The sequence below is a fragment of the Ancylobacter sp. TW_SC_1 genome (genome assembly GCF_056836805.1).
In genome coordinates, this window is sequence record NZ_CM166365.1 from 448,846 (window position 1) to 671,378 (window position 222,533).

The 222,533-nt window shown below is 69.8% G+C and carries 215 protein-coding genes, 1 tRNA gene and 1 pseudogene (2 of these 217 only partly in view); 106 read left to right on the forward strand and 111 right to left on the reverse strand.

Going from position 1 to position 222,533, the window contains the following annotated elements:
- Window positions 1-539: the 5' portion of a potassium transporter Kup gene (locus tag AC1PZ7_RS02030; protein WP_482357855.1), read on the reverse strand. It extends 1,345 nt beyond the left edge of the window; only the first 539 of its 1,884 coding nucleotides appear in the window; its start codon is at window positions 537-539; the stop codon falls past the left edge of the window.
- A gap of 457 nt (window positions 540-996) precedes the next feature.
- Between AC1PZ7_RS02030 and AC1PZ7_RS02035 the strand changes: the two genes are divergently transcribed.
- Complete coding sequence (locus AC1PZ7_RS02035) at window positions 997-1,902, forward strand: TetR/AcrR family transcriptional regulator (protein ID WP_482357856.1); 906 nt, start codon at window positions 997-999, stop codon at window positions 1,900-1,902.
- On the opposite strand, the gene AC1PZ7_RS02040 is transcribed toward AC1PZ7_RS02035, so the two are convergent.
- The 3 genes from AC1PZ7_RS02040 to AC1PZ7_RS02050 are packed head-to-tail and all read right to left on the reverse strand — an operon-like array spanning window position 1,851 to window position 4,571.
- Window positions 1,851-2,732: an NAD-dependent epimerase/dehydratase family protein gene (locus AC1PZ7_RS02040; protein ID WP_482357857.1), complete on the reverse strand. Its 882-nt coding sequence runs from the start codon at window positions 2,730-2,732 to the stop codon at window positions 1,851-1,853. The genes AC1PZ7_RS02035 and AC1PZ7_RS02040 overlap by 52 nt on opposite strands.
- Before the next feature lie 10 nt (window positions 2,733-2,742).
- Complete coding sequence (gene queG, locus AC1PZ7_RS02045; RefSeq protein WP_482357858.1) at window positions 2,743-3,906, reverse strand: tRNA epoxyqueuosine(34) reductase QueG; 1,164 nt, start codon at window positions 3,904-3,906, stop codon at window positions 2,743-2,745.
- Complete coding sequence (locus tag AC1PZ7_RS02050) at window positions 3,882-4,571, reverse strand: glutathione S-transferase family protein (RefSeq protein WP_482357859.1); 690 nt, start codon at window positions 4,569-4,571, stop codon at window positions 3,882-3,884. Before AC1PZ7_RS02050 ends, queG begins: the two co-directional genes overlap by 25 nt.
- 212 nt (window positions 4,572-4,783) lie before the next feature.
- On the opposite strand from AC1PZ7_RS02050, the gene AC1PZ7_RS02055 reads away from it, so the two are divergent.
- The 9 genes from AC1PZ7_RS02055 to rpsU all read left to right on the forward strand — a co-directional run bounded on the left by AC1PZ7_RS02055 (window position 4,784) and on the right by rpsU (window position 13,045).
- A complete protein-coding gene (locus AC1PZ7_RS02055) occupies window positions 4,784-5,185 on the forward strand; it encodes a VOC family protein (RefSeq protein WP_482357860.1) in 402 nt (133 codons plus the stop codon).
- A 158-nt stretch (window positions 5,186-5,343) separates the two neighbouring features.
- A complete protein-coding gene (locus AC1PZ7_RS02060; protein WP_482357861.1) occupies window positions 5,344-6,285 on the forward strand; it encodes a sugar phosphate isomerase/epimerase family protein in 942 nt (313 codons plus the stop codon).
- A gap of 250 nt (window positions 6,286-6,535) precedes the next feature.
- Entirely contained in the window at window positions 6,536-8,431 is a 1,896-nt protein-coding gene (gene dnaK / locus AC1PZ7_RS02065; RefSeq protein ID WP_482357862.1) for a molecular chaperone DnaK, read from the forward strand.
- Between the two features lie 199 nt (window positions 8,432-8,630).
- Window positions 8,631-9,770: a molecular chaperone DnaJ gene (dnaJ, locus tag AC1PZ7_RS02070; RefSeq protein WP_482357863.1), complete on the forward strand. Its 1,140-nt coding sequence runs from the start codon at window positions 8,631-8,633 to the stop codon at window positions 9,768-9,770.
- 132 nt (window positions 9,771-9,902) lie between these two features.
- Window positions 9,903-10,562, forward strand: a complete 660-nt coding sequence (locus AC1PZ7_RS02075; protein ID WP_482357864.1) for a class I SAM-dependent methyltransferase — start codon at window positions 9,903-9,905, stop codon at window positions 10,560-10,562.
- A 35-nt stretch (window positions 10,563-10,597) separates the two neighbouring features.
- The gene (locus AC1PZ7_RS02080; RefSeq protein WP_482357865.1) at window positions 10,598-11,179 is read left to right on the forward strand and encodes an NADPH-dependent FMN reductase; all 582 of its coding nucleotides are present in this window, start codon (window positions 10,598-10,600) and stop codon (window positions 11,177-11,179) included.
- 20 nt (window positions 11,180-11,199) lie between these two features.
- Window positions 11,200-11,916 carry an orotidine-5'-phosphate decarboxylase gene (gene pyrF, locus AC1PZ7_RS02085; protein WP_482357866.1) on the forward strand — a complete coding sequence of 239 codons (717 nt, stop codon included), beginning with the start codon at window positions 11,200-11,202 and terminating at the stop codon, window positions 11,914-11,916.
- 24 nt (window positions 11,917-11,940) lie between these two features.
- Window positions 11,941-12,561 carry a DUF1330 domain-containing protein gene (locus tag AC1PZ7_RS02090; RefSeq protein ID WP_482357867.1) on the forward strand — a complete coding sequence of 207 codons (621 nt, stop codon included), beginning with the start codon at window positions 11,941-11,943 and terminating at the stop codon, window positions 12,559-12,561.
- 244 nt (window positions 12,562-12,805) lie between these two features.
- Entirely contained in the window at window positions 12,806-13,045 is a 240-nt protein-coding gene (gene rpsU, locus AC1PZ7_RS02095) for a 30S ribosomal protein S21 (RefSeq protein ID WP_213369348.1), read from the forward strand.
- A gap of 252 nt (window positions 13,046-13,297) precedes the next feature.
- Here the strand turns inward: rpsU and AC1PZ7_RS02100 are convergent, their stop codons facing one another.
- From AC1PZ7_RS02100 to AC1PZ7_RS02110, 3 genes are all read right to left on the reverse strand, one after another.
- Window positions 13,298-13,570 carry a hypothetical protein gene (locus AC1PZ7_RS02100; RefSeq protein ID WP_482357868.1) on the reverse strand — a complete coding sequence of 91 codons (273 nt, stop codon included), beginning with the start codon at window positions 13,568-13,570 and terminating at the stop codon, window positions 13,298-13,300.
- 143 nt (window positions 13,571-13,713) lie between these two features.
- Window positions 13,714-14,121: a TIGR02301 family protein gene (locus AC1PZ7_RS02105; protein ID WP_482357869.1), complete on the reverse strand. Its 408-nt coding sequence runs from the start codon at window positions 14,119-14,121 to the stop codon at window positions 13,714-13,716.
- Between the two features lie 54 nt (window positions 14,122-14,175).
- Window positions 14,176-14,619 (reverse strand): NUDIX hydrolase, encoded by a 444-nt coding sequence (locus tag AC1PZ7_RS02110; RefSeq protein ID WP_482357870.1) that lies wholly within the window; start codon window positions 14,617-14,619, stop codon window positions 14,176-14,178.
- Window positions 14,620-14,790: 171 nt separating this feature from the next.
- Between AC1PZ7_RS02110 and AC1PZ7_RS02115 the strand changes: the two genes are divergently transcribed.
- Window positions 14,791-15,060, forward strand: coding sequence for a porin (locus AC1PZ7_RS02115; protein WP_482357871.1), 270 nt, complete (start codon window positions 14,791-14,793; stop codon window positions 15,058-15,060).
- Window positions 15,061-15,075: 15 nt separating this feature from the next.
- Here the strand turns inward: AC1PZ7_RS02115 and dapE are convergent, their stop codons facing one another.
- The 4 genes from dapE to argB all read right to left on the reverse strand — a co-directional run bounded on the left by dapE (window position 15,076) and on the right by argB (window position 18,960).
- On the reverse strand, window positions 15,076-16,272 hold the full coding sequence (gene dapE, locus AC1PZ7_RS02120) for a succinyl-diaminopimelate desuccinylase (RefSeq protein ID WP_482357872.1): 1,197 nt from the start codon (window positions 16,270-16,272) through the stop codon (window positions 15,076-15,078).
- 160 nt (window positions 16,273-16,432) lie between these two features.
- On the reverse strand, window positions 16,433-17,275 hold the full coding sequence (gene dapD, locus AC1PZ7_RS02125) for a 2,3,4,5-tetrahydropyridine-2,6-dicarboxylate N-succinyltransferase (RefSeq protein WP_482357873.1): 843 nt from the start codon (window positions 17,273-17,275) through the stop codon (window positions 16,433-16,435).
- A gap of 67 nt (window positions 17,276-17,342) precedes the next feature.
- Window positions 17,343-18,056, reverse strand: coding sequence for a pyrimidine 5'-nucleotidase (locus tag AC1PZ7_RS02130; RefSeq protein WP_482357874.1), 714 nt, complete (start codon window positions 18,054-18,056; stop codon window positions 17,343-17,345).
- A 10-nt stretch (window positions 18,057-18,066) separates the two neighbouring features.
- Window positions 18,067-18,960 carry an acetylglutamate kinase gene (gene argB / locus AC1PZ7_RS02135; RefSeq protein ID WP_482357875.1) on the reverse strand — a complete coding sequence of 298 codons (894 nt, stop codon included), beginning with the start codon at window positions 18,958-18,960 and terminating at the stop codon, window positions 18,067-18,069.
- 241 nt (window positions 18,961-19,201) lie between these two features.
- On the opposite strand from argB, the gene AC1PZ7_RS02140 reads away from it, so the two are divergent.
- The 3 genes from AC1PZ7_RS02140 (at window position 19,202) to mutS (ending at window position 24,062) form a co-directional block, all read left to right on the forward strand.
- Complete coding sequence (locus AC1PZ7_RS02140; protein WP_482357876.1) at window positions 19,202-20,665, forward strand: MATE family efflux transporter; 1,464 nt, start codon at window positions 19,202-19,204, stop codon at window positions 20,663-20,665.
- A gap of 54 nt (window positions 20,666-20,719) precedes the next feature.
- Window positions 20,720-21,208: an MmcB family DNA repair protein gene (locus tag AC1PZ7_RS02145; RefSeq protein ID WP_482357877.1), complete on the forward strand. Its 489-nt coding sequence runs from the start codon at window positions 20,720-20,722 to the stop codon at window positions 21,206-21,208.
- A 70-nt stretch (window positions 21,209-21,278) separates the two neighbouring features.
- Window positions 21,279-24,062 carry a DNA mismatch repair protein MutS gene (gene mutS, locus AC1PZ7_RS02150; protein ID WP_482357878.1) on the forward strand — a complete coding sequence of 928 codons (2,784 nt, stop codon included), beginning with the start codon at window positions 21,279-21,281 and terminating at the stop codon, window positions 24,060-24,062.
- Window positions 24,063-24,141: 79 nt separating this feature from the next.
- Here mutS and ppdK read toward each other — a convergent pair whose 3' ends face one another.
- On the reverse strand, window positions 24,142-26,820 hold the full coding sequence (ppdK, locus tag AC1PZ7_RS02155; RefSeq protein ID WP_482357879.1) for a pyruvate, phosphate dikinase: 2,679 nt from the start codon (window positions 26,818-26,820) through the stop codon (window positions 24,142-24,144).
- Window positions 26,821-27,113: 293 nt separating this feature from the next.
- On the opposite strand from ppdK, the gene AC1PZ7_RS02160 reads away from it, so the two are divergent.
- Entirely contained in the window at window positions 27,114-27,509 is a 396-nt protein-coding gene (locus AC1PZ7_RS02160) for a DoxX family protein (RefSeq protein ID WP_482357880.1), read from the forward strand.
- Between the two features lie 98 nt (window positions 27,510-27,607).
- On the opposite strand, the gene AC1PZ7_RS02165 is transcribed toward AC1PZ7_RS02160, so the two are convergent.
- The 3 genes from AC1PZ7_RS02165 to AC1PZ7_RS02175 all read right to left on the reverse strand — a co-directional run bounded on the left by AC1PZ7_RS02165 (window position 27,608) and on the right by AC1PZ7_RS02175 (window position 30,975).
- Window positions 27,608-27,766, reverse strand: coding sequence for a DUF3096 domain-containing protein (locus AC1PZ7_RS02165; protein WP_482357881.1), 159 nt, complete (start codon window positions 27,764-27,766; stop codon window positions 27,608-27,610).
- 109 nt (window positions 27,767-27,875) lie between these two features.
- Window positions 27,876-29,939 (reverse strand): glycine--tRNA ligase subunit beta, encoded by a 2,064-nt coding sequence (gene glyS, locus AC1PZ7_RS02170; protein WP_482357882.1) that lies wholly within the window; start codon window positions 29,937-29,939, stop codon window positions 27,876-27,878.
- 91 nt (window positions 29,940-30,030) lie between these two features.
- The gene (locus AC1PZ7_RS02175; RefSeq protein WP_482357883.1) at window positions 30,031-30,975 is read right to left on the reverse strand and encodes a glycine--tRNA ligase subunit alpha; all 945 of its coding nucleotides are present in this window, start codon (window positions 30,973-30,975) and stop codon (window positions 30,031-30,033) included.
- 186 nt (window positions 30,976-31,161) lie between these two features.
- Between AC1PZ7_RS02175 and xseA the strand changes: the two genes are divergently transcribed.
- Window positions 31,162-32,736 (forward strand): exodeoxyribonuclease VII large subunit, encoded by a 1,575-nt coding sequence (xseA, locus tag AC1PZ7_RS02180; protein ID WP_482357884.1) that lies wholly within the window; start codon window positions 31,162-31,164, stop codon window positions 32,734-32,736.
- A gap of 96 nt (window positions 32,737-32,832) precedes the next feature.
- Window positions 32,833-33,057: a DUF2093 domain-containing protein gene (locus tag AC1PZ7_RS02185; protein WP_482357885.1), complete on the forward strand. Its 225-nt coding sequence runs from the start codon at window positions 32,833-32,835 to the stop codon at window positions 33,055-33,057.
- A 6-nt stretch (window positions 33,058-33,063) separates the two neighbouring features.
- On the opposite strand, the gene lpxK is transcribed toward AC1PZ7_RS02185, so the two are convergent.
- The 5 genes from lpxK to AC1PZ7_RS02210 are packed head-to-tail and all read right to left on the reverse strand — an operon-like array spanning window position 33,064 to window position 37,231.
- Window positions 33,064-34,068 (reverse strand): tetraacyldisaccharide 4'-kinase, encoded by a 1,005-nt coding sequence (gene lpxK / locus AC1PZ7_RS02190; RefSeq protein WP_482357886.1) that lies wholly within the window; start codon window positions 34,066-34,068, stop codon window positions 33,064-33,066.
- 5 nt (window positions 34,069-34,073) lie between these two features.
- The gene (locus AC1PZ7_RS02195) at window positions 34,074-35,369 is read right to left on the reverse strand and encodes a 3-deoxy-D-manno-octulosonic acid transferase (RefSeq protein WP_482357887.1); all 1,296 of its coding nucleotides are present in this window, start codon (window positions 35,367-35,369) and stop codon (window positions 34,074-34,076) included.
- A 6-nt stretch (window positions 35,370-35,375) separates the two neighbouring features.
- Entirely contained in the window at window positions 35,376-36,125 is a 750-nt protein-coding gene (locus AC1PZ7_RS02200; RefSeq protein WP_482357888.1) for a lysophospholipid acyltransferase family protein, read from the reverse strand.
- A gap of 17 nt (window positions 36,126-36,142) precedes the next feature.
- Window positions 36,143-36,391, reverse strand: coding sequence for a DUF4170 domain-containing protein (locus AC1PZ7_RS02205; RefSeq protein ID WP_482357889.1), 249 nt, complete (start codon window positions 36,389-36,391; stop codon window positions 36,143-36,145).
- A gap of 30 nt (window positions 36,392-36,421) precedes the next feature.
- Complete coding sequence (locus tag AC1PZ7_RS02210; RefSeq protein ID WP_482357890.1) at window positions 36,422-37,231, reverse strand: 3'(2'),5'-bisphosphate nucleotidase CysQ; 810 nt, start codon at window positions 37,229-37,231, stop codon at window positions 36,422-36,424.
- Between the two features lie 217 nt (window positions 37,232-37,448).
- Between AC1PZ7_RS02210 and AC1PZ7_RS02215 the strand changes: the two genes are divergently transcribed.
- Window positions 37,449-38,057, forward strand: a complete 609-nt coding sequence (locus AC1PZ7_RS02215) for a DUF6101 family protein (RefSeq protein ID WP_482357891.1) — start codon at window positions 37,449-37,451, stop codon at window positions 38,055-38,057.
- A gap of 132 nt (window positions 38,058-38,189) precedes the next feature.
- Complete coding sequence (locus tag AC1PZ7_RS02220) at window positions 38,190-38,537, forward strand: hypothetical protein (RefSeq protein ID WP_482357892.1); 348 nt, start codon at window positions 38,190-38,192, stop codon at window positions 38,535-38,537.
- Between the two features lie 46 nt (window positions 38,538-38,583).
- Here the strand turns inward: AC1PZ7_RS02220 and AC1PZ7_RS02225 are convergent.
- The 5 genes and pseudogenes from AC1PZ7_RS02225 to AC1PZ7_RS02245 form a co-directional block, all read right to left on the reverse strand.
- Window positions 38,584-39,261: pseudogene (locus AC1PZ7_RS02225) on the reverse strand (YoaK family protein).
- Window positions 39,262-39,384: 123 nt separating this feature from the next.
- Window positions 39,385-39,741, reverse strand: a complete 357-nt coding sequence (locus AC1PZ7_RS02230; RefSeq protein ID WP_482357893.1) for a hypothetical protein — start codon at window positions 39,739-39,741, stop codon at window positions 39,385-39,387.
- A 152-nt stretch (window positions 39,742-39,893) separates the two neighbouring features.
- Window positions 39,894-40,418 carry a chromate transporter gene (locus tag AC1PZ7_RS02235; RefSeq protein ID WP_482357894.1) on the reverse strand — a complete coding sequence of 175 codons (525 nt, stop codon included), beginning with the start codon at window positions 40,416-40,418 and terminating at the stop codon, window positions 39,894-39,896.
- Entirely contained in the window at window positions 40,415-41,047 is a 633-nt protein-coding gene (locus AC1PZ7_RS02240) for a chromate transporter (protein ID WP_482357895.1), read from the reverse strand. Before AC1PZ7_RS02240 ends, AC1PZ7_RS02235 begins: the two co-directional genes overlap by 4 nt.
- 37 nt (window positions 41,048-41,084) lie before the next feature.
- Window positions 41,085-41,927: a hypothetical protein gene (locus AC1PZ7_RS02245; protein WP_482357896.1), complete on the reverse strand. Its 843-nt coding sequence runs from the start codon at window positions 41,925-41,927 to the stop codon at window positions 41,085-41,087.
- A gap of 223 nt (window positions 41,928-42,150) precedes the next feature.
- On the opposite strand from AC1PZ7_RS02245, the gene tal reads away from it, so the two are divergent.
- Together tal and AC1PZ7_RS02255 are read left to right on the forward strand one after the other, a co-directional pair.
- Window positions 42,151-43,122, forward strand: a complete 972-nt coding sequence (gene tal, locus AC1PZ7_RS02250) for a transaldolase (protein ID WP_482357897.1) — start codon at window positions 42,151-42,153, stop codon at window positions 43,120-43,122.
- 113 nt (window positions 43,123-43,235) lie between these two features.
- Window positions 43,236-44,000 (forward strand): sulfite exporter TauE/SafE family protein, encoded by a 765-nt coding sequence (locus AC1PZ7_RS02255; RefSeq protein WP_482357898.1) that lies wholly within the window; start codon window positions 43,236-43,238, stop codon window positions 43,998-44,000.
- Here AC1PZ7_RS02255 and AC1PZ7_RS02260 read toward each other — a convergent pair.
- Both AC1PZ7_RS02260 and AC1PZ7_RS02265 read right to left on the reverse strand, forming a co-directional pair.
- Window positions 43,997-45,238 (reverse strand): MFS transporter, encoded by a 1,242-nt coding sequence (locus tag AC1PZ7_RS02260; RefSeq protein ID WP_482357899.1) that lies wholly within the window; start codon window positions 45,236-45,238, stop codon window positions 43,997-43,999. The two genes, AC1PZ7_RS02255 and AC1PZ7_RS02260, sit on opposite strands and share 4 nt — an antisense overlap.
- A gap of 18 nt (window positions 45,239-45,256) precedes the next feature.
- Complete coding sequence (locus AC1PZ7_RS02265; RefSeq protein WP_482359545.1) at window positions 45,257-46,432, reverse strand: M20 aminoacylase family protein; 1,176 nt, start codon at window positions 46,430-46,432, stop codon at window positions 45,257-45,259.
- Window positions 46,433-46,705: 273 nt separating this feature from the next.
- Between AC1PZ7_RS02265 and AC1PZ7_RS02270 the strand changes: the two genes are divergently transcribed.
- From AC1PZ7_RS02270 to AC1PZ7_RS02285, 4 genes are read left to right on the forward strand one after another with little or no spacing between them, the layout of a single operon-like run.
- Window positions 46,706-47,266, forward strand: a complete 561-nt coding sequence (locus tag AC1PZ7_RS02270; RefSeq protein WP_482357900.1) for a sigma-70 family RNA polymerase sigma factor — start codon at window positions 46,706-46,708, stop codon at window positions 47,264-47,266.
- On the forward strand, window positions 47,250-48,050 hold the full coding sequence (locus AC1PZ7_RS02275; RefSeq protein ID WP_482357901.1) for an anti-sigma factor family protein: 801 nt from the start codon (window positions 47,250-47,252) through the stop codon (window positions 48,048-48,050). The genes AC1PZ7_RS02270 and AC1PZ7_RS02275 overlap by 17 nt, the downstream gene beginning before the upstream one ends.
- 29 nt (window positions 48,051-48,079) lie before the next feature.
- Window positions 48,080-48,799: a Bax inhibitor-1/YccA family protein gene (locus tag AC1PZ7_RS02280; protein ID WP_482357902.1), complete on the forward strand. Its 720-nt coding sequence runs from the start codon at window positions 48,080-48,082 to the stop codon at window positions 48,797-48,799.
- 27 nt (window positions 48,800-48,826) lie between these two features.
- The gene (locus tag AC1PZ7_RS02285; protein WP_482357903.1) at window positions 48,827-49,585 is read left to right on the forward strand and encodes a DUF2076 domain-containing protein; all 759 of its coding nucleotides are present in this window, start codon (window positions 48,827-48,829) and stop codon (window positions 49,583-49,585) included.
- A 138-nt stretch (window positions 49,586-49,723) separates the two neighbouring features.
- Here the strand turns inward: AC1PZ7_RS02285 and AC1PZ7_RS02290 are convergent, their stop codons facing one another.
- Entirely contained in the window at window positions 49,724-50,722 is a 999-nt protein-coding gene (locus tag AC1PZ7_RS02290; protein ID WP_482357904.1) for an adenosine kinase, read from the reverse strand.
- Between the two features lie 297 nt (window positions 50,723-51,019).
- Here AC1PZ7_RS02290 and AC1PZ7_RS02295 point away from each other — a divergent pair, with 297 nt between their 5' ends.
- The 19 genes from AC1PZ7_RS02295 (at window position 51,020) to AC1PZ7_RS02385 (ending at window position 69,324) form a co-directional block, all read left to right on the forward strand.
- Window positions 51,020-52,543, forward strand: a complete 1,524-nt coding sequence (locus AC1PZ7_RS02295; RefSeq protein WP_482357905.1) for a lipid II flippase MurJ — start codon at window positions 51,020-51,022, stop codon at window positions 52,541-52,543.
- Between the two features lie 109 nt (window positions 52,544-52,652).
- Window positions 52,653-53,684 carry a tryptophan--tRNA ligase gene (trpS, locus tag AC1PZ7_RS02300; RefSeq protein ID WP_482357906.1) on the forward strand — a complete coding sequence of 344 codons (1,032 nt, stop codon included), beginning with the start codon at window positions 52,653-52,655 and terminating at the stop codon, window positions 53,682-53,684.
- 27 nt (window positions 53,685-53,711) lie between these two features.
- On the forward strand, window positions 53,712-54,209 hold the full coding sequence (locus AC1PZ7_RS02305) for a universal stress protein (protein ID WP_482357907.1): 498 nt from the start codon (window positions 53,712-53,714) through the stop codon (window positions 54,207-54,209).
- 140 nt (window positions 54,210-54,349) lie between these two features.
- Window positions 54,350-54,904 carry a NifU family protein gene (locus AC1PZ7_RS02310; protein ID WP_482357908.1) on the forward strand — a complete coding sequence of 185 codons (555 nt, stop codon included), beginning with the start codon at window positions 54,350-54,352 and terminating at the stop codon, window positions 54,902-54,904.
- Window positions 54,905-55,012: 108 nt separating this feature from the next.
- Entirely contained in the window at window positions 55,013-55,696 is a 684-nt protein-coding gene (gene tsaB, locus AC1PZ7_RS02315; RefSeq protein WP_482357909.1) for a tRNA (adenosine(37)-N6)-threonylcarbamoyltransferase complex dimerization subunit type 1 TsaB, read from the forward strand.
- Window positions 55,693-56,187, forward strand: a complete 495-nt coding sequence (locus AC1PZ7_RS02320) for a GNAT family N-acetyltransferase (RefSeq protein WP_482357910.1) — start codon at window positions 55,693-55,695, stop codon at window positions 56,185-56,187. The genes tsaB and AC1PZ7_RS02320 overlap by 4 nt, the downstream gene beginning before the upstream one ends.
- Window positions 56,188-56,267: 80 nt before the next feature.
- The gene (locus AC1PZ7_RS02325; protein WP_482357911.1) at window positions 56,268-56,699 is read left to right on the forward strand and encodes a Fur family transcriptional regulator; all 432 of its coding nucleotides are present in this window, start codon (window positions 56,268-56,270) and stop codon (window positions 56,697-56,699) included.
- Between the two features lie 3 nt (window positions 56,700-56,702).
- Window positions 56,703-57,476: a lyso-ornithine lipid O-acyltransferase gene (olsA, locus tag AC1PZ7_RS02330; RefSeq protein WP_482357912.1), complete on the forward strand. Its 774-nt coding sequence runs from the start codon at window positions 56,703-56,705 to the stop codon at window positions 57,474-57,476.
- A gap of 276 nt (window positions 57,477-57,752) precedes the next feature.
- The gene (gene miaB / locus AC1PZ7_RS02335; protein WP_482357913.1) at window positions 57,753-59,177 is read left to right on the forward strand and encodes a tRNA (N6-isopentenyl adenosine(37)-C2)-methylthiotransferase MiaB; all 1,425 of its coding nucleotides are present in this window, start codon (window positions 57,753-57,755) and stop codon (window positions 59,175-59,177) included.
- 149 nt (window positions 59,178-59,326) lie between these two features.
- Window positions 59,327-60,349: a PhoH family protein gene (locus AC1PZ7_RS02340; protein WP_482359546.1), complete on the forward strand. Its 1,023-nt coding sequence runs from the start codon at window positions 59,327-59,329 to the stop codon at window positions 60,347-60,349.
- Complete coding sequence (gene ybeY / locus AC1PZ7_RS02345) at window positions 60,346-60,864, forward strand: rRNA maturation RNase YbeY (protein ID WP_482357914.1); 519 nt, start codon at window positions 60,346-60,348, stop codon at window positions 60,862-60,864. The genes AC1PZ7_RS02340 and ybeY overlap by 4 nt, the downstream gene beginning before the upstream one ends.
- A gap of 6 nt (window positions 60,865-60,870) precedes the next feature.
- Window positions 60,871-62,118 carry a hemolysin family protein gene (locus AC1PZ7_RS02350; protein WP_482357915.1) on the forward strand — a complete coding sequence of 416 codons (1,248 nt, stop codon included), beginning with the start codon at window positions 60,871-60,873 and terminating at the stop codon, window positions 62,116-62,118.
- 69 nt (window positions 62,119-62,187) lie between these two features.
- Window positions 62,188-63,792 carry an apolipoprotein N-acyltransferase gene (gene lnt, locus AC1PZ7_RS02355; RefSeq protein ID WP_482357916.1) on the forward strand — a complete coding sequence of 535 codons (1,605 nt, stop codon included), beginning with the start codon at window positions 62,188-62,190 and terminating at the stop codon, window positions 63,790-63,792.
- Between the two features lie 97 nt (window positions 63,793-63,889).
- Window positions 63,890-64,297 (forward strand): helix-turn-helix domain-containing protein, encoded by a 408-nt coding sequence (locus AC1PZ7_RS02360; RefSeq protein WP_482357917.1) that lies wholly within the window; start codon window positions 63,890-63,892, stop codon window positions 64,295-64,297.
- Between the two features lie 132 nt (window positions 64,298-64,429).
- Complete coding sequence (gene metK / locus AC1PZ7_RS02365; RefSeq protein WP_482357918.1) at window positions 64,430-65,623, forward strand: methionine adenosyltransferase; 1,194 nt, start codon at window positions 64,430-64,432, stop codon at window positions 65,621-65,623.
- A 129-nt stretch (window positions 65,624-65,752) separates the two neighbouring features.
- Window positions 65,753-66,496 carry a tRNA (guanine(46)-N(7))-methyltransferase TrmB gene (gene trmB, locus AC1PZ7_RS02370; protein ID WP_482357919.1) on the forward strand — a complete coding sequence of 248 codons (744 nt, stop codon included), beginning with the start codon at window positions 65,753-65,755 and terminating at the stop codon, window positions 66,494-66,496.
- Window positions 66,497-66,580: 84 nt separating this feature from the next.
- Window positions 66,581-66,928, forward strand: a complete 348-nt coding sequence (locus AC1PZ7_RS02375) for a hypothetical protein (RefSeq protein ID WP_482357920.1) — start codon at window positions 66,581-66,583, stop codon at window positions 66,926-66,928.
- On the forward strand, window positions 66,929-67,366 hold the full coding sequence (locus tag AC1PZ7_RS02380) for a phage holin family protein (protein ID WP_482357921.1): 438 nt from the start codon (window positions 66,929-66,931) through the stop codon (window positions 67,364-67,366).
- 140 nt (window positions 67,367-67,506) lie between these two features.
- On the forward strand, window positions 67,507-69,324 hold the full coding sequence (locus AC1PZ7_RS02385; RefSeq protein ID WP_482357922.1) for a tetratricopeptide repeat protein: 1,818 nt from the start codon (window positions 67,507-67,509) through the stop codon (window positions 69,322-69,324).
- 89 nt (window positions 69,325-69,413) lie between these two features.
- Here the strand turns inward: AC1PZ7_RS02385 and AC1PZ7_RS02390 are convergent, their stop codons facing one another.
- The 3 genes from AC1PZ7_RS02390 to AC1PZ7_RS02400 all read right to left on the reverse strand — a co-directional run bounded on the left by AC1PZ7_RS02390 (window position 69,414) and on the right by AC1PZ7_RS02400 (window position 72,019).
- Complete coding sequence (locus AC1PZ7_RS02390) at window positions 69,414-69,839, reverse strand: DoxX family protein (protein WP_482357923.1); 426 nt, start codon at window positions 69,837-69,839, stop codon at window positions 69,414-69,416.
- Window positions 69,840-70,076: 237 nt separating this feature from the next.
- Entirely contained in the window at window positions 70,077-70,577 is a 501-nt protein-coding gene (locus AC1PZ7_RS02395) for a hypothetical protein (protein WP_482357924.1), read from the reverse strand.
- 203 nt (window positions 70,578-70,780) lie between these two features.
- Window positions 70,781-72,019 (reverse strand): MFS transporter, encoded by a 1,239-nt coding sequence (locus AC1PZ7_RS02400; protein WP_482357925.1) that lies wholly within the window; start codon window positions 72,017-72,019, stop codon window positions 70,781-70,783.
- 294 nt (window positions 72,020-72,313) lie between these two features.
- Here AC1PZ7_RS02400 and AC1PZ7_RS02405 point away from each other — a divergent pair, with 294 nt between their 5' ends.
- Window positions 72,314-72,991 carry a L,D-transpeptidase gene (locus AC1PZ7_RS02405; RefSeq protein WP_482357926.1) on the forward strand — a complete coding sequence of 226 codons (678 nt, stop codon included), beginning with the start codon at window positions 72,314-72,316 and terminating at the stop codon, window positions 72,989-72,991.
- 28 nt (window positions 72,992-73,019) lie between these two features.
- Here the strand turns inward: AC1PZ7_RS02405 and AC1PZ7_RS02410 are convergent, their stop codons facing one another.
- From AC1PZ7_RS02410 to ygfZ, 4 genes are read right to left on the reverse strand one after another with little or no spacing between them, the layout of a single operon-like run.
- Window positions 73,020-73,526 carry a tyrosine phosphatase family protein gene (locus AC1PZ7_RS02410; RefSeq protein WP_482357927.1) on the reverse strand — a complete coding sequence of 169 codons (507 nt, stop codon included), beginning with the start codon at window positions 73,524-73,526 and terminating at the stop codon, window positions 73,020-73,022.
- Window positions 73,523-74,212, reverse strand: a complete 690-nt coding sequence (locus AC1PZ7_RS02415; protein WP_482357928.1) for a YfbR-like 5'-deoxynucleotidase — start codon at window positions 74,210-74,212, stop codon at window positions 73,523-73,525. The genes AC1PZ7_RS02410 and AC1PZ7_RS02415 overlap by 4 nt, the downstream gene beginning before the upstream one ends.
- Before the next feature lie 10 nt (window positions 74,213-74,222).
- Window positions 74,223-74,807 (reverse strand): DNA-3-methyladenine glycosylase I, encoded by a 585-nt coding sequence (locus AC1PZ7_RS02420; RefSeq protein ID WP_482357929.1) that lies wholly within the window; start codon window positions 74,805-74,807, stop codon window positions 74,223-74,225.
- Window positions 74,808-74,820: 13 nt separating this feature from the next.
- Window positions 74,821-75,669: a CAF17-like 4Fe-4S cluster assembly/insertion protein YgfZ gene (gene ygfZ, locus AC1PZ7_RS02425; protein ID WP_482357930.1), complete on the reverse strand. Its 849-nt coding sequence runs from the start codon at window positions 75,667-75,669 to the stop codon at window positions 74,821-74,823.
- A 270-nt stretch (window positions 75,670-75,939) separates the two neighbouring features.
- Between ygfZ and AC1PZ7_RS02430 the strand changes: the two genes are divergently transcribed.
- Window positions 75,940-76,356, forward strand: coding sequence for an Ohr family peroxiredoxin (locus tag AC1PZ7_RS02430; RefSeq protein ID WP_482357931.1), 417 nt, complete (start codon window positions 75,940-75,942; stop codon window positions 76,354-76,356).
- A 240-nt stretch (window positions 76,357-76,596) separates the two neighbouring features.
- On the opposite strand, the gene AC1PZ7_RS02435 is transcribed toward AC1PZ7_RS02430, so the two are convergent.
- From AC1PZ7_RS02435 to AC1PZ7_RS02445, 3 genes are all read right to left on the reverse strand, one after another.
- The gene (locus AC1PZ7_RS02435) at window positions 76,597-77,181 is read right to left on the reverse strand and encodes a GNAT family N-acetyltransferase (protein ID WP_482357932.1); all 585 of its coding nucleotides are present in this window, start codon (window positions 77,179-77,181) and stop codon (window positions 76,597-76,599) included.
- Between the two features lie 172 nt (window positions 77,182-77,353).
- Complete coding sequence (locus AC1PZ7_RS02440; protein WP_482357933.1) at window positions 77,354-78,484, reverse strand: type III PLP-dependent enzyme; 1,131 nt, start codon at window positions 78,482-78,484, stop codon at window positions 77,354-77,356.
- Window positions 78,485-79,125: 641 nt separating this feature from the next.
- Window positions 79,126-79,365, reverse strand: coding sequence for a hypothetical protein (locus AC1PZ7_RS02445; protein WP_482357934.1), 240 nt, complete (start codon window positions 79,363-79,365; stop codon window positions 79,126-79,128).
- Between the two features lie 119 nt (window positions 79,366-79,484).
- On the opposite strand from AC1PZ7_RS02445, the gene AC1PZ7_RS02450 reads away from it, so the two are divergent.
- The 8 genes from AC1PZ7_RS02450 (at window position 79,485) to lhpI (ending at window position 86,523) form a co-directional block, all read left to right on the forward strand.
- On the forward strand, window positions 79,485-81,101 hold the full coding sequence (locus AC1PZ7_RS02450; RefSeq protein ID WP_482357935.1) for a gamma-glutamyltransferase family protein: 1,617 nt from the start codon (window positions 79,485-79,487) through the stop codon (window positions 81,099-81,101).
- Window positions 81,102-81,168: 67 nt separating this feature from the next.
- Window positions 81,169-82,308: an alpha-D-ribose 1-methylphosphonate 5-triphosphate diphosphatase gene (locus AC1PZ7_RS02455; protein ID WP_482357936.1), complete on the forward strand. Its 1,140-nt coding sequence runs from the start codon at window positions 81,169-81,171 to the stop codon at window positions 82,306-82,308.
- Between the two features lie 11 nt (window positions 82,309-82,319).
- Complete coding sequence (locus AC1PZ7_RS02460) at window positions 82,320-83,069, forward strand: DUF1045 domain-containing protein (RefSeq protein ID WP_482357937.1); 750 nt, start codon at window positions 82,320-82,322, stop codon at window positions 83,067-83,069.
- Window positions 83,070-83,071: 2 nt separating this feature from the next.
- Window positions 83,072-83,689 (forward strand): DapH/DapD/GlmU-related protein, encoded by a 618-nt coding sequence (locus AC1PZ7_RS02465; protein WP_482357938.1) that lies wholly within the window; start codon window positions 83,072-83,074, stop codon window positions 83,687-83,689.
- 126 nt (window positions 83,690-83,815) lie between these two features.
- Window positions 83,816-84,796, forward strand: coding sequence for a signal peptide peptidase SppA (gene sppA, locus AC1PZ7_RS02470; RefSeq protein WP_482357939.1), 981 nt, complete (start codon window positions 83,816-83,818; stop codon window positions 84,794-84,796).
- 78 nt (window positions 84,797-84,874) lie between these two features.
- Complete coding sequence (ihfB, locus tag AC1PZ7_RS02475) at window positions 84,875-85,168, forward strand: integration host factor subunit beta (RefSeq protein WP_482357940.1); 294 nt, start codon at window positions 84,875-84,877, stop codon at window positions 85,166-85,168.
- A 19-nt stretch (window positions 85,169-85,187) separates the two neighbouring features.
- Complete coding sequence (locus AC1PZ7_RS02480) at window positions 85,188-85,559, forward strand: LapA family protein (RefSeq protein ID WP_482357941.1); 372 nt, start codon at window positions 85,188-85,190, stop codon at window positions 85,557-85,559.
- Window position 85,560: 1 nt separating this feature from the next.
- Entirely contained in the window at window positions 85,561-86,523 is a 963-nt protein-coding gene (gene lhpI, locus AC1PZ7_RS02485; RefSeq protein ID WP_482357942.1) for a bifunctional Delta(1)-pyrroline-2-carboxylate/Delta(1)-piperideine-2-carboxylate reductase, read from the forward strand.
- 47 nt (window positions 86,524-86,570) lie between these two features.
- Here lhpI and cysW read toward each other — a convergent pair whose 3' ends face one another.
- The 3 genes from cysW to cysP all read right to left on the reverse strand — a co-directional run bounded on the left by cysW (window position 86,571) and on the right by cysP (window position 89,576).
- Window positions 86,571-87,458, reverse strand: a complete 888-nt coding sequence (gene cysW, locus AC1PZ7_RS02490; protein ID WP_482357943.1) for a sulfate ABC transporter permease subunit CysW — start codon at window positions 87,456-87,458, stop codon at window positions 86,571-86,573.
- 4 nt (window positions 87,459-87,462) lie between these two features.
- Window positions 87,463-88,284 (reverse strand): sulfate ABC transporter permease subunit CysT, encoded by an 822-nt coding sequence (cysT, locus tag AC1PZ7_RS02495; RefSeq protein WP_482357944.1) that lies wholly within the window; start codon window positions 88,282-88,284, stop codon window positions 87,463-87,465.
- Between the two features lie 263 nt (window positions 88,285-88,547).
- Complete coding sequence (gene cysP, locus AC1PZ7_RS02500; RefSeq protein WP_482357945.1) at window positions 88,548-89,576, reverse strand: thiosulfate ABC transporter substrate-binding protein CysP; 1,029 nt, start codon at window positions 89,574-89,576, stop codon at window positions 88,548-88,550.
- A 269-nt stretch (window positions 89,577-89,845) separates the two neighbouring features.
- On the opposite strand from cysP, the gene AC1PZ7_RS02505 reads away from it, so the two are divergent.
- From AC1PZ7_RS02505 to AC1PZ7_RS02525, 5 genes are all read left to right on the forward strand, one after another.
- Window positions 89,846-90,565, forward strand: a complete 720-nt coding sequence (locus tag AC1PZ7_RS02505; protein WP_482357946.1) for a phosphoribosylanthranilate isomerase — start codon at window positions 89,846-89,848, stop codon at window positions 90,563-90,565.
- Entirely contained in the window at window positions 90,562-91,794 is a 1,233-nt protein-coding gene (gene trpB, locus AC1PZ7_RS02510; protein ID WP_482357947.1) for a tryptophan synthase subunit beta, read from the forward strand. Before AC1PZ7_RS02505 ends, trpB begins: the two co-directional genes overlap by 4 nt.
- Window positions 91,791-92,630 carry a tryptophan synthase subunit alpha gene (trpA, locus tag AC1PZ7_RS02515; protein WP_482357948.1) on the forward strand — a complete coding sequence of 280 codons (840 nt, stop codon included), beginning with the start codon at window positions 91,791-91,793 and terminating at the stop codon, window positions 92,628-92,630. Before trpB ends, trpA begins: the two co-directional genes overlap by 4 nt.
- Window positions 92,631-92,806: 176 nt before the next feature.
- Window positions 92,807-93,751 (forward strand): acetyl-CoA carboxylase, carboxyltransferase subunit beta, encoded by a 945-nt coding sequence (gene accD, locus AC1PZ7_RS02520; RefSeq protein WP_482357949.1) that lies wholly within the window; start codon window positions 92,807-92,809, stop codon window positions 93,749-93,751.
- 8 nt (window positions 93,752-93,759) lie between these two features.
- Window positions 93,760-95,109, forward strand: a complete 1,350-nt coding sequence (locus AC1PZ7_RS02525; protein WP_482357950.1) for a bifunctional folylpolyglutamate synthase/dihydrofolate synthase — start codon at window positions 93,760-93,762, stop codon at window positions 95,107-95,109.
- A gap of 201 nt (window positions 95,110-95,310) precedes the next feature.
- Here AC1PZ7_RS02525 and infC read toward each other — a convergent pair whose 3' ends face one another.
- A complete protein-coding gene (gene infC / locus AC1PZ7_RS02530; RefSeq protein ID WP_482357951.1) occupies window positions 95,311-95,835 on the reverse strand; it encodes a translation initiation factor IF-3 in 525 nt (174 codons plus the stop codon).
- Between the two features lie 313 nt (window positions 95,836-96,148).
- Here infC and AC1PZ7_RS02535 point away from each other — a divergent pair, with 313 nt between their 5' ends.
- On the forward strand, window positions 96,149-96,952 hold the full coding sequence (locus AC1PZ7_RS02535) for an alpha/beta hydrolase (protein WP_482357952.1): 804 nt from the start codon (window positions 96,149-96,151) through the stop codon (window positions 96,950-96,952).
- 126 nt (window positions 96,953-97,078) lie between these two features.
- Here AC1PZ7_RS02535 and rsmD read toward each other — a convergent pair whose 3' ends face one another.
- Window positions 97,079-97,642, reverse strand: a complete 564-nt coding sequence (gene rsmD / locus AC1PZ7_RS02540) for a 16S rRNA (guanine(966)-N(2))-methyltransferase RsmD (protein ID WP_482357953.1) — start codon at window positions 97,640-97,642, stop codon at window positions 97,079-97,081.
- Window positions 97,643-97,653: 11 nt separating this feature from the next.
- Entirely contained in the window at window positions 97,654-99,885 is a 2,232-nt protein-coding gene (locus AC1PZ7_RS02545) for a pseudouridine synthase (protein WP_482357954.1), read from the reverse strand.
- Window positions 99,886-100,037: 152 nt separating this feature from the next.
- Between AC1PZ7_RS02545 and AC1PZ7_RS02550 the strand changes: the two genes are divergently transcribed.
- Window positions 100,038-100,481 (forward strand): nucleoside deaminase, encoded by a 444-nt coding sequence (locus AC1PZ7_RS02550; protein WP_482359547.1) that lies wholly within the window; start codon window positions 100,038-100,040, stop codon window positions 100,479-100,481.
- A gap of 14 nt (window positions 100,482-100,495) precedes the next feature.
- Here AC1PZ7_RS02550 and AC1PZ7_RS02555 read toward each other — a convergent pair whose 3' ends face one another.
- The 8 genes from AC1PZ7_RS02555 to AC1PZ7_RS02590 form a co-directional block, all read right to left on the reverse strand.
- Window positions 100,496-101,464, reverse strand: coding sequence for a patatin-like phospholipase family protein (locus AC1PZ7_RS02555; RefSeq protein ID WP_482357955.1), 969 nt, complete (start codon window positions 101,462-101,464; stop codon window positions 100,496-100,498).
- 128 nt (window positions 101,465-101,592) lie between these two features.
- On the reverse strand, window positions 101,593-102,858 hold the full coding sequence (gene purD, locus AC1PZ7_RS02560; protein WP_482357956.1) for a phosphoribosylamine--glycine ligase: 1,266 nt from the start codon (window positions 102,856-102,858) through the stop codon (window positions 101,593-101,595).
- A 186-nt stretch (window positions 102,859-103,044) separates the two neighbouring features.
- A complete protein-coding gene (locus AC1PZ7_RS02565; protein ID WP_482357957.1) occupies window positions 103,045-105,051 on the reverse strand; it encodes a MacB family efflux pump subunit in 2,007 nt (668 codons plus the stop codon).
- Between the two features lie 9 nt (window positions 105,052-105,060).
- Window positions 105,061-106,266, reverse strand: a complete 1,206-nt coding sequence (locus AC1PZ7_RS02570) for an efflux RND transporter periplasmic adaptor subunit (RefSeq protein ID WP_482357958.1) — start codon at window positions 106,264-106,266, stop codon at window positions 105,061-105,063.
- 151 nt (window positions 106,267-106,417) lie between these two features.
- Entirely contained in the window at window positions 106,418-106,612 is a 195-nt protein-coding gene (locus AC1PZ7_RS02575) for a hypothetical protein (protein ID WP_482357959.1), read from the reverse strand.
- A gap of 41 nt (window positions 106,613-106,653) precedes the next feature.
- The gene (locus tag AC1PZ7_RS02580; protein ID WP_482357960.1) at window positions 106,654-107,550 is read right to left on the reverse strand and encodes a S49 family peptidase; all 897 of its coding nucleotides are present in this window, start codon (window positions 107,548-107,550) and stop codon (window positions 106,654-106,656) included.
- A gap of 67 nt (window positions 107,551-107,617) precedes the next feature.
- Window positions 107,618-108,502, reverse strand: a complete 885-nt coding sequence (locus AC1PZ7_RS02585) for a tRNA1(Val) (adenine(37)-N6)-methyltransferase (protein WP_482357961.1) — start codon at window positions 108,500-108,502, stop codon at window positions 107,618-107,620.
- A gap of 10 nt (window positions 108,503-108,512) precedes the next feature.
- Window positions 108,513-108,737, reverse strand: a complete 225-nt coding sequence (locus tag AC1PZ7_RS02590; protein ID WP_482357962.1) for a putative signal transducing protein — start codon at window positions 108,735-108,737, stop codon at window positions 108,513-108,515.
- Between the two features lie 205 nt (window positions 108,738-108,942).
- Between AC1PZ7_RS02590 and AC1PZ7_RS02595 the strand changes: the two genes are divergently transcribed.
- On the forward strand, window positions 108,943-109,965 hold the full coding sequence (locus AC1PZ7_RS02595; RefSeq protein WP_482357963.1) for a polyprenyl synthetase family protein: 1,023 nt from the start codon (window positions 108,943-108,945) through the stop codon (window positions 109,963-109,965).
- 4 nt (window positions 109,966-109,969) lie between these two features.
- On the opposite strand, the gene AC1PZ7_RS02600 is transcribed toward AC1PZ7_RS02595, so the two are convergent.
- Together AC1PZ7_RS02600 and AC1PZ7_RS02605 are read right to left on the reverse strand one after the other, a co-directional pair.
- Window positions 109,970-110,293 (reverse strand): YnfA family protein, encoded by a 324-nt coding sequence (locus AC1PZ7_RS02600; protein WP_482357964.1) that lies wholly within the window; start codon window positions 110,291-110,293, stop codon window positions 109,970-109,972.
- A gap of 7 nt (window positions 110,294-110,300) precedes the next feature.
- Window positions 110,301-111,200 carry a 4-(cytidine 5'-diphospho)-2-C-methyl-D-erythritol kinase gene (locus AC1PZ7_RS02605; protein WP_482357965.1) on the reverse strand — a complete coding sequence of 300 codons (900 nt, stop codon included), beginning with the start codon at window positions 111,198-111,200 and terminating at the stop codon, window positions 110,301-110,303.
- 277 nt (window positions 111,201-111,477) lie between these two features.
- Between AC1PZ7_RS02605 and rimP the strand changes: the two genes are divergently transcribed.
- From rimP to mbfA, 9 genes are all read left to right on the forward strand, one after another.
- Window positions 111,478-112,329: a ribosome maturation factor RimP gene (gene rimP, locus AC1PZ7_RS02610; protein WP_482359548.1), complete on the forward strand. Its 852-nt coding sequence runs from the start codon at window positions 111,478-111,480 to the stop codon at window positions 112,327-112,329.
- Entirely contained in the window at window positions 112,329-113,945 is a 1,617-nt protein-coding gene (gene nusA, locus AC1PZ7_RS02615) for a transcription termination factor NusA (protein ID WP_482357966.1), read from the forward strand. The genes rimP and nusA overlap by 1 nt, the downstream gene beginning before the upstream one ends.
- A 47-nt stretch (window positions 113,946-113,992) precedes the next feature.
- A complete protein-coding gene (locus AC1PZ7_RS02620; RefSeq protein WP_482357967.1) occupies window positions 113,993-114,676 on the forward strand; it encodes an RNA-binding protein in 684 nt (227 codons plus the stop codon).
- A gap of 65 nt (window positions 114,677-114,741) precedes the next feature.
- Window positions 114,742-117,489 carry a translation initiation factor IF-2 gene (gene infB / locus AC1PZ7_RS02625; protein WP_482357968.1) on the forward strand — a complete coding sequence of 916 codons (2,748 nt, stop codon included), beginning with the start codon at window positions 114,742-114,744 and terminating at the stop codon, window positions 117,487-117,489.
- A gap of 146 nt (window positions 117,490-117,635) precedes the next feature.
- Entirely contained in the window at window positions 117,636-118,061 is a 426-nt protein-coding gene (gene rbfA, locus AC1PZ7_RS02630; RefSeq protein ID WP_482357969.1) for a 30S ribosome-binding factor RbfA, read from the forward strand.
- The gene (gene truB / locus AC1PZ7_RS02635; protein ID WP_482357970.1) at window positions 118,058-119,044 is read left to right on the forward strand and encodes a tRNA pseudouridine(55) synthase TruB; all 987 of its coding nucleotides are present in this window, start codon (window positions 118,058-118,060) and stop codon (window positions 119,042-119,044) included. The genes rbfA and truB overlap by 4 nt, the downstream gene beginning before the upstream one ends.
- A gap of 256 nt (window positions 119,045-119,300) precedes the next feature.
- Window positions 119,301-119,570: a 30S ribosomal protein S15 gene (gene rpsO, locus AC1PZ7_RS02640; RefSeq protein ID WP_482357971.1), complete on the forward strand. Its 270-nt coding sequence runs from the start codon at window positions 119,301-119,303 to the stop codon at window positions 119,568-119,570.
- Window positions 119,571-119,819: 249 nt separating this feature from the next.
- On the forward strand, window positions 119,820-121,979 hold the full coding sequence (gene pnp / locus AC1PZ7_RS02645; protein WP_482357972.1) for a polyribonucleotide nucleotidyltransferase: 2,160 nt from the start codon (window positions 119,820-119,822) through the stop codon (window positions 121,977-121,979).
- Between the two features lie 158 nt (window positions 121,980-122,137).
- Complete coding sequence (gene mbfA / locus AC1PZ7_RS02650) at window positions 122,138-123,094, forward strand: iron exporter MbfA (RefSeq protein ID WP_482357973.1); 957 nt, start codon at window positions 122,138-122,140, stop codon at window positions 123,092-123,094.
- 6 nt (window positions 123,095-123,100) lie between these two features.
- On the opposite strand, the gene AC1PZ7_RS02655 is transcribed toward mbfA, so the two are convergent.
- The 5 genes from AC1PZ7_RS02655 to AC1PZ7_RS02675 all read right to left on the reverse strand — a co-directional run bounded on the left by AC1PZ7_RS02655 (window position 123,101) and on the right by AC1PZ7_RS02675 (window position 129,837).
- Complete coding sequence (locus AC1PZ7_RS02655; RefSeq protein ID WP_482357974.1) at window positions 123,101-124,093, reverse strand: asparaginase; 993 nt, start codon at window positions 124,091-124,093, stop codon at window positions 123,101-123,103.
- Between the two features lie 69 nt (window positions 124,094-124,162).
- Entirely contained in the window at window positions 124,163-125,482 is a 1,320-nt protein-coding gene (glcF, locus tag AC1PZ7_RS02660; RefSeq protein WP_482357975.1) for a glycolate oxidase subunit GlcF, read from the reverse strand.
- Window positions 125,483-125,485: 3 nt separating this feature from the next.
- Window positions 125,486-126,733, reverse strand: a complete 1,248-nt coding sequence (locus AC1PZ7_RS02665; RefSeq protein ID WP_482357976.1) for an FAD-binding protein — start codon at window positions 126,731-126,733, stop codon at window positions 125,486-125,488.
- A 1-nt stretch (window position 126,734) separates the two neighbouring features.
- Window positions 126,735-128,156, reverse strand: a complete 1,422-nt coding sequence (locus AC1PZ7_RS02670) for an 8-oxoguanine deaminase (RefSeq protein ID WP_482357977.1) — start codon at window positions 128,154-128,156, stop codon at window positions 126,735-126,737.
- 184 nt (window positions 128,157-128,340) lie between these two features.
- Window positions 128,341-129,837, reverse strand: a complete 1,497-nt coding sequence (locus AC1PZ7_RS02675) for an FAD-linked oxidase C-terminal domain-containing protein (protein ID WP_482357978.1) — start codon at window positions 129,835-129,837, stop codon at window positions 128,341-128,343.
- Between the two features lie 274 nt (window positions 129,838-130,111).
- Between AC1PZ7_RS02675 and AC1PZ7_RS02680 the strand changes: the two genes are divergently transcribed.
- The gene (locus AC1PZ7_RS02680) at window positions 130,112-130,522 is read left to right on the forward strand and encodes a hypothetical protein (protein ID WP_482357979.1); all 411 of its coding nucleotides are present in this window, start codon (window positions 130,112-130,114) and stop codon (window positions 130,520-130,522) included.
- 89 nt (window positions 130,523-130,611) lie between these two features.
- Here the strand turns inward: AC1PZ7_RS02680 and AC1PZ7_RS02685 are convergent, their stop codons facing one another.
- On the reverse strand, window positions 130,612-131,424 hold the full coding sequence (locus AC1PZ7_RS02685; RefSeq protein WP_482357980.1) for a hypothetical protein: 813 nt from the start codon (window positions 131,422-131,424) through the stop codon (window positions 130,612-130,614).
- Between the two features lie 320 nt (window positions 131,425-131,744).
- Between AC1PZ7_RS02685 and AC1PZ7_RS02690 the strand changes: the two genes are divergently transcribed.
- Window positions 131,745-133,073: a DUF3422 family protein gene (locus AC1PZ7_RS02690; RefSeq protein ID WP_482357981.1), complete on the forward strand. Its 1,329-nt coding sequence runs from the start codon at window positions 131,745-131,747 to the stop codon at window positions 133,071-133,073.
- A gap of 211 nt (window positions 133,074-133,284) precedes the next feature.
- On the opposite strand, the gene AC1PZ7_RS02695 is transcribed toward AC1PZ7_RS02690, so the two are convergent.
- The 7 genes from AC1PZ7_RS02695 to AC1PZ7_RS02725 form a co-directional block, all read right to left on the reverse strand.
- On the reverse strand, window positions 133,285-134,307 hold the full coding sequence (locus AC1PZ7_RS02695; RefSeq protein WP_482357982.1) for a hypothetical protein: 1,023 nt from the start codon (window positions 134,305-134,307) through the stop codon (window positions 133,285-133,287).
- Window positions 134,308-134,483: 176 nt separating this feature from the next.
- Window positions 134,484-135,788, reverse strand: coding sequence for a M16 family metallopeptidase (locus AC1PZ7_RS02700; RefSeq protein ID WP_482359549.1), 1,305 nt, complete (start codon window positions 135,786-135,788; stop codon window positions 134,484-134,486).
- 83 nt (window positions 135,789-135,871) lie between these two features.
- Window positions 135,872-137,278, reverse strand: coding sequence for a M16 family metallopeptidase (locus tag AC1PZ7_RS02705; RefSeq protein WP_482357983.1), 1,407 nt, complete (start codon window positions 137,276-137,278; stop codon window positions 135,872-135,874).
- A 270-nt stretch (window positions 137,279-137,548) separates the two neighbouring features.
- Complete coding sequence (locus AC1PZ7_RS02710) at window positions 137,549-138,217, reverse strand: hypothetical protein (protein ID WP_482357984.1); 669 nt, start codon at window positions 138,215-138,217, stop codon at window positions 137,549-137,551.
- Window positions 138,218-138,301: 84 nt separating this feature from the next.
- Window positions 138,302-138,799 (reverse strand): signal peptidase II, encoded by a 498-nt coding sequence (gene lspA, locus AC1PZ7_RS02715; protein ID WP_482357985.1) that lies wholly within the window; start codon window positions 138,797-138,799, stop codon window positions 138,302-138,304.
- Window positions 138,800-138,940: 141 nt separating this feature from the next.
- Window positions 138,941-141,997, reverse strand: coding sequence for an isoleucine--tRNA ligase (gene ileS, locus AC1PZ7_RS02720; protein WP_482357986.1), 3,057 nt, complete (start codon window positions 141,995-141,997; stop codon window positions 138,941-138,943).
- Window positions 141,998-142,096: 99 nt separating this feature from the next.
- Window positions 142,097-143,122: a zinc-dependent alcohol dehydrogenase family protein gene (locus AC1PZ7_RS02725; RefSeq protein WP_482357987.1), complete on the reverse strand. Its 1,026-nt coding sequence runs from the start codon at window positions 143,120-143,122 to the stop codon at window positions 142,097-142,099.
- 117 nt (window positions 143,123-143,239) lie between these two features.
- Here AC1PZ7_RS02725 and AC1PZ7_RS02730 point away from each other — a divergent pair, with 117 nt between their 5' ends.
- On the forward strand, window positions 143,240-144,145 hold the full coding sequence (locus tag AC1PZ7_RS02730) for a LysR family transcriptional regulator (protein ID WP_482357988.1): 906 nt from the start codon (window positions 143,240-143,242) through the stop codon (window positions 144,143-144,145).
- A gap of 9 nt (window positions 144,146-144,154) precedes the next feature.
- Here the strand turns inward: AC1PZ7_RS02730 and AC1PZ7_RS02735 are convergent, their stop codons facing one another.
- The 3 genes from AC1PZ7_RS02735 to AC1PZ7_RS02745 all read right to left on the reverse strand — a co-directional run bounded on the left by AC1PZ7_RS02735 (window position 144,155) and on the right by AC1PZ7_RS02745 (window position 147,052).
- A complete protein-coding gene (locus AC1PZ7_RS02735) occupies window positions 144,155-145,120 on the reverse strand; it encodes a bifunctional riboflavin kinase/FAD synthetase (RefSeq protein WP_482357989.1) in 966 nt (321 codons plus the stop codon).
- Window positions 145,121-145,247: 127 nt separating this feature from the next.
- Window positions 145,248-146,126, reverse strand: coding sequence for a TIGR01459 family HAD-type hydrolase (locus AC1PZ7_RS02740; RefSeq protein ID WP_482359550.1), 879 nt, complete (start codon window positions 146,124-146,126; stop codon window positions 145,248-145,250).
- A 98-nt stretch (window positions 146,127-146,224) separates the two neighbouring features.
- Window positions 146,225-147,052 carry a Crp/Fnr family transcriptional regulator gene (locus AC1PZ7_RS02745; protein ID WP_482357990.1) on the reverse strand — a complete coding sequence of 276 codons (828 nt, stop codon included), beginning with the start codon at window positions 147,050-147,052 and terminating at the stop codon, window positions 146,225-146,227.
- Between the two features lie 140 nt (window positions 147,053-147,192).
- On the opposite strand from AC1PZ7_RS02745, the gene AC1PZ7_RS02750 reads away from it, so the two are divergent.
- The 3 genes from AC1PZ7_RS02750 (at window position 147,193) to AC1PZ7_RS02760 (ending at window position 149,922) form a co-directional block, all read left to right on the forward strand.
- Window positions 147,193-147,348, forward strand: coding sequence for a hypothetical protein (locus tag AC1PZ7_RS02750; RefSeq protein ID WP_482357991.1), 156 nt, complete (start codon window positions 147,193-147,195; stop codon window positions 147,346-147,348).
- Window positions 147,341-148,456 (forward strand): sensor histidine kinase, encoded by a 1,116-nt coding sequence (locus AC1PZ7_RS02755; RefSeq protein ID WP_482357992.1) that lies wholly within the window; start codon window positions 147,341-147,343, stop codon window positions 148,454-148,456. The genes AC1PZ7_RS02750 and AC1PZ7_RS02755 overlap by 8 nt, the downstream gene beginning before the upstream one ends.
- 131 nt (window positions 148,457-148,587) lie before the next feature.
- Window positions 148,588-149,922: a dihydroorotase gene (locus tag AC1PZ7_RS02760; protein WP_482357993.1), complete on the forward strand. Its 1,335-nt coding sequence runs from the start codon at window positions 148,588-148,590 to the stop codon at window positions 149,920-149,922.
- 56 nt (window positions 149,923-149,978) lie between these two features.
- Here the strand turns inward: AC1PZ7_RS02760 and truA are convergent, their stop codons facing one another.
- Window positions 149,979-150,731, reverse strand: a complete 753-nt coding sequence (gene truA, locus AC1PZ7_RS02765; RefSeq protein WP_482357994.1) for a tRNA pseudouridine(38-40) synthase TruA — start codon at window positions 150,729-150,731, stop codon at window positions 149,979-149,981.
- A 207-nt stretch (window positions 150,732-150,938) separates the two neighbouring features.
- Here truA and polA point away from each other — a divergent pair, with 207 nt between their 5' ends.
- Window positions 150,939-153,899, forward strand: a complete 2,961-nt coding sequence (gene polA / locus AC1PZ7_RS02770; RefSeq protein WP_482357995.1) for a DNA polymerase I — start codon at window positions 150,939-150,941, stop codon at window positions 153,897-153,899.
- 109 nt (window positions 153,900-154,008) lie between these two features.
- Here the strand turns inward: polA and AC1PZ7_RS02775 are convergent, their stop codons facing one another.
- A complete protein-coding gene (locus AC1PZ7_RS02775) occupies window positions 154,009-154,791 on the reverse strand; it encodes a glutathione S-transferase (protein WP_482357996.1) in 783 nt (260 codons plus the stop codon).
- Window positions 154,792-155,082: 291 nt separating this feature from the next.
- On the opposite strand from AC1PZ7_RS02775, the gene AC1PZ7_RS02780 reads away from it, so the two are divergent.
- The 4 genes from AC1PZ7_RS02780 (at window position 155,083) to AC1PZ7_RS02795 (ending at window position 160,119) form a co-directional block, all read left to right on the forward strand.
- On the forward strand, window positions 155,083-156,303 hold the full coding sequence (locus tag AC1PZ7_RS02780) for a polyhydroxyalkanoate depolymerase (RefSeq protein ID WP_482357997.1): 1,221 nt from the start codon (window positions 155,083-155,085) through the stop codon (window positions 156,301-156,303).
- A gap of 300 nt (window positions 156,304-156,603) precedes the next feature.
- Window positions 156,604-158,031 carry a homospermidine synthase gene (locus AC1PZ7_RS02785; protein WP_482357998.1) on the forward strand — a complete coding sequence of 476 codons (1,428 nt, stop codon included), beginning with the start codon at window positions 156,604-156,606 and terminating at the stop codon, window positions 158,029-158,031.
- 170 nt (window positions 158,032-158,201) lie between these two features.
- Entirely contained in the window at window positions 158,202-159,287 is a 1,086-nt protein-coding gene (hemH, locus tag AC1PZ7_RS02790; RefSeq protein ID WP_482357999.1) for a ferrochelatase, read from the forward strand.
- A gap of 217 nt (window positions 159,288-159,504) precedes the next feature.
- Complete coding sequence (locus tag AC1PZ7_RS02795; protein WP_482358000.1) at window positions 159,505-160,119, forward strand: sugar O-acetyltransferase; 615 nt, start codon at window positions 159,505-159,507, stop codon at window positions 160,117-160,119.
- On the opposite strand, the gene AC1PZ7_RS02800 is transcribed toward AC1PZ7_RS02795, so the two are convergent.
- Entirely contained in the window at window positions 160,116-160,643 is a 528-nt protein-coding gene (locus tag AC1PZ7_RS02800; RefSeq protein WP_482358001.1) for a YqhA family protein, read from the reverse strand. The two genes, AC1PZ7_RS02795 and AC1PZ7_RS02800, sit on opposite strands and share 4 nt — an antisense overlap.
- A 113-nt stretch (window positions 160,644-160,756) precedes the next feature.
- On the reverse strand, window positions 160,757-161,545 hold the full coding sequence (locus AC1PZ7_RS02805; protein ID WP_482358002.1) for an ArsR/SmtB family transcription factor: 789 nt from the start codon (window positions 161,543-161,545) through the stop codon (window positions 160,757-160,759).
- Between the two features lie 130 nt (window positions 161,546-161,675).
- Between AC1PZ7_RS02805 and AC1PZ7_RS02810 the strand changes: the two genes are divergently transcribed.
- Complete coding sequence (locus AC1PZ7_RS02810; RefSeq protein ID WP_482358003.1) at window positions 161,676-162,578, forward strand: DMT family transporter; 903 nt, start codon at window positions 161,676-161,678, stop codon at window positions 162,576-162,578.
- Window positions 162,579-162,655: 77 nt separating this feature from the next.
- On the opposite strand, the gene rpsA is transcribed toward AC1PZ7_RS02810, so the two are convergent.
- The gene (gene rpsA / locus AC1PZ7_RS02815; protein ID WP_482358004.1) at window positions 162,656-164,362 is read right to left on the reverse strand and encodes a 30S ribosomal protein S1; all 1,707 of its coding nucleotides are present in this window, start codon (window positions 164,360-164,362) and stop codon (window positions 162,656-162,658) included.
- 816 nt (window positions 164,363-165,178) lie between these two features.
- On the opposite strand from rpsA, the gene AC1PZ7_RS02820 reads away from it, so the two are divergent.
- A complete protein-coding gene (locus tag AC1PZ7_RS02820) occupies window positions 165,179-166,741 on the forward strand; it encodes an EAL domain-containing protein (RefSeq protein ID WP_482358005.1) in 1,563 nt (520 codons plus the stop codon).
- An 11-nt stretch (window positions 166,742-166,752) separates the two neighbouring features.
- On the opposite strand, the gene AC1PZ7_RS02825 is transcribed toward AC1PZ7_RS02820, so the two are convergent.
- From AC1PZ7_RS02825 to aroA, 5 genes are all read right to left on the reverse strand, one after another.
- A complete protein-coding gene (locus tag AC1PZ7_RS02825) occupies window positions 166,753-166,971 on the reverse strand; it encodes a hypothetical protein (RefSeq protein WP_482358006.1) in 219 nt (72 codons plus the stop codon).
- 131 nt (window positions 166,972-167,102) lie between these two features.
- On the reverse strand, window positions 167,103-167,924 hold the full coding sequence (cobF, locus tag AC1PZ7_RS02830; RefSeq protein ID WP_482358007.1) for a precorrin-6A synthase (deacetylating): 822 nt from the start codon (window positions 167,922-167,924) through the stop codon (window positions 167,103-167,105).
- A gap of 38 nt (window positions 167,925-167,962) precedes the next feature.
- On the reverse strand, window positions 167,963-168,463 hold the full coding sequence (locus tag AC1PZ7_RS02835; protein WP_482358008.1) for a carboxymuconolactone decarboxylase family protein: 501 nt from the start codon (window positions 168,461-168,463) through the stop codon (window positions 167,963-167,965).
- 20 nt (window positions 168,464-168,483) lie between these two features.
- Window positions 168,484-169,119, reverse strand: a complete 636-nt coding sequence (gene cmk / locus AC1PZ7_RS02840) for a (d)CMP kinase (RefSeq protein ID WP_482358009.1) — start codon at window positions 169,117-169,119, stop codon at window positions 168,484-168,486.
- On the reverse strand, window positions 169,116-170,480 hold the full coding sequence (gene aroA, locus AC1PZ7_RS02845) for a 3-phosphoshikimate 1-carboxyvinyltransferase (protein ID WP_482359551.1): 1,365 nt from the start codon (window positions 170,478-170,480) through the stop codon (window positions 169,116-169,118). Before aroA ends, cmk begins: the two co-directional genes overlap by 4 nt.
- Window positions 170,481-170,697: 217 nt before the next feature.
- Here aroA and AC1PZ7_RS02850 point away from each other — a divergent pair, with 217 nt between their 5' ends.
- From AC1PZ7_RS02850 to AC1PZ7_RS02870, 5 genes are all read left to right on the forward strand, one after another.
- Window positions 170,698-171,093 (forward strand): TIGR02300 family protein, encoded by a 396-nt coding sequence (locus tag AC1PZ7_RS02850; protein ID WP_482358010.1) that lies wholly within the window; start codon window positions 170,698-170,700, stop codon window positions 171,091-171,093.
- 158 nt (window positions 171,094-171,251) lie between these two features.
- A tRNA-Ala gene (locus AC1PZ7_RS02855) sits at window positions 171,252-171,327 on the forward strand.
- Between the two features lie 354 nt (window positions 171,328-171,681).
- Entirely contained in the window at window positions 171,682-172,665 is a 984-nt protein-coding gene (gnd, locus tag AC1PZ7_RS02860) for a phosphogluconate dehydrogenase (NAD(+)-dependent, decarboxylating) (RefSeq protein ID WP_482358011.1), read from the forward strand.
- A gap of 17 nt (window positions 172,666-172,682) precedes the next feature.
- Window positions 172,683-174,227, forward strand: coding sequence for a glucose-6-phosphate dehydrogenase (gene zwf / locus AC1PZ7_RS02865; protein ID WP_482358012.1), 1,545 nt, complete (start codon window positions 172,683-172,685; stop codon window positions 174,225-174,227).
- A complete protein-coding gene (locus AC1PZ7_RS02870; protein ID WP_482358013.1) occupies window positions 174,224-175,081 on the forward strand; it encodes a Cof-type HAD-IIB family hydrolase in 858 nt (285 codons plus the stop codon). The genes zwf and AC1PZ7_RS02870 overlap by 4 nt, the downstream gene beginning before the upstream one ends.
- A 51-nt stretch (window positions 175,082-175,132) precedes the next feature.
- On the opposite strand, the gene AC1PZ7_RS02875 is transcribed toward AC1PZ7_RS02870, so the two are convergent.
- From AC1PZ7_RS02875 to AC1PZ7_RS02900, 6 genes are all read right to left on the reverse strand, one after another.
- The gene (locus AC1PZ7_RS02875) at window positions 175,133-176,962 is read right to left on the reverse strand and encodes a monovalent cation:proton antiporter-2 (CPA2) family protein (protein WP_482358014.1); all 1,830 of its coding nucleotides are present in this window, start codon (window positions 176,960-176,962) and stop codon (window positions 175,133-175,135) included.
- A gap of 242 nt (window positions 176,963-177,204) precedes the next feature.
- Window positions 177,205-177,492, reverse strand: coding sequence for a formate dehydrogenase subunit delta (locus AC1PZ7_RS02880; RefSeq protein ID WP_482358015.1), 288 nt, complete (start codon window positions 177,490-177,492; stop codon window positions 177,205-177,207).
- Window positions 177,482-178,330: a formate dehydrogenase accessory sulfurtransferase FdhD gene (fdhD, locus tag AC1PZ7_RS02885; RefSeq protein ID WP_482358016.1), complete on the reverse strand. Its 849-nt coding sequence runs from the start codon at window positions 178,328-178,330 to the stop codon at window positions 177,482-177,484. The genes AC1PZ7_RS02880 and fdhD overlap by 11 nt, the downstream gene beginning before the upstream one ends.
- A gap of 16 nt (window positions 178,331-178,346) precedes the next feature.
- Window positions 178,347-181,202, reverse strand: coding sequence for a formate dehydrogenase subunit alpha (gene fdhF, locus AC1PZ7_RS02890; RefSeq protein WP_482358017.1), 2,856 nt, complete (start codon window positions 181,200-181,202; stop codon window positions 178,347-178,349).
- A gap of 14 nt (window positions 181,203-181,216) precedes the next feature.
- The gene (locus AC1PZ7_RS02895) at window positions 181,217-182,776 is read right to left on the reverse strand and encodes a formate dehydrogenase beta subunit (protein WP_482359552.1); all 1,560 of its coding nucleotides are present in this window, start codon (window positions 182,774-182,776) and stop codon (window positions 181,217-181,219) included.
- 11 nt (window positions 182,777-182,787) lie between these two features.
- Entirely contained in the window at window positions 182,788-183,261 is a 474-nt protein-coding gene (locus tag AC1PZ7_RS02900) for a formate dehydrogenase subunit gamma (RefSeq protein WP_482358018.1), read from the reverse strand.
- Window positions 183,262-183,515: 254 nt separating this feature from the next.
- On the opposite strand from AC1PZ7_RS02900, the gene AC1PZ7_RS02905 reads away from it, so the two are divergent.
- The 4 genes from AC1PZ7_RS02905 to AC1PZ7_RS02920 all read left to right on the forward strand — a co-directional run bounded on the left by AC1PZ7_RS02905 (window position 183,516) and on the right by AC1PZ7_RS02920 (window position 187,373).
- Window positions 183,516-185,048 (forward strand): YifB family Mg chelatase-like AAA ATPase, encoded by a 1,533-nt coding sequence (locus AC1PZ7_RS02905; RefSeq protein ID WP_482358019.1) that lies wholly within the window; start codon window positions 183,516-183,518, stop codon window positions 185,046-185,048.
- Between the two features lie 240 nt (window positions 185,049-185,288).
- Window positions 185,289-186,368, forward strand: a complete 1,080-nt coding sequence (gene olsB, locus AC1PZ7_RS02910; protein WP_482358020.1) for a l-ornithine N(alpha)-acyltransferase — start codon at window positions 185,289-185,291, stop codon at window positions 186,366-186,368.
- 250 nt (window positions 186,369-186,618) lie between these two features.
- A complete protein-coding gene (locus AC1PZ7_RS02915) occupies window positions 186,619-187,041 on the forward strand; it encodes an Hsp20 family protein (RefSeq protein WP_482358021.1) in 423 nt (140 codons plus the stop codon).
- Window positions 187,042-187,088: 47 nt separating this feature from the next.
- Window positions 187,089-187,373, forward strand: coding sequence for a BQ00720 family protein (locus AC1PZ7_RS02920; RefSeq protein ID WP_482358022.1), 285 nt, complete (start codon window positions 187,089-187,091; stop codon window positions 187,371-187,373).
- A 91-nt stretch (window positions 187,374-187,464) separates the two neighbouring features.
- Here the strand turns inward: AC1PZ7_RS02920 and gshB are convergent, their stop codons facing one another.
- From gshB to rsmI, 3 genes are all read right to left on the reverse strand, one after another.
- A complete protein-coding gene (gene gshB / locus AC1PZ7_RS02925; protein WP_482358023.1) occupies window positions 187,465-188,406 on the reverse strand; it encodes a glutathione synthase in 942 nt (313 codons plus the stop codon).
- 131 nt (window positions 188,407-188,537) lie between these two features.
- Complete coding sequence (locus AC1PZ7_RS02930) at window positions 188,538-188,900, reverse strand: YraN family protein (RefSeq protein ID WP_482358024.1); 363 nt, start codon at window positions 188,898-188,900, stop codon at window positions 188,538-188,540.
- Window positions 188,893-189,798, reverse strand: a complete 906-nt coding sequence (gene rsmI / locus AC1PZ7_RS02935; protein ID WP_482358025.1) for a 16S rRNA (cytidine(1402)-2'-O)-methyltransferase — start codon at window positions 189,796-189,798, stop codon at window positions 188,893-188,895. The genes AC1PZ7_RS02930 and rsmI overlap by 8 nt, the downstream gene beginning before the upstream one ends.
- Before the next feature lie 226 nt (window positions 189,799-190,024).
- Between rsmI and AC1PZ7_RS02940 the strand changes: the two genes are divergently transcribed.
- A complete protein-coding gene (locus tag AC1PZ7_RS02940; protein WP_482358026.1) occupies window positions 190,025-191,242 on the forward strand; it encodes a penicillin-binding protein activator in 1,218 nt (405 codons plus the stop codon).
- A 24-nt stretch (window positions 191,243-191,266) separates the two neighbouring features.
- Here the strand turns inward: AC1PZ7_RS02940 and hemW are convergent, their stop codons facing one another.
- From hemW to rph, 3 genes are read right to left on the reverse strand one after another with little or no spacing between them, the layout of a single operon-like run.
- Complete coding sequence (hemW, locus tag AC1PZ7_RS02945) at window positions 191,267-192,448, reverse strand: radical SAM family heme chaperone HemW (protein WP_482358027.1); 1,182 nt, start codon at window positions 192,446-192,448, stop codon at window positions 191,267-191,269.
- Complete coding sequence (gene rdgB / locus AC1PZ7_RS02950; RefSeq protein ID WP_482358028.1) at window positions 192,441-193,094, reverse strand: RdgB/HAM1 family non-canonical purine NTP pyrophosphatase; 654 nt, start codon at window positions 193,092-193,094, stop codon at window positions 192,441-192,443. Before rdgB ends, hemW begins: the two co-directional genes overlap by 8 nt.
- Entirely contained in the window at window positions 193,091-193,804 is a 714-nt protein-coding gene (gene rph / locus AC1PZ7_RS02955; RefSeq protein ID WP_482358029.1) for a ribonuclease PH, read from the reverse strand. The genes rdgB and rph overlap by 4 nt, the downstream gene beginning before the upstream one ends.
- Window positions 193,805-193,983: 179 nt before the next feature.
- On the opposite strand from rph, the gene hrcA reads away from it, so the two are divergent.
- A complete protein-coding gene (hrcA, locus tag AC1PZ7_RS02960) occupies window positions 193,984-195,084 on the forward strand; it encodes a heat-inducible transcriptional repressor HrcA (protein ID WP_482358030.1) in 1,101 nt (366 codons plus the stop codon).
- Between the two features lie 82 nt (window positions 195,085-195,166).
- The gene (grpE, locus tag AC1PZ7_RS02965; protein WP_482358031.1) at window positions 195,167-195,787 is read left to right on the forward strand and encodes a nucleotide exchange factor GrpE; all 621 of its coding nucleotides are present in this window, start codon (window positions 195,167-195,169) and stop codon (window positions 195,785-195,787) included.
- Between the two features lie 79 nt (window positions 195,788-195,866).
- Here the strand turns inward: grpE and AC1PZ7_RS02970 are convergent, their stop codons facing one another.
- The 9 genes from AC1PZ7_RS02970 to hisB all read right to left on the reverse strand — a co-directional run bounded on the left by AC1PZ7_RS02970 (window position 195,867) and on the right by hisB (window position 202,377).
- On the reverse strand, window positions 195,867-196,691 hold the full coding sequence (locus tag AC1PZ7_RS02970) for a hypothetical protein (protein ID WP_482358032.1): 825 nt from the start codon (window positions 196,689-196,691) through the stop codon (window positions 195,867-195,869).
- Window positions 196,692-196,863: 172 nt separating this feature from the next.
- On the reverse strand, window positions 196,864-197,508 hold the full coding sequence (locus tag AC1PZ7_RS02975; RefSeq protein ID WP_482358033.1) for an alpha-ketoglutarate-dependent dioxygenase AlkB family protein: 645 nt from the start codon (window positions 197,506-197,508) through the stop codon (window positions 196,864-196,866).
- A gap of 112 nt (window positions 197,509-197,620) precedes the next feature.
- Entirely contained in the window at window positions 197,621-198,580 is a 960-nt protein-coding gene (gene coaA / locus AC1PZ7_RS02980; RefSeq protein WP_482358034.1) for a type I pantothenate kinase, read from the reverse strand.
- 123 nt (window positions 198,581-198,703) lie between these two features.
- Window positions 198,704-199,051, reverse strand: a complete 348-nt coding sequence (locus tag AC1PZ7_RS02985; protein WP_482358035.1) for a phosphoribosyl-ATP diphosphatase — start codon at window positions 199,049-199,051, stop codon at window positions 198,704-198,706.
- A gap of 9 nt (window positions 199,052-199,060) precedes the next feature.
- Window positions 199,061-199,846: an imidazole glycerol phosphate synthase subunit HisF gene (hisF, locus tag AC1PZ7_RS02990; RefSeq protein WP_482358036.1), complete on the reverse strand. Its 786-nt coding sequence runs from the start codon at window positions 199,844-199,846 to the stop codon at window positions 199,061-199,063.
- Between the two features lie 26 nt (window positions 199,847-199,872).
- Window positions 199,873-200,607 carry a 1-(5-phosphoribosyl)-5-[(5-phosphoribosylamino)methylideneamino]imidazole-4-carboxamide isomerase gene (gene hisA, locus AC1PZ7_RS02995; protein WP_482358037.1) on the reverse strand — a complete coding sequence of 245 codons (735 nt, stop codon included), beginning with the start codon at window positions 200,605-200,607 and terminating at the stop codon, window positions 199,873-199,875.
- A complete protein-coding gene (hisH, locus tag AC1PZ7_RS03000; protein ID WP_482358038.1) occupies window positions 200,604-201,266 on the reverse strand; it encodes an imidazole glycerol phosphate synthase subunit HisH in 663 nt (220 codons plus the stop codon). Before hisH ends, hisA begins: the two co-directional genes overlap by 4 nt.
- A complete protein-coding gene (locus tag AC1PZ7_RS03005; protein ID WP_482358039.1) occupies window positions 201,263-201,760 on the reverse strand; it encodes a DUF2628 domain-containing protein in 498 nt (165 codons plus the stop codon). Before AC1PZ7_RS03005 ends, hisH begins: the two co-directional genes overlap by 4 nt.
- Window positions 201,761-201,783: 23 nt before the next feature.
- Entirely contained in the window at window positions 201,784-202,377 is a 594-nt protein-coding gene (hisB, locus tag AC1PZ7_RS03010) for an imidazoleglycerol-phosphate dehydratase HisB (RefSeq protein ID WP_482358040.1), read from the reverse strand.
- Window positions 202,378-202,522: 145 nt separating this feature from the next.
- Between hisB and hslV the strand changes: the two genes are divergently transcribed.
- Window positions 202,523-203,068 carry an ATP-dependent protease subunit HslV gene (gene hslV / locus AC1PZ7_RS03015; protein WP_482358041.1) on the forward strand — a complete coding sequence of 182 codons (546 nt, stop codon included), beginning with the start codon at window positions 202,523-202,525 and terminating at the stop codon, window positions 203,066-203,068.
- 135 nt (window positions 203,069-203,203) lie between these two features.
- On the forward strand, window positions 203,204-204,514 hold the full coding sequence (gene hslU / locus AC1PZ7_RS03020; protein ID WP_482358042.1) for an ATP-dependent protease ATPase subunit HslU: 1,311 nt from the start codon (window positions 203,204-203,206) through the stop codon (window positions 204,512-204,514).
- Between the two features lie 186 nt (window positions 204,515-204,700).
- Here hslU and AC1PZ7_RS03025 read toward each other — a convergent pair whose 3' ends face one another.
- Genes AC1PZ7_RS03025 through AC1PZ7_RS03040 form a run of 4 tightly spaced genes read right to left on the reverse strand, consistent with a single transcriptional unit; the run spans window position 204,701 to window position 207,734 of the window.
- Window positions 204,701-205,066 carry a helix-turn-helix domain-containing protein gene (locus tag AC1PZ7_RS03025; protein ID WP_482358043.1) on the reverse strand — a complete coding sequence of 122 codons (366 nt, stop codon included), beginning with the start codon at window positions 205,064-205,066 and terminating at the stop codon, window positions 204,701-204,703.
- Entirely contained in the window at window positions 205,063-205,677 is a 615-nt protein-coding gene (locus AC1PZ7_RS03030) for a Smr/MutS family protein (protein ID WP_482358044.1), read from the reverse strand. The genes AC1PZ7_RS03025 and AC1PZ7_RS03030 overlap by 4 nt, the downstream gene beginning before the upstream one ends.
- Entirely contained in the window at window positions 205,677-206,987 is a 1,311-nt protein-coding gene (mltA, locus tag AC1PZ7_RS03035; protein ID WP_482358045.1) for a murein transglycosylase A, read from the reverse strand. Before mltA ends, AC1PZ7_RS03030 begins: the two co-directional genes overlap by 1 nt.
- Before the next feature lie 12 nt (window positions 206,988-206,999).
- Complete coding sequence (locus AC1PZ7_RS03040) at window positions 207,000-207,734, reverse strand: Tim44/TimA family putative adaptor protein (RefSeq protein WP_482358046.1); 735 nt, start codon at window positions 207,732-207,734, stop codon at window positions 207,000-207,002.
- A gap of 416 nt (window positions 207,735-208,150) precedes the next feature.
- Between AC1PZ7_RS03040 and secB the strand changes: the two genes are divergently transcribed.
- Window positions 208,151-208,615 carry a protein-export chaperone SecB gene (secB, locus tag AC1PZ7_RS03045; RefSeq protein WP_482358047.1) on the forward strand — a complete coding sequence of 155 codons (465 nt, stop codon included), beginning with the start codon at window positions 208,151-208,153 and terminating at the stop codon, window positions 208,613-208,615.
- Between the two features lie 56 nt (window positions 208,616-208,671).
- On the opposite strand, the gene dnaQ is transcribed toward secB, so the two are convergent.
- Genes dnaQ through AC1PZ7_RS03070 form a run of 5 tightly spaced genes read right to left on the reverse strand, consistent with a single transcriptional unit; the run spans window position 208,672 to window position 212,349 of the window.
- A complete protein-coding gene (gene dnaQ / locus AC1PZ7_RS03050) occupies window positions 208,672-209,370 on the reverse strand; it encodes a DNA polymerase III subunit epsilon (RefSeq protein ID WP_482358048.1) in 699 nt (232 codons plus the stop codon).
- Window positions 209,363-209,992 carry a dephospho-CoA kinase gene (coaE, locus tag AC1PZ7_RS03055; protein ID WP_482358049.1) on the reverse strand — a complete coding sequence of 210 codons (630 nt, stop codon included), beginning with the start codon at window positions 209,990-209,992 and terminating at the stop codon, window positions 209,363-209,365. The genes dnaQ and coaE overlap by 8 nt, the downstream gene beginning before the upstream one ends.
- Window positions 209,989-210,861, reverse strand: coding sequence for a shikimate dehydrogenase (locus tag AC1PZ7_RS03060; protein WP_482358050.1), 873 nt, complete (start codon window positions 210,859-210,861; stop codon window positions 209,989-209,991). Before AC1PZ7_RS03060 ends, coaE begins: the two co-directional genes overlap by 4 nt.
- A complete protein-coding gene (locus AC1PZ7_RS03065) occupies window positions 210,858-211,490 on the reverse strand; it encodes a Maf family protein (protein ID WP_482358051.1) in 633 nt (210 codons plus the stop codon). The genes AC1PZ7_RS03060 and AC1PZ7_RS03065 overlap by 4 nt, the downstream gene beginning before the upstream one ends.
- Window positions 211,483-212,349 carry a pyruvate, water dikinase regulatory protein gene (locus AC1PZ7_RS03070; RefSeq protein ID WP_482358052.1) on the reverse strand — a complete coding sequence of 289 codons (867 nt, stop codon included), beginning with the start codon at window positions 212,347-212,349 and terminating at the stop codon, window positions 211,483-211,485. Before AC1PZ7_RS03070 ends, AC1PZ7_RS03065 begins: the two co-directional genes overlap by 8 nt.
- A 327-nt stretch (window positions 212,350-212,676) precedes the next feature.
- On the opposite strand from AC1PZ7_RS03070, the gene hemE reads away from it, so the two are divergent.
- From hemE to AC1PZ7_RS03090, 4 genes are all read left to right on the forward strand, one after another.
- Window positions 212,677-213,708: a uroporphyrinogen decarboxylase gene (gene hemE, locus AC1PZ7_RS03075; RefSeq protein ID WP_482358053.1), complete on the forward strand. Its 1,032-nt coding sequence runs from the start codon at window positions 212,677-212,679 to the stop codon at window positions 213,706-213,708.
- 24 nt (window positions 213,709-213,732) lie between these two features.
- Window positions 213,733-214,158 carry a protoporphyrinogen oxidase HemJ gene (hemJ, locus tag AC1PZ7_RS03080; protein ID WP_482358054.1) on the forward strand — a complete coding sequence of 142 codons (426 nt, stop codon included), beginning with the start codon at window positions 213,733-213,735 and terminating at the stop codon, window positions 214,156-214,158.
- A 247-nt stretch (window positions 214,159-214,405) separates the two neighbouring features.
- Window positions 214,406-215,671, forward strand: coding sequence for a transcription termination factor Rho (gene rho / locus AC1PZ7_RS03085; protein WP_482358055.1), 1,266 nt, complete (start codon window positions 214,406-214,408; stop codon window positions 215,669-215,671).
- Between the two features lie 22 nt (window positions 215,672-215,693).
- Window positions 215,694-216,062: a hypothetical protein gene (locus AC1PZ7_RS03090; RefSeq protein ID WP_482358056.1), complete on the forward strand. Its 369-nt coding sequence runs from the start codon at window positions 215,694-215,696 to the stop codon at window positions 216,060-216,062.
- Window positions 216,063-216,377: 315 nt separating this feature from the next.
- Here AC1PZ7_RS03090 and AC1PZ7_RS03095 read toward each other — a convergent pair whose 3' ends face one another.
- Window positions 216,378-218,423, reverse strand: a complete 2,046-nt coding sequence (locus AC1PZ7_RS03095; RefSeq protein WP_482358057.1) for a thioredoxin domain-containing protein — start codon at window positions 218,421-218,423, stop codon at window positions 216,378-216,380.
- 90 nt (window positions 218,424-218,513) lie between these two features.
- Between AC1PZ7_RS03095 and mnmE the strand changes: the two genes are divergently transcribed.
- The 3 genes from mnmE to rsmG all read left to right on the forward strand — a co-directional run.
- Complete coding sequence (gene mnmE, locus AC1PZ7_RS03100) at window positions 218,514-219,884, forward strand: tRNA uridine-5-carboxymethylaminomethyl(34) synthesis GTPase MnmE (RefSeq protein WP_482358058.1); 1,371 nt, start codon at window positions 218,514-218,516, stop codon at window positions 219,882-219,884.
- Window positions 219,885-220,101: 217 nt separating this feature from the next.
- Window positions 220,102-221,958 (forward strand): tRNA uridine-5-carboxymethylaminomethyl(34) synthesis enzyme MnmG, encoded by a 1,857-nt coding sequence (mnmG, locus tag AC1PZ7_RS03105; RefSeq protein ID WP_482358059.1) that lies wholly within the window; start codon window positions 220,102-220,104, stop codon window positions 221,956-221,958.
- A gap of 18 nt (window positions 221,959-221,976) precedes the next feature.
- Window positions 221,977-222,533, forward strand: the 5' portion of a protein-coding gene (gene rsmG / locus AC1PZ7_RS03110) for a 16S rRNA (guanine(527)-N(7))-methyltransferase RsmG (RefSeq protein WP_482358060.1). It continues 85 nt past the right edge of the window; the window shows 557 of its 642 coding nt (coding positions 1-557); its start codon is at window positions 221,977-221,979; its stop codon lies off the right edge, out of view.

Below are 222,533 nucleotides of genomic sequence, written 5' to 3' on the forward strand. Positions count from 1 at the left end.
ACCAGCATCACCGGCCCGTAAAACGCGCCGATGCGTTCGGTGCCGGCGCGCTGCGAGATGAAGACCAGCAGGATCACCAGCACCGTCACCGCAACGATCCAATGGTCCAGCGCCGGCGCGATGACCTCGAGCCCCTCAATGGCGGACAGTACCGAGATCGCGGGCGTGAGCACGCCGTCGCCGATCAGCATGGCGGCGCCGACCAGTCCAGCGGTGAGCAGGAAAAGCCGCCGGCCCGTCGCCGAGCGGTGCAGGTCCAGCAGCGTGACCAGGGCGAGGATGCCGCCCTCCCCGTCATTGTCCGCCCGCAGCACCAGCATGACGTATTTGATGGTGACGGAAAGGATGACCGCCCAGGTGATCAGCGAAAGTAGTCCGAGCACGTCGGCATCCGAGATGCCGGAGCCGCCGACGGCCAGCATACCCTGTTTGAAGGCGTAGAGCGGACTGGTTCCGATATCGCCGAACACCACGCCGAGAGCGGCGATCTCGGCGGCGAAAGGCAGGGACCGACGGCCGGCGACGCGGTGCTCAGCCATGGCACGCCCAGCCGCCCCGCACGGCATCGCGGCGCAGGCGCCTCAGGCAGGGTCGCCGACGGCAGGCGACGCGCCCTGCCGGGCGGCAGGACAGGAAGAAGCGTGACGCGACGGGTCGGAACATGGCAGGCCGGGTTCGCACTGGAGCGCCGGGGTATCCGGCGCCGCAGAAATACTCTGGCATGGCGGCGAGGCCAAGCACAGACTGCCCGGCAACAGCCCCATGGCCGTCCACCACGTACCGATGCGGGGCGTCCTGACAGCGATGGCGGAAAGCGGGAGAGACGAGGGAGGAGGATTGGGGGGCGGATTAACCCTCCTCCCTCTACCAACTGCCGTTCCAGTTCAAAGGCTTGCGGGTTCCTTCGAACTCAGGCGGTCGGTGGAAGTGGTTCAATATCCGTTTCGACGGATACAATCAAGCCATACCGAACGGTTCGGTCAATGATCGATCGGAATGGAACTCGAACTCATAGCCCGGCATTGCCAACACAGACCAGCTGATCCAGATTACCGTTTTGGTTCGTTCCTGTTTTTCCTCTTTCATTTGGGCTGCCCAATGGCTGCATTGCCGGATTTTGCCCATCAGCAGCCCGAGAGGCGGGCACAGGACCTCCAGCCGGTAGCATCCGTCACGAGTGCCGGTCACTCTCCCGTCAAGCGGGACCAGATCCTGCAGGGCGCCCGGACGGTCTTCCTCAATAGCGGCTTCGATGGCGCCAGCATGGGAGAGGTCGCGCGCGCGGCCGGCGTTTCGAAGGGGACGCTCTATGTCTATTTCACCTCGAAGGAGGATCTGTTCGCGGCACTGGTGACGCAAGAATGCAAGCGGACAGCCGAGGCCTGCTTCCGTATGGATCCCAACGCGGATGTGCGTCAGTCGCTGACCGAGACCGGCCATCAGTACATTCGCGCCATGATCGAGCCGGGCCACATGCGCACCGTGCGCATGGTCATCGGCGTCGCCGAGAAGCTGCCGGGGATCGGCAACGCGTATCTCCAGGCCGGACAGGAAGCCGGCGTTGCCGCCCTGTCGGACTGGCTGCGCGTCAAGATCGCCCGCGGGGAGCTGGCCATCGGCGATGTCGAGCTGGCCGCGTGGCAGTTCATGGTCGGTTGCCACGCCATGCTGGTCATGCCGCTTCTGTTCGGCGACGAGACGCAACCGGACGCGGCGAGCATCGAGCGCGTCGTCAACCACACCGTCGATTCCTTCCTCAGCGCCTTCGCCCGTCGGCGGCGCAGCGGCGACAAAATCGGCGCACCACCTCCCGCCCACCGGCCTGATCAGCGCGACCTCGCGCCGGGCGGCTACGACCCCGCAGCCAAGAGCGCGGAGAGGCCCTCGCGAAAGGTAGGGTAGATCAGCCCGCCGCCGAGGAGCGCGTGCAGGCGGGCATTGCGCACACGCCGGTTATCCGCCCAGAACGACAGTGCCATGGACGACATCGATCGGGCGGCAAGTTCGAACGGCTCCGGCGCGGGAGCGGGGATGCCCAGCAGCCCGGCGGCGAAGCGCACCGGCGCGCAGGACGGCGAGGGCTCGTCGTCGACGACATTCACCACCCCGTCGAAACCTTGCGCGAAAGCGGCGCCGATGGCGCCGGCGATATCGTCGACATGGATACGGTTGAACACCTGACCCTGACGCTCGATGCAGCGGGCGGAGCCGTCGGCGAGATCGAGAAGCGCGTTGCGGCCGGGCCCGTAGATGCCGCCTAGCCGCAGAATCGCCACGGAACGTCCGGCCCGGCGCCCCAGCGCCTGCCAGGCGGCCTCGGCCTCGATGCGCCGACGCGCGCGCGGCACGGTGGCAGCGAGCGGGGCCTCCTCGTCGATCCAGGCGCCGGCGGAATCGCCATAGACGCCGATGGTCGAGAGGTAGACCAGCGGCCCCTTCCGCCGCGACGCGGCGAGGATGTCCGCGAGCGGACCGAGAAAGGGATCGCCCGCCTCGCCCGGCGCGGCGGAGGCCAGCACGACGTCGGCCCGGCCGGCCACCTCGACGAGTTCGGGCGACGGCACGCCGTCGAACCGGATCATCTCCACGCCATCGCGCTGTCCCTCGCGCGGCGTGCCCTCACGCGGCGCGCCGTCGCGGCGCGTGCCGAAGCGGCGGTCGAAGGCATCGCCGTGCCGGGCGACGAAACGCCCGGCGCAATAACCATGGCCGAGGCAGAGCAGGGTCTTCAATGTCGTTTCCTCATGACGCGGAAGCAGCTCCGTGCCGCCACTCCTCGCGCACGTCGGGATCAGCCTCGCCGTCATGGGCGGCGTGCAGGACGGCGAAGGCGGCGGGCGTCAGAAGACGCGAGAGCGCCCAGACCGCCGCGCCGCGCACCAGCGGATGCTCATCCGTGAGCAGGCGTTCCGCCTCCGGAACGAGCTCAGCCTTTCCGGAGTTGCCGATGGCGACGAGCACATTGCGCAGGAAGCGGGCCCGGCCGATGCGCTTGACCGGGCTCTTGGTGAAGCGCGCGCGGAAGGCGGTATCGTCGAGCCGCGCGAGCTCGGCCAGCGGCGGGGCGCGGTTTTCCTCGCGGGCGGCGAGCCGCGCCTCGTGGCCCAGCGCGGCGAACTTGTTCCACGGGCAGGCGGCGAGGCAATCGTCGCAGCCATAGATGCGGTTGCCGATCAGCGGCCGCAGCTGGTGCGGGATCGCACCCTTGAGCTCGATGGTGAGGTAGGAGATGCAGCGCCGCGCGTCGATACGATAGGGCGCGGGAAAGGCATTGGTCGGGCAGGCGTCGAGACAGGCGCGGCAGGAACCGCAATGGTCACGCTCGGGCGCGTCGGGCGGCAGCGCGAGATCGGTGGCGATGGCGCCGAGGAGCAGCCAGGAGCCCTTGTCGCGCGAGACGAGATTGGTGTGCTTGCCCTGCCAGCCGAGCCCGGCGGCCTCCGCCAGGGGCTTTTCCATCAGCGGCGCGGTGTCGACGAACACCTTGACCCGCACCGCGTCCGGCCCGCCGACGCGCGGCACGAAGCGCGAGGCGATGCGCTTGAGCTTGCCCTTGATCAGCTCGTGATAATCGTCGCCGCGCGCATAGACCGAGATGGCGCCGGACGTGGCGTTGGCGAGCGCAAGTCGGGGGTCCTCGTCCGGGCCGTAATTGAGGCCGAGCATGAGGATGGAGACGACGTCCGGCCACATATTGGCGGGCGCGGCGCGGCGCTCGGCAGTCTCTGTCATCCAGTCCATGTCGCCATGCGCGCCCTCGGCGATCCACTGGCGCAGACGCGGGGCGGCATGCGGAATGGCATCGGCGCACGCGATGCCCATCGCGTCGAATCCCTCGTCGCGGGCCAGCGCGAACAGGTGGGCCTTGGCGGCCTCGGGGCCTAGAAGTCGAGATCCGCGTAGCACGGCGCCGGCGGCATGCCCGCCATGGTCAGCGCGAGCAGCGGCCGGAAGGCCGGACGCGACTTGATGCGCGCGTACCAGATCTTCGCTCCTTCATCCTCTTCCCACGGCACATCGCCGAGATAGTCGACGCAGGAAATATGCGCAGCAGCGGCGAGATCGGCATAGGACATGCGCTCGCCGGCGAGCCAATTCCGCGCCTTCAGCAGCCAGCCGATATACTGCAAATGATAGCGGATATTGGCGCGGGCCGCACGGATGGTCGCCATCTCCGGCGGGCCGCCGCCGAGCTCGCGCGGCATGTAGCGCTTGTAGACCTTCTCGCGGACCAGTGGCTCGGAGACCTCGACGAAGAACTTGTGGTTGAACCAGTCGGCGAGCCGGCGCACCTCGACGCGCTCGGCGCTGTCGACCGGCATCAGCCGACGGCTGCCCAGCGAGGCGCCGCGGGTCTCGTCGAGATATTCGGTGATGGTGTCGGCACCCGGCACGACGAAGCCGTCCCCCTCCACCAGCACCGGCGTGGCGCCGGCCGGATCGAGCATGAGGAAGTCGGGCCGTCGTTCCCAGACGCGCTCCTCGATCAGCTCGGGCTCAATTCCCATCTCGCCGAGGGCGAGACGCACGAGGCGCGAATGGGCGCAGAAGGGGTGGTGAAAAAGCTGCATTGTCCGGGGAAATTTGGCGGCCCGCCGCCGGGCAGGGCCTGAAGTTCGGTCTAGAAGGGTTCACGCGACATCGCAAGCCATCGCGGCGTCAAGATGGCAGGGCGCGCCGGGCCCCGGCACCGTCGCGCCGGTGATTTTTCGCGCTATCGTTTCCAATCCGTTAACATCGCGGCGGGCGTCCCGGCGAGGAAGGCCCGGAGGAGCACGCGCCAATGGAAGCCTCTCGCCCGCAATCGGCTCTGCCTCACGGCATCTTCGTCTGGAACGAACTGAACACCCGCGACATCGAGGCCGCCAAGGCGTTCTATGCCGCGACGCTCGGCTGGCACTTCGAGGCGATGCCGATCGAGGGCGGCCGCGACTACTGCATCATCAGGATCGGCGAGACGCGGGTTGGCGGCATCTTCGTTCTCGACGGGCCGGAATTCGCCGCCGTGCCCGAGCACTGGTTCGCCTATATCGCGGTCGATGACGTCGACGCGCGGCTGAAGCGCGTCGAGGCGGCCGGCGGGCGGACGATGCGACCGCCATTCGACGTGCCCGGCGTGGGGCGGATCGCCATCGTGCGCGATTCGCTCGGCGCCGTTTCGGGCTGGATCACGCCGGAAATGTGACCGGCGAGACCTCCCGACGACATCGCTAACTAGCCGTATCCATTGGCGATTCGGTCGATCTGTAACGTGTATGCCATATAGTTGGCGTAAGCAGCGTCCCGGTTGCCTCGGGGGCGCTTCTGTCCTCCCGCCCTCTGACCCAAGGGAAGATCCATACGATGCAGCTCCATATCCCGACACCAGCCATCCGCGCCTCCGGCTACTCGCTCCGCGAGGGCAGCCCCGAATTCGACGATGTCGGTATCGGGCTCGACGAGGCGGAAGCGCTGGGCGTCGATATGGTGGAACTGCCGGTCTATGCGTGGCACCTCGTGGTCGACGGACGTATCCTCGACGCCCGCCTGAACGATCTGAAAAAGGCGCTCGCCGGTCGCCGGCTCGGCTACAGCGTGCACGGTGCCCTCGCCATCAATCTGATGGACCTGCCCGAGCGCCTGCCCCGCCATGAGAAGGTGCTGGCCGCCAATATCGAGATCGCCGCCGCACTCGGCGCGCCGCACCTGGTCATGCATACCGGCTTCGTGCGCCACCCCGAGGACGACATCGAGGTCGCCTATTCGCGCCAGCGCGACGCCCTCGCCCGCGCCGGCGACCATGCCGCCTCGCTCGGCGTGACGCTGTGCGTGGAGAACATCTTCCGCTTCATCCACGCCCGCGAGACCGCCACCCCAGCCAAGCTCGCCGGCGAGCTCGCGGCCATCGACCACCCGGCGGTGAAGGCGACGCTGGATGTCAGCCACGCCTATATTCGCTGCACCGACGCGCGACTCGACCCGATCGCCGAGATGGCGGCGCTAGCGCCCCACATCGCGCATTTCCACCTGCATGATTCCTTCGGGCGGCCGAATGAGGGCCGGCCCGGCGACATCTGGATCTATGACCCCGCCGAAGCGATCGCCTTCGGCGAAGGCGACCTCCACCTGCCGATCGGCTGGGGCGGGATCGACTGGGACGCGGTGATCCAGGCGGTACGCCCTGCGCCGGGCGCCGTCGCCATCATGGAACTGAACCCCCGCCACTGGCGCGAACTGCAGGACCAGGTGCCGGTCCTGCAGGCTCTCGCCGGCCGCTTCCAGGCAGGCCTGATCCCCGCCGCCTGACCTTCCCGTCCCGCGCATGGACGCGGCAATCGCCACTCCCTGCGACACCGGGCGTGGCGTGTCGCTGCTTTTAGGCGCATGCACCTTCTTGCGGCGGAAACGACCGCCCCCTATATCGGCCTCGAACGGTGTGAAGAGCGCCGTACCCTATTGTTTGGGGGCCGGTCCGGGGGGACGGCAGGGCTTGGCCCGACCACTCCTCGTGGACGCTTGAAGAAGGTCCGGCCGGCCTGCCGGAAGGAGAAACAATATGTCTAAAGTCATCGGCATCGACCTCGGCACGACCAATAGCTGCGTCGCGGTCATGGAAGGCTCGACGCCCAAGGTGATTGAGAACGCGGAAGGCGCGCGCACCACGCCCTCCATCGTCGCCTTCACCGAGGATGGCGAGCGCCTCGTCGGCCAGCCGGCCAAGCGCCAGGCCGTCACCAATCCCGAGCGCACCTTCTTCGCGGTGAAGCGCCTGATCGGCCGCCGCTATGACGACCCGATGGTCGAGAAGGACAAGAAGCTCGTCCCCTACCAGATCGTGCGCGGCGACAATGGCGATGCGTGGCTGGAGTCGGACGGCAAGAAGTATTCGCCCTCGCAGATTTCCGCCTTCACGCTGCAGAAGATGAAGGAAACCGCGGAGGCCTATCTCGGCGCCAAGGTCGACAAGGCGGTCATCACCGTCCCGGCCTACTTCAACGACGCCCAGCGCCAGGCCACCAAGGATGCCGGCCGCATCGCCGGCCTTGAGGTGCTGCGCATCATCAACGAGCCGACGGCGGCCGCTCTCGCCTATGGCCTCGACAAGAAGTCGGCCGGCACCATCGCGGTCTACGACCTCGGCGGCGGTACCTTCGACGTTTCCGTGCTCGAGATCGGCGACGGCGTATTCGAGGTGAAGTCCACGAACGGCGACACGTTCCTGGGCGGCGAAGACTTCGACATGCGCCTCGTCAGCTATCTCGCCGACGAGTTCAAGAAGGAGCAGGGCATCGACCTGCGCAACGACAAGCTCGCCCTTCAGCGGCTGAAGGAAGCCGCCGAGAAGGCCAAGATCGAGCTGTCGTCGGCGACGCAGACCGAGATCAACCTGCCCTTCATCACAGCGGACGCCTCGGGCCCGAAGCACCTCACCATGAAGCTCACCCGCGCCAAGTTCGAGGCGCTGGTGGAAGATCTCATCCAGCGCACCGTCGAGCCCTGCCGCAAGGCGCTCAAGGATGCGGGCCTCTCGGCCGGGCAGATCGACGAGGTCGTCCTCGTCGGCGGCATGACCCGCATGCCCAAGGTCCAGGAGGCGGTGAAGCAGTTCTTCGGCAAGGAGCCGCACAAGGGCGTCAACCCGGATGAAGTGGTCGCCATCGGCGCCGCGATCCAGGCGGGCGTGCTCGCCGGCGACGTCAAGGACGTGCTGCTGCTCGACGTGACCCCGCTCTCGCTCGGTATCGAGACGCTGGGCGGCGTGTTCACGCGCCTGATCGACCGCAACACGACCATCCCGACGAAGAAGAGCCAGGTCTTCTCCACCGCCGAGGACGGACAGACGGCGGTGACGATCCGCGTCTTCCAGGGCGAGCGCGAAATGGCGGCGGACAACAAGATCCTCGGCCAGTTCGATCTCGTCGGCATCCCGCCGGCGCCGCGCGGCGTGCCCCAGGTCGAGGTCGCCTTCGACATCGACGCCAACGGCCTCGTCAACGTGTCCGCCAAGGATAAGGGCACCGGCAAGGAGCAGCAGATCCGCATCCAGGCCTCCGGCGGCCTGTCCGACACCGACATCGACAAGATGGTGAAGGACGCCGAGGCGCACGCCGAGGAAGACAAGAAGCGGCGCGCCGCCGTCGAGGCGAAGAACCACGCCGAGGCGCTGATCCACTCGACCGAGAAGTCCCTCGCCGAATATGGCGACAAGGTCGGCGCGGCCGAGAAGGCCGCGATCGAGACGGCTCTCGCCGAGCTGAAGAGCGCGGTGGAAGGTGACGACGCCGAGGCGATCACCGCCAAGACCAATACGCTGGCCCAGGCCTCCCTCAAGCTCGGCGAGGCGATGTATGCCGCGCAGCAGGGCGAGGGCGAAGCCCCCGAGGCGCCGAAGGACGATGTGGTGGACGCCGAGTTCACCGAGGTCGACGACGACAAGAAGAAGTCGGCCTGATCGACACGTTAACGCCGCCCCCGGGACCCGTTCCGGGGGCGGATTTCTCTACGGCAGCGCGGGTTCCGACTGCGTGCGCGCCACGGCGCGGGGGAAGACGGACCGGAACGATGATTCCGGCAAGCTTCCTGCATGCCGGCTCTGACCGCCCGCCCGCCTGCAGCCGGTGGCGGCAAAAGATGCGACGGCAACTCGATCCATGTCCAAAAGCGACTATTACGAACTCCTTGAAGTCACCAAGACCTGCAGCGATGGCGAGCTGAAAAGCTCCTATCGCAAGCTCGCGATGAAGTGGCATCCGGACAAGAACCCCGGCAATGACGAAGCCGAGATCCGCTTCAAGGAGATCAGCGAGGCCTATGAGGTCCTGAAGGACCCGCAGAAGCGCGCGGCCTATGACCGCTTCGGCCACGCCGCCTTCGAGGGCGGCGGAGGTGGTGGCCCGGGCTTCGGTAGCGACTTCGCCTCGACCTTCTCCGACATCTTCGACGACCTGTTCGGCATGGCTGGCGGACGGCGCGGAGGTGGCGGGGGTGGCCGTGGTGGACGCGAGCGCGGGGCGGACCTGCGCTATAATATGGAAATCACGCTGGAGGAGGCGTTCTCCGGCAAGGACGCCACCATCCGCCTGCCGACCTCCATCACCTGCGAGACCTGCTCGGGCTCGGGCGCCAAGCCCGGCACCCAGCCGACCACCTGCCGCACCTGCTCGGGAAGCGGCCGCATCCGCCAGGCGCAGGGCTTCTTCACGCTGGAGCGCACCTGCCCGACCTGCCAGGGGCGCGGCCAGGTGATCGAGGATCCCTGCCCGGCCTGCGCCGGTGCCGGGCGCACCACCAAGGAGCGTACGCTGCAGGTGGCGATCCCCGCCGGCGTCGAGGACGGCACCCGCATCCGGCTCGGCAATGAGGGCGAGGCCGGCGTGCGCGGCGGCCCGCCTGGCGATCTCTACATCTTCCTGTCCCTCGCCCCGCACGATTTCTTCCAGCGCGACGGGGCCGATCTGTTCTGCCGCGCGCCCATCTCCATGGTCACCGCCGCGCTCGGCGGCACCTGCGAGGTGCCGACCATTGACGGCGAGACCACCAAGGTGAAGGTTCCGGAAGGCACGCAGTCCGGTAAGCGATTCCGCCTCGCCGGGAAGGGCATGCCGGTGCTGCGCACTCGTACCCGTGGCGACATGTATGTACAGGTCGTCGTCGAGACGCCGCAGAACCTGACCCGACGTCAGCGTGAACTATTGTCGGAATTCGAGACCGAATGCTCGAAGGACACGCATCCCGAATCCAGCGGGTTCTTCGCCAAGGTGAAGGATTTCTTCGCCGGAGATGCCGAATGAACGGTTGAGACGTAATCGTTGCGTCATCGCGGGGCCTTAACATGACGCGTTAAGGCGCCTAGTGTTGCCATCGTGCCGCCCGCCCATATGTGACCGCGCCTCCCCGCAACGGCTCACCGGAATTCAAGTCGCATGCTGCATCGTTCCGCCTGTCCGACGCCGAAAGAACGCCCCGACGAAGTCCGCTTCCTTCAGTCCTGGCTACAGAATCCGCTCCGCACCGGAGCGGTTTCGCCGTCTGGCCGGGCCCTCGCCCGCACCATGGCGAACTATGTCGACCCGCAGGCAGCCGGTCCGGTGATCGAACTCGGCCCGGGTACGGGGCCGGTCACGGCAGCCCTCATCGCCCGCGGCATCGCACCCGAGCGGCTGGTGCTGATCGAGTACAATCCGGAATTCTGCAAGCTGCTGCGCCTGCGCTTCCCCGGCGCCACGGTGATTCGCGGCGACGCCTACGACATGGCCAGTACGCTCGACGGCCAGATCGACCAGCCAGCCGTCGCCGTCGTCTCCAGCCTGCCGCTGTTCACCCGCCCCGCGCCGGAGCGCCACCGCCTGCTCGACCAGGCGTTCGAGCTCTCCTGCCCGCGCGCGCCCTTCATCCAGTTCACCTATGCCGTCGTCTCGCCGGTGCCGCTCATGCCGGAGCGATTCGAGGCGCAGGTCAGCCAGCGTGTCTGGGCCAATCTCCCGCCCGCCCGCGTCTGGGTCTATCGCTCGCACGAGGCGACCACGGCCACGGCTACGGCTACGGCTACGGCAGCGTCCGAGCTGAGCACCGCCGAAGGCTGAGGCACCGCGCCGCAGCCGCGACAGGAGGCCGTCCCATGCGCGCCCCGCGTATCCTCGCCTTTGCCGGATCGATCCGCACCGGCTCGTTCTCGGCCAGCCTCGCCGCGCTGGCGGCGAAGGAGCTGGCGCTGATGGAGTGCGAGCCGATCCTGCTCTCGCTCGCCGACTACCCGATGCCGATCTATGACGGCGACCTGGAAGCGGCCGAGGGCGTGCCGCCGGCCGCCAAGCAGCTGCGCGACCAGCTCGCCCGTGCCGACGGCGTATTCATCGCCACGCCGGAATACAATGCCGGCCTGCCGCCGCTGCTGAAGAACGCCATCGACTGGGCGAGCCGCGCAAAGGGCGAGGGCGACGCCTTCAAGGGCCCGGTCTACGCCATCGGCTCCTCCTCGCCCGGCGGGCTCGGGGGCTATCGCGCCTCGATGATGTTGCGCCAGACGCTGGCGCTCGGCCTCGGCTGCCTCGTGCTTGCCGAGCAGGTGATGGTGGCCGGGGCGTCCGGCGCCTTCGACGAGCGCGGCGACTTCAAGGACGACAAGGCGCGCGAGAGGTTGCGCGGCGTGATGACAGCCCTTATCGAGCAAGCGGCGCTGCGGGCCGGTCTGCGCGCCTGAGCCGCGGAGACCGTATCGTCATGCACGCCCCCGTTCCCGATCCGCGCGACCGGCTCATCGTCGCGCTCGACCTGTCGTCTGTCGGGGCGGCGGAAAGCCTCGTCTCCCGCCTCGGCGACACGGTGAGCTTCTACAAGATCGGCTATGAGCTCGGCTTCGCCGGCGGCCTCGGCTTCGCCCGCGAGCTGATCGCCGAGCGCAAGAAGGTGTTCATCGACTTCAAGCTGCACGACATCGGCAACACCGTGGCGCGCGGCGTCGCCAGCCTCGCGGCGCTCGGGGCGAGCTTCGCCACCGTGCACGCCTATCCCCAGACCATGCGCGCGGCGATGGAGGGCAAGGGCGCTAGTGCGCTGCGCATTCTCGCCGTCACCGTACTCACCTCCTATGACGAGGCCGACCTCGCCGAGGCGGGCTATGCGGCCGGCGTCGCCGACACCGTGGCCCGCCGCGTCGCGCAGGCGCGCGAGATCGGCATTGACGGCATCGTCTGCGCCCCGACCGACGCCGCCAGCGTGCGCGCCGCGCTCGGGCCGAAGGGCGCCATCGTCACTCCCGGCGTGCGCCCGGACGGCAGCGCCGCCGGCGACCAGAAACGCGTCGCCACGCCCTTCGCCGCCATTCGCGCCGGCGCCGACCATCTGGTGGTCGGCCGGCCGATCGTCGCCTCGCCCGATCCGGCCGCCGCCGCGCGCGCCGTGCAGGCCGAGATCGCGCAGGCGCTCGCCACTTCCTGAACGTCAAGAAAAGGACCAAGAACGATGGCCAAGGGCTACTGGATCAGCCGCCTCGATGTGACCGATGCCGACGGCTACAAGCCGTATCTGCAAGGCGCCGAGCCGGCCATCGCGTCCTTCGGCGGGCGCTTCCTGGTGCGCGGCGGCGAATTCGCGGAGCTCGAGGGCACGGCGCGCTCGCGTAATGTCGTGGTCGAGTTCAAGGACTACGAGACGGCGCTCGCCTGCTACAACTCGCCCGAATATCAGGCGGCCTATACCCACCGTGTCGCCTCTTCCGAGGGCGACCATCTCGTCATCGAGGGCTATGAGGGCGCGCAGCCGGCGTCCGGTGTCATCTCCGGCCCGGCAGAAGGGCCCGGCACCGCCTACTGGGCGATGCGCATCGACGTGCACGACATGGAAACCTACAAGTCCTACGTCGCCGCCGATGCCGCCGCGATCGAGAAATATCAGGGCTGGTTCCTAGTCCGTGGCGGCCGTCACGAGGCGGTCCACGGGAGCGCCCGCTCGCGCAACGTCATCGTCGCCTTCAAGGACTACGAGACGGCGCTGGCCTGCTACAATTCACCGGAATACCAGCACGCGCTCAGCTTCCGCACCAAGGCGGCGGTCGCCGAGGTGATCGCGATCCACGGCGCCTGACGCGCCTCCCGGCTTGCGCAAGACCATGCGGCGCCTGGCAACGGGGCCGCATGGCGGGCAATCGCGCAAGCTCACGCGGCTTTGTCGACACGGACGGCGCGCTGCCGGTGGACAAGGCAAAAGAGTCCTGCTATGTGCCCTCACCCTGATCGGCTGCCCGCCGTCTCGTAGGTTTTCGGGACGCCCGCGCTGATCGCCAGAATTCAACGATGCGCGATACGCGAAGCACGAAAGAGGAAGACACGTGCAGGTTCTCGTTCGGGACAACAACGTCGACCAGGCCCTCAAGGCGCTGAAGAAGAAGATGCAGCGCGAAGGCATTTTCCGCGAGATGAAGCTGCGCGGGCACTACGAGAAGCCGTCCGAGAAGCGCGCTCGCGAGGAGGCCGAGGCCATCCGTCGCGCCCGCAAGCTCGCCCGCAAGCGCGCCCAGCGCGAGGGTCTGCTGCCTTCCAAGCCGAAGGTCGTTCCCGGCGCCCGCTGAGGGCGACACGTCCGGGCGATGCTTCGACCGGAGCGCCCCGGACATTGGACATATACGAAGCGCGGTGATTTCGGTCGCCGCGCTTTTGTTGTTTGAGATCAGGCGATGGACGATCGGCTACCGTGCCGGCGCTGCGCGCGAAGGAACTGTCCGGCGAAGGCGGCGACCGCGCCTATCCTGTCCGGCGTGGCTGAACGGCGCGCGGCAGGGACGGCCGGACGCGACAGTCACGTCATCGCACGTCGGTGAGACTCACTGACGGTTGTAGGGAACCGTGTATTCGCCGGCGCGGATGCGGTCGGCCAAGCGCGCGGCGAAGCCTGCGGCGGCCTCCTCGCCATAGGTGGCGACCATCGAGCGGATGGCGGTAAACAGCGCCGCCTGCGCCAGGCAATCCTCGTCGAGACCGTCATAGACCGCCTCGTTCCACGCCTCGTCGAGATAGGCGAGTGCCGCGTGACGCTCGTCTTCGTGCGCCTGATCGGTGGTGCCGTCGAGGTCGAGCGTTTCGGGAAGCTGAGACAAACCAAATCCTCCGCGTGCGAGGGACACGCCACGATTCGACCTTAGCACGCCATGCCGGCCGGTCCGCCCAAGAATTGAAGGACGGTTAATTTGCCGCGGTAAAAATGCGACAGGGCGGCACAATCGTACGGGCTCCGGCGCAGTCAGTTGCTGCCATAGCGGATGGCGATGTCGCGCGAGAGCTTGGCGCCGGTTTCGAGATAGCGCTGGCTGGCAAGCTCCGCCGACGATGTGCAGCTGCGGTAGACCTGCCTGTAGCTGTCATAGCCATTGTTGAAGGCGGCCATGAGCTGCCCGCGCCGATCGCCCGAGGGCGCCTCGACATCGACCAGCCCCTGCATCTCGTCGCGCCAGCGCGTGGTCTCCGCCGCGCCGCAGAGCGGGCGCAGATAGTGCAGCGCGCCGAGAATCTCCGAGAGACGCAGGAGGTCGCCCTCATAGGGCGGGGCGCCGCCCTGCGTCGCCTGCGCCACCGCCGGCACGGGCGAAGCCGGCAGCAGGCCGGCGAGGAGAGCCGCGAGGAGGAGGGCGCCGGGCGCGTGACGTGTCATGGCCGATGTGGTGCGCCGAGCCCGCGCAGGCGTCAAGGGTCGCCGCATGCCGGCCTACATCGAATCCGGCCCGGCGGCGGCGCGCGCCACGAGCCAGGCCGCCGCGACGATGCCCTCCAGCCCCGGTGTCGTCTCGTCGGGCAGAGCATCGGGATCGAACCAGCCGACGGCGGCGGCTTCCGGCCCGACGGCCGGCTCGCCCGACAGCCAGCGCGCGGCATGGCTGACCACGACGAAATGCGCGGTCAGATCGCCCGCCGGGTCGCGCTGGATGATGTCCAGCGCGCCGGCGACACCGAGGATCTCGCAGGCGACGCCGACCTCCTCCGTCACCTCGCGCGCGGCGGCCTCCGCCAGCGTCTCGCCGGGCTCCACCCGTCCGCCCGGCAGGGTCCACAGGCCGAGCGAAGGCGGCTGGCCGCGGCGCGCGAGCAGCACCCGCCCGTCGCGGAACACGGCGGTGCTCGCGGCAAGCACCGGCCTGATCACCGTCTGCATCCCCCAAAATCTCCCCATGACGGACGAATCGGACATCATCCTAGCGGGTTTCGCGCGACACGCCCGTTGACGGCGCCTGAATGGAGCCGCATTCGGATCGGAGATTTCGGCACCGCCGACAGGTGCCGTCCACAGGGGGAAGCGAAGCAGATGCACGGATTTCGCAAAGACGTGAGCAGGGCCGCCCTCGCCCTCGCGGCCGTGACGCTGCTCGGGTCCCTTCCCGTCTTCGCCCAGACGGGCACGTCGACGGGTACGGCGGCGAGCGGCAGCGGCAAGCCGGATCCGGTCTGCGCGAGCTACGGCCCCGGCTTCGCCCGGCTGCCCGGCAGTTCGACCTGCGTGAAGATCAGCGGCGGCGTGCAGGCGGACATCTACTCGACGGACGCCTCGGTCTCCGGCAGCAGCGGTGCGCTCACCCCGGCGCTGAAGAGCAAGTGAGCCGGACCGCGCCGCTCAGCGGCCAAAGACCGCGAAATAGCGCTCGATGATGCCGGCATAGACGCGTGTCAGCGCCTGCACCTCGTCGACGGGGGTGGATTCGTCGACCGCGTGCATGGTGGAGCCGACGAGGCCGAACTCGATCACCGGGCAGTGGTCCTTGATGAAGCGCGCATCCGAGGTGCCGCCGGTGGTGGAAAGCTCCGGCCGCTGGCCGGTGGTCGTCCCGATCGACGCGACCACCAGATCGACGAAGGCGCCCGGCGCGGTGAGGAAGCTGTCGGAGGAACGCGGCTCGAAGACGAGGCCGAAGCGCACCTCGTTGCCGGCCGCCACCTTCAGCCGGCGCTCGATCTCGGCGGACAGCGTCGCCGGGGTCCACAGATCGTTGAAGCGGATGTTGAAGCGCGCCCGCGCCTGCGCCGGAATGACGTTGAAGGCCGGGTTGCCGACATCGACCGAGACGACTTCGAGGTTCGAGGCCTGGAAATGCGCCGTCCCGGCGTCGAGCGGCTCGGCCTTGAGCGCGGCGAGCAGCTTCACCATGCCGGGAATCGGGTTCTCGGCGAGATGGGGATAGCCGACATGGCCCTGCCTGCCCTGCACGGTGAGCGTGCCCGACAGCGAGCCGCGCCGGCCGATCTTCACCATGTCACCCAGCACCGCGCGCGAGGAAGGCTCGCCCAGCACGCAATGGTCGAGACGTTCGTCACGATCGGCGAGCCAGCGCAGCAGCTTCTCCGTGCCGTTGATCGCCGGTCCTTCCTCGTCGCCGGTGATGAGGAAGGAGATCGAGCCCGGCAGGTCGCCGCGCTCGGGGTCGTGGTCATGTACGGCCGCGAAGTCGAGGCCGGCAGCGATGAAAGCGGCGACGCCGCCCTTCATGTCCACCGCGCCGCGCCCATAGATCAGCCCGTCCTGGATCGCCCCCTCGAAGGGCGGAAAGCGCCAGTGTGAGGGATCGCCCGGCGGCACCACGTCGGTATGGCCGGCGAAGCACAGGTTCGGACCCTTGGTGCCGAAGCGGGCATAGAGGTTTTCAACGTCCGGCGTGTCGGGGCCGGTCAGCCGGACCCTGTGGGTGACGAAGCCGGCCGCATCGAGCAGCACCTCGAGATGGGTGAGCGCGCCGCCCTCCTCTGGCGTCACCGAGGGGCAGCGGATGAGCGCGCGCAGGATCTCGACGGGATCGGCTTTGGAATGAGGCATCATACCGACTTCCCCAGGACGTCATCGCGGAAACGGCGAAGCCGTTATCCGCGATCGCGAAGGAACATGCACGTCCACCCGCACGCGATCCCGACACTACGCTGCGCCTCGGCCGGGCCGACGGTCAAGCGACAGCGATGGCGGGAAGCGGCCCGCCGGCCGCTCAGTCGCGCAGAAGGTCGTTGATCGAGGTCTTGGAGCGGGTCTGCTCGTCCACCCGCTTGACGATCACCGCGCAGTAAAGCGAGGGGCCGGGCGCGCCGTTCGGCAGCGGCTTGCCCGGCAGCGCACCGGGCACCACCACGGAATAGGCCGGCACCTCTCCGACGAACACCTCGCCGGTGGCGCGGTCGACGATCTTGGTGGTCGCCGAGATGAACACGCCCATGGAGAGCACCGAGCCCCGGCGCACGACCACGCCCTCGACGACTTCCGAGCGGGCGCCGATGAAGCAGTCGTCCTCAATGATGACCGGCCCGGCCTGCAACGGCTCCAGCACGCCGCCGATGCCGACGCCGCCGGACAGGTGCACGTTCTTGCCGATCTGCGCGCAGGAGCCGACCGTCGCCCAGGTGTCGACCATGCTGCCGGTATCGACGCGGGCGCCAAGATTGACGAAGGACGGCATCAGCACGACGTTCGGCGCGATATGGGCGGAGCGGCGGACGATGGCGCCGGGCACGGCGCGGAAGCCGGCAGCGCGAAACTCGGCCTCGCCCCAGCCCTCGAACTTGGAGGGCACCTTGTCCCACCAGTGGGCGCCGCCCGGGGCACCGGGAATGGCGGTCATGTCGTTGAGACGGAAGGACAACAGCACGGCCTTCTTGAGCCACTGGTTGACCACCCAGTTGCCGTCCGCGCCCGGCTCGGCGACGCGCGCTTGGCCGGCATCGAGAAGGGCGAGGGCTTCGTTCACCGCGTGACGGATCTCGCCGCCGGTCTCGAAATTGACCTCGGCCCGGTTCTCGAAGGCGTTCTCGACGATGCTCTGAAGCTGGCTCGACATGTCACTCTCCCGCTGTCCGGCGCGTCTTGTCCGGTCGCGCGCGGGTTCTGTCAACGCCTGAGTCGCCTCACGCGGTGCGCAGCGCGTTGAGGAAGCCCGTGAGGTCGTCCGTGACCACGTCGATATGGTCGCCGTCGCGTCCCTCATGCTCCCACGCCTCGCGGTCGGCCGGATTCACGGCGAGGCCCGGCGGCACCACGAGCACGGTGCGCATGCCGAGCTGCGCCGGCACTTCCAGATTGCGGGCGAGGTCCTCGAACATCGCCGCGCGGGTCGGATCAACGTCGAAGCGCCTGAGGAAGCCGCGATAGGCGGTCTCCTGCGGCTTGGGGTGGAACTCGGCGGCGACGATGTCGTGCACGTCGGCGAAGTGCTCGGAGATGCCGAGCTTGGCCAGCACCTGTTCGGCATGAGCACGCGAACCGTTGGTGTAGACCAGCTTGCGCCCACCGAGCGCGCCCAGCGCCTCGCCGAGGGCGGGCGCCGCGTCGAGGCTCGCCAGATCGATGGCGTGGACATCGGCGAGGAAGGCATCCGGGTCCATCGCGTGCTCGATCATCAGCCCACGCAGCGAGGTGCCGTAGCGCCGGTAATAATCCTTCTGCAGCGCGAAGGCCTCGTCGAGCGTCAGCCCGAGGAGGTTGGCGATATAGGCCCGCATCTTCAGGTCGATCTGCCGCCACAGGTCGAGGCCGGGCGGGTAGAGTGTGTTGTCGAGGTCGAACACCCATGTCTCGACATGGGTGAAGTCGACCGCGCGGGGGCTCTCGATGGGCGACACCTGCACCGCCTCAGGGCCGGATCAGCGTGCCGGCACCGTGATCGGTGAGCAGCTCCAGCAGGACGGCGTGCGGCACCTTGCCGTCGAGGATGACGACCCCCTCGACGCCCTGCTCCAGCGCGTAGATGCAGGTTTCGACCTTGGGGATCATGCCGCCGGAAATGGTGCCGTCGGCGATCAGCGCGCGCGCCTGCGCGATGGTCAGTTCCTTGATCAGGTTCTTGTCGCGGTCGAGCACGCCCGGCACGTCGGTGAGCAGCAGCAGGCGCTTGGCCTTGAGCGCCCCGGCGATGGCGCCGGCGAAGGTGTCGGCGTTCACGTTGAAGGTGCCGCCATCCTTGCCGGTGGCGACCGGCGCCAGCACCGGGATCAGATCGCGGCCGAGGATCTGATCCAGCACCGTGGTGTCCACCGTCTCGGGTTCGCCGACGAAGCCGAGGTCGATCACCCGCTCGATGTTGGAATCGGGATCGCGCACGCTGCGCGTCACCTTGGAGGCGACGACCATGTTGCCGTCTTTCCCCGAAAGGCCCAGCGCCTTGCCGCCGGCCTCGTTGATGAAGCCGACGAGGGATTTGTTGATCGAGCCGGCCAGCACCATCTCGACGATCTCGACCGTGGCCTTGTCGGTGATGCGCAGGCCGGCGGCGAATTCCGACTTGATGCCGAGCTTGGCCAGCATGGCGCCGATCTGCGGCCCGCCGCCATGCACCACGACCGGGTTCACGCCGGACTGTTCGAGCAGCACGATGTCTTGCGCGAAATCGCGCGCCACCTGCTCGTCGCCCATGGCGTGTCCGCCATACTTCACCACGATGATGGCGTCGTCGTAGCGCTGCATGTGCGGCAGCACCTGCACCAGCATGCGGGCCTTGGCGTGATCGTCGATGGTCTCAGCGGTCATGGCGGATCCGTTCGCACGGGGCGGGGGCGAAACAAAGGCCGCGCGGGCGGCCGGTTCGAGGCGTGCCCTTCTAGCCGATTTCGATGACGCTTCTCAATCGTCGCCTTGCGCCATGCTCCCCCCTTTCGCAGACATGAATTCGCACCGAGAGTGGGGCGGGCGGCGATGTGGGCGGGCTTGCAAGCAACGGCTTGCGCGCCGAAACCTGTCCGCCGCGCCCCGCGCGTGCCATATCGACGCCATGAGCAGGCACATTCCTTCCGCGCGGCCGATCGCGGCGCGCTTCGTCGAGGGCTCGACGCTGCGGCACGTCGCAGTGATGACCGCTGCCGGTTCGATCGGCCTGATGGCGGTGTTCGTCGTCGACCTGCTGAACCTCTTCTACATCTCGCTGCTCGGCGAGGAGGAGCTGGCGGCGGCCATCGGCTATGCCGGCACGGTGATGTTCTTCACCACCTCGGTCGGCATCGGCGTGATGATCGCCGGCTCGGCGCTGGTATCGCGGGCGGTGGGCAGCGCGCAGATCGAGAGCGGGCGGAGGCTCTCCACATCGTCCTTCCTCTACATGGCGCTGGCGACCGGGCTGATGGCGGCGGCGATGCTTCCACTGCTCGGCCCGATCCTGTCGCTGCTCGGCGCCACCGGGCGCACGCTGGATCTGGCGCGGGACTTTCTTCTCATCGTGCTGCCCTCGACGCCGCTGCTCGGCATCGGCATGGCGGCCTCGGGCACGCTGCGCGGCATCGGCGACGCGCGCCGCTCCATGTGGGTGACGCTGTCGGGCGGCCTCGCCACTGCCGTGCTCGATCCGCTGCTCATCCTCGCCCTCGGCCTCGGCGTAGAGGGCGCGGCGATCGCCACGGTGGTGGCGCGGCTCGTCATGGCGGCCTACGGGCTTCACGCCGTGGTACGGGTCCACAGGCTGGCAGAGCGCCCGAGCCTGAGCGGCCTGCTGGCCGATCTCGGGCCGCTCTCCACCATCGCCGTGCCGGCCATCCTCACCAATGTCGCCACGCCGATCGGCAACGCCTATGTGACCCACGCGCTCGCCCCGCATGGCGACGCGGCGGTGGCGGCCTGGGCGGTGATCGGCCGGCTGATCCCGGTCGCCTTCGGCCCGCTCTTCGCGCTCACCGGCGCCATTGGCCCGATCATCGGCCAGAATGTCGGCGCGGCGCGCTACGACCGGGTGCGGCAGGCGATCCGCGACAGCCTGAAGCTGACGCTGGCTTATGTGCTGCTGGTCTGGCTGGTGATGGCGCTGGCACGCCAGCCGATCGCCGGCGTGTTCGGCCTGTCGCCGGAGGGCGTCGCGCTGGTGGAGTTCTTCTGCCTCTACGCGGCGGGCAGCTATGTCTTCTTCGGCGCGCTGTTCGTCGCCAATGCCGCCTTCAACAATCTCGGCGCGCCGCTGCTCTCGACCCTATTCAACTGGGGCCGGGCGACGCTCGGCACCATGCCCTTCGTCTGGCTCGGCGGCCAGTATTTCGGCGCCGCCGGGGTGCTCGCCGGGCAGGCGCTCGGCTCGGTCGCCTTCGGCGTCGCGGCACTGATCTGCGCCTTCGCGGTGGTTGGGCGGCTGCATGCCGGCACGCCCCCACCGGCGCCGGCAACGCCGCTGGCCGGGGCCGAGCTGCCGCCCTTCTCGCGCGGCGAGGACGCGCCCGCCATCGAGGCCTCGCCGGTCGATCCGCGCACGCCGTGAGGCGCCGGCCTTCCGGCTCTTCCCTCCCGGGGAGGAGAACGGATAGAGTACGCCATGAGCGACTTCGCCCTCGGCACCCTCACCCTGCCGCCAGACGGCCGCCAGTCCGAGACCGCCCGCGCCATCCAGCGCGGGGCCATGCGCTATCTCGCGGCGCGCGGTCTGGTGGGCATGCCGGAATTCTCCCTCGCCTCCGGGCGCCGTGCCGACATCGCGGCGTTGGACGCCCGCGGCGAGGTGTGGGTGATCGAGATCAAGTCCTCGGTGATCGACTTCCGCACCGACCGCAAATGGACGCAGTACCGGCAGCATTGCGACCGGCTGTTCTTCGCGGTCGCCCCCGACTTCCCGCTCGACATCCTGCCTGACGACACCGGCATCATGGTCGCCGATCAGTTCGGCGCCGGGCTGGTGCGCGAGGCGCCCCACCACCCGGTGCCGGGCGCTACCCGCAAGGCGCTGACGCTGCGCTTCGCCCGCGCCGCCGCCGGCCGGCTGATGGGCCTGATGGACCCCGAGGCGCTGCGCGGGATCGAACTCTAGAGGGGGATAAGCCGCCGCGTGGCCCCCTCAGTGCTTGAAACCCGGGTCCTGCGTCTGTCAGCGTCGCGCCATGAACGTTCAAGCAGAGAATCCGGCGCCCGATGACGCCGAAACCAGGGCAGCGGCCGGGGCGGCCGCCCGCAAGGCGGGCGACGCCGAACGCGTCACGCCGATGATGGCGCAGTACATCGAGATCAAGACCGCCAATCCCGGCAGCTTGCTGTTCTACCGGATGGGCGACTTCTACGAGCTGTTCCTCGACGACGCCGAGATCGCCGCGCGCACGCTCGGCATCGTGCTCACCAAGCGCGGCAAGCATCAGGGCGAGGACATCCCGATGTGCGGCGTGCCGGTCGAGCGCGCCGAGGAATATCTCAACAAGCTGATCGCCGCCGGCCACCGCGTCGCCGTGTGCGAGCAGGTCGAGGACCCGGCCGAGGCGAGGAAGCGCGGCCCCAAGAGCATCGTCAAGCGCGACGTCATCCGTCTGGTCACGCCCGGCACGCTGACCGAGGACGCCCTGCTCGACGCCCGGCGCGAGAACGTGCTGGCCAGCGTGGCGCGGGTGAAAGGCGGAGAGGGCGAGGACGGCTACCTCTACGCCCTCGCCTTCGCCGACATCTCGACCGGCAGCTTCCGCGTGGCGGAAACGGATGCGGACCGGCTCGCCGCCGACCTCGCCCGTATCGAGCCGGCCGAGCTATTGGTGGCCGACGCGGTCTATGAGGATGCCGAGCTGCGCCCGATCTGGCGCTCGCTGCCGGCCGTCACGCCGCTGCCGAAGGAGAGCTTCGACGGCTCCTCCGCCGAGCGGCGGATCGCCGGCTTCTTCCAGGTGGCGACGCTCGATGCCTTCGGCAGCTTCTCGCGCGCCGAGCTGGCGGCCGCCGCCGCCATCGTCGCCTATATCGAGCGCACCCAGCTCGGCGCGCGCCCGCCGCTCAGCCGGCCGCAGCGCGAGGCCTCCGCCGACGTGATGGTCATCGACCCAGCGACGCGGGCCAATCTGGAGATCCTGCGCACCACCACCGGTGAGCGCGCGGGAAGCCTCTGCGCGGCGGTGGACCGCACCGTCACCTCGGCCGGCGCGCGCCTGCTCGCCCGCCGCCTCGCCGAGCCGCTGACCGACCCGCTGCGCATCGCCGCCCGGCTCGACGCGGTGGAGCATCTCGTCGAGCAGACCGGGCTGCGCGCCCAGCTGCGCGAGCGACTCGCCGGCGCGCCGGACCTTGCCCGCGCGCTCTCGCGCGTCGCGCTCGGCCGCTCGGGGCCCCGCGACCTCGCCGCCATCGGGCGCGGTCTCGCCGAGGGCGCCGCCATCAGCGCGCTGATCGGCGCCTCCCCCGCGCCGGAGGAACTGGCGAGGGCGGCCGCCGTGCTGGCCGGGCTCGATCCGGCGCTGGCGGCCATGCTCGGCGCCGCGCTCGACGACGAACTGCCGCTCAACCGCCGTGACGGCGGCTTCACACGGCCGGGCTACAGCGAGGAACTCGACGCCACCCGCGCCATGCGCGACGAGAGCCGGCGCGTGGTTGCCGCTCTGGAGCGGCGCTATGTCGAGGAAACCGGCGTGCGGGCGCTGAAGATCCGGCACAACGCCGTGCTCGGCTATTTCGTCGAGGTGAGCCAGCAGAATGCCGACAAGCTGCGCGAGCCGCCCTTCGACGTCGTCTTCGTGCACCGCCAGACCATGGCGGGGGCGATGCGCTTCACCTCCACCGAGCTGGCCGAGCTGGAAGCCAAGATCGCCAGCGCCGGCGAGCGCGCGCTGGCGCTGGAACAGCGCATCTTCGACACGCTGGTCGAGGCGGTCATGGCGCAGGCCGAGGCGATCCGCGCCTGCGCCGAGGCGCTGGCCGTGATCGACGTCACCGCCGGCCTCGCCAAGCTCGCCGTTGACGAGGCGCAGGTGCGTCCCGACGTGCATGGCGGGCTGGACTTCGCCATCGAAGGCGGCCGCCATCCGGTGGTGGAGCAAGCCCTGCGCCGGGAAAGCGCTTCCGGCGGCGGGCCGTTCGTGGCCAATGACTGCGAGCTCTCCCCGCCGGACGGGGCCCGCTCGGGGCGCATCTGGCTCGTCACCGGCCCCAACATGGCGGGCAAGTCGACCTTCCTGCGCCAGAACGCGCTGATCGCCATCCTCGCCCAGGCCGGCGCCTTCGTGCCCGCGCGCGCCGCCCGTCTCGGCGTGGTGGACCGGCTGTTCTCCCGCGTCGGCGCGGCCGACGACCTAGCGCGCGGGCGCTCGACCTTCATGGTCGAGATGGTCGAGACCGCCGCCATCCTCAACCAGGCGACGGAGCGCTCGCTGGTCATCCTCGACGAGATAGGGCGCGGTACCGCGACCTTTGACGGCCTGTCCATCGCTTGGGCGAGCCTCGAGCACCTGCACGAGGTGAATCGCTGCCGCGGCCTCTTCGCCACCCATTTCCATGAGCTGACCGCGCTCTCCCAGCGCCTCGACCGTCTCGTCAACGCGACGGTGAAGGTGAAGGAGTGGGAGGGCGAGGTGATCTTCCTGCACGAAGTGGGACCGGGTGCGGCGGACCGCTCCTACGGCATCCAGGTCGCCAAGCTCGCCGGCCTGCCGCCCTCCGTCGTGGCGCGCGCGCGCGCCGTGCTCACCGAGCTGGAGAACGCCGACCGTGCCGCCCCAGCGCAGCGCATCCTCGACGACCTGCCGCTCTTCGCGGCGTTGAACCGGGCGCCCGCCCCCGCCGCGCCGGTGGCCAAGGCCGATCCGGTCGCCGAGGCCGTGAAGACGACACTGGAAGGGCTCGACCCCGACGAGATGACCCCGCGCGAGGCGCTGGAGGCGCTGTACAAGCTGAAGGCGTCGGCGAAGGGCGGGTGAGAGCGTCTCGCCGCGGGACCGTAAAGCAAGATGGCCGGGGCGAACCCCGGCCATCTTCATTTGGCGACCCGCGCCAGACTTACGCCTGGCTGGCGGCCTGCGTCTTCAGCGCCGCCTGCGCCGCCGCGAGGCGGGCGATCGGCACGCGGAAGGGCGAGCAGGACACGTAGTCGAGACCGACCTCCTCGCAGAAGGCGACCGAGGCCGGATCGCCGCCATGCTCGCCGCAGATGCCGAGCTTGAGCTTGGGGCGCACCGCCCGGCCACGCTCGGTGGCGATCTTCACCAGCTCGCCCACGCCGTCGACGTCGATCGAGACGAAGGGATCCACCTCGAAGATGCCCTTGGCGATGTAGGTGCCGAGGAAGGTGCCGGCATCGTCGCGCGAGATGCCGTAGGTGGTCTGGGTGAGGTCGTTGGTGCCGTAGGAGAAGAACTCCGCCGTCTCGGCGATCTCGCCGGCCTTGAGCGCGGCGCGCGGCAGCTCGATCATGGTGCCGACCTGGTATTCCAGCGTCATGCCGGTCTCGGCCTCGACCTGCTTCGCCACGCGGTCGATGACCTCCTTGACGAGGTCGAACTCGCGCTTGCCGGTGATGAGCGGCACCATCACCTCCGGCACCACCGGCTTGGCCGTGCTCTTCTGCGCCGCGACGGCGGCCTCGAAGATGGCGCGCGCCTGCATCTCGGCGATCTCCGGGAAGGCGATGGCGAGGCGGCAGCCGCGGAAGCCGAGCATCGGGTTGAACTCGTCGAACTCGCGCTTGCGGGCGGCGAGCTTGGCGGCACTCACCCCGAGGCCCTGCGCCACCTCGGCGATCTCCGCGTCGGTATGCGGCAGGAACTCGTGCAGCGGCGGGTCGAGCAGGCGGATGGTGACGGGCAGCCCGTCCATGATCTCGAACAGCTCCTGGAAGTCCGAGCGCTGGGCGGCGAGCAGCTTGGCGAGCGCGGCGCGGCGGCCCTTCTCGTCGTCCGCGAGAATCATTTCGCGCACGGAACGGATGCGGTCGCCGTCGAAGAACATGTGTTCGGTGCGCGACAGGCCGATACCCTCGGCGCCGAAATTCTTGGCGGTGCGGGCATCCAGCGGCGTCTCGGCATTGGCGCGCACCTTCAGGCGGCGCACGCCGTCGGCCCAGCCCATGAGGGTGGCGAACTCGCCGGACAATTCGGGCTGCAGGGTGGGCACCGCGCCGGCGATCACCTGCCCGGTGGCGCCGTCGATGGTGAGGATATCGCCCTTCTTCAGCGTCACCCCGCCCGAGGTGAGCGTACCGGCGGCATAGTCGACGCGGATGGTGCCGGCGCCGCAGACGCAGGGCTTGCCCATGCCGCGCGCGACCACCGCCGCGTGCGAGGTCATGCCGCCGCGCGTGGTCAGGATGCCCTGCGCCGCGTGCATGCCGTGAATGTCCTCCGGCGACGTCTCGATGCGCACGAGGATGACCTTGCGGCCCTGCGTCTTCAGCAGCTCCGCCTCGTCGGCGGAGAACACGATCTCGCCCGAGGCAGCGCCCGGCGAGGCCGGCAGGCCGGTGCCGATCACCTTCTTGTCGGCCTTGGGGTCGAGCATCGGGTGCAGCAGCTGGTCGAGCGCCGCCGGGTCGACGCGGCCGATCGCCTCCTCGCGGGTGATCACGCCGTCATTGGCGAGCTCCACCGCGATGCGCAGCGCCGCCTTGGCGGTGCGCTTGCCCGAGCGGGTCTGCAGCATCCACAGCTTGCCGCGCTCGACGGTGAATTCGAGGTCCTGCATGTCGCGGTAATGCGCTTCGAGCACATTGGCGGTGCGCTTGAACTCGGCGAACACCTCCGGCAGCGCCTTCTCCATGGAAGGCTTGTCGGAGCCAGCCTCGAGGCGCGCGGCCTCGGTGATGTTCTGCGGGGTGCGGATGCCCGCCACCACGTCCTCGCCCTGGGCATTGATGAGGAACTCGCCGTAGAGCGCGTTCTCGCCGGTGGACGGGTTGCGGGTGAAGGCGACGCCGGTGGCCGAGGTGTCGCCCATATTGCCGAACACCATGGCCTGGACGTTCACCGCGGTGCCCCAGCTCTCGGGAATCTGGTGCAGGCGGCGATAGACGATGGCGCGCTGGTTCATCCACGAACCGAACACCGCGCCGATGGCGCCCCAGAGCTGGTCGTGCGGATCCTGCGGGAAGGGCTTGCCCAGCTCGTGGGCGACCAGCGCCTTGTAGCGCGCGACGATCTCCTTCCAGTCGTCGGCGTGCAGGTCGGTATCGAGATTGTAGCCCTGATCGGCCTTGAAGCCGTCGAGCACCTCCTCGAAATGGTGGTGGGGGAAGTCCAGCACCACGTTCGAGTACATCTGGATGAAGCGGCGGTAGCTGTCATAGGCGAAGCGGGCGTCGCCGGAGGAAGCCGCCACGGCCTCGACGGTGACGTCGTTCAGCCCGAGATTGAGCACCGTGTCCATCATGCCGGGCATGGAGGCGCGGGCGCCCGAGCGCACGGAGACGAGCAGCGGGTTGGCGGGGTCGCCGAAGCTGCGCCCGGCAAGGCCGCCCACATGGGCGAGCGCGGCGTCGACATCCGCCTTCAGGCTGGCGGGATAGACGTTCCCGTTGGCGTAATAATAGGTGCAGACCTCGGTCGAGATGGTGAAGCCGGGAGGAACCGGCAGGCCAAGATTGGACATTTCCGCGAGGTTCGCGCCCTTGCCGCCCAGCAAGTTGCGCATCTGCGCCGCACCTTCCGCAGTGCCGTCGCCGAAGGTGTAGACCCATTTCGTCATTTCAGAAGCCCTGTTGGGTGAGGCCGCAGACAGCCCCGACACCGTGATGGAAATTCAGCCATGGCTGAAATGTACGCACCGCCAACGGGTTGGCCCGGTATACGACGAATGTCCCGCGCCTTTTCCCAACGTTGATCTAGCGTCTTGAGGTCTTTCCTTCAATCCATCATTCGCAGTTGCGTCATGAACTTTGTGCCATGCACCGTTCATCCCGCCGCCGCCGGATTGCCGCGACTCGGCGATTGAGGCAGGCTCGGCGCGCCGGCAACCCATCAGCCCAAGGGGCACAACTCATGATTGGCACTTTGACGAGATTGGCACCGCACGTCCTCAGCCTGCTGCGCGTGGCATCCGCCCTGCTGCTGCTTCAGCACGGCATGACGAAGCTGCTCGGAATCCCCGCCACGCAGATGACCGGCGTGGACCTGACCTCGCCGCCAGGCATCGCCGGCATCATCGAGCTGGTCGGCGGCGCGCTGCTGCTGATCGGGCTGTTCTCGCGGCCGACCGCCTTCATCCTCTCGGGCATGACGGCGGTGGCCTATTTCATGGTCCACGGGCCGCAGAATTTCTACCCGATCCTGAACGGCGGCGAGCTCGCGGCGCTGTACTGCTTCGTGTTCTTCTATCTCACCTTCGCCGGCCCCGGCCCCTGGAGCGTCGACGCGCTGCGCTCGCGCAACGCGTGAGGTCCGGCCACGTCATCCCGGAGCGGCCGCAACGCCGTATCCGGGATGACGTCGGTCGAGAGAACGGCGCCCGACAGCAGGGCGCGGCGAGGCCCGCTTCAGAACGGCATTCCGCCCGAACGGCCGAGCAGGCCCATCACACCGATGAAGATCAGGTAGATGGCGACGATGTAGTTGAGCAGGCGCGGCATCACCAGGATGAGGATGCCGGCGATCAGCGCGACGATCGGCTGGATGGCGACGAAGTTCATTTCCATGTCTCACTCCTCGGGACGGTAGCTGCATAAGCCGCCGGGCGACGGGAGGTTCCCGGCGCGGCGCGCGCACGCGTCATGCTACCGCCCACGCCCGCGACGCGGGAGGGGTTCAACCCTCGATGCGGTCGAAATCGGCGATGGTGCGGGTGAGGCTGCGGATGTCGGCGAGCAGGCGCAGCCGGTTGGCGCGCAGATCGGCCTCCTCGGCATTCACCGTCACCTTCTCGAAGAAGGCGTCGACCGGCGCGCGCAGCCGCGCCATCAGCGCCATGGCGGCCTCGAAATCCTCCGCCTCGAGCGCCGCCTCGATCTTCGGCCCGAGCCCGGCGATGGCCTCGGCCAGCGCGCGCTCCTCCGGCGCGTGCAGCAGCACCATGTCGACGCCGCCTTCATAGGAGGCGCCGTCCTTCTTCTCCTCGATGCGCAATATGTTCGCCGCGCGTTTGGCCCCGGCAAGCAGGTTCCGGCCGTCCTCGGTGGCGAGGAAGCGGCCCAGCGCCTCGACGCGCTTGACCACGAGGAGGAGGTCGTCCTGGCCTTCGAGCGCGAAGACCGCGTCGACCAGGTCGTGCCGCGCACCGGCTTCGCGGAGGTGAACCTTCAGCCGGTCGGCGAAGAAGGAGAGGAGGTCCGGCTCGACGAAATCGGAGAGCTTCAGCCGCAGCCCATTCTCCAGCACGAGGCGCACCACGCCGAGCGCGGCGCGACGCAGCGCGTAAGGGTCCTTGGAGCCGGTCGGCTTCTCGTCGATCGACCAGAAACCCGTAAGCGTGTCGAGCTTGTCGGCCAGCGCCACCGCGACGGAGACCGGTGCGGTGGGGACATAGTCGGTCGGGCCCTGCGGCTTGTAGTGCTCTTCCGCCGCAGCCGCGATCTCCTCGGGCAGGCCTTCGAGGCGGGCGTAATATTTGCCCATCAGGCCCTGCACTTCAGGGAATTCGCCGACGACTTCGGTGCGCAGATCGCTCTTGGCATAGAGCGCGGCCTGTTCCGCCAGATCCGGGTCGGCGCCGACCATCGGCGCCAGCGCCTTGGCCAGCGCGGCGATGCGCTGGATGCGCTCCAGCTGCGAGCCGAGCTTCTCGTGGAAGGTGACGTTGCCGAATTTCTCCAGCCGCTCGACCAGCGGCACGGTGGCGTTGGTCCGGCGGTCGGTGTCCCAGAAGAACTTGGCGTCGGACAGGCGGGCGCGGATGACGCGCTCGTTTCCGGCGACGATCGCCTTGCCGCCGTCGCTGGCAGCGAGGTTCGACACCAGCACGAAGCGGTTGGCGAGGCGCCCGGTGGCTGGGTCCTTCAGCACGAAGCACTTCTGGTTGGCGCGGATGGTGGCGCGGATCACCTCGTCCGGCACGTCGAGAAAGGCGGGGTCGAACGACCCCATCAGCACCACCGGCCATTCCACGAGACCGGCGATCTCGTCGAGCAGGCCGGCATCCTCCACCAGCTCAAGTCCCTGCGCCAAAGCGAGGTCCTTGGCGTCGTTGAGGATGATGTCCTTGCGGCGCTCGCGGTCGACCACGACGAAAGCGGCCTCCAGCTTGGCCATCCAGTCCTCCAGCCGGCGGACCCGGATGGTGCCCTCCGACAGGAAGCGGTGGCCGCGCGTGGTGTCGCCGGAGCGGATGCCGTCGACCTCGAAGGGCACGATCTCCGGCTCCTCGGTCTCGGGGCCGAAGGTGCACAGGATCGACTGCAGCGGGCGCACCCAGCGCAGCGTGGTCGGACTGGTCGAGCCCTTGCCCCAGCGCATCGACTTCGGCCAGGGGAAGGCGCGGATCACCTCCGGCACGATCTCGCCGATCACCTCGGGCGTGGTGCGGCCGTGCTTGTGGATGCGCGCGACGTAGAACTCGCCCTTCTTCGGGTCGCTCTCGATGCTCGCCTGATCGATGGACGACAGGCCCGCCGCCTTGAGGAAACCGTCGATCGCCGGCTGCGGGGCGCCGACGCGCGGGCCCTTGCGTTCCTCATGCGTGTCGGGCTGGTGCGCGGACAGGCCGTGCACCGCCAGCCCCAGCCGGCGCGGGGTGACGAAGGCCTTGGCGCCCTCATAGACCAGACCCCGCTCGACCAGCGCGTCGGTCACGAGCTTCTTCAGGCTGTCCGCAGCGGCCGCCTGCATGCGGGCGGGGATTTCTTCGCAGAACAGTTCGAGCAAGAGATCGGGCATTGGCCAAGTCGATACGTTCGAGGTCGGTGGATGCGAGGCCGCTCCAGCAAGCGGCGCCACGCGAAGGGAGAAAGCGGGGGCGCCGGCGCGCTCAGGCCGCTGGAGTGCCGCCCGCCGCGGTCGCCAGCCAAGCCGCCCCGCAGGCCTTGGCCAGCTCGCGCACGCGCAGAATGTAGCTCTGGCGCTCGGTGACGGAAATCACCCCGCGCGCGTCCAGCAGGTTGAAGACATGGCTCGCCTTGATGCACTGGTCATAGGCGGGCTGCGCCATCAGGTGCCGCGTCTTCGCCTCGTCCGCCCAGCCGGCCTCGAGGTATTTCGCCGCCGCGCTCTCGGCCATGCGGAACTGCTCGAATAGCATGTCGGTGTCGGCGTGCTCGAAATTGTGCCGGGAATATTCCTGCTCGGCCTGCAGGAAGACCTCGCCATACGTGACCTTCTCGGCGCCCTCGCGGCCGTTGAAGTTGAGGTCGTAGACGTTCTCGACCCCCTGCACATACATGGCGAGGCGCTCCAGCCCATAGGTCAGCTCACCCGCCACCGGGGCGCATTCGAAGCCCGCCACCTGCTGGAAATAGGTGAACTGCGAGACTTCCATGCCGTCGCACCAGCACTCCCAGCCCAGCCCCCAGGCGCCGAGCGTCGGGCTCTCCCAGTCGTCCTCGACGAAGCGCACATCGTGCAGCCTCAGATCGATGCCGATGGCGTCCAGCGAGGCGAGATAGAGGTCCTGCAGGTCGGCCGGCGAGGGCTTCAGGATCACCTGGTACTGGTAATAATGCTGCAGCCGGTTCGGGTTCTCGCCATAGCGCCCGTCCTTGGGCCGGCGCGAAGGCTGCACATAAGCGGCCTTCCACGGCAGCGGCCCGAGCGCGCGCAGCGTGGTGGCGGGATGGAAGGTGCCGGCGCCCACTTCCATGTCATAGGGCTGCAGCACGACGCAGCCCTTGTCCGCCCAGAAGGCATGGAGCGCGAGGATGAGCCCCTGGAACGACTTGTCGGGGCGCATATGGGGCGGCAGGGCGGGATCGATCATCAGGGGACAAGCCGACGGTTGGCTGGAAAAGGCGGCGCAACCTAGGCCGGGCAAGGGCGCGGATCAAGGTGGGGCGTTGCCTTGCCACGGATGGCCGTCATCCCGGACGGCCTGCCGCCGGCCGGGATGACGGAGGAGGCCGCCCTCCCCGTTTCCGCCCGGGAAAAATCCGACTATCACTCCCCCATGCCCGACACACCGCCCGAATCGCCTGTCTCCAACGCCCCCGACTGGACCGTCTCGGAGCTCTCCGGCGCGCTGAAGCGCACGGTGGAGGACGCCTTCGGCCATGTGCGGGTGCGCGGCGAGATTTCCGGCTATCGCGGGCCGCATTCCTCCGGCCACGCCTATTTCAGCCTGAAGGACAGCAATGCCCGGCTCGACGCGGTGGTGTGGAAGGGCGTGTTCTCGCGGCTGCGGATAAAGCCCGAGGAAGGGCTGGAAGTCGTCGCCATCGGGCGCATCACCACCTTTCCCGGCAAGTCCTCCTACCAGATCGTCATCGACCAGCTCGAATTCGCCGGCGCCGGCGCGATCATGGCGATGCTGGAGGAGCGCAAGCGCCGGCTCGCCGCCGAAGGGCTATTCGCCGCGGAACGCAAGCGCCGTCCGCCCTTCCTGCCGCGCGTCATCGGCGTCGTCACCTCGCCGACCGGCGCGGTGATCCGCGACATACTGCACCGCCTCGCCGACCGCTTCCCGCGCCACGTCCTGGTCTGGCCGGTGCGGGTGCAGGGCGACACCTGCGGCGCCGAGGTGAGCGCCGCCATTCGCGGCTTCAACGCACTTCTCCCCGGCGGGCCGATCCCGCGCCCGGACGTGATCATCGTCGCGCGCGGCGGTGGCTCGCTGGAAGACCTGCTCGGCTTCTCCGAGGAGAGCGTGGTGCGGGCAGTGGCGGAAAGCGCCATCCCGCTGATCTCCGCCGTCGGCCACGAGACCGACGTCACGCTGATCGACTTCGCCGCCGATGTCCGCGCCCCGACCCCGACGGCGGCGGCCGAGATGGCGGTGCCGGTGCGGGCCGACCTGATCGCGGAAGTGGCCGGGCTGCATGCGCGGCTGCGCGCCAGCTTCGCGCGCGGGCTCGACCGGCGCGCCGTCGACCTGAAGGCGCTCAGCCGGCTGCTGCCGAGCGCCGACGCGCTGCTCGCCCTGCCGCGCCAGCGCCTCGACATCGCCGGCCAGCGCCTGCCGCGCGCGCTGAAGGCCAATGCGGGCGCGCACCGGCTGCGCCTCACCCGTACGGAGGGGCGGTTCGGCCCGCAGCAGCTCACCGGACTGATCGAGCGCCGGCGCGAGCGTTTCGGCCTCTTCGCCGGACGGCTCGCCAGCGCGCTCAGGGCCAATGTGAGCGCGCATCGCGAACGCATCGACCGCGACCGCGAGCGGGTGAACGGGCTGCATGCCCGGCTCGCCCCCGGCCTGCGGCGCGCCCATATGGAGCGGCTGCGCCGGCTGAGGTCGATCGAGCAGCTCATGCAGGCGCTGTCCTACAAGAGCGTGCTCGCGCGCGGCTATGCGCTGGTGCGCAACGCGGATGGCGAGCCGGTGCACGCGGCGGCCGGCATCGCCGCCGGCGACGCGCTGGAAATCGAGTTCCGCGACGGCCGCATCGGCGCGCTGGCGACCGATGGCGGCCCTACTCCCATCGCCGGACCACCGCGCCCGGCGCGCAAGCCGGCGCGGCCGCGCGGCGCTTCGCGTGGGTCGTCGACCTTGCCGGACGAGGACAGCCAACCCACCTTGTTCGACAATTGACGGCGCCGTCGCGGCCATCCTCCACCTGTGGGGTTGCCGGGACGGGTGCCGGGTCTTTATGGTCGGACGAAACGAACAGACAGGATGAGCGGGATCATGAACCGCTTCGAACGCTTCTCGGCCTCGGGTGAAGCCGAGGTCCGCTATCTCGATGGCGACTTCAGGGTCGTGCGTCCGGGCACCTTCGTGCGCTGCGCCGTGACCGGCGAGGCGATACCGCTGGACGAGCTGCGCTACTGGAGCGTCGACCTGCAGGAAGCCTATGCGAGCCCGCAGGCGGTGATGGCACGGCTGTATCCGGACCGCGCGCCCCCGCGCTGAGCCGTCCTAGCTGCCCAGCGCCGCGAGCATGCGCTCGAGCGACTTGGCGCTCTGCGGCTCCAGCGCCATGCGCACAGGCAACACGTCCGAGACATCGATCAGGGGCTGACCGACCTCGCTGCCGGCAAGACGCATCGCGTCCTTCTCGGTGGTGACGAGGAGAAGGTCGTTCTCTTCCGCCTGCACAAGCAGTTCCTCGACCTCCGACGCCGTATAGACGTGGTGGTCGGGAAAGGCCCGCGTCACCACCGGCAGCACGCCGAGCGTGCGCAGGGTCTCGAAGAACTTCGCCGGCCGACCGATGCCGGCATAGGCGAGCACGCGCTTGCCGAGCAGCCGGGCCACTGCCTGCGCCTCCGGCGCGAGGCGACCGCGCAGAACCACCACGCCGGCGGCATAGCCGTCGCGGGCCGCCCGCTCGCCCGGCGCGCCCTCGCCGATTACCAGCAGGGCCTGGGCGCGCTCGAGCTGCGGCGCCAGCGGCGCGCGCAGCGGTCCCGCCGGCAGGCACAGGCCGTTGCCGACGCCGACGCCCGCATCGACCACAAGGATAGACAGCGACTTGGCGAGCGCCGGGCTCTGGAAGCCGTCATCCATGATCAGCACGTCCGCGCCGGCCTGGGCGGCGGCCTGCGCGCCGGCGAGGCGGTCGCGCGCGACGAAGGTCGGAGCGCCGCGGGCGAGCAGGAGCGGCTCGTCGCCCACCTCGTCGGCGCCGTGCAGCAGCGGATCGACCCGCAGCGGGCCGGAAAGCCGTCCGCCATAGCCGCGCGTAAGGATCGCCGGCTTGAGGCCGCGCAGGGAGAGCCGGCGCGCGATCTCGATCACGGTCGGCGTCTTGCCGGCGCCGCCGACCGTCGGATTGCCGACGCAGATCACCGGCAGGCCGACCTCCGTGCCGGCGCGGCGCATGCGCGCGAGCGTGGCGCTTCCTACCAGCGCGCCGAGCGGGGCGAGCAGCTTCGCCACCAGGCTGGGTTCGCGTCGCCACCAGAAATCAGGCGCCTGCATCGCGGTCAGTGCCTCTCAAGCCGTATCTGTACCAGATAGGGATCGATTGCCCCGAGGGTACGCTCCAGCGCGCCGCCGAAACTCCCGATCGTCGCCTGCCCGTCCGCGATCATCTGCCTGCGCGAGCCCCCGTCGGCCAGAAGCATGAAGGCGCTGGCGGCCAGCGAGCGGGCGTCGGTCACTGGCGCCGCCCCGTGCGCCGCGTCGAGACGCGCGTAGAGCTCGCTGAAATTGGCGACATGGGACCCGTGCAGGATCGCGGTATCGAGCTTGATCGGCTCGATCGGGTTCTGCCCGCCCTTCTTCACCAGCGATCCCCCGAGCAGGGCCACCGAACCGAGACGGTAGAACAGGCCGAGCTCGCCGATGGTGTCGGCGACGTAGATGCTCGTGCCCCTGTCCGGCAAATAGCCGTCGCTGCGCAGCACCGCCGGGCAGCCGGCTTCCGTCGCCAGCCGCACCACCGCGGCACCGCGCTCGGGATGGCGCGGGGCGATGATGGTGAGCAGGTTCGGCATTTCCTTGGCCAGGCGCTGATGGGCCTCGATGATGATCTCCTCCTCGCCGGGATGGGTCGAGGCGGCGACCAGTACCTCGCGCCCGGCCGAGGCCGCGCGCAACATGTCGAAGGCGGCGATGTCGACCGGCGGCGGCGGGGCGTCGAACTTCAGATTGCCGGTAACGGTGACGCGCGGCGCGCCCAGCTTCTTGAGCCGCTCGCCGTCATCCGGCCCCTGGGCGAGGCACAGGTCGACCCGCGCCAGCAGGGCGCCGACGCTGCCGGAGATGCGCTGCCAGCTGGCGAAGGAGGTCGGCGACATGCGCGCATTGACCAGCACAAGCGGAATGCCGCGCGCATTCACCTCAACGATCAGGTTCGGCCAGAGCTCGGATTCGACCAGCAGCACGAGGTCCGGGCGCCAGTGCTTGAGGAAGCGGCGCAGGAACAGCGGGGAATCGAGCGGCACGAACTGGTGCGGCACGTCGGGCGGCAGGCGCGACCGCGCCAGCCGGGCGGAGGTCAGCGTGCCGGAGGTGAAGAGCACCTGGAAGCCGCGCCCGCGTAGCCGCTCGATGAGCGGAAGCACCGCGATCATCTCGCCGACGCTGGCGCCGTGCAGCCAGACCAGAGGTCCGCGCGGACGCGCCGCGCTGGCGCGGCCATAGCGTTCGCGCAGCCGCGCAGGATCCTCCTTGCCACGCTTCAGCCGGCGCGCGAGGAAGAGCCCGATGAAGGGCGTCGCCAGCCATGTGGCCGCCCGGTAGAGGCGGATGAGGAGCGAGGAGCGCTCTTTCGCCATCGCGCGCTAGCCGTTGCGGATTTCGGCCGGCGGCGCACGCTCGGGCGCCGCCGCGAGGGCACGGGCGGCGGCCGGACGACCGACCAGTTCCTCGGCCCGCGCGGTGATCTGGTCGAGCTGGCGCTGCAGCTCCCGCCGCGCGGCCTCGAGTTCCTCCGGGCCGGCATCGGCGGCGACGAGCACGCCATCGCCGGCGACGATGGCGGCGCGACCGAAGGGCAGGTGGATCGCCGCGCGGTCCCAGCTGCGCGCGAGGATGCGCCGGGAGGTAGCGATGGCGACCGGATAGATTGGCCGGCCCGAGTGCTTGGCGATGGTCACGACGCCGAGGCCTGCCACACGCGAGATCTTCGGCACGTCGGCGGTCATCGCGACATTGGTGCCTTCGCCGAGGTGGCGGATCATCTCGACGGTGGCGTTGAAGCCGCCCTTGGTGCGGAAGTCACGCCCCTGCGCCCCCGAGCCGCGCACCGTGCCGATACCCAGCGCCTCGGCGGCGATCGCATTCACGTCCGCGTCGGCGCTGCGCGAGATCATCACCCGCGCGCGGTGGTACGGCTTGACCAGGAAGGGCGTGAGGAAGTGCTGCCCGTGCCAGAAGGTCAGGATCATCGGCAGCTGCGCGTCGGCCAGCGCGTAGAGATCGGCCGGCTCCAGCACCACGCGCTGCGTGCGCCAGACAAGGCGCAGATAGGACGCCATGCCACGTCCGAGGACGGTGCGAACCGTCGGTGAGGTGCGCAGTCTACGCCACATTGCGAAAAGGCCGGAGGTCAGCTGGTCGTGGTGCTGGCTTCCGGATCCAGCAGGCGATGAAGGTGCACGATGAAGTAGCGCATATGCGCGTTGTCGACGGTCTGCTGCGCCTTCGCCTTCCAGGCGGCGTGCGCCGTCGCGTAGTTCGGGTAGACGCCGACCACGTCGAGCGCGCCGAGATCCTTGAAGGTGACGCCGTCGATGTTCTCGAGTTCGCCACCGAAGACGAGATGGAGAAGCTGGGGACTGGACTTGGTCTCGGGCATTCCGGTTGCGTCCTGTGCTCGGGTGCGCCGTCAGCGCGCCGCGACCACGAGGGTCGGGTGCAGCAGGCTGCCGGCGGAAACCAGCGCGCCATGCCGCGGCACCGGCGCATTGTATGCGAGCGGACGGCCGTCGAGCGTGGTCAGTCGTCCGCCTGCTTCGTGCACTAAAAGGTCCGCGGCGGCAAGGTCCCAATCATTGCCATTGGGCGACGCCAATGCCGCATCCAGTTCGCCGGTCGCCACCCGGGCGAGACGCAGCGCCAGCGAGCGGATGCGCTCGACCCGGCGGAAGCTCCCCGCCCGGTCCATATGGTTGAGCCACGGGGCGGGGCCGTCGATCACCGCTCCCTCCATGGCATCCGTCTCGGACACGCGGATCGGCCGGCCGTTGCGCGTCGCCCCGCCGCCGCGCACCGCGACGAAGAGCTCCTCCGTCACCGGGGCAAACAGCGCGCCGGCGATGGGCCGGCCGTCCTCCACAAGGGCGGCCTCCACGCACCAGTCCTGACGTCCGGCCATATAGGCCCGGGTGCCGTCGATCGGATCGACGATCCACACCCGCCGGCGCGTCAGGCGCGAGGGCTCGTCCGCCGTCTCCTCCGAGAGCCAGCCATAGTCCGGGCCGATGAGGCTCAGGCGCTCGCGCAGCATCAGGTCGACCGCGAGGTCGGCCTCGGTGACGGGGGAATCATTGTGCTTGGACCAGCTCTTCACGCCCTCGCGGAACATCGCCACCGCCACGGCGCCGGCGGCCACGACCGCATCCGCCAGATGCCGCGCCGCGATGGCGGGGTCGGCAAGAGGATCGGGGCGGGGCATGTCGGCGGCAAAGGTCGGCATCGGGTCCATTCTTGGGGAGTACGTGGGAGGAGAGAGGATTGCAAACGCGATATCGGCATTCGAAGCCATTCCGACAAGCTTTCATCAAGCATAGGTGCCATTCATCGCTGAGAAGAAACGGTCAACCATGTCCCTTAAGCGGGCAGGCAAACCCTCGCGACTAGATTGCCCCCACGACCGAGGCCGCAGAGCCAGAAGATCGGCGGGGAGATGCGTGATGCGTCAGCAGTTGATGGAAACACAGAAGGCCGAGGCCTGGCCTCAGGCGGCGACCTATCCCTATGTGGCGCTGTCGCGCCCTACCGCGGGGGAGGGCTGGCCGCTCCGTTTCCAGTCGCTCGATGCCGGCGCCGACAACGGCGTGCGCCTCATCGAGCTCGGAACGGACGAGGTGGTTCTGCGCCGGCATGTCGCCGGCGTGCCGATGAAGCTGGCGCGCCCACTCGCCCACTATGAGGGGCTGGCGGTGGCGCTGCTCGACCCGGAAGGCGATGATGACGGCGTCGCCATCGTGCTGGTGCATGCCGATCCCGCCTTGTCGGTGACGCTGTACAGCGCCCCCCATATCGACGATGTGGTCGCCGAATGGCGTGGCTGGAGCGAGACGCTCGGCCTGCCCATGCTGGTGACGGAAGCCGACGGCACGCGCCGGCCGGCCTATGCGATGATCGGTCGGCTCACCGTGGCCGAAACCCGGGCGCGCCGGCCCCGCCGGGGACCGCTGAAGCACCGCCGGCCGAGCGTCTATCGCCGCCGCGCCGCCGGCCGTCCGCTGGGCGACCTCGCCGTGCATCGCGGCGAGCGGGAAATGATCGCCAGGGACTGAACGGATCGGTCCGCTCGCCTGCCGTGTCCCGCTCGCAACCGCGGCGCCACCTGCTAGAGTGAAACGATCAACGAGATCGAGCGATACCGGTCGGCCGTACCGGTGCCGCTCGACGCTGCGAGAGCCAGACCCATGAAGCCATTTGTTCTGCCCCTGGCCGCCGCGCTGATGCTCGGCGCCGCCCCGGCGGCCCTCGCCGACTGCGCCGCTTCCCTGGTGCAGACACAGGCCGCGCTCGACAAGTTCATCGAGGCGGTCGCCGCCTCCGGGGCGACGGCGACGGAAAGCCAGGGCGCGCTGCTGAGCCATGACCCGTCACCCGGCGCCCTGGCCCAGACCGAAGCCGCGATCGGCGACAGCACCCGCCCCCTCGCGGCGCAGGAGGCGCTGGACAAGGCCCGTGCCGCGCAGGCCGCCGGCAACGAGGCGGAATGCGAGGCACAGCTCGCCAAGGCCCGCGCCGCCATCGGCCTTAAGTGAGGCCCCGCACACCGGCGCGACCGCAGCGCTGACCGCCGCCGCGCGGTCAGTCGCCTCCCTGCCGGGCGATCGGCTGTATGAGGTGGCCATGGAACAGGAAGGCGACGCCCATCAGCGCCGCCAGCAGCAGACAGGCGCCGGCCAACGCCGGGACCAGCCCTGCCGCCGCCAGCAATAATGCGCCGACGCAGGCGCCGGCGACGAAGGACGCCCAGGACGCCGCATAGGTCAGCGCCTCGATCGGCCGCTGGCGCCCGAGCGCGGTGCGCGCCAGCGCCTGTCCGCAGCCGAACAGCGCGCCGGTGACGAAGCTCTTGCCGACATCCGCCCCGGCAATGACCTAATGCACGCTGTTCTGCATGCCCATCGCCATCGCCACCGGCATCAGCGACAGGCGGCCGACATCGGCGCCGGTGAGCAGCACGGCGAGGGCGAACAGTGCCACCTCGCCGCCAAGCACGGCGACCAGCTTCCACTCGCCCACCGCATCCGTGACCAGGGTGCCGAGGAAGGCACCGGCCACGAAGGCGGTGACGATCGCCAGGGCGAGCAGCGCCAGGGACCATTGCCCATCGGCGAGCTGGATGCCGAGCCGGGTGCTGTTACCGCTCATGAAGGAGAGGAACAGCCCGCCCAGATGGGCATAGCCGACCGCGTCGACGAAGCCGGCGACGATGGTCGCGAAAGTGGCGAACAGGAGCGGGCGGAACGCGGTGGAGGGCATGCCGGTGTCAAATGTCGCATGGTTCGGTCACGAAAAAGGGCGCCCACAGGCGCCCTTCTCGATAATTTGCAAAGAGCTGACGGTCTTTCGTGATTCCCGGGCCAAGGTTACGGGCCATCGGAATCACGGGCAGACATGCACCCAGCCGCCGCCCCAGCCACGGCGCCAGAAGCAGCCCGGACGAACCGGGGGCCCCCAGCCGCGCGCGTAAGGCGGCACGTACCAGTAATTCCAGTTCGGACGCCAGGCACAGCGCCACGGGCCGCAGACCCAGCGCACATTCTCCGCGAGGGGGACGGACGGCGCGACCACGTCGATGGCCGCGACGGCGGCGGGCATGGTGACGGCAGGCATGGCCACGCCCGCTTCGGCCTTGCCGGCGCCGAGGGCGGCGAGCGTTCCCAGCGCCAGGGCGGCGCCGAGCATGATCTTGCGAAGGCGAAGCTGAATGGAGGCGGAAGTCAGCGAAAGGCGACGCATGATGCACTCCCGAGCGTGGTGGTCAGACGGCAGAACGATAACATGACGATCGTCTCGCACCAGCCGTAACCTCATGCTGTTGCAAAAAAACTCGGCGGCGGAGGCTCCGGATGCCCGCCGGCCCGGGCTGGTGGGAACGAAGGAAGCCGGCGCTAGCTCAGAAGGGCGAGCCCGACGAGGCCGCCGCCGAGCACCAGGATCGCCGGGTTCACCTTCTTGACGAAATAGACCCCGACGAACACCGCAAGGGCGATGGCGATGGTAAGCGCTCCGTCGATCGCCGTACGGGCGATGGAAATGGTGCCCGCCGCCATCAGCCCCACGACCAGCGGCGCCATGCCCTGCTGCAACGAGCGGCGCCAGGGCGAGCCGTCGAAATGGTCCCACACGCGCGAAGCAGCCCAGGAGATGGCGCCTGCCGGCACGAAAAAGCCGAGGAAGGCGAGCAGCGCCCCGACATAGCCGGTGACGTGGTAGCCGATGACGATGACCATCAGCATGTTCGGGCCCGGCACCACCTGGCCGAGGCCGTAAATGTCGCGGAACTGGTCGTCAGTCAGCCAGTGATGGCTTTCCACCACCAGCGTCTTGGTCTCCGGCAGCACCGCCGCGCCGCCGCCGACCGCCAGCACGGAGAGCAGCGCGAAGACACCGAGGACGGACAGGTTCTCGTTCATGCCGAGGCTCCCGGCCCATCCGCGTCCCTGCGCGGCCGATAGATGAACACCGCGACCGGCCCGACGGTGAGCAGCACCCAGACCAGCGAGATGTGCAGGAAGCTCACCATCAGCACGGTGACGGCGATGATGGTTATGTCGATCAGCGTGCCGAGCTGCTTGCGCCCGATCTGCAGCGTCACCGCCGAGAGCATGCCGACCGCCGCCGCACCCACGCCGATCAGCGTAGCGTTGACATAGGGGTTGTGCGCGTTCGAGGCGTAGAGCACGCCCAGCGCCAGCACCAGCGTGCCGCCCGGCAGGGTGATGCCGAGGAAGGCGATGATGGAGCCGGCCACGCCGCGCAGCCGGTCGCCGACGATGATGCTCATATTGGTGGCGTTCAGGCCGGGCAGAGCCTGCGAGATTTCCAGCGCCGAGAGGAAATGCTCCTCGTCGAGCCATCGCTTCTTCAGCACAAGCCCGGCGCGCAGATAGGCCACCACGCCGCCGCCGAAGCTGATCGCGCCGATGAGCAGGAAGGTGACGAAGATCTCCCACAGCGGCACGTCGCGGGGGATGGCATAGGCTTCCGGCGGCACCTGCGACTCGGTGGCGGCGCCCGGACCCGGCGGGACGGAAACGGTCATAAAGGCACCCAGCCCACGGTGATGAGATCGAGGCGGCTCAGGCTTCGTGGCTGGCCACGAGCTGCTTGCCAAAATTGTAGACCAGCGCGGTCTTGGTGGCGCCGAGCTTCACCCATTCGGGCGCCCGCATCTGCGCCGCCTTGAAGAACTCCTCGGAGCGCGCCCGGGCCTTGATATGGAGGGCATCGTAGCGGTCGAACTTCGCCTGGAAGGCGAACTCGCCGATAATCGAGGTCTCGGTCGAGCGGTCGCGCCAGACGGCGATGGTCGCCTTGGCGATGAGGCCGTGGCCGAAGTCGAACGAGCCGACATTCACCTGCACCTCCTCGACGGGCAGGTTATTCACCAGCGAGATCGTCGCCGCCTTGTCGGCCGGACAATGCTCGGCCAGCTCGGGGAAGACCTGGGTGATACGCTCCAGCCCCTCGTTGAGCACGAGGCCGGGGCTCAGCAGCACGCAATTGTGCGAATAGAGCGAGCGCATGCCGCCTAGGCTGTCCTTCAGCGGCAGCAGCTCCTCCTTGAACTTGATGTCGGCGCGGCCGCTCAGATGCGGGGTGACGTCGATGGCGGCGGCGGTGGCGAGGTCCGGGTGGCGGAACTTCAGCGTCAGCTCGTGCTCGGCGTCCGGCCAGCCGTCGGTATAGAAGGTGCGCTTCCGCAGGATGAAGGCGTTGCGGTAGAGATCGCTCTCCGGCGTGTCGTAGAACAACACCTCGCGGACCTGGCGCTTGAAGCCGTCCTTGTTGGTGGTGACGCCGACCTTGAACTCGGGCGCGATCAGACACAGCTTGTGCCAGTACACCTCGAACTGATGGGGGTCGAAGAACCGCTCCGGACGGAGCAGTATCTTGTACTCACGGTAGTGGATGTCATCCATGGAAAATCCCGCCGGGAGGACGTTCGCCGCACGTCCGCCAGCAAGATTTACGCCTGCCGCCGACGGTCCACAAGGCGGGCAGGAGGCGGGTGTCACACGCGCGTCATGCCGCCGGGCACCTTGAAGAAGGCAGCCCAAATGTGGTCCAACCAGACGGATCGTCGATCCGTGCCTGCGGACAGGGCCGCGCAAGGTCCCCTCCCGCGAGAAGAGAGATAGCGCCATGCCCTCCAAGCTCGACCAACTGCGTGCCATGACCGTCGTCGTCTCCGACACCGGAGACATCGAGACGGTGCGGCGGCTGAAGCCGCAGGACTGCACCACCAACCCGACGCTGCTGCTCAAGGCTGCAGAGATGCCGGCCTATGCGCCGCTGGTCGACGAGGCGATCGACTGGGGCCGCCGCCAGGGCGGCACGGGCGAGGCGGTGGTGGCGGCGACCTGCGACCGGCTGGCGCTGAATTTCGGCGCCGAGCTGTCGAAGATCGTGCCCGGCCGGGTCTCCACCGAGGTCGACGCCGACCTGTCCTTCGACACGCAGGCGACGCTGGCCAAGGCCCGCTCCTTCATCGCCGCCTATGAGGCGCGCGGCGTCGGGCGCGAGCGCATCCTGATCAAGGTCGCCTCCACCTGGGAGGGACTGCGGGCGGCGGAAGTCCTTCAGAAGGAAGGCATCGACTGCAACCTGACCCTGCTGTTCTCGCTCGCCCAGGCGGCGGCGGCGGCCGATGCCGGCGCCTTCCTCATCTCGCCCTTCGTCGGCCGCATCCTCGACTGGCACGTGAGCGCGGGCGAGGGCCCGTTCACCGCCGAGACCGATCCCGGCGTCGTCTCGGTGCGGCAGATCTACGCCTATTACAAGAAGCACGGCATCCCGACCGTGGTGATGGGCGCCTCCTTCCGCAACACCGGCGAGATCGAGGCGCTGGCGGGCTGCGACCGGCTCACCATCGGCCCGTCGCTGCTCGACCAGCTCGCCGCCGACGAGGGCGTGCTGGAGCGCAAGCTCGACCCCGCCAACACCGAGGGCGCACCGGCGCGGCTTCACCTCGACGAGAAGGCGTTCCGCTTCGCCATGAACGAGGACCAGATGGCGACGGAGAAGCTCTCCGACGGTATCCGCCACTTCGTGAAGGACCTGCGCACGCTGCGCGGCCTCGTCGCCAAGCGGCTGGACGGCGCCAAGGCGGCCTGATCGGACTGCATCATCCGACTGCGTGAGCTGCTGCCTCATCAAGCTGCAGATCGCCAGTAGCCATGCAGAGGAGGGCGCGCCCCTCCTCTTCTCCTGCGACGGTCCCCCGTTCCATGCTCGTGCCCGATCTCGGCTTCGCCCTCGCCGCCGGCGCCGCCGCCTTCTTCGTCGGTATGAGCAAGGGCGGGGTGCCGATGATCGGCTCGCTCGCCGTGCCGACCATGGCGCTGTTCATGTCGCCGGTAACCGCCGCCGGCCTGCTGCTGCCGGTCTATGTGATCAGCGACATGTTCGGGGTGTGGGCCTACCGGCGCGAATATTCGCCGCGCAACCTCGCCATCCTCATTCCCGCCGCCGCGCTCGGCATCGGCATCGGCTGGGCCACCGCCTCCATCGTCACCGAGGCCATGGTGATGCTGATCATCGGCCTGATCGGCCTTTCCTTCTGCCTGATCCGCTGGCTGGGCGGCGCGGGACAGGCGGCGCGAGCGGCCGACCTGCCGCGCGGCATGTTCTGGGGCGCGGTGTCGGGCTTCACCAGCTTCGTCAGCCATGGCGGCGCACCGCCCTACCAGATGTACGTCGTCCCGCAGAAGCTGCCGAAGATGGTCTATGCCGGCACGACGACACTGACCTTCGCGGCGATCAACGCCCTCAAGCTCATCCCCTATGCCGCGCTCGGCCAGCTCAACCCCGGCAATCTGGCGATCACCGCGACGCTCGTCCCGGTGGCGGTGGCGGCGACCTTCGCCGGCGTGCGGATGACGCGGCTGCTTCCCGAGGTCCTGTTCTATCGCCTGGTGATGGCCGCGCTGTTCCTCATCTCGCTCAAGCTGACCTGGGACGGCGCGGCGGGAATGATCGACTTCCAGTCCTAGTCTTCCACCGGCCGGGCCATCAGCGCCGCGCACCAGAAGCCGATGGCGAGCACCAGGGCGAGAGCGACGATCGCCATCAGCACGGCGTCATACGAGCCGGAAGCGGTCCACAGCGCCGCCATGCCGGCCGGCGCCAGCGCCCGCGAGAAGATTGCCGGCATCGCCAGCGCGCCGTTCACCGCGCCATAGGCGCGCCGCGTGAGCAGTTCGGGCACGACCAGCCCGCGGACGATGGTGATGATGCCGTTGACCGAGCCATAGGCGAGGGCGAACAGCGCCACCCAGGCGAAATCCGGCGGGATGAGCTCCAGCGCCAGGAAGGACAGCGGGAACACCGCGACGATGACCGAGCCGACCAGCCGCACCGGCGCGCGCGGCGCCAGCAGCGAGACGAGGACGCGGCCGCCGACCTGCGCCGGGCCGATCAGCGCGATGGCGCTCACCACCGTCGCCGTGTCGAAGCCGCGCTCCACCAGCAACGGGTACATGTGGAAGGTGAAGCCGGAGAACATCGCGGAATAGGCGGTGAAGGCGATGGCCAGCGCCCAGAACACCGGCTGGCGGACCACCTGCCCGATGACCGAACGCGGCGCGCCCGAGCTTCCCGCCGCCTCCGGGCGCGCCGCCGCCCGGTCGCGCGAGGCATCGACGGCGAGGAAATTCATCGTCGCGCAGATGAAGATGTTCACCGCGCCGAGGACGAGCAGGGTGTCGCGCCAGCCCACCATGTCGAGCAGCAGCTGGATCAGCGGAATGAACACGGTCGAGGAGAAGCCGCCCCACAGCGTCAGCGCGGTGATGCCGGGCCGGGCCCGCAGCGCGCCGGCGCGGCGGGCGACGACGGCGAAGGCCGGCTCGTAGAGCGTCGCCGCCTGCATGGCGCCGATGCCGGCGATGGCGACATAGAACAGACCGATGCTCTGGACCTGCGCCCACAGCACGAGCAGCAGGCCCGCCAGCAGCGAGCCGCCCGCCATGATCATCCGGCCGTGGCCGCGGTCGATGCCGGCGCCGACCGGATAGGCGACGGCGCCGGCCAGCGCGAGGCCGAGCGTGGCGGCGCCGTAGAGCTCGGCCTTGGACCAGCCGAGATCGACGCTCATCGCCTGCGCCACCTGCGGGAAGCTGTAATAGAGCGTGCCCCAGGAGCAGAGCTGCGCGACGCCCAGCGCGACGACGAAGGGGCTGCGCCCGTCCGGCGGGGCGGCATCGGCGGCGGGGCGGGGAACGCCAGTCACCTCGCGCGACCCCTGCGGTCAGGCTGCCGGCGCCGTGGGAGAAGGCGGCAGCCGGGAGCGCACCAGATGCACCCAGTAGCTGGCGCCGACCGGCAGCAGCGCGTCGTTGAAGTCGAACTGGGCGTTGTGCAGGTTCGGGCCGGGGCCGCTGGCGAGGCAGAGATAGGCGCCCGGCACGGCCTCCAGCATGTAGGCGAAATCCTCCGCCGCCATGATCGGCTCGAAATCGGCAATGACCGCGTCGCCGGCGGTCGCGCGCGCCGCCGCCAGCGAATCCGCGAATTCGGCGGCATGGTTCACCAGCGCGGGATAGCGCCGCTCGTAGCGGATCTCGGCCGTCGCGCCCTGCGCCGCGCAGACGCCCTCGACGATGGCGCGGAAGCGGGTCTCGGCGAGGTCGCGCACCTCGCGCGAGAAGCTGCGCACCGTGCCGCGCAGCACCACCGCGTCGGGGATGACGTTCCAGGTGTCGCCGCCATGAATCTGGGTGACGGTGACCACCGCCGCCTCCTGCGGGTTCACCGACCGGGAGACGATCGACTGGAGCTGGGCGACGATGTGGGACGCGGTGAGCACCGGGTCGATGCCGCGCTGGGGCATGGCGGCATGGGCGCCGCGCCCGATCACCCTGACCTCGAAGATGTCGAAGGCGGCGAACATCGCCCCCGGCCGGCCCAGAAACGTCCCGAAGGGCGCGTTCGGCCAATTGTGCAGGCCGTACACCGCCTGCATCGGGAACAGGTCGAACAGGCCCTGCTCGACCATCACCTTGGCCCCGCCCTCGTTCTCCTCGGCGGGCTGGAAGATGAAATGCACCGTGCCGGCGAAATCGGGATTGGCCGCCAGATGCCGCGCCGCGCCGAGCAGCATGGCCATGTGCCCGTCATGGCCGCAGGCGTGCATCTTGCCCGGCGTGTCGGAACGGTAGGGAAGGTTGGTCGCCTCGTGGATGTCGAGCGCGTCCATGTCGGCGCGCAGGCCGATGGCAAAGCCTTCGCCTTCCCGTCCCTCGCCGAGCCGGCCCTTCAGCGTGGCCACCAGGCCGGTGCCGGCGAGGCCGCGATGCACGGGCAGGCCGAAGCTCTCCAGCCGGGCGGCGACGAAGGCGCTGGTGCGGTGCTCCTCGAAGGCGGTCTCGGGCATGGCGTGCAGGGCCCGGCGCCACTGCGTGAGTTCGTCCGCCTGCGCCGCCAGGGCGGGCAGGATGCCGCCGGGGATGCCGGCCCGCGTCTCGTGCTGCACGTTGCGCACCCGCTCTTTCGTCCGCCAACGGCCCCGCCGGTCGCCGCGCGATGCCGCGCCACGGGGCCGCCGCTGTATAGGCGCCGCCGCGAAGCCGAGGCAAGCGCCTCGGTGCATGCCCGCGCGTCGCCACGGCCGCGGTGCCGTTGCGTTATTTTCGCCGCCGGACATGAAATATTCGCCATCGCGCGGGATGAAAGGCGCGAACGGCTCCGTATACGGGACATGAAGCGCGACGAGACCACCTTCGACGTGCCGGCCCAGCTCGGCGTGATGCGGCGCTATGCGCGCGCGCTGACGCGCGACGACGTGGAGGCCGAGGATCTCGTCCACGACGCGCTGGTGCGCGCCTATGAGCGGCGCGGCAGCTTCGAACCCGGGCGCGGGACGCCCGGCACCGGGCTGCGCGGCTGGCTGCTCTCGGTGCTGCACAACGTTTTCGTCGACCGCCGCCGCTCGCGCGCCGCCGAGGCCCGCCGCGAGGCCGAGAGCCTCGATCTCGCGGACAGCGCCGCCGCCCCGGCGCAGGAGCACCAGCTCCGCCTCGCCCAGGTGCGCGACGCCTTCATGGTGCTGCCGGAGGAACAGCGCGCCGCGCTGCACCTCGTCGCCATGGAGGGGCTCGGCTATGCCGAGGCCGCCGCGACGCTCGGCATACCGCAGGGCACGCTGATGTCCCGCCTGTCGCGCGCCCGCGCCACGCTGCGCGCCATCGAGGACGGCACCGGCGCGGCGCGCCCGAAACGCTTGCGCATCGTAGGAGGTACGGATGAACCGCCCCATTGACCCCGTCTCCGACGACGACCTGCAGGCCTATGTCGACGACCAGCTGAGCGTCGCCCGGCGCATCGATGTCGAGGCGTTTCTCAGCGCCCACCCGGCCGCCGCCTCGCGGGTGATGGCCGATCTGCGCATCCGCGACGAGCTGCGCCTCGCCCTGGCCGAGACGCCGCGCGCGGCCTCCACCGCCAGCGCCCGGCTCGCAACGGTGGAAGCGGCGCGGCGGCTGCAGGGGGCGCTGTCGCGCGAGCGCTGGATCCGCCGCCTGCGCGCCGCCGCGGTGGTGGCGCTGCTGATCGGCGCCGGCTGGTTCGCCAATGCCCAGTTCGGCCATTTCGGCGTGAGCCGGGTGGTCGCCTCGGGGCTCCCCCCGGCCTATCTGGAGGACGCGGTGCGCGCCCACCGCACCGCGCTGGTGCGCGCCGGCATGCCCTCGCAGCCCGGCGCCAGCCGCTACGACCCGGCCGAGATCCGCGCCGCCACCGCCATCGTCATGCCGGTGTTGCCGGAAGGCTGGACGGTGGACGACGTGCAGGTCTTCCCCTCCGCCTTCGGCCCCAGCGTGGAGATGACGGTGCGCGCGCAGGATCTCGGCACCGCCTCGCTGTTCGCGGTGCGGCCGGGCGGCTTCGACGTGGTGCCGGCGACCAGCGTGCCGCAGGACGACCTCACCGCCGCCTATTGGCAGGTCGGCGAGGTGGCCTACGCCCTCGTCGCCCAGGGCGGCACGCCTTCCGGCTCGCGCGACATCGACCGGGCCGCCGAGCGGCTTGTCCGGTCGCTCTACTGAACCCACATGCATCCCATGAGGAAACTGACATGAACACGCCGAATTCCGGCTTCCAGTGGTCCCGCACCGCCACCGTCGACAGGGCCGTCTTCGACGAGGGCCTGCGCCGCCACATGCTGCGGGTCTACAACTACATGGCGCTCGGCCTGGTGCTGACCGGCGCGGTCGCCTTCATCGTCGGCACCACGCCGGCGCTCTACGTGCCGATCTTCTCCACCCCGCTGAAATGGGTGGTGATGCTCGCCCCGCTCGCCTTCGTGCTGTTCTTCTCCTTCCGCATGCAGTCCATGTCGGGGAGTGCGGCGCAGATGATGTTCTGGGCGTTCTGCGCGGTGATGGGCCTGTCGATGGCCTCCATCTTCCTCGTCTTCACCGGCACCTCGATCGCCCGCACCTTCTTCATCGCCGCGACGATGTTCGGCGCCACCAGCCTGTACGGCTACACCACCAAGCGCGACCTCTCGCAGTTCGGCTCGTTCCTGATCATGGGCCTGATCGGCGTGGTGATCGCCAGCCTGGTGAACATCTTCCTCGGCTCGACCATGCTGCAGTTCATCGTCTCGGTGGTCGGCATCCTGGTCTTCGTCGGCCTGACCGCCTGGGACACCCAGTCGATCAAGGAGCAGTACGCCGACAATTTCGACGCCGAATCGCAGCAGAAGCTCGCCGTGTTCGGCGCCTTCTCGCTCTACCTGAACTTCGTCAACATCTTCCAGCTCCTGCTCAATCTTACCGGCGAGCGGGAGTGAGGCGCCCTTGACGGGAAGGATCTCGCAATGAACGACCAGGACCGCCAGGCCATTGACGGCCTGTTCGCCAAGCTCGGCGAGGCCGAGCGCCAGGCCGGCCCGCGCGACGCGGAGGCCGAGGGCTTCATCGCCCAGCGCATCGCCGAGCAGCCGGCCGCGCCCTACCTGATGGCGCAGACCATCGTGATGCAGGACTACGCGCTGCAGCAGGCGCAAGCCCGCATCCAGGAACTGGAGCAGCAGGCCCAGGCGGCGCAGGACGCCGCGACCGAGCGGCCGGCCGCGGGCGGCGGGCTGTTCGGCAGCCTGTTCGGCTCCGGCCAGCCTCCGGCACGCCGCAGCCCGGTTCCCTCGATGCCCCGCTCCGCCGGCAACGAAATACCGCCGGACGCGTCGCCGGCATGGCGGTCGGCGAACTCGCCGGGGAACCCGCCCATGGGCGCGCCGGGCGCGCCGGGCGCGCCGGGCGTGCCGCCGCAGGGCGCCTTCGGGCGTCCCGGATTCGGCGGTGGCGGCGGCGGCTTCCTGGCCGGCGCGGCGCAGACCGCGATGGGCGTAGCCGGCGGCGTGCTGCTGGGCAATGCCATCGCCGGCATGCTCGGCGGCAGCGGCGAGGCCAAGGCGGCCGAAGCGCCGGCCGAGACGCCGGCCGCAGCCCCCGCCGAGCCCGACAACCAGGCGGACGCCCAGCCCGATGCCGACACCGGCGCGCAGGACGACTCGGCTGGCGATGACGGCGGCTTCTTCGGCGGCGGCGACTGGTTCGGCGGCAGCGACGAATTCTGACCGCCGACCGAATCCACGCGTCTGGAATCCACGCGTTTCACGAACCCCTGCCAGCTGGCAGCGGGCACTTCCCAACTCCTGCAGGCCGGCCCCTCACCGGCCTGTTTTTTTTGCCCCGCGCGAACGGCCGATGCGAGGTCAGACCCGCAGGCCGTTCTCCCCAGCATAGTCCTTCAGCCGGCGTTCCGGCCGGGCGCCGATATGGCTGATGATCTCGGCGGCGCAGAGCGCGCCCAGCTTCAGGCACTCCTCCGGCGCGAAATCCCGCGCGAAGCCGTGCAGATAGCCGGCGGCGAACAGGTCGCCCGCGCCGGTGGTGTCCACCACCTTCGGCACCGGGAAGGCGGGAACGGCGACGAGCTCGCCCGCCGTCACCGACAGCGCCCCCTTCTCGCTGCGCGTGACCACCGCGCGCTTCACGTCCTGCCGCAGCTGGGCCAGCGCGGCGTCGAAATCGGTCTCGTAGAGCGACACCAGCTCGGCCTCGTTGGCGAACACCAGGTCGACCGTGCCCTCGCGCATCAGCGTGAGGAATTCCGGCCGATAGCGCCCGACGCAGAAGGCGTCCGACAGGGTCAGCGACACGGTGCGCCCGGCCTTGTGGGCGATGCCGGCGGCCTTGAGGAAGGCCTGCTTCGCCGCCGGCGGGTCCCACAGATAGCCTTCGAGATAGGTGACCTTCGCGCCGGCCACGAGCGCCTCGTCGACATCGGCGGGGGAAAGGTCCTGCGCCGCGCCGAGATAGGTGTTCATGGTGCGCTCGCCGTCCGGCGTCACCAGGATGAGGCAGCGCGCCGTCGCCGGGCCGGCGCTCGCGGCGGGGGTGGCGTAGGCGACGCCGGCGGCGCGGATGTCATGGGCGAAGATGCCGCCCAATTCGTCGTTGCGCACCTTGCCGATGAAGCCGGCGCGCCCGCCGAGCGCGGCGACGCCGACCATGGTGTTGGCGGCCGAGCCACCGGAAATCTCCACGCCCGGACCCATGGCGCCGTAGACCGCCTCGGCGCGTTCCTCGTCGATCAGCGTCATGCCGCCCTTGCGCATGCCATGCCGGTCGAGGAACGCTTCCTCGGAACGGGCGATCACGTCGACGATGGCATTGCCGAAGCCGATCACATCGAGAAGCTGGGCGGTCATGGACGGACGTTCTCCGCAAGGGTTCGTTCGGTGGGGAAGGCCGGCTTGGCGGTAGCAGACGCGCGCGCCCGCCGCAACGCTTCGACGCCGGCGGGAGGGAAGCCGGACGACCGTTTCCAGCGCCCCGCGCGCCCGGGCTCGGCCCGGAGATCCAGCCCCTGGCAGGCCACCGGTCCAGGCCTGGGTGGCCGGGCCCAGCCCGGCCATGCGGCGAGAACGGGTCGAGGGCAGGCGGCGGAGGCGGCGAGCCCGGCCTTCCGCCTTTCCCTCGCTCCGCCGGCCGACTATTGCTGGCGCATGGCCCTGCTCCGCCACGCCTCCACCGTCGCCCTGATCACCCTCGGCTCGCGCGTCCTCGGCTTCGCGCGCGACGCCGGGGTGGCGGCGCTGTTCGGCACCGGGGTGGTCGCGGACGCCTCGGTCGCCGGCCTCGCTCTGCCGCAGATCGCCCGCCGCCTGCTCGGCGAGGGCGCGCTCAACGCCGCGCTGCTGCCGGGGCTGGCGACGGCGGGGGGACCAGAGCAACGGCGGGGCCGCGCCGGGGCGGCGCTGATGCTGTTCGCGCTCGCCGCGCTGGCGCTCGCCCTGCCGCTGTTTCTCTTCATGCCGCAGGTCGTGGCGGTGCTGGCGCCGGGCTTTTCCGGCGGGGGCCCGCGCGCGCAGGGCGCGGTGCTGGCCGGGCGGCTGGCCGTCGTCTGCTTGCCGCTGGCCATCCTCGCCGGGGTGTTCGCCGCCTTCGCCAATGCGGCGGGGCGCTTCGCCCGGCCGGCCTTCGCGCCGGTCGCCGCCAATGGCGCGGTCATCGCCCTGCTGGTGCTGCTCTGGCTCGCCGGGGCGCAGGCGATGCGCGTGGAGGCGGCGCTGGCCTGGCTGGCGGCGGGCGCGGTGGCCGGCGCGCTGACCCAGTTCGGGCTCAACCTGCTCGCCGTGCCGCGCGGCTTCATGCGCCTGCACGTGACCCGCGCCGAGCTGAGGGCGGCGCTGCCGATGCTGGCCGCCGCGGCGCCCAGCCTGCTCGCGGCGGCGCTGCCGCAGCTGCGCTTCCTCATCGCCGCCGCCGCCGCCTCGAGCCTCGCCGGCGGCGTCGCGGCGCTGTTCTACGCCACCCGCCTGGTCGAGCTGCCGCTCGGCCTCGTCGGCGCCAGCGCCGGCGCCGTGCTGCTGCCGGCGCTGGCCGACAGGGACGAAGGCCGGCTCGGCGCGCAGGGGCTGGAGGCGGCGCTGGCGCTCTCGCTGCCGGCGGCGCTCGGCCTCGCCGTGCTCGCCCATCCCATCGTCGTGGTGCTGTTCGAGCGCGGCGCCTTCGACCCGCAGGCGAGCGGGCTCACCGCCGCCGCGCTGGCGCTGCTGGCGCTGTCGCTGCCGGCGCAGGCGCTGGAGAAGATCCTCGTCGCCGTCGCCTTCGCCAACGGCCTGCCGCGTCTCGTCACCGGGGCGGGCCTCGCCGCGCTGCCGGCGGGGGCGCTCGTCGGCTTCCTCGCCGTGGAACCGCTCGGCATGGCGGGGCCGGCGCTCGGCGTGCTGGCGTCCAGCCTGCTGGCGCCGGCGGCGCTGCTGCTCGGGCTCGGCCGCCGCCGGCTGATCGTGGTGCCGCGCGCCAGCCGGCGGCGGCTCGCCGGGCTTGTCCTCGCCGCCCTCGCCATGGCCGCGGCGACGGGGCTGGCGCGCCATCTGGCCGGCGGCCTGTTCGCCGGCGGCGGGCTCACCGCGGCGGCGGCGCTCGCCGGCCTGGTACTGCTGGGCGCGGCGGTCTATGCCGGGGCGGCGGGCGCCCTCGGCGGCCTCGATTTCGCCGCGCTGCGCGCGGGCCTGCGCAAATAGCGCGGGAGACGCGCGCGTCCGCAGGCTTGCCCCTCGCCGACTTGCATGCCATTAGCGCCCCGCGCGCACGACGCGACACGGCAGGGCGCAGACCACAGGACGTCCCGACATGGAATTCAAGCAGCTCGTGTTCTCCGGCGTCCAGCCGACCGGAAACCTGCATCTCGGCAATTATCTCGGCGCCATCCAGCGCTTCGTGGCGCTGCAGGACAGCCATGACTGCCTGTATTGCGTCGTCGACATGCACGCCATCACGGTCTGGCAGGACCCGGCCGAGCTGAAGCGCTGCATCCGCGAGGTCACCGCCGCCTTCATCGCCTCCGGCATCGACCCCGCGCGCCACATCGTGTTCAACCAGAGCCAGGTCTCCGGCCATGCCGAGCTGGCCTGGGTGTTCAACTGCGTGGCCCGGCTGGGCTGGCTGAACCGCATGACGCAGTTCAAGGAGAAGGCCGGCAAGGACCGCGAGAACGCCTCGGTGGGCCTCTACGCCTATCCCAACCTGATGGCCGCCGACATCCTACTCTACCGCGCCACCCATGTGCCGGTGGGCGAGGACCAGAAGCAGCATCTGGAGCTGGCCCGCGACATCGCGCAGAAGTTCAACAATGATTTCGGCCCCTCCATCGCCGCGAACGGGCTTGGCGACGGCTTCTTCCCGCTGCCCGAGCCGCTGATCGGCGGGCCGGCGGCGCGCGTCATGAGCCTGCGCGACGGGGCCAAGAAGATGTCGAAGTCCGACCCTTCCGATCTCTCACGCATCAACCTCACCGACGACGCCGACACCGTCGCCTCGAAGATCCGCAAGGCCAAGACCGACCCCGAGCCGCTGCCTTCCGAGGCCGAGGGGCTGAAGGGCCGGCCGGAGGCGGAGAACCTCGTCGGCATCTACGCGGCGCTGGGCGAGGTCTCCAAGGACAAGGTGCTGACCGATTTCGGCGGCGGCCAGTTCTCCACCTTCAAGGCGGCGCTGGTCGACCTCGCGGTCGCCAAGCTGGGACCGATCGGCGCCGAGATGAAGCGCCTGGTCGACGATCCCGGCCATATCGACGCCATCCTGCGCGACGGCGCGGCGCGGGCCCGCGTGCTGGCCGACGCCACCATGCGCGACGTCAAGGACATTGTCGGCTTCGTGCGCTAACGTTTCCTCCCGATCAGGGGAGAGACCATGTCGCGCAGGCGCCAGAGCCACGAACCCGGCCACCGCCGCAAGTTCCTCGTCGTCGCCGACGAGACGCCGGAATGCGACCGCGCGCTCTATTACGCCGCGCGGCGCGCCGCCCGCACCGATGGCGGCGTGGTCCTGCTCAGTGTGCTGGAACTCGCCGACGTGCAGAGCCAGTGGCTCGGCGTCGCCGAGCTGATGCGCGCCGAGGCGACCGACAAGGCCGAGGCGCGGCTCGACCTGCTGGCGGCCCGCGCGCTCGGCATTTCCGGCATCCAGCCCGAATGCCTGATCCGCGAGGGCAAGATCGCCGACGAGATCCTCAAGCTGATCGAGGCGGACGAGGACGTCGCCATCCTCGTGCTGGCCGCCGGCACCGGCCATGAGGGACCGGGACCGCTGATCTCCTCGCTGGCCAAGGGCCTGTGGACCGGGCTCCCGGTGCCGGTGACCGTCGTGCCCGGTACGCTGTCCGACGCCGAGATCGACGCGCTGGCGTGAGCGGGACGGCGGACCGTTCCACCTTCCTCACCCCGATGGGGAGAGGGCGTTTGTCCCTTCCCCTCGGGCCGTTGAGCGCTTATCTAAAGTGGAAATTCCCGTCGCCGCGGCCTTGAACCCCGGTTGGCAAGGAGAGACCCATGTTCATCCAGACCGAAGCCACCCCGAATCCCGCCACGCTGAAGTTCCTGCCCGGCCGCACCGTGCTCGGCCACGGCACCTTCGAGGCCCGCGACGCCGGCGAGGCGACGCGCTCGCCGCTCGCCGCCCGCCTGTTCGAGGTGCCGGGCGTCACCGGCGTGTTCTTCGGCTCCGACTTCGTCACCGTGACGAAGGAGCAGGGCGAGTGGGCGCATCTCAAGCCCGCCATCCTCGGCGCCATCATGGAGCACTTCGTCTCCGGCCAGCCGGTGCTGCCGGACGATCACCAGCATGTCGCCGACGACGCCTTCTTCGAGGCCAAGGATGCCGGCGTGGTCGACACGATCCGCGAGCTGATCGACACCCGCGTGCGCCCGGCGGTGGCCAATGACGGCGGCGACATCACCTTCCGCGGCTACAAGGACGGCGTCGTCTTCCTCGCCATGAAGGGCTCCTGCTCGGGCTGCCCGTCCTCCACCGCGACGCTCAAGAACGGCATCGAGAACCTGCTGCGCCATTTCGTGCCGGACGTGGTGGAAGTCCGCCCGGTCTGAGCCCGCGATCCGGGGCGCCGGCACGCCGGGCGGGTTCGGCACCCGCCCGCGCTCCCTTCACTTCCCGCCGCGCTCGTGCGCATGGTGCGCGTACGATCGGGACCCTTCATGCTGATTCTTGCCATCGACACCGCGCTTGAGGCCTGCTCCGTGGCCTTGCACGACACCGACACCGACGAGACGCGGGCGCGCGCCCAGCTGATCATGTCGCGCGGCCATGCCGAGGCGCTGATCCCGATGGTCAAGCGCGTGCTCGACGAGGCCGGCCTCGGCATACCCGATGTCGACCTGTTCGCCGTCACCGTCGGGCCCGGCAGCTTCACCGGGCTGCGCGTGGGGCTCGCCGCGGCGCGCGGCTTCGGCCTCGCCACCGGCAAGCCGGTCGTCGGCCTGCCGACCCTCACCGTGCTCGCCGCGCCGCTGCTCGACCGCGACGACAACGTGCCGGTGGCCGCCGCCATCGACGCCCATCACGGCAATGTCTACCTGCAGATGATCGGCCCGTCCGGACGGGTGCTGGTGACGCCGCGCGCCATGGCGGTACGCGATGCCGCCCGCTCGGTCGCCAACGGGCCCGTGCGTCTCGTCGGCTCCGGCGCCGGGCTGATCGCCGAGGCCTGGCCATCGGGCGCGCGCCCGCCGATGGAGGTGCGCGGCGCCGCCACGCCCGACCCGGTATGGCTGGCCCGGCTCGCCAGCGTCGCCGATCCCGCCCGTTCCGAACCCCGCCCGCTCTATCTGCGCGACGTCGACGCCAAGCCGCAGACCGCCGGGCGGATCGCCCACCGATGAACGGGCTGCTGGCCCGCCTCGGGCTGCGCCGTCGCGCGCCCGCGCTGCGCGCCGTCCGTCCCGGCGATGCCGAGGCGCTGGCGCGGCTGCATGCCGGCGCCTTCCGCATCGGCTGGGACGGCGCCGAGTTCGAGCGCCTGCTCGCCAACCGCCTGAGCCGCGGGCTGGTGGCGACGGACGGGCCGGGCGGCGCCCCGGTCGGCTTCGTCCTGCTCAGCGGCGTCTCGCCGGAGATCGAGATTCTCTCCATCGCCGTCGCCACCGCCCGGCGCGGCGAGGGCATCGCCCGCCGGCTGGTCGAGGCGGCCTTCGGCACGCTGGCGGCGGAAGGCTTCCGCACCGTGTTCCTGGAGGTCGAGGAAGGCAATGCCGCCGCGCTTCGCCTCTATGCCCGCACCGGTTTTCGCGAAATCGGCCGGCGCGCGGGCTATTATCGCGATGCCGCGGGCCAGCCGGCGGCGGCCCTGACCATGCGGCGCGACATCGCCTGACGGAAAACATTGCCCTCGCCGGGCCCCTTGCGCCATAAGGCGGGAAGGATGGACGAGGTCTGAAGGATGCGGGCCGAGGAATGAACGACAAGCCGACCGCGATCGAGGAAGCCTGCGTCACGCTGGGCCTGCGCATGACCGACCAGCGGCGCGTGATCGCCCGCATCATCGCCGACGCGCAGGACCACCCCGACGTCGAGGAGCTGCACCGCCGCGCGGTGGCGGTGGACGACCGCATCTCGATCTCCACCGTCTACCGCACGGTGAAGCTGTTCGAGGATGCCGGCATCATCGAGCGCCACGATTTTCGCGATGGCCGCTCGCGCTACGAGCCGGTGCCCGACGAGCACCACGACCACCTCATCGACCTGCGCAGCGGCCATGTGGTGGAGTTCCGCTCCGAGGAGATCGAGCACCTGCAGGAAGAGATCGCCCGCAAGCTCGGCTACCGCCTCGTCGGCCACCGGCTGGAGCTCTACGGCGTGCCGCTCGACCCGTCCAAGAAGGACTGAGCCGTGCGGGCGTGGCTGGTGCTGGTGCCGGTCGTGCTGGTCACGCTTCTGGGCATTCCCCTGCAATGGCTGTCGGTGGCGTTGGGGCTGCCGACCCGGCGCACCCTCCCCGTGCTCTATCACCGCATCGTGCTCACGCTGGTGGGGGTGCGGGTGACGCTGGTCGGCGCGCCGGCGCCGGCGCGCCCGCTGCTGATCGTCTCCAACCATGTCTCGTGGCTCGACATCCCGGTGCTCGGCTCGCGCCTGCCGCTGTGCTTCGTCGCCAAGAGCGAGGTCGCGCGCTGGCCCGGCGTCGGGCTGCTGGCCAGGCTGCAGCGCACCATCTTCGTCGACCGCGCCTCGCGCACGGCGACGGCCAGGGTGGCCGGCGAGATGGCGGCGCGGATGAACGACGGCGACCCCGTGGTGCTGTTCGCGGAAGGCACATCGAGCGACGGCAACCGCGTGCTGCCCTTCCGCTCGGCGCTGATCGGCGCGGCGCGCCAGAGCATGGGCGATGAGGAGGGGATGGCGGCGACCATCCAGCCGCTCGCCATCGCCTATGTCGGGCTCGGCGGCATGCCGGCGGGCCGCGCACGCCGACCGCGCCTCGCCTGGTATGGCGACATGGACCTCGCCCCGCACCTGATGGAGGTGCTGCGGCGCGGCGGCGTCGACGTGGAGCTGCGATTCGGCGCGCCGCTGGCCGCCGGCGGGCGCAAGGCGGCGGCGCAGGAGGCCGAACGCGCCGCGCGCGTCATGCTGGCGCGCGCGCTCACCGGGCGCCCGCTCTAGAGCGCCCGGACGGGCGGATTCTTGCGGCAAATCACGCCCTCGCGCGGCGCCGGCCCCTCCCGGCGCATTCCCTTTTCCCGGGAATCCCGCTACACAGGGGGCCTAGGCGTAATTCGTGGAGACGTAGACGATCTCGACCTGCATGAGACCGAGGTGGGAACGGGCGGCGATGGACGAAGGCGCCTTGCGAGAGCGCGCCGGGCGTGCCTTCGGGTTTCCAACGGAATGCGCCGCGATGTCCCTCACGGGCTGGCGGCACGGGTCGATCGACACGCAATGAGTGAACCGCGCAAGCTTTACGTCCGCTCCTTCGGCTGCCAGATGAACGTCTATGACGCCCAGCGCATGACGGACACGCTGGCCAAGGAGGGCTATGTCGAGACCGACAGCCCGGACAACGCCGACCTCGTCATCCTCAACACCTGCCACATCCGCGAGAAGGCCGCCGAGAAGGTCTATTCGGAGCTCGGCCGGCTGAAGAAGGCGCAGGAGGAGGCCGGCCGCCGGCAGATGGTGGCGGTCGCCGGCTGCGTCGCGCAGGCGGAAGGGGCCGAGATCCTCAAGCGCGCCCGCGGCGTCGACCTCGTGGTCGGCCCGCAGAGCTACCACAAGCTGCCCGAGCTGATCGCCGACGCCGCCCGGCGCGGCGGCAACCGGCGCGCCGGCATCGTCGAGACCGAATTTCCGGTCGAGGACAAGTTCGACTTCCTGCCGCCGCCCACCCGCGCGGCCATCGCCAAGCGCGGCCCGACCGCTTTTGTCACCGTGCAGGAAGGCTGCGACAAGTTCTGCACCTTCTGCGTCGTGCCCTATACGCGCGGCGCCGAGGTGTCGCGCCCGGTCCCCAAGATCCTCGACGAGGTGATCCGCCTCGCCGATGGCGGGGTGCGCGAGATCACGCTGATCGGCCAGAACGTCAACGCCTATCATGGGCTCGACGCCGCCGGACGGAGCGCGAACCTGACCGAGCTGGTGCGCCGCATCGCCGAGGTGCCCGGCATCGCCCGCGTGCGCTACACCACCAGCCATCCGCGCGACATGGACGACGAGCTGATCGCCGCGCATCGCGAGATTCCCGCGCTGATGCCCTATCTGCACCTGCCGGTGCAGTCCGGCTCCAACCGCATCCTTGCGAGCATGAACCGCAAGCACGACCGCGAGCTGTTCCTGGAGATCGTCGCCAAGGTGCGCGCCGCGCGGCCCGACATCGCCTTCTCCTCGGATTTCATCGTCGGCTTCCCCGGCGAGACCGACGCCGACTTCGCCGACACGATGGACCTGGTGGAAAAGGTCGGCTTCGCCTCCTCCTTCTCGTTCAAATATTCCTCGCGCCCCGGCACGCCGGCGGCCGGCATGGACGGGCAGCTTGCCGAGGATGTGAAATCCGCGCGCATCCACGCGCTGCAGGCCCTGCTCGACCGGCAGAAGGCGGCCTTCGACGCCGCCTGCCGCGGCCGGCGCTTCGACATTCTGCTGGAAAAGCCCGGGCGCTTCCCCGGCCAGCTCATCGGCCGCTCGCCCTATCTGCAGTCGGTGGTCGTCGAGGGCCCGCAGGAGGCCATCGGCACGCTGGCGCAGGTCGAAGTGCGCGAGGTCAGCACCAAGAGTCTTGCGGGCGACATACTCGGCGGCGAGTTTTTTGCCGGGCGCCCGACGAGGGAATCGCGTTTCATCGGACAGAGCGAGAAGCTGGAGGCGTGAGCGTGCGTCGACCTGGAGCTGATACGGAACGTGCCTTGGCTTCCCCCCGCGCGGGTGCGCGCGCCGGATCGGCGCAAACCGCCGGCCATCCTCCCTCCTCCCGCCCGGCCGCGCCGTGGCTCGAGCCTCCCGAGGACGCGACGAGCCAGATCGTGCTGGCCTTCGACGACAACCGCATCGCCAGCCAGCTCTTCGGCCATTACGGGCAGAACCTCGCCTTGATCGAGCGCCGGCTGGAAATCGTCGCCGAGCAGCGCGGCAACCATGTCACGCTGGAAGGCCCGCGCGAGGCCTGCGAGCAGGCGCGCCACGTGCTGGAGACGCTCTACGCCCGGCTGAAGAAGGGCGGCGAATTGCTGCCCGGCGATGTCGAGGGCGTGCTGCGCGAGGCCGCCGCGCAGGGCATCCTGTTCGAGTTCGACCCGGCGACGAAGAAGCAGAGCTTCGACGAGATCCAGCTCCGCCGCCGCCCGGTGCGCGCCCGCACCGCCGCGCAGGACGCCTATATCCGCGCGCTCAAGCGCCACACGCTGGTGTTCGGCGTCGGCCCGGCCGGCACCGGCAAGACCTGGCTCGCCGTCGCCTATGCCGTCCACCTGCTGGAGCGGCGCGTGGTCGACCGGCTGATCCTGTCGCGTCCGGCGGTGGAGGCGGGCGAGCGGCTCGGCTTCCTGCCCGGCGACATGAAGGAGAAGGTCGACCCCTATCTGCGGCCGATCTACGACGCGCTGCACGACCTGATGGACCGCGCCTTCGTCGAGCGCGCGCTCACCTCCGGCGAGATCGAGATCGCCCCGCTCGCCTTCATGCGCGGGCGCACGCTGGCAAACGCCTGCGTCATCCTCGACGAGGCGCAGAACACCACCTCGATGCAGATGAAGATGTTCCTCACCCGCCTGGGCGAGAACTCGCACATGATCATCACCGGCGACCCCAGCCAGATCGACCTGCCGCCGGGCCAGACCTCCGGCCTTGCCGAGGCGGTGTCGCTGCTGAAGAACGTCGAGGGCGTGGAGGTCTGCCACTTCCACGCCGCCGACGTGGTGCGCCACGAGCTGGTCGGGCGCATCGTCGCCGCCTACGACGCCAAGAGCATCAGCGACCGGGCCGCCGGCGAGCGGGCGGGCGCCGGCGGGCGGCGCGGCAACGACACGGAGGCTCCGCCGCGATGAGCGACGACAGTCGCATCGAGGTCGACGTGCTCCTGGAGTCCGACGCCTGGTCGGGCGTTCCCGGAGCCGCCGACCTCGTGACGCGGGCGGTGACCGCCGCCTGCGCCGGCGCCCTGACCGAGTACGAGCTCGACATAGACGGCGCCGAGATCGCGGTGAAGCTCGCCGACGACGCCGCCATCCGCGCGCTCAACCGCGACTGGCGCGGCAAGGACAGCGCCACCAACGTGCTGTCCTTCCCGACGCCGGAAGTGGCGCGGGCCGGGGGCGATCCCCATCTCGGCGACATCGCGATCGCCTTCGAGACGCTGCAGCGCGAGGCCGAGGCGGAAGGCAAGCCCTTCGCCGACCATCTCGCGCATCTGGCGGTCCATGGTACCCTGCATCTGCTCGGCTACGACCACGAGGTCGCCGAGGAGGCCGAGGAGATGGAGGCGATGGAACGCCGCGTCCTCGCCGATCTGGGCGTGCCCGATCCCTATTCCGAAACCGAACCCGTTTCTCAACCTGACTGAAGATCGATGTCCGACCCCGTTTCCAGTTCGTCCTCCCCTCCCCAGCAGGGCGGCGAGGACCCAAGTAGCAGCCCGGCGAGCGCCGGGCAGCGAAGCACGGCCGACGCCCGCTCCACGGAGCGCCGCGTCGGCATTTTCGACCGTCTGCGCCACCTCGTCGGAGGCTGGCGCTCCTCCGGTTCGCTGCGTTCGGACCTCGCCGAGGTGCTGTCCTCCGCCAGCGTCGAGACCGGGACCGACCTGACCCCGACCGAGCGGTCGATGCTCCGGAGCATCCTCGGCCTGCGCGAACTGCGCATCGGCGACGTCATGGTGCCGCGCGCCGACATCGTCGCCGTGCAGAAGGACATCGCGCTCGGCGAACTGCTCACCGTCTTCGCCGACGCCGGCCATTCGCGCCTCGTCGTCTATGACGACACGCTCGACGATCCGGTCGGCATGGTCCACATCCGCGACCTCGTCACCTATCTCACCCAGCGCGCCATGATGCCGCGCGGCGCGGCGGTGCGCGGCGCCTCCACGCGGTCCGCCACGCCGGCGGCCGGGACGGAGGAGAGGCCGGCCGGCCCCGCCGAGGGCGCCTCCCGCGGCAAGGCGGCCGCCACCTTCAATCTCAAGGCGATCGACCTCAGCACCTCGCTCAGCGCCGCCAAGCTGATCCGCCGGCTGCTCTTCGTGCCGCCGTCCATGCCCTCGATCGAGCTGCTGGCCAGCATGCAGGCGAGCCGCATCCATCTCGCCCTCGTCATCGACGAATATGGCGGCACCGACGGCATCGTCTCGATGGAAGACCTCGTCGAGGAGATCGTCGGCGACATCGAGGACGAGCACGACGAGGACGAGACCCCGGCCATCACCCGCCAGCCCGACGGCAGCTTCATCGCCGATGCGCGCGCCAGCCTCGAGGACGTCGCCGAGATCATCGATCCGGCCTTCGCGCTCGGCGAGGAGGCCGAAGAGGTCGACACGCTCGGCGGCCTGCTCGTCACCCTGGCCGGCCGCGTGCCTGTGCGCGGCGAGATCGTGCTCGGCCCGGACAATTTCGAGATCGAGGTGCTCGACGCCGATCCGCGCCGGGTCAAGCGGCTGCGCATCTCCACCCGCGGCGGCGAGGCGGCCGTCGGCACGGCGGAGGCCCGGCGCGAGCCGGCGGCGGACGAGCGCCCGGCGAGCAGCAGCCTGCCGCCACCCGCCCAGCAGACCAAGCTGTCGCCCCGCCATACCGACAGAGCGCACGGCAGCGATGCGGCCTGAACGTTTGCCCGAAGGCTTGCCCCGACGCTTGCCCGGACGCTTGCCCGAACGACACCGGTTCCGCGCGGCATGCTGACGGCGGATCATCTGAAAGCGGCGCCGGCACGCTGGCGGGCCGTCGTCGCGCTGCTCGCCGGCGCGCTGTCGGCGCTGGCCATGCCGCCCTTCGGCCTGTGGCCGGTGCTCGCCCTCACCCTGCCGGCGCTGGTGCTGCTGATCGACGCCACCGCCGCGCTGCCGCCGAGGCGCGGGCTGGCGGCGGCCTTCGCCGCCGGCTGGCTGTTCGGGCTGGGCTATTTCCTCGCCGGCCTGTGGTGGATCGGCGAGGCGTTCCTCGTGCAGGCCGACGCCTTCCTCTGGCTGATGCCGATCGCCGTCATCGGGCTGCCGGCCTATCTCGCCCTGTTCACCGGGCTCGGCTGCGCGCTGGCCCGGCTGGTGTGGATGAGGGGGCCGGGGCGCCTCCTCGCCTTCGCCGTCGCGCTCACCCTGACCGAAGGACTGCGCGGCACGCTGCTGACCGGCTTTCCCTGGAACGATTTCGGCTATGGGCTGGCCACCGATCTGCGCTTTGCGCAGGCGGCCTCGGTGATCGGGCTGATGGGGCTGTGCCTCGTCGCACTGGCCACCCTGTCGAGCCCGGCGGCGCTGTTCGACGCGGATGCCGCGCCGCGCCGGCGCTACGCCCCCCTCGGCCTCGCCCTCGCGGCACTCGCCGCGCTGTGGGCGGGCGGGCAATGGCGGCTCGCCGCCACCGAGGTCGGCACGGTGCCCGGCGCCCGGCTGCGGCTGATGCAGCCCGACGTGGCGCAGGACCAGAAGTTCAGCTACGGCGCCCGCCACAAGATCATCGACCTCTACATCGCCACCAGCGAAAGCGGAGACGGGCTCGCCGGCGTCACCCATCTGTTCTGGCCGGAATCGGCCTTCCCGTTCTTCCTGGAGCGCCAGCCCGAGGTGATCGCCCGCCTCGCGACGATGCTGCCGGCCGGGACCACCCTGATCACCGGCGCCGCGCGCTTCGAGCCGGTGCCGGGGCGCGCGCGGCCGGACGTGTTCAACAGCCTGCGGGTGATCGATTCCGACGGCACGATCCGCGCCAATGCCGACAAGGTGCATCTCGTTCCGTTCGGCGAATACCTGCCGTTTCAGGAAACGCTCGAATCCATCGGGCTGGAACAGCTCACCCGCCTGCGCGGCGGCTTCGCCGCGGCGCGCGAGCGCGCGCTGCTGACGATTCCCGGTCTGCCGCCGGCGGTTCCGCTGATCTGCTACGAGGCGATCTTCCCCGACGAGGTGATGCCGGCCGATCTGGCGCCGGGCGAGCGGCCGGGTTTCCTGCTCAACGTCTCCAACGACGCCTGGTTCGGCATCACGCCCGGTCCCCACCAGCATTTCGAGCAGGCGCGGCTGCGGGCGATCGAGCAAGGACTACCCTTGGTCAGGGCCACCAACAACGGCATTTCCGCCATCGTGGACCCTCTTGGTCGAATCACCGGAATGCTACCCCTGGGTGTACGCGGCGTCCTCGACGGCGCTTTGCCGGACGCTCTTCCCGGGACAATTTATGCCTCATATGGCAATTATATACCGGTTTTCCTGCTCCTCTCGGGCCTATTGCTTGTGATTGTGTTGCGTCGGCGAGAGATGCACGCGCTGATTGATCGACGGTAGGACCAGCTTTGCCTAGACTGATTCCGGGCTCGGGCACTGCTTCTCTCCACCAGATCGGCGGAGGGAGGTATTTTTTTGTTTGCAGTCAGGGAAGCCGATGACGAAGAAATCCCCTAACCCCATCGACAAGCACGTGGGCAGTCGGGTGCGCATGCGGCGTATGATGGTCAGTATGAGCCAGGAGAAACTGGGCGAAAGCCTCGGCATTACCTTCCAGCAGATCCAGAAATACGAGAAAGGCACGAACCGGATCGGCGCCAGCCGGCTGCAGAATATCTCCAACGTGCTCGGTGTCCCGGTCGCCTTTTTCTTCGAGGGCGCGCCGAACGTCACCGGCGCGAGCGGCTTCGCCGAAGAGGCTTCCCCCGCCTATGTCTCCGACTTCCTCGCCTCGACCGAAGGGCTGGCGCTGACCCGCGCCTTCCTGAAGATCAGCGACGGCAAGGTTCGCCGGCGCATCGTCGATCTCGTCGAGGCGCTCGCCGAGGACACCCCGGCGAGCTGAACCGGTCGCGCGCGGCGTTCTTTTTTCCGAACGATTCCGCCGTGAAATCCTTGACCGGCCCGACCGCGCTTGCAAAAGATGCGCGGCCGGGCGCGCTTTCCATGCGCCGGTCGAGAATCGAGGAGCCGACGCGTGTCCCGTCAAGCCTATCTCTTCACCAGCGAATCCGTTTCCGAAGGCCACCCGGACAAGGTTTGCGACCGCATCTCCGACGAGATCGTCGATGCCTTCTTCAAGCATGGTCCGGAATTCGGCTGGGATCCGAGCCAGCTGCGCGTGGCCGCCGAGACCCTCGCCACCACCAACCGGGTGGTGATCGCCGGCGAGACCCGCGGCCCGGCGCAGATCACCCGCGACCTGCTGACCCATATCGCCCGGCTGGCCATCAAGGACATCGGCTACGAGCAGGACGGCTTCCACTGGGAGAAGGCGCAGATCGACGTGCACCTGCACGCGCAGTCGGTCGACATCGCCCAGGGCGTCGATTCCACCGGCAACAAGGATGAAGGCGCGGGCGACCAGGGCATCATGTTCGGCTATGCCTGCCGCGAGACGCCCGAGCTGATGCCGGCGCCGATCTATTACGCGCACAAGATCCTCAAGCTGCTGGCCGACGCCCGCCACTCCGGCGAGAGCACCGTGCTCGGCCCGGACGCCAAGAGCCAGGTGACCATCCGCTACGAGGACGGCAGGCCGGTCGAGGTCACGCAGATCGTGCTCTCGACCCAGCACCTCGACGCCGACCTGTCGTCGCACGACGTGCGCAACATCGTCGAGCCCTATATCCGCCGGGCGCTGCCGGAAGGCTGGATCACGCCGGCCACGGTGTGGCACGTCAACCCGACCGGCAAGTTCGTCATCGGCGGTCCGGACGGCGATTGCGGCCTCACCGGCCGCAAGATCATCGTCGACACCTATGGTGGCGCGGCCCCGCATGGCGGCGGCGCCTTCTCGGGCAAGGACCCGACCAAGGTCGACCGCTCGGCCGCCTATGCCGCGCGCTACCTCGCCAAGAACGTCGTCGCCGCCGGCGTCGCCGACCGCTGCACCATCCAGCTCGCCTACGCCATCGGCGTGTCGGATCCGCTCGCCGTCTATGTCGACCTCTACGGCACCGGCAAGGTCGAGGAAGCCAAGCTGGAGAAGGCGCTGCGCGAGGTGATGAACCTGCGTCCGCGCGGCATTCGCGAGCATCTCGGCCTCAACCGGCCGATCTATGCCCGCACCTCCGCCTATGGCCATTTCGGCCGCGCGCCGGAAGCCGATGGCGGCTTCTCCTGGGAGCGCACCGACCTCGCCGACGCCATCAAGGCGGCGGTGGCCTGAGCGACGCGGTCCCGGCCGGCGCCGTCCTTACCGGACGGTTGCACGCGCCGATCGATGCGATTAAGCGGGGTGGACATCGGGTCCGCCCCGTTTTGCATGACGAGCCGCCGCCGTCTTCCGAGTAGCCGCATGACCGCCGACGACGACACCGCCGACCGCGAGCGCACCGACCGCGAGGGCGCCGACGGGACGGCGCCGCGCGAGGCCGCCTTCTATGGCCGGCGCAAGGGCAAGAAGCTGCGCACCGCGCAGGCCGCCCATCTGGCGCAGGACCTGCCGCGCCTTTCCATCGCGCTCGAGGATATCGGCGCCGGCCCGCTCAAAGCGCTTTTCCCGCACCCGGTGCGGGCGGTGCGGCTGGAGATCGGCTTCGGCGGCGGCGAGCACCTGCTCAGCGAGGCGCAGCGCCATCCCGACATCGGCTATATCGGCGCCGAGGCGTTTCTCAACGGCATCGCCAAGGCGACCGCCGCCATTGCCGGCCTCGGCCTCGCCAATGTGCGGCTCTATGGCGACGACGTGGTGCCGCTGCTCGACCGCCTGCCCGACGCCGCACTGGAGCGGATCGACCTGCTCTATCCCGACCCGTGGCCCAAGCGCCGGCACTGGAAGCGCCGCTTCGTGCAGGCCGACAACATCGACCGCTTCGCGCGGCTGCTCGCGCCCGGCGGGCATTTCCGCTTCGCCACCGACATCGAGCACTATGCCGCCTGGACGCTGCGCCAGTTCCTCGCCGATCCGCGCTTCGACTGGACGGCGGAGCGCGCCGACGACTGGCGCCTGCCCTGGGCCGGCTGGCCGGGCACGCGCTACGAGGCCAAGGCGCTGAGGGAAGGCCGGCGACCGGGATATTACGAGTTCCGGCGCCTCTGATTACCGCCTAGGATGGGGAACTTCGGTAACGGCGCCCGCGTTGAGGGACAGGCCGTTGTCCCGGCCGGTACCCAGGAGATCCACATGGCTCAACCGAACGCGCAAGATGACTTCTCCAAGCTGACCGCCGACCTCGCCACCCTGCGCGCCGATGTCGCCAAGCTCACCGAGACGCTTGCCGCCCTCGCCAGGGCGGAAGGCGACGCCGCCGCCGACGCGGTGGTCGGCCGGGTGCGCGCCGGCGCCGCCCGCGCCGAGGCCGCCGCCGCAGGTCTGGCGGAAGAAGGCTATGCGGTCTACGAGGACGCCAAGGGCCGCGCCCAGGCGCTCGGCCATGATCTCGGCGCCACCATCGAACGCAATCCCTTCGGCGCGGTGCTCGCGGCACTGGGGGTCGGCTTCATGTTCGGCCTGCTGTCGCGGGGCCGATGAATGCTCCGGCTGCTCTTCACGCTTTTCGGCGCCGAGATCCGCCACGCCCTGCGCCGGGCCCGCACGACGGCGCTGCTGCTCGCCATAGGCGGGCTGCTGGTGGCGATCTCGCTGCTGTTCTTCCTGGCGGCCACCTTCATCCTGCTGGCCGATCGCTATGACGCCATCACCGCCTCGCTGGTGATCGCCGGCTTCATGCTGGTGATCGGGCTGATCTTCCTGATGGTGGCGGTGATGCGCACGCGGCACCAGCCGCGCGCGCCGGCCTATGGCGCCTTCTCTGTCCCCCCCGTTCCGCCGGCCGCGGCACAGGGCGCGATGCCGGGCGCGACGCCGGGAGCCCCTCCCGGCGGTGCCCCGCCTGGCAACGTTTCGGCGGCGCTGGCGATTGCGGCGGGCGCCGCGCTGGTCGGCCTTATTCTTGGCCGACGGGTCTGAGAATGTGATGCCGGGCTCTCCGGAGCCCGGTCCGCATTAGCCTCTCGTTATTGCAGGGGCGGCTAAAAAGGACCAATCTGCCAGAAAAGGCCGAAGCCGGGCGCCATGGCGCGGTAGGGCTTGCCGCAGGAGGTTCCAACTTGACGTTCCGACGTTTGTCGCTGCGGCCGGGAGCGGCCATTCTCGCCACGCTCACGGCACTGGGCACCGCCTCGCCGGTGCTGGCCGAGGCCCCTCCGGCAGACTTCATCGCCCGCTCGGCCCCGGCCGGCAACTATCTCGCTGCCCGACTCGCCATCAGCGAGCGCGACACCGGCGCGGCCGCGGCCTATTACCGCGAGCTGGTGCGGCTGTTCCCGCGCAATGGCGAATTGCTGGAGCGCGCCTTCCTCACCCTTCTCGCCGAAGGCGCGGTGGACGAGGCGGTCGACCTCGCCCAGCGCATCGTCCGCGTCGATCCCGAACACACGCTGGCGCGCCTCGTCCTCGGCGTGCGCGCCATCAAGGCCAAGCAGTACGTCACCGCCCGCAGCAATCTGCGCCGCGCCGGCCAGGGCGCCATCGCCGAGCTGAACGCGACGCTGCTGAGCGCCTGGAGCCAGCTCGGCTCGGGCAATGCGCGCGCCGGCGTCGCCGCCATCGACGCGCTGCAGGGGCCGGAATGGTATGCCGGCTTCAAGGACTTCCATGCCGGGCTGATCCTCGACGCCGCCGGCGTCAAGAAGGAAGCCGGCCAGCGGCTGGAAAGCGCGCTGAAGATCGACCCGCGCACGCTGCGCGTGGTCGACGCCTATGCCCGCTGGGCCTCGCGCAGCGGCAACAAGAAGCTCGCCATCGAGACCTATCAGGCGTTCGACAAGCTGGTGCCGAACGACCCGCTGGTCGCCCGCTCGCTCGAACAGCTGGAGGCCGGCAAGACGCTGCCGGCGCTCGTCACCACGCCGGCCGCCGGCGCGGCCGAGGTGCTCTACGGCATCGGCGCGGCGCTCGGCCGCCAGGGCGGCGAGGATCTCGCCCTCGTCTATCTGCAGCTCGGCCGCTGGCTCGACCCCTCGCATGTGCTGATCGACATCACGCTGGCCGACCTGTTCGAATCGATGAAGCGGCACGACGACGCCATCGCGCTCTACCAGCGGGTGCCCGCCAGCTCGCCCTTCAAGGTGAATGCCGACGTGCAGCGCGCGCTCAATCTCGACGCCATCGACAAGTTCGACGAGGCGCGCGCCGTGCTGGAGAAGGTGGTCGCCGCCAACCCGAAGGACCAGCGCTCGCTGATGGCGCTCGGCGACGTGCTGCGCTCGAACGAGAAGTTCGCCGAGGCCGCCGAGGTCTACACCAAGGCGATCGACCAGCTGCAGACGCCGGCCGCCAATGACTGGATGCTGTATTATTTCCGGGGCACCTGCTTCGAGCGCACCAAGCAGTGGGACAAGTCCGAGGCCGACCTGCAGAAGGCGCTCGCGCTGAAGCCGGACCAGCCGCATGTGCTGAACTATCTCGGCTATAGCTGGATCGACCAGGGCGTGAACCTCGACCAGGGCACCGACATGATCCGCAAGGCGGTGGCGCTGCGGCCCGATGACGGCTTCTTCATCGACAGCCTCGGCTGGGCCTATTACCGCACCGGCCATTACGACGACGCGGTGCGCGAGCTGGAACGCGCGGTCGAGCTGAAGCCGAACGAGGCGGTGATCAACGACCATCTCGGCGACGCCTACTGGAAGGTCGACCGCAAGCTCGAGGCCCGCTTCAAGTGGAACCACGCGCGCGACCTCAAGCCCGAGCCGGACGAGCTGGTCGACATCGAGCGCAAGATCGCCGTCGGCCTCGACGAGGCCGAGCGCATCAAGGCGAAGAAGGACGAGGTCCAGAAGACCGAGGTGGCGCCCGCCGCCGAGCCGCAGAAGGCGGCGGTCGACAAGACCCAGGAAAGCCAGAAGCAGGGCGGCGGCGGCTGAGCCCACCGGCAGGAAGGCATGAGAAAAGGGCGGGCCTCGCGAGAGACCCGCCCTTCTTCATTTTGCGCGGTGCGGTGTCGTCGGCGCGCTCAGACGGTCGCCGGACGGCCGACGAACAGCAGCGGGCGCGAACGCAGGGCGAAGGCGCCATCGCCGATCAGCCAGAGCGCGAAGGACGTCACGATCAGGAAGGCCGGGTATTCCCAGCCGCCGCCGGCCGCCGAGAACAGCCAGCCATTGCCGATATGCACGCTCATGGCGCCGGCCATCACCGGGATGAGCAGCAGCGCGACGTGGCGGGCATAGACGCCGGCGATGATGGCCACGCCGCCGATCAGCTCGGCCAGGAACACCGGCCAGGCCAGCGCCTCGGGCAGGCCGAGGCTGCCGAGAAAGCCGGCGAAGCCGGGAATGGTGAAGACAACGTATTTCAGCAGCGCGTGGGACACCCACATGAGGCCGAGCGCAACGCGGAGGAGGAAGACGCCGTAGGGCGCGGAACGGGAATCGATCATGGCGGATCTCGCGGAAGGAGTGGGTTTCGGGTCAGGCCGTTGCCTGAAGTGATCCCGAGGTACCCCGCCGCGAATTGCAACGCGATAGCCACGAATACCGGATCAATATTGCGTCAGCGCAATGTCTTCGTGGATTGACAGGGGTGCCCGCTGCCCGGCCCGATGATCGGCCCAATAGTCGGCCGCTGCCCGCGCGGGCCGGCGCCGCCAGATCGACGGTCGGCGCGAAAGCAGGACCTACTTGACGGCGTCGATTTCGGCCGTCTCGACCGGCAGGGTCTGGGCGCGGGCCGGCGCACTCTTGCCGGAGGCGCGTTCGGCCAGGCGGGTACGCCCGCTGCCGCCGCGCTTGAACTCGCACCACAGGCGCTCGGCGCCGGCGAGGTTGCCGCGGAAGCTGACCTTGCTGGTCTTCTCCAGGTTGAAGCAGGGCTGGAAGGCCATGCCCCTGAGCTTGGCGCAGACCGACTCGCCGCGCACCATGATGGTTCCGGCGGGCAGCGTCACATAGCGCGCATTGCCCTTGCCGCGCATCTGGATGGTTCCCGCGACCGAGCCGTCCGGCATGATCCGCCCGGAACCGGCCGTCCCCTCATAGCAGGTGTAGGAGAAGGTCTGACCCATCACGAAGCGCTGCGCCTCCTGCGCGGACAGCGTCTGCGCCGAGGCAGGCACCGTCGACGCCAGCAAGGGGGCGGCAAGGAACGCGACAGCCAGCGGGGCGGAACGGATGCGCATTAGGGTTTCCATCGCTCGGGAGCGTTTACGATGCGCTGCGAATAGCCTGCCTTGTCAAGGCAGCGCGGCGAATCAGGTCCCTTCGACAAGGCACGCGACGCCCGCACTGTGGCGCCGCCGCAACGACTTCGGTACCACGACGCCTATGGTGAAGGACGAGGGTTAACGTAGCGCAAAAATTTGCGACGCCGGCGGCCGACCGTTCAGGCGCGCGCGGCCTGCGCCCCGCGCTCGACCGGCCGCTCGACGATCGGCAGGTTGATCGCGGCGGAGGCGAAGCTCAGCGCCACCGACAGCCACCAGACGAAATCATAGGAGCCGAGCTGCTCGTAGAACACGCCGCCGAGCCAGACGCCGAGGAAGCCGCCGACCTGATGGCTGAAGAAGGCGAAGCCGTAGAGCATGGCGAGATAGCGCGTGCCGAACATCAGCATCACCAGCCCGGAGGTCGGCGGCACGGTGGACAGCCACAGCAGCCCGAGCACCACGCCGAAGCCGATCGCCGTCACCGGCGAGGCCGGCAGCAACACGAAGGCGGCGATGACGACGCCCCGGGCGAAATAGATCCCCGCCAGCAGGTAGCGCCGCGGCATGCGGCTCGACAGCCAGCCCGAGGTCAGCGAGCCGACCATGTTGGCCAGCCCGATCGCCGCCAGCGTCCAGCCGCCCACCGCGATGGTGAGGCCGCGATCGGTGAGATAGGCCGGCAGATGGGTGGTGACGAAGGCGAGCTGGAAGCCGCAGGTGAAGAAGCCGAGCACCAGCAGCACATAGCTGGGATGACGGAACGCCTCGCCCAGCGCGGCGCCGATCGACTGCTGGCGCTCCTCGGTCTTCGGGGCGGCGCGCGAGCCCGCCAGCGCCAGCGAGAACGGCAGGATCAGCAGCATGGCGAGGCCGAAGACCATCAGCGTCTCGTGCCAGCCGATGGTGGTGTTCAACCCGGCCGCCAGCGGGGGAAACAGGAACTGGCCGAAGGAGCCGGCGGCGGTGCCGGCGCCGAAGGAGAGCGGGCGCCACTTCTCCGGCAGCATCTTCCCGAAGGCGGCGAGCACGATGTTGAACGAGCAGCCCGACAGGCCGAAGCCGACCAGCACGCCCGCCGACAGGTGCAGGAGCCCCGGCGTCGAGGAATAGGCCATGAGGATGAGGCCGGCGGCGTAGAGCGCCGCGCCGATCCACAGCACGCGCATCACGCCGAAGCGGTCGGCGATCGCCCCGGCGAAGGGGGTGCCGACGCCCCAGAGCAGGTTCTGGATGGCGATGGCCAGGCCGAACGTGTCGCGGCCCCAGCCGAACTCGCTGGTCATCGGCAGCAGGAAGATGCCGGAGGAGGCGCGCGGCCCGAAGCTCAGCATGGCGATCATGCAGCCGCACAGCACGATCAGCAGCGGTGCGCGGGCGGCAAGGCTCGGTCGGGGGGCCTCGGTGGCGGCGGACATGGAGAGCCTCGGGATCTGGGCGCGCAGCGGCGCATCGGGCGCTGAAATTAGCGCCGACAGCGGCGCCGATGGAAACGAATAAATTTCAGGATGACCATCAGGAAAACTGATGGAACGGCGACGTGGCGGGTGCCTGGCGGTAGCCAAGTCGTTGACAGGTGAGGCCATTGCGCCACAGGCCGCGGGAAAGCGCCCTCCTGACGCGCCCGTGATGGCCGGCGTGGCGACATTTGCCATGCTCGCCCTGTAGGTGAGGGCTCCTGTCCCTTCCCCCTTATCGTCCGTGCGCCAATCATGCTTCTCGACCGCCGCCTGTTCCTGATCGCCTCCCCGCTCGCCCTCGCCGGCTGCGTCACCTCCGGCAGTTCGCGCTCCAGCCGCGTGCTGCCGGCGGCGATGGACCCGCATTATCTGAGCATGTACGCGGCGATCACCGACGAGCCCTTCCCGGTGCCGGCGGTCGACCTCAGCCAGATCGACCCGCGTTTCCTGCGCCAGGAAGTCGCCTACCAGACCCGCTATCAGCCCGGCACCGTCGTGGTCGATCCCAATGAGCGCTTCGCCTATCTCGTGATGGCCAATGGCCGCGCGCTGCGCTACGGCGTCGGCGTCGGCAAGGAAGAGGGCTTCAATTTCCGCGGCGAGGGCGTCATCGCCCGCAAGGCGGCCTGGCCGCGCTGGACCCCGACCCCGGCGATGATCGCCCGCGAGCCGGAGCGCTACGGCCCCTATGCCGGCGGGCTGGCCGGCGGGCCGACCAACCCGCTCGGGCCGCGCGCGCTCTATCTCTACAAGGACGGGCAGGACACGCTGTACCGACTGCACGGCACCACCGAGCCGTGGACCATCGGCACGCAGGTGTCCTCCGGCTGCGTGCGCTTCATCAATCAGGACATCATCGACCTGTACCGCCGCGTGCCCACCGGCGCCCGCGTGGTGGTGCTGCCGGCGCGCGCAACCCCGGTGAGCTGAACCGGCGGCCGGGCGGACCCGACCGGCCTCAGTCCAGCACCAGCTCGAAGGGCTCGTTCTCCATCGCCTCGCGGCCGCGGCCGATGGCGGCGACGGCGGCGATCATGCGCCCGCGCCGCTCCAGCGCGGCGTCGGCCAGCGCCACCAGCAGGGCGTTGGGCGTCGCCACCGGCGAGGCGGCGCGCAGCGCGGCGGCGATCTCCGCCTCGTCGCGCGCCGGATTGAGCGCGCAGGCGGCGATATAGGCCGAGGCGGTCGAGCGGCTGATGCCGGCGAAGCAATGCACCACCAGCGGCGCCTCGCGCGGCCAGCGCCGCGCGAAGCCGAGGATGGCCTCCACATGCTCGGCGGCCGGATGGATCAGCCCGTCCTGCGGCGCGACGATGTCGTTGAAGCCGACGAAGAGATGGTTGTCGCGCATGATCGCGGCCGGCAGCGCCACCGGCGTGCCGGTGTTGATCACGCTCAGCACATGGGCGGCGCCGGTGCGGGTGACGGTCTCCTCCAGACGCGACAGCGGGCAGACATGGATCATGATCGTCCTCCGGCGGCGGAGCTCTGGCCGGAATCCGCGTTCGGGCCGGCATCGGCGGACACCGCCGGCGTGTCGGCCGCCAGTTCCTGAAAGCGGGCCACGAAGCGCGTCTTCGCCTCGTCGGCGCTCCACGGCGTGAGATAGTCCCGCTCCGCCGCGCTGTCGAGCGGGCAGGGCGTGCCGAAGAAGCGCCGGGCCTCGGCGATCTCGAAGCCGGCGAGGCGGGTCGCCTCCAGGAAGGCGCTGGCGCGGTCCGCCGCCTTCACCAGCCGGACGAGGCTCGCCGACCAGTGCGCCGGCAGCCCGAAACGCAGGCTCACCGCCGCCAGAAGCCGCTCCTCCACCGCCTTGTAGTCGCCGCCGATCACCGCCTTGAACGGGCTGATCATGTCGCCGACGACGTATTCCGGCGCGTCGTGCAGCAGCAGAGCGAGGCGCCAGCGGCGGTCGAGGTCGGTACCGCGCGCGGCCGCCTGGCGCCGCCCGATCAGCTCCACCAGCACCGAATGCTGGGCGACGGAGAAGATGTGCTCGCCGCTGGTCTGGCCGTTCCAGCGGGCGACGCGGGCGAGGCCGTGGGCGATGTCCTCGATCTCGATGTCGAGCGGCGAGGGATTGATGAGGTCGAGCCGCCGGCCCGACAGCATGCGCTGCCAGGCGCGCTCCGGTTTGGCGCGCGGGGTCATGTGTCCAGCCTCAGGCTCCCTTGCCGTGGCGGTGGCAGGTGACGGCGTGGTCGTCCACCATGCCGACCGCCTGCATGAAGGCGTAGACGATGGTCGGGCCGACGAAGTTGAAGCCGCGCTGCTTCAGTTCCTTCGACATGGCGACCGCCACCGGCGAGGTGACGAGCGCCGGCTCGTCCGGCTGGCGGCGCGTGTCGAGCACCGGGCCGTTGATATCCCAGAGCAGCTTCGAGAAACCCGGCCCGCGCTCCTGAATGTCGAGCCAGACCTGCGCCGAGCGCACGGTCGATTCGATCTTGGAACGGTTGCGCACGATGCCGGCGTCCTGCATCAGCGCCTCGATCTTTTCCGGCGTGTAGCGGGCGATGATCTCCGGCTCGAAGCCGTCGAAGGCGGCGCGGAATCCGTCGCGCTTGCGCAGGATGGTGATCCAGGCGAGCCCGGCCTGGAAACCGTCGAGAATCAGCTTCTCGAACAGCGCCCGGTCGTCATGTTCGGGCACGCCCCATTCGGTGTCGTGATAGGCGACATAGAGCGGATCGGTGCCGCACCAGGCGCAGCGGGTGATGCCGTCCTCATGGGTGTGAACCTTCACGCCAGATCCTCCCTCATGAAGCGTCCCCCGCGCCGGGAATGGCGAAGCGCGCCCAGCCGGGCCGCTCGGGCACCAGCGCCGCGCCGTCCGCCTCGATCACCTTGCCGTCGGCGCGCGCCTCCTCCATCCGGTCGAGCCGGACGAGGGCGAGAGCCCGCCCGTTCACGCCCGAGCCGATGCGGCCAATGCTCTTGCCGCCGGCGGTGACCGGCGTGCCTTCCGCCGGCGCCGGCCCGCACAGCGCGAAGGGGATGATGCGGGTGCGCGCCGTGCCGCGATGCTGCATGCGGCTGACGACCTCCTGCCCGACATAGCAGCCCTTGTCGAAGTCGATGCCGCCGAGCTGGTCCATGTCCGCCTCGTGCGGGAAGGCGTCGCCATAGAGGAAGTCCTGCCCGCCCTCCGGCACGCCGAGCGCGATGCGGTGGGTGTGCCATTCGGACTCCGGCACCATGGCGATCTGCGCCGCCTCGGCGGCGGGCAGCAGGAAGCGCCGGCCGAGCACCGGCAGGCGCGGGTCGTCATAGGCGAGCGTGTCGACCAGCGGGCTCGCCCCGCCCCAGGCGACCGCGACGGCGAGGTCGTCGAGCAGGCCGATCTCGACCTTGGCGCGCAGCCGGTAGAGCTGCAGCCGCTTGAGCAGGTCGGCGGCGACCGCACGGGGGATGTCGAGGCGGAAGCCGCCCTCGGTCGCCAGCACGATCATGTCGGCGACGATCTTGCCCTGCGGGGCGAGCAGCGCGGCATAGCGCGCCTCGCCGGGGGCAGGGGTGCGGGAGGTGAGCAGGTTGTCGAGGAAGTGCGTGGCGTCGGCCCCGGCGATGCGGGCGACGGCGCGCTCCTTCAGGATCGCGATCGGCATGGAGGCGCGCTCCGAATGGAAGCCCGGCGGCGCGGGCGAGTTGCCCGAGAGGTACGACGGGCCGCGTCCTGGGGCAAGCACAAAGAAACGAAACGGGAACAGATCATGCCGCCGCGTTCGTTGCCGCGTCGTCGGCCCGCTTCACATGCCCGTGCGTGCGCGCAAATCCCGTCGCGCGGGGCCGGTTGCCGGGTGCGGCGGCCGCACCATGTTAGTCGTCGGCCCCCTCCCGGCCCCCACCTCCCAGTCCACACCTGCAAGGAGAGCCTCATGTCCGGCACCGTCCTCTTCACCGGCACCGCCACCGCCATCGGCGGGCGCAACGGCCATTCCCAGACCAGCGACGGCTCGGTCTCCGTCGATCTCGGCATGCCGAAGAACGGCGTGCTCGATCCCGGCAAGACCACGCCCGAGCACCTGTTCGCCACCGGCTACGCCGCCTGCTTCGGCTCGGCCGTCGAGGCGGTCGGCCACCAGAAGAAGCTGGACGTGACCGGCGCCGCCGTCACCGTGGCGGTCTCGCTGGTGAAGGGCGACGACGGCTTCAGCCTCGCGGCGAAGCTCTCGCTCAAGGCCCCCGCGCTCGACGCCTCGCAGATCCGCGAGGTGCTGGAGGCCGCGCACCAGATGTGCCCCTACTCCAAGGCGACGCGCGGCAACATCCCGGTCGAGCTCAGCGTCGGCTGACGAGGCCGATCCCCCCGAACCACGTCATCCCGGACGTCGCCGCGGCGGCGTCCGGGAGCGCGCGGCACATGGAGGCTCCAAGTGGAGGCTCCACGGGGAGGCAGCACGTGGAGGCAGCACGTGGAGGCACGTGCAGGCCGCTCCCGGCGCGCGCGACGCTCGGCCGGGATGACGTGCCGGAGGGGTCGGGATGACGCCCCGGAGGGGCCGGGATGACGCCCCGGAGCGGCCGCGCGGCGCTCAGGCCGTCCGGCGCAGCTCGCGCGCGTCGGTGCGCGCCACCAGTTCGCCCAGGCTCGGCAGCGCGAGCGGCTCGCCGGTCGGGCTGACGAGGCCGCGCGCGCCCTGCAGCGCGCCGGGCGTCAGCTCCAGCCCGAGGAAGCGGCCGCGCTCGAAGGCACCCGGCAGCCACAGGCCCTGCGTCAGCGCCACGTCGAAGCCGAAGCGGGCGTAATAGGGCGCGTCGCCGACCAGCAGGATCGCGCCGTGGCCGAGCCGGGTCGCCTCGCAGACCGCCGTCGTCATCATGGCGGCGCCCAGCCCACGGTCACGGAACCAGGGATGCACGGCGAGCGGCCCGAGCAGCAGCGCCGGCCGGCCGGGACCGGCGGTGACGTGCCACAGGCGCAGCGTCGCGATCGTGCGGCCATCCGCGCCGTGGGCGGCGAAGGCGAGGCCCTCGGCCGGCCGGCGGCCTTCGCGCAGGCGCTCGGAGGTCTTGGCCAGACGCGCCGCGCGGCCGAAGGCGAGGTCCAGAAGGGCCTCGCGCTGGGCGATGTCGGCGTCGGTCTCGTGCGAGATGACGGGGGTGGCGGTGGCGAGCATGAAGGCCTCCAAAACCCGGGTGCACCGGGCAAAAGAGGAAGGGGGAATTGTGAAAGATCGCTTCCATTCGCCCTCATCCCCGGGGCGTATCCCGAGGATCCAGCCGCTTGCCGGCAGGTCTGGGTGGCCGGGTCAAGCCCGGCCATGAGGGTGGAAAAGGCGCGCGGCCCGCTCAGATCACATAGGATCGCAGCGGGTCGAAGCCGTTGAACGCCACCGCCGAATAGGTGGTGGTGTAGGCGCCGGTCGCCTCGATGAGCACCTTGTCGCCGATGGCGAGCGACACCGGCAGCATGACCGGGGTCTTCTCGTAGAGCACGTCAGCCGAATCGCAGGTCGGCCCGGCGAGCACGCAGGGCTCCACCGCGTCGCCGTCGCGCGACGTCACGATGGGGTAGCGGATCGCCTCCTCCATCGTCTCGGCGAGACCGCCGAACTTGCCGATGTCGAGATAGACCCAGCGCACCGAATCGGTGTCCGACTTCTTCGAGATCAGCACCACCTCGGCCTCGATCAGGCCGGCGGCGCCGACCATGCCGCGGCCCGGCTCGATGATGGTCTGCGGGATGGCGTTGCCGAAGTGCCGCGACAGGGCGCAGAAGATCGCCTCGCCATAGGCCTCGGCCGCCGGCACGTCCTGCAGGTACTTGGCCGGGAAGCCGCCGCCGAGATTGACCAGCGAGAGCGCGATGCCGCGCTCGGCGCAGGCGCGGAAGATCGCCGACGCGGAAGCCAGCGCCGAATCCCACGCCTCGACGTTCTTCTGCTGCGAGCCGACATGGAAGGAGACGCCGTGCGCCTCCAGGCCGAGGCGATGGGCGTGCTCGAGCACGTCGACCGCCATTTCCGGCTCGCAGCCGAACTTGCGCGAGAGCGGCCATTCGGCGCCGGCGCCGTCGCACAGTATGCGGCAGAACACCTTGGCGCCGGCGGCGACGCGGGCGACCTTCTCGACTTCCTCGACGCTGTCGACGGCGAACAGGCGCACGCCGAGCTCGAAGGCGCGCGCCACATCGCGCTCCTTCTTGATGGTGTTGCCGAAGGAGACGCGGTCGGGCGTGGCGCCGGCGGCGAGCGCCATCAGGATCTCGTTGACCGAGGCGCAGTCGAAGCAGGAGCCCATCTCGGCCAGCGCCGACAGGATCGCCGCGTCCGGGTTGGCCTTCACCGCGTAGAAGACGCGGGTGTCCGGCAGCGCCCGGGCGAAGGCGGCATAGTTGGTGCGCACGACGTCGAGATCGACGACGACGCAGGGACCATCCTCGCGTCGGTTGCGCAGAAATTCGCGAATACGGTCAGTCATGGCAAATCCCCATAGACCCGAAGCTTCGACCCAGATGAAGCGAACATCTGGATGCGAACACCCGCCCGCGGCGCCAATGGGCCGCGTTGATGGCGAGAATGCGCATCCGTTCGCCGACCGCACGGTTGTTGCCGATTGGCCGTATGGAATGGAGCCGTGGCACGAAACCGTTCGCCAGCGCGTGTGGAGAGCGCGACGTCCGTCCGATGCCTTCGCTTGGTACGGGAGACCCGACCGCACGCCCGGCAAGAAGTAGTGCCTCTTCAGTTTCCCGACCTTTGGAGGGCCGACAGAGACTAAAAAAGCCCGCTACGTCGTTGCTTCAAGTCACGTTCCCCGCTGAGAGCGGGGTGCGCCGGTTTCGCCTCCGGCTACCGATCTGACTGGCGACTTTCCGGCCTCTTGTCCGGACTTCCGCCGATCGGCACGCGACCACAGGCACGTGCGAATATTGGGCAAGGCGCGATGTATGGATTTACGCCGTCATATGCAAGCGGGTTTTGCGGATTTTTGTCGTTCGCGCCCGATTCAGGCAGCGTGGTACCCGCAGATGTCCCGAAACGATGAAAAAGCCGGCAAAGCATCACCTTGCCGGCGTGTCGAGGCGGGGAAGGCGGGGCCGATCGCCACCGCGCGGCGGGTCAGCCCTCGACGAAGGGCTCGATCGACTTCGCCTTCTTCACGAAGCGGTAGATGCCGTAGATGGCGAGCAGGGCGAAGATGCCCTCGAAGATGAGCTCCCACACCCAGCTCGCCTCGAACAGGGCGGCGATGGCCCAGCCGGCGGCGAGGCCCGCGCCGAGGAGCTCGGCGCCGAGCAGGATGGCGGCGCTCATCACCGTGCTGACATTGTCCCAGCGAATGCGTCGGCCCGTGGTCATCTGTTGCTTCCGTCTACTTCGGCGGCGCGCAAACTGCTATGCCCGGCCGCGCGGGTCAAGCCGCACGGCAAGAGGCGACGCTGCAAGCGGGATTCGAATCGGGATTCGAAGCGGGGTTCATGGTGGCAGACGGGATCGTTCATGAGAGCACGCGCGCCGGCTCGGGCATGGTCGCGACGCCGCACTGGCTCGCCACCGAGGCCGGCCGCGCCGTGCTGGAGGAAGGCGGCAACGCGGTGGAGGCGGCGCTGGCCGCCGCCGCCACGATCGCGGTGGTCTATCCGCACATGACGCAGATGGGCGGCGACGGCTTCTGGCTGATCCGCGATCCCGCCGGGCGCGTCAGCTATATCGAGGCCACCGGCTATGCCGGCGCCAACGCCACCGTCGCGCTCTACCGCGACCGGGACTACGAGACGATCCCCGCGCGCGGCCCGCTCGCCGCGCTCACCGTGCCGGGGCAGGTCGGCGGCTGGATGCTGGCGCAGGAGGCCGCGCACGCCTTCGGCGGCAAGATGCCGCTGCGCCGGCTGCTCGAATCGGCGATCGAGCACGCCCGCGCCGGCTACCCGGTCTCCGGCTCGCAGAACCGCCTCACCCGCGAGAAGCGCGACGAACTGGCGGAGGTGCCCGGCTTCAAGGGCGCCTTCCTGGAGCCGGACGGCACGGTGCCGGCAGTGGGCACGGTGAAGCGCCATGAGCGCCTCGCCGACACGCTGGAACAGCTCGCCGGGGCGGGGCTCGAGGATTTCTACCGCGGCGATGTCGGCCGCGAGATCGCCGCCGATCTGGAGCGCGCCGGCAGCCCGGTGACGCGCGCCGACCTCGAGGCCTACCGGGCGGTGACGCGCGCCCCGCTCCGGGTCAAGCTGCCCAACATGGAACTGTGGTCCTCGCCGCCACCCACCCAGGGGCTGGCGACGCTGATGATCCTCGCCATCTTCGCCCGGCTCGGGGTGACGCGGCCGGAAGGCTTCGCCCATGTGCACGGGCTGGTCGAGGCCACCAAGCGCGCCTTCCTGGTGCGCGACAAGGTGGTGACGGATTTCAACCACCTCACCCATGATCCGGCTGCCTTCCTCACCCCCGCCGCGCTCGCCCGCGAGGCCGCCGCCATCGACGCGCGCCGCGCTTTGCCCTGGCCGCACAAGGCGGCGCCCGGCGACACGGTGTGGCTCGGCGCGGCGGACCGCAGCGGCGTGTCGGTCTCCTACATCCAGTCGATCTACTGGGAGTTCGGCGCCGGGCTGGTGCTGCCGGGCACCGGCGTGCTGATGCAGAACCGCGGCACCTCCTTCTCGCTCGATCCGCGCGCCAGGAACCCGCTGCAGCCCGGCCGCCGGCCGTTCCACACGCTCAATCCCGGCATGGCGCTGCTGCCGGACGGGCGCTTCGTCGCCTTCGGCTGCATGGGCGGCGAGGGCCAGCCGCAGACCAATGCGGCGGTGATGAGCCGCTACGCCATGTTCGGCGTGCCGCTCGGCGAGGCCATCGCCCGGCCGCGCTGGGTGCTGGGGCGCACCTGGGGCTCGGACACGGTGAACCTGCGCGTCGAGGGGGCCTTCGACGGCGGCCTCGCCGAACAGCTCGCCGATGCCGGTCACGATGTCGAGATCATCGCCGAGCCGCATTCCGACATGATGGGCCATGCCGGCGCGGTGATCCTGCATCCGGGCAAGGCGGGGCTGGAAGGCGCCCATGACCCGCGCGCGGATGGCGGGGCGCTCGGCGTGTAGCGGCGGCGCGGCGCTTGCGGACGCCCCCTTCATGGAACGGTCACATCAACATGCGAGACGCGCGGCCATGGAATCGATTCTGACCAATGCCCGCCTCGTTCTCGAAGACCGCGTCGTCGACGGCACGCTGGTTCACGCCGGCGGCCGCATCCGCGCCGTCGACGAGGGCCGCTCGCAATTGCCCGCCGCGCGCGACTGCGAGGGCGCCTTCCTCGCGCCCGGACTGATCGACCTGCACACCGACGCGCTGGAAGGCCATTTCATCCCGCGCCCCAAGGTGATCTGGCCGGATGCCCGCGCCGCCGCCCTTGCGCATGACGGACAGATGGCGGCCTCCGGCGTCACCACGGTCTATGACGCGATCTGCGCCGGCGGCTTCGACCAGGCCAAGGCGGACCGCCGGGCGCTCTACGAGACGATGCTCGACGCGGTGGAGCAGGGCGCCACGCGCGGCCTGTTCCGCGTCGACCACCGCATCCACTTGCGCTGCGAGCTGACCGACCACACCCTGCCCGACCTCGTCGACGCTGCCATGGGCCGGCCGAACCTGGCGCTGGCCTCGCTGATGGACCACACGCCGGGCACCCGGCAGTGGCGCAATGTCGAGCACCTGAAGGTCTACCTGACCGGCATCGGCAAGGGCGGCGCCGACATCGACGCCGAGGTCGCCGACCGCATCGAGCGGGCGCGGGGCGCGGTGGCGGGAAATTATCAGCGCATGGTCGCGCTGTTCTCCTCCTCCGGCATCGTGCTGGCGAGCCATGACGACACCACGCCCGGCCATGTCGACGAGGCGGTGGCGGCCGGCTGCACCATCTCCGAATTCCCGACCACGGTGGAGGCCGCCCGCGCCGCGCGCATGAAGGGCCTCGCCACCATCGGCGGCGCGCCGAACGTGGTGCGCGGCGGCTCGCATTCCGGCGGCGTCTCGATGCGCGCCCTCGCGAGCGAGGGCCTGCTCGACGCGCTCGCCTCGGACTACGTGCCGGCCAGCCTGCTGCAGGCCGCGCTGGCGCTGACCCGCACCGCCGGGCTTTCCGTTCCCGCCGCCCTCGCCCTCGTCACCGCCGCGCCGGCCCGGCTCGCCGGACTGGACGATCGCGGCCGGATCGAGGAGGGGCTGCGCGCCGACCTCGTGCTGTTCCGTCTCGCCGACGACACCCCCCGGATCGACGAGGTCTTCCTCGCCGGCCGGCGCGTCTTCTGATGCCGCGCTCCATGTCCCACGCTGCACCCCATGCCGCGCCCCTCGCCGCCGACGCCCCGCTGCCGAAGCCGGCCGAGCCGCGCTACGCGCTGTATTTCGCCCCGCCGGCGCAGAGCCCGCTCTGGCGCTTCGGCTCCTCCGTCGTCGGCCATGACGCGGAGACCGGCGGGGACGCGCCGCCGCCGCCGCTGCGCCGCTTCGACCCGGCGCGCTGGCGCGAGATCACCGCCGAGCCGCGCCGCTACGGCTTCCACGGCACGCTCAAGGCGCCGTTCCGGCTCGCGCCCGGCCGGAGCGAGCAGGAACTGCGCGCGGCCTGCACGCGCTTTGCCGGCAACCGGGCGGGCTTTGCCTGCGCCGGGGTGACGCTCGCCACCATCGGCCGCTTCCTTGCCCTGCGCCTCGCGGTGCCGAGCGCGGCGCTCGACCGGCTGGCGGCCGGCGCGGTCGCCGCCTTCGACGACTTCCGCGCGCCGATGACCGAGGCCGAGCGCGAGAAGCGCCTGCGCGCGCCGCTCTCGCCGCGCCAGCAGGAATATCTGGCGCGCTGGGGCTATCCCTATGTGCTGGACGAGTTCCGCTTCCACATGACGCTGACCGGCCCGCTGGAGGACGAGGAGCGCGCCCTCGCCGAGGCGGAACTTGCCGAGCATTTCGCCGCGAGCGGCGCCGACGGCCCGCTCATCGTGCGCGAGATCGCGCTCTACCGGCAGGATTCCGGCCGGTTCCGGCTGATCGCGCGCTACCCCTTCGGGAGCTGACCATGGCGCACAAACTCGGCCTCGCGCCGACCATCGACGCGACCGCGCAGGTGACGCGCTCCAGCCTCGGCCGCTACACCGAGGTCGGTCCGCGCACGCAGCTCCTGGAAGTCGAGCTCGGCGATTATTCCTACGTCGTGAACGATTCCGACATCGCCTATGCGCGCATCGGCAAGTTCACCTCGATCGCCGCGATGACCCGGATCAATCCGGGCAACCATCCGATGGCACGGGCCAGCCAGTCGCACTTCACCTACCGCGCCTCGGCCTATTTCGACGACGCCGAGGACGAGGCCGAATTCTTCGACTGGCGCCGCGCCCATGGCGTCACCATTGGCAATGACGTCTGGATCGGCCACGGCGCGATCATCCTGCCGGGCCGCAGCGTCGGCGACGGGGCCATCGTCGCCGCCGGGGCCGTGGTGACGAAGGACGTCCCCGCCTACACCATCGTCGCCGGCGTTCCGGCCCGGCCCGTGCGCGAGCGCTTCCCGCCCGCCATCGGCGCCCGCCTCGCCGCGCTGCGCTGGTGGGACTGGGACCATGCCCGGCTGCGCGCGGCGCTGGAGGATTTTCGCGCCCTGCCGGTGGAAGGCTTCCTGGAGAAGCACGGCGGCTAGGCCGCCCCGTCCTCCCGTCCCCGCCCTTGCGCGCCTCGCCCTCGCGCGCCTCGCCCTTGTGCGCCTCGCCCTTGCGCCGGCCACACTCGCCCGCTACCCCTTGGCACCGTAACCGGAGAGAGCGAGATGGCGGCGAGCGCGCTGGACGTCGACGAAGTGCTGGCGCGCCGGCGGCTGAGGCGCAAGCTCGCCTTCTGGCGCGTGCTGGCCCTGCTGATCGTGCTGCTGGGCGGGCTCGGCGCCTTCGCCTGGTGGAACGATGGCGGGCTGCTGCCGCGCTCCTCGGCGCATGTGGCGCGCCTGACCATTGGCGGCATCATCCGCAACGAGCGCGAGCGGCTGGAGCTGCTGGAGGCGATCGGCCGCTCCGGCGCGCAGGCGGTGATCCTGTCCATCGACAGCCCCGGCGGCACGGTGGTGGGCTCGGCCTCGCTCTATGACGGGCTGCGCCGGCTGGCGCAGAAGAAGCCCATCGTCGCCGTGGTCGACGGCATGGCCGCCTCCGGCGCCTATATCGCCGCCATGGGCGCCGATCACATCATCGCCCCGCGCAACGCGCTGGTCGGCTCGATCGGCGTGCTGTTCCAGTTCCCGAACTTCGCCGAGCTGATGAAGAACGTCGGCATCTCCTATGAGGAGATCAAGTCGAGCCCGCTGAAGGCCGCGCCGAACATGTTCGACCCGCCGACCGAGGACGCCCGCGCCGCCGTGCGCTCCCTCGTCGACGACAGCTATGACTGGTTCAAGGGCCTCGTCTCCGAGCGCCGCCTGCTGACCGGCGACAAGCTGGCGCTGGCCTCGGACGGGCGGGTCTTCACCGGCCACCAGGCGCTGCCGCTACGCCTGATCGACGAGATCGGCGACGAGCGCACGGCGCGCGAGTGGCTGGCGCGTGAGCGCGGCGTGGCTAAGGAGATTCCCGTACGTGACTGGCACACGCGCCGCATCGGCGATGAATTCGGCTGGCTGCGCGGTACGTCGATACGACTCATGTCCTTGATCGGGCTCGATGATCTGGCAAACCTGCTGATTGGCGCCGCCCGCGAGGCAGCGACGCAGGCCCGCCTTGACGGTCTTCTGGCCCTCTGGCACCCTCGCGGAGGCTAGACGGGGCCAAGAGCTTCCAAAATATGATTTTTTTGGATTTCCGACGAGCCGAACGAAAAACAAGGGGCCGGGGCGTCGATGATCAAGTCCGAACTGGTGCAGCGGATTGCCGAATCCAATCCGCATCTTTATCAGCGCGATGTCGAAAACATCGTCAATGCGATACTCGACGAGATCGTCGCGGCAATGGCACGGGGAGACCGTGTGGAACTGCGCGGCTTCGGCGCCTTCTCGGTGAAGTCGCGCCCGGCCCGCACCGGCCGCAATCCGCGTACCGGCGCCCATGTCGATGTCGACGGCAAGGCCGTGCCCTATTTCAAGACGGGCAAGGAAATGCGTGAGCGCCTGAACAACGGCGTCGATCTGGAATGAGCCGCCCGAGGGAAAAATCGTGCTGCGTCGCCTGCTGCTGATTCTCATCGTCCTGCCGGTTTCGGTCGGGCTTGTCGTGCTCGCGGTCGCCAACCGCCATGCGGTGACGCTGGTCGTCGACCCGATCGCTGGCGCGGACGGCTGGTCGCTCGAACTTCCGCTGTTCGTCGTCCTCTTCGGGGCGATCATCGCCGGCGTCGTGCTCGGCGGCACCGCGGTCTGGCTCAGCCAGGGCCGCTATCGCCGGGCCGCACGGCACGCGGCGCGCGAGGCGCGCGAGGCCCATGCCGAGGTCGAGGCGCTGCGCGCCAGCGTCGCCGCGGCCAGCGCGCCGGCGCTCGCGCCGGCTGCCCCCCGCGCTGTCCTGTCCGACCGCCGCGACGCCGCCTGACATGGGTGAGCTACGCTTCGTCTCGTCCGGCGAGATCGCCGGCCTGCTGACCTTTCCCGCCCTGATCGACGCGCTGGAGGCGGCCTTCCGCCGCCGCATCACCGTGCCGGTGCGCCATCATCACGCCATGCCGCGCCCGGACGGCGAGGCGACCCTGCTGCTCATGCCGGCCTGGACCGCCGAGGGCACCGAGGACGACGTGTGCGGCACCAAGCTGGTGTCGGTGTTCCCCGGCAATGGCGCACGCGGCATCGACAGCATCAACGGCCTCTATGTCCTGAATTCCGGCGCCACCGGCGAGCCGCTTGCGGTGATGGACGCGCGCGCCCTCACCGTCTGGCGCACGGCGGCCGCCTCGGCGCTGGCCGCCCGCTATCTGGCGCGCGCAGATGCGAGCCGGCTCGCGGTGATCGGGGCGGGCGCGCTGGCGCCCTATCTCGCCCGCGCCCATGCCAGCGTGCGGCCGATCCGCTCGATCGCGATCTGGAACCGCACCCTCGCCAAGGCCGAGGCGATGGCCGAGAGCCTGCGCGTGGAGGGCTTCGACGCCCGCGCCGAGGCCGACCGCGGCGCCGCCATCGCCGGCGCCGACATCGTCACCTCGGCCACGCTGTCGCCGCAGCCCTTGATCGAGGGGCTGTATCTGAATACCGGCCAGCATGTCGATCTGGTCGGCGGCTTCACCCCCACCATGCGCGAGGCCGACGACGAGGCGATCCGCCGGTCGCGGGTCTATGTCGACACCCGCGCCGGCGCCGGCAAGGAAGCGGGCGACATCGTCATCCCGCTGGCGAGCGGCGTGCTGGCGGCGGACGGCATACAGGGCGACCTGTTCGAGCTGACCGCCGGCACCGCCAAGGGGCGCGGCAGCGATCAGGAGATCACGCTGTTCAAGTCGGTCGGCACCGCCATCGAGGACCTCGCCGCCGCCGAGCTGGTGTGGAAGGGGCTGAAGGGCTCTTAACTCCCCCTCCCCCTGGGGGAGAGGGAAGGGGGCTGCCCGCGCCGGGATCAGTGCCCCGGCCGGCCCTGCGCCTTCACCCGCGCCGCGTCGAGCCGCTCGATGATCGCCTTGGCGACGAGCGTGACGAGGGCGACGGCGGTGAGGATGGTCGCCACCGCGAAGGCTGCCACGGCGTTGTTGTCCTGGTAGAGCAGCTCGATCTGCAGCGGCAGCGTGTTGGTCTGGCCGCGGATGTTGCCCGAGACCACCGACACCGCGCCGAACTCGCCCATCACCCGCGCATTGCACAAAGCCGCGCCGTAGAGCAGGGCGAAGCGCACATTCGGCAGGGTGACGAGACGCAGGATGCGCCAGCCGCCCGCCCCCAGCGTCACCGCTGCCTCTTCCTCCTCCGAGCCCTGCGCGATCATCAAGGGAATCAGCTCGCGCGCCACGAAGGGGGCGGTGACGAACAGGCTGGCCAGGATGATCGCCGGCACGGCGAACATGATCTTGATGTCGTGCTCGGCCAGCCACGGCCCGAGCAGGCCCTGCGCGCCATAGACGAAGAGATAGGCGACGCCGGCGATGATCGGCGAGATCGAGAAGGGCAGCTCCACCAGCGCCACCAGCAGGTTGCGCCCCCGGAAGCGGAACTTGGCGATGCACCAGGCGGCGGCGATGCCGAAGCCCACATTGATCGGCACCACGATCAGCGCGGTGAAGACGGTGAGGCCGATGGCGTATTGCGTGTCCGGCGCGGCGAAGGAGGCGGCATAGGCCGCCATGCCCTGCCGGAACGCCTCGGCGAAGATCGCCGCCAGCGGGGCGATCAGCACCAGCGCGGTGACGAGGAGCACGGTGCCGATCAGCACGGCGCGCGCGCGCGGGCCGTCGCCGACGCGGATGCGGTGGGGCGGGTGCGCCTTGACGGGGGGAAGCGGCTCGCTCGCCATCGGCTCAGTCTCCCGTCCCGATCCGGCGCTGCTGCCAGAGCTGGATCATGTTGACCGCGAACAGCATGACGAAGGCGAAGGCCAGCAGCGTCGCGGCGATCGCGGCGGCGGCGGGGTAGTCGTATTCCTCGATGCGGATGAAGGTCAGCAGCGACACCACCTCGGTCTTCAGCGGCAGGTTGCCGGCGATGAAGATGATGGCGCCGAACTCGCCCAGCGAGCGGGCGAAGCCGAGCGAGGCGCCGGTGAGGAAGGCGGGGAAGATCGCCGGCAGGATGATGCGGACGAAGATGCGCAGATCCGAGGCGCCGAGCGTCGCCGCCGCCTCCTCGACGTCGGAGGCGAGATCCTCCAGCACCGGCTGCACCGTGCGCACCACGAAGGGAATGGAGGTGAAGGCCATCGCCAGCGCGATGCCGAGCGGGGTGTAGGCGACGCTGATGCCGATGGCGGCGAGCGGCCCGCCGAACCAGCCGTTCTTCACGAACAGCGCGGACAGCGCCAGACCCGCCACCGCCGTGGGCAGGGCGAAGGGCACGTCGACCAGCGCGTCGAGCAGGCGCTTGCCGGGGAACTCGTAGCGCACCAGTACCCAGGCCAGCGCCAGCCCGTAGATGCAGTTGAACGCCGTGGCGATGGCGGCGGTCGACAGGGTGACGCGGAAGGCTGCCAGCGTGCGCGTCCCGCTCATGATGGCGACATAGCGGTCCCAGCCGACATCCACCGCCTGCCAGACCAGCGCGCCGAGCGGCAGCAGCACGATCAGGCTGAGATAGAGCACGGTGATGCCGAGCGAGAGCGGAAGGCCCGGAATGACACGGTTCAACGGGCGGCTCCTTCCGTCGGCGGCCCCGTTCGCGAACGGGCACTTGGAAAACGGGCCCCTGGAAAACGGGCATGACCGGGACAGGCCCGGCCATTGCCGCAATTCAACGCCGATGTCCAGCGCGGACAGGCCTTCCGCCCCTTCTGGCACGTCATCCCGGAATTGCCGTCAGGCAATATCCGGGATCGCCTCGACGCTCATTTCCATTGCGCGATCCCGGCTCGGCGCTTCGCTTGGCCGGGATGACGGCCGAGGCGTTTCGTTCACGGCGCGACGAACAGCTCGTCGAGCTTGCCGCCGGAGGCGAAGTGGGTCTTCTGGGCGTTGGCCCAGCCGCCGAACACGTCCTCGACCTTGACGAGGCGCACCGGGGCGAACTTGGCCTTGAACTCTTCGGCGACCTTGGGGTCGACGACGCGGTTGTTCAGCTCGGCGGCGATCTTCTGGCCTTCCGGCGTGTAGAGATAGGTGAGGTAGTCGGTGGCGACCTGGCGCGAGCCGCGCTTGTCGACGACCTTGTCGACCACCGCGACCGGGAACTCGGCGAGCAGGCTCACCTCCGGCACCACGACCTGGAAGTTCTTGTCCGTGTAGGCGTCCTTCACGCCGATGACCTCGGCCTCGAAGGTGATCAGCACGTCGCCCTGCTCGCGCTCCACGAAAGTGGTGGTCGAACCGCGCCCGCCGGTGTCGAACACCACGACATTGGACAGCAGCTTGCGGACGAAGGCGTCGGCCTTGGCGGCGTCGCCGCCGAACTTCTCCAGCGCATAGGCATAGGCGGCGAGATAGGTGTAGCGCGCATTGCCCGAGGTCTTCGGGTTGGGGAAGACCAGCTTCACGTCGTCGCGGACGAGATCGTCCCAGTTCTTGACGTTCTTCGGGTTGCCCGCGCGCACCAGGAAGGCCGGGAACGAGTACCAGGGCGAGGAGGCGTTGGGCAGGCGCTGCTGCCAGTCCTTGGCGATGAAGCCCTTGTCGACGAGGAACTGGATGTCCGTCACCTGATTGAAGGTGACGACGTCGGCCTCGAGGCCCTCGACGATCGAGCGCGCCTGCTTGGAGGTGCCGGCGTGGCTCTGGTTGACCTTGATCTCCTTGCCGGTCTTCGCCTTGTAGGCCGGCTCGAACGCCTTGTTCTCGGCGTCGAACAGCTCGCGGGCGATGTCGTAGGAGGCGTTGAGGATCTGGTTCGGCTCCGCGCGGGCCACGGTCACAAAGGCCGGCACGATGAGGGGCGCCAGGGCGGCGGCCAGGGTCGAGGTCAGGATCAGGCGGCGCGAGAGGCGCATGGGCAGTCTCCACGATCGGAACGGGACGCGACCAGCGAGACGGCCGCTTTATCCATAATTGTAACGTGAAATGAATAATTTCACAGTCAAATGTGAGTAGCATGTCGAATGTCGTGACGAAAGGGGTATTTTCAACCCTCCGTCGCGATATTTCACAGATCGGGGGCGGCTTAGGCGGCGGCGCGGCCCACGCGGTCGCGCGGCCTTCGGCGACACCCTCGCCTCCGCCCGCCGTTCCGTGCTAGGTGGCTCTGTTCAAGGAGGCGGCATTGTCGCTTGAGATCAAAATCTGCGGGCTCAGCACCGCCGAGACGCTGGATGCGGCGCTCGGCGCGGGTGCCGACATGGTGGGCATGGTGTTCTTCGCCCCCTCGCCGCGCCATGTCGATCTCGCCACCGCCGCCGCGCTGGCCTCGCGGGCGCGCGGGCGCGCGGGCATCGTCGCGCTGACCGTCGACGCCGACGAGGCGACGCTGGCCGCCATCGTCGAGGCCGTCCGCCCGGACATGCTGCAACTGCACGGCAAGGAGACGCCCGCGGCGGTCGCCGCCATCCGCGCGCGCTTCGGGCTGCCGGTGATGAAGGCGCTCGGCATCGCCACCGCCGACGACCTCGCCGCGCTGCCCGCCTACGAGGCGGTGGCCGACCGGCTGCTGCTCGACGCCAAGCCGCCGCGGGGCGCCGTGCTGCCCGGCGGCAATGGCGCGACCTTCGACTGGAACCTCATCGCCGGCCTTGACCTCGCCCGGCCCTACATGCTGTCAGGCGGTCTCGACCCGGAGAATGTCGGCGCGGCGGTGACACTCATCCATCCGCCCGGCATAGACGTATCTTCGGGGGTCGAGCGCGCCCCCGGCATCAAGGACCCCGAGCGCATCAAGGCCTTCCTGCGCGCCGCGCGGGAGGCCGATGCCGCCCGGAAATCCGGCCATTCGACCGGCGGCAAGCCGGCGCACACTTCATCCGCCAGAGAGACGAGCCCGTCGTGAACGCTCCCAACTCCTTCCGCACCGGCCCCGACGAGAACGGGCATTTCGGCATATTCGGCGGCCGTTTCGTGGCCGAAACGCTCATGCCGCTGATCCTCGCCCTGGAGACGGCCTATGACGAGGCCAAGGCCGACCCCGCCTACAAGGCGGAGATGGATGCCGGGCTGAAGCATTATGTCGGCCGCCCGAGCCCGCTCTATTACGCCGAGCGGCTGACCGAGCACCTGCGCAAGGGCGCCGGCGCGGGAATGGGCGCGAAGATCTATTTCAAGCGCGAGGAGCTGAACCACACCGGCTCGCACAAGGTGAACAACGTTCTCGGCCAGATCCTGCTCGCCCGCCGCATGGGCAAGAAGCGGATCATCGCCGAGACCGGCGCGGGCCAGCACGGCGTCGCCACTGCCACGCTGTGCGCGCGCTACGGGCTGGAATGCGTGGTCTATATGGGCGCCGTCGACGTCGCCCGTCAGGCCCCCAACGTCTTCCGCATGAAGATGCTCGGCGCCACCGTGGTGCCGGTGCAGTCCGGCTCGAAGACGCTGAAGGACGCGATGAACGAGGCGCTGCGCGACTGGGTCACCAATGTCGCCGACACCTTCTACTGCATCGGCACGGTCGCCGGCCCGCATCCCTATCCGGCCATGGTGCGCGACTTCCAGAGCGTGATCGGCGTCGAGACCCGCGCGCAGATGCTGGAGATGGAGGGCCGCCTGCCGGACAGCCTGATCGCCTGCATCGGCGGCGGCTCCAACGCCATGGGGCTGTTCCACCCCTTCCTCGACGATCCGGGCGTGAAGATCTTCGGCGTCGAGGCCGCCGGCCACGGCATCCCCACCGGCGAGCACGCCGCCTCGCTGACCGGCGGGCGTCCGGGCGTGCTGCACGGCAACCGCACCTATCTGCTCATGGACGCCGACGGCCAGATCGCCGAGGCGCACTCCATCTCCGCCGGCCTCGACTACCCCGGCATCGGGCCGGAGCATTCCTGGCTGCACGACACCGGCCGCGCCACCTACATCTCCGCCACCGACGACGAGGCGCTCGCCGCCTTCCAGCTGGTGGCCAAGCTCGAAGGCATCATCCCGGCGCTGGAGCCGGCGCATGCGCTGGCCAAGGTCGCCGACCTCGCCCCGACCTTCCCGGAGGATCACCTGATGGTGGTCAACCTCTCCGGCCGTGGCGACAAGGACATCCCGCAGGTCGCGGACATTCTGGGAACGAGCCTATGAGCACCCGCATCGAGACGCGTTTCAAAGCCTGTGCCTCCGAGGGGCGCGCGGCGCTCGTGACCTTCGTCACCGCCGGCGACCCCGACTTCGAGACCTCGCTCGCTCTGCTCAAGGCGCTGCCGGCGGCGGGCGCCGACATCATCGAGTTCGGCGTGCCGTTCACCGACCCGATGGCCGACGGCCCGGCGATCCAGGCGGCGGGGCTGCGCGCGCTCAAAGCCGGGCAGACGCTGGCCAAGACGCTCGCCATGGTGAAGACCTTCCGCGAGGGCGATGACGCCACGCCGGTCGTGCTGATGGGCTATTACAACCCGGTCTATGTCTACGGCGTGGAGCGCTTCCTCACCGACGCCAGGGCGGCCGGCGTCGACGGCCTCGTGGTCGTCGACCTGCCGCCGGAAGAGGACAACGAGCTGTGCCTGCCGTCGCTGGCGGCGGGGCTCGACTTCATCCGCCTCGCCACCCCGACCACCGACGACAGGCGCCTGCCGGCGGTGCTCGCGAACACGGCGGGCTTCGTCTACTACGTCTCCATCACCGGCATCACCGGCGCGGCGACCGCCGACCCCGCCGCCGTCGGCAAGGCGGTGGCGCGGATCAAGCGCCACACCGCCCTGCCGGTCGCCGTCGGCTTCGGCGTGAAGACGCCCGAGCAGGCCGCCGCCATCGCCGCCGGCGCCGACGGGGTCGTGGTCGGCTCGGCGCTGATCGACGCGCTGCGCGCCACGCTCGACGCCGAGGACCGGGCGACGCCGGCCACCGTGCCCGCCGTGACCGGCCTGGTGAGCCGGCTTGCCGCGGCAGTGCGCGGCGTCACCCGCCAGGCCGCCGAATAAGGCCGGCGGTCAGGACCGGCCGATCCCTCGGCCGGTTAACCTCGGCCGCACCGGCCGAATCACGAATCGCGCCGCTGCCTTTTCATCGCCCTTCTGCGGGATTAGATGATGGCCGCGGCCACCGCGCGCGGCCGCCCGACACCACCGTCCGGAGCCGAGTCGCTGGAGCCAAGCCGTTGAACTGGATCTCGAACGTCGTCCCCAAGCTCAGCTCCTTCCTGAATCGCCGGGAAGTGCCGGAAAATCTCTGGGTGAAATGCCCCGAGACCGGGCAGATGGTGTTCCACAAGGACCTCGAGGCCAACCTCTTCGTGGTGCCGGGCTCGGGCTACCACATGCGCATGGACCCGACGGCGCGCCTGCGCGCGGTGTTCGACGGCGGCAAATGGTACGACGTGGCGCTGCCGCAGGTGCCGGTCGATCCGCTGAGGTTCCGCGACGAGAAGCGCTATGTCGACCGCCTCAAGGACGCCCGCGCCAAGACCGGCGCGCAGGACGCGGTGAAGGTCGGCTACGGCAAGCTGGAAGGCCTGCCGGTCACCGTCGCGGTGCAGGATTTCGGCTTCATGGGCGGATCGCTCGGCATGGCGGCGGGCGAGGCCATCGTGACCGGGCTGGAGACCGCCGCCTCGCGCGGCACGCCCTTCATCATGTTCGCATGCGGCGGCGGGATGCGCATGCAGGAGGGCATCCTCTCGCTCATGCAGATGCCGCGCACGACCTGCGCGGTGCAGGAACTGCGCGAGGCGAAACTTCCTTACATTGTCGTTCTCACCAACCCGACCACCGGCGGCATCACGGCTTCCTACGCCATGCTGGGCGACATCCAGATCGCCGAGCCGGGCGCGCTGATCTGCTTCGCCGGCCCGCGCGTCATCGAGCAGACCATCCGCGAGAAGCTGCCCGAGGGCTTCCAGCGCTCCGAATTCCTGCGCGACCACGGCATGATCGACCTCGTCGTCCATCGCCATGAGATGCGCGCCACGCTCGCCCGGCTGTGCCGGCTGCTGATGCGCGCCCCGGCCGCTCCCGCCGAGGCGAAGGACGCGCCGGCAAAGTCGGCCGAGAAAACGACGACCGCGCCCCCCGCCCTTCCGGCTCCCGCGCCCGCGAGCGCCTGAGGCCCGCCATGACCGCGTTTCCCGCCGCCGGTCCCGCCCCCGCCGAAGGGCCGCGGCCGCCCGTGGACGATATTTTCGACCGCCTGCTCGCCCTGCATCCCAAGCTGATCGACCTCTCGCTCGACCGCATGTGGCGGCTTCTCGGGCGGCTCGGCCATCCCGAGCGCCGGCTGCCGCCGGTGATCCACGTCGCCGGCACCAACGGCAAGGGCTCGACGGTCGCCTTCATGCGGGCGGTACTGGAAGCCGGCGGCCGGCGCGTGCACGTCTATACCTCGCCGCATCTCGTGCGCTTCAACGAGCGCATCCGCCTCGCCGGCACGCTGGTGGACGACGCGCGGCTGGCCGAGGCGCTGGCGCGGGCCGAGGCGGCCAATGACGGCGAGCCGATCACCTTCTTCGAGATCACCACCGCCGCCGCGCTGCTGCTGTTCGCGGAAGTCCCGGCCGATATCCTGCTGCTGGAAGTCGGCCTCGGCGGGCGGCTCGACGCCACCAATGTGGTGGAGAAGCCGCTGCTGAGCGTCATCACCCCGGTCTCCGTCGACCATGTCGACTTCCTCGGCGAGACCGTCGCCGAAATCGCCGGCGAGAAGGCCGGCATCCTCAAGCGCGGCGTGCCGGCCGTGCTCGGCCATCAGCCGCGCGAGGCGCTCGCCGTCATCGAGCGGCAGGCCGCGCGGCTCGGCGTGCCGCTGTCGATCATGGGCGAACAGTATCAGGCGCATGAGGAGGGCGGCCGTCTCGTCGTCTCCGACGAGGCCGGCCTGCTCGACCTGCCGCGCCCGCGCCTCGTCGGGCCGCACCAGATCGGCAATGCCGGCCTGGCGGTGGAGGCGCTGCGCGTCGCCGATCTGGGGCTGCCCGTCCATGCCTTCGAGGAGGGTATGCGCGCGGCGCAGTGGCCGGCGCGGCTGCAGCGCCTCGGGCCGGGTCCGCTCACCCAGCATGCCCCGGAAGGCGTCGACATCTGGCTCGACGGCGGCCACAACGCGGCCGGCGGACAGGCGCTCGCCGCCGCGCTGGCCGATCTCGAGGACCGGGTCTCGCGGCCGCTGGTGCTGATCGTCGGCATGCTGGGAACGAAGGATTCAGGCACCTTCCTGGCGCCCTTCGCGGGGCTCGCGCGCGAGCTGATCGCGGTGCCGATCCCCGGCGAGCACAAGGCGCAGCTGCCGGAAGCGGTCGCCGGCGCGGCGCGGGCCCACGGCATCGACGCCTCGACGGCGCCGAGCGTCGCGGCGGCGCTGGAGGGGCTCTCCGCCTTTCCGGTCGGCCCGGCCCCGCGCGTGCTGATCGCCGGCTCGCTGTACCTCGCCGGCGCGGTCCTGGCCGAGAATGGCAGCCTGCCGGACTGAACTGCCCCCTCTCCCTGAAAGGGTTGGGAGAGGCGTCCGGCGCTTCGCCGTCAGGTCATCCCTTACCCGCCGCCACGCGACGGCCTCTCCCCGACAGGGAGAGGCGAACATGGCGGGACGAGAACGACGATCCCGGACACGGCCTGTCGGCCGTTCCGGGATGACGTCGCAGGACGGGGCGGCAACGGCCGAGCGCGGGGCTCAGCGCGGCGCCAGCACCATGATCATCTGGCGGCCTTCGAGCGAGGGCTCGGCCTCGACCTTGGCAATGGTCGCCAGCTCTTCCTTGACCTTGTTGAGCAGCTTGTAGCCCAGCTCCTGATGCGCCATCTCGCGACCGCGGAAGCGCAGGGTGATCTTCACCTTGTCGCCTTCCTCGAAGAAGCGGTGGATGGCCTTCATCTTCACCTCGTAATCATGGGTGTCGATGCCGGGGCGCAGCTTGATTTCCTTGATTTCGACGACGTGCTGCTTCTTGCGCGCCTCGTTGGCCTTCTTCTGGTTCTGGTACTTGAAGCGGCCATAGTCGAGGATCTTGCAGACCGGCGGCACGGAATTCGGGGCGATCTCGACGAGGTCGAGCCCGGCTTCCTGCGCGCGCAGGATGGCATCCCGAGTCTGGATGACACCGAGATTCTGCCCATCCTGGTCGATGAGCTGAACTTCGCGGATGCGGATGTCTTCGTTGACGCGCGGGCCTTCCTTTTCCGGCGCGACGGGTCTCATGGGGCGACGAATGGCGGTTTTCTCCTCTGCCATTTCAGGTAAGTGCGTTTCACCGCGCCTCGAAGGGTCGCCGGCCGGCTGCTTTCCGCGCGCGTAAAACGGTCGCAGAAGATCGTGACAAACCCGACAGAAGTCAACGGCGTGACGGCAATGAACGCGTGCAATTGTGCAGGAAGCGTCGCGTTCCTCCGCCGGCGGGGCCTCGACGCTGTTCGCGCGCGGCCCGTGCCTGTAAGCCAAGATGGCGCGGGCGCAGCGAATCGCAAGGCGCCGGCCGCCCCCGCCTCTGTCCGCCAGCCCGGAGGAATGAGCCATGAACGACACCGCCAGGGGCCACTGCGCGCCCGTCAGCGCCCCCCGTTTCATCGATGTCGGCGAGGATTCCCGGCCGATCGCGGTGCACATGACCTCCGGCCGCTCGACGCCCGAGCATCCCGGCGTGCTGTGGTGCGGCGGCTTCCTGTCCGACATGCGCGGCACCAAGGCCGAGGCGCTGGCGCAATGGGGCGTGCGCAACGGGCGGCAGGTGGTGCGCTTCGACTATTCCGGCCATGGCGAATCGGGCGGCGCCTTCGAGGAGGGCACCATCTCGCGCTGGGCGGAGGAGGCGCTGGCGGTGTTCGATCGCGAGACCATCGGCCCGCAGATCGTCGTCGGCTCCTCCATGGGCGGCTGGATCGCGCTGCTGCTGGCCCGCGCGCTGGCGGCGCGCGGCGCGTCGGACCGGCTAGCGGCGCTGGTGCTGATCGCCCCGGCGCCCGACTTCACCGAGGAGCTGATGTGGAAGGCGATGCCGGACGATGTGCGCGCCACCATCCTGCATGACGGCAAATGGATCCGCCCCTCGCAATATGGCCCCGGCCAGACCATCACCCGCGCGCTGATCGAGGACGGACGTCAGAATCTCGTGCTCGGCGCGCCCTTCGCGGTCGGCTGCCCGGTGCGCATCCTGCAGGGCGTGGCCGATCCGGACGTGCCGTGGCAGCACGCGCTGCGCCTCGTCACCTGCCTCGCCGAGGACGATGTGGTGCTCACGCTGATCAAGGACGGCGACCACCGGCTGTCGCGGCCCGAGGACATCGAGCGCATCCTCGCGGCGGTGGAAGAGGTGGGGTGAGGGGCCGCGCGACGACCCTCATCCAGGCCGGAGCATCGCCAGGAGCCGGGACCGCTCACCGACCCCGCAGGCGATGCCGGACCGGCCTCCGGCCGTCCGGGATGACGATGTCCGGAGCGGCTGACTTCAGACGTCGCCCGGCGCGCGCAGGAAGACGATCTCGCTGGTGTCGTAGCGCCGGCGCTCCAGTTCCTCGAAGCCCTCCGGCGCCGTGAAGGCGGCCTCCACCGCTTCCTCCACCACCACCAGCGCCCCCGGCGCCAGCCATTTTCCCGCCAGCGCGCCCGCCAGCGCCTGTTCGGCCAGGCCCCGGCCATAGGGCGGATCGCAGAAGACGAGGTCGAAGGCGTCGCTGGCGAAGGCCTCGCCGAGCCTGGTCGCGTCGCGGCGGAAGATGCGGGTGATGCCGCCGACGCCCAGCGTCTCGACATTGGCGCGGATCAGCGCGCGGGGCTCCGGCGCCTCGTCGACGAACACGGCGAACTTCGCCCCGCGCGACAGCGCCTCCAGCCCCAGCGCGCCGGTGCCGGCGAACAGGTCGAGCACCCGCGCGCCGTCGGCCGCGTCGCCATAGGCATGGGCCAGCACGTTGAACAGCGCCTCGCGCAGCCGGTCCGAGGTCGGCCGGGTGGCGTTGGAGGAGGGCGCGCGCAACGCCCGCCCCTTGAAGCGCCCGCCGACGATGCGCATGCGCGCGCCCGTCAGCTACGCGGGGTGCGCGGCGGGCGTCCGCCAGGTTTGCCGCCAGTGGGCCTGCCACCCGAGGGTTTGCCACCCGCGGGCCGGCCGCCGGACGGCTTGCCACCGGTCGGACGGCCACCCGGCTTGCCGCCAGCGGGTTTGCCGCCAGCAGGTTTGCCGAACGGCTTGCCGCCGGTCGGGCGCCCACCCGGCTTGTCGGCGAAATTCTTGGCGCCGTAGCTCCTGCCGGCGCCGCCGGCAGGCTTGTCACCGAAGGAGCGGCCACCCGACGGCTTGTCTCCAAAGGACCGTCCGCCGGAGGGACGGTCGCCGCGCGGCGCCCTGTCCTCGCGGGGAGGGCGATCGTCGCGCGCGGGCCGGTCGTCGCGGGAACGGAACGGGCGCGCGCCCTCGGGACGCGGGGCGCGCTCGCGGAACGGGCGATCCCCCTCGGGACGTTCGCGGCGGGCAGGACGCTCATCGCCTTCCGGACGCGGCCGGAAGGAACGCGCTGGACGCTCGCCTTCGGGGCGGGGCGTGCGCTCGCGGAACGGACGCTCACCCTCGGGGCGCTCGCGGCGGGCGGGACGCTCGTCGCCTTCCGGACGCGGCCGGAAGGAGCGCGACTGCTCGGATTTCACCCGGCCGCTATAGGGCCGGTTGCTGCCGGCGCCGCGGAAGGAGCGCCCACCCTCGGGACGCTCGTTACGCGACGGACGTTCGGCGCGGTCACCCTCGGGGCGCGGGGCACGCGCCCGGAACGGGCGATCGCCCTCGGGACGCGGAGTGCGCTCGCGGAACGGGCGATCGCCCTCCGGGCGGGGCGCGCGTTCACGGAAGGGGCGCTCCGGGCGCTCGGCGCGGGCGGCGGGCTCGTTACGGTCACGGAACGGACGTTCGCCCGCCTCGCCCTCACGCTCGACGCGCGGACGCGCCGGGCGCGGGCCGCCCACCTTGCGGTCGCGGCTGGCGGCGGAGCGCGGCGCGGGACGCTCGGAGGAACGCTCCGAAGAGCGCTCCGGAGAACGCTCCTTGCGGGCGAACTCCTCGCGCGGCGCGCGCTCTTCCCCGGCTCCCGCGGCGGGACGCTTGCGGAAAGTGCGCTCGCCGCCGCGTTCACCGCCGCGCGTGTCGTCGCGGCGTGTATCGTCGCGGCGCTCGTCGTCGCGGCGGGTGCGCGGCGGGTGCGCGGGCATCTCCTCCGGCTCGGCCTCGGTCGAGCGCACGCGCTGCACCAGCACCTTGCGGCCCTTGCGATCGGCGACGATGCTCGCCTTCACCGACCGGCCCTCGCCCGGCTCGGTGTCGATGGGCCGGCGGCGGTGCCGGTCCTCGGCGCCCTCGACCTTGGCGTAGCGGGCCTTGGCGCCGCGCGGCGCGGCGGCACCGCGTGCGGGTGCGTCTTCCTCGCCATGGTTGAACAGCGGACCCTCGAAATCCGCGCCGGCAGCGGCGGCCAGCGCCTCGCCGAGCTGGTCGGCGAGGATGCGGGTCTTCACCTCCTCGACCTCGCCCTGCGGCAGCTCGCCGAGCTGGAACGGGCCGTAGGAGATGCGGATCAGCCGGTTCACGTCGAGGCCGAGCGAACCGAGCACATTGCGCACTTCGCGGTTCTTGCCCTCGCGCAGCGCCAGCGTCAGCCACACATTGGAGCCCTGCACGCGGTCGAGCGCCGCCTCGATCGGCCCGTAATGCACGCCGTCGACGCTGATGCCCTGGATCAGCGCGTCGAGCTTGTCCTGGGTGATGTCGCCCTTGGCGCGCACGCGGTAGCGGCGCAGCCAGCCGGTCTCCGGCAGCTCCAGCACGCGCGAGAGCCCGCCATCATTGGTGAGCAGGATCAGGCCTTCGGTGTTGAGGTCGAGCCGGCCGACCGACACCAGGCGCGGCAGGCCCGGGGGCAGGATCTCGAACAGGGTCGCGCGCCCTTCCGGGTCGAAGTTGGTCGTCACCACGCCCCGAGGCTTGTGGTAGAGGAACAGCCGCGTGCGCTCCCTGTCGGGCAGCGGCGCGCCATCGACGGTGATCGCGTCCTCGGCCGTCACGGTGCGGGCGGGGCTTTCCAGAATCTCGCCGTTCACCGCCACGCGGCCGGCGAGAATCCACTCCTCGATCTCCCGGCGCGAGCCGAGCCCGGCACGGGCGACCACCTTGGCGACGCGCTCGGCCTCGCGTGGCTCGGCCGGCGCCAGCGTGCGGGCGGCGCGGGGAACGCGGTTATGGTCCTTGCGGGGCGGCGTGTTTTTCGGCATGGGGATTGATCCGGACTCCGGGCGGCGGGTGCTAGCATGTCCTGCGAGACGAAGCGAGCTTTTGGCGAGTGGGACCGTTGACGACGAATAATTCGCGCGCCTCCAGTTCCGGCGGGGACAGTTCCGGCGCCGCGCGGGCGCGGACCGATTTCATGCTGCTGGCGCTGGCGGAAGCCGCCAAGGCCGGGGCGCGCGGCGAGGTGCCGGTCGGCGCGGTGCTGGTGCGCAACGGCACGGCGCTCGCCGCCGAAGGCAACCGCATGCGCGAACTCGCCGACCCCACCGCCCATGCGGAGATGATGGTCATCCGCGCCGCCGCCTCGGTGCTCGGCAACGACCGGCTGGCCGAATGCGACCTCTACGTCACGCTGGAGCCCTGCACCATGTGCGCGGGCGCCATCTCCTTCGCACGGCTGCGGCGCGTCTACTACGGCGCCCCCGACGCCAAGGGCGGCGCCATCGAGAGCGGGGTGCGCTTTTTCTCCCAGCCGACCTGCCACCATAAGCCGGAAACCTATGGCGGTCTCGGCGAACGCGAATCGGCCGAATTGCTGCGCGAGTTCTTCGCCGAGCGGCGCTGGCCGGGGAAGCTGTAGAAACACCCGGCGGTTCAGCCCAGCACCGCCTCCAGCCGGCGCTTCACCTCGTCCTTCACCGGCTCGGCGGCCTTGAGGATCGCGGTGGCGCGGAAGAAGTCGAGCACGCGGAAATCGTGCACGTTCGGCCGGATCAGTATGTCCGGCGCGCCGGCCTTGAGCTTCTCGCCGACGATCGAGCTCGCCATGATCTGCAGCGTGGCGAACATCGCCTCGAAGGGTGCCGGCACGCCGCGCGTCTCCCCGCCATGGCCGCCGGTGATGTCGACGGCGATGACGATGTCGGCGCGCGCCCGCAGCAGGTCGAAGGGCAGCGGGTTCACCGCCCCGCCGTCGACCAGCGTGTGCCCGCCATGCTGCACGGGACGGATCAGTCCCGGTATGGCGAGCGAGGCGGCCAGCGCCGGGCGGATCGGCCCGCGCGCGAAGGTCCGCTCGCAGCGTTCCCAGTAATCGGTCGCCACCACCTGCAGCGGGATCGACAGATCCTCGAACGTCTCCGGCACGCTCTCCGGCAGGAAGCCGCCGATGAAGCGTTCGGCGTCGATCAGCACCGGATTGCCGAGCCCGGCGCCGAACAGGTCGGCGATGCGGCCGACGCGCGCCGCAAGAAGCCGCTTCATCACCTCGCCGCGGTTCCGCAGCGTGTGGGTGGCGAGATGGCGGATGTCGCGCGCCGGCATGCCGGCGGCATAGACGCCGGCGAACAGCGCGCCGATCGAGGCGCCGGCCATGGCGGTGGGCTTGAGGCCGAGATCGTCGAGCGCCTCCAGCACGAGGATGTGCGCGAGCCCGCGCGCCCCGCCGGAACCCAGCGCCACGGCGAGGGTGGGCGTGTGATGCGCGCCGGAGCCGGGCAGCGTGCCGCCGGGCGAGGAGATGACCGCGCCCCCGGTTGCCGCCGGGACGTCGGCCGGCTCCGGATGCGGCGCAGGCTGCAGCGGAGGCGGGCGGTGCCGCCGGCCTGTCGTGGAATCGTCCATGGCTTCGCCCATTGCCACATCAGCGCGGCATTTGTTTGAAGATGGTCGCACGCCCGCGCCACCGCCAGTGCGTGCGGTGCAAAACCCCTCGGGAAGACGCGATAGGCGCCGGCGCCGCAGCCGGCACCTCAGTCGGTCAGCGCCCGCCAGGCGATGTCGTGGCGGCAGAAGCCTTCCGGCCAGTCGATGCGGGCGATGGCGTCATAGGCCCGCTCGCGCGCCTCGGCGACATTGGCGCCCACCGCCGTGACGTTGAGCACGCGCCCGCCATTGGCGAGGATGTCGTCGCCCGAACGGCGCGTGCCGGCGTGGAACACCTTCACCCCCGGCACGCTCCCGGCCTCTTCCAGCCCGCCGATGCGCGAGCCCTTGGGATAGTCGCCGGGATAGCCGCGCGTCGCCATCACCACCGAAATCGCCGCGTCGGGCCTGAGCGCGACCGGCTGGTCCTCCAGGCGCCCGGTGGCGACCGCGTGCAGCAGGGGCAGCAGGTCGCCCTCCATCCGCATCAGCAGCACCTGGCATTCGGGATCGCCGAAGCGGACATTGTACTCGATCAGCTTCGGGCCCTGCCGGGTGATCATCAGCCCGGCGAACAGCACGCCGCGATAGGGGCAGTCCGCGTCGGCGAGCGCCCGCGCGGTCGGCTTGACGATCTCGTTGAGCGTGTGGCGCTCCATCTCGGCGGTGAAGACGGGTGCGGGGGAATAGGCGCCCATGCCGCCGGTGTTCGGCCCCTCGTCGCCGTCGAAGGCGCGCTTATGGTCCTGCGCCGAGCCGAAGGGCAGCACGGTCTCGCCGTCGACGAGGCAGAAGAACGAGACCTCCTCGCCGTCGAGGAATTCCTCGATCAGGATCTCGGTACCCGCCCCGCCCATGGCGAAGACCTCGTCGACGCCGGCCAGCGCGTCCTCCAGCGTCGTCGCCACGATCACGCCCTTGCCGGCCATCAGCCCGTCGGCCTTGAGCACGATCGGCGCGCCGTGGTGCCGCACGAAGGCGCGGGCCTCCTGCGCATCGGTGAAGCGGCCGAAGGCGGCGGTGGGAATGCCATGCGCCTTGCACAGCTCCTTGGTGAAGAGCTTGGAGCCCTCCAGCTGCGCCGCCACGCGGCGCGGGCCGAACACCGGGATGCCCTCATGGATCAGCCGGTCGGCGATGCCGTCGACCAGCGGCGCCTCCGGGCCGACGACCACCAGATCGATCTTCTCGGCCAGGCAGACGGTGACGATGGCATCGTGGTCGTCGAGCGGAACGCCCGCGAGGCAGGTGGCATAGTCGGCGATGCCCGGATTGCCCGGCAGCGCGAAGAAGGCGCCGATCAGCGGGCTCTGCGCCAGCTTCCAGGCGAGGGCATGCTCGCGGCCACCCGAGCCGAGCAGAAGAACGTTCATGCGGCAAACCTCCAGCGCCCCGACACTGCGTTCGGCCTAAACGTTCGGGTCCAAACGGGCAAGGGTCATGGACCTTCCCGCGCGCTCCATCCCGGACGGCCGCAGGCCGATCCGGGATCGTCGGCGACATTGGACAGCGATCCCGGCTCTCGCTCCGCTCGGCCGGGACGACGATGATCGCCCCGCCTATTCGTAGGCCAGCGCCACCACCGGGTCGAGCCTGGCCGCCTTGCGCGCCGGCAGATAGCCGAAGACGAGGCCCGTGAGGAAAGCGCAGGCGAAGGCGACCAGCGGCGGCATCGCCGACAGCAGCACGGTGACGCCCATCCATTCCAGCCCGAGGGCGGCGGCGATGCCGAGGCCGACGCCGACCGTCCCGCCGACCGAGCACACCACCAGCGCCTCGGTGTTGAACTGCAGCATGATGTTGCTCATGCGCGCGCCGGTCGCCATGCGGATGCCGATCTCGCGCGTGCGCTCGGTCACGCTCACCAGCATGATGTTCATCACCCCGATGCCGGCCACCAGCAGCGAGATGGCGGCGACGCAGCCCAGCACGAGGGTTAGCGTGTTCTGCGTCTCCACCGCCGTCTCCAGGAACTGCGCGGTGTTGCGCACCTGGAAGTCCTCGGCCTGGTGCCGTTCGGAAATGATGCGGGTGATCGCGCTCTCGACCGCCGGAATGTCGGCGGCGTTCGCCACCTTCACCGTGATCGAGTTGAGGAACTGGCGACCGAACACCCGCACGAAGCCGGTGGAAAGCGGCACCAGCGCCACGTCGTCCTGATCCTGGCCGAAGGCGTTGGCGCCGCGCGGCGAGAGGACGCCGATGATCTCGTAGGGCACGTTCTTCACCAGCACATGCCGGCCGACCGGGTCGTCCTCGCCGAACAGGTTGCGCGCCACGGTCTGGCCGAGCACCACCACCGGCGCGTAGGCGCGCACATCGGCGGGGGTGAACATCACCCCGCGGGCGATCGGCCAGTCGCGGGCGACGAGATAGTCGGGGCTCGTGCCGGTCACGCTGGTGAAATAGTCCAACGAGCCGTAGCGCAGCGTGTAGCGGCCCGAGCGTTCCGGCGCGATGGCGCTGACACCGGCAATGGCGGCGAGCGCGTCGGCGTCCGGCGGCAGCAGCGTGGCGTTGTCGCCGGAGGTGCGGATACCCGGCGCGCCGGGCCGCACGATCAGCAGATTGGTGCCGATCTGCGAGATGCGCTGCAGCACGCTCTGCTTGCCGCCGTCGCCCACCGCCAGCATGGTGATGACCGAGGCTACGCCGATGACGATGCCGAGCAGGGTCAGCGCGGTGCGGAAGATGTTCGCCGTCATCGAGGCCAAGGCCATGCGCGTGGCTTCCGCCAGATCGGGCAGGAAGCGCGCCAGCCCGTTGCGCCGGGCCGGGCCGGACGCTGGCAGCGGGGTGCGCGCCGGTTCCGCCTCGCGCCGCTCGTCGGAGACGATGCGCCCGTCCTGGAAGCGCACGACGCGCCGCGCATGCGCCGCCACGTCGGGGTCGTGGGTGATGAGGATGACCGTGTGGCCTTCCGCGTTCAGCTCGCTCAGCAGCGCCAGCACATCCTCGCCGGAGCGCGAATCGAGCGCCCCGGTGGGTTCGTCGGCGAGGATCACCGGCGCCGCGTTCATCAGCGCGCGGGCGATCGAGACGCGCTGCTGCTGGCCGCCGGAGAGCTGGCTCGGGCGGTGTTCGCTGCGCTCGCCGAGGCCGAGCCGGCCGAGCAGGCGATGGGCGCGCTCCTCCCGCGCCTCGCGCGGCGTGCCGGCATAGATGGCGGGGATTTCGACATTTTCCGCCGCGGTCAGGCTCGGCAGCAGGTTGTAGCGCTGGAACACGAAGCCGAAGGTCGAGCAGCGCAGCTCGGCCAGCTCGTCGGCGTCGAGATCGTCGACGTCCACCCCGTCCACCCGGTAATGGCCGGTGGAGACCCGGTCGAGGCAGCCGACGAGGTTCATCAGCGTCGACTTGCCCGAGCCCGACTGGCCCATGATGGCGACGAACTCGCCGGGCTGGATGGCGAGCGAGACGCGGTCGATCGCCCGCACCACGCTCTCGCCATTGGGATAGATGCGGCTGACGTCGACCAGCTCGATGATCGGCCGCGTGGCCGCTCCCGCCGCGGCGGGGGCCCGGGGCGGGGCGGCGTCCTCAAGGCGGGGCCGGACCTCGCTCATCGGCCTTCCTCAGCCCAGACGCGGCGGCATGGGCGGGCGCTGCCCGGCCGGGCGCGGGCTCGCCGGCGCGCCAGCGCTGCCGACGATCACGGTGTCGCCGGGCTCCAGCCCCTCGACCACCTGCGTCTGGCTGCGGTTCGACAGGCCGGTCTTGATGACGCGCTCCTGCAGCCCCTGCGGGGTGAGCACGCGCACGCTCTGCGTGCCGTCGCGGGCGGTGCGCACGGCCGGCGTCGGCACCAGCGGCACGCCTTTCGCCTCGCCGAGGCGGAAGAACACCTGCGCCGTCATGTCGGTCATCAGCATCAGGTCGTCGTTCGGCACATCGATCAGCACGTTGTAGAGCACCACGTCGTTGACGATGGTCGGCGTCGGCTCGATCTGCCGCACCGTGCCGCGCCAGCGCCGGTCCGGCAGGCCGAGGGTGGAGAAGGAGGCGGGCGTGCCGATCGTGATCTTCGGGATGTCGCCCTCCGCCACCTGCGCGGTGACGGTCATGGTCTGCAGGTCGGCGATGCGCAGCACGATGGGCGCCGACTGGTTGGCGTTCAGCGTCGAGCCCTCGCGGGCGGTGATCGACACCACCGTGCCATCCATCGGCGCATAGATCTTGGTGTAGCCGAGATTGGCCAGATCGCCCTCCAGCGTCGCCTGCGTCTGCGCGATCTGCGCCTTCAGCGCGTCGATCTTCGCCTCGCTGATGAGCTCGGTGGCCCGCGCCGCGTCGGCCGCGTCGCGGCTGCCGGACTGGTTCTGCAGGAGCTGCTGGGCGCGCTGGTTGCGCAGATTGTCGAGGGTCAGCTGGGCCTGCGCCTGCGCGAGCTGGGCGCGCAGATTGTCGAGGCTGGCGCGGTCGCCGGCGACGCGGGTCTGGTAGACGGTGGGGTCGATCTCGGCGAGCAGGTCGCCCTTCTTCACCACGTCCCCGACCTCGGGGTGGATGCTGCGCAACTGGCCGGAGACCTGCGTGCCGACATCGACATAGGTCTTGGGCTGCATCTTGGCGATGGCGTTGACGCTGGTCTCGATGTCGCCGATCTCGACCGTCGCGGTCTGGAAGGCGGGAACCGTCTCCGGCGTCTGGCGGCCGTAATAGTGATAATAGCCGCCACCGGCGACCAGCGCGGCGGCAAGGACGACCAGCGGCCAGCGGCGACGCCGCCCGCGACGTGTCTTTCCGGCGCTTACCCCGTTACTTTCGGCCCGCTGCAACATTGCCAGTTCCCATCTTTCCTTCCCCTTCAAGGGGATAAGGCGGGTCCTGCGGTGCACAAAGTGAATTCGCGGTAATGATAGGGAAAACCTATCAAATTGGAGGCGTTCCAGGCCCGGTTCGCGGCGCCGCGCCGGGATGAGGTCCCACGCCTTACGAATCGCCCGGCCGGTACTCGCCGGTCGCTGCATCGCGCCGGAGCGTGACGCGGCGGTCGCCATTCTCGGCCTCGGCGACGCGCCGATGCGCGTCGAGCTCGGCGTTCACGCGGCGCGATTCGCGCGCCAGCAGCCTGACCAGAGCGGCGGCGCCGAGGGCGCCGAGGGCGATCACGAAAACGGGCGGCATGTCGGTATCTCAGGATTGGCGCAAGAACGGGTACGGGCGCCTCAGAGCCCGTAGCGGCCCCATAATGCGCGCTCGTCTGCGGCGGAAATGAGGGTTTCGGCGAGGCCGGCGCCGGCCTCGGCGGCAAATCCGCCGGCACCTGCCGCCACGCCCGGCGAGCGGCGGCCGAACAGGCCCGACCGGGTCTCGATCAGCGGGGTGAGCACCTTGTCGCCATAGCGGGCGCGCAGGAAGGAGCGCAGATCGCCGATGGCATCGACGAGGCCGAGGCCCTGCGCCTGCGGCGCGACCCAGAACTCGCCGGAGAACAGCGTCGCCTCGTCCGCGTCCAGCACGTCGCCGCGCCGCTCCTTGACCAGGCCGACGAAGCCGGCATGGATCTCCTGCTGCAGCGCCTTCAGCCGCTCGATATCCTCCGCCTTTTCCGGCTGGAACGGGTCGAGCATCACCTTGCGCGTGCCGGCGGTGTAGACCCGGCGCTCGATGCCCAGCTTCTCCAGCGCGCCGGTAAAGCCGAAGCCGGCGCTGACCACGCCGATGGAACCGACAATCGAGAAGGTGTCGGCGACGATCTCGTCGGCGGCGCAGGCCAGCATGTAGCCGCCCGAGGCCGCGACGTCCTCGACGAAGGCGATCACCGGCAGCTGCTTCTCCTGCGCCAGCGCGCGGATGCGCCGGTAGACGAGATGCGACTGCGCCGGGGCGCCGCCCGGCGAATTGATCACCAGCGCCACCGCCTTGGCGCCCTTCACCGAAAAGGCGCGCTCCAGCGCGCGGGCGGTGTTGGCGAAGGTGATGCCGGGGCGGAACGGGCTCGACATGCCGATGGCGCCGTGGAGGCGCACCACCGGCACGACCGGCGTGTCGCCGCGCAGCCGGACGGGAAGGAGGGGATCGAGACGGCGGCGGAGATCGGCGAGGAAGGATGTGTTGGCCATGGATAAGAGATAGAGGGCCTTTGGCCGCCGCTCAATGAGGACGGCGCGCATTGCCGATCACGTCGCGTCAATCGAGCGCGATTCCCTCGCCCCGGCGCAGCAGGCGCTCGGCGCCCTTGCTCGGCCGGCCGGCCGCGTCCGCCAGCACCAGGCCCGGCAGCAGCGCCGGCGGCGTGCGCCGTCCCTTGATGGCGCCGATCAGCACGCGGATGGCCGGCGCATCCGGCGCGGGATGTACCGGACGGATCGTCACGGCACCGAAACGGCCTGCCAGTCCCGCCAGAATCGCCTCCAGCGCCTCCGGCCGGTGGATCAGCGCCAGCCGTCCGCCCGAGGCGAGCAGGCGCTCGGCGGCGCGCAGCCACGCATCGAGCCCGGCATCCGGCACACTGTGGGCGAGCGCACGGCGCCCGTGCGGGGAGACCCGGTGGCGGCCGGGGTCATTGAAGGGCGGGTTCATCAAGACGAGGTCGGCCGCCCGCGCCGCCGGCTCCCCCGGCCCGGAAGGCCGGCCGAGAGCGGCGATGTCGGCCACCACGACGCGCACCCGGTCGCCGATGTCGGGCTGCTGGCGGACGGCGTTGCGCGCGGCGAGCGCGGCGGTGGCGGGGTCGATCTCGACCAGCGTCAGCTCGTCCAAGGTTCCCCCCGGCTTGCCGATTCGCACGGCGAGGGCCAGCCCGGCCGCGCCGACCCCGGCGCCGAGATCGACGACGACGCGGGCGTCGGCCGGCGCGCTCGCCGCCAACAGCATGGCGTCGTGCCCGGCACGGTGGCCGCGCGCCGGCTGCAGCAGGCGCAGCGCGCCGCCGAGGAAGGCGTCGTCGGTCAGGCTCTCGTCGGCAGGGACCGTGTCGGCAGGGCTCGTGCAGGTCTGGCTCGTGCAGGTCTGGCACGTGTCGGTCGGGGCGCCATCGGTCAGGATGTCGCCGGTCGGCGCCTGCGCATTCATCCCGCGCCCCTCACTCGGCGACCAGCGCGGCGCCGAGGCCCGCTTCGCGGAGCAGCGCGCGGGCGGGCGCGAAAAACCCGTCCTCCACCAGCAGGCGGCGCGGCAGCAGGCCGATCGAGCCCTCCATCACGCTCATATGCTGGTCGAGGACCAGATGGTCGATGCCGGCGCTGTCGAGCAGCGCCTCGACGGCGGAGATCAGCACGACGTCGTTGGTGCGGAGGAGTTCGCGCATGAGGCCATCATGCCATGATCGGCACAAAAGCGCAGTCCCGGTACGTCGTGCGGGTTTCCCCCCGTCACAGGATTGCGCTATTGCGGAACGTGGGCACTGCGTTGCCCGGAGGTGAAGGGGAGCGCCGCCGCCCGGTCGGCGGCACTTGCCGTCACCACCGGGGGCTCAATATGGTGCTCGCGCCTCGTCAAACCGGAACCTGCCCGTGGCCGTCGCTTTGCCGTTCAATCCTGCCGCCGAGGTGGTGGCCGAGCCCTCCATCGAGGGCATCGTCAATCTGGTTCGCACCGACATGGACCGCGTCAACGCGCTGATCCTGTCGCGCACGGGCTCGGACGTGACGATGATCCCGGAGGTCGCCCAGCACCTCATCTCGTCCGGCGGCAAGCGCCTGCGGCCGATGCTGACCCTCGCCACCGCCACGCTGTGCGGCTACCAGGGCGAGGGCGCGGTCAAGCTCGCCGCCTCGGTCGAGTTCATGCACACCGCCACGCTGCTGCACGACGACGTGGTCGACGACAGCGAGATGCGCCGGGGCAAGCTCGCCGCGCGCATGCTGTGGGGCAACGAGGCCAGCGTGCTGGTCGGCGACTTCCTGCTCGGCCAGGCCTTCCGCATGATGATCGAGGTCGGCAACATGCGGGCGCTGGACATCCTGTCCAACGCCGCCGTGGTGATCGCCGAGGGCGAGGTCGCCCAGCTCGCCGCCGCCAAGAACATCGCCACCGACGAGGACGCCTATCTCGCCGTCATCCGTGGCAAGACCGCCGAGCTGTTCGCCGCCGCCTGCGAGGTGGGTCCGGTGCTCGCCGCCCGGCCGGATGCGGCGCAGGCCGCCTGCCGCGCCTATGGCATGAATCTCGGCATCGCCTTCCAGCTCGTCGACGACGCGCTCGACTATGGCGGCTCGAAGGCCGATCTCGGCAAGAATGTCGGCGACGATTTCCGCGAGGGCAAGATCACCCTGCCCATCGTGCTGGCGGTGCGCCGCGGCGACGAGGAGGAGCGCGGCTTCTGGCGCCGCTGCCTCGAACAGGGCGAGATCGGCGAGGGCGACCTCGAGCACGCCATGGCGCTGCTGGCCGGCCACGGCGCCATCGCCGAGACGGTGGAGCGCGCCCGCGCCTATGGCGCCGCCGCCAAGCAGGCGCTCGACGACTTCCCGGCCGGCGCGGCCAGGGACGCGCTCATCGACGTGGTCGATTTCTGCATTTCGCGGGTGCGGTGAGCCCTCAGCCGCGCGGGCCGAACACCACGATGGCCGCGCCGACGAGACACAGCGCCCCGCCCGTCAGGTCCCAGCGGTCGGGGCGAAAGCCCTCGACCGCCCACAGCCAGACCAGCGACGCCGCGACATAGACCCCGCCATAGGCGGCGAAGGCGCGGCCCGCCGCGGCCGCGTCGACCTGCGTCAGCACCGCGCCGAAGGCGATCAGGCTGAGCGCGCCCGGCGCCAGCCACAGCGCGCTGGCGCCGTTGCGCACCACCGCCCAGAAGGCGAAGCAGCCGGCGATCTCGAAGAGAGCCGCGACGGCGAAGAAAAGCGCGGTGTGCATCGTTTCCCTATCCCAGAACGGTCGACTTCACCCACCAGCCGGGATGACCGCCCGCGACGATCCGCGCGGCATGGGCGGCGACGCGGCAATTCGCGTAGAGCGCGAACATCGTCGCGCCCGAGCCCGACATGCGCACCAGCAGCGCGCCCGGCGTCGCAGCGAGCGCCGCCTCGACCGCGTCCAGCACCGGGGCGAGCGCGCGGGCCGGCGCCTCGAGGTCGTTGGGCTCGGCGCGCAGCCAGGCCAGCAGTTCCTCGCGCGGGGCGTGCGTCGCCGGCAGCGGTGAGGGTGCGCCGCGCCGCGTGCCCGGCTCAAGAGCCAGCGCGCGAAACACCTGCGCCGTCGACACCGGCACGCGCGGATTGACCAGCACGGCGCCGAAGCGCGGCAGCGCGACCGGCACGATCGCCTCGCCGCGCCCCTGCATCAGGCAGGAGCGCCCATAGAGGCAGGCGGGCACGTCGGAGCCGGCGGCGAGCGCGGCCTCGAACAGGCGCGGATCGGCGGGCGCGAGACCATTCGCCCGCGCCAGCAGCCGCAGCGCCGCCGCCGCGTCTGCCGAGCCGCCGCCGATTCCCGCCGCCACCGGCAGGCGCTTGAGAAGCGTGAACCGCCCGGTCCGCAGCCCGGGCACCCGCCCGGCCAGCTCGCGCGCGGCGCGCAGCACCAGATTGTCGGGATCATCGGCGAGCGCGGCGGCGCCCGGTCCGGCGAGGGACAGCGCGAGTTCCCCGCCCGGCGCCAGGCCGAGCCGGTCGCCGGTGCCGGCGAAGGCGACCAGGCTCGACAATTCGTGATAGCCGTCGGCACGCCGGCCGAGCACGCGCAAGGTGAGGTTCACCTTGGCGGGCGCGCGCTCGTCGAGAGCGGCGGAGCGGGCCGGGGGCACGGGTTTGGCGAGCGACATGAAGCGCTTATGCGACGCCCCCGCCGCCGCGGCAAGCGGTGCTCCCACCGGCGCGCCCGCCGGGGCGGCCGGCCGAGGGCGACCGCCCCGGCGCCGGACGCCCGGGCGACGGCACGCGCCCTCCCGCACGCCCTCCCTTGCACCAAAAGACGGTTTGGCTGTATAAGCAGCGCATTCAACTATCTCACAAACGACTATCTGGTCGGTTGAGAGTGGGTTCCGCCGCCGGAGCCCGCTCTTTTTGCATTGCGGATCGCGAGACGATCCGATGAGGACGATGAGCGAACTGGAAGCCCGCGCCGACGAAACCAACGACCTGCCCGAGCATGGCCTGGAAACCGGCCGTCTCGACGAACCGCGTCTCGTGATCGAGACCGGCGCCGCCGCCCGCGTCGCCGCCATCGTCGGGCCGGTCCTGCAGGGGCTCGGCTTCCGCCTCGTGCGGGTGAAGATCTCCGGCCGCGAGGGCATCACCCTGCAGATCATGGCCGAGCGCCCCGACGGCAGCTTCGGCATCGACGAATGCGAGGCGGCCAGCCGCGCCATCTCGCCGGTGCTCGACGTCGAGGACCCGATCTCCGGCGCCTACAGCCTCGAAATGTCCTCGCCCGGCATCGACCGGCCGCTGGTGCGCATTTCCGATTTCGAGCGCTGGGCCGGCCACGACGTGAAGATCGAGATGGCCGTGCCGCTGGGCGGGCGCAAGCGCTTCCGCGGCATCCTCCTCGGCGCCCGCGGCGACGAGGCGCTGCTGCGCCTGCCCGACGCCCCGGCCGACACGCCCGACACCGTCGCGCTGCCCATCGCCGACATCGGCGAGGCCCGCCTCGTGATGACCGACGCGCTGATCCGCGAGGCCCTGCGCCGCGACAAGGCGCTGCGCGAGGGCGCCGGCATCGACGAGGACGACATCGACACCGCCGATCTCGGCGACGCCGTCCAGGATGGCGAGACCGACGACGAGGCCGGGAGCGGGGACGAGGGCGTCGCCCCGCGCGTCATCCCGCCGAAGAAGATGCCGGTGCGTGGCAAGCAGAAGTCCAAGCCCATGCTTAAACCCAAGGGCGCCGCCAAGCCCGGCAAGAAATCCAACGCCAAACGCAAATCCACCGCGAAGGAGACGAACTGATGGCCGTCGTCAGCGCCAACCGGCTCGAACTGCTGCAGATCGCCGAGGCGGTCGCGCGGGAGAAGTCGATCGACCGCAGCATCGTCATCGCCGCCATGGAGGATGCGATCGCCAAGGCGGCGCGCTCGCGCTACGGCGCCGAGACCGACATCCACGCCGAGATCAATCCGCGCACCGGCGAGCTGCGCCTCGCCCGCCACCTGCTGGTGGTCGACCAGGTCGACAATCCGGCGATCGAGATCGAGCTGGCCGGCGCGCGCCGGCTGAACCCGGCGGCGCAGGTCGGCGATTCCATCGCCGACACGCTGCCGCCCTTCGATTTCGGCCGCATCGCCGCGCAGTCCGCCAAGCAGGTCATCGTGCAGAAGGTGCGCGAGGCCGAGCGCGACCGGCAGTACGAGGAGTACAAGGACCGCATCGGCGAGATCGTCAACGGCACGGTCAAGCGCGTCGAATACGGCAATGTGGTCGTCGACCTCGGCCGCGGCGAAGCCTCGCTGCGCCGCGACGAGTTGCTGCCGCGCGAAGTGTTCAAGACCGGCGACCGCATCCGCGCCTATGTCTACGACGTGCGCCGCGAGCAGCGCGGCCCGCAGATCTTCCTCTCGCGCACCCATCCGCAGTTCATGGCGAAGCTGTTCGCGCAGGAAGTGCCGGAGATCTATGACGGCATCGTCGAGATCAAGTCGGTGGCCCGCGACCCCGGCTCGCGCGCCAAGATCGCCGTCACCTCGCGCGATTCCTCGGTCGATCCGGTCGGCGCCTGCGTCGGCATGCGCGGCTCGCGCGTGCAGGCCGTGGTCAACGAGCTGCAGGGCGAGAAGATCGACATCATCCCGTGGTCGCAGGACGTGGCGACCTTCATCGTCAACGCCCTCGCCCCGGCCGAAGTGGTCAAGGTGGTGCTCGACGAGGACCGCGAGCGTATTGAAGTCGTGGTCCCGGATGCCCAGCTATCCCTCGCGATCGGCCGTCGCGGCCAGAATGTGCGCCTCGCCTCCCAGCTGACCGGCTGGGACATCGACATCATGACCGAGGCCGAGGAGAGCGAGCGGCGCCAGAAGGAATTCGCCGAGCGCACCAAGATGTTCGCCGAGGCGCTCGACCTCGACGAGATGATGGGCCAGCTGCTCGCGTCGGAAGGCTTCGCCTCGGTCGAGGAAATCGCCTATGTGTCGCTCAACGAGCTCGCCAGCATCGAGGGCTTCGACGAGGACACGGCGCAGGAACTGCAGAACCGCGCGCTGAACCATCTGGCGCAGGTCGAGGCCGGCTTCGACGCCCGCCGCAGGGAACTCAGCGTCGCCGACGAGCTGCGCGAAGTGCCGGGCGTCACCTCGCCGATGCTGGTGGCGTTCGGCGAGAACGACATCAAGACGGTGGAAGACCTTGCCGGCTGCGCCACCGACGACCTCGTCGGCTGGACCGAACGCAAGGACGGCGAGGTGGTTCGCGTCTCCGGCGCGCTGGAAGGCTTCAACCTTTCGCGCGAGGACGCCGAGGCGCTGGTCATGCAGGCCCGCGTCAAGGCCGGCTGGATCAGCGAGGCGGATCTCGCCGGCCCGGCCGCCGAGGAGACCGACGACGAAGCCGAGGCGGACGAGGCCCAGGGCTGATCGCTTCGCACGCGTGACGCCCGGAGGCTGAAGAGGAGCTGGGACCGGTGCAGGACGAGACGGCGCTCACCGCGGCGGACCCCGCCGATGGGGCCGAGGAGACCGACGCCGGGCTCACCGATGCGGGGCTCGCCGATGCGGGCCGCGCGCCGGCCCGGATGTGCATCGCCAGCCGGACGGTCCGGCCGGTCGATGACTTGCTGCGCTTCGTCGTGGCGCCCGACGGCACGGTGGTGCCGGATATCCATGCCCGGCTTCCCGGGCGTGGCGCCTGGGTGACGGCGCGGCGCTCCGTGCTCGCCGAGGCCCTGAAGAGGAAGGCGTTCTCGCGCGCCTTTCGCGGCAAGGGACGTGCCGACGCGGCGCTGCCCGACCTGGTCGGGCAACTCCTGGAGAAGGACGCGCTCAGCGCCCTCGGCCTCGCCAAGAAGGCGGGGCAGGTGGTCACCGGCAACGCCAAGGTGATCGAGGCGCTGCAGGGCGGGAAGGTGGCCGTGCTCGTGCATGCGAGCGACGCCGCTCCGGACGGGGCGGCCAAGCTCGATGCGCTGGCGCGGCGGATCGCCGAAGCGGCCGGTCGCGAGATCGCCCGAATCGACGACCTGTCGGGCGTACAATTGGACTTGGCGCTAGGGCGGGCAAATGTGGTACATGCTGCGCTGCTCGCGCATCCGACGAGCGCGGGGTTCCTCGCGCGGATGAGAAGGCTCGAAGGCTGGCGTGCGGAATAAGCAGGCTGGCGGACGAAAGTGGCACCTTTCCGCATGAGGCGGAAAGGTACAGGAACGGATACCGAATGACCGATACGAAGAACCCGGGCGAGAAGACGATGGGCGTTGGCCAAGGGGCTGGCCAGGGCGGCAAGACCACCCTCACGCTCAAGCGACCTGTCGAGCAGGGCGTCGTCCGCCAGAGCTTCAGCCACGGACGGTCCAAGTCCGTCGTGGTGGAGAAGGTGAAGCGCCGCGTGCTCGGCCCGGGCGACAAGCCCGAGGCGCCGGTCGCCGCCGCGCCCGCCGCTCCGCCGGCATCCGCTCCGGCAGCCAGCACGCAGGCCCCGCGCCCCGCGCAGAGCCAGCAGCCTTCCGGCCGTCCGCCGCTGCGCACCCAGCCGGCTCCCGGCGCCAACCTTTCCGGCCCCCGTCCGGCACCGCAGGGCAGCCGCCCCGGCGGCGTGGTTCTGCGCACCCTGACGGAAGAGGAAGCGCGCGCGCGCGCCGCCGCCTTGCAGGATGCCCGCATCCGCGAGGTCGAGGAACGCCGCATCGCCGAGGAAGAGGCCCGTCGCCGCGCCGAGCGCGACGCCCGCGAAAAGATCGAGCGCGAGGCCGCCGAGGCCCGCAAGCGCGAGGAAGACGCGCGCCGCGCCTTCGAGGAAGAGGCCAAGCGCAAGTCCGAGCAGGAGGCGCGCAAGCGTTTCGGCGAGGATACGCCGGCCCCCGCCGCGTCGAGTCAGGCTCCCGCCGCGCCGCGCGCCGCCACGCCCAGCTCTCCCGCCCCGGCGTCCGCGCCCGGCGCGCCGCGTGTCGCCACGCCGCGCGGGCCGATGGATGCCGAGGAGGACGATCGCCGTCCGGTCCGTCGCGGTCCCGGCGGCGCCCCGGCACGCCCGGCCCCGCCGGCCAAGCCGACCCGCCCGGCCGGCCCCGAGAAGAGCCGCGGCCGCCTGACCGTCGTCACCGCCCAGTCGGGCGACGACGAGCGTCAGCGCTCGGTCGCCTCGTTCCGCCGCCGCACTCAGCGCATGAGCGGCCATCGCCATGTCGAGGCGAAGGAAAAGATCGCCCGTGAGGTGATCGTGCCGGAGACGATCTCCATCCAGGAGCTCGCCAACCGCATGGCCGAGCGCGCGGTCGACGTGATCCGGCTGCTGATGAAGCAGGGCCAGATGGTGAAGATCACCGACGTGATCGACGCCGACACCGCCCAGCTCATCGCCGAGGAACTCGGCCACACCGTGCGCCGCGTCGCCGAATCCGACGTCGAGGAAGGCCTGTTCGATACGGCCGACACCGACGAGGAGCTGGTGTCGCGTCCCCCGGTCGTGACCATCATGGGCCATGTCGACCACGGCAAGACCTCGCTGCTCGACGCCATCCGCAAGGCCAACGTCGTTTCCGGCGAGGCCGGCGGCATCACCCAGCATATCGGCGCCTATCAGGTGACCTCGCCGCTCGGCGGCAAGATCACCTTCATCGACACGCCCGGCCACGCCGCCTTCACGGCGATGCGTGCCCGTGGTGCCAAGGTGACGGACATCGTGGTGCTGGTGGTTGCGGCCGATGACGGCGTGATGCCGCAGACGGTCGAGGCGATCAATCACGCCCGCGCCGCCAAGGTCCCGCTGATCGTCGCCATCAACAAGATCGACAAGCCGGACGCCAAGCCCGAGCGCGTGCGCAGCGAACTGCTGCAGTACGAGGTGCAGGTCGAAAGCCTCGGCGGCGACACGCTGGAAGTCGAGGTCTCGGCCAAGGCGCAGACCAATCTCGACAAGCTGCTGGAGCTCATCAGCTTGCAGGCCGAAGTGCTCGACCTCAAGGCGAACCCCAACCGCGACGCGGAAGGCACCGTCATCGAGGCCAAGCTCGACCGCGGCCGCGGCCCCGTCGCCACCGTTCTCGTGCAGCGCGGCACGCTGCGTGTCGGCGACATCGTCGTCGCCGGCGCCGAGCTCGGCCGCGTGCGCGCCCTGATCGACGACAAGGGCGCCAACGTCACCAGCGCCGGCCCGTCCTTCCCGGTCGAGGTGCTCGGCTTCAACGGCACGCCGGAGGCGGGCGACCGTCTCGCGGTGGTCGAGAACGAAGCCCGTGCCCGCGAGATCACCGACTACCGCCAGCGCCAGAAGCGCGAGAAGGCGGCGGCCCGTTCCGCCACCGTCCGCGGCTCGCTGGAGCAGATGATGAGCCAGGCCAAGACGGCCGGCCGGAAGGAATTCCCGCTCATCATCAAGGGCGACGTGTCGGGTTCGGTCGAGGCCATCATCTCCTCGCTGGAGAAGCTCGGCACCGACGAGGTGCAGGCCCGCATCATCCACTCCGGCGCGGGCGGCGTGAACGAGAGCGACGTGACGCTGGCCGAGACGGCCGGCGCCGCGATCATCGCCTTCAACGTGCGCGCCAACAAGGAAGCACGCGACGCGGCCGATCGCGCCGGCATCGAGATCCGCTACTACAACATCATCTACGACCTCGTGGATGACGTGAAGGCGGCGATGGGCGGCCTGCTGGCCCCGATCAACCGCGAGACCATGCTCGGCAACGCGCTCATCAAGGAGATCTTCGCGGTCTCCAAGGTGGGCAAGGTCGCCGGTTGCCTGGTCACCGACGGCACCGTCGAGCGCGGCCAGCATGTCCGCCTGATCCGCGACAACGTCGTGATCCACGAGGGCAAGCTCGCCACGCTCAACCGCTTCAAGGATGCGGTCAACGTGGTGCAGGCCGGCCAGGAATGCGGCATGTCCTTCGAGAACTACCAGGACATGCGCGCCGGCGACGTCATCGAGTGCTACCGCGTCGAGGTCGTGCAGCGCACGCTCTGATCTCCCCCGCCTCCCGTCCGCGGGAGGCGGCCATGCCCGCAGGGGCGTGAACATCCACGGGAACGAGCGGTCCAAGCCCGCTCGCTCCGGTCGAGGCTGGCCCCTTCGATCCGGTTCGCCGGCGGGGCCCTGAAGGTTTGTGCATCATGAAGAACAAAGCGAGCTCGGGTTCCGGCCCGAGCCAGCGCCAACTGCGCGTGGGCGAGCTGGTGCGTCACGCCCTCTCCGACATACTGGCGCGGGGCGATCTGGCCGATCCGGCGCTGGCACGGGTGCTGATCACCGTTCCCGAGGTCCGCATGAGCCCGGACCTGAAGATCGCCACCTGCTACGTCATGCCGCTCGGCGGCAAGGACCCCAAGGCGGCGATCGAGGCGCTGGCGACCAACGCCAAGCCGCTGCGCGGCGAAATCGGCCGCCGGGTCGAGCTGAAATTCGTCCCCGAGCTGCGGTTTCGCATCGACACCTCCTTCGAGGAGGGCGCGCGCATCGACGCGCTGCTGCGCCTGCCGGTGGTGCAGCGCGACCTCGAGGGCGACGACGGCAACGGCAAGCAAGAGGACGAGGAATGAACGCCCCGCTCGATCAGACGACGCTGCGCGAGGACGCGCCGCAGCCCGCCGAGGCCCCCGCGCGCAAGCGCCGGCCCAAGCGCGACATCGACGGCTGGGTGCTGCTCGACAAGCCGGTCGGCATGACCTCGACCCAGGCGGTCGGGGCGGTGAAATGGCTGTTCAGCGCCAAGAAGGCGGGACATGCCGGCACGCTCGACCCGCTCGCCTCCGGCTGCCTGCCGATCGCGCTCGGCGAGGCCACCAAGACCGTTCCCTTCGTCATGGACGGGCGCAAGGTCTACCGCTTCACCGTGCGCTGGGGCATCGAGACCGACACCGACGACAGCGAGGGCAAGGCGGTCGCGACCTCCGAGCTGCGCCCGACGCGCGAGGCGATCCTCGCCCTTCTCCCCGGCTTCCGCGGCGAGATCGAGCAGGTGCCGCCGGCCTATTCGGCGCTCAAGATCAATGGCGAGCGCGCCTATGACCTCGCCCGCGACGGAATCGCGGTCGAACTCGCCGCGCGCACCGTGGTCATCCATTCGCTCGAACTGGTCAAGCAGCCGGATGCCGACCACGCGGTGTTCGAGGCCGAGTGCGGCAAGGGCACCTATGTGCGCTCGCTTGCCCGCGATTTCGGCCGCGCGCTCGGCGCGCACGGGCACATCAGCGCCCTGCGCCGCACCCGCGTCGGCACCTTCGCCGAGGAGGAGCTGATCCCGCTGGCCCGGCTGCGCGAGATTTCCGAGGCGATGGACGACGCCGCGCCGATGGAGGCGCTGCGCCCGGTCGATATCGGGCTCGACAGCCTGCCGGCGCTGCGCGTCTCGCCGGCCGATGCGGCGCGCCTCGCCCATGGCCAGCCGATCATCCTGCGCGGGCGCGACGCGCCGATCCTGGAAGGCCCGGTCGCCATCACCGTCGGCGGGCGCCTCGTCGCGCTCGGCGAGGCCGAGGCCGGCGAGATCCATCCCAAGCGGATCTTCCATTCCGGCAAGTGAGGGGCGGGGCGCGACGGCGCCCCTCCGCCGACGTCCCGCCGCGCGCACGTGCCACTAGCCACTCTGGCGTTTTCGTGTATGTTGCGCCCGCGTCGCGGACCTTTGTCCGCGCGACCCGCAGCCCTTTGACCGCGCTGGACGACATCCCGGCCCGGCCGAACTGCGGAACCCGGCGAGGCGATATCCGGAAGGCCCCTGAGGCACGATCCGCAGCGCGCCCGCCATCCACCTGTGCAAGACCCGAAAGGATTATCCGATGTCGATCACTGCCGAGCGCAAGCAGGCGCTCATCAAGGAATACGCCACCAAGCCGAACGACACCGGCTCGGCGGAAGTGCAGGTTGCGATCCTCACCGAGCGCATCACCAACCTCACCGGGCACTTCAAGGGCCACGCCAAGGACAACCATTCCCGTCGCGGTCTGCTCAAGATGGTGTCGGCGCGTCGCGGCCTCCTCGACTATCTCAAGAAGACCGAGGAAGCCCGCTACAAGTCGCTGATCCAGCGCCTGGGCATCCGCCGCTGATTTTCCGGACGGACCCGGCATCCCGGATGCCGGGTCCGTCCTTTTCTCTCCGGCGCCGCGGATCGTCCCGGCGCCGGCCGCATAAGCAAGCGGCGGGCATGGGGCTCGCCGCGTCCGACGAGAAGCGGCGCGCCATGGCAGGATCGCCGGAGGCTCGACACCCGACGACGCCGCTCCGCTGAGAGCGCCTCGCCCCGAGCCTCTCGCCGTCTTGCCCATGGCCTCCGCTTCGGAAAGCCAGAGACAGACATGTTCGATATTCACCGCGAGGAACTCGACTGGGGTGGGCGTACGCTCGTCCTCGAGACCGGCCGCATGGCGCGCCAGGCCGATGGCGCCGTGCTCGCGACCTATGGCGACACCACCGTGCTCGCCACCGCCGTCTCCGCCAAGGCGCCCAAGCCCGGCCAGGACTTCTTCCCGCTCACCGTCAACTACCAGGAAAAGGCCTATGCGGCCGGTCGCATTCCCGGTGGCTATTTCAAGCGCGAAGGCCGCCCGAGCGAGAAGGAGACGCTGGTCTCCCGCCTGATCGACCGCCCGATCCGCCCGCTCTTCGCCGAGGGCTACAAGAACGAGACGCAGGTCGTCGTGACCGTGCTCTCGCACGACCTCGAGAACGATCCCGACATCGTGGCGCTGGTCGCCGCCTCCGCCGCGCTCACCCTGTCGGGCGTGCCGTTCATGGGCCCGATCGGCGGCGCCCGCGTCGGCTTCATCGACAATGAGTACGTGCTGAACCCGACCAGCGACGAGGTCAAGGAATCGGCGCTCGACCTCGTGGTCGCCGGCACCGCCGACGCCGTACTGATGGTCGAGTCCGAGGCCAAGGAACTCTCCGAGGAAGTGATGCTCGGCGCGGTCATGTTTGGCCACCGCCACTTCCAGCCGGTGATCGACGCGATCATCCGCCTCGCCGAGAAGGCCGCCAAGGAGCCGCGCGACTACGTCGCCCCGGACCATTCGGCGCTTGAGGCCGAGGTGCGCGCCCTGATCGACAGCGATCTGCGCGCCGCCTACAAGATCGTTCGCAAGCAGGACCGCTACGAGGCGGTCGGCGCCGCCAAGTCCAAGGCGAAGGCGCATTACGCCGCTCTCGCCGCCGAGGGCAAGCCGGTGCCGGACGCCCAGGTTCTCGCCGAGGTGATGAAGGAGCTCGAGGCCAAGATCGTCCGCTGGAACATCCTCGACGAGGGTATCCGCATCGACGGCCGCGACACCAAGACCGTCCGCCAGATCGTCGCCGAGGCCAGCGTGCTGCCGCGCGCCCACGGCTCGGCGCTGTTCACCCGCGGCGAGACGCAGGCCCTGGTGGTCGCCACGCTGGGCACCGGCGAGGACGAGCAGTTCATCGACAGCCTGGAAGGCACCTACAAGGAGCGCTTCCTGCTGCACTACAACTTCCCTCCCTTCTCGGTCGGCGAGACCGGCCGCATGGGCTCGCCCGGCCGCCGCGAAATCGGCCATGGCAAGCTCGCCTGGCGCGCCATCCGCCCGCTGCTGCCGCCGGCGCACGAGTTCCCCTACACGCTGCGCGCCGTCTCGGAGATCCTGGAGTCGAACGGCTCCTCCTCCATGGCGACCGTCTGCGGCACCTCGCTCGCCCTGATGGACGCCGGCGTGCCGATGCGCCGCCCGGTGGCCGGCATCGCCATGGGCCTCATCCTCGAGGGTGAGAAGTTCGCCGTGCTCTCCGACATCCTCGGCGACGAGGATCACCTCGGCGACATGGACTTCAAGGTGGCCGGCACCGACAACGGCGTCACCGCCCTGCAGATGGACATCAAGATCGCCGGCATCACCGAGGAGATCATGAAGGTCGCCCTCACCCAGGCGAAGGACGGCCGTCTGCACATCCTCGGCGAGATGAGCAAGGCGCTGACCGGCGCCCGTTCCGAGCTCGGCGAGCATGCCCCGCGCATCGAGGTGATCCAGATCCCGGTCGACAAGATCCGCGAAGTGATCGGGTCGGGCGGCAAGGTGATCCGCGAGATCGTCGAGAAGACCGGCGCCAAGATCAACATCGAGGACGACGGCACGGTGAAGGTCGCCTCCGCCTCCGGCGAGTCGATCAAGGCCGCGCTGAACTGGATCAGGTCGATCGCCTCCGAGCCGGAGATCGGCCACATCTACGAAGGCACGGTCGTCAAGGTCGTGGACTTCGGCGCGTTCGTGAACTTCTTCGGCGCCAAGGACGGCCTCGTGCACGTCTCGCAGCTCGCCAAGGAGCGCGTGGCCAAGCCGTCCGACGTCGTCAAGGAAGGCGACAAGGTCAAGGTCAAGCTGCTCGGCTTCGACGAGCGCGGCAAGACCCGCCTGTCCATGAAGGTCGTCGACCAGGCCACCGGCGAGGACCTCGAGGCCAAGGCGAAGTCGGCCGAGGACACCGAGGTCGGCGCCGCCGAGTGATCGGCGACACCATCCGGGATTTCCAGCGGGGCGCCTTCGGGCGCCCCGTTTCGTTTGGGCCGCCATTCCCCCATCGCATGGCGGCCGTGCCTGACAGGAGATCGACAGCTTTCTCCGGCTAGATTAGATTGATTCTAATAATTGTCAGGATCCGACCGATGAAACGCTTCGCCGACCTCACCGAGGCCGAGATCCTGGCCCTCGCCATTTCGAACGAGGAGGAGGATGCGCGCATCTATCTCCAGTTCGCCAACCGGCTGAAGGTCGACTACCCCGCCACCGCGGCGATGTTCGAGCGCATGGCCGAGGAGGAGCAGGGCCACCGCCACGCGCTGCACGACATGTTCCGGAAGAAGTTCGGCGGCGAGTTGCCCTACATCACCCGGCAGGACGTGAAGGGCTTCCTCAAGCGCGACCCGATCTGGCTGCTGGAGACGCTGCGCATCGACGCGGTGCGCCGCCAGGCCGAGGTGATGGAGTACGAGGCCCAGCAATATTACATCAAGGCCGCCGAACGCGCCCGCGACGCCGACACCCGCCGGCTGCTCGCCGACCTCGCCGAGGCGGAGGGACGGCACGAGACGCTGGCGCAGGAACTCGGCGGCCAGCTCGAAACGAGCGGCGCCAAGGCGGCCGAGGAAGACACCGCGCACCGCATCTTCGTGCTGCAGATCGTGCAGCCGGGCCTTGCCGGCCTCATCGACGGCTCGATCTCGACGCTGGCGCCGATCTTCGCCGCCGCCTTCGCCACGCAGGACAGCTGGGCCGCCTTCCTGGTCGGCCTCGCCGCCTCCATCGGCGCCGGCATCTCCATGGGCCTTACCGAGGGCCTCTCCGACGACGGTGCCATCACCGGGCGCGGCAGTCCCTGGCCGCGCGGCATCGCCTGCGGCGTGATGACGATGCTCGGCGGGCTCGGCCACACCCTGCCCTATCTGATCCCGGATTTCTGGACCGCCACGGCGATCGCCGGCGTGGTCGTCGCGGTCGAACTCGCCGCCATCGCCTATGTACGCACCCACTACATGGAGACGCCGTTCACCTCGGCCCTCGTGCAGGTGGTGCTGGGCGGCGTGCTCGTGCTCGCCGCCGGCATCCTCATCGGCAGTTCCTGAGTCGCCTCAGGCATAGGCGGCGAAGGCCGCGCCGATCATCTCGCGGCTCCATCCGGCCCTGAGCGCGAAGGTCAGCAGCACCCGCGCCTTCGGGCCGGTCAGCAGGCCGGACGGCATGACGCCGGACTTGATCAGGTCGATCTCCGAGCCGGCGTAATTATAGGTGCGCTCGAACACCGGCCCGGCCAGCGTCCGGCTCGCCAGCACGGTGGGGATCCTGCCGGCGACCTCCGCCACCATCGGCGAGAGGACGCCGGGCACGTGGCCGGCCCCCATGCCCTCGATGACGAGACCGGCATAGGCGAGGCCGGGCACAGCGGCCAGCAGCCGTCCGTCGTCGCCCATGCTCATCTTGATCAGCGCCACCGGCGGCAGCGCCGCCTCGCCGTCATGGATCGCCGCCGGCAGCCGCACCGGCGCCACATGGGTGAGGAAGCGCGCCCGGCCTTCCGCCACCAGCCCGAGCGGGCCGCCATTGTCGGAGACGAAGGCGGAGGTGAGCGCCGTGTGCGCCTTGCGCACGAAGCGGGCGGCATGGATCTCGTCGTTCAGCACGACGAGGGTGCCGAGGCCGCGCGCCGGCCGGCTCGCCGCGACGATGACGGCGGACAGCAGGTTGGCCGGCCCGTCGGCACCCGGCTGCTGCGGGCCGCGCATGGCGCCGACCACCACCACCGGGCGCGCGTCGCGCACCAGGAGGTCGAGCCCGAAGGCCGTCTCCTCGATCGTGTCGGTGCCCTGGATGACGATGGCGCCGTCGAAGCCCTCGTCGAACCCCGCGCGAATCTCGGAGGCGACCTCGGCGACATGGTCGAGCGTCAGCGAGGGGCTCGGCAGGCGGAAGAGCGAGCGCGCCTCGATTTCCGCCACCTCGCCGAGCCCCGGCACCGCGGCCACCAGATCGGCGGCGCCGAGCGTCGGGGCGATGCCGCCGCCGATGGCCGGGGTCATGGTGATGGTGCCACCGAGCGAGAGGACGAGAAGACGCGAATGTGTCATCGGGAACCTTGGGAGAGCGAAGCGGGGCGATCATAGCCGCCCCGATCCCTTCCTGTCAGGTCGCACCCGTCAGGCGGCGACGCGCAGCCCTTCGAGGCCGGCCGGCGCCGGCCCGCCGGTCGCCCAGTCGAGCAGCTCGACCGTGTGCACCACCGGCAGCGCGGTGCCGCCGCCGATCTGCGTCATGCAGCCGATATTGCCGGCGGCGACGATCTGCGGCAGCGTCCGCTCGATATTGGCGACCTTGCGGGCGCGCAGCCGTCCGGCGATCTCCGGCTGCAGGATGTTGTAGGTGCCGGCCGAGCCGCAGCACAGGTGCCCCTCGGCGGGCTCCAGCACGGTGAAGCCGACGGAGGCGAGCAGGTTCTTCGGCGCCGTGCGCACGCGCTGGCCGTGCTGCAGCGAGCAGGCCGAATGGTAGGCGACGCGGATGCCGGGCGCGATGACAGGGGCCGGCATCTCATGCTCGGAGAGGAACTCGCTCACATCCTTGGCCAGCGCCGACACCTTCGCCGCGCGCGCGGCATAGGCCGGCTCCGAGCGCAGCATGTGGCCGTAATCCTTGATGGTGGTGCCGCAGCCCGAGGTGGTGACGATGATGGCGTCCAGCCCCTCGCCCTCGATCTCGCGCATCCAGGCGTCGACATTGGCGCGGGCGTTCGCCAGCGCGAGGTCTTCCTTGCCCATGTGGTGGGTGAGCGAGCCGCAGCAGCCGCCGCCGACCGGCCGCACGATCTCCACCCCCATGCGGGTCATCAGGCGTATCGCCGCCTCGTCGATCTCCGGCCGCAGCACCGGCTGGGCGCAGCCGTCGAGCAGCGCGACGCGGGCGCGGCGCGCGCCAAGGGGGGCGAAGCGGCGCACCCCCTCGCTCGCCGGGCGGGTCGCCGGGCGGGCGGGGGCGAGGCGCAGCATGGCGGCGACCGGCTTCAACCCGGGAATCGCGTCGAACAGCCCGGCGAACGGCCGCGCCAGCATCGCCCCGCCGATGGCGAGGCGGAACAGCCGCCGGCTCGGTAGCACCCGCGCCAGCAGTGCGCGGGTCAGCTTGTCCATCAGCGGGCGGCGATAGGTCTTCTCGACGTGATCGCGCGCATGGTCGATCAGGTGCATGTAGTGCACGCCCGAGGGGCAGGTGGTCATGCAGGACAGGCAGGACAGGCAGCGGTCGACATGCTTGGCGACCTCGGTCGTCGCCGGCCGGTCGTTCTCCAGCATGTCCTTGATCAGGTAGATGCGCCCGCGCGGCGAATCGAGCTCATCGCCCAGCAGCACATAGGTCGGGCAGGTGGCGGTGCAGAAGCCGCAATGCACGCACGCGCGCAGCACCTGCTCGGAACGGGCGGTCTGCGGGTCGGCGAGCTGCGCCAGGGAGAAATTGGTCTGCATGGCTCACACTCCCGCATACATGCGCCCGGGGTTCAGCACCCGCCCGGGATCGAAACCGTTCTTCATCCGCCCGATCAGCGCGCCGGTGATCGGGTCCAGCGGCTGGAACACCTCATCGGCCGCACGGAGCGGCGCCGCGGCGCGCACCAGCGTGGCGTGGCCGCCGCCCGCCTGCGCCACCGCCGCGCGGACCCGCTGGGTGTGCGGCGCGGCATCGGCCATCTCGATCCAGACGAGGCCGCCGGCCCAGTCGTAGAAGCTCACCGCCCCCGCCTCGCGCAGCGCGGCGCCAATGGAGGCGCCGGCCATGGGTGCCACCGAGACGCGCCAGACGGCCCGGGCCGTGTCGACATTGCCGCCCTCCGGCAGCGCGAAGGGCAGCACGTCGCGCACCGCCCGCCAGAAGGCGAGGGAGGCCTCCGCGTCGAGGAAGGAGAGCGCGCCGCGCGCGCGCAGCATCTCCTCCAGCTTGCCGCGCCGATGCAGGATGGAGGGCTTGACGCCTTCCAGCCGCAGCGCCGTGACCGCGCCGCCCGCGCCGGCGACGGCGGGAATGCGGGCGGCGACCTCGGCCGGCACATGGGCGGCGCCGGAGACGTCGTAATAGGAGCCGACCGCCGCGCTCATGGCGCTGGCGGCGGCCGCGTCGTCGAGGCCGAGGACGAGCAGCGTCTCCACCGTCTCGGGACGCGGCAGTACCTTGATGGTCAGCTCGGTGAAGGCGGCGAGCGTGCCGTAGGAGCCGGCGAGGCCGCGCGGCAGGTCGTAGCCGGTGACGTTCTTCACCACGCGCCCGCCGGCCTTGAAGGCTTCGCCGCGGCCGGAGACGGCGCGCAGGCCGAGCGCATGGTCGCGCGCCGCGCCAGCGCTCGGGCGGCGGGGACCGGCGAGGTTGCAGGCCATCAGCCCGCCCAGCGTGCCCCCGCCCGGTGCCTTGCCGAGCAGCGGGCCGAAATCCATCGGCTCGAACGCCATCATCTGATTGGCATCGGCGACCAGCGCCTCGATCTGCGCGACCGGCGTGCCGGCACGCGCGCTCAGCACCAGTTCCTCGGGCTCGTAGAGGGTGACGCCGGAGAGACCCTTCAGCTCCAGCGTATAGTCGGTCTGGATGTGGCGGCCGAGCGCGGCCTTGGAGCCGGAGCCGGCCACGTCCAGCGTATGGCCCTCCGACACGGCCCAGCGCACGGTCTCGACGACCTCGGCCTCGTCGCGCGGACACAGCCTTCCGCTCAGCACGCGATCGCTCATCTCAGGCACCTCCCGAAAGCGCGGCGAGCCGCGCGGCATGCTTGTTGTGCGCGGCGACGACCGCCGGCAGGTCGATAGTGACGATCTCGCCCGCCGCGACGATCGGGCGCCCGTGCACCACCGTCCAGGCGGCGCGGCCGGGCGTGCAGAACAGGGCGGCGGCGACCGGATCGGACAGGCCCCCGGCGAAGGCGACGTCGTCGAGCCGCAGGGCGAAGAAGTCGGCGCATTTGCCCGGCGCCAGCGAACCGATGTCGGTGCGCCCGAGCACCGAAGCGCCGCCGAGCGTCGCCAGCTCCAGCGCCTCGCGCGCGGTCATCCATTCGCCGTCGCGCGAGGGATCGGAGGTGGAAAGCGTGGTGTCCGGCCCCTCGGGGGGACGCAGCGAGATCTGCAGCCGCGCCAGCAGCATGGCCTGGCGCGCCTCGCCGAGCAGGTTGTTGCCGTCATTGGAGGCCGAGCCGTCGACGCCGAGGCCGACCTTCACCCCGGCCCTGCGATAGGCCTGCACCGGCGCGATGCCGGAGGCCAGGCGCATGTTCGAGGACGGGCAGTGGCACACGCCGACCCCGGCGCCTTTGAAGCAGCCGATCTCATGCGCGTTCACGTGCACCGCATGGGCGAACCAGACATCCTCGCCGAGCCAGCCCAGCTCCTCCATATAGGCGACGGGGCGCCTGCCGAGGCGTTCCAGCGTGAAGCGCTCCTCGTCGATGGTCTCGGCCAGATGGGTGTGCAGCCGCACGCCCTTGGCCCGCGCCAGCGCCGCCGATTCGCGCATCAGCTCCGGCGTCACCGAGAAGGGCGAGCAGGGGGCGAGGGCGATCTGCAGCATCGAGCCCGGCGCGGCGTCGTGATAGCGGGCGATGACGCGCTCGCTGTCCTCGAGGATGTCGTCCTCGTCCTCGACGCAGTCGTCCGGCGGCAGCCCGCCCTTCGACTCGCCCAGCGACATCGATCCGCGCGAGACCATGAAGCGCAGGCCGATCTCGCGGGCCGCGTGGATCTGGTCGTCGACCGCGCAGCCATTGCGGAACACATAGGCGTGGTCGAAGCAGGTGGTGCAGCCCGACAAGGCGAGTTCGGCGAGGCCAACCAGCGTCGCGCTGCGCGAGGCCTCCGGCGTGCGCGCCGCCCACAGCCGGTAATGCGCCCTGAGCCAGCGGAACAGGTTGGTGTTCTGCGCCGCCGGCAGATTGCGCGTCAGCGTCTGGTCGAGATGGTGGTGGCAGTTGACCAGACCCGGCAGCACCACATGGCCGGACAGGTCGAGCACCTGGTCGGCGGTTCCCGGCAGGCTCTCGCCCGGCCCGACCTGCTCGATGATGCCGTCGCGCGCGAACAGGCCGCCGCCGACGATCTCGCGGCGCGTGCCGTCCATGGTGACGAGCATCGTGGCGTTGCGGACGAGCAGGGTGGTCATCGGGCGCCGCCTCCCCCGCCAGCGTCGTCATCCCGGCCGCGGCGCGTCAGCGCGGCGAGCCGGGACCGCCCGGCAGCGCCCAGGCCGGCGCGCGGTCCCGGAACGGTACTGCGCACCGTCCGGGATGACGCCAGAGAGGAACGCTCCGGCCGGGATGACGGAAGGGAGAACGGGAACACGTTCGTCAGAACCGCGGAATGTCGGGGAAGGGCAGCTTGCCCCCGCTCACATGCATGCGCCCAAGTTCGGCACAGCGGTGCAGCACCGGAAACACCTTGCCGGGATTGAGCAGCGCATCGGGATCGAAGGCGCATTTCAGCCGCTGCTGGTGCGCCAGGTCGGTCTCGTTGAACATCGAGGGCATCAGGTCGCGCTTCTCGACGCCGACGCCGTGCTCGCCGGTCAGCACGCCGCCGACCTCGACGCAGAGCAGCAATATGTCGGCGCCGAAGGCTTCCGCCTTCTCCAGCGCGCCCGGCTTGTTGGCGTCGTAGCAGATGAGCGGATGCAGGTTGCCGTCGCCGGCGTGGAAGACGTTGCCGCAGCGCAGGCCGTATTTCTCCGACATCGCCTCCATGCGGTTCAGCACTTCGGGCAGCGCCTTGCGCGGGATGGTGCCGTCCATGCAGAGGTAGTCGGGCGAGATGCGCCCCACCGCCGGGAAGGCGGCCTTGCGCCCGGCCCAGAAGGCGACGCGCTCCTCCTCGCTGGTGGAGGCGCGCAGCGTCTGGCAGCCCAGCCCGCCCGCGATCTCGGCGACGCGGTCGATGAGGTGGTTCACTTCCGCCTCCGGCCCGTCCAGCTCGACGATCAGCAGCGCCTCGACATCGAGCGGGTAGCCCGCGCCGAGGAAGGCCTCGGCGGCGTGGACCATCATCTTGTCCATCATCTCCATGCCGCCCGGGATGATGCCGGCGGCGATGATGGCGGCGACGCAGGCGCCCGCCGCCTCCGAGGACGGAAAGCCGACCAGCACGGCGCGCGCCGTCTCCGGCTTCTTCAGGATGCGCACGGTGACTTCCGTCACCACGCCGAGCAGCCCCTCCGAGCCGACGATCAGGCCGAGCAGGTCGAGCCCGCCGGAATCCAGGTGCTTGCCGCCCAGGCGGATGATCTCGCCCGTGATCAGCACCATCTCGACGCCGAGCACGTTGTTGGTGGTCAGGCCGTATTTCAGGCAGTGCACGCCGCCGGAATTCTCGCCGACATTGCCGCCAATGGTGCAGGCGATCTGCGAGGAGGGGTCGGGCGCGTAGTAGAAGCCGTTATGCGCCACGGCGGTGGTGATGCCGAGATTGGTCACGCCCGGTTGGGCGACGACGGTGCGGTTCTCGAAGTCGATGTCGAGAATGCGGTTGAACTTGCCCATGCCGAGCAGGATGCCGTCTTCCAGTGGCAGCGCGCCGCCCGACAGCGACGTGCCGGCCCCGCGCGGCACCACGGGAATGCCGTTGGCATTGGCATAGGCCAGGACCTTCGAGACCTGTTCGGTGGTCGAGGGCAGCACGACGGCGAGCGGAAGCTGGCGATAGGCCGTCACCCCGTCGCTCTCGAAGGGGCGCATCTCGGTCTCGGTGTCGATCACACCCTCGCCGGGCACGATCGCGCGCAGCGCCGCGATGATCTCGGCGCGGCGGGCCAGAACATCGGCCTTCGGCGCCGGCATGACGAGACCGGACATGACACTCCTCCCTAGCGACTGGACGTTTCTTCGTTTCGAGCCATTCTAGGGAAAAGCGTCTAACCTTCCTATGGTAAAAAAACTAGACCAAGGGCGAATTTCCCGTGCCGGCGCGCGGCCCGCCGGCCGGCGGGGAAGCCGGCGGCGAGGCCTTCATCAATCCGGGGGCGCGCCTGCACCTTGCGCCGGATCAAGGCAGCGCGCACCTCTACCCCATAGGCCATTGCCACACGGCCGCGCCCTCGCGCCCGGTCATCGTCAAAGGGAAACGCGCATGAACGACGTCGCCGCCAAGGCCGCCACCCAAACGCTCCGGCGTATCCGCCTGCATCTGGCCCGCTCGAAGGACTTCCCCGACGGCAGCGCCCGGCACGGCTACGAGTTCGTCGCGCCGCTCGACGAGAGCGGCCACATCGACGCGGAAGCCTGGAAGGATCTGCGCACCGTCTGCACCGTCGCCCGCTTCTGGGGCAATGATGCGCCGGAGAGCGGCTTTCTCGTCCGCCGTGCCGGCGGCGTGTCGGGCGCCAGCTGGGTGTTCGACTACGAGCAGAACGCGAGCGACGACGACGAGACCGGCTATCGCTTCGGCGATCACGCCTTCGTGCCGGGCGAATATGTCTCGCTGCGCGACGAGGACGGTGACATGCACACCTTCGTCGTGTTCTCCGTCGTTCCCGCCTGAAAACGGCAACGGCGCGGGCTCTTCTGGAGCTCGCGCCGGCGCTTTGGTCTGCAGGGACGGGCCGCCAGCAATCGCGGCCCGGTCGCGGATCAGTTGGAAGTGCCGGTTCCCGCCGTCGGCGCGACCGTCGCGCTCGGCGCGGCGGCGGTTTCGGTGCCGGCCGACGATGCCGGGCCGGAGAGCGCGCTGGAGGTGGACGACGCCGGCGCGGACGGGGCCGCAGGCGTGCTGACGGGCGCCGCCGCCGGCGTTCCGGCAGGAGCCTCGGCCGGAGTGGCGACGGCCTCCACGGGCTTCGGCTTCGGCTTGGCGGCCACCGGGCGCGGACGCGGCGCGCGCTGGATCATGCCGATCACCCGCTGGTGCAGCTCGCCGGCCTTCTCGATGTTGAAGTGGCTCAGCGCGGTCGATCCGGTGAGGTCGATGTTCTCGACGCGGGGGCCGGAGACCGGCTTGCCCGAACCACCCGACTGGTAATAATTCACCACCTTGCCGATCTTGGCCGAGGCGGTGGTCGGGGTGACGGGATCGAAGGTGACGACCAGCGGAACCGGCACGCCGGCGGCGCTCACCTTGTTGCCCATGTAGACGGCGGCGTCGGCGCCGAGCGAATGGCCGATGATGATCACCGGCGTCGGGCGCTTGCCGGTGCTGGCCTGCTCGACGGCATAATTGCTCAGCACCTGCCAGTCGGCATAGGAGTGCACGCTCGCCTTGATGCCGCGCGCATTGAGCTTGGCGGCGAGGTCGTCCATGCCGAGCGAGAAGATGTTGGCAAGCCCGCGCAGGAGATAGACACGCGGCTGCGGCTGCTTGGACTGCGCATAGGCCGGTGCGGCGAGGGCGACGGCAAGAACAGCGACGACGGAAAGGCAAACGGCCCAGACCCGCGAGAATCTCATGTCACAAATCCTGAAAGAACCGTCTGACTTCATGCGCTGGCCCCTGCATCCTTGCAAACAGATTCTAAATCGTTCCAGCTTTGCCAAAAGTCTGATGCCAAAGCGCAACAGTTCCGTCATATGACGGCGGAGCACGGGCCGTGGCCGGCCCGCCGCGCCCGCCGGCGGCCAGTCCGTGGTGCGGTCCATGGTGTGGTCCGTGGCGCGCGTGCCGCGCCCCTCGCCTCTTGCCAGCGCCCCGCCAGCATGCAACCCAAATGGCCGCGCGGAGTTCCGTCCCGGCCGCCTCTCGCCGGGCGGCGAGATCAGGAGCACGCCCGGTGACAGAGAACGAGACGGCCCCGGCCGGCAAGGCCTTCTACGATCACCCCTTGCGCGCGCCCGTGCTGGCGGAGCTGCATGCGCGGCCCTTCGTGGCGGTGTCGACGCCGGCCCGCATCCTCCATGTCGCCTTCCTGGTGGACCGCGCCCAGGCACTCGCCGACCGCGCCGCCTTCGCCAGCCTGTGCATGGCGCGCGGCCAGCCCGGGCCGGCGCGTGATGCCAAGCAGCACCGCGTCGCCTTCGGGCGCTCCATCGTACGCTGGGAGCGCCACGCCGAATTCACCACCTATACGTGGGAACTGCCGGCCGAGGACGTGGTCGAGGGCGGCCTGCCCTTCCAGCCTTCCGCCGCCAGCCTTGCCGACGTGCTCGGCCAGCTGCCGCAGCCCGGGCCGCTCCTCGTCGCCGTGGACCTGCACCTCGTCACCGACACCGCCGACGCGCTGCCGCTCGACCGCCTGTTCGACCGCACCAGCCTCGCCCGCTCCGACGTCGAGGACGGCTTCGCCGAGATCGCCACCGACTTCCAGCCCGACCCGTCCGGCTTCGTGCGCATCCTGGTGCGCGACCGCGGCATGACCGACGACGCCGCCGGCGCGCTGGTGCAGCGCGTGCTGGAGATCGAGACCTATCGCACCCTCGCTTTGCTCGGCCTGCCGGAGGCGCAGCGCCTCGCCCCCACCGTCGGCCACATCGAGACCCAGCTCAGCGACCTCACCGCGCAGATGCGCCAGAGCGAGGGCCTCGCCGCCAACAACAAGCTGCTCGCCGCGCTGACCGCGCTCGCCGCCCAGCTCGAGGCGGACGCCGCCGCCTCGCTGTTCCGCTTCGGCGCCACGCGGGCCTATGAGGAGATCGTCAGCTCACGCCTGCGCACCATCGGCGAGCGGCCGATCTCGGGCCATCCCACCTGGCAGCAGTTCCTGCTGCGTCGGTTGCAGCCGGCGATGCGCACCTGCCAAGCCATCGAGCAGCGTCAGGCCAACCTCTCGGTCAAGCTCACCAGCGCCGCCAATCTGCTGCGCACGCGCGTCGACGTCGAGCTGGAGCAGCAGAACCGCGACCTGCTGCACAGCATGAACGCGCGCGCGCGCATGCAGCTTCGCCTGCAGCAGACGGTCGAGGGCCTCTCGGTCGCCGCCATCTCCTATTACGTGATCAGCCTGCTGCATTACGCGCTGGAAGGGCTGCACACACGGGCGGAAGCCGCCGGGCTGCACTACGACGTCGGCGTCGCCACCGCCGTCGCGGTGCCGATCGTGGTGCTGGCGATCTGGACGGTGGTCCGCCGCATCCGCCGCGGCCATGCCGACGACGAGACGTGAGCGACCTCTGTTCCCGGGTTCAATCCGTTGGCACGTCTACGCGATGCATGCCACGTTCGAGCATGCGGGCAACCGACGACAAGGCCGTCATCGCCCCGGTCCGACAACGCGTCTGTTCAGTTCGGCCGGCGCCCATCCCCACCGCATGAAAAAGCCCCGGACGAACCGGGGCTTTTGTCTATCCGAGGCTCTCGCCGGGCGTTCCGCCGCGCTACTGCGAGAACCCGCCGGTGGAGGGCGCCGGGGCGCCGATCCACTGGGTCTGGCCGTCGTTTGCCGAGGAACTGCTGGCGCTGCTGCTGGCCGGCGCCTGCGTCTGCACGGGCGCCGACGGCGCCACCTGCACGGCGGGAGTCGGTGCCGAGGTGCTGGCGCGCGGCGGCGTGCTCGCAGGGGCGGCGGCGGTCGGAGAAGCGGCGGCCGGCGCCGTCTGCGTCTGGCGCGGCTTGGGCGCCTGCTGCTGCTGCGGCTGAGCCTGCTGCTGCGGGCGCGGGCGGGTGGCCTGCGCCGGCGGACGCTGCTGGCGCGCGGGCTTCTCTTCCTTGCCCTGCGGGTCGAAGCCGACATAGACGATATAGCGCTCGGACAGCGCCGGCGCCGGGCGGGGGAAGTTCACGTCGTCGGCGACGAGACCGAAATCGACCTGCATGACGCGCTCGCCGACTTCCACCGGCACCGAGTAGAACTTGGTCCAGACCGTCTTCGGGGTCGGGCCTTCCTCGACCACGGCGAGGCGGATCGGCACGGTGAGCTTGCCCGGCCCGCCCTTCGGCCCGAGCAGCACGCGGCCCTGGATGCCGACGCGCATGTTCATGTCCGGCGCGGTGAAGCGGCACTCGCGGGAGAACTGGCCGAGCGTCGCCTGATAGCGCACGCCGCCATCCTGCGGCTCGGTGACCTGCCAGGCGGCCGCGCCGGCGCGCACCTGGATCGGCGGACAGGTGAAGTCGGACGGGTCCGCGTCGCCCGCCACCACCGCCGCCGTGCCGGCGCCGCTGGTGCCGGCACCGGGGGAACCCGAAGTGGGCGCGACCGTCGTCGTCTGCATGGTCGAGCCGAAAAGCCCCTGGTCGCCGGCATTGCCCGCGCCCATCGGTCCGTCATTGCCATCGCCGCCGCCGCCGGCGCAGCCCGCCAGCAACAGGGCGAGCGCCGGAAGAAGGGCAAGGGCCCGGGCGCGTCCCCGTCGCCCGGCATGGCTGTCAGTCCTGTTCCGCACGTCCCCGATACCCATACGCATACTCCCCCGCCGTGCTGGCTGGATGGGCCACCGCGCCATGCTCCCCCGAGCGCCGGGCGGCCGATTTTCTCAAGCGGTCATTTCCAGGACGCTCTTATAGCAGGCGATGGCCGGCAGGGAACATGGCCCGATGCACTCACCTCATCAGACCAGCATCCCGCAGGCGGCGATCAGCCGCCCTTGGCCGGATCGAGGCCCGCCGGCTGGCCGACCAGGCTGAACAGCAGGGCCGGATGTTCGTTCAGCCGCGCCGCCACGCGCTTGATGTCGTCGAGCGTCACCGCCGCCACCAGCGCGTTGCGGCGGTCGATATAGTCGATGCCGAGATTGTCGATCTGGATCTGCAGCAGCTGGGTGGCGACCTTGGCCGAGCTGTCGAAGCGCAGCGCGAAGGAGCCGATCAGATAGCTCTTGGCGTCCTCCAGTTCCTCCTCGCTCGGCCCCACCGTCAGCAGCCGCTGGTATTCGGCACGGATCAGCGCGGCGCTCTCGCCGGCGCGGTCGTTCTTGGTGGCGGTGCCGCCGAGGATCAGCGCCGTATGGTCGAGCGGGGCGAGGTGGCTGTAGACCGAATAGGCGAGGCCGCGCTTCTCGCGCACTTCCCGGAACAGCCGCGAGGAGAAGGCCGAGCCGCCGAAGATGTGGTTGAGCACGAAGGCCGGGATGAAATCGGGGTCGTCGCGCTTCAGCCCGATGCCGCCGAAGACGATCGAGGTCTGCGGCACGCCGAGTTCCTTCACCACGTCGGTACCGAGCCCCTGCGGCTCCACCTCCGGCACCGGGGTCAGCTCCGCCTTGGCGGGCAGTGCGCCGAACATCGCGTCGAGCGCCGGGCCGAGTTTTTCCGGCGTGATGTCGCCGACCACCGCGATCTTGAGGTTGTCGCGCGCCACCGTGCGGCGGACATAGTTCTTCAGGTCGTCGCGGCCGATGGTCGGAACGCTCTCCAGCGTGCCGGCGACCGGCCGGCCATAGGGATGGCCGGGGAAGGCGCGGGCCGACCAGCCCAGGCTCGCCAGCGAGGACGGGTCGTTCAACCGGCGGCGCAGCATGGCGAGCTGGCCTTGGCGGATGCGCTCCACCGCCTCGTCGTCGAAGCGCGGCGCGTTGACGGCCAGACGCATCAGGTCGAAGGCCGCGTCGACATTCTCCGACAGCGTGCGCAGCGAGCCGCCGAACATGTCGCGCGAGGCGTCGAAGCGCAGCTCGATCGCCTTTTCCGCCAGCCTGTCCTGGAAGGCGCGCGAATCGAGGTCGCCCGCGCCCTCGTCGAGCAGCGAGGCGGCGAGGTTGGCGACGCCGGGCTTGTCCGCCGGGTCCTGCGCCGCGCCGCCGACGAAGGCGATCTCCATCGCCACCAGCGGCAGCGTGGTGTCGTGCACCAGCCAGGCCTCGATGCCGCCCGGGCTGATGACCCGCTGGATGCGCGTGGTCTGGGACTGGGCGGGCGTGACGGGGGCGAGGGCTATGGTCATGAGCGTGGCCGCGGCGAGAGACAGGAAGGGGCGGAAAAGGCCGGCGCGTCCGCGGCGCGGCACGAGGCCGGTCGCAGGCCCGTTCACGAACGATCCTCCGGGCGGGCGCCGGCTTCGGCCCCCGTCGCCGCCGGCACGGCGGCGGCCGGGGCGGGCTTGGCCTGCAGCAGCTGGCTGGTGACGGCCCGTGCCGGCACCAGATAGCGCCGGGCGGCCTCGCGCACTTCCTCGGCGGTGACGGCCTTGACCATGTCGGGCCAGATCTTCACGTCCTCGGCGGTCGAGCCGGTGGCCAGCGCCGCGCCGTAGATGCGCGCCAGCGTCGCCTGGTTGTCCTGCGCGTAGATCGCCTCGGCGACGAGCCGGGTCTTGGCGCGCTCGAGCTCGGCCGGGTCCGGCCCGTCCGTCGCGAGGGTGGCGATCGCGGCGTCGAGCGCCGCCTCCAGCGTCTCCATCGAGACGTCGGGACGCGGCGTGGCCGAGAGGCCGAAGCGGGTGTCGTCGAGCGCCGTCGACTGGTACCAGGCGCCGGCATTGGCGGCGAGGCCCTTGTCCACCACCAGCGTGCGGTAGAGCCGGCCGGTCGAGCCGCCGCCGAGGACCTGCGAGAGAACGTCGAGCGCCACGCTTTCCTTCTTGTCGGTACGGTAGGCGGGCACGAGATAGCTGCGCGACAGGCTCGGCTGGCCGACCCTGCCATCCGCCAGCACGAGGCGGCGCTCGGCGCGCGGCAGCGGCTCCTGCGGGCGCACCCGGGCGGCGGTCTCGGCGCGGGGCGCCACCTTGCCATAGGTGTCCTGCGCCAGCTTCTTCACCTCCTCCGGCTCGACGTCGCCGGCGATCACCAGGATCGCGTTGTTCGGCGTGTAGAAGCGGCGGTAGAAGGCGAGCGCGTCCTCGCGGTTCAGCCCCTTGATCTCGTCTTCCCAGCCGATGATCGGGTGGCCGTAGGGATGATTGACATACATCGCCGCCTGCGCGGCTTCCGAGAGCTGCGCGCTGGGGTCGTTGTCGGTGCGCATGCGGCGCTCTTCCAGCACCACGTCGCGCTCGGGCAGCACCACCTCGTCGGTGAGCACGAGGCCGGTCATGCGGTCCGCCTCGAAGCCCATCACGGTGCCCAGATGCTGCTTGGCGACGCGCTGGAAATAGGCGGTGTAGTCCTGCGAGGTGAAGGCGTTCTCCTGGCCGCCGAGCTTGGCCACCACCTGCGAGAACTCGCCGGCCGGGTGCGTAGCGGTGCCCTTGAACATCAGGTGCTCGAGGAAATGGGCGATGCCGGACTTGCCCGCCTGCTCGTCGGCCGAGCCGACCCGGTACCACACCATGTGCGTGACCACCGGGGCGCGATGATCGGGCACCACCACCACCTGCATGCCGTTGTCGAGGGTGAACTCCGCCACCTCCGCCGCTTCGGCGCGCGAGGGGGCAGTGGCGGCAAGGCCGGCGGCGCCGGCGGCAGCGCCGGCGATCAGCATCAGGGCGGGCATGATTCTTCCAGTCACAGCGGCATCCGTTTCGGCGACCGCCCCGGAAGGCGCCAACTGGCGCGCCGCCGGGTTCGGGCAGCGCAGGGCGGGGATCGCAGGCGCAATGTAGCGACGATGCGCCGCCGAGGCGACGCGGGGCGGCATGCGATCACTGCGAAGTGAGACGGCCGGGCAGATGCCCGGCACGAAGGGCGCTCGCGGAGGCAAAGCCCCCGGAAAGGACGACCGTCGCCGTCCGGCCGACGAAGCGTCAGCCGGCGGCGGACGGGATCACTTGTTCGCCTGGGTACGGTCGAACCAGCTCGGCATCTGCCACTGCTTTTCTTCCTCGCGCTCGGAAACGACGCCATAGGTGGCGCCGGGCGCGGGGGTCTGGTAGCCCACCGGCGGCTGGGTCAGCGACTCGCGGTCCGGCTCGCCCTCGAACTCGATCTTCTGTTCCTTCTTGTTGCTCCAGCCGAAGAAGTCGAGCTCGTTGAGCGACAAGCGGTTGTCGTCGTTCTTGCGGCGGTTCGCGAAACCGCTGCCGCTCGTCGTGCCGGCCTTCTGGCCGCGCTCGAGCTGGGCCGGCGTGAGGCTCTTGCCGGAGGTCGAGCCGGTGCGGCTGATCGATTCCCAGGATTCCTGCCAGTTCGCCACATTGGCCTTCTCGCGCACCACCTGGTCGTGGTCCTTCGGCCAGGCCGGGTTCTGCGAGATGGCGGCGGCGTCGCGCGGCGGCGGCAGCACGTCGCCGGTCGGCGGCACCACCAGCGGGGCGCGCTCGCGATAGTCGATGTCCGGCGGGGCCGGCGGCACCAGCCCGAGGCCGGTGAGAAGCTGGCCGGTGAGGTTCAGCTCCGGCGGATCGTCGTCGGCGAACGCCTGTCCGGCGCTCAGCCCGCAGATCATGACGCCGGCAAGCAGCGCGGCGCGGGTGGCATGAACTCGTTTCGTCATCCGGTCGTCTCCTGCCGGTCGGTAGGCGGGCGAGAAAGCCGCCGCCACGCGACCGCTCAAGCGTGCGGAAGGTCCGATCTCACGTCAGGGCGGCGATTTTGCGGCGCCGCCGGAGAAGGAAGCATACAAAAGCAGCCCCACTCCGGCAACAATGGCGACGTCGGACAGGTTGAACACGTACCAGTAGAAGCCGAAGGCGTGCAGCGAGACGAAGTCGAACACCGCGCCATAGGCGGCGCGGTCGATGGCGTTGCCCAGCGCGCCGCCGACCAGCAGGCCGAGCGCGGCCGCCTCGATCCGGTTGTCGACCCGCGCCAGCCAGAGCCAGAAGACGATGGCCGCGATCACCTTCAGCCCGCCCAGAATCCACCAGCCATCCGCCCCCTGCGCGAACAGGCCGTAGCTGATGCCGGTGTTCCACGCCCAGACGATGTCGAGGAAGGGCGTGACCGGTACGATGCCGTTCTCGCCGAAATCGACGCCGTGCAGCACCGAGAGCTTCGAGCCCTGGTCGATGAGCAGCGCGGCGAGCGCGAAGGCGCCGCCATAGAGGGTCAGCGGACCCGAAAGCCGCAGCTTCATGACGCCCCTTCGCAAGCCGTCATCCCGGACGGTCCGCCGGACCGCTCCGGGATCGCGTGGAGAAAAGGCGCACGATCCCGGAGACGGCCTTGCGGCCGTTCCGCGATGACGGTGGGATCGGATGATCGCATCCGCCGTCGCTCATTCCGCCGCGCGGCGGGCGTGGGCGAGTTCGCGCAGCGCCATGGCGTCGCGCGGCGTCACGTCCGGATAGTCCGCGTCGGTGCCGACCAGCGGCGAGATCTTCCACGAGCGGGCGCATTTGCGGCCCTCGGCCCGGTTCGGCACCACCGCGACGCCCGGCACCTCGGGCAGGCGGAAGGCATCCTTGGGGCCCTCCTCCGGCACCAGATGGGCGTCCGAGGTGATGCACACCTCGGCCAGATCGACCGCGCTCGCCGCCGCGAACAGGTTGGCGTCGGTGACGTGGATCACCGGCGCCGCCTCCAGGCTGGAGCCGATGCGCTTGGCCGCGCGCTCCACTTCCAGCGCGCCGAGCACGACGCGGCGCACGAGACGGATCTTGCGCCACTCGTCCGCCAGCACCTCGTCGCGCCACTTGGCCGGCGTTTCGGGGAAGGTGAGCAGGTGCACCGAGCCGGTGTCGGAAGGAACGCGCGCCAGATACGTCTCCTCCGCCGTGAAGGGCAGGATCGGCGCCAGCCACACGACGAGGCGGCTAAACACCTCGTCGAGCACGGTCAGGCAGGCCCGGCGCGTCACCGAGGAGATCGGGTCGCAGTACAGCGCGTCCTTGCGCACGTCGAAATAGAAGGCCGACAGCTCGGTCGTCATGAAGGACGACAGCGCCGCGTGCACGCGCTTGAAGTCGAAGGCGGCATAGGCCTCGCGCACGGTGGCGTCGAGCTCGGCGAGCCGGTGCAGCACCATGCGCTCCAGCGCCGGCATGTCGGCATAGGCGACGCGCTCGCTCTCGCGATAATGGTGCAGCGAGCCCAGCAGCCAGCGCAGCGTGTTGCGCAGCTTGCGATAGGTCTCGACCGTGGTCTTGAGGATCTCCGGCCCGATGCGCAGATCGTCGGAATAGTCGGAGGCGCACACCCACAGGCGCAATATGTCGGCGCCGGAGGATTTGATCACCTCCTGCGGGGCGACCACGTTGCCGACCGACTTCGACATCTTGCGGCCCTGCTCGTCGAGCACGAAGCCGTGCGTCAGCACCACGTCATAAGGCGGGCGCCCGCGCGTGCCGCAGCTCTCCAGCAGCGAGGAGTGGAACCAGCCGCGGTGCTGGTCCGAGCCTTCCAGGTACATCACCCGGTCCGGCCCGCCGGTGAAGGCGCGGTCGACCTTCAGGTCCTCGCGCACCTCCAGCGTGAAGGCGTGGGTGGAGCCGCTGTCGAACCACACGTCGAGGATGTCGTCGACCTTGCGCCACTCATTGGCGTCATGCGCGTTGCCGAGGAAGCGCTGCGTTGCGCCCTCCTTGTACCAGGCGTCGGCGCCCTCGGCCGCGAAGGCGTCGGCGATGCGCTGGTTGACCTTGTCGTCGCGCAGGATCTCGACCGTGCCGTCGCCCTTGTCGCGCACGAAGACGGCGATCGGCACGCCCCAGGCGCGCTGGCGCGAGACCACCCAGTCCGGACGGTTCTCGATCATGCCGTTGATGCGGTTGCGCCCGCTCGACGGCACCCAGTCGACGCCGGCGATGCCGCCCAGGGCGCGGGCGCGCAGCGTGTCGCCGGCGGTCGAGGAGCCGTCCAGCGCCGCGATGTCCTTGTCCATCGCGATGAACCATTGCGGCGTGTTGCGGAAGATGATCGGCGCCTTGGAGCGCCAGCTGTGCGGGTACTGGTGCTTGAGCCGGCCGCGCGCGATCAGCTTGTCGGCGCTCGCCAGCGCCTTGATCACCACGTCGTTGGCGTCGCCGTCCTTGCCCTTGTCGTCCATCACCCGATGGCCGGCGAACAGCGCGACATGGTCGTAATAGCGCCCGTCCGGGCCGACCGTGTGCGGCACCTCGCCCAGATGCGCGGACATGAAGAGGTTGAAATCGTCGGCGCCATGGCCCGGCGCCAGGTGGACGAAGCCGGTACCGGTATCCTCGGTGACGAAATCGCCGGGCACCACCGGCACGCAGAAGTCGAAATAATCGCCCGCGCCGGCGACGCCGCGCAGCGGATGGGCGCAGACGAGGTGGGTCGGATCGACCTGCCTGCGGCGTTCATAGGCGGTGACGCGCGCGGCCTTGAACACCTCTTCCGCCAGCTTGTCGGCGAGGATGAAGTGTTCGCCGACCTTGGCCCAGTTGTCGTGCGGCGCCTCGGTCACCTCGTAGACGGCATAGGTGACGTCCTTGGAGAAGGCGATGGCGCGGTTGCCGGGGATGGTCCAGGGCGTCGTCGTCCAGATGACCACGGAGGCCCCCTCATAGGAGGGGAACAGGTGGATGTCGTCCGCCTGGTCGGCCGGCTGCAGCCCCTTGAGCGACGTGGATTCGCGGTAGCCGGTGACGGGGAACTTCACGAAGATCGTGGTCGACTGGTGGTCGTGATACTCGACCTCCGCCTCGGCCAGCGCGGTGCGCTCGACCACCGACCACATCACCGGCTTGGAGCCGCGATAGAGCAGGCCGTTGGTGGCGAATTTCATGATCTCGCGGGCGATCTGCGCTTCCGCGTCGTAGCTCATGGTCACATAGGGGTGCGACCAGTCGCCCTCGACGCCGAGCCGCTTGAATTCGGCGCGCTGCACGTCGATCCAGCCTTCGGCGAAGGCACGGCATTCCTGGCGGAACTCGACGACCGGCACCTCGTCCTTGTTGAGGCCCTTGGCGCGGTACTGCTCCTCGATCTTCCACTCGATCGGCAGGCCGTGGCAGTCCCAGCCCGGCACATAGTTGGAATCATGGCCGAGCGCACCCTGCGAGCGCACCACCACGTCCTTGAGGATCTTGTTCAGCGCGTGGCCGATATGGATGTTGCCATTGGCGTAGGGCGGGCCGTCATGCAGCACGAAGCGCGGGCGGCCCTCGCCCTGCTTGCGCTGCTGGCCGTAGAGATCGATGCGCTCCCAGCGCGCCAGCAGCTCCGGCTCGCGCTGCGGCAGGCCGGCGCGCATCGGGAATTCGGTCTGCGGCAGGAACAGGGTCGACGAATAATCGTGCGCCGCGGCTTCGGTCGGCGTCTCGCCGGCGGCCTCGTTCCCGTTGCGACCATCGCTGTTGCGGCTCGTCATGACGCGCTCCTTGACACTGCCGCCCGGTTTAAGCGCAGCCGCCAAGCGGTGCAAGGGCGGGAAGGTACCGCCGACGAGGGAGCAGCGGGCGCTGCCCGCTCAGCTCAGCGTCACCACGATCTTGCCGAAGGCGCCGCGCTCCAGATGGTCGAGCGCGGCCGGCAGGGCGTCGAGGCCGTAGCGGGCGTCGATCACCGGCTTCAGCCGCGCCGCATCCACCGCCCGCACGAGATCCTCCAGCGCCCGGCGATGGCCGACGCCGATGCCGTTGAGGGCGATCTGCTTGAGCATGAGCGGGCCGAGCGGCAGGACGGCGTCGTATCCCTCGATGATGCCGATCTGGGCGATGCGCCCGCCGATCGCCGCCACCTCCACCGCCCGGCCGAGCGTGGCGCCGCCGGCGAGGGCGAGGACATGGTCGGCGCCGTAGCCGCCGGTCGCCGCCCGCACCGCCTCCACCCAGTCGCCGGCGGCGCGGTCGATGCCGATATCGGCGCCGAGGGCGCGGGCGCGGTCGAGCTTGGCGGCGCTGCCGGAGACGACGATCACCCGCGCGCCATGGGCCTTGGCGATGGCGAGACCGAACAGCGCCACGCCACCGGTACCCTCCACCAATACCGTCTCGCCGGCTTTCAGCCCGCCGCGCTCGACGAGGCCGAACCAGGCGGTAAGTCCCGCGCAGGGCAGGGTGCTCGCCTCGTCGAGATCGAGCGTTTGCGGCGCACGCACCAGCCAGTCCTGCGGCAGCGCGACGTAGTCGGCCAGCACGCCCGGATAGGCCCCGCCCAGCGCCTGATAGGGCAATGCGGCGGAATCGCCTTTCGGCCGCCCGTCGATCCAGCCGGGAAAGAAGGTGGAGATCACCCGCTCGCCGGCGGCGAAGCGGCCGGCACCCGCGCCCGCCTCGACCACCGTGCCGGCGAGATCGGAGCCCGGGGTGAAGGGAAAGCCGAGCGGCGCGCCCATGCCATCGGCGATCACCAGCGTGTCGCGGTAGTTGAGCGACACCGCGCCGACCTTCACCAGCACCTCGCCGGCGGCCGGGCGCGGCCGCGGCACATGCTCGAGCGCCAGCGCCGCCCGGCCATGCGCGTTCATCTCCCAGCGCCGCATCCTGTCCGTCATCTGCAGTCTCCAAGGCAGAAGCAATGTCGGACGCGATCTTATCGTTGAGGATTGGAAACCGGTTGCGATAGGTTTTCCCATTATTGGCGATATTTCAGCTTCAATGACGAGGATGGCATGAGCGAGGTTCTGGCCGGCATCGACGTCTTCGTCGCCGCGGTGGAGACCGGCAGCTTCTCGGCAGCGGCCGGTCGGATGGGGCTGACGCGCTCGGCGATCGCCAAGACGGTGGCGCGGCTGGAAGCACGGCTCGCGGTCCGGCTCTTTCACCGCACCACCCGCCGCCAGAGTCTCACGGCGGACGGGCAGGTCTATTACGAACGCTGCGTGCGCGCGCTGGACGAGTTGCGCGCCGGGCGCTCGACGCTGGAATCGGGCCGGCGCGAGGCGGTCGGCCGGCTGCGCGTCGCCGCGCCGCTGCTGTTCGGCCGGCGCTGCGTGGCCCCGGTGCTGGCGCGGCTTGCCGCCCGCCACCCGCGGCTCGAAATCGACCTCGCCCTGTCCGACCGGCTGGTGGACGTGGTGGAGGACGGCTATGACCTCGCCATCCGCAACGGCGCCATCGGCGACGGCAGCGGGCTGATGACCCGCACCGTCGGCCTGCAGCGCATGACGGTGTGCGCGGCCCCGGCCTATCTCGCGGCCCGGGGCACGCCCGCATGCCTCGCCGACTTCGCCCGCCATCACGGCGTCACCTATGCGCGGGACGGACGGGTGAAGCCGTGGGAATTCCCGATTCCGGGCGGCCCGCCGGTCGCGGCGACGCCGCCGAGCCGGCTGCGCTTCGACGATCTCGACGCCATCGCCGATGCGGCCGAGGCCGGCCATGGGCTGGCCTGGCTGCCCTGCTGGCTCATCCGCGAGCGGGTGCGCGCCGGCGCGCTGGTGCCGCTGCTCGAGGACGTGCCGCGCCACGTCTTCTCCACTCATGCGCTGTGGCCGGCGAGCCCGCTCATGCCGGTGAAGGTCCGCCTCGCGCTCGACCTGCTCGCCGCCGAGCTGCCGGGCAGCGCGGAACTCTGAAGACGCCCGCTAATCCGGCGCGGCACCCGCCAGCGCGGCCCGCGCGCGGGCGCTGTCCTCGTCCATCTGCGCGATCAGCGCGTCGATGCTGTCGAATTTCAGCTCCGGCCGCAGCCAGGCATGGAAGGCGACGGCGAGCACACGGCCGTAGAGGTCGCCCGCGAAGTCGAAGACGAAGGTCTCCAGCCGCGGCGCGCCGTCGTCGAAGGTCGGGCGGCGGCCGAAGCTGGCGACGCCCTTGTGGCGCACGCCGTCGATCTCCACGCTCACCGCATAGATGCCGTGGGCGAGCGTCACCGCCGGGTCGAGCCGCATATTGGCGGTGGGATAGCCCAGCTCGCGCCCGCGCTTGTCGCCGTGGATCACCTGCGCCTCGATCTCGAAGGGCGCGCCGAGCATGTGGGCGGCCTGCTCGACACGGCCCTGCGCCAGCGCCGAGCGGATCACGCTGGAGGAGATCTGCGCGCCCTCGTCGAGCAGCGGCGCGACGATCTCCACCCCGAAGCCGTGGCGTTTGCCGGCCTCGCGCAGAAAGATCGGCGAGCCGCCACGGCCCTTGCCGAAATGGAAATCATAGCCCGCCACCACCATGGAGACGCCAAGCCGGCCGACCAGGATGTCGGCGACGAAGGCTTCCGCGTCCTTGGCGGCGAGCGCCGCGTCGAAGGCCAGCACCGCGGCGCCGTCGAGCCCGGTCTCGGCGAGGCGCTTCAGCTTCATCGGCTCCGGGGTGAGGCGGAAGATCGGCTCCTCCGGGCGGAAGAAGGCGCGCGGGTGCGGCTCGAAGGTCACCGCCAGCGCCGGCTTGCCGAGCGAGCGCGCCTGGTCGATGGCGGTGCCGATCACCGCGCGATGGCCGCGATGCACGCCGTCGAAATTGCCGATGGCGACGACGGGACTGGCGAGCCCGGACGGCAGCGCGTCGCCGTTGCGCAGTACGGTGAAAGGGTGCGGGGAGGCAGCAGCGTGGGTCATGTCACCGGACGCGGGACGGGAAGAGCGCGTGCCAAGCCTGCCGGCACGCGCGGATAAGTGGCGCCGGTCGGCCGCGCCGTCAATCCGGGGGACTGCTTGCCGACGCTTCCGGCCTCGGCGGCGAGCCTCACCAGGCGAGGCGGGTGGTCACGGCGGCCGGACGGCCGGGCCCGTCGGCCAGCAGCCGGGCGAGCGCGCCCGCATCGACCTGCGAGCCGTGCTCCAGCCCGAGTTCCCCGGCATGGATGCCGGCGGCGACGAACAGGCAGTCGATGCCGAAGCCCAGCGCCCCGGCGAGGTCGGTGCGCAGCGCATCGCCGATGGCGAGCGCGCGGGCGGGGGCGACCGCCGCGCCGCGCAGCCTTGCCGCCGTGGCGAAGGCGGTCTCGTAGATCGGCCGGTGCGGCTTGCCGCAGAACACGACGTCGCCGCCGAGCTCGGCATAGGCCTCGGCGATCGCCCCGGCACACCAGATCAGGTCGCCGCCGCGCTCCACCACGATGTCGGGATTGGCGCAGATGAAGGGCAGGCCGCGCGCCCGCGCCGCCTTCAGCGTCTGCGCATAATCGTCCGGCGTCTCCACCGTGTCGTCGAACAGGCCGGTGCAGACGATCAGCTCGGCCGCCTCGAACGGGGCCAGCGTGAGGTCGAGCCCGTCATAGATGCCGAGGTCCCGCTCGGGGCCGAGATGCCACATCCGCACGCCCGGCCGGTCGGCGAGCAGCGCGTTCGTCACCATGCCGGAGGTGACGATGGCGTCATAGGCCTCGCGCGGAATGCCGAAGCCGTCGAGGATGCGCGCCACCCCGTCGGCCGGGCGCGGGGCATTGGAGACGAGAATGACGGTGGCGCCGGCGGCACGCGCCTGCGTCAATGCCTGCGCGGCGGCCTGCGAGCCGACGACGCCGTTGTGCAGCACGCCCCACACGTCGCACAGGATCAGGTCGTAGCGCGGGGCGAGGGCGGCGAAGCCGGGGACGATGGGCGGAGCGAAATCGGTATCCATGGTGCCGCGCAATGCCACGCGCGCACGCGCCGCACAAGGCCCGCGCGAGCGGGGCCGCCATGCGCGCCCCTTTGCTCGCGCCCCTTGGTGCCCCTTGGCTAGGGCCGGAAGGACGGGCCGTTGGTGATGACCATGCCGTGGCCGGCGACCTCGTTGCCGTTGGGATAGACGCCGCCCAGCACGTCGTCGAAGTGCGTGCGCACGGCCTCGTGGCAGCCGCAGCTCATGGCGCGCAGCCGCCCGGCATCGCGGATCCGCAGGAGACCGCGCCGCGGCTCGATGGCGCCCGCCTCCCGCATCTGTCGGATCACCCGGCTGATATAGGGCCGCCCCACCGCCAGCAGGCTGGCGAGCTGCTCCTGGGTGAGGCGCAGATTCTCGTCCCCGGTGCGGTCGAGCGCCGCCAGCAGCCATTTGGCCGTGCGCTGCTCGATGGAGTGGGCGGCGTTGCAGGCCACCGACTGGAACACCTGCGCCAGCAGGCCATCGGCATAGCGCGCGAAAAGGTTGCGCAGCGGCGGCGAGGCCGCCTTGGCGCGGTCGAGCTCGGCGCAGTCGAGCCGCAGCAGCGCTCCGCCCATCTGCACCACGGCGCGGGCGAAGGCCGGCAGCCGGCCCTGGCTGACGATGCCCCCCACCGCGCCCTCGCGGCCGATCGTGGTGATCTCGACCAGCTGCCCGTCCTCCAGCGGCACCATGAAGGAGGCGAGCGTCGGCCCGCAGGGGAAATAGACGTGCCGCACATCGTCGCCCGGCTCGTACAGAACCGTCCCCGCCGGCCGGTCGATCCGCCGGAGATGGCCGCGCAGCAGGCCGAAATCCGCCGGCCGCAGCGCGCCCAGCAGATTGTTGCCCCCGGATGAAACCCCGGCCATGTCGCGGACCGCGCCGACCGCGCCGACCGCGCCGCTGTTCTCGATGCGCATGCCGTCCTCCGTCTTGCCGGTGGCAACGCAAGAGCGTGCGAAATGTTCACAAGCGGACGGAACGCGCGTGACGCGTTCTCTACAACGGGGCACACTCGCGCACGGGTTGGGCGTCGCGACATTTTGGGGAGTTCCGGGTGATGCGTGCGACCACCATGGGCGCGCGGCTCGCGATTCGTCGCGTATCGGCCCGTCGGATGCCGGACGGCAGCTCGATACGCGCAGCCGCATATGTGGCCGCAGCCGCGATGCCCGCCATGACGATTCCCGCCATGACGATGCCCTGCCATGGATGAGCATTCGGCGGCCGGGCCCCGGATCGGCGCGCAGGAGGCCGAGGTGGCGCCGCCGGGCGCGCCGCGGCCCGAGACGGTCGATACCTCGTTCTTCTGGCGGCTGGTGCGCACCGCCGAGCCGCTGCGCCGGCATGGCTGGCTGCCCGACGCGGTCGCGGTGGCGATGTTCGCCTTCGCGCTCGGCCTGCGCTTCGCCGTCGACGACGTGCTGCCGCCGGGCTTTCCCTTCCTCACCTTCTTCCCGGTGGTCATCCTCTCCACCTTCTTCTGCGGGCTGCGGGCGGGAATCACCTGCGCGGTGCTCTCCACCGCCGCCGCCTGGTATTTCTTCATCGGTCCCTCGACCGGCATGGTGATGACCGGGCAGTCGCTGCTGGCGCTCGCCTTCTTCGTCGTCATCGCCTCGATCGACATCGCGCTGATCCACTTCACCTTCAACGCCGCCGATCGGCTGCGGGCGGAAAAGGAGACCAGCGCGCGGCTCTATGAGGGCCAGCGCACCATGTTCCAGGAGCTGCAGCACCGCGTCGCCAACAACATGCAGTTCGTCGCCGCCCTGCTGACGCTGCAGAAGCGCAAGGTCTCGGAGGATGCCAGCCAGGCCGTCAACGCGCTCGACGAGGCGCGGGTGCGGCTCGACACCATCGCCCGCATCCACCGCCAGCTCTACGCTCCCGAGCGGCTCGACCTGCCGACCGAGCAGTATCTGCGCCAGCTCTGCTGCGATCTCGTCACCGCCGCCGGCGCCGGCGGCATCGCCTGCACGGTGTCGTCGCCGAACCTGCCGCTTAGCGTGACGCAGCTCACCACGCTGTCCATGCTGGTCGCCGAGATCGTCACCAACTCGCTCAAGCACGCCTTCGAGGCCGGCGGCACCGGCACGATCGGCATCACCGTGCGTCCCAACGGTTCCGACCTGTTCGAGATGACCATCGCCGACGACGGCCGGGGCCTGCCGCCGGATGCCGACCTGTCACGCGGCCATGGCCTTGGCTGGCGCATCATCCAGAGCCTTGCCACCCAGCTCGGCGGACATGTCGAGCTGGGCGGCGGCGCCCCCGGCGCGACGCGGGGAACGACGGTGCGCGTGCAGTTCGCCCTCGGCTGAGCCGCGCCGTACGAGCCGTGCCACGCCGCCTTGCGCCGGCGGACGTTCACCTGACGCGCGATATGGCGTAAGAGCGGGCCCGCGCGTGCCCGGGACAGGCGGGACAGGTTCATCACCGGCGAGGACAGCACATGACCCAGACCTTCGACCTTCTCCTCAAGGGCGGCACGGTGGTGAACCAGGACGGCATCGGCGCGCGCGATGTCGGCATACGGCAGGGGCGCATCGCCGGCATCGGCACCTTCGACGCGGCGCAGGCGGGCGAGACGGTCGACTGCACCGGCCTGCATCTGCTGCCCGGTGTCATCGACACCCAGGTGCATTTCCGCGAGCCCGGCCTCGACCACAAGGAGGATCTCGAATCGGGATCCCGCGCCGCCGTCATGGGCGGCGTCACCGGCGTGTTCGAGATGCCCAACACCAACCCGCTCACCACCTCGGCGCAGGCGCTGGAGGACAAGCTGTCGCGCGCGAGCGGCCGCATGCATTGCGACTTCGCCTTCTTCGTCGGCGGCACGCATGACAATGTGAGGGACCTGGCCGAGCTCGAAATGCTGCCCGGCGTGCCCGGCATCAAGGTGTTCATCGGCTCCTCCACCGGCTCGCTGCTGGTGGCGGACGATCCCGGCGTGCGGGCCATTCTCAAGGTCATTCGCCGCCGCGCCGCCTTCCATTGCGAGGACGAGCCGCGCCTCGACGCGCGCAAGGATCTGCGCGTTCCCGGCGACGCCTCCTCGCACCCGGTGTGGCGCGACGAGATCGCCGCGCTCACCGCGACGACGCGTCTGGTCAACCTCGCCCGCGAGGAAGGCAAGCGGGTGCATGTGCTGCACGTCACCTCGGCCGAAGAGATCGAGTATCTGCGCGGCCAGAAGGACGTCGCCACCGTCGAGGTCACGCCCCATCACCTCACCATGGATGCCGGCTGGTACGCCACGCACGGCTCGCTGGTGCAGATGAACCCGCCGGTGCGCGAGGCGCGGCACAAGGCGGCGCTGTGGCGCGGACTTTCCGAGGGCGTGGCCGACGTGCTCGGCTCCGACCATGCCCCGCACACGCTGGAGGAGAAGGCCAAGCCCTATCCGGCGAGCCCTTCCGGCATGACCGGCGTGCAGACGCTGGTGCCTGTGATGCTCGACCATGTGAATGCCGGCCGCCTCACGCTGGAGCGCTTCGTCGACCTCTCCAGCGCCGGCCCGGCGCGCATCTTCGACATCGCCACCAAGGGCCGCATCGCGGTCGGCTTCGATGCCGACTTCACCATCGTCGACCTGAAGCGACGCGAGACCATCCGCAATGGCTGGATCGCCTCCAAGCCCGGCTGGACGCCCTATGACGGCGTCGAGGTGACCGGCTGGCCGGTCGGCACGCTGGTGCGGGGCCACAAGGTCATGTGGGAGGGCGAGCTCGTCACGCCGTCGCAGGGGCAGGCCGTGCGCTTCCTGGAGACGCTGGCGAAGGGGTGACGGGCCGAAGCGTCATCCCGGACGCCGCCTGTGGCGATCCGGGATGACGTCCGGCCTCAATACGTCACTTCCGCCAGATAGAGCCCGGCCGAGGGGGCCATCGGGCCGCAGCGCGTGCGGTCGGCGGCTTCCAGCGCGGCGGTGACGTCGTCCGGCGTCCACGCCCCTTCGCCCACCTTCACCAGCGTGCCGACCATGGAGCGCACCTGGTGGTGCAGGAAGGAACGCGCCTGCGCGTGCACGCGGATCTCCATTCCCGGCCCCTCGATCGGCACCTCCTCCACCTGCAGCCGGTCGAGCGTCTTCACCGGCGAGGCCGCCTGGCAGCCGATGGCGCGGAAGGTTGTGAAGTCGTGCCGGCCCACCAGCCGCAAAGCGCCTTCAGCCATCGCGCCGGCATCGAGCGGACGCAGCACCCGCCACGCCCGGTTGCGTTCCAGCACCAGATCGGGGCGGCGGACGATGATGCGGTAGAGATAGCGCCGGCCGGTGGCCGAGAAGCGGGCGTGGAAGTCGCCGGCCGCCGGCTCGGCGGACAGCACCGCGACCGGATGCGGACGCAGATGCGCGTTCATCGCGTCGCGCACCGTGTCGGGGCGCCAGTCGCGGGACAGTTCGACATGGGCGACCTGGCCGGTGGCGTGCACCCCGGCATCGGTGCGCCCGGCGCCGTGCACCGTCACCTCTTCGCCGGAAAAGCGCGTCACCGCCTGCGCCAGCACGCCCTGCACGCTCAGCCCCGCGGCCTGGATCTGCCAGCCGACGAAGGGCGTGCCGTCATATTCGATGGTGAGCTTGTAGCGGGGCATGGCGTTCTCTAGCGCCGGGAAGGCGCGCCGTCATCTATTGGAGCTTCGTCATCCCGGCCGGGCACAGCGAGAGCCGGGATCGCTCTCCCGTCTGGTCACGGTCCCGGATCGGCCTGCGGCCGTCCCGGATGACGTCGCGCGTAGGGGACATCGCCCTTGCCCCCGGGAAGCGCCGGGGGCATCGTGCGGCCCGAAACGGAGCCCGCAATGCCCGCGCATGATCCCCATCACGAGACCGTCGACGCCGGCGACCACGTCGTCCTGATCGACGGCTCCGCCTATATCTTCCGCGCCTATCACGCGCTGCCGCCGCTCACCCGCACCTCCGACAAGCTGCCCGTCGGCGCGGTGGCGGGTTTCTGCAACATGCTGTGGAAGCTGGTGCGGGCGGGACAGAACGGTGGCGGATTCGAGCCCAGGCCCACCCATCTCGCCGTGGTGTTCGACAAGTCCGAGCAGACCTTCCGCAAGGAGATCTACCCGCTCTACAAGGCGCAGCGGCCGGACCTGCCGGAAGATCTGCGCCCGCAATTCCCGCTGATCCGCGAGGCCACCCGCGCGTTCGACCTCGCCTGCGTCGAGCAGGCGGGATACGAGGCCGACGACCTCATCGCCACCTATGCCGAATTGGCCAAGGCGAAGGGCGCGCGCGTCACCGTCATCTCCTCCGACAAGGATTTGATGCAGCTCGTCGATGGCCTCGTGCGCATGTACGACCCGATGAAGGACAAGGCGATCGGCACCGAGGAGGTGTTCGAGAAGTTCGGCGTGGCCCCCGACAAGGTGGTGGACGTGCAGTCGCTGGCCGGCGATTCGGTCGACAACGTGCCGGGCGTGCCGGGCATCGGCGTGAAGACCGCGGCGCAGCTGCTGGCCGAGTATGGCGACCTCGACACGCTGCTGGCCCGCGCCGCCGAGATCAAGCAGACCAAAAGGCGCGAGAACCTGATCGAGTTCGCCGACCAGGCCCGGCTGTCGCGCGAACTCGTCACGCTGAAGCGCGACGTGCCGCTCGACGTGCCGCTCGACGACATCGCCGTGGTGGAGCCGGAGGGCAAGCGCCTCGTCGCCTTCCTCAAGGCGATGGAGTTCACCACCCTCACCCGCCGCGTCGGCGAGGCCTATGAGATCGACATCGCCGCCGTCGACCCCGATCCCGGGCTGAAGGCGGGCGGCGAGGAGACGGCGCTGGTCGCCGCCGGGCTCGACCCGGAGACCAAGGGGCCGGCCATTCCGGTCCGGGAGGCGCCGGGGGCGGAAGAAGGCTTCACCCCGCAGGCTCTGGCAGCCGCGCGCGGCCGCGAGGCGTCGACCACCCCGGTCGATCGTTCCGTATACGAAACGGTCACGACGCTGGCGCGGCTGAAGGAATGGATCGCCCGCGCCACCGAGATCGGCATTGTCGCTGTCGACACCGAGACCACCGGCCTCGACCCGATGCAGGCGGAGCTGGTCGGCTTCTCGCTGGCCACCGCGCCGGGCGAGGCCTGCTATGTGCCGCTCGCCCACAAGGGCGGCGACGAGGGCCTGTTCAGCGAGGGACTGCTGCCGGGCCAGATTCCCCCGCGCGAGGCGCTCGCCGCGCTCAAGCCGCTGCTGGAGGACCCCGCCATCCTGAAGATCGGCCAGAACCTCAAATATGACTGGCTGGTGTTCAAGCGCGAGGGCATCGAGGTCGCGCCCTATGACGACACGATGCTGCTCTCCTACGTGCTCGACGCCGGCGCCTCGCCGCACGGCATGGACCCGCTCTCCATCCGCTGGCTCGGCCACACACCGATCAAGTACGAGGAAGTCGCCGGCAAGGGGAAGGGCGCCGTCACCTTCGACCGCGTCGCCATCGACAAGGCGAGCGAGTACGCCGCCGAGGATGCCGACGTCACGCTGCGCCTGTGGCGGGTGCTCAAGCCCCGCCTCGCCAGCGAGGGCAAGGCCACCGTCTACGAGACGCTGGAGCGCCCGCTCGTCACCGTGCTCGCCCGCATGGAGGCGCGCGGCATCATGATCGACCGGCAGATGCTCTCGCGCCTGTCCGGCGAGTTCGCCCAAGGGATGGGCCGGCTGGAGGCGGAAATCTCCGAAATGGCGGGTGAGACCTTCAATCCCGGCTCGCCCAAGCAGCTCGGCGACATATTGTTCGGCAAGATGGCCATACCGGGCGGGCGCAAGACGCCCACGGGCGCGTGGTCCACCGGCGCCGACGTGCTGGAGGAACTGGCCGAGCAGGGACACGAGCTCCCCCGCCGCATCCTCGACTGGCGCCAGCTGCAGAAGCTGAAATCCACCTATGCCGACGCGCTGCCCTCCTATGTGCATCCCGAAACGGGCCGCGTGCACACTTCCTTCGCCCTGGCGGCGACGACGACCGGCCGGCTCTCCTCCTCCGAGCCGAACCTGCAGAACATCCCGGTGCGCACCGAGGAAGGTCGCAGGATCCGCAAGGCCTTCATCGCCGCGCCCGGGCACAAGCTGGTCTCGGCCGACTATTCACAGATCGAATTGCGCCTGCTGGCCGAGATCGCCGACACGCCCTCGCTGCGGCAGGCCTTCCAGGACGGGCTCGACATCCACGCCATGACCGCCTCGGAAATGTTCGGCGTGCCGGTCGAGGGCATGCCGAGCGAGGTGCGCCGGCGCGCCAAGGCGATCAATTTCGGCATCATCTACGGCATCTCGGCCTTCGGCCTCGCCAACCAGCTCTCCATCCCGCGCGAGGAGGCGGGGGCCTATATCAAGCGCTATTTCGAGCGCTTCCCCGGCATCCGCGCCTATATGGACGAGACCCGCGCCTTCGCCCGCGAGCACGGCTATGTCGAGACGCTGTTCGGCCGGCGCTGCCACTACCCCGATATCAACGCCAAGAATCCCTCGATCCGCGCCTTCAACGAGCGCGCGGCGATCAATGCCCGCCTCCAGGGCTCGGCCGCCGACATCATCCGCCGCGCCATGGCGCGCATGGACGGGGCGTTGGAGAGCGCGCGCCTCTCCGCCCGCATGCTGCTGCAGGTGCATGACGAGCTGATCTTCGAAGTGCCCGACGAGGAGGTTACCGCCACCATTCCGGTGGTGCGCGAGGTGATGGAGCTAGCCCCCTTCCCCGCCGTGGCGCTGAAGGTCCCGCTCAAGGTCGACGCCCGCGCGGCGGACAACTGGGACGAGGCGCATTAGCATTGAGGCCGTCATCCCGGCCGAGCGCAGCGAGGGCCGGGATCGCGCGCCGTCTCAGGCGAGAGAAAATCCCGGAACGGCCTTGGGGCCGTCCGGGGGTGACCCCCCCTCAGAACTCGACGTCGAGCTCCTCCATCTCGTCCGGCTCCTCCCGCGCGGCGGCGATCCATTCCTTCATCGCCGGCAGAGCGAGGATGGCCTTGCAATAGGCCCGGCTCTTGGGGTCGAGCGGCACGTCATAGGTGGTGAAGCGCGAGCAGACCGGGGCGTACATGGCGTCCGCCATGGTCGGCGCGGGCCCGAACAGATACGGCCCGCCATAGGTCTTCAGGCATTCGGCCCAGATGGCGACGATGTGCAGTATGTCGCCCTGCGCACCGGACCAGACCTTGAAGCCGGGATGGCTCGCCTTGATGTTCATCGGCAGCGCCGAGCGCAGATTGGCGAAGCCCGAATGCATCTCGCCGCTGATCGAGCGGCAATGCGAGCGCGCTGCGCGATCGCTAGGCAGAAGCCCGGCTTCTGGCTTCAATTCGTGCAGATATTCGGCAATCGCCAGCGTGTCCCAGATGCGCAGCCCCTCATGGTCGAGGCGCGGCACCAGGAAGGACGAGGATTGCAGCAGCAGTTCCGCCCGGATGCTCGGATCGTCCGCCGATACCCGCGCCTCGGCGATGTCGAGCCCCGCCAGCCGGCACAGCAGGAAGCCGCGCAGCGACCAGGAGGAGTAGTTCTTGCTGCTGATCGTCAGGATGGCGGCGGGTTCTGCCGCGACGGGCTTTCCAGGCGCCGCCTTGGCGGTCCTCGCGGCCGGGCGCGCTGCCTTGGCGGTGGCTCCGGCCTTCGTCCCCGATCCGGACGCGGGCTTGGATGTGGAGGTCGGGGCGGGCATGGCATGCGTCCTGTGGGTAGCCGGCGACAGTGAACGGTCGCGCCGAGGCAAACACTATTCGTGCCATCCCCGATCCGAAACCGCCGGGGTCGACGCGGAACGGGACGCGCCGGGCCGGCGCACCCGGCAACCTCCTTGGCAGCGCCATTGCATCCGCTCTAGGATGGGCGCGGCATGCCTCGCGTCCTTGGTCGTATCGTGTGCGCCGCACACCTCGGCTCGCGCGATGGCCCTGATCGGAGCTTCCATGTCCTCTCGCCGTCCCGGCTCCCGCCAACCGAACCGCCGCTGATGATCTACGCCGCCTATCAGGCCCAGTCCGATCTGCTCGACCCGATGCGCATGGCGGCCCGGCTGTCGCGGCGCTGGCTCGGCGCGACCATGAACGGCTATGGCGACAACCCGATGATGCGCAATCTCTTCGCTTCGCTGGAGATGATCGAGCGCGCCGGCCTCAGCCACGAGCGGCTTCCCTTCGGCGTGGCGCGCGTGCCGGTCGGCAATCGCGAGGTCGATATCACCGAGGAGGTGACGCTGGCGCTGCCCTTCGGCTCGCTGGTGCACTTCGCCAAGGATATCGAGCAGAAGCAGCCACGCATCCTCGTCGTCGCCCCGCTCTCCGGCCATTTCGCCACGTTGCTGCTGGACACGGTGAGGACACTGCTGCCGGAGAACGACGTCTACATCACCGACTGGCACAATGCCCGCGACGTGCCGCTCTCCGCCGGCCGCTTCGGCTTCGACGACTATGTCGAACACGTCATCCGCTTCATGGAGGCGATCGGACCCGGCGCGCATGTGCTCGCGGTCTGCCAGCCCTGCGTGCAGGTGCTCGCCGCCGCCGCCGTGATGGCGCAGGAGGACAATCCCGCCCAGCCGCTCTCCATGACGCTGATGGCGGGGCCCGTCGATACCCGCGTCAACCCGACCAAGGTCAACGAACTCGCCACCTCCAAGCCGATGGACTGGTTCGAGAAGAACCTCATCGCCACCGTGCCCGCAGGCTTCAAGGGCGCCGGGCGCCGGGTCTATCCCGGCTTCGTCCAGGTCGGCGCCTTCATGGCGATGAACCTCGAGCGCCATGTGAAGGCGCATGTCGGGCTGTTCGAGAACCTCGCCATGGGCGAGCACGAGAAGGCGACCACCACCAAGAGCTTCTACGACGAGTATTTCGCCGTGCTCGACCTCACCGCCGAGTTCTACCTGGAGACCATCGCCAAGGTGTTCCAGGAGCACGAGCTGCCGCGCGGCGTGCTGACCTATCACGGCGACCGGATCGACTTCCGCGCCATCCGCCGCACCGCCCTGCTCACCGTGGAGGGCGAGCGCGACGACATCTGCGCGGTCGGCCAGACGGTGGCGGCGCAGGACATCTGCGCCAGCCTGCGCCCGCATCTGCGGCGCCACCACATGCAGGCCGGCGTCGGCCATTACGGCGTGTTCTCGGGCCGCCGCTGGAAGGGCCAGGTCTATCCGCTGGTGCGCAGCCACATCCTCGCCAGCGACGCGTGAAGGGGGCGCCCGACCGGGCTCCCTCGATATCCGCGGCGCCCTCTCCTGACGATGACGGCGTTGTGCGGCTGCATCCGGCGCGTCATCCCGGACGGCCGCAGGCCGATCCGGGACCGCGTGCCGCAACCGGACGGCGATCCCGGCTCCATGCTTCGCTACGGCCGGGGTGACGGCCCCCTCCCGCCACTTAATCCCTCGCGCGCCCCGTCACGCGCCCGTCACCATTGACGCGGCACGCTGCGGCATCCCATGGTGCGCCCGCACTTTTCTGCCCTCGGAACCAAAGGAGTCCCCCCGAGAATGTCAGTTTGGCCGGTCTATGGAAAAATCGACGGACCCATCGTGATGATCGGCTTCGGCTCGATCGGACGCGGTACCCTGCCGCTGCTGGAGCGGCACTTCGATTTCGACAAGGAACGCCTGACCGTCATCGCTCCGGTGGACGACAACCGTGACCTGCTCGACGAACGCGGCATCCGCTTCCTCCAGCTGGCGATCACCCGGGAAAACTACCGCGAGGTCCTCACCCCCCTGCTGACCGCCGGCGGGCGCGGCTTCGTGATCAACCTGTCGGTCGATACCGGCTCGGTCGACCTCATGACCCTCGCGCGCGAATGCGGGGCGCTCTATATCGACACGGTGGTCGAACCCTGGCTCGGCTTCTATTTCGACAATGACGCGACCCCCGCCAGCCGCTCCAACTACGCGCTGCGCGAATCCATGCTCAAGGCCAAGCGCGCCAATCCCGGCGGACCGACCGCCGTCTCCTGCTGCGGCGCCAATCCCGGCATGGTGTCCTGGTTCGTCAAGCAGGCGCTGGTCGACATCGCCACCGACACCGGTCTCGACTTCGTGGAGCCGACCACCCGCGAGGGCTGGGCGGCGCTGATGAGCCGTGCCGGCGTCAAGGGCATCCACATCGCCGAGCGCGACACCCAGCGGGCGCGCGATCCGCGCCCCTTCGGCACCTTCGTCAACACCTGGTCGGTCGAGGGCTTCGTGTCGGAGGGCCTGCAGCCGTCCGAGCTCGGCTGGGGCACCCATGAGAAATGGATGCCCGCCAACGGCCACACCCATAATTTCGGCTCCGGCGCGGCGATCTACCTGATGCAGGCCGGCGCGGCGACCAAGGTGCGCACCTGGTGCCCGACGCTGGGCCCCCAGCACGGCTTCCTCGTCACTCATAACGAGTCTATCTCGATCGCCGACTACTTCACCCTGCGCAACGGCGCGCAGGTCGCCTACCGCCCGACCTGCCATTATGCCTACCATCCCTGCAACGATGCGCTGCTGTCCTGGCACGAGATGTTCGGCAGCGAGGGCAAGCCGCTGGGCGAATGGACCATCCTCGACGAGCATGAGATCGTCGACGGCCGGGACGAACTCGGCGTGCTGCTCTATGGCCACGCGAAGAACGCCTACTGGTACGGCTCGCAGCTCACCATCGAGGAAGCCCGCAAGCTCGCGCCCTACCAGACCGCGACCGGGCTTCAGGTCACCTCCGCCGTGCTCGCCGGCATGGTATGGGCGCTGGAGAACCCGGAGGCCGGCATCGTCGAGACCGAAGAGATGGACTATCGCCGCTGCCTGGAGATCCAGAAGCCCTATCTCGGCACGGTGAAGGGCTACTACACCGACTGGACCCCGCTCGATGGCCGCCCCGGCCTGTTCCCCGAGGACATCGACACGTCGGATCCCTGGCAGTTCCGCAACATACTGGTGCGCTGAGGCGGCACGCGGCGGACGCTTCATGTGATCCGCCGCGCCGTTCCAGCCGTAGAACCTCCCACGGCCCGGGGCGCGCTGTCGCGCCTCGGGCACTCGTGATGGCGGAATCCGGCCGAACTGGCCTATAAGCTCGCCCATTGCGTTGGGTTTCCGTCAGGCGAGGTATGCCGATGAACAAGGCCGTTCCGGTGAGCGAGGGTAGCGTGGCTCTGAGCCCGTCCCCGGGAGGCGGGCTGCCCGCCGGCCACCCGACCGTCGCCTACGGCAAGATCGGCGTGCTGATCGTCAATCTCGGTACGCCGGACGGCACCGACTACTGGTCGATGCGGCGCTACCTCAAGGAATTCCTCTCCGACCGCCGGGTCATCGAGGTCAACCGCGTCCTGTGGTGGTTCCTGCTCAACGTCGTCATCCTGTCCCGCCGCCCGCAGGCCAAGGGCCGCGACTATGCGACGGTGTGGAACAAGGAACGCGATGAGGGCCCGCTGCGCACCATCACCCGCGCGCAGTCGGAGAAGCTCGGCGCTCGCCTCGGCCCGCTCGACGACCGCCTCGTCGTCGACTGGGCGATGCGCTATGGCAGCCCCTCCATCGCCTCGCGCATCGAGGCGCTGCAGGCGCAGGGCTGCGAGCGCATCCTGCTGGTGCCGCTCTATCCGCAATATGCCGCCGCCACCTCGGCCACGGTGTGCGACGCCGCCTTCGACGCGTTGAAGAAGCTGCGCTGGCAACCGGTGCTGCGCGTCGCCCCGCACTGGCCGGACGAGCCGACCTATATCGAGGCGCTGGCCAGTTCCATCGAGCGCGGCCTCGCCGGCCTCGACTGGGAGCCGGAGCTGGTGCTGGCCTCCTTCCACGGCATCCCGAAGGAATATTTCGACAAGGGCGACCCCTATCACTGCTACTGCTACAAGACCGTCCGCCTGCTGCGCGAGCGCCTCGGCTGGCCCGAGGGCAAGCTTCGCCTCACCTTCCAGTCGCGCTTCGGCAAGGCGGAATGGCTGCAGCCCTACACCGACAAGACGGTGGAGGCGCTGGCCAAATCCGGCGTGAAGCGGCTCGCCGTCATCACTCCCGGCTTCGTGGCCGACTGCCTGGAGACGCTGGAGGAGATCGGCGGCGAGAACGCCGAGATCTTCCACCACAATGGCGGCGAGAAATTCCACTTCATCCCGTGCCTCAACGACACGCCGGACGGCATCAAGGTGCTGGAGACGGTGGTGAAGCGCGAACTGCGCGGCTGGGCGGAGCTGTAGGGGGCATCAAGAACGCCCTCATCCCCGGGCTTGACCCGGGACCCAGCCGTACCGCCGTCTCCGCGCCCAAAACCTGGGTGCCCGGGTCGAGCCCGCGCATGAGGGGGAGGGAAGGCGGCCCGGGCCGGGCGCCCTGTCACCCCTTGACACCGAACGTGTCTTGCCGCGCGCACCGCCATTGGCGATGGAGGAACAACCGCCCGCGAAAGGCCCGCTTATGTCCGAAGCTTCCATCTCCGACGCCCCCGCGCCCGCCCCCCGCACCGAGATGCAGAAGATGCTGGCGGGGGAGTTCTACCGCGCCGGCGATCCGGAGATTCAGGCGGCCCAGCGCGCAAACTTTGCCTGGCTGGCGCGCTTCAACGCCTCGCTCACCCTGTCGCGCGAGGAGCGCCGCGAACTGGTGCGCGAAGGGGTGGGCTCGGCCGGCGAGCGCACCGGCATCCGCCCGCCCTTCCATTGCGACTACGGCTTCAACATCCACCTCGGCACGGGCGTCTTTCTCAATTTCGACTGCGTGATCCTCGACGTCGCCCCGGTCCATATCGGCGACGGCACCGAGATCGGCCCGGGCACGCACATCTACACCGCCGACCACCCGCGCGACCCGGAGGTGCGGCGCTCCGGCCTGCAATATGGCCGCCCGGTCACCATCGGCCGCAATGTCTGGATCGGCGGCAAGGCGATCATCCTGCCGGGCGTGACCATTGGCGACGACGTCGTCATCGGCGCCGGCGCGGTGGTGACGAAGGACATCCCCTCGGGCGCCACCGCGGTCGGCAACCCGGCGCGGGTGCTCGCACCCCGCCGTGAGTCCCGCCCGGCGCCCTAATCCTCCCGCGCCGTGCCGGCGAAGCGGTCGGTGAAGGCGAGCACCGCATAGGCGGCGAGAAACAGCACGCTCGCCGCCATCAGCCAGCGCACCTGCGTCTCGCTCACATCGGTCTCCAGCCGCATCAGCGCCTTGAGGAGAGTGATGGCCGAGATCGCCATCAGCGAGGCGAACAGCTTGAGCTTGAGCCCGGAAAAGCTGATCCGCATCATCCAGGCAGGTGAATCCGGGGCGTGGCGACGGTCGATCTGCTCGACGAAATTCTCGTAGCCGGACTGGATGATGATGACCATCAGCCCACCGACCAGCACGAGGTCGATCAGGGTGAGCAGCTCCATGATCACCGCGGTCTCGGTGAGGCTGGCGAGCTGCAGCGCGAAGCTCCACAGCCGCAGCGCGAAGGCGACGACCAGCAGCACCAGCCCGATGGCGAGGCCGATGAAGAGCGGCACCATCGCCCAGCGGCTCAGCAGCACCAGCCGCACGATGAACTGGCCAAGCCGGCCCGAGGTTTCTGCAGGCATGGTCAGCGCCTCCGCGCCAGCGGCCGGACGCGGGAGGCGCCGGAAGAGGCTCGATTCTAGCGGAGGACTCTGACAGCTTCAAACGCCCCGCGCGGGCCCGTCCCGTCCTGCGCTCACGACGCCGCCCGGACCGGGATGCCCGCTCCCTCGCGCCAGTCGCGCGGCAGGTGGAAGGTGGCGACCAACCCGGCCTCGCCGGCGCGGGTGAGGGTGAGCGCGCGGCTGCCGGGCACCCGGGTGAGCCAGCCGAGGATGAGCAGCCGCTCGAGCAGGCCGGCGCCGAGCCGGCCGGAAAGGTGGGGGCGCCGCTCGCTCCAGTCGAGGCAGGTGCGGCAGAGCGGGCGGCGGCGGGAGCCTTCGCGGGGGCCCTGGCCTTGCGGGTCGAGATCGAGACCGAATTCGGCGAGGAAGCGCCGCCCCTGCTGCGTCGGCTCGACCGCCTCGCCCTCGCCGGAGAGGCGCAGATGCCCCTGCGCCTCCAGCGCACCCAGCAGCGCCACGGCCAGCCGGCCGGCGAGATGGTCGTAGCAGCTGCGCGCAAGCCGAAGCGCGCCGTCGCGCGGCCCCGGCGGGCGATGACGGGGCGGGCCGGAGGCCGCCGCCACCATCAGCGCATGCAGCACCTCGGCAATATCGGACGAGGCCAGCCGGTAGTAACGGTGCCGCCCCTGCGCCCGCACCGCCACCACGCTGGCGGCGACGAGCTTGGCCAGATGCCCGCTGGTGGTGGGCGCACTCACCCCGGCATGGCGGGCGAGTTCCCCAGCGGTGAGCGCCTGCCCGCCCATCAGCGCCAGCAACATGTTGGCCCGCGTCGGGTCGCCCAGCAGCGCCGCGATCTCGGCGATGCGGGCGCCGGAGGCGAAGGCGGCAGTAGCGGCGTGAGGGACAAGGGCGCTCATGGCGCAACCCTATCCTCCAGCGCGGCGCCGGTCAGCCATTGACGCTTCGGCCACGACCGAAACATCGACGCCGCCCGGCCCGGTAGACAGCAACACCGTCACCCCCTGCCCCACCGGACGCCGCACCCTCATGGAAAAGCCCCGCCTCGCGGTCGAACTCGCCCTGCTCCTGCTGCTGTCGGCGCTGTGGGGCGCCTCCTACAGCTTCATCAAGATCGGGGTGGAGACCATCCCCCCGCTCACCTTCATCGCCGCCCGCACCGCCATCGCCGGCGGGGCGCTGCTGGCGCTGCTGCTGTGGCGCGGCATCCGCCTGCCGGCGGACCGGGCGACGTGGCGGCTCTTCCTCATTCAGGCCTGCCTCAACAGCGCGGTGCCGTTCACCCTCATCGCCTGGGCGGAGACGCGTCTCGACGCCGGGCTCGCGGTCATCCTCAACGCCACCACGCCGATCTTCGCCTTCCTCATGGCCGCGCTCGGCGGCCGTCATCCGACAGGTGGCGGCCGGCGGCTCCTCGGCGTCGCCAGCGGGCTCGTGGGCACCTGCCTGGTGGTCGGGATGGAAGCGTTGGATCTGGAGGCGTTGGGCACGCGCGGCGCATCGCTGCTGGCGCCACTCGCCATTCTCGCCGCCACGGTCTGTTATGCCGGCGCGGCGTTGTTCGGGGCGCGCTTCCGCGGCCTCGACCCGATGCTGCCGGCCTGCGGCTCGCTGATCTGCGGCACCGTGCTGCTGACGCCCTTGGCGCTCGTCGTCGACCATCCGTGGACGCTGGCGCCCTCATTCGCCTCGCTGGCGGCGCTCATTGCGCTGGCGCTGGCCTCGACGGCGGCGGCCTTCGTCCTCTATTTCCGGCTGCTGCAGACCCTCGGATCGATCGGCGCCACGGCGCAGGCCTATCTGCGCGTGCCGATCGGCGTCGCCATCAGCGTGATCTTCCTCGGCGAGCGGCTGGCGCCGATGGCCCTCCTCGGCCTCATTGCGGTGGTGATCGGCGTGGCGGCGATGACGCTGCCGCCGCGCGCGCCCTGACCCAAAAACAGAACGGCCGGCGTGTTGCCACGCCGGCCGTCATTGTTTCATCGATCAGGCGATGAGGGAGAAATCCCTCACTCCGCCTTCTCGCTCGCCTTCTTCAGCGCGGCGCCCAAGATGTCGCCCAGCGAGGCACCGGAATCCTGCGACCCGAACTGGGCCACGGCTTCCTTCTCCTCGGCGATCTCCAGCGCCTTGATCGAGACCTGCACCTTGCGCGCCTTGCGGTCGAACAGGGTGACGCGGGCATCGAACTTCTCGCCGACGGCGAAGCGGTCCGGACGCTGGTCGCCGCGGTCGCGGGCCAGTTCCGAGCGCTTGACGAAAGCGGTCATGTCGGAGCCGATGATCTTCACATCGACGCCGCCTTCCTTCACGTCGATCACTTCGCAGGTCACGATCGCGCCCTTGCGCAGTTCGCCCGCGTCCTGGAAGGGGTCGCCGCCGAGCTGCTTCACGCCGAGCGAGATGCGCTCCTTCTCGACATCCACGTCGAGAACGACCGCCTTGATCATGTCGCCCTTCTTGAACTCCTCGATCACCTGCTCGCCCGGACGGTTCCAGTCGAGGTCGGAGAGGTGGACCATGCCGTCGACGTCGCCGTCGAGGCCCAGGAACAGACCGAATTCGGTCTTGTTCTTGACCTCGCCCTCGACCGCCGAACCGGCCGGGTACTTCTCGGCGAAGGCTTCCCAGGGGTTCTGCAGGGTCTGCTTGAGGCCGAGCGAGATGCGGCGCTTGACCGGATCCACCTCGAGGATCGCCACTTCCACTTCCTGCGAAGTGGCGACGATCTTGCCGGGGTGAACGTTCTTCTTGGTCCAGCTCATCTCGGAAACGTGGATGAGGCCCTCGATCCCCGGCTCCAGCTCGACGAACGCGCCGTAGTCGGTGATGTTGGTCACGCGGCCCTTGAAGCGGGCATGCACCGGGTACTTGGCCTCGATGCCCTCCCACGGATCGCCGAGGAGCTGCTTCATGCCGAGCGAGATGCGGTGCGTCTCGTGGTTGATCTTGATGATCTTCACCTTGACCGTCTGGCCGATGGAGAGCACCTCGGTCGGGTGGTTCACGCGGCGCCAGGCGATGTCGGTGACGTGCAGCAGGCCGTCAATGCCGCCGAGGTCGACGAACGCACCGTAATCGGTGATGTTCTTGACCACGCCGTCGATGACCTGACCCTCTTCGAGGTTCTGCACCAGCTCGTGACGCTGCTCGGCGCGGGTCTCTTCGAGAACCGTGCGGCGCGAGACGACGATGTTGCCGCGGCGGCGATCCATCTTGAGGATCTGGAACGGCTGCGGGTTGTGCATCAGCGGGCCGACGTCGCGGATCGGGCGGATGTCGACCTGGGAGCGCGGCAGGAAGGCCACGGCGCCGTCGAGATCGACGGTGAAGCCGCCCTTGACCTGGTTGAAGATCACGCCCGTGACCTTCTCCTGGGCGTTGAACGCCTTCTCCAGGCGGACCCAGCTCTCTTCGCGGCGGGCCTTGTCGCGCGACAGGACGGCCTCGCCGAGCGCGTTCTCGACGCGCTCGAGATAGACTTCGACCTCGTCGCCGACCTTGATGGTCTGGTCGCGGCCGGGGCCGGCAAATTCCTTCAGCGCCACGCGGCCTTCGGTCTTCAGGCCGATGTCGATGATCGCGAGATCCTTCTCGATCGCGACGACGATGCCCTTGACGACCGCGCCCTCGGCGGGCTCAGCGTTGTTAAAGCTCTCTTCGAGCATCGCGGCGAAATCGTCGCGCGCGGCGCTCAGGGTTTGAGTAGCGGACATTTATGCTCCTGGTGGCCAAAGCGCCGGCACGTGGTTGAGGATCGTTCCATCCGCCGCGGGCACAGGGGGCTGGCCACCCCCGATGCAACCTCTCGCGAAGCCCGGCGCATTGGCCGCGACGTCCGGAACGTTGAGGCCCGGCCCAGCGGCGCAACCTTGCGGTTCACGACGCGACAGGACCGGGAAGAAGCTCGCTACGCGTCCCGCTGCCGACGCGGTCAGGCGCCGAGGCGGGCCGAAAATCATCTGAAGTCCGGCATCGGCGCCCGGCCCGGCAAAAAGGCAGCGGGCAGCAGGTCACGATGTCGGCGGGCCGTCGATGGGGCCGTTCCTGGACCGCGTGCGTCGAACTCTACAAGCTCGCGCCCGGGCCTTGCGGCTCCGGCGCCAATGCGCGGCGGGGGCGGGCTCGCCTCCATGCTCGCGGCGACACGCATCCCGCATCGCCGGCCCACCCGTCGTCCGCCCACCATATAGGGCGCCCTGACGGGCGTTGCCATAGCGCACAAGTCCAGCGTTGGCAAGGCGCCGACGCGCCCGTAGCGGCCGAACCGGCGCGGCGGGCGGGCACCGAAGGGGCCGGGCACGTTTGCTTTAGATCAAACGCGCCCGCGGAGACGCGTGCAACTGTTGCGCGCCAAGCTGTGATCATGGCGTGTGGCATTTCAGGGACTTCGCTCGACGGTTGTGGTATCAGAACCTTTGCGGAGTCCGTGTTGGTCGATTGCGGATCGTGCCGACCTGTCGTCGAAGCAGATGGCCCGGAGGGCCTGACTTATCGACGTCCGGCCGTTCGGCATCGGTAGGGGATCGAACGTGCATCGCTTGCGCGTGATTTTATTCGCTGCCCTGCTCGCGTTGTTCGGTACCGCGATACCCCTAACCGCGACCTTGCTGCTGTCCTGGAAGATGGCGACCTCCCAGCAAGAGGAAGAACTCGCGCAGGTGGCCGACGAGGCACTCGCCCGCACGCTGGCCATTTTCGACGACACCCGCTCCGCTCTCCGGACCCTGGCCGCCAGCGACTACGAGCCCTGCTCGCCGGAATATATGGAGCAGATGCGCGAACTGGCGATCGACTCGCCCGCGACCGAGAACCTCGGCTTCATCCGCAACGGCATCGTCCACTGCAATCTGTGGGGAGTGGCCCAGCGGCGCATTCCCCGCGCGCCGGCGGACGTCATCCTGCCGGACGGTATCGGCCTCTCGGTCAATTACAAGTCGATCTTCAACGAGCGCCACCCGATGATGGTGCTGCATCTCGGCGACAACACCGCGATGATCGACCAGATACGTTTCATTCTGCCGTTTCACGAGCGGACGGTGCATGTCGACCTGCGCAGCCCCGGAGGAATCGCGGTCGCCACCTCCTGGGAGAAAGCCCACGGCTGGCCGCCGGCAAACACGGACGAGCTCATCGTCCAGCGCGACGGCGACGGGTGGAGCGTCACGGCACATGAGGTGCGCCTCGGCCTGCTGGGCTATGTCGAGACGGCGAAATTCATCCTCATCCCCATTTCCATCTTCCTCGCCGGCCTGTTCGCGGGGTTGGCCTTCTGGCTGTCCTACCAGCGGCTGTCGCCGCGCGGCGAGCTGGCGCAGGCGGTGCGCAACCATGAATTCATCGCGTATTACCAGCCGATCATAGAGATCGCCACCGGGCGCTGCGTCGGCGGGGAGGCGCTGCTTCGCTGGCGGCAGCCGGGCGGGCGGCTGGTGCGGCCGGACCTGTTCATCCCGCTCGCGGAGGATAGCGGCCTCATCCAGCCGATGACCGATCAGCTCATCAACGCCGTCGCCGACGACCTCGGCGACCTGCTGCGGCGCGACCCGCAGATTCACGTCGCCATCAATCTGTGCGCCGCCGACATCAGCTCGGGCCGCATCCTGCCGGTGCTGGAGAAGACGCTGAAGGACGCCGGCGTCCGGCATCAACAGATCTGGCTGGAGGCGACCGAACGCGGCTTCCTCGACATCGACGGCGCGCGCCGCACCCTCACCGAGCTGCGCCGGCGCGGCCACATGACGGCAATCGACGATTTCGGCACCGGCTATTCCAGCCTCAAATATCTGGAGGGCCTGCCGATCGACGCGCTCAAGATCGGCAAGTCCTTCATCGACGCCATCGGCACCGAGGCGCCGACCAGCCACGTGACCGAGCACATCATCGCCCTGGCGCGCGAATTACAGCTGCGCGTCATCGCCGAGGGTGTGCAAACCGAGGCCCAGGCCACCTATCTGCGCCAAAAGGCGGTGGATCTGGCGCAAGGCTGGCTGTTTGCCCGCGCCCTGCCGGCCGACGAATTCATCGCGTTCTGCAAGCACAATCGGGCCGCCTACGGCACCCCGTCCGGGTTTCCCGCCCTGGCGGCGGAGTGAGCCGGGGCGGCCTAGCGCCGCGCCGCCCGCACCAGCGCGGCGGTGGCCAGCAGCAGGGCCGAGACCGCGATCCCCGTGCAGACCACCCCCGCCGGCGTGATCCGCGCGCTGCCCTGCAGCGTGATCCACTTGCCCACGCGCATGTCGAACACCGCCTTCATCTCCTCGGGATGGGCGGGCGCGCCAGTGGAGGCGGCAGCAGGAGTGATTGGAACCGGGGCAGTCGGCATGGCGCGTCCTCCAGGAGCTGCGCCAGCCTAAGGCATGTTCCGCGAGAATTGATCGACTTTCGCGGCCGGAACATGCGTCAGCCTGTTGGATCGAGAGTCCTTCCCATAGGGCAATGGCGGGGGAGGGGTCTCTAGGCCCTCACCAGCCATATATCCATGATCCAGCCCCGGCGTGCCCTCGCCTCGGCGCGCCGGCGCAAAATCTCCGGCCCGACCTGCGCCAGGCGCCCGGACATCAGCATCTCGTCCTCCAGGCCGAGATAGGCGCCCCACCAGATGGTGAGCGGGGGGGCGCCGGCGGCGGTCTGCCGCGACTCGTGCGCGATCAGCGACTCCAGCCCCGAGCCGTCGTCGAGCAGCACGACGAGGCTCTCGCCGCCCCTGGGATAATCCTTCAGCACCCGCCGGCCGGTGGTGAAGGTGACCTTCTCGCCCACCTCGTTCAGCACCAGCCCATGGGCGCTGGTTAGCGCCTGCACGGCGGACAGGCCGGGAATGACCTCGACGGCGAGCGGCAGCGCCGCCTGCACGTCCTGCAGCACGCGCAGGGTGGAATCGTAGAGCGCCGGGTCGCCCCAGACCAGCATGGCGCCGACGCCCTGCGCGGGCAGCTCGCTCTCGATCAGCGCGGCGAGCCGGGCGGCGCGGGCGCGGTGCCAGTCGGCGACGCCGGCACGGTAGGCGGCCGCCGGGCCGGGGGCGGCGGCGTCGGTTTCCGGCAGGTGCACGCGCGGCGCGGCGTGGCGCCTGGGACTTTCGACCCGGATCAGCCGCCAGGGCGCGCGGCGATGCGCGGCGAGGATCGCCTCGCGTGCCGCCACCAGCTCGGCCGACGCCTCGCCCTTGTCGAAGACGAAGAAGGCCTCGGCACGGTTGATCGCCGCGATGGCCTGAAGGGTGAGATGGCCGGGCGCGCCCGCGCCGATGCCGATGACGAGAAGGCGCCGGCTCACAAGCGGGCCCTCACGGGTGGGATCTCATGGCTGGAACCTCACGGCTTGGGTGCATCGGCGCGGGCGGCGAAGACCCGCCTGGCGATGAACAGCGCGTCCAGCGCCGCCGGGAAGCCGGCATAGAGCGCCATCTGCATGATGACCTCGACCACCTCTTCCCGGCTCGCCCCGACATTCAGCGCCGAGCCGATATGCACCTCCAGCTCGCGCTCGGCATGGCCGAGGGCGACGAGGCCGGCGACGGTGGAGAGCATGCGGGTGCGCAGATCGAGGCCGGGGCGGGAATAGACGTCGCCATAGCCGAACTCGAAGATGTAGCGGGCGAAATCGGGGGCGATGTCGGCGAGCGCGGCCATCACCTCCTCGCCGGAGCGGCCGGTGATCTCCGACAGCCGCGCCTTGCCGCGCGAGAGCCGGTCGTCGTCCGGCGGGGCCGAAGAGTGGTTTGCCGCGCGACCGGCGGCGCGCCCGCCGCTCTTCTTGCCGCCCGCTCGGGCCGTTTTGCCGTCCTTCTTGCCCGTCATTTTGCCGCCCGCCATCGCAGTCTCTCCCCGGCCGCTCACAGCCCAGCGGCAGAGCGCGCCCGCTCGACCAGCGCCAGCCCCGCCTGCCAGCTTCCCTCGACATCGAGTTCGGTATTATCAAGCACCTGCGCGTCCGCCGCCTGCATCAGCGGGGCGCTGGCGCGGCCGGAATCGCGGGCATCGCGGCGGTGGATGTCCTCCAGCACGGCGTCGAAGGTGACGTCCTCGCCGCGCTTGATGAGCTCGTTGAAGCGCCGCAGCGCCCGCGCCGGCGGGCTCGCGGTGACGAAGAGCTTCACCTGCGCCTCCGGGGCGATGACGGTGCCGATGTCGCGCCCGTCGAGCACGGCTCCACCCGGCCGATGGGCAAAATCCTGCTGGAGCTTCAGCAGCTTGGCGCGCACTACCGGCACCGCTGCGACACGCGAGGCGGCCTCGCCCACCGGGCCGGACTTCAGCGCCTCGGGATCGAAGGCAGCAAGATCCAGCGTCGCCGCGATCGCCGCCAGCGCTGCGGCATCGTCGAAATCGACGTTGTTTTCCAGAGCCTTGGCGCCCACTGCCCGGTAAAGCAGGCCGGTGTCGAGATGCGGCAGGCCGTAATGCGCGGCAAGCCGGCGCGCGATGGTGCCCTTGCCCGAGGCCGCCGGCCCGTCAATGGCGATGATCATGCCGTCGCGGCCTCGCTTTCGATGACCGCGCCCAGCGCCCGCATCTGCGGCAGGAAGCTCGGAAAGCTGGTGGCGATGAAGGAAATATCGTCCACCTTCAACGGCCTGTCGGTGGCGAGGCCCATGACGAGGAAGCTCATGGCGATGCGATGGTCCATGTGGGTGGCCACCGTGCCGCCGCCGGGCGCCGCGCCGGCGCCTTCCACGATCAGGTCGTCGCCCTCGATGCGGTAGGCGACGCCCGCCTGCGCGAGCCCGTCCGCCACGGCGGCCAGACGATCGGATTCCTTCACGCGAAGTTCGGAGAGACCGTTCATGCGCGTCTCGCCGCGCGCGAAGGAGGCGGCCACCGCCAGCACCGGATATTCGTCGATCATCGAGGGCGCCCGCGCGGCCGGCACCTCGACGCCGGTCAGCGCCGAGGCGCGCACGCGGATGTCGGCGACGCTCTCGCCGCCCTCGACGCGCTCGTTCTCGAAGGTGATGTCGGCGCCCATCTCCTTCAGCGTCGTGAACAGGCCGGTGCGCAGCGGATTGGTCATCACCCCCTCGATGACGACCTCCGAGCCCGGCACGATCAGCGCCGCCACCAGCGGGAAGGCGGCGGAGGACGGGTCGGCCGGCACGCGGATCGGTGCCGGCTTCAGCTCCGGCCGGCCCTTCAGCGTGACCTTGCGGCCATGTTCGCCATAGGGCTCCACCGTCACCTCGGCGCCGAAATGGGCGAGCATGCGCTCGGTATGGTCGCGGCTCGCCTCCTTCTCGATCACCGTGGTCTCGCCCGGCGCGCCGAGGCCGGCGAGCAGCACGGCGGACTTGATCTGCGCCGAGGCGACCGGGCTCTCATAGGTGATCGGCACCAGTTCCTTCGGCCCCTTCAGCGTGAGCGGCAGACGCCCGCCCTCGGCGGCGTCCACCACCTGCACGCCCATCTTCTCCAACGGGTCGAGAATGCGGCGCATCGGCCGACGGCGCAGGCTCGCATCGCCATCGAAGGTGGCGCTGATCGGATTGCCGGCGACCACGCCCATCATCAGCCGCGAGCCGGTGCCGGCATTGCCGAAGTCGAGCACGCCGTCCGGCGCGCGCAGGCCGCCGACGCCGACGCCGCTCACGCGCCACTCGCCCTCGCCCACCCGCTCCACCTGCGCGCCGAGCGCGGCGCAGGCCTTGGCGGTGTTGAGCACGTCCTCGCCTTCCAGAAGACCGGAAATGCGGGTCTCGCCCACGGTCAGCGCGCCAAAGATGAGCGAGCGGTGCGACACCGACTTGTCGCCCGGCACGCGCACCGTGCCCTTCAGGGCCTGCGACCGGCGGGCCAGGGCGGGGACGGGAGTGGCTCCATGGCCGGTGCTGCTCATCATTCTAGCCTTGTCTTGCGGAAGGGCCGGCAGGGTGGGCCCGCGCGCCGAAACGGTATCGTGCGGCATCGCGGAAGCCGGCTCCGGCGCCACGACGGGCGCTCGTCCTAGCACGAGGGCGTTATCGCCGCCACGGCCCTCGCAAATGCGGCTTGACTCCGTCTCGCGAGCAGTTCAATGGGAGCACCCTTTCCATCACCACCCGAGGTCCGAAACCGTGGTGAAACCTGAATTAGGCACCAAGCGCATCTGCCCCGTCACGGGGCGGAAGTTCTACGACCTGAACAAGGATCCGGTGATCTCGCCCTATACCGGCCAGATCGTGCCGATCACCACCGCTGTCGTGCGCGGCCGCGCCGAGGCGCCGCGCGCCGCCGAGCCCGATCCCGAGATCGAGGAGACCGCCGAGGTCGAGATCGTTTCGCTGGAGGACGCCGACGAGGAGGCTTCCGGCGCGACGAAGGCGGCCGTGGTCGACGACGAACTCGAGATCGACGACGACGATGATGTCGCGACCGACGACGACGATACCTTCCTCGAGGAAGACGAGGACGGCGACGATGACGTGTCCGATCTGATCGGCGACGGCATCGAGGACGACGAGGAAAGCTGAAAAGCACTGGGGACGGATCGCTCGATGTGAAGTCGAGGCTTGCAGTCCGATCCGCCATGTGCTTTACGACCGTTCCGCTCCGGCCAAAACCGGGGCGGCAGTCCGGACGAGACCCAAGGCGAAACGCTCCGGCGTTCCGCGCGTCCGGCACCCTCGGTGGGGCCATAGCTCAGTTGGGAGAGCGCTTGAATGGCATTCAAGAGGTCGGCGGTTCGATTCCGCCTGGCTCCACCAATCAAATCTCCCATGACAATGAAATGATTAGCCGCTCCAGGCCGAGCCAGCACGGCTCTCGCGCCATGGATCGAACGAATCGCGGTCCCGGCCGGCGGTCGCATCGACGCGAACGCCGGCTCGCACACTGGGTGACGCGCGGCCCGCACGGTGATCCATCAGCCCCCCGCCGCACCTGCCGGGCCCGCGATCCACAGCTGAACGCACCCGATCGTTTCGTGACGGCACTGCCCCTTTCCAATTGTCGCACGGCCGGCATAGGCTCACCCTAGACATAAGGCTTGGATGAAACGGGCGCGGGTACGGGCATGAGCCGTCCGCACACCGCCAGCGCCGCCTCGGGGAGATAAGCAGATGCAGCTCGGAATCGTTGGCCTCGGCCGCATGGGCGGGAACATTGCCCGCCGGCTCACCAAGGCGGGACATGACTGCGTGGTCTGGGACCGCAACGAAGCCGCCGTGACGGAGCTCGGCACCGAGGGCAACCGGCCCGCCGGCGATCTGGCGGATCTCGTCGCCAAGCTCGACGCGCCGCGCGCCGTGTGGGTGATGCTGCCGGCCGGAGGGCCGACGGAGATGACCATCGCCACGCTGGCGGGCCTCCTCTCGCCCGGAGACGCGATCATCGACGGCGGCAACACCTTCTACAAGGACGACATCCGCCGCGCCGCCGAGCTGGAGCCGAAGGGCATCCACTATATCGACGTCGGCACCTCGGGCGGCGTGTGGGGCCTGGAGCGCGGCTACTGCATGATGATCGGCGGGGCGAAGGAGGCGGTCGACCGCCTCGACCCGATCTTCGCCGCCCTCGCCCCCGGCCTCGGCGACATTCCCCGCACGCCGGGCCGCGAGGAGCGCGATTCGCGCGTCGAGCACGGCTACATGCATTGCGGGCCGGCCGGCTCCGGGCATTTCGTCAAGATGGTGCATAACGGCATCGAATACGGGCTGATGCAGGCCTATGCCGAAGGCTTCGAAATCCTCAAGAACAAGAACTCCACCGCCCTGCCAGAGAATGAGCGTTTCACGCTCGACATGGCGGATGTCGCCGAGGTCTGGCGGCGCGGCAGCGTCGTCTCCTCCTGGCTGCTCGACCTGTCGGCCATCGCGCTCACCAGGGACGAGGCCCTCAGCGACTTCCCCGGAGAGGTGGCCGATTCGGGCGAAGGCCGCTGGACGGTGATGGCGGCGATCGAGGAGGCGGTGTCCGCCGAGGTGCTCTCCGCCGCGCTCTACACCCGCTTCCGCTCGCGCCAGGACCATACGTTCGGCGAGAAGCTGCTCTCGGCGATGCGCTTCCAGTTCGGCGGCCACACCGAATTCAAGACCGGCAAGTAAGCGGCGGACACCGACCCATGGGAAGCGAGTCCGTCGTCCTCGGCCGGAAAGTGCTGGCGCCCGATACGGCGCCGGCGCCGGCCTCGACCTTTTTCATCTTCGGCGCCTCGGGCGACCTCACCAAGCGCCTGTTGCTGCCCTCGCTCTACAACCTCGCCAATGAGGGCGTTCTCGCCGACGACTTCACCATCATCGGCGTCGACCATGTCGAGCAAAGCGAGGAGGACTACCGCGCCTATCTCACCGATTCGGTGGCGGAGCTGCCCGGCTCGCTCGACACGGAGGGCGAGGCCTGGCGCTGGCTGATGAGCCGCATTGGCTATGTCTCGGGCGATTTCGAGGATCCCGCCACCTATGGGCGGATTCGCGAGCGGCTGGACCAGCGCAAGCAGCAGACCGGCAATGCGGTGTTCTATCTCGCCGTGGCGCCGCGCTTCTTCGCCGTCATCTCCGAGCAGCTCGGCGCCGCCGGCCTGCTGAAGGAGGAGGAGGGCAGCTTCCGCCACATCGTGGTCGAGAAGCCTTTCGGCTCCGACATGCCCTCGGCGAAGGCGCTCAACCGGCGCCTGCTCGCCGTCGCCGACGAGCGGCAGATCTACCGGATCGACCATTTCCTCGGCAAGGAAACGGTGCAGAACATGATGGCGCTGCGCTTCGGCAACGGCATCTTCGAGCCGATCTGGAGCAAGGAATATATCGACCATGTGCAGATCACCGCCGCCGAGACGGTGACGGTGGAGCAGCGCGGGCGCTTCTACGACGCCACCGGCGCGCTGCGCGACATGGTGCCGAACCACATGTTCCAGCTCCTCGCCATGACCGCGATGGAGCCGCCGAACTCCTTCGACGCCGACGCCGTGCGCACCGAGAAGACCAAGGTGATCGAGGCGATCCGGCACATGCGCCCGAGCGACGCCATCGGCGCGGCGGTGCGCGGCCAGTACCGCGCCGGCTTCGTCAATGGCGACGCGGTGAAGGACTACCGGGCGGAGAAGGACGTCGCGCCCGACAGCCGCACCGAGACCTATGTCGCGCTGAAGTGCTTCGTCGATTCCTGGCGCTGGAACGGCGTGCCCTTCTATGTGCGCACCGGCAAGGCGCTGGCGGTGCGGCGCACCGAGATCGCCATCCAGTTCAAGCGCGCGCCGGGCGTGCTGTTCCGCCATCTGCCGACGGCGCTGAAGCCGAACCTGATGGTCATCCATGTGCAGCCGGACGAGGGCGTCTCGCTGCGCTTCGCCGCCAAGGTGCCCGGCCGCAAGGTCCGGCTCTCGGACGTGGAGATGAGCTTCAAATATACCGACTACTTCAAGGCGGCCCCAAGCACCGGCTACGAGACGCTGATCTATGACTGCCTGTGCGGTGACCCGACCCTGTTCCAGCGGGCCGACACCATCGAGGCCGGCTGGGAAGCGGTGGAACCGATCCTCGAGGCCGTCACCGGCGGCGAGGACGAGGTGCAGTTCTATTCGGCGGGATCGAGCGGTCCGGCCATGGCCGATGTCATGCTGGCGCAGGATGGCTTCCAGTGGCTGCCGCTCGAAAGGGATCGCCCGCGATGAACGATGACGTCTCCCCGGCCGCGAGCGCGGCCGCCCGAAAGCCCGCCAGCTCGCGCATCCGCCTGATGGTGTCGGATGTCGACGGAACGCTGGTGAACCGGGAGAAACAGGTCACGCCGGCCACGATCGACGCGGTGAGGCGGCTGCGCGCGGCGGGCATCGCCTTCGCCGCGGTCTCCGCGCGGCCGCCGCGCGGCATGAAGCTCCTGGTCGAGGCGCTGAAGCTCGACCTGTTCGGCGGCTTCAATGGCGGCTCCATCCTGCGCGGCGACTTCACCGTGCTGGAGGAGCACTTCGTGGCGGCCGAGGCGGCGCGAAAGGGCATTGAGATGATGGCGCCGCGCGGCGCCTATGTCTGGGTGTTCGCCGACAATGAGTGGTTCATCACCGATCCGGGCAACACCTATGTCGCCGGGGAGATCCGTACCGTCGCCTTCGAGCCGACGGTGGTCGCCGATTTCGGCGATCATATCGCGCGGGCCGGCAAGATCGTGTTCTCCTCGACCGATTTCGACATGCTGGCGGCGAGCGAGCCGGAGCTTCAGAAGCTCGCGGGCGATGGCGCTACGGCGCGGCGCTCGCAGGCCAAATATCTCGACATGACGCCGCCGGGCACCGACAAGGGCTATGCGGTGCGCGCCTTCGCCCGGCTCTACGGCGTGGCGCTGGACGAGGTGGCGGTCATCGGCGACATGGCCAACGACCTGCCGATGTTCGCGACCGGCGGGCTTGCCATCGCCATGGGCAATGCCTCCCCGGAGGTGAAGGAGCAGGCGCATTTCGAGACGCTGACCAATGCCGAGGACGGCGTCGCCCACGCCATCGAGCAGTTCGTGCTGCCACGGGCACCGTAGCCGGGCGCCTGAGCCGGGCCCACCGTTCCCGGCCGCCTCGCGGCCGTGCGCTCAGCCCGAGAATTCGGTCTCGTGCCTGAGCGCGTCCTCCGCCTCGGGGTTGAGCGGCCGGGCGGCACGCTCGGGTACGACCAGCGGCTCCGGCTCGAGCGGCAGGGGCCCGCGATCCTCGCCCTCGGCGAGCTGGCGGCGGAGGCGTTCGAGATCGCGCTGGCGCACATCCGCCACCGTCGCCTGCGCGGTGGCGGCGTCGATGCCGTTGGCCCGCAGCGTCGCCTCGCCGAAGGCGAGGGCGGATTCGAAGGTCTCGCGGATCTCGTAGTCGACGCCGCGCGTGCGCAGCGCCACCGCATGGGTGCGGTCGAACGCCCGCGCATGCAGCCGCACGGCGGGCATGTTGGCCTTCAGGATCTCGACGATGTGGTCGGTGGTGTCGCGCCGGTCGACGCAGATGGCGACGACGCGCGCGCGCTCGGCGCCGGCGGCGCGCAGCACGTCGAGCCGCGTGCCATCGCCGTAATAGATGCGGAAGCCGAAGCGGCCGGCGCTCTGGATCATCTCGACGTCGTTGTCGATGATCGTCACTTCCAGCCCCTGCGCCAGCAGGCATTGCGAGACGATCTGGCCGAAGCGGCCGAAGCCGACCACCAGCACCGAGCCGCGGGCGTCGCTGAAATCGGCGCTCGGCAGGGCGGCGGGACGGCGCTCCAGCCGGCGGGCGAGCCGCTCGCCGATCAGCGCCACGGGCGGGCCGAGCAGCATCGTCATGGCGGCGCAGGCCGCCAGCATGTCGGTCTGGCGCTCATTGATCAGGCCGAGGCCGAGGGCGAGCGGAAACAGCACGAAGGAGAACTCGCCGGCGGGGGTGAGCACCGAGGCCGAGCGCACCGCATCGGCGCGCGTGCCGTCGGAGAAGCGAAACACCGCCCAGACGGAGACCGCCTTCACCAGCGTGACGAGCAGCGTGCCGGCGATCAGCAGCGGCGCGTTGGCCAGCACCACGCCGAGATTCATCGACATGCCGACGCCCATGAAGAAGAGCGCGATCAGCAGGCCGCGAAAGGCGTCGATATTGGCTTCCAGCTCGTGGCGGAAATTCGATTCCGACAGCATCACCCCGGCAAGGAAGGCGCCGAGCGCCATCGACATGCCAGCGGAGGCCATCAGCGTGCCCGCGCCCAGCACCACCAGCAGCGCGGCGGCGGTCATCACCTCGCGCGCGCCCGAGCGGGCGAGGACGCGGAAGAACGGCGTGAGCAGATAGCGCCCGACCGCGATGATCAGCAGCAGCGCACCGATGATGATGGCGACGTGCTCGGCCGATTCGACGAAGCTGCGCTCCTCGTGCACGCCCTGCGCCAGGAACGGCATCAGCGCGATCAGCGGCACCACCGCCATGTCCTGGAACAGCAGCACGCCGAAGGCGCGCTGGCCGTAGGGCTGGGTGAGGCCCCGCTTCTCCTCCAGCAGTTGCAGCGCGATGGAGGTGGCGGAAAGCGCCAGCGCGAGCCCGGCCACCAGCGAGGCGCGCCAGTCGAAGCCGCTGCCGGCGTAATGCGTCAGTACCGCGATGGCGGCGCCGCTGAAGACGAGCTGCGCCGTGCCGAGCCCGAAGATCGCGCGCCGCAGCGCCAGCAGCCGGGAGAATTGCAGTTCGAGCCCGATGATGAACAGCAGCAGCACCACGCCGATCTCGGCCACGGTGATGATGCGCTCGGGATCATGGAAGATTCCGACGCCCGACGGGCCTATGGCAACGCCGGCGAGAATGTAGCCGACGATGGGCGAGAGGCCGAGACGGCGCGCGATGGGCACCGCCACCACCGCCGTCGCCAGAAAGACCAGCGCCCCGAGCAGCAATCCGTGTCCGTCATCCTGCATGGATCGACTGTCCTCCCGCTTTGCGTTCACCCCACGCTACAGGATCGGATGCCGCCGGGGGATGGCGGAAGCATGGTCGATTAGGGACGAATCGAGCCGCGAACGGGCATTTGCGCGAAAATCCGCGCCGGAAAAACCTCGTCGATACGTGCCGTTAGGGAAGAGATCGGCGGATCTCCGCGACGCCGAGGCGGCCGCACGCCCTCATGCGCCGGCCGCCTCGCCATGTCGGAACGGGTCGGTCAGTGGTGATGCGCGGTCGGGCCCGGCGGGTTCAGCGTGGGATGTGGCGCGGGAATGGTGTCGCGCGTCACCGGCGGAAGCGTCTTCAGCGCCTCGAACACGACCGGCATCAGCCCCTCTCCACCGGCCGCGACATGGTCTTCCATGCGCGCGCGCATGCGCGGATCCCAGAAGTCCTTGATGTGCTTGGCGATGCCGGGCACCGCCTTGCCGTGCTTCTGCACCTCGAAGAACTTGCCGATCTGGTTCGCCATGTAGACCAGGCGGTCCATCGTATTAGCCGACATGGGCGATACGCTCCTTTTCTGCCCCGCCAAGCACGATGCGATGGGGGTGGGTAAACACTTCGAACCCGTCGTCGCGGGCGATGGCCACCAGCGTGATGCCGGCCTTCTCCGCCGTGCGCACCGCGAGCGCGGTGGGCGCGGAGACCGCCACCAGCACGGAGGCGCCGAGCATGGCGGTCTTCTGCACCATCTCGATCGACACACGGCTGGTCAGCAGCACGACGCCGGAGGTCGCCTCGCGCCCCTCGCGGACGAGACGGCCGACGAGCTTGTCGAGCGCGTTGTGGCGCCCGACATCCTCGCGCACCGCCACTAGGCCGGCGGCCGGCTCCCAGAAGGCGGCGGCATGCACGGCGCGGGTCTCGTGGTTCAGCACTTGCGCCGGCGGCAGCGAGGCCACCGCGCGGGAAATCTCCGCCGCCGTGAAGCGGGCGCCTTCCGGCACCGACCGGGCGGGCTTCACCGCCAGTTCCAGGCTCTCGACGCCGCACAGGCCGCAGCCGGTGGGGCCGGCGATCTGCCGGCGGCGCGCCACCATCTGGCCGGCGCGTTCCTCGTTGATCCACAGGCGGACCTCGACGCCGACGATGCCCGCCTCGTCCTCGAACTCCAGCACCTCGATCGAACCGACGTCGGACAGCGCGCCGATCACGCCCTCGGTGAGGCTGAAGCCGTAGCCGAAATCCTCGAGGTCGGCCGGCGTCGCCATCATCACGGCATAGGTAGAGCCGTTATGGACGATGGCGACCGGCGTCTCCTCGGGGATCGCCCGCTCGCCCGCTATCGCCCCGGAGGGGGCGACGGCAAGGCGCGGCACGCGGACGACCGGGGCGATCATCGCAAAGCGACTCCGTTCACTCCGCCGCGACGGCGATGCGGCGGCTCTGACGCGTGAAGGCGTCATAGTCCTCCTGCCACTCGGACGGGCCGTTCGAGCGGGCGATCTGCACCGCCGTCACCTTGAACTCGGGGCAGTTGGTCGCCCAGTCCGAGAAGTCGGTGGTCACGACGTTTGCCTGCGTCGTCGGGTGGTGGAAGGTGGTGTAGACGACACCCGGCGCGACGCGATCGGTGATCTGCGCGCGCAGGGTGGTGGAACCGGCGCGGCTGTCGATCCGCACCCAGTCGCCGTCGCGCACACCGCGCTGCTCGGCGTCGTGCGGGTGGATCTCCAGCACGTCCTCGGGATGCCAGGCGACATTCGCCGTACGGCGGGTCTGCGCGCCGACATTGTAGTGGCTGAGGATGCGGCCGGTGGTGAGCAGCAGCGGGAAGCGGGCCCCGGTGCGCTCGTCGGTCGGCACGTATTCGGTGACGACGAACTTGCCCTTGCCGCGCGCGAACCCGTTGATGTGCATGATCGGCATGCCCTCGGGGTTGGCGTCGTTGCACGGCCACTGGACCGAGCCCATCTCGTCGAGCTTGGCGAACGACACGCCGGCGAAGCTCGGGGTGAGCGCGGCGATCTCGTCCATGATCTGCGAGGGGTGGGTGTAGTTCCAGTCGAGGCCGATGGCCTTGGCCAGCAGTTGGGTGACTTCCCAGTCGCCATAGCCGTTCTTCGGCGCCATCACCTTGCGCACGAGCTGGATGCGGCGCTCGGCATTGGTGAAGGTGCCGTCCTTCTCGAGGAAGGTGCAGCCCGGCAGGAAGACATGGGCATAGGCGGCGGTCTCGTTCAGGAACAGGTCCTGCACGATGACCAGCTCCATGGCCGCGAGGCCGGAGGCGACATGGTGCGTGTCCGGGTCGGACTGCAGGATGTCCTCGCCCTGGATGTAGATCGCCTTGAAGGTGCCGTCGACGGCGGCGTCCAGCATGTTGGGAATGCGCAGGCCCGGCTCGGGATCGAGCGGCCGGCCCCACATCGCTTCGAACGTCGCGCGGGTGGCGTCGTCGGAGATGTGGCGGTAGCCCGGCAGCTCGTGCGGGAACGAGCCCATGTCGCACGAGCCCTGCACGTTGTTCTGGCCGCGCAGCGGGTTCACGCCGACGCCGCGGCGGCCGATATTGCCAGTCGCCATGGCGAGATTGGCGATGGCCATGACGGTGGTCGAGCCCTGCGAGTGCTCGGTGACGCCAAGGCCGTAATAGATCGCCGCATTGCCGCCGGTGGCGTAGAGACGGGCGGCGCCGCGGATCTGCTCGGCCGGCACGCCGGAGAGCTTCTCGACTTCCTCGGGCGAGTGGCGCTTGTCGGCGACGAACTCGGCCCAGTCCTGGAACTCGTCCCAGTCGCAGAACTGGCGGATATAGTCCTCGTTCACCAGCCCCTCGGTGACGACGACATGCGCCAGCGCGGTGACGATGGCGACATTGGTGCCCGGCTGCAGCGGCAGGTGGAAGTCCGCCTTGATGTGGGGCGAGCGCACGAGGTCGATGCGGCGCGGGTCGACGACGATCAGCCGGGCACCCTCCCGCAGGCGCTTCTTCATGCGCGAGCCGAACACCGGATGGCCGTCGGTCGGGTTGGCGCCGATGACCAGGATGACGTCGGAATCCTCGACCGAATCGAAGTCCTGCGTGCCGGCGGAGGTGCCGAAGGCCTGATTCAGGCCGTAGCCGGTCGGCGAGTGGCAGACGCGCGCGCAGGTGTCGACGTTATTGGTGCCGAAGCCGGCGCGGATGATCTTCTGGACGAGGTAGGCTTCCTCATTGGTGCAGCGCGAGGAGGTGATGCCGCCGACCGACTTGCGGCCATAGGCGTCCTGGATGCGCTTCAGCTCGGAAGCGGTGTAGGAGATCGCCTCCTCCCACGAGACCTCGCGCCACGGGTCGGTGACCTTGGCGCGGATCATCGGGTTGAGGATGCGGTCCTGATGGGTGGCGTAGCCCCAGGCGAAGCGACCCTTCACGCAGCTGTGGCCACGATTGGCCTTGCCGTCCTTCCAGGGCACCATGCGCACCACTTCCTGGCCGCGCATCTCCGCCTTGAAGGTGCAGCCGACGCCGCAATAGGCGCAGGTGGTGACCACCGAGTGCTCGGGCGTGCCGATCTCGATCAGGCGCTTCTCGGAGAGGGTGGCTGTCGGGCAGGCCTGCACGCAGGCGCCGCAGGACACGCATTCGGAGGTGAGGAAGGCTTCCGACTGGCCGGGCGACACGCGCGAGCCGAAGCCGCGGCCGGAGATGGTCAGCGCGAAGGTGCCCTGCACTTCCTCGCAGGCGCGCACGCAGCGATTGCAGACGATGCACTTGGCCGGGTCATAGGTGAAGTACGGGTTCGACTCGTCCTTCGGCATGACCAGCTCGGAGGAGGGGGCGAAATGGTTCTTGCCCTCCATGCCGTAGCGCACTTCGCGCAGGCCGACCGCGCCGGCCATGTCCTGCAGCTCGCAGTCGCCATTGGCCGCGCAGGTCAGGCAGTCCAGCGGGTGGTCGGAGATGTAGAGCTCCATCACGCCCTTGCGCAGCTGCGCCAGGCGGGCGGTCTGGGTGTGGACCTTGATGCCCGGCGCCACCGGCGTGGTGCAGGAGGCCGGGGTGCCGTTGCGGCCCTCGATCTCGACGAGGCAGAGGCGGCAGGAGCCGAACGCCTCCAGCGAGTCGGTCGCGCAGAGCTTGGGGATCTGCGTCCCCATCTCCATCGCCGCGCGCATGATGGAGGTGCCTTCCGGCACCGACACTTCCATCCCGTCGATGGTGAGCGTCACCATCTTGTCGGTCTTGGGAGCAGGCGTGCCGTAGTCGATCTCATGGACGAGTGACATGGGTTGCGTCCTCCTCATTCAGCGGCTTCGAGGTGGCGCGGCGGCGCGCCGAAATCCTCGGGGAAATGGTTCAGCGCGCTCAGCACCGGATAGGGGGTGAACCCGCCAAGGGCGCAAAGCGATCCAAGCTTCATGGTCTGGCAGAGGTCGGTGAGGGTCGCGAGATTGGCCTCGACGCGCTCGCCGGCGATGATGCGGTCCATCAGCTCGACGCCGCGCGTCGACCCGATGCGGCAGGGCGTGCACTTGCCGCAGCTCTCCACGGAGCAGAACTCCATGGCGAAGCGGGCCATCTTGGCGAGGTCCGCATTCTCGTCGAACACGACGATGCCGCCATGGCCGATCAGCGCGTCCTTCGCGGCGAAGGCCTCATAGTCGAAGGGCAGGTCGAACTGCCAGGTCGGCACATAGGCGCCGAGCGGGCCACCGACCTGCGCGGCCTTGACCGGCTTGCCGGAGGCGGTGCCGCCGCCGATGTCGTTGACCAACTCGCCGAGCGTGATGCCGAAGGCGGTCTCGAACAGGCCGCCGAACTTCACATTGCCGGCGATCTGGATCGGCATCGTGCCGCGCGAGCGGCCCATGCCGAAATTGGCGTAGAACTCGCCGCCATCGGCCAGGATATGCGGCACGGCAGTGAGCGAGAGCACGTTGTTGATGACGGTCGGCTGCTGGAACAGGCCCTTGTGCGCCGGCAGTGGCGGCTTGGCGCGCACCGTGCCGCGCTTCCCTTCCAAACTGTCGAGCAGGGCGGTTTCCTCGCCGCACACATAGGCGCCGGCGCCCATGCGCACTTCCATGTCGAAGCTGTAGGGCGAACCGGCGATGTTGGCGCCGAGCATGCCGTTGGCGCGCGCCACCTCGATCGCCTTCTCCATCGCCCAGATGGCGTGCGGATATTCCGAGCGGGTGTAGACATAGCCCTTGGTGGCGCCCACCGCGATGCCGGCGATGGTCATGCCCTCGATCAGCTCGAAGGGGTCGCCTTCCATGATCATGCGGTCGGCGAAGGTGCCGCTGTCGCCCTCGTCGGCGTTGCAGACGATGTATTTGCGGTCGCCTTTCGCGTCCGCCACGGTCTTCCACTTGATCGCGGTCGGGAAGCCGGCGCCACCGCGCCCGCGCAGGCCCGACTTCTTGACTTCCTCGATGATCTCCGCCGGGCCGAGCGTCAGCGCGCGCTCAAGGCCGCGATAGCCGCCATGGGCGCGGTAATCGGCGTAGGAGGCCGGGTCGATGATGCCGCAGCGCGCGAAGGTGAGGCGCGTCTGGCGGGCCAGGAAGGGGTGCTCTTCCGGCTTGCCGATGCGCAGGCCGTGCGCCCCGCCGGCGAGGAAGCCGGCCTCGAACAGGCCGTCGACATCGCCCGCGTCCACCGGGCCATAGCCGATGCGGCCCTCGGCGGTCACGACCTCGACCAGCGGCTCCAGCCAGAGCATGCCGCGCGAACCGTTGCGCACGATCTCGACCGGCTGCTTGTGCCTGAGCGCGTCGGCCTCGATGGCGGCGACCACCTCGTCGGCGCCGCAGGCGATGGCGCAGGCGTCCTTGGGAACGTAGATGCGAATGGTCACGGAATTGGTGGTCACGACTGCGCCTCCTCGATCAGGGCATCGAGCCGACGCTCGTTGAGCCGGGCCACGATGCGGCCGTCCAGCATGGCCGAGGGGGCGGTGGCGCACAGGCCGAGACAATAGATCGGCTCGACCGTGACGCGGCCATCCGCGGTGGTCTCGCCCAGCTTGCAGCCGAGCCGGTGCTCGGCATGGTCGGCCAGCGCGTCGCCGCCCGCCGCCTGGCAGGCTTCGGCACGGCACAGCTTCAGCACATGCCGGCCGGCCGGCTCGTGACGAAAGTCGTGGTAAAAGGTCACGACACCATGGACTTCGGCCCGCGAGACGTTCAGCATCTCGGCCAGCATCGGCACGATCGCGTCCGGCACATGGCCGAACGTCTCCTGCACCGCATGGAGCATGGGCATCAGCGGGCCTTCGAGGTGAGAGAACTCCTCGATCACCGCGCGGGCGCGCTCTTCGCTCCAGGGTTCGTAATGCGGCATTTCTCCCGGGCCTTCTTTTAGAATTTTCCAAAGGTAAGGATCGTACGCGGCGGAAGCGAAATCAATTCGGGTGTTCCGTTCCTTGATAGAATTTTTCTATCGTAACTCTGGCTCGGACCTTTCGTTTCCGTTGCGGCAGAAACCCGGACATTTGTTCCCTGAATGTTCTTGACGTCGCGTGGCGACGCCTTAATCTGCCGTCATCCGCGACGGAGGCCGTGACGGCGTCGCGCGGACTGAGCCGGGGGGCGGGCATGGTCCAGCGCGTGGCGACAGTGGCCTTCGAGGGCGTCGAGGCGCGCCCGGTCGATGTTCAAGTCCAGGTGAGCCCGGGTCTTCCGGCCTTCAACCTCGTCGGCCTGGCCGACAAGGCCGTCACCGAGGCGAAGGAGAGGGTGCGCGCCGCGCTCATCGCCTCCGGCCTCGCCCTGCCGGCCAAGCGCATCACCGTCAATCTCGCTCCCGCCGACCTGCCGAAGGAAGGCAGCCACTACGATCTGCCGATCGCGCTCGGCCTCATGGCGGCGATCGGCGCGCTCCCCACGGACGCGCTCGACGGCTTCACCGTGGTGGGCGAGCTCGCGCTCGACGGGCGCATCGCCGCGGTCGCCGGCGTGCTGCCCGCCGCCATCGGCGCCAATGCGCGCGGCCATGGGCTGATCTGCCCCGCCGCCTGCGGGCCGGAAGCCGCCTGGGCAAGCCCGGACATGCCGGTGCTGGCGCCGCTCTCGCTGATCCAGCTCGTCAATCACTTCGCCGGCCGGCAGACGCTCAGCCGTCCCGAGCCGAGGCTGGAGAGCGGCGGCGGCGTGCTGCCCGACCTCGCCGAGGTAAAGGGGCAGGAGACCGCCAAGCGGGCTCTGGAGATCGCCGCCGCCGGCCGCCACAACCTGCTGCTCAGCGGCCCGCCGGGCGCCTGCAAGTCGATGCTGGCGCAGCGCCTGCCCTCGATCCTGCCGCCGCTCACCCCGTCCGAGCTGCTCGAGGTCTCGATGATCGCCTCCGTCGCCGGCGCGCTGCAGGGCGGCGCGCTGACCAGCCGCCGGCCGTTTCGCGCGCCGCATCATTCCGCCAGCATGGCGGCGATGGTCGGCGGCGGCATGCGGGCGCGGCCCGGCGAGGTGTCGCTCGCCCATAATGGCGTGCTGTTCCTTGACGAGCTGCCGGAATTCGCCCCGGCGGTGCTGGATTCGCTGCGCCAGCCGCTGGAAACCGGCGAAGCGGTGATCGCCCGGGCCAATCACCGCGTTGCCTATCCCGCGCGCTTCCAGCTCATCGCCGCGATGAATCCCTGCCGCTGCGGGCGGGCGGGCGAGCCCGGGCACAGCTGCCGGCGCGGGCCGCGCTGCGCCAGCGAGTATCAGGCGCGGCTGTCGGGTCCCTTCCTCGACCGGCTGGACCTGCATCTTGATGTGCCCGCAGTTGCGGCGGTGGACCTCGTGCGCCCGGGGCCGTCCGAGCCGAGCGCGGCCGTCGCGGTTCGCGTCGCCGAGGCGCGGCACCTCCAGCGTGAGCGCTATCTGGCGCTCGGCCGGCCCGACCTGTTCACCAATGCGGAGGCAAGCGGGCCGATCCTCGAGGATATCGCGGCACCCGACGCGCAGGGCTCGGCGCTGCTCGCCGACGCCGCCCGGCTGATGCGGCTTTCCGCGCGCGGCTATCACCGCGTGCTCAAGGTGGCGCGCACCCTCGCCGACCTCGCGGGCGCCGAATCGGTCGGCCGCGGTCATCTCGCCGAGGCGCTCGCCTACCGCGCCGCCGCCGACCGCGCCGCCGCCGCAGCCTGAGGCGGGCGGCACGGGAGCCGCGGATGGCGGCGAAGCGTCGATCCGGAATGCACAGGCGCGGCCCGGTGGCACGGCGGTTTTCCCGGCGGAAGGCTCCGTCTTTCCCTTGCGAAAGGCCTCTCGCAGCCGCGGCCGGCGCGACCGTGCGCAACGTCATGCGGTCGCGCTGTCACATGAGCGTCTGAGAAATGTGATTCCTGTCATAAAAGGCTATAATGCGATGAGGGTGAGGGGCCGTTCATGACGCAGATGCTCGCCGACGGGACTGTCGAAACGCCACCGGGCGCACGCGTTGCCGCCTATGCGGCTCCCGGGCTGGCGGCCCTGCGCAGCTTCTTCACGCCGGCGCGGCTGAAATCCCTCACGCCCGGATCGGCTGGTCCCGACCATGGCATGGCACCCGCGCCGCTGCGGCTGGTGCCCGCCGCCTTCACGCCCTCGCGCTTCATGCCCGCGCTGCGCTCCTATTCGGGTCTGCGCCATCGCGCAAGCCGGGGCGAGCGCGGCCCGGTGACGCTCGGGCGGATCGGCGCGCTGGAAGTCCGCCTCGCGGTCACGGCGGCCGATGTGCGGCGCGCCCAGCGCCTGCGCTACGAGGTCTTCTACCAGGAGATGTCGGCCGCGCCGGCCGCCGCCATGCGCCTGGCGCGGCGCGATTTCGACGCCTTCGACAGCTTCTGCGACCACCTCCTGGTGCTCGACCACGATTCCTGCAGCACGGTGCGCGGCCGGCGCGTGCCGCGCGTGGTCGGCACCTACCGCCTGCTGCGGCAGGAGATCGCCGCGCGCCATGGTGGCTTCTACACCGCCGGCGAGTTCGACATCGCGCCCCTGCTGGCGCGTCACCCGAACCGGCGTTTTCTGGAGCTCGGCCGCTCCTGCGTGCTCGCCTCCTACCGCAACAAGCGCACGGTGGAGCTGCTCTGGCACGGCATCTGGGCCTATGTGCGCCGCCACGGCATCGACGTGATGTTCGGTTGCGCCAGCCTGGAAGGCGTCGATCCGCACAAGCTCGCCCGCCCGCTCGCCTTCCTGCACCATTTCGCGCCGACCGATCCGGAATGGTCGGCGAACGCGCTGGCGCCCCGCGCCACCGCGATGGACCTGATGGCGGTGGAAGCGCTCGACGCCAAGGCGGCGCTCGCCGAGCTGCCGCCGCTCATCAAGGGCTATCTGCGCCTGGGCGCGCAGATCGGCCGCGGCGCCGTCATCGACCGCCAGTTCGGCACCACCGACGTGCTGATCGTGCTGCCGGTCGAGCGCATCAGCCCGCGCTATCTCGATCATTTCGGGGTGAATGGCGAGCGTCACGCCGCCTGAACCCGTCCCCATCGCTGGTGACACCGATGCGCGCCGCGATCCGCTGCGCCGGTCGCGGCGTGGTCCGCCGCCGCCCCGTACCCCCAAGGTTTTCGCATTAGCCCGGCCATTCGATCGCGCACGGCCTTTTCGCGCCGCCGCGCCGGCCTGCCTTGCGCACCCCGTCCCCTTCGCCCATATCCTAGCGCAACGGGATGCCTTCACCGGGTCCCATCACACAAAGTCGCTTCTAGACGAGGACTTTGGGAGCATGTCGCGTATTCCCTCGCTGTCGAGCCCCTTCCTGCTCGGCTTTGACGAGGTCGAGCGGGCGCTCGACCGGGTCATGAAAGGTTCGGACGGTTATCCGCCCTACAATGTGGAGCGGGTGATTCCCCCGGACCAGCCGGAGAGACTCCGCATCACCCTGGCCGTTGCCGGTTTCACCCGGGAACAGCTCGAGGTGACGGTGGAGGAAAAGGAGCTCGTCATCCGCGGCCGCCAGGCCGAGGAGCCGGAGCGGGTGTTTCTTCACCGTGGCATCGCCGCCCGTCAGTTCCAGCGCACCTTCGTGCTGGCCGATGGCATGCGGGTTCTGGGTGCCGACCTGAAGAACGGCCTTCTCTCGGTCGACCTGGTCCGGCCGGAACCGGAACGCATCGTTCGGCGTATCGCCATAGCGAGCGACGAATGAGGGAGCCCGAAGCCGGTCTCGACAGCTGCGAAAAGGAGTCGCGGACCATGACCAACGAATTCCACATCGACCCCGGTTCCGCCGGTTCTGCGCTGGCCGGCGCCCTGACGCCGGAAGCCTTCGCCAATCTCGGCGGCGGCCACATCGCCTATGTGCGCACGATTCGCTCCGAGGAGGCGGCCGAGCTGTTTCCGCAGGCGCGCCTCGCGCCGGGGCTGACGCTGTTCACCCTGCATGCCGCCGACGGCACGCCGATGATGCTGACCGACAGCCGCGAAGCGGCCCTCGCCAGCGCGATGCAGAACGAGCTGGTGACGCTCAGCGTCCACTAACCCCACCGAACTTGCTGACGACACGCGGCACCGTCTCGAAACCGAGGCGATGCCGTTCTCGTTCTGGATCCGGAACGATCCCCGTCGTCCCTCAGCGCCGCTTGGCTTCGATCATGTCCCAGATCGTCTCCGCGATGTTCGGCCCGCCAAGCCGGCGGATGGCGCGCAGGCCGGTCGGCGCGGTGACATTGATCTCGGTGAGATTGCCGTCGATCACGTCGATGCCGGTGAAGAGCAGGCCCCGCGCGCGCAGCGCCGGCCCCAGCCGCTCGCAGATCTCGCGCTCGCGCGCCGTCAGGTCGGTCTCCTTCGCCGCCCCGCCGCGCACCATGTTGGAGCGCAGGTCGCCTTCGCTCGGCACGCGGTTGACCGCGCCGGCGAAGACGCCGTCGACCAGGATGATGCGCTTGTCGCCGTGCTTCACCTCGGGGATGAAGCGCTGCACCACCCAGGGCTCGCGGAAGGTGACGGCGAACAGGTCGTAGAGCGAGCCGAAATTGAGGTCGTCGCGGGTGAGGCGGAACACCGAAGCGCCGCCATGGCCGTAGAGCGGCTTGACGACGATGTCGCCGAACTCCTCGCGGAACGCCTTGATCTCCTCGAGATCGCGGGTGATCAGCGTCGGCGGCATCAGGTCGGGGAACTCGGTGACGAAGATCTTCTCCGGCGCGTTGCGCACATGGGCCGGGTCGTTCACCACCAGCGTCTTGGGATGGATGCGCTCCAGCAGATGCGTGGCGGTGATGTAGTTCAGGTCGAAGGGCGGATCCTGGCGCATCAGGATCACGTCGAAGCTGTCGAGGCGCACGCGCTTCGCCTCGCCGAGCGAGAAATGATCGCCCTTCACGTCGCGCACTTCCAGCGGCTGCACGGTGGCGAACACCTCGCCGTCGCGCATCGCGAGGCGGTCGGTGGTGTAGTAGGACAGCGCGTGCCCGCGCGCCTGTGCTTCCAGCAGCAGCGCGAAGGCGGAATCGCCCGCAATGTTGATGCGGTCGATCGGGTCCATCTGGACGGCGACGTTGAGGCTCATGGAAAGTCCGTCTCAGTCATGAGGGAGCCGCGGGGCGGGGTGCCGGCGGGCGGCATTCGGTTTCCTGTTTAGTCCCTCGCGGCCCGCCGCGCCACGGGTGAGGCGCGGGTGAGGCGCCGGCGGCGCAACCCTCATTCCGCCTCGAAGGCGCCGGGCAGGTGCACTGGCGGGCCGTTCGGCGCGACCAGCACCACGTCGAGCCGCATGTCGAGCCCGGCGAGTTCCGGGTTGCGGGCGAGGAAGATCTCCGCCGCCCCGGCGATGCGCCGGCGCTGGCGCGGCAGGATCGATTCGGCAGCGGAATGAAGACTGGAACGCGCCTTCACCTCGATGAAGACGAGAAGCCCGTCGCGTCGCGCCACGAGGTCGATCTCGCCGCGCGGCGTGCGCACGCGCCGCGCCAGAACGGTGAAGCCGTCACGCTCGAACAGCGCGGCGGCGGCGGCCTCTGCGTCGATCCCCCGCGCGAAGGCGGCGCGCCGAACCTCACTCATTGCCAGCCTGCAGCGCGAGGGCGCGGGCATAGACGGAGCGCCGGGGCAGGCCCGTCGCGGTCGCCACCGCCGCCGCCGCGTCCTTAATCGAGAGACTGGCCAGCGCCGTCTTCAACGCCGCGTCGAGGTCGGCCTCGGACGATTCCGCCGGCTGCGGCGGCGCGACGACCAGCACGATCTCGCCCTTGGGCGGACCGAGGTCCGCGTAATGGGCGGCGAGGGCGTCGAGCGGGCCGCGCCGCGCCTCCTCGAAGGTCTTGGTAAGCTCGCGGCACACCGCCGCCGGTCGCGGTCCCAGCCCGGCAGCGAGATCGGCCAGGCTCTCGGGCAGGCGCGGCCCGGATTCATAGAGGATGAGCGTCGCCGGCAGCGTCTTCAATTCGCTGATGCGGGTGCGGCGGGCGCCGCTCTTGGGCGGCAGGAAGCCCTCGAAGAAGAAGCGGTCGGTCGGCAGCCCCGCGGCCACCAGCGCGGCAAGGCTCGCCGAGGCGCCCGGCAGCGGGATGACGCGGTGGCCGGCCTCGATCGCCGCCGCCACCAGCTTGTAGCCGGGATCGGACACCAGCGGCGTGCCGGCGTCGGACACCTGCGCCACCACCGCGCCCTCGGCCAGGCGGGCGAGAAGGCGCGGGCGCATCTGTTCGGCATTGTGGTCGTGATAGGCGACGAGGTGTGTTTCGATTCCGTAACGATCCAGCAGGCGGCGGGTGACGCGCGTGTCTTCGCAGGCGATGACGTCGGCCGCGGCCAGCGTTTCCAGCGCCCGCAGGGTGACGTCGCCGAGATTGCCGATCGGCGTCGCGACGATATGGAGCCCGCTCTCGGGTCGCGGAGCGGAGAAGCTGTGCGCGCCGATGCGGAAGGTACGGGGGCGGGGCGTGTCGGGAGGAGATGTCATGATCGCGCCATCCTAGAGGCCGCCGTCCGCCGCGTCATGCGCCGCGTGCAGCGAGCCGGAGCGGCGTGCGGAGCGGCGTGCAGCCGGCCGAACGCGTGGATATGTCGGCCATTGCGGCCCGCCGGCCGCGCGACGAGGTGACAGGGCGAGTCCGACCGTCCTAAAAAGGGAAACGCGACGTCGGCCAGGGTGGCAGGCGCAGGATCCGAGCCGAACGCACAGCGCGATGAGCGACACGCACATCCCCGCGCCGACCGAGACCCGCCGCACGCGGCGCGGCGGCCGTGCCACGCGGCGCGGCTTCCTGGTGATGGCCGGCGCGGCGACGCTGGCGGCCTGCTCGTCCGGACCGGATGTCGGCGCCCCGCAGGCCTCGCTGCCCATGCCGGAACTGCCGCCCGATCCGAATGCCGGCCTCGGCGTCGGCACGCCCATCGGGCTCATCCTGCCACTGGGCGCCAGCGGCAATGCCGGCGCGGTGGCGCAGTCGCTGCGCAATTCGGCCGAGCTGGCGCTGTCCGAATTCGCCGGTGCCCGCATCCGTCTCATCGTCAAGGATGACGGCGGCACCGGCCCGGGGGCGCAGGCGGCCGCCCAGCAGGCCCTCGACGAAGGCGCGCGCGCCATCATCGGCCCGCTCTTCGCTCATTCGGTCGCCGCCGCCGGGCAGGTCGCGCGCCAGCGCGGCGTGCCGCTGGTCGGCTTCTCCACCGACACCAACGTCGCCACCCAGGGCGTCTATCTGCTCAGCTTCCTGCCGCAGACCGACGTCGAGCGCGCCGTGCGCTACGCCGCCTCCACCGGCCGGCGCTCCTTCGTCGGGCTGGTGCCCGACAATGCCTATGGCTCGGTGGTGGAAGCCGCCCTGCGCGAGACCGTGCCGGCGGTGGGCGGGCGCGTCGTCGGGCTGGAGCGCTACGCACCCGGCCAATATGCCGAGGCCGCGCGCCGCCTCGCCGGCTCCACCGTGCAGGCGGACGCGGTCTTCCTGCCCGACGCCGCCGACGTGGTGCCGCAGATCCTGCAGGCCATGGCTGCCTCCGGGGTCAACCTCACCGGCAAGCAGCTCATCGGCACCGGGCTGTGGGACGATCCCAAGCTGTTCGCCAACCCATCGGTCAATGGCGGCATCTTCGCGGCGCCCGATCCCGCCGGCTTCCGCGCCTTCGCGGCGCGCTACCGCGCCCGTTTCGGCCGGGAGCCGGTGCGCACCGCCACCCTCTCGCACGACGCGGTGTCGCTGATGGCGGCGCTGGTCGGCAATTTTGGCGAGGCCGGCATCACCGACGCGGCGATCCAGAATCCGTCCGGCTTCTCGGGCGTCGACGGCATCTTCCGCTTCCGCTCCGACGGCACCAACCAGCGCGGCCTCGCGGTGATGCAGATTTCCGGCGGCACGACGCAGATCGTCAGCCCCGCCCCGCGCAGCTTCGCGCAGGGGTGACCCCTCGACCCTGATGGCGAATGCTCACGCCGCCAGGTCGGCGACGATGGCGTCGAGCACCGGCAGGCCGAGGGCGGTCGCCCGCAGCCGGTCGCCGGGCAGGATCTCGACCATGCCTTCCGCCAGCAGCGCATCGAGGCGGGCGGGATCGAAGTCGCGCCCCGCCAGGCGGGCGAAACGCGCGCGGTCGATGCCTTCGGACAGGCGCAGCCCCATCAGCAGATATTCGTCGGCCTGCGCGGCGCGGGTCAGCGGCTCGTCCTCGACAACGCCGTGGCCCGCCGCCTCGACCCGGCCAAGCCATGGCTCCGGCCCGCGCTCGGTCGCGGTGGCGACACGCCCCTCCGGCGTATCCAGCCTGCCATGCGCGCCCGGCCCGATGCCGGCATATTCGCCGTAGCGCCAGTAGAGCAGATTGTGCCGGCTTTCCGCCCCCGGCCGGGCATGATTGGAAATCTCGTAGGCGGGAAGTCCGGCCGCCAGCGTCGTCTCCTGCGTCACGTCCCACAGCGCGCGGGCGACGTCGCCGTCCGGCACGATCAGCCGGCCGGCGCGGTGGAGCGCGGCGAAGGGCGTGCCGTCCTCGATGGTGAGCTGGTAGAGCGAAAGATGCTCGCAGCCCTCCGAGATGGCACGGGCGAGCTCCCGCGCCCAGTCTTCCGGGCGCTGGTCCGGGCGGGCATAGATGAGATCGAAGGACACGCGCTCGAAGGCGGCCCGCGCCACCGCCACCGCGCCCAGCGCCTCCTGCGCCGTGTGCATGCGGCCGAGCGCCTTCAGCGCGGCGTCGTCCAGCGCCTGCACGCCGAGCGAAACGCGGTTGACGCCGGCCGCGCGGTAGCCGCGGAAGCGACCGGCCTCGACGCTGGTCGGGTTGGCCTCCAGCGTCACCTCGGCGCGGGCGTCGAGGGGCCAGGCGTCATTGATCGCATCGAGGATCGCCCCGACGGTCGCCGGCTCCATCAGCGAGGGGGTGCCGCCGCCGAAGAACACGCTCTGGGTGCGCCGCTGGCCGATGCGTTCCCGCGTATGGGCGATCTCGGCCTTGAAGGCGGCGACGAAGCGCGCCTGGTCCGGCGGCGTATGGCGAACATGCGAGTTGAAGTCGCAATAGGGGCACTTGGCCTTGCAGAACGGCCAATGCACATAGACGCCGAAGCCGGGGTCCGCCGGCGGCGGAGCCGGCCACTGCGCCCGTTCAGTCAAACGTCGCCCCGAGACAGGCCTGCGCCAGCGCCATGAAGGCGCGGGCACGGTGCGACAGGCCGCGCCCGAGCGGCGGCAGGCCATGCTTCTCGGCGCCGGTCATCTCGCCGAAGGTGCGCTCATGCCCGTCAGGCTGGAACATCGGATCGTAGCCGAAACCGGCCGGGCCGCGCGGCGGCCAGACCAGCGTGCCGTGCACCACACCCTCGAAATCCTCGACATGGCCGTCCGGCCAGGCGAGGCAGAGCGCGGAGATGAAATAGCCGCGGCGCAGGTCCGGCAGCTCGGCGCCGGCATCGCGCAGCTCCTCCTCGACGCGGGTCATCGCCGCCATGAAGTCCTTCTCGGGCCCCGCCCAACGCGCGGTGTAGAGCCCCGGCGCGCCGCCGAGCGCGTCCACGCACAGGCCGGAATCGTCGGCGAAGGCCGGCAGGCCGGACGCCTTCGCGGCGGAAACCGCCTTGATGCGGGCATTCTCGGCGAAGGTGAGGCCGGTCTCATCCGGCTCCGGCAGCTCAAGCTCGCCAGCCGACACCGCCTCGACGCCATAGGGCGCGAGCAGGCCGCGCATTTCCTCCAGCTTGCCGGGGTTATGCGTGGCGATGACGATGCGGCCCTCGAGGCGGCGCGGCTGCTCCTGGCTCATGACACCGCCAGCTTCTGCAGGTCGACCAGCTTGCCGATGCCCTTGCGGGCGAGGCCGAGCATGGCGTTGAACTCATCCTCGGTGAACGGCGTCTTCTCGGCCGTGCCCTGCACCTCGACGAAGCCGCCCGAGCCGGTCATCACGAAGTTGACGTCGGCATGGGCCTCCGAATCCTCGGCATAGTCGAGGTCGAGGCGCGGCTCGCCGTCGACGATGCCGCAGGAGACGGCGGCGAGATTGTCGCGCAGCGGAATGGTCGGCAGCATGCCGCGCGACTTCATCCAGCTCAGGCAGTCATGCAGTGCGATCCAGGCGCCGGTGACGGAGGCGGTGCGGGTACCGCCATCGGCCTGGATCACGTCGCAATCGATGGTGATCTGGCGCTCGCCGAGCTTCTCGAGGTCGACCACGGCGCGCAGCGAGCGGCCGATCAGGCGCTGGATCTCCTGGGTGCGGCCGGAAGGCTTGCCGGTCGTCACCTCGCGGCGCGTGCGCTCATGGGTGGCGCGCGGCAGCATGCCGTATTCGGCCGTCACCCAGCCGCGGCCCTGCCCCTTCAGCCAGGGCGGCAGGCGCTCTTCCAGCGTGGCTGCCACGAGCACATGGGTCTCGCCGAACTTCACCAGGCAGGAACCCTCGGCATGGCGCAGCACGCCGCGCTCGAAGCTGACAGCCCGCATCTCGTCGGGAAGGCGGCGGGAAGGACGCATGCGGCAGGTCTCCTGAAGGACGGGACGGCACAACCCGTCCGGCCGGCCCTTGTAAGGGCGGCACGCCGCCGGCGCAATCGCCGCCGGAGCGCCGGCGCTCGCTTGAACATGGCGCACGATTGCCGAGATAATAGGGCGGCGCCGTATTCGGCGAGCCTCAAGGAACGACAGGTCAGGCAATGCCCCTCGATCCACTGCTGTCCGCCACCGCGCCGCAGCTCGCCCGGCTCGACGAGCGCTCGCGCGAAATCTTCCGCCAGATCGTCGAGACCTATCTCGCGACAGGCGAGCCCGCCGGCTCGCGCAACATCTCGCGGCTGATCCCGATGATGCTGTCGCCCGCCTCGGTGCGCAACGTGATGGCGGATCTCGAAGCGGCGGGCCTGATCTATGCCCCGCACACCAGCGCCGGGCGCCTGCCGACCGAGCGCGGCCTGCGCTTCTTCGTCGACGCGCTGCTGGAGATCGGCGACGTCTCCGAGGACGAGCGCAATTCGATCGAGACGCAGGTGCAGGCCGCCGCCCGTGCCCAGACCGTGGACGGCGTGCTGGCCGAGGCCTCGAACCTGCTCTCCGGCCTGTCGCGCGGCGCCGGCGTCGTCACCGCCAGCAAGACCGACGCGCGTCTCAAGCACATCGAATTCGTGCCGCTCGACGCCAGCCGGGCGCTGCTCATCCTCGTCTCCGAGGATGGCGAGGTGGAGAACCGGCTGGTTCAGCTGCCCAAGGGGCTGCCCTCCTCGGCACTGGTCGAGGCGACCAATTTCCTGAGCTCGCTGACGCGCGGGCGCACGCTGGCGGAACTGCGCGACGAGGTGGAGCGCACCCTCGCCGCCCGCCGCGCCGAGCTCGACGAGGTCACGGCGCGGGTGGTCGAGACCGGGCTGGCAAGCTGGTCCGGCGGCGAGAAGGCGGAACGGCGCCTCATCGTGCGCGGCCAGACCCGGCTGCTGCACGATCTCAGGGCGATCGAGGACCTGGAACGCGTGCGCCTGCTGTTCGACGATCTCGAGGCCAAGCAGGAAGTGGTGGACCTGCTCGGACGCGCCGAGGGCGCGCAGGGGCTGCGCATCTTCATCGGCTCGGAGAACAAGCTGTTCTCGCTGTCCGGCTCCTCCACCATCGTCGCACCCTATCGCGACGGGCAGGGCCGGGTGGTCGGCGTGCTCGGGGTGATCGGCCCGACGCGGCTGAACTATGCCCGCATCGTCCCCATGGTCGACTTCACCGCCCGCGTGGTCAGCCGCGTACTGGGCGGTCCGGGGATTGACGCGGCTTGATTTTTCCCTTGCGCGACCCGATATGGCGGGCGTCCGCGCGACATCGTCCCGCGGACAAATCCAATCTCCCGACGAGGTGCTTATGAGCGACGAGAACCGCAATCCGGCCGACCAGCCCGACATGGCGGCGCAGACTCCCGGCGTGGAGGATGGCGCACCGGCGGCAGCGGACGACCTCGCCGCCCAGTTCGCGGCCGAAAAGGAGCGGCTGGAGGCAGAGATCGCCACGCTCAAGGACAAGTTCCTGCGCGCCTTCGCGGAGGCCGACAATGTGCGCCGCCGCGCCGAGCGCGAGGTGGCCGACGCCAAGGTCTACGGCATCACCGGCTTCGCCCGCGACATCCTGACCGTCGCCGACGATTTCGAGCGGGCGCTGGGCGCTATCGACGCCGAGGCCCGCGAGAAGGCCGAAGGCACGCTGAAGACGCTGCTCGACGGCATCGACCTCACCGGCCGGGCGCTGACGCAGACGCTCGGCAAGCACGGCGTCTCGCGCATCGAGGCGGAAGGCACGAAGTTCGACCCGAACCAGCACCAGGCGATGTTCGAGGTGCCCAATGCCGAGGTGCCCTCCGGCACCGTCGTGCAGGTCATCCAGCCCGGCTACAAGCTCGGCGAGCGCGTGCTGCGCCCGGCTCTGGTCGGCGTCTCGAAGGGCGGACCGAAGGCCGCGCCGGCCGAGACCACCGGCACCGAGGGCTGACGGCCGGTCCCGAAGCGACGAAGCCCCGAAATGACGAGGCCCCGGAACGACGAGGCCCCTCTGCGGGGCCTCGTGATCCTCAGCGCATCTCGATGCTGTCGCGCAGAGCGCGCATGGCGCTGAAATCGGCGTCGAAATTCTCCGCCGGTGCCACCCCGACCATGCGCAGATAGCCGGAACGCCCGAAGCGCAGCCATTGCGCCACCTTGACCGGCTTGCCGTTCTTCATGTCGAGCGCGCTGGCGATCACCTCGAAGCCGGGCTGGCCGCCGATGCGCAGCGGACCGCCGCGATCCACCCGCAGCTCCTTGATGCCGGGAACGCTGGCGATCGCCCGCTTGGCGACGGCCTCGCGCTCGTCCTCGCGGATCTCACCCGGGCCGGCCGCGACGATGAAGAAGGACTGGCTGTCCGGATCCGGCTCCCCCTTCTCGCTCTTGGTCAGCAGCACAGCGCTGGTGCCGAGCACCTTCAGGACGCTGTAGCTCTTGAGGTCGCCGAGTTTGAAGGGCAGGCGGGCGAGCAGCTCCTGCGTGCTCGGCGGGGCGCGGAACACCACGGTCTTGAGCGACTGTTCGACCGCCTTGTCCGAATAGGTGGCAGAGGCGGCCTCCGGGAACTGCACCGTCACCATGCCGGTCTGTTCCTTGCCGCCAGCGACCAGGATCCACTTCTTCAGCGCGACGGCGCCGACCGTCTGGTAGCCCTTGAGCAGCAGGGCCTTCACGCCGTCGGCGAGCTCGACGTCGCGGCGCTCCTCGACCGTCACGCCCTGCTTCTGCAGCTCTTCCGGCGCGAAATGGGTGGCGATCTCCTGGAAGGCCGGCTTCGGCATTTCGAGAATGAGGATCGACGCCTTGGCGGCGCGGTCCTGGAAGCCCGGCACGCCCGGAATTTCGCTCATCCCCTGCAGCGGAACCAGGCCGATCGTGCCCTCATTGGGAAAAACGACTTGCGCGGAAACGGGAAGTCCGAGGGCTAGAAGGGAAATAATGGCGGCGGCGGCAACACGAAAAACAAGGCGCATTCGCAATCCTTCACGTTCAGGGAGCCGGAACTTCGCCTTTTCTGCGGGCTCAACAAGGCGGAATTTCGCTCGCCTCGCCACGATGCACCCGCCGTAACGTCAGATTGATGCGACCGGGCTGCTTCAGCAAGGTCGAGCTGTCGGGCAGAATGCGATCAATGCCGTGGAAGGCGAGGCGCGAGGGGCCGGAGAGCAGCAGCGCGTCGCCCGAGGCGAGGCGGATCGAGCGCGTGGGATCGCTGCGCGCGGTGCCGCCGATGCGGAACAGCGCCGTGTCGCCGAGCGAGAGCGAGAGCACCGGCGCGGCGAACTCCTCCTCGTCGCGGTCCTGGTGCAGCCCCATGCGGGCGCCCGGCGCGTACCAGTTGATCAGGCAGGCCTGCGGCCTCAGCACGGTGCCGGCGAGTTCGTCCCAGGCGGCCAGCAGCACAGCCGGCATGGGCGGCCAGGGCTCGCCAGTCTCAGGATGGGTCGGCTGGTAGCGATAGCCGGCCTGGTCCGACACCCAGCCGAGCGGCCCGCAATTGGACATCCGCACCGAGAACGGCTTGCCGGTGCGCGGCATGCGCGGGGCAAAGAGCGGCGCACGCACCAGCAGCTGCCGCAGCTCGTCGGCCAGCGCCTCCTGCCCCGCCCGGTCGAGCCAGCCGGGCCAGTACAGGCAGCCGGGCACGATTTCGACGGGCAAGGTCATGCTTTCATCCGTCATCCCGGCCGGTGCGAAGCGGAGAGTCGGGATCGTTCTCCGCCGTGAACGCGATCCCGGATGCGGCCCGCGGCCGCTCCGCAATGACGCCCGATCCCTTTCACAGCTTCCTCAGCGACACCACCTCGACCTCATGGTCGCCACCCTTGCGCAGGATCAGGTCGGCGCGCTGGCGGGTTGGCAGGATGTTCTCGCGCAGGTTCAGCAGGTTGATCGAGTGCCAGATCGAACGGGCGGTGGCGTCCGCCTCCGCGTCGGTCAGGCTCGAATAGCGATGGAAATAGGCCTTCGGGTCGCGGAAGGCGGTCTCGCGCAGCTGCATGAAGCGCTCGACATACCAGCGCTCCAGGATCGTCTCGTCGGCGTCGATGTAGATCTTGAAGTCGAAGAAGTCGGAGACGAAGGGAATGCCCTTGCCGTCCTTGGGCGGGCGGCTGGTCTGCAGCACGTTCAGCCCCTCGACGATGAGGATGTCCGGCTGGTCGACCTCGACCGTGGCGTTAGGCGTCACGTCGTAGTTGAAATGGCTGTAGACCGGCGCCCGCGCCGGCCGGCGGCCGGCCTTGATGTCGGTGAGGAAATGCAGCAGCGCCGGCAGGTCGTAGCTTTCCGGGAAGCCCTTGCGCCCCATCAGCCCTTCCTGCTCCAGCACGGCATTGGGCAGCAGGAAGCCGTCAGTGGTGACGAGGGCGACCTTCGGCGTGTTCGGCCAGCGCGCCAGCAGCGCCTGCAGCACGCGCGCCGTGGTGGACTTGCCCACCGCCACCGAGCCGGCGACGCCGATGATGTAGGGCATCTTGCCGTTCTGCTCGGGGCCGAGGAATTTCTGCATCTGCCGGAACAGCTTCTGCGTCGCCCCGACATAGATCGACAGCAGCCGCGACAGTGGCAGGTAGATCTCCTCGATCTCCCGCATCGACAGCCGGTCGTTGAGACCCTGCAAGCGCTGGATCTCCTCCGATTGCAGCGGCTGGGGCGTGTCGGCACGCAGCGCCGCCCATTCGGCGCGGCTGAAATTGCGGAAGGGCGACAGCCCCGCTCCGTCGAGCTTCAGATCCATGGCAGCGTTTCCCGGCTCGCCTGGACATTGGAAGCGCCAAGCGTTGGTCGACCGTATACCACTTTGTAACGCGGAGTGATACGGCACCGCCGGCGGGCGCCGGTCGGGGCGATCGCGGCTCCCTCAGCCTTTCGGGCGGGAAGCCTTCTCCTCGATGCCGGACTGGCCCGTCCGACGACCCAGTTCCGCATAGACGTCTTCCAGGGAAACGCCGCGCGCCTGAAGCAGCACGACCAGATGGTAGAGAAGATCGGCGGTCTCCGATATGACGGCTTTGGTATCGGTGCCGACGGCGGCGAGCGCGGTCTCGACCGCTTCCTCGCCCAGCTTCTGGGCGCATTTGGCGACGCCCTTGGCGATGAGTGTGCGCGTGTAGGACGCTTCGCCCTCGCCGGCCGCACGACGGGCGACGACGGCGGCGAGGTCGTCGAGATCGACCCGCGCGGGGCCGGACGGCATGTGCTCAGCCATGGGGTTTCCTCAGACGTCGCCGCCGCCGAGACGGACCGGAAGCCCGGCCTCGGCGAGGCGCTGCTTGGCGGCACCGATGGTGAAGGTGCCGAAATGAAAGATCGAGGCCGCCAGCACCGCCGAGGCGCCGCCCTCGCGGATGCCGTCGACCAGATGGTCCAGCGTGCCCACGCCCCCCGAGGCGATGACCGGCACCTTCACGGCGTCGGAAATCGCCCGGGTGAGCTTGAGGTCGAAGCCCTCTCCGGTGCCGTCGCGGTCCATCGAGGTGAGCAGGATCTCGCCGGCGCCGAGCGCCACGACTTCCCGGGCATATTCCACCGCGTCGATGCCGGTGCGGTTGCGCCCGCCATGGGTGAAGATCTCCCAGCGGTCGGGCTCGCCCTCGCCGGAGACCTTCTTGGCGTCGATGGCGACGACGATGCACTGCTCGCCGAATTTCTCGGCGGCCTCGCGCACGAAGTCGCGGCGGTTCACCGCCGCCGTGTTGATCGACACCTTGTCGGCGCCGGCATTGAGCAGGGCGCGGATATCCTCCACCGTGCGCACGCCGCCACCGACGGTGAGCGGCATGAAGCACTGCTCGGCGGTGCGGCTGACCACGTCGATCAGCGTGCTGCGCGCCTCGACGCTGGCGGTGATGTCGAGGAAGCACAATTCGTCGGCGCCGGCGGCGTCATAGGCCTTGGCCGCCTCGACCGGATCGCCGGCATCGCGCAGGTCGACGAACTTCACGCCCTTGACGACCCGGCCGTCCTTGACGTCGAGGCAGGGGATGACGCGAACCTTGAGCATGGAATCCCCACGAGCGGATGCGTTTTTCATGCCGGCAGCCCGGCGACCAGCGCCAGCGCCGCGCGGGGATCCAGTCGCCCATCATAGAGCGCGCGGCCGGTGATGGCGCCTTCAAGCTTTGCCGCGCGCGGCTCCAGCAGCGCCTTCACATCGTCGAGCGAGGCGAGCCCGCCGGAGGCGATGACGGGAATCGAAATCGCCTCGGCCAGCGCGATGGTGGCGTCGAGATTGAGGCCCTTGAGCAGGCCGTCGCGGGCGATGTCGGTGTAGATGATGGCGGAAACGCCGGCATCCTCGAAGCGCTGCGCCAGTTCCAGCGCGGTGAGGTCGGAGGTTTCCGCCCAGCCTTCCACCGCCACGCGCCCGTCCTTGGCGTCGAGCCCGACCGCCACGCGGCCGGGGAAGCGGCGCGCCGCCTCCTTCACGAAGGCCGGGTCGCGCACCGCCGCGGTGCCGAGGATGACGCGGGTGATGCCCTTCTCCAGCCAGTCCTCGACGCGGGCGAGGTCGCGTATGCCGCCGCCGAGCTGCACCGGCATGCCGACCGCCTCGAGAATGCGCTCCACCGCAGCAGCGTTCACCGGCTGGCCGGCGAAGGCGCCGTCGAGATCGACGATGTGGAGATAACGGAAGCCCTGCGCCTCGAACTGCGCGGCCTGCTGGGCGGGGTCGTGGTTGAAGATGGTGGCGCGCGCCATGTCGCCCTGCTGCAGGCGCACGCACTTGCCTTCCTTGAGATCGATGGCGGGAAAGAGGATCACGGCGTCCATTTCAGGAAATTGGCGAGCAGGGCGAGGCCGAGGCGCTGGCTCTTCTCAGGATGAAACTGCGTTCCGGCGATGTTGTCGCGGCCGACCGCCGCGGTGATGGACCCGCCATAGGAGGTCGTTGCGATCACATCGTCCGGCCGCGCGGCGTTGAGATGATAGGAATGGACGAAATAGGCGTCGAGCCCGCCCTCGCCGGTGGGAATGCCGTCGAGGATCGGATGCGGGCGCGCCATGTCCAGCGAATTCCAGCCCATATGCGGGATCTTCAGCGCCGGGTCGGTCGGCTCGATCTTGACCACGTCGCCCTCGATCCAGCCCAGCCCCTGTGTCACGCCATGCTCCAGCCCGCGCGTCGCCATGAGCTGCAGGCCGACGCAGATGCCGAGGAACGGCCGGCCACGCGCCATCACCACCTCGGTGAGCGCCTCGACCATGCCGGGAATGGCGTCGAGGCCGCGCCGGCAATCGGCATAGGCGCCCACCCCCGGCAGCACGATGCGGTCGGCGTTGCGCACGACCTCGGGATCGGCCGTCACCAGCACCGTCCGGTTGGTGCCGGATTCGCGCGCGGCGCGCTCCAGCGCCTTGCCGGCCGAATGCAGATTGCCGGAGCCGTAATCGATCAGGGCGACGGGCGCGGGCGGGATCATCGGCTGGCCTCCGGAAACAGGCCCAGCACGGTGGATTCCACCCGCCGGGCCGGAGCATGCACACGCGCCGCGCCGGGAGCGGGCAGCGGCAGGACCGGAGCCGACGTGCCGGCGAGGCGGGCATCGAAATAGCGCTGTTCGGCGGCCTCGAGCGTCGGGGCAACCACGCAGCCGGCCTCCTCGAAGCCGCGCAGCGCGAGCCTGGCGTGGCGCAGCCCCGGCAGCTGCACCGCGACGGCGACATTCGCCACCAGCAGCAGCGCGAAGGCTGTCGAATCGAGATCGAGCGCATGGATGGCGGCGAACAGCCCGCCCTGGACGACCAGATAGGCGATCAGCGCCAGCCAGAGCCCGTGGCGCAGCAGCACCAGCGGCGCCAGCACCAGCGCGCTCCACGACATGCGCTCGGGAACGAAGACGAAGCCGTCGGCCCATCGAAGGGTCGTGCGTGCCTCATCCACCTCGCCGGGCTCGAAGACCGTCCAGACCGCCATGCGAAATCCTCAGCCGTCCGTGCTCAGCCGCCCAGGCTGCCCTTGGTGGAGGGGATTTCCCCCACTGCTGCCGGATCAATGGCGACTGCCGCGCGCAGGGCGCGGGCGAGCCCCTTGAAGCAGCTCTCCGCTATATGGTGGGCGTTCACGCCGTACAGCGTCTCGACATGCAGCGTCAGCCCGGCATTGATCGCGAAGGCCTGGAAGAACTCGCGCACCAGCTCGGTGTCGAATTCGCCGATCTTCGCCGCAGGGAACTCGGTGCGGAAGACGAGGAAGGGGCGGCCGGAAATGTCGAGCGCGACGCGGGTCAGCGTCTCGTCCATCGGCATTGCCAGGCTGGCATAGCGGGTGACGCCGCGCATGTCGCCCAGCGCGGCCTTCACCGCCTGGCCGAGCGCGATGCCGACATCCTCCACCGTGTGGTGGAAATCGATGTGCAGGTCGCCCTTCGCCTCGATCTCCATGTCGATGCGCGAATGGCGGGCCAGAAGGTCCAGCATGTGGTCGAAAAAGCCGACCCCGGTCGCGATCGTCGCCTTCCCCGTGCCGTCGAGATCGACGGAGAGGCGGATCTGCGTTTCCTTGGTGGCGCGGGTGATGCTGGCCGTGCGCATGGCGAGAGGCTCCCGAAAGAGCGCGCGTCTTAGCAGCTAAAGTGTTGCGATGCCATATGCGCGCCGCAACGCCAGGCTTGAGGGCACGCGCGAGTTGCGCTGACGCCGCGACGGCTTAAGTAAGGGCTCTCGACCGGAGCCCCGAATGAAGCACTCCCCCGACACGATCTACGGCACCACCATCGTCTCCGTCCGCGCGGGCGGGCGCGTCGCCATCGGCGGCGACGGGCAGGTGACGCTCGGCAACACGGTGATGAAGTCGAACGCCCGCAAGGTGCGCCGGCTCGGCAAGGGCGACGTGATCGGCGGTTTCGCCGGCGCCACCGCCGACGCCTTCACCCTGTTCGAGCGGCTGGAAGCCAAGCTGGAGCAGTATCCCGGCCAGTTGCAGCGCGCCGCGGTCGAGCTCGCCAAGGACTGGCGCACCGACCGCTATCTGCGCCGGCTGGAAGCGATGATGATCGTCGCCGACGCCAATGTGACGCTGGTGCTGACCGGCACCGGCGACGTGCTGGAGCCGGAGAACGGCATCGCCGCCATCGGCTCGGGCGGCGGCTATGCGCTGGCGGCCGCCCGCGCGCTCGCCGACAGCGGGCAGGACGCCGAGGCGATCGTGCGCAAGAGCCTGTCCATCGCCGCCGACATCTGCATCTACACCAACCAGAACGTGGTGGTGGAAACCATCGGGTGACGCATCGGCCCGTCGTTCCGGACACCAAGGGTGATCCGGGACCGTTTCAGGTTCCGCCCGTCTCGTCTTACGATCCCGGCTCTCCGCCCTGTGGGTTCCGGCCGGGATGACGGCTCCAATCAGAAGACCGGATTCATGACCAGTTTCTCGCCCCGTGAAATCGTCTCCGAGCTCGACCGCCACATCGTCGGCCAGCACAAGGCCAAACGCGCCGTCGCCATCGCCCTGCGCAACCGCTGGCGGCGCCAGCAGCTCGTGGGGCCGCTGCGCGAAGAGGTTCTGCCCAAGAACATCCTGATGATCGGGCCGACCGGCGTCGGCAAGACGGAAATCTCCCGCCGCCTCGCCAAGCTCGCCGGCGCGCCCTTCCTCAAGGTCGAGGCGACCAAGTTCACCGAGGTCGGCTATGTCGGGCGCGACGTCGAACAGATCGTGCGCGATCTCGTCGAGGTCGGCATCGGCCTGATGCGCGACGTGCGGCGCCAGGGCGTCGAGGCCAAGGCGCATCTGGCCGCCGAGGAGCGGGTGCTGGACGCGCTCGTCGGCACCACCGCCTCCCCCGGCACGCGCGAGAGCTTCCGCAAGAAGCTGCGCGACGGGCTGATGGACGACAAGGAGATCGAGATCGAGGTCTCGACCGGTGGCGGGCAGGGCATGCCGATGTTCGAGATTCCCGGCATGCCGGGCGCGCAGATGGGCGCCATCTCCATCGGCGACATGCTCGGCAAGGCCTTTGGCGGACGCACCAAGCCGCGCCGCGTCAGCGTGAAGGACGCCCACCCGCTGCTTCTTTCGGAGGAAGCCGACAAGCTGATCGACCAGGACGCCATCGTGCAGGACGCGATCCGCGCGGTGGAGGAGAACGGCATCGTCTTCCTCGACGAGATCGACAAGATCGCCGGTAGCGACCGGCGCGGCGGGGCGGATGTCTCCCGCGAGGGCGTGCAGCGCGACCTGCTGCCGCTGATCGAGGGCACCACGGTCTCCACCAAGCACGGGCCGGTGAAGACCGACCACATCCTGTTCATCGCGTCGGGCGCCTTCCACGTCTCCAAGCCCTCGGACCTGCTGCCCGAGCTGCAGGGCCGCCTGCCGATCCGCGTCGAGCTGGAGCCGCTGACCCGCGAAGATTTCACCCGCATCCTCACCGAGACCGAGGCCAGCCTCGTCAAGCAGGCGGTGGCGCTGATGGGGACCGAGGGCGTCGAGCTCTCCATCACCGACGACGCCGTCGGGGCCATCGCCGATGTCGCCGTGCAGGTCAACGCCAGCGTCGAGAACATCGGCGCGCGTCGCCTGCAGACGGTGATCGAACGGGTGCTGGACGACCTGTCCTTCACCGCGCCGGACCGCGGCGGCGAGAAGATCGTGGTGGATGGCGACTATGTGCGCGAGCGGGTCGCCGACCTTGCCGGCAACACCGATCTCAGCCGCTACATCCTTTGAGTCGGCTCCGGAACGATCCTGCCGGCGAGCGGGCGCGCCCCACGTTTCACGTGAAACCTCCGCCACCGAGCTGCGTCCTGATGGCGAACGCGTCGGCGACGCGACGTCCTCCCTCTCCCCGGCGGGGAGAGGGTCGGGGTGAGGGGTCTTCGACGCTCGGCACGCGTGCCGCGCAGAAATACCGGACTATCCCGGCCGGCCGAGGATCTTGAGCCGGCCGAGCAGCTCGGCCACCGCCTCGGGCGGCAGGGTGGCGATCTCGCGGGCGAGCAGGTTGGCGAGTTCAGTCGCCTCCGGCGCCAGGCCCGACGTATCCACCACCACGCGCGGGTCGGAGATGTCGGCCAGCATGCGCAGGGCCTCCGCCTCGTCCCAGATCACGTTGAAATAGGCCATGATGCGCTGGAGCATCAGCCAGGTCGGCTGGCCGCGCTTGCCGTGCTCCAGCGCCGAGAGATAGGCGGCGGACACACCGATCTGCTCGGCCATTTGCGAGAGCGTCACGCCGCGTTCGGCGCGCATCTCGCGCATGCGGCGCCCAAACGGCGTCATGACGAGCCACCCCTGAGCCGCCGCACCCGCACATAGAGCGCGCCTTCCCCGCCATGGCCGCGGCCGGCGGTCTCGAAGCCGACCACGATGGAGCGCATCTCCGGCGCGCCGAGCCATTGCGGCACCAGCCGGCGCAGCACGCCGCGCCCGCCCTCGCCGGCGAAGCCCGTGCCGTCGCCCTTTCCGGTGATGACGAGGACGAGCGCATGACCCGATCCCTGCGCGCCTCGGAGGAAGGCGATCAGCCTTCCATGCGCCGCCGCCTGCGTCATGCCGTGCAGGTCGAGCCGGGCATCGACCTCGGCGCCGCGCGACAGGCGCCGGCGCAGCTTGGGTTCGAGCGGCGCGAGCGGCGGCGGCCCGGGCGGGCGCTTGGGTGCCGCGGGCGCGGGCAGGGGTGTGGCGCGTGCGGGCCTGGGCTTGCCGGCGGTAGCGGTCATGTCGGTTTCGGGCGTCGCCTCGGCCGGCGTGTCGGCCTTCGGCGGCGCCACGCGCGGCAGGGGACGCATCGGCTGGATCGAGCGGATCACATGCTCCCACAGCGCCTTTTCCTCCGCATGGAGCGAGCGCCGGCGCCGCGAACGCCCGCTTCCACCGCCGTCGCCCGGCATCACGGCGTCTCCGAGACGGCGGGCACGACGGCCGGCCGGGGCTTGGGCCGGGGCTTGGGCAGCGGCACGGAGCGGCGCGCGGGGTCGAGCGCGCGCGGCAGCAGGATCACGAAGCTGGCGGGATGCTGGATGCGCCCGGCAATGGTGCCCGCCTGCGCGCCGGCGCCGAAGAAGATGTCGGCGCGCGCCGGGCCGACGATCGCCGAGCCGGTGTCCTGCGCGATCATCAGCCGCTCGAACGGCTCGACCGCGCCATCCGCGCCGGTCGGCAGCTCGGCGTCGATGAAGAAGGGCGTGCCGTAGACATGGATCGCCTTGTCGACCGCGATGGAACGGCCGGCGGCGAGCGGCAGGCCCTGCGCGCCGACGGCGCCGTCCTCGCCCTTCAGCTCGTGCGCGACGCGGAAGAAGATGTAGGATTTGTTCTGCCGCATCAGGTCGTGCCCTTCCTCGGGATGGGCGGTGATATAGGCGCGGATGGCGTCCATGGACATCTTCTCGCGCGGCACCAGCCCGCGCTCGATGAGCAGACGGCCGATCGGCGTGTAGGGCTGGCCGTTATGGCCGTCATAGTTCAGCCGCAGCACCTCGCCGTCCGGCAGCCGCACGCGCACCGAGCCCTGTATATGGGCGAAGAAGGCGTCGGCCGGGTCGCGGATCCAGGCGACCTCCAGCCCCTTGTCCTTCAGCGCGCCGTCCTCGATGGCGGCGCGGTCGTGATAGGGCAGGAGGCGGCCGTCGACCTTGCGGAAGGCCTGCCCCTTGTTGGCGGGTGGGCCGTCCTTGGGCGGCGCCTCGATGACGAGGTCCGGCGGGCGGCGGTAGAGCGGCGTGGCGAAATCGCCCGAAGCGTTCCGCGAGCCCTCGACCTCCGGCTCGTAATAGCCGGTGAGGAAGCCCTCCGGCCGGTCGAGGGCGGTGATGCGGAAGGGGCGGAACTCCTTCTCGAAGAAGGCCCGCGCCGCCTTGTCGTCCACGCGCTTCGGCAGCCGCCCGGCGCGGGCGCATACGGCCCTGAGCGCGGTGAAGACCGGGCGCGGCGGCGTGACGAGGTCGGGCTTGCGGGCGATGCGGGTGCAGCTGCGGCGAAAGGCGGCGAAGGCGGCGGCATGGTCGTCACCGGCCCAGCCGGGCAGGGCGTCGAAACGCGTCGGCTCCAGGGCGGCCTGCGGAAAGAGCGGCTGCGGCGCGGCGCCGGCCGCCAGCGCGGCGCCTGCCGAGGCAAAGGGCCACGGCAGAGCCGTCCCGCCGGGCGGCAGGGTTCCTGTCAGGAAACAGGAGGCGGCAAGGATGACGAGATGGGTGCGCACCTCGTCATAATCTCACGAAGCCGCTTCGGTGGCGACCAGCTTCCAGTTGGGATCGCGGGCGCCCAGCTCACGGGAGAAGGTCCACACATCGGTGACGTCCGCGACCTGCTCGGGATCGCCGTCGATCACCGCACCATTCTTGTCGCGGGTGACCGAAATGAGCTGCGACTGGAAACGCACGGTGACATGCGCCGTGCGCGCCTTCGCGCTGGCCTCGATGATCTCGGCCTTGTCGACGCCGACGAACTGCGTCTCCATCTTCTCACCGCGCTGCTCGCGCTCGCCGATGGCGGCGGAGAAGCCGTCGAGCACGTCCCGCGCCAGCAGGTCCTTCAGCGAGGCGCGGTCACCATTGGCGAAGGCGGTGACGATCATCTCATAGGCGGCGCGGGCGCCGGTGAGGAAATGCTGCGCGTCGAAGCCGCGCTCCTGCGCGGCGATCGCGTCGAGTCCGTTGGCCACTGCCGAACCGACCTCCGCCACGCCCGCCCAGCGGGCCGGCGCCGGTTCCTGCCCGTCCGCGTCGGCCGACTCGACCGGCTCGGGCACGGGAGCCTGCTCAGCCGAGCTGCCGGGAAAGTTCACCACCTTGTCGGAGGCGCCGGCCGGTGCCTTGGCCGCATCGCGGCGCGAATAGGGGTCGTAAGGCGGCCGCTCGCGCCCGGTACGCTGACCCAGCACGCTGCGCAGCCGTATGAAGATGAATACGGCGAGGGCCAGGAAGATGATCGTATAAATATCGAACACGTCGCAGTTCGCCGTTTTCTGCTGCCGCCGGAACCATTGTCCGGCACGGATTGACTCTCATGTGGTGCATGCGCGGTCCATTCCAAGCCGGAACGGTCCAGGCACCCGCCATGACCTATTTACGACGTCTGGCCGATTTCGCCACCCCGTCTCTGCCGCAGGGTCATCACTTCGGGAGGAATGGCGCACCGGCCAGCATCGCCGGCGAACAGTAGAGCAAGCCGCCGCGCCCACCAAGCCGCTCCCGCGAGACCTTGTGGAACCGCCATCCGGCAACCCCGCGCTTGTGACCCGCGATCAACCGTGTTAGCGACACCCGCCCATTTCCAAGACCGTCTGAGGCGGGAAAACCGACCCAGCGGCACCATCGCCGGAGCCCCCATGCGGCATCTCCGGTGGACCCCACGGAGATCCTCATGGCCGAAACCGATAACGCCCAGATGCCGACGCTGCAGGTTCTGACGCAGTACACGAAAGACCTGTCCTTCGAGAATCCGGGCGCGCCGGAATCGCTGGTGGTCAAGGGCCAGCCGCAGATCGGCATCCAGATCAACGTCAATGCCCGTCCGATGGGTGAAGGCGCGGAGTACGAGGTCGAGCTGAAGGTCGAGGCGAAGGCCGAGCTGAACGGCAAGACGCTGTTCGCGCTCGAGCTGGTCTATGCCGGCATCTTCCGCGCCCACAACGTGGCGCAGGAGACCATTCACCCCTTCGTCCTGATCGAATGCCCGCGCATGCTGTTCCCGTTCGCGCGCCAGATCGTCGCCGACACCGTGCGCAATGGCGGCTTCCCGCCGCTGATGATCGACCCGGTCGATTTCGTCACGCTCTATCGCCAGCGCATGGCGCAGCAGCAGCCGAGCAACGTTCTCGCCTCCTGAGCCCGCGCCGCGCTCGCGCGGCGTCGACGGCTCACATGACGATGCGGCCGGAAGCCTCAGCTCCCGGCCGTGTATTCCTTCCAGATCGCGTTTTCGCCCAGCGTGGCGACGAAAGCCTCATGAGCGGCGGTCTCCGCCGCGTCGCCGCGCGGCGGCAGCGGGCGCGGACGCTCGAGAGGGACGGCGACCTCGCCCTCCGCAAGCGCGGCCGTCGCCTCGACCGTCGTGAGGATGAGCGCCGTCTGCTTGCCCCCGCACAATTCGGCATAGACATCCGCCAGCAGCTCGGAATCCAGCAGCGCCCCGTGCTTGGTGCGGCGCGAGCTGTCGATGCCGTAGCGCGCCATGAGGTCGTCGAGACGATTCGACGCACCCGGATGGCGGCGGCGGGCGAGGCTCAGCGTGTCCACCACCCGGTCGAAGGTGAGCGCGGGCCGTCCGACCCTGGCCAGTTCCGCATTGATGAAGCCGATATCGAACGACGCGTTGTGAATCACCAGCGGGTCCTGGCCGATGAAGGCGAGGAACTCTTCCACCACATGCGCGAAGAGCGGCTTGTCGGACAGGAACTCGCTCGACAGGCCATGGACGTTGAACGCCTCCACCGGCATGTCGCGCTCGGGGTTGAGATAGACGTGATAGACTTGGCCCGTCGGGATGCGGTTGAGGATTTCGACGCAACCGATCTCCACCAGCCGGTCGCCGGTGAGCGGATTGAGGCCGGTGGTCTCGGTATCGAGGACGATCTCACGCATTCCGGTCTCCTTCGGCATCGCCGATCTTCTCGCGCAGTGCGCGCAACAGCGCGGCGACCTCGGCGCGGGCACGGTCGAGCCCATGGCCGGTATCGATCACATGGTCGGCACGGCGGCGCTTCTCGCTGTCGGGCAGCTGCCGGGCCAGGATCGCCGCGAATTTCGCTTTCGTCATCCCGGGGCGGGCCAGAACCCGCGCCCGCTGCACAGATTCCGGCGCGGTGACGACGACGACCGCGTCGACCCGGTCCTGCGTCCCGTTCTCGAACAGCAGCGGAATGTCGAGAACGGCGATCGGCGCGCCCGCCTCGGCGGCACGCCGGAGGAACGCCGCCTCGCGCGCCCGCACCAGCGGATGCACGATGGCTTCCAGCCGCTTCATCGCCGCGTCGTCGCCGAGCACCCGTGCGCCGAGCAGGACACGGTCGATGCGCCCGCCGACGGCAACGCCGGGAAAGGCCGCCTCGACCGGCGCGACGCCCTCTTCGCCATAGAGCGCATGCACCGCCGCATCGGCATCATGCACCGGCACGCCGAACTCGCGGAAGATGCCGGCGGTGGTGGACTTGCCCATGCCGATCGAGCCGGTCAGGCCGAGGCGGAAGGGCAGGGCGCCGGTCACGCGAGCTGGCCCCTGGCCGCGAGATCGGCGATGACCAGCGCGCGCAGCTCCGCCGTCACCTCGGGGCGCACGCCGAACCAGCGCTCGAAGCCGGGCACCGCCTGGTGCAGCAGCATGCCGAGCCCGTCGACGGTGGCGAGGCCGCGCGCCTTCGCGGCCTTCAGCAAGGGCGTCTCCAGCGGCACATAGACGATGTCGGTCACCAGTGCGTCCGGCGACAGGGCGGCAAGGTCGATGTCGAGCGGCGGCTGACCCTTCATGCCGAGCGAGGTGGTGTTGACCAGCAGGCGGCAGCCATTCAGCCGGCCGGGCAGGTCGCGCCAGTCCACCGGCAGCACATGCGGGCCGAACTGGTCGCGTAATGCCTGCGCCCGCGCAAATGTCCGGTTCGCCACCACGACGCGATCGATGCCGCGGCTGAGCAGGCCGTGGACGACGGCCCGCGCGGCGCCGCCGGCGCCGAGCACGACCGCTTCGCCGAGTGCCCGCGCCCATTCCGGCTCGGCGGCGTCGAGATTGGCGAGAAAGCCGTAGACGTCGGTATTGGCGCCGCAGAGCCGATCATCCTCGAGCCACAGCGTGTTGACCGCGCCGAGCGCCGTCGCCACCGGATCGCGCTCGCGGGCCGCGCGGAAGGCCGCTTCCTTGTGCGGAACCGTGACATTGGCGCCGACGAGCCCGCTGGCGGCGAAGCCGGCGAGGAAATCCTCGATCGCCTCCGGGGCCACGTCACGCAGGCCATACGTGCCATCGATGCCATGCTGCTTCAGCCAGTAGCCATGGATCAGCGGCGAGCGCGAATGAGCGACCGGATGGCCGATGACAGCGGCATGGCGCGTGGTTTGGCGCGTCGCGGTCTGGCACGTCACAACAGGACTCCATGGCGGCGCAGGAAAGCCAGAAGCGGCAGGAGCGGCAATCCCAGTATCACCGAATGGTCGCCTTCCACACGCTCGAACAGATGGATGCCGAGCCCTTCGAGCTGGTAGCCGCCGACGCTGGAGAGCACCGCCTCTCCCGCCGCCGCGAGATAGGCGTCGAGCGTCGCCTCGTCCAGCGGCCGCATGGCGAGATCGGCGGAGGCGACGGTCTCGAACAGCACCTCTCCATCCTGCACCACGGCGACGGCGGAATGCAGCTTGTGGATGCAGCCGGAAAGCCGGGCCAGTTGCGCCTTCGCCGCCGCCCGATCAGCCGGCTTGTGGAACGCCTCGTCGCCGAGCGCGAGCGTCTGGTCCGCCCCGATCACCAGCCGTCCGGGATGGGCGAGGCTCCCCGCCAGCGCCTTGGCCCGGGCGAGCACGGCCGCGACCTGCGCCGGCGCGGCGCCGGAGGCGACGGCCTCGCTTTCGAGGCCGCGTTCGTCGACCTCGACGCTCACAGCCTCGAAGGGCAGGCGCGCGGCGTCCAGCAGGGCGCGGCGGGCCGCGCTCCGGGAGGCCAGGACGAGCGGCGCGGAACCGCGCCAGAGAGCATTTTCGGCAGACGGATCAACCACCTGTGTTCTCCAGGAGCTTGCGGCGATGCTCCTGCAGCAGGCCGATGATGGCCGCCGCCGTCTCCTCGATGGATCGGCGGGTGACGTCGATCATCGGCCAGCCATGACGCGCGCACAGCCGCCGCGAAAAGGCGATCTCCTCCGCCACCGACTGGCGGTCGGTATAGGCGTCGGCAGGCTGCGACGCGTTGAGCCCGAGAAGCCGGTTGCGACGGATCTCCACCACGCGCTCGGCGCTGGCCAGCAGACCGACGATCAGCGGGCGTTTCAATTCGTCCAGGCCCGGCGGCACGGGAAGGCCCGGCACCAGCGGAATATTGGCGGTCTTGATGCCGCGATTGGCGAGATAGATGCTGGTCGGCGTCTTGGACGAACGCGAAATGCCCAGCAGCACGACATCGGCCGCCTCCAGCCCGTCCACATGCTGCCCGTCATCGTGCATGACGGTGAAGTTCATCGCGTCGATGCGCCGGAAATAGTCGCCATCGAGCTGGTGCTGGCCACCGACGCGCGGTTCCGGCGTGCCGCCGAGATAGGCCTGGAACAGCTGCACCACCGGCGCCAGAACCGACAGCACCGGCACGCCATTGCCCCGGCAATAGGTCTTGAGACGGTTGCGCAGTTCCGGGTCGGTCAGCGTGTACAGCACGATGCCGGGATATTCGTCGATGGCCTGCACCACCTTGTCGAGCTGCTTGTGCGTGCGCACCAGCGGGTAGATGTGCTCGATCGGCTTCACGTCATATTGCGCCGCCGCCGCACGGCCGACGCTGATCAGCGTCTCGCCGGTGGAATCCGACACGAGATGGAGATGGTAGTAGCTCTCCGACGGGCGGGAGGCGTCAGTCACGCCGGTCATCCACAGGGCTGTGCATGGCGATGGAACAAGACACGCCATCGCGGTGTTCGCAAGTCCGGCCTGGGGACAGAGCGCTGTTTCCTCCACAGGACTGCCACCTGTGAGCGGAATCAAGGACGCCCTGGCGAACTGCGTGGATAATTCGTTTCACCGCGCCTAACGTTCTGTCAGGTCTCGATTTTGGAGAGGCGAGCGAAGGCTCGGCGACGGGTCAAGCTGGGGGCCGGTTGTGATCGGCGAGGAACCCGTCTAATGCCCCTACCTAAACAAATAAGACTCTCATTGAATAGAGATTAAAGAAGTATGAAAGAGCCGGGGGACAACGCGATGAGCCTGCCCATCATGCTGCAGGCACTCGACGGCCATGTGCCGAAACGCACGCCGATCTGGATGATGCGCCAGGCGGGTCGCTATCTCCCGGAATATCGCGCCGTGCGCGAGAAGGCCGGCGATTTCCTGACCCTCTGCTACACGCCCGATTATGCCGTCGAGGTGACGTTGCAGCCGATCCGGCGCTTCGGCTTCGAGGCGGCGATCCTGTTCTCCGATATCCTGGTCGTCCCGCATGCGCTGGGCTGCCCGCTGACCTTCGAGGCGGGTGAGGGGCCGCGCCTCGTGCCGGTGACGAATGGCGCCGAGCTTGCCGCGCTGCGCAGCGAGCTCGATCCCTCGAAGATCGGCCGCGTTCTGGAGGCGGTGTCGCGCATTCGTGCCGAGCTGCCCGTCGAGACGGCGCTGCTCGGTTTCTGCGGCGCGCCATGGACGGTAGCGACCTATATGGTGGCTGGACGCGGCACGCCGGACCAGGCGCCGGCGCGGCTCGCCTCGCTGACCGATCCCGGCTTCTTCGCGGCGCTGATCGACCGGCTGGTCGAGACCTCCTCGCGCTATCTGGTGGGCCAGCTGAAGGCCGGCGCCGATGCCGTGCAGATCTTCGACAGCTGGGCGGGCGTGCTCGATCCGGAAGGCTTCCGCCGCTGGAGCATCGATCCGATCCGGCGGATCGTCGCGCAGGTGCGGGCGGAGGTACCGGGTGCGCGCATCATCGCCTTTCCGAAAGGGGCGACGCTGTCGGGCCTTACCGAATTGGTGCAGGCCACCGGCGTCAACGGCGTGGGGCTCGACTGGACGGCCGACAGGAGCGCCACGCGCTACGCGCTGGGGGCGAAATGCGCCTTGCAGGGCAATCTCGATCCATTGACCCTCATCGCCGGGGGGCGGGCGCTCGACACGGCCATCGACGCGCTGATGCAGGATTTCCACGGCGCCGCGCATGTCTTCAATCTCGGCCATGGAATCCGGCCCGAGACGCCGATCGCTCATGTCGAGCGGATGATTGCGCGCGTCCGGGGCGGCTGAGGCAGCGGAAAGGCGGGGTTCGCCATGCTCTATGAGTGGATCAAGGCGCTGCACGTCATGGCCATCATCTCGTGGATGGCCGCGTTGCTCTATATGCCGCGGCTGATGGTCTATCATTGCGCCGCGCCGGTGGGCTCGCCGCAATCGGAAACGTTCAAGGTCATGGAGCGGCGTCTGCTGAACGCCATCTCCCGACCGGCCATGGTGGTGAGCTGGCTGGCAGGGCTCTACCTCGCCTGGGACGGCGGCTGGTACCTCTCGGGCTGGTTTCACGTGAAACTGGCACTGGTTCTGGCGCTGTCGGCGGCACAGGATTTTCAGGGCCGCTGGGTCAGGGACTTCGCCGCCGACCGCAACACGCGTCCGGCCCGTTTCTACCGCATTGCCAACGAGGTACCGACGCTGCTGATGATCGGCATCGTCATCATGGTCATCGTAAAGCCGTTTTGATCGGATCAAAGCTTGGCAAGGCAGGCTTGCGTCGAATCGTGGCTTTGCCTATGTTGCGCCTACTTCCACCAAGCTGGCTGACGCTCCGCTTTGGCGGGCATCTTCCCCGATGCCGTCCGGTGTGTCGGACACGAGGCCGATTTCTGTCGGCCGGGTCCGCAGACCAGCGCTTCCCACCCTTTGCAGTCCCGGCGGGTTTCATTGGCTTGGCCGGGCCACTCCATTACCGATATCGAGGCCTTTTCCCATGGGGGAAATGAAGCTCCAGGACCTCAAGTCCAAGAATCCGGCCGAACTTCTCGTGTTCGCCGAGGAACTTGAGGTCGAGAACGCCAGCACGCTGCGCAAGCAGGAGCTGATGTTCGCTATTCTCAAGCAGCTCGCCGGACGCGACACCGACATCATCGGTGAAGGCGTCGTCGAGATCCTCTCCGACGGTTTCGGCTTCCTGCGCTCGCCGGATGCCAATTATCTGCCCGGTCCCGACGACATCTACGTCTCGCCCAGCCAGATACGCCGCTTCGGGCTACGCACCGGAGACACGGTCGAAGGACAGATCCGCTCACCGAAGGACGGCGAGCGCTACTTCGCCCTGCTCAAGGTCAACACGATCAATTTCGAGGATCCGGACAAGATCCGGCACAAGATCAACTTCGACAATCTGACCCCGCTCTATCCCGACGAGCGGCTCAAGCTCGAGATCGAAGACCCGACCCGGAAGGATTTCTCCGCCCGCGTCATCGACATCGTGGCGCCGATCGGCAAGGGCCAGCGTGGCCTGATCGTGGCGCCGCCGCGCACCGGCAAGACGGTGCTGCTGCAGAACATCGCGCAGTCCATCACCACCAACCATCCCGAGTGCTACCTCATCGTGCTGCTCATCGACGAGCGGCCGGAGGAAGTCACCGACATGCAGCGCTCGGTGAAAGGCGAGGTGGTCTCCTCCACCTTCGACGAGCCGGCCCAGCGCCATGTGCAGGTCGCGGAGATGGTGATCGAGAAGGCCAAGCGCCTGGTCGAGCACAAGCGCGACGTCGTCATCCTCTTGGATTCGATCACCCGACTGGGACGCGCCTACAACACCGTCGTGCCATCCTCGGGCAAGGTGCTGACCGGCGGTGTCGATGCCAACGCCCTGCAGCGCCCCAAGCGCTTCTTCGGCGCCGCGCGCAACATCGAGGAAGGCGGCTCGCTCACCATCATCGCGACCGCGCTCATCGAGACCGGCTCGCGCATGGACGAGGTGATCTTCGAAGAATTCAAGGGCACCGGCAATTCCGAGGTCATCCTCGACCGCAAGGTCTCCGACAAGCGCGTCTTCCCGGCGATCGACATCACCCGCTCGGGCACCCGCAAGGAAGAGCTGCTTGTGCCGGCCGACGTTTTGAAGAAGATGTACGTCCTGCGGCGCATCCTCAACCCGATGGGCACGGTCGATGCGATCGAGTTCTTGGTCGACAAGCTGCGCCAGACCAAGACGAACGGCGACTTCTTCGATTCGATGAACACCTGACGAAGCGCCGCGGGGGGCGGACATGAGAGCAGGCCGGATCTTCCAGCTTTCACTGATGTCGTTTCCCGTGGCGTTGTTTCTCGCGGTGCCGGTTCATGCCGGCATCGCCGAGCGCGAGCCACCGACAGCTGAGCTTTGGCTCTTCGTGATCGGCATCGCCGCGCTGAGCTGGGTGATGGCCTGCCGGCGCTGGTGGCTGCCGCTTGCCGTCTGGCTTCCCACGGCGCTTTTCGTCGCCAGCCTCGTCGCCGACTTCGCCGATCCCATCATCGGGCCGGCGGTGCGCGAGGAACTGGGCCTGACCTATATTTTCCAGGCCGACCTTGCCGGCGCGCTGATGCTGGTCGTGCCGCTGATGTTCGCGAACATCCGCTTCAGCCGGAAGGATTGAAGCCTCGTCACGATGTGACGAATGGTCTCGAATCGCTCTTTGCGAAAACGCGATCTGATCGTCGACATTTATGGGCCTGATGGGCAATTTCGCCCATTTGTGCTTGTTTCGTTCCCGGAATGATGACCCTCAGAGATGACTCAGGACGGGCGTTTGCCCGCTCCTCCGATCCATCCATCGCAGAACGGGACTTTCCGCCTGGTGGGCATTTCTGTTGAAATGCGGGGCCTCGCCGATTTTCGCCCACAACTTATCCACAGGCTTGTCCCCTATCGATCGCAAGGGGTGCGCCGGTGCCTTTGGTCTCACCGAACCCTAGTCAGCTGAAGCGCCGCGCACGGCATCGGCAAGTCGATTCGCTTCCGTAATGGGAAGCGAGCAGACGGAGCCGCTGCACAGGAAGGCGGCGGCGCCCTGGACGCTGGCTGCCTTGGCTCGGGCGGGATGATCGGCCGGCAGCGTGGCGGGGTCAGTGACATGCTGCAGCACGATGTCGACGCGCGGCAGGCGCCGGGCGACGTCGAGCAGCCCTTCGGCCTCGACACCTGATCCGACGACGACGATCTCCGGCGCCCGCAGGCGGGTGTCGAGCGCGTTGAGCAGACCGGCATGGCTGTAGAGGCTGGGCGCGGCGCGCGGGAGCAGTCCGTCGAACAGCTGGTCTGCCCGCTGACGAAAAGTCTCGTCGCCGGTCAGCGTGGCGAGCCGCACGAGATTGCGGGCGATCAGCGCATTCGGGTTGGTGACGGCGTCGTCCGCCGTCGCGTCGGGGCGTAGGATCAGCCCTTCGGCGTCGTCGGCGGTGAGGTAGTAGCCGCCATCCTCCGCGGCGTGGTGGGTCTCCAGCTGGCGCTGCCAGGCGATGGCGTGATCGAGATAGAGGGCCTCTCCGGTGGCCTGATGCAGGGCCAGGGCACCGCCGATCATCGCGGCATGGTCGGAGGAGAGGCCGGGGAAGACCAGTCGTCCCTCGCGCCAGCTATGGCCGAGGCGTCCGTCCCGCACCATCGATTCGGCAATGAAACGGAAGGCGCAGACGGCCAGCTCGATCCATTCCGGCCGGCCGAAGCGGTGCGCGGTGTTGGCGAGCGCCGCGATCATCAGTCCGTTCCAGTCGGCCAGCACCTTGTCGTCGCGGCCGGGCGGCACGCGCGTGGAGCGCACGGCGAGCAGCTTGTCGCGCAGCATGGCGAGGCGGGCTTCGTCGGCGCCGGAGCGCTCGACTTCCTTCAGTCGATTCGGGATCGAAACGCCTTCCCAATTGCCGAACGGGACGATGTCGTAATGGCGCGCAAAGAATTCGGCGTCCTGCGCGCCGAGGGCGTCGAGCAGCTGCTTCAGCGTCCAGACGTAATAGCGCCCCTCATGTCCTTCGGAATCGGCGTCGAGGCTGGCGGCGAAGGCACCGCCATCCGTCAGCATCTCGCGCCGCAGCCAGCCGACGGTCTCCTCGGCGCGGGCGCGGAACAGATCCGCCAGCGTCTCGCTATAGGCCAGACCGAGCAGGTCGAGGATCTGCGCATTGTCGTAGAGCATCTTCTCGAAATGCGGCACCAGCCAGCGGTCGTCGACCGAATAGCGGGAATAGCCGCCGCCGATATGGTCGTAGATGCCGCCCTCGCTCATGCCGTCCAGCGCATGCAGCGCGGCGTCGCGGAAGCGCTGGCGGCCGGTGCGCTCCCAGGCGCGCCAGAGCAGTTCGAGGAAAGGCGTGTTGGGGAATTTCGGCGACCCCTGCAGCCCACCATGGACGGTGTCCATGATGCCGAGAATGCGGCCGCCGACATCGTCGAGTTCGCTGGTGCCGATCGTCACCTTGCCGGTTGGGCGGGCCTTCTGGCGCAGGCGGTCGAGCAGGGCGACGCGGTTGGCGGCGATGCGCGGATCGCCGGAGGCGAAGGCATTGGCCATCGTTTTCAGCACGTCGATAAAGGCGGGCTGGCCGTATTTCGCCTCCCGAGGGAAATAGGTGCCGCCCCAGAAGGGGGCGCCGTCCGGGTCGAGGAACATGGTCATCGGCCAGCCGCCCTGGACGCCGAGCTGCTGCAGCGCCGCCATGTAGATCTGATCGACCTCGGGCCGCTCCTCGCGATCGACCTTGATGTTCACGAACAGCTCGTTCATCACGGCAGCCGTCGCCTCGTCCTCGAAGCTCTCATGCGCCATGACGTGGCACCAGTGACAGGCGGCGTAGCCGATGGACAGCAGGATCGGCCGGCCGGTTCGGCGGGCCTCCTCGAAGGCCTCGGGCTGCCACTGCCACCAGTCGACCGGGTTGTCCTTATGCTGGAGAAGATAGGGACTGGCGGCGTCGCGGAGGCGATTGGACGCGGGACGGCTCGATTGGGGGCGGTTCGACAAGGGGCCTCTCCGGGGAAGAGCGTCGGGAGCAGGGTGAGGACCGCGAGGCGGTTCGACTCAACAGATAGGGCGTAGCGGGTGAGCGGGCAGGTGGAAAGCACAATTGCCGCCGGCGCGGGTGGCGACACCATCGCGGCGGTGTCGTCCGGCAGCGGCGGCGCGGTGGCGGTGATCCGTCTTTCGGGGCCGGCGGCGGGCGCGGCGCTGGGTGCGTTGGCCGGCCGCGTGCCGGAGCCGCGCCGCGCCACGCTGGCGACGCTGCGCGATCCGGCATCGGGAGAGGCGCTCGATCAGGGGCTCGCCCTGTGGTTTCCCGCCCCGCGCAGCGCCACCGGCGAGGACATGGCGGAGCTGCAGGTCCATGGCGGGCGCGCGGTGGTGGCGGCGGTGCTGGGAGCGCTGTTCGCCCTGCCGGGCATCCGTCCGGCCGAGCGGGGGGAGTTCACCCGCCGCGCCTTCCACAATGGCCGCATGGACCTGACGCAGGCGGAGGGCCTGGCCGATCTGATCGCGGCGGAGACCGACGGGCAGCGTCGGCTGGCCTTCGCCCATGCCTTCGGCCATCTCGGCCAGAAGGTCGAGGACTGGCGGCGCCGGCTCGTTCGCGCCATGGCGCTGGTCGAGGCCGGCATCGACTTCGCCGATGAGGACGATGTGCCGGCCGAGGCGCGCGCGCTGGCGCGGCCGGAGGTGGTCGCGCTGCTCGGCGAACTGGAGGCGGCGCTGGGCGACCGGCGCGGCGCGATGGTGCGCGAGGGCGCTCTCGTCGCCATCGCCGGCCTGCCCAATGCCGGCAAGTCGTCGCTCATCAATGCGCTCGCGGCGCGCGACGTCGCCATCGTGTCGGACGAGCCGGGCACCACCCGCGATCTGTTGGAGGTCGTGCTCGACCTCGGCGGGCACAGGGTGACGCTGGTCGACACTGCGGGTCTGCGCGAGGCCGAGGGGAGGGTGGAGGCGGAAGGCATCCGCCGCGCCCGCGCCCGGATCGGCGAAGCCGACCTCGTGCTCTGGGTGCTCGACGCGGCATCCGATGCCGCCCCCATGGAACGGCCGCTCATCGCGGCGGCAGCGGGATCCGAGCTTTGGCTGATCGCCAACAAGCTGGATGAGCCGGGTGCGACGTCGCCGGCGGGCGCGGGCTGGGCGGCGCGTCATTTCCCGGTCTCCGCCCGGTATGGCGTAGGGCTGGAGGCGTTGACGGGCGCCATCGGTGGCTTCGTGGCGGAACGGGCGCGCGGGGTCGAGCATCCCGCCCTGATCCGCGAGAGACACCGGCGCAGCGCTGCTGAGGCGGCGGCGCATCTGCGCGCCGCGCTCGCCGGATGGGACGGTCTGGAGGACGAACTGCTGGCGGAGGAACTCCGTCTTGCCGCCCGTGCGCTTGGCCGGATGACCGGCGCCATCGGCGTGGAGGATCTTCTCGATGTGGTGTTCCGCGAATTCTGCATCGGAAAGTGATCGCCGGCCGACGCCGGTCGGCAGGATTCACGTGAAACATCGGCTCTCCAAGGACCGATTCGTTAACGGAATGTTTCACGTGAATCAGCTTCTCGCCGGGCGCGCCGGACCGGTTCCGCGCCCGCCGGCTTGACGCGGCGGGTGTTCGCTGGCTTGAACACGCAGCGGCGTGCCGGAAAGACCGGTCCGCCGACGAGCAACCAAGAATGCGCGCCCCATGAACACGCCCGATCTTGCCTTTGACGTCGTTATCGTCGGCGGTGGCCATGCCGGCACGGAGGCCGCCGCGGCGGCCGCGCGACTTGGCGCCCGCACGGCACTGGTGACGCATGCCTTCGCCACCATCGGCGCGATGTCCTGCAACCCGGCCATTGGCGGCCTCGGCAAGGGGCACCTCGTGCGCGAGATCGATGCGCTCGACGGGCTTATGGGGCGGGTGGCGGATCAGGGCGGCATCCAGTTCCGCCTCCTCAACCGCCGCAAGGGGCCGGCGGTGCGCGGCCCGCGCGCGCAGGCCGACCGCACGCTCTATGCGGCGGCGATGCAGCGCGCGATCGATTCGCAGCCGAACCTTTCCGTTCTGGAAGGGGAGGCGGAGCGGCTGGTGATGAAGGACGGCCGCGTGGGTTGCCTCGTCCTGGCGGATGGCCGCAGCCTGGCGGCGGGCGCCGTCGTCATCACCACCGGCACCTTCCTCAACGGGCTGATCCATATCGGCGACCGGCAGATACCGGCGGGCCGCATGGGCGAGCAGCCGGCGCTTGGCCTGTCGGGCTCGCTTGCCGCGCTCGGGCTTTCGCTGGGCCGGCTGAAGACCGGGACGCCGCCGCGCCTCGACGGGCGGACCATCGACTGGGCCGGGCTTGAGATGCAGGACGGCGATTCGCCTCCGGAACCATTTTCGACCCTGACCGACGCCATCACCAACCGTCAGGTCCAGTGCGGCATCACCCGCACGACGCCGGAAACCCATGCGGTGATCCGCGCCAATATCGCCCGTTCGGCGATGTACTCGGGCAACATTCAGAGCGTCGGTCCGCGTTACTGTCCGTCCATCGAGGACAAGATCGTCCGCTTCGGCGAGCGGGAAGGGCACCAGATCTTCCTGGAGCCGGAGGGGCTCGACGACCCGACGGTCTACCCGAACGGCATCTCCACCTCGCTGCCGGAGGACGCGCAGCTCGCGCTGCTGGCGACCATACCGGGGCTCGAGCGGGTGAGCATGCTCCGTCCCGGCTACGCCATCGAGTACGATCATGTCGATCCGCGCGAGCTGGAGCCGACGCTGGAGGTGCGCAAGGCGAGGGGGCTGTTCCTGGCCGGCCAGATCAACGGCACGACGGGCTATGAGGAGGCGGCGGCGCAGGGGCTGGTGGCGGGCCTCAATGCGGCGCGGCGGGCCGCGGGTTCCGACGGCGTCACCTTCGATCGGGCGGAGGCCTATATCGGCGTGATGATCGACGATCTCGTCACGCGTGGCGTGAGCGAGCCCTACCGCATGTTCACTTCCCGCGCCGAGTACCGGCTGTCGCTCCGCGCGGACAATGCCGACCAGCGGCTGACGGATCGCGGCGATGCGCTGGGGCTTGTCGGTCCGGAACGACGCGGCCGTTTCGCCGCGAAGCGCGAGGCGCTGGCCCGGGTGGGCGCATGGAGCCGCTCGGTCTCGCTCACGCCGGCGGAGGGCGACCGGCACGGGCTGACGCTGAACCGTGACGGCCAGCGGCGCAGCGCGTTCGACCTGCTGTCCTATCCGCATGTCGGCTGGGCCGACATCTGCCGGATCTGGCCCGAGGCCGGGTCGGAGGATGCGCGCATCGGCGAGCAGGTGGAGATCGATGCCAAATACGCCGTCTATCTGCATCGCCAGGAGGCCGACATCGCCTCCTTCCGGCGTGACGAGGCGGCCGAACTGCCAGAGGTGGACTATCGCGGGCTGGCCGGCATTTCCAACGAGATCAAGGCGAAGCTCGAATCGATTCGGCCCCGTACCATTGGCCAGGCCAGCCGGATCGACGGCATGACGCCGGCGGCGCTGGCGCTGCTCGCCGCCCACGCCAGACGCGCGCGGTGAGCCGCGGTATAATTGAACATGGTCACCAGCGATTCGTCCGACCGCGCCCGCGCATTGCAACTGACGCCTGTTTCACGTGAAACAGAACAGCGTCTCGATGCCATCGTCGCGCTCCTCGTGAAATGGCAGCGCACCATCAATCTCGTCGCCCCGGCGACGCTGCCGCATGTCTGGACCCGCCATGTGGCGGATTCGCTTCAGCTCGTTCCGCTCGCCGGCGAGGCGACGCGCTGGGTCGATCTGGGATCTGGGGGCGGCTTCCCCGGTCTCGTCGTGGCCGCGGCTCTTGCCGATCGGCCGGGTGCCGATGTCACGCTGGTCGAGAGCGACAGCCGCAAGGCGGCCTTCCTGCGCGAGGCGGCCCGTATCGCTGAGCTGCCGGTGACGGTGCTGCCGGTGCGGATCGAGCAGGCCGCGCCCAGGATCGCGCAGGGCGTCGAGATCGTCTCCGCCCGTGCGCTTGCACCGCTGCCGAAGCTGCTCGATCTCGCCGCTCCGTTCCTTGCACAGGGAGCGACAGGCCTGTTCCTCAAGGGACAAGATGTTGATAACGAATTGACCGAGGCCGCTAAATC

Coding starts and splice junctions, on each gene's coding strand:
- AC1PZ7_RS02165 (WP_482357881.1), bottom strand. CDS start 27,766: ATGGAAATGAACTTCGTCGCCATCCAGCCGATCGTCGCGCTGATCGCC.
- tsaB (WP_482357909.1), top strand. CDS start 55,013: ATGCTGATTCTTGCCATCGACACCGCGCTTGAGGCCTGCTCCGTGGCC.
- AC1PZ7_RS02590 (WP_482357962.1), bottom strand. CDS start 108,737: ATGCGCGAACTCCTCCGCACCAACGACGTCGTGCTGATCTCCGCCGTC.
- AC1PZ7_RS02825 (WP_482358006.1), bottom strand. CDS start 166,971: ATGCCGACTGCCCCGGTTCCAATCACTCCTGCTGCCGCCTCCACTGGC.
- infC (WP_482357951.1), bottom strand. CDS start 95,835: ATGAGACCCGTCGCGCCGGAAAAGGAAGGCCCGCGCGTCAACGAAGAC.
- lpxK (WP_482357886.1), bottom strand. CDS start 34,068: ATGCAGGCGCCTGATTTCTGGTGGCGACGCGAACCCAGCCTGGTGGCG.
- AC1PZ7_RS02405 (WP_482357926.1), top strand. CDS start 72,314: ATGCTTCTCGACCGCCGCCTGTTCCTGATCGCCTCCCCGCTCGCCCTC.
- AC1PZ7_RS02350 (WP_482357915.1), top strand. CDS start 60,871: ATGTCCGACCCCGTTTCCAGTTCGTCCTCCCCTCCCCAGCAGGGCGGC.
- trpS (WP_482357906.1), top strand. CDS start 52,653: ATGGAATTCAAGCAGCTCGTGTTCTCCGGCGTCCAGCCGACCGGAAAC.
- AC1PZ7_RS03090 (WP_482358056.1), top strand. CDS start 215,694: ATGAGAGCAGGCCGGATCTTCCAGCTTTCACTGATGTCGTTTCCCGTG.
- mnmG (WP_482358059.1), top strand. CDS start 220,102: ATGAACACGCCCGATCTTGCCTTTGACGTCGTTATCGTCGGCGGTGGC.
- rdgB (WP_482358028.1), bottom strand. CDS start 193,094: ATGAGCCAGGAGCAGCCGCGCCGCCTCGAGGGCCGCATCGTCATCGCC.
- AC1PZ7_RS02080 (WP_482357865.1), top strand. CDS start 10,598: ATGCGCGCCCCGCGTATCCTCGCCTTTGCCGGATCGATCCGCACCGGC.
- truA (WP_482357994.1), bottom strand. CDS start 150,731: ATGCCCCGCTACAAGCTCACCATCGAATATGACGGCACGCCCTTCGTC.
- rpsA (WP_482358004.1), bottom strand. CDS start 164,362: ATGTCCGCTACTCAAACCCTGAGCGCCGCGCGCGACGATTTCGCCGCG.
- ygfZ (WP_482357930.1), bottom strand. CDS start 75,669: ATGCCGATCGCGATCCTGAAGGAGCGCGCCGTCGCCCGCATCGCCGGG.
- AC1PZ7_RS02375 (WP_482357920.1), top strand. CDS start 66,581: ATGGCTCAACCGAACGCGCAAGATGACTTCTCCAAGCTGACCGCCGAC.
- AC1PZ7_RS03070 (WP_482358052.1), bottom strand. CDS start 212,349: ATGACCGGCGTGACTGACGCCTCCCGCCCGTCGGAGAGCTACTACCAT.
- AC1PZ7_RS02450 (WP_482357935.1), top strand. CDS start 79,485: ATGGTGGCAGACGGGATCGTTCATGAGAGCACGCGCGCCGGCTCGGGC.
- AC1PZ7_RS02280 (WP_482357902.1), top strand. CDS start 48,080: ATGAACACGCCGAATTCCGGCTTCCAGTGGTCCCGCACCGCCACCGTC.
- AC1PZ7_RS02575 (WP_482357959.1), bottom strand. CDS start 106,612: ATGCCGCCCGTTTTCGTGATCGCCCTCGGCGCCCTCGGCGCCGCCGCT.
- infB (WP_482357968.1), top strand. CDS start 114,742: ATGACCGATACGAAGAACCCGGGCGAGAAGACGATGGGCGTTGGCCAA.
- polA (WP_482357995.1), top strand. CDS start 150,939: ATGCCCGCGCATGATCCCCATCACGAGACCGTCGACGCCGGCGACCAC.
- AC1PZ7_RS02305 (WP_482357907.1), top strand. CDS start 53,712: ATGTCGCGCAGGCGCCAGAGCCACGAACCCGGCCACCGCCGCAAGTTC.
- AC1PZ7_RS02525 (WP_482357950.1), top strand. CDS start 93,760: ATGACCGCGTTTCCCGCCGCCGGTCCCGCCCCCGCCGAAGGGCCGCGG.
- AC1PZ7_RS02410 (WP_482357927.1), bottom strand. CDS start 73,526: ATGATCCATGTCTGCCCGCTGTCGCGTCTGGAGGAGACCGTCACCCGC.
- AC1PZ7_RS02975 (WP_482358033.1), bottom strand. CDS start 197,508: ATGACCTTGCCCGTCGAAATCGTGCCCGGCTGCCTGTACTGGCCCGGC.
- AC1PZ7_RS02275 (WP_482357901.1), top strand. CDS start 47,250: ATGAACCGCCCCATTGACCCCGTCTCCGACGACGACCTGCAGGCCTAT.
- olsB (WP_482358020.1), top strand. CDS start 185,289: ATGACGCAGATGCTCGCCGACGGGACTGTCGAAACGCCACCGGGCGCA.
- AC1PZ7_RS02735 (WP_482357989.1), bottom strand. CDS start 145,120: ATGACCCACGCTGCTGCCTCCCCGCACCCTTTCACCGTACTGCGCAAC.
- AC1PZ7_RS02220 (WP_482357892.1), top strand. CDS start 38,190: ATGAAGCCATTTGTTCTGCCCCTGGCCGCCGCGCTGATGCTCGGCGCC.
- gnd (WP_482358011.1), top strand. CDS start 171,682: ATGCAGCTCGGAATCGTTGGCCTCGGCCGCATGGGCGGGAACATTGCC.
- aroA (WP_482359551.1), bottom strand. CDS start 170,480: ATGAGCAGCACCGGCCATGGAGCCACTCCCGTCCCCGCCCTGGCCCGC.
- AC1PZ7_RS02270 (WP_482357900.1), top strand. CDS start 46,706: ATGAAGCGCGACGAGACCACCTTCGACGTGCCGGCCCAGCTCGGCGTG.
- AC1PZ7_RS02245 (WP_482357896.1), bottom strand. CDS start 41,927: ATGGATGACATCCACTACCGTGAGTACAAGATACTGCTCCGTCCGGAG.
- gshB (WP_482358023.1), bottom strand. CDS start 188,406: ATGAGCCTCAACGTCGCCGTCCAGATGGACCCGATCGACCGCATCAAC.
- AC1PZ7_RS02140 (WP_482357876.1), top strand. CDS start 19,202: ATGAGCAGGCACATTCCTTCCGCGCGGCCGATCGCGGCGCGCTTCGTC.
- rsmI (WP_482358025.1), bottom strand. CDS start 189,798: ATGACATCTCCTCCCGACACGCCCCGCCCCCGTACCTTCCGCATCGGC.
- AC1PZ7_RS02755 (WP_482357992.1), top strand. CDS start 147,341: ATGGATGAGCATTCGGCGGCCGGGCCCCGGATCGGCGCGCAGGAGGCC.
- hemE (WP_482358053.1), top strand. CDS start 212,677: ATGAGCCTGCCCATCATGCTGCAGGCACTCGACGGCCATGTGCCGAAA.
- AC1PZ7_RS02200 (WP_482357888.1), bottom strand. CDS start 36,125: ATGTGGCGTAGACTGCGCACCTCACCGACGGTTCGCACCGTCCTCGGA.
- glcF (WP_482357975.1), bottom strand. CDS start 125,482: ATGCAGACCAATTTCTCCCTGGCGCAGCTCGCCGACCCGCAGACCGCC.
- lnt (WP_482357916.1), top strand. CDS start 62,188: ATGCTGACGGCGGATCATCTGAAAGCGGCGCCGGCACGCTGGCGGGCC.
- AC1PZ7_RS02415 (WP_482357928.1), bottom strand. CDS start 74,212: ATGACCCCGCGCGCCAAACCGGAGCGCGCCTGGCAGCGCATGCTGTCG.
- AC1PZ7_RS02685 (WP_482357980.1), bottom strand. CDS start 131,424: ATGAGATTCTCGCGGGTCTGGGCCGTTTGCCTTTCCGTCGTCGCTGTT.
- miaB (WP_482357913.1), top strand. CDS start 57,753: ATGAGTGAACCGCGCAAGCTTTACGTCCGCTCCTTCGGCTGCCAGATG.
- cysP (WP_482357945.1), bottom strand. CDS start 89,576: ATGCGCCTCTCGCGCCGCCTGATCCTGACCTCGACCCTGGCCGCCGCC.
- AC1PZ7_RS02605 (WP_482357965.1), bottom strand. CDS start 111,200: ATGTCGCTCGCCAAACCCGTGCCCCCGGCCCGCTCCGCCGCTCTCGAC.
- AC1PZ7_RS02455 (WP_482357936.1), top strand. CDS start 81,169: ATGGAATCGATTCTGACCAATGCCCGCCTCGTTCTCGAAGACCGCGTC.
- AC1PZ7_RS02800 (WP_482358001.1), bottom strand. CDS start 160,643: ATGCCTGCAGAAACCTCGGGCCGGCTTGGCCAGTTCATCGTGCGGCTG.
- AC1PZ7_RS02110 (WP_482357870.1), bottom strand. CDS start 14,619: ATGCAGACGGTGATCAGGCCGGTGCTTGCCGCGAGCACCGCCGTGTTC.
- AC1PZ7_RS02915 (WP_482358021.1), top strand. CDS start 186,619: ATGTCGCGTATTCCCTCGCTGTCGAGCCCCTTCCTGCTCGGCTTTGAC.
- zwf (WP_482358012.1), top strand. CDS start 172,683: ATGGGAAGCGAGTCCGTCGTCCTCGGCCGGAAAGTGCTGGCGCCCGAT.
- dnaK (WP_482357862.1), top strand. CDS start 6,536: ATGTCTAAAGTCATCGGCATCGACCTCGGCACGACCAATAGCTGCGTC.
- AC1PZ7_RS02780 (WP_482357997.1), top strand. CDS start 155,083: ATGATCTACGCCGCCTATCAGGCCCAGTCCGATCTGCTCGACCCGATG.
- AC1PZ7_RS02680 (WP_482357979.1), top strand. CDS start 130,112: ATGAACGACGTCGCCGCCAAGGCCGCCACCCAAACGCTCCGGCGTATC.
- rsmD (WP_482357953.1), bottom strand. CDS start 97,642: ATGCGCATCGTCGGCGGGCGCTTCAAGGGGCGGGCGTTGCGCGCGCCC.
- hisH (WP_482358038.1), bottom strand. CDS start 201,266: ATGATCCCGCCCGCGCCCGTCGCCCTGATCGATTACGGCTCCGGCAAT.
- AC1PZ7_RS02745 (WP_482357990.1), bottom strand. CDS start 147,052: ATGCGCATCGAGAACAGCGGCGCGGTCGGCGCGGTCGGCGCGGTCCGC.
- cysW (WP_482357943.1), bottom strand. CDS start 87,458: ATGGCGAGCGAGCCGCTTCCCCCCGTCAAGGCGCACCCGCCCCACCGC.
- AC1PZ7_RS02145 (WP_482357877.1), top strand. CDS start 20,720: ATGAGCGACTTCGCCCTCGGCACCCTCACCCTGCCGCCAGACGGCCGC.
- mutS (WP_482357878.1), top strand. CDS start 21,279: ATGAACGTTCAAGCAGAGAATCCGGCGCCCGATGACGCCGAAACCAGG.
- AC1PZ7_RS02235 (WP_482357894.1), bottom strand. CDS start 40,418: ATGAACGAGAACCTGTCCGTCCTCGGTGTCTTCGCGCTGCTCTCCGTG.
- ppdK (WP_482357879.1), bottom strand. CDS start 26,820: ATGACGAAATGGGTCTACACCTTCGGCGACGGCACTGCGGAAGGTGCG.
- AC1PZ7_RS02205 (WP_482357889.1), bottom strand. CDS start 36,391: ATGCCCGAGACCAAGTCCAGTCCCCAGCTTCTCCATCTCGTCTTCGGT.
- AC1PZ7_RS02920 (WP_482358022.1), top strand. CDS start 187,089: ATGACCAACGAATTCCACATCGACCCCGGTTCCGCCGGTTCTGCGCTG.
- AC1PZ7_RS02570 (WP_482357958.1), bottom strand. CDS start 106,266: ATGTTGCAGCGGGCCGAAAGTAACGGGGTAAGCGCCGGAAAGACACGT.
- AC1PZ7_RS02550 (WP_482359547.1), top strand. CDS start 100,038: ATGCTGCTGGCGCTGGCGGAAGCCGCCAAGGCCGGGGCGCGCGGCGAG.
- AC1PZ7_RS02035 (WP_482357856.1), top strand. CDS start 997: ATGGAACTCGAACTCATAGCCCGGCATTGCCAACACAGACCAGCTGAT.
- rbfA (WP_482357969.1), top strand. CDS start 117,636: ATGAAGAACAAAGCGAGCTCGGGTTCCGGCCCGAGCCAGCGCCAACTG.
- AC1PZ7_RS02810 (WP_482358003.1), top strand. CDS start 161,676: ATGGAAAAGCCCCGCCTCGCGGTCGAACTCGCCCTGCTCCTGCTGCTG.
- AC1PZ7_RS02805 (WP_482358002.1), bottom strand. CDS start 161,545: ATGAGCGCCCTTGTCCCTCACGCCGCTACTGCCGCCTTCGCCTCCGGC.
- AC1PZ7_RS02230 (WP_482357893.1), bottom strand. CDS start 39,741: ATGCGTCGCCTTTCGCTGACTTCCGCCTCCATTCAGCTTCGCCTTCGC.
- AC1PZ7_RS02985 (WP_482358035.1), bottom strand. CDS start 199,051: ATGGCTGAGCACATGCCGTCCGGCCCCGCGCGGGTCGATCTCGACGAC.
- purD (WP_482357956.1), bottom strand. CDS start 102,858: ATGAACGTTCTTCTGCTCGGCTCGGGTGGCCGCGAGCATGCCCTCGCC.
- AC1PZ7_RS02970 (WP_482358032.1), bottom strand. CDS start 196,691: ATGAGCGAAATTCCGGGCGTGCCGGGCTTCCAGGACCGCGCCGCCAAG.
- AC1PZ7_RS02665 (WP_482357976.1), bottom strand. CDS start 126,733: ATGAGCGATCGCGTGCTGAGCGGAAGGCTGTGTCCGCGCGACGAGGCC.
- lhpI (WP_482357942.1), top strand. CDS start 85,561: ATGGGTGAGCTACGCTTCGTCTCGTCCGGCGAGATCGCCGGCCTGCTG.
- AC1PZ7_RS02105 (WP_482357869.1), bottom strand. CDS start 14,121: ATGACACGTCACGCGCCCGGCGCCCTCCTCCTCGCGGCTCTCCTCGCC.
- sppA (WP_482357939.1), top strand. CDS start 83,816: ATGGCGGCGAGCGCGCTGGACGTCGACGAAGTGCTGGCGCGCCGGCGG.
- ihfB (WP_482357940.1), top strand. CDS start 84,875: ATGATCAAGTCCGAACTGGTGCAGCGGATTGCCGAATCCAATCCGCAT.
- rpsO (WP_482357971.1), top strand. CDS start 119,301: ATGTCGATCACTGCCGAGCGCAAGCAGGCGCTCATCAAGGAATACGCC.
- argB (WP_482357875.1), bottom strand. CDS start 18,960: ATGACCGCTGAGACCATCGACGATCACGCCAAGGCCCGCATGCTGGTG.
- AC1PZ7_RS02670 (WP_482357977.1), bottom strand. CDS start 128,156: ATGACCACCCTGCTCGTCCGCAACGCCACGATGCTCGTCACCATGGAC.
- AC1PZ7_RS02325 (WP_482357911.1), top strand. CDS start 56,268: ATGAACGACAAGCCGACCGCGATCGAGGAAGCCTGCGTCACGCTGGGC.
- AC1PZ7_RS02285 (WP_482357903.1), top strand. CDS start 48,827: ATGAACGACCAGGACCGCCAGGCCATTGACGGCCTGTTCGCCAAGCTC.
- glyS (WP_482357882.1), bottom strand. CDS start 29,939: ATGCCCGATCTCTTGCTCGAACTGTTCTGCGAAGAAATCCCCGCCCGC.
- pyrF (WP_482357866.1), top strand. CDS start 11,200: ATGCACGCCCCCGTTCCCGATCCGCGCGACCGGCTCATCGTCGCGCTC.
- AC1PZ7_RS02795 (WP_482358000.1), top strand. CDS start 159,505: ATGTCCGAAGCTTCCATCTCCGACGCCCCCGCGCCCGCCCCCCGCACC.
- hisB (WP_482358040.1), bottom strand. CDS start 202,377: ATGCGCACGGCCAGCATCACCCGCGCCACCAAGGAAACGCAGATCCGC.
- AC1PZ7_RS02160 (WP_482357880.1), top strand. CDS start 27,114: ATGATTGGCACTTTGACGAGATTGGCACCGCACGTCCTCAGCCTGCTG.
- AC1PZ7_RS02255 (WP_482357898.1), top strand. CDS start 43,236: ATGCTCGTGCCCGATCTCGGCTTCGCCCTCGCCGCCGGCGCCGCCGCC.
- coaA (WP_482358034.1), bottom strand. CDS start 198,580: ATGGATCTGAAGCTCGACGGAGCGGGGCTGTCGCCCTTCCGCAATTTC.
- tal (WP_482357897.1), top strand. CDS start 42,151: ATGCCCTCCAAGCTCGACCAACTGCGTGCCATGACCGTCGTCGTCTCC.
- AC1PZ7_RS02440 (WP_482357933.1), bottom strand. CDS start 78,484: ATGACTGACCGTATTCGCGAATTTCTGCGCAACCGACGCGAGGATGGT.
- AC1PZ7_RS02930 (WP_482358024.1), bottom strand. CDS start 188,900: ATGAGTGAGGTTCGGCGCGCCGCCTTCGCGCGGGGGATCGACGCAGAG.
- AC1PZ7_RS02565 (WP_482357957.1), bottom strand. CDS start 105,051: ATGAGCGAGGTCCGGCCCCGCCTTGAGGACGCCGCCCCGCCCCGGGCC.
- AC1PZ7_RS02750 (WP_482357991.1), top strand. CDS start 147,193: ATGCGTGCGACCACCATGGGCGCGCGGCTCGCGATTCGTCGCGTATCG.
- AC1PZ7_RS02600 (WP_482357964.1), bottom strand. CDS start 110,293: ATGCACACCGCGCTTTTCTTCGCCGTCGCGGCTCTCTTCGAGATCGCC.
- AC1PZ7_RS02295 (WP_482357905.1), top strand. CDS start 51,020: ATGGCCCTGCTCCGCCACGCCTCCACCGTCGCCCTGATCACCCTCGGC.
- AC1PZ7_RS02090 (WP_482357867.1), top strand. CDS start 11,941: ATGGCCAAGGGCTACTGGATCAGCCGCCTCGATGTGACCGATGCCGAC.
- AC1PZ7_RS02320 (WP_482357910.1), top strand. CDS start 55,693: ATGAACGGGCTGCTGGCCCGCCTCGGGCTGCGCCGTCGCGCGCCCGCG.
- hslV (WP_482358041.1), top strand. CDS start 202,523: ATGAAGCACTCCCCCGACACGATCTACGGCACCACCATCGTCTCCGTC.
- AC1PZ7_RS02380 (WP_482357921.1), top strand. CDS start 66,929: ATGCTCCGGCTGCTCTTCACGCTTTTCGGCGCCGAGATCCGCCACGCC.
- pnp (WP_482357972.1), top strand. CDS start 119,820: ATGTTCGATATTCACCGCGAGGAACTCGACTGGGGTGGGCGTACGCTC.
- AC1PZ7_RS02580 (WP_482357960.1), bottom strand. CDS start 107,550: ATGGCCAACACATCCTTCCTCGCCGATCTCCGCCGCCGTCTCGATCCC.
- AC1PZ7_RS02870 (WP_482358013.1), top strand. CDS start 174,224: ATGAACGATGACGTCTCCCCGGCCGCGAGCGCGGCCGCCCGAAAGCCC.
- AC1PZ7_RS02430 (WP_482357931.1), top strand. CDS start 75,940: ATGTCCGGCACCGTCCTCTTCACCGGCACCGCCACCGCCATCGGCGGG.
- AC1PZ7_RS02175 (WP_482357883.1), bottom strand. CDS start 30,975: ATGATCGATCCCGCCCTGCCGCCCCATATGCGCCCCGACAAGTCGTTC.
- AC1PZ7_RS03030 (WP_482358044.1), bottom strand. CDS start 205,677: ATGCCGGGCGACGGCGGTGGAAGCGGGCGTTCGCGGCGCCGGCGCTCG.
- AC1PZ7_RS02760 (WP_482357993.1), top strand. CDS start 148,588: ATGACCCAGACCTTCGACCTTCTCCTCAAGGGCGGCACGGTGGTGAAC.
- AC1PZ7_RS02705 (WP_482357983.1), bottom strand. CDS start 137,278: ATGCCCGCCCTGATGCTGATCGCCGGCGCTGCCGCCGGCGCCGCCGGC.
- truB (WP_482357970.1), top strand. CDS start 118,058: ATGAACGCCCCGCTCGATCAGACGACGCTGCGCGAGGACGCGCCGCAG.
- hemH (WP_482357999.1), top strand. CDS start 158,202: ATGAACAAGGCCGTTCCGGTGAGCGAGGGTAGCGTGGCTCTGAGCCCG.
- rho (WP_482358055.1), top strand. CDS start 214,406: ATGGGGGAAATGAAGCTCCAGGACCTCAAGTCCAAGAATCCGGCCGAA.
- AC1PZ7_RS02880 (WP_482358015.1), bottom strand. CDS start 177,492: ATGTCGGCTAATACGATGGACCGCCTGGTCTACATGGCGAACCAGATC.
- AC1PZ7_RS02655 (WP_482357974.1), bottom strand. CDS start 124,093: ATGACACATTCGCGTCTTCTCGTCCTCTCGCTCGGTGGCACCATCACC.
- cmk (WP_482358009.1), bottom strand. CDS start 169,119: ATGATCATCGCCATTGACGGGCCGGCGGCCTCGGGCAAGGGCACCATC.
- AC1PZ7_RS02055 (WP_482357860.1), top strand. CDS start 4,784: ATGGAAGCCTCTCGCCCGCAATCGGCTCTGCCTCACGGCATCTTCGTC.
- AC1PZ7_RS02725 (WP_482357987.1), bottom strand. CDS start 143,122: ATGACGGACAGGATGCGGCGCTGGGAGATGAACGCGCATGGCCGGGCG.
- AC1PZ7_RS03005 (WP_482358039.1), bottom strand. CDS start 201,760: ATGGCGGTCTGGACGGTCTTCGAGCCCGGCGAGGTGGATGAGGCACGC.
- hisF (WP_482358036.1), bottom strand. CDS start 199,846: ATGCTCAAGGTTCGCGTCATCCCCTGCCTCGACGTCAAGGACGGCCGG.
- nusA (WP_482357966.1), top strand. CDS start 112,329: ATGGCCGTCGTCAGCGCCAACCGGCTCGAACTGCTGCAGATCGCCGAG.
- AC1PZ7_RS02905 (WP_482358019.1), top strand. CDS start 183,516: ATGGTCCAGCGCGTGGCGACAGTGGCCTTCGAGGGCGTCGAGGCGCGC.
- AC1PZ7_RS02240 (WP_482357895.1), bottom strand. CDS start 41,047: ATGACCGTTTCCGTCCCGCCGGGTCCGGGCGCCGCCACCGAGTCGCAG.
- AC1PZ7_RS02730 (WP_482357988.1), top strand. CDS start 143,240: ATGAGCGAGGTTCTGGCCGGCATCGACGTCTTCGTCGCCGCGGTGGAG.
- AC1PZ7_RS02360 (WP_482357917.1), top strand. CDS start 63,890: ATGACGAAGAAATCCCCTAACCCCATCGACAAGCACGTGGGCAGTCGG.
- AC1PZ7_RS02700 (WP_482359549.1), bottom strand. CDS start 135,788: ATGACCATAGCCCTCGCCCCCGTCACGCCCGCCCAGTCCCAGACCACG.
- AC1PZ7_RS02695 (WP_482357982.1), bottom strand. CDS start 134,307: ATGGGTATCGGGGACGTGCGGAACAGGACTGACAGCCATGCCGGGCGA.
- AC1PZ7_RS02875 (WP_482358014.1), bottom strand. CDS start 176,962: ATGCAGGATGACGGACACGGATTGCTGCTCGGGGCGCTGGTCTTTCTG.
- dapD (WP_482357873.1), bottom strand. CDS start 17,275: ATGTCGAGCCAGCTTCAGAGCATCGTCGAGAACGCCTTCGAGAACCGG.
- AC1PZ7_RS02195 (WP_482357887.1), bottom strand. CDS start 35,369: ATGGCGAAAGAGCGCTCCTCGCTCCTCATCCGCCTCTACCGGGCGGCC.
- AC1PZ7_RS02290 (WP_482357904.1), bottom strand. CDS start 50,722: ATGACCGCCCAGCTTCTCGATGTGATCGGCTTCGGCAATGCCATCGTC.
- AC1PZ7_RS02390 (WP_482357923.1), bottom strand. CDS start 69,839: ATGATCGATTCCCGTTCCGCGCCCTACGGCGTCTTCCTCCTCCGCGTT.
- AC1PZ7_RS02710 (WP_482357984.1), bottom strand. CDS start 138,217: ATGACGAAACGAGTTCATGCCACCCGCGCCGCGCTGCTTGCCGGCGTC.
- fdhD (WP_482358016.1), bottom strand. CDS start 178,330: ATGATCGCCCCGGTCGTCCGCGTGCCGCGCCTTGCCGTCGCCCCCTCC.
- rph (WP_482358029.1), bottom strand. CDS start 193,804: ATGCGTCCTTCCCGCCGCCTTCCCGACGAGATGCGGGCTGTCAGCTTC.
- AC1PZ7_RS02060 (WP_482357861.1), top strand. CDS start 5,344: ATGCAGCTCCATATCCCGACACCAGCCATCCGCGCCTCCGGCTACTCG.
- AC1PZ7_RS02465 (WP_482357938.1), top strand. CDS start 83,072: ATGGCGCACAAACTCGGCCTCGCGCCGACCATCGACGCGACCGCGCAG.
- fdhF (WP_482358017.1), bottom strand. CDS start 181,202: ATGTCACTCGTCCATGAGATCGACTACGGCACGCCTGCTCCCAAGACC.
- dnaJ (WP_482357863.1), top strand. CDS start 8,631: ATGTCCAAAAGCGACTATTACGAACTCCTTGAAGTCACCAAGACCTGC.
- trmB (WP_482357919.1), top strand. CDS start 65,753: ATGACCGCCGACGACGACACCGCCGACCGCGAGCGCACCGACCGCGAG.
- AC1PZ7_RS02445 (WP_482357934.1), bottom strand. CDS start 79,365: ATGACCACGGGCCGACGCATTCGCTGGGACAATGTCAGCACGGTGATG.
- dapE (WP_482357872.1), bottom strand. CDS start 16,272: ATGATGCCTCATTCCAAAGCCGATCCCGTCGAGATCCTGCGCGCGCTC.
- AC1PZ7_RS02545 (WP_482357954.1), bottom strand. CDS start 99,885: ATGCCGAAAAACACGCCGCCCCGCAAGGACCATAACCGCGTTCCCCGC.
- AC1PZ7_RS02185 (WP_482357885.1), top strand. CDS start 32,833: ATGAACCGCTTCGAACGCTTCTCGGCCTCGGGTGAAGCCGAGGTCCGC.
- AC1PZ7_RS02400 (WP_482357925.1), bottom strand. CDS start 72,019: ATGTCCGCCGCCACCGAGGCCCCCCGACCGAGCCTTGCCGCCCGCGCA.
- AC1PZ7_RS02740 (WP_482359550.1), bottom strand. CDS start 146,126: ATGGATACCGATTTCGCTCCGCCCATCGTCCCCGGCTTCGCCGCCCTC.
- secB (WP_482358047.1), top strand. CDS start 208,151: ATGGCCGAAACCGATAACGCCCAGATGCCGACGCTGCAGGTTCTGACG.
- AC1PZ7_RS02210 (WP_482357890.1), bottom strand. CDS start 37,231: ATGCCGACCTTTGCCGCCGACATGCCCCGCCCCGATCCTCTTGCCGAC.
- AC1PZ7_RS02585 (WP_482357961.1), bottom strand. CDS start 108,502: ATGAATGCGCAGGCGCCGACCGGCGACATCCTGACCGATGGCGCCCCG.
- hslU (WP_482358042.1), top strand. CDS start 203,204: ATGACCAGTTTCTCGCCCCGTGAAATCGTCTCCGAGCTCGACCGCCAC.
- ybeY (WP_482357914.1), top strand. CDS start 60,346: ATGAGCGACGACAGTCGCATCGAGGTCGACGTGCTCCTGGAGTCCGAC.
- AC1PZ7_RS02535 (WP_482357952.1), top strand. CDS start 96,149: ATGAACGACACCGCCAGGGGCCACTGCGCGCCCGTCAGCGCCCCCCGT.
- hemJ (WP_482358054.1), top strand. CDS start 213,733: ATGCTCTATGAGTGGATCAAGGCGCTGCACGTCATGGCCATCATCTCG.
- AC1PZ7_RS02900 (WP_482358018.1), bottom strand. CDS start 183,261: ATGCCGCATTACGAACCCTGGAGCGAAGAGCGCGCCCGCGCGGTGATC.
- AC1PZ7_RS02555 (WP_482357955.1), bottom strand. CDS start 101,464: ATGGACGATTCCACGACAGGCCGGCGGCACCGCCCGCCTCCGCTGCAG.
- AC1PZ7_RS02940 (WP_482358026.1), top strand. CDS start 190,025: ATGAGCGACACGCACATCCCCGCGCCGACCGAGACCCGCCGCACGCGG.
- grpE (WP_482358031.1), top strand. CDS start 195,167: ATGAGCGACGAGAACCGCAATCCGGCCGACCAGCCCGACATGGCGGCG.
- lspA (WP_482357985.1), bottom strand. CDS start 138,799: ATGAAGCTGCGGCTTTCGGGTCCGCTGACCCTCTATGGCGGCGCCTTC.
- AC1PZ7_RS02785 (WP_482357998.1), top strand. CDS start 156,604: ATGTCAGTTTGGCCGGTCTATGGAAAAATCGACGGACCCATCGTGATG.
- AC1PZ7_RS02460 (WP_482357937.1), top strand. CDS start 82,320: ATGTCCCACGCTGCACCCCATGCCGCGCCCCTCGCCGCCGACGCCCCG.
- AC1PZ7_RS02775 (WP_482357996.1), bottom strand. CDS start 154,791: ATGCCCGCCCCGACCTCCACATCCAAGCCCGCGTCCGGATCGGGGACG.
- AC1PZ7_RS02835 (WP_482358008.1), bottom strand. CDS start 168,463: ATGGCGGGCGGCAAAATGACGGGCAAGAAGGACGGCAAAACGGCCCGA.
- AC1PZ7_RS02675 (WP_482357978.1), bottom strand. CDS start 129,837: ATGTCCGGTCTCGTCATGCCGGCGCCGAAGGCCGATGTTCTGGCCCGC.
- dnaQ (WP_482358048.1), bottom strand. CDS start 209,370: ATGCGTGAGATCGTCCTCGATACCGAGACCACCGGCCTCAATCCGCTC.
- AC1PZ7_RS02395 (WP_482357924.1), bottom strand. CDS start 70,577: ATGCGCATCCGTTCCGCCCCGCTGGCTGTCGCGTTCCTTGCCGCCCCC.
- rimP (WP_482359548.1), top strand. CDS start 111,478: ATGAGCGAACTGGAAGCCCGCGCCGACGAAACCAACGACCTGCCCGAG.
- AC1PZ7_RS02050 (WP_482357859.1), bottom strand. CDS start 4,571: ATGCAGCTTTTTCACCACCCCTTCTGCGCCCATTCGCGCCTCGTGCGT.
- trpA (WP_482357948.1), top strand. CDS start 91,791: ATGAGCACCCGCATCGAGACGCGTTTCAAAGCCTGTGCCTCCGAGGGG.
- mbfA (WP_482357973.1), top strand. CDS start 122,138: ATGAAACGCTTCGCCGACCTCACCGAGGCCGAGATCCTGGCCCTCGCC.
- AC1PZ7_RS02075 (WP_482357864.1), top strand. CDS start 9,903: ATGCTGCATCGTTCCGCCTGTCCGACGCCGAAAGAACGCCCCGACGAA.
- AC1PZ7_RS02310 (WP_482357908.1), top strand. CDS start 54,350: ATGTTCATCCAGACCGAAGCCACCCCGAATCCCGCCACGCTGAAGTTC.
- AC1PZ7_RS02435 (WP_482357932.1), bottom strand. CDS start 77,181: ATGCTCGCCACCGCCACCCCCGTCATCTCGCACGAGACCGACGCCGAC.
- hrcA (WP_482358030.1), top strand. CDS start 193,984: ATGCCCCTCGATCCACTGCTGTCCGCCACCGCGCCGCAGCTCGCCCGG.
- ileS (WP_482357986.1), bottom strand. CDS start 141,997: ATGACGAGCCGCAACAGCGATGGTCGCAACGGGAACGAGGCCGCCGGC.
- xseA (WP_482357884.1), top strand. CDS start 31,162: ATGCCCGACACACCGCCCGAATCGCCTGTCTCCAACGCCCCCGACTGG.
- AC1PZ7_RS03025 (WP_482358043.1), bottom strand. CDS start 205,066: ATGACGCCGTTTGGGCGCCGCATGCGCGAGATGCGCGCCGAACGCGGC.
- AC1PZ7_RS02215 (WP_482357891.1), top strand. CDS start 37,449: ATGCGTCAGCAGTTGATGGAAACACAGAAGGCCGAGGCCTGGCCTCAG.